The organism is Bradyrhizobium sp. GW821-FHT13H06 (assembly GCF_058803975.1).
Genome location: NZ_JBXAPN010000004.1, coordinates 399637 through 627262, shown reverse-complemented (window position 1 = coordinate 627262; position 227626 = coordinate 399637). Strand labels below are relative to the sequence as shown.

Here is a 227626-nt window from a genome sequence, read left to right as displayed (position 1 = left end):
AAGACCGCACAGCCAGAACCGAAGCGCGCACATGACTTTGCACGGTCGCTCGCTCGCCGACGTGACGTCGTCAGTTCTCCATGGCCTCATAAATCAGCTGCTTGACGGTCCTTTGGATGCGCTGGCGCTCCGAGGGAGTCTGCTCGAGCAAGACGAAGAACATGTCCTGCTTGGGGTCGATCACGAAATAGCAGCCGCTGGCGCCGTCCCATTTCAGTTCGCCCAGATTGCCTGGCGGCGGCGGTTTGGCGTTGCCCGGATCGGTGCGTACGGCGAGGCCGAGCCCAAAGCCGAAGCCGTCGCCGGGAAAGTAGAAGAAGTCCCGCTCGACGCCCGATCCGGGCCCGACCTGGTCCGTCGTCAGCAGCTTGAACGCCTTGGGGCTGAGAATCGTCTTGCCCTCGTAGGTGCCGCCATTGAGCAGCATCTGAGCGAAGCGGGCGTAGTCCGCCATCGTCGAGACCATGCCGCCACTGGCGTACATCATCTTTTTCGGCTTGGTCGGATCGTTTTCGCGGCCCACCCGGAAATCGCTGTCGTTCGGCATCGGCTTGGCGAGCAGCTTCTGCTTTTCGGGGTCGCCGACGAAGAAGCCGGTGTCCTTCATGCCGAGCGGATCGAGCAGTTTTTCCTTCTCGACCTCGATCAGGGACTTCCCGGACGCGATTTCCATGATCCGCGCCAGGATGTCGGTGGAATGGCCATACTGCCAGAGCGCGCCGGGTTGATTGTGCAGCGGCAGTTTTGCGATCCGCTCGGCGAACTCGGCGAGGTCGAAATCGCCGGCATAGATATCGGCAGCCTTGTAGGCCTTGCGGACCAGGCTGTCGCCGTAGAAGCCGTAGGTGACGCCGGAGGTCTGGCGCATCAGGTCAAGCACCGTCGGCGGCCGGTTCGGCGGTACCAGTTCGAGCGTCTTGGTACCGTCGCTGGCTGCCTTCTCGACGCCGACCTTCACATTTGCAAACGACGGAATGTATTTTGCGATCGGGTCGTCGAGGGAGAACTTGCCCTCATCGATCATCTGCACGGCAACCACGCTGGTGATGGCCTTGGTCATCGAGAACAGGCGGAAGATGGTATGGTCGGTGATCGGAGCCTTCGACTCCACATCCTGCACGCCGAAGGACTTGTGATAAACCGGCTTGCCGTGCTGTTGGATGAGCAGGATTGCTCCGGGAATCTTCCCCGTCGCGACTTCGTTGCGGAAGAACTCGTCGAGTTTTGCCAGCTTGTCCTTGTTGAAATGTGCTCCCGCGGGAATTTCAAAAGTCCCTTCGGCCCGGGCCGAAGCTGTTGCGGCCGCAACGAGCAGCGCGCCACAGGCAATCATCCGCAACGCCTGGAATGGTTTCATCAACCCCCTCCCGATTCCTCCCGAGTGTAGCCTTCCGCTCGACCGGCACAAGGGGCATCGGACTGCGGGGAGCGCCTGCAACGCAGGCGGGAGGGCGCCTGCCGCGCCGCCGTCGGATACCGTTTCGCACGGACCCGGTGGCGGTCTCCTTGAGAGCCCGCCAATGGCGGGCGTCGCGAAGGACCGCCACAGGGAAATCGCGTTCAAATGCGATGGCGCTGCGCAAGCGGAGGAGGCTGAGCGAGCCTGCGGCTCACGTCGACTCGGCTCAAAGCCATTGCGCCCAGCCTATTGATTGATCTCGGGCTCGACGAGCCTGGCCAGATTCCGCAGCGATTCCTGCCAGCCGAGATAGCAGGCCTCCGGCGGGATGACATCCGGGATGCCCGACTGCGTGATGTCGATTTCGGTTCCGACCGAGACCTTCTTCAGGATCACGGTCACCTCGATCAGGCCGGGCAGATTGGGATCGTCAAACTTGTCAGTATAGCGGATGCGTTCGCCGGGCACGAGCTCGACATATTCGCCGCCAAAGGAATGGCTGTTGCCCGTGGTGAAATTCCGGAACGACATCTTGAACGTGCCCCCGACCTTGGGCTCGAAATGATGCACGGTGCAGGTGAACCCGTTCGGCGGAAGCCATTTCGCCATCGCATCGGCCTCCAGGAAGGCGCGATAGACTTTCTCCGGCCTGGTGGCCAGGACGCGGTGCAGGCGGACGGTGTTGGGCATGGTTGTTGTCCTCAGTGATCGATGGGCCCGAGTTTGGCGTCTATGGCCCATTCATGTCACGAGGACGACGGGCAAGCCGCCGATCCGACAGGCGCCATGGATTTTTTCGTTCGACTTGGATTTTTTTGTTCGAGTCTTGTTCGGCCGGATTGCTAGACGGCAGCGACATCCTGAGACGTCATCGTGAATGCCAGCCTGTAGCGGCCAATTCCAGGGTTTTCGCAAGCGCCAGCCGCGTGAAGCGATGACGGCGAGAGTCGTCCGGCGACCACGTCCTCGACGGCATCGGAATCGTAACCGGACAGCAGCACGATCCAGTCGGCAGCGCCGTCCTTGCCGCGGATCTGCTGCTCGGTGGTGGGCGCGCTCGTCCGGGGCGTGTCGGTGAGCAGGAGGTGGGCGCCTGTCAGTCCTGGCTGCTGTGCCAATGCGGCGAGCGTGTCCGAAAGGTGCGCCTGCAGCTCCGCATCCCGCCCGACGTTTGGCGACAGCCTGATGGTCGCAAGCGAGGCCGCCACGCCACCGCCAAAGCTCGCGATGATCCGGCACTGGCTGCGGACCATGCCGAGATGATGCGGCATCATCTTCCTCGACCACGGCGTCGGCGCGTTGAGCCGGTCGAGATATCCCTTCGACGTGAGCACCTCGTATTGCTCGAGCTCGTAGAGCACGAAGAAGCCCTCGGCATCCGTCGTGCTGCTCCAGCGCGATCCCCGCCGGAAGCCGGGAATGCTCATCCGCTCCGGAAAATGCTCATGCGAGTGCCAGTCGCCGAACTCGCTGCGCTGCTCCGGGCGAACGCTCCACCACATCGCGACCGCGGCCTTGCCGAGCAGTGACATGCTGACCTCCTTGTCTTGCGCAGGGCTATCGCATTTTTCCTTGCGGCCATCCTTCGAGACGCCCGCTTGAGGCGGGCTCCTCAGGATGAGTGCGCGGCAGCAGTTTCAACGAGCACTGACGCCGATGAGCCTCATCCTGAGGAGGCGCGTCAGCGCCGTCTCGAAGGACGAGGCGTGCGCGCAGGCCGCAACCAGTCATATGCGATAGCCCTGACTTCTTGCGGCCACTTTGCCTGAACACCGACGGCGGCGGCAAGTGTCCCCGCTCGGCGAGCCGAAGCCACAATACCGCTACCGTTTCTCGTTCAATTCCTGCGGGAAATCAGAGGGGCTTCCGTTGCGCAGCACGCTCTGGGCTTTGGCCATCACGCTCTGCTGTCTTGGTTCGCCGGCCGAGGCTGCGGGCATTCAGCTGCTCGACGCCGATCCGGCGCTGTCAGGTGCGATCTGGTCTCCTTGCGCGGCGGAGCCGACGCATGTGGCGCTTGGCCGTTTATCGGTCGGCGCCGATTTCGACCTGATAGGCGTGAAGGACTACCCTGTCACGGGCGCAAAGCTCCCAGAAGTCTAATCGGCCCTTCAACTCACCTGTGTGCCCTTGTGTTATCGTATCCCTTCCGAGAACTCGATGGAGGGAAGGATGGACATTCGATCGAAATTGACGGCGCTGTGTGAAGCGTTCAACGCGCACGACTTGGATTCCATCATGGAGTTCTTTGCTGACGATTGTGTCTTGGAGATGCCGAGGGGAAGCAAGCCATGGGGCTCCCGCTTCGAGGGCAAACGCAACGTACGAGACGGGCTCGCGACGCGCTTTGAAGGCTTACCGGATGTTCACTACGGCGACGCCGAGCATTTTGTGGATACGATGGCAAACACGGGAATTTCAAAATGGACGCTAACGGGCACTACAGGCGAAGGAAAAAAGATCGAAGTCCGAGGATGTGACTTTTACACTTTTCGCGCGGACGAGGTGGTCCGCAAGGACTCGTACTGGAAGATTGTTGAAGGACCTTCGTCAACCTAACGACACATATGTTCGAATGTGGCCCATTGCGTCAGTGGGCGTAGTGCAGCGACATGTCTGGGTGCAGGGGAAGACCGGAAGTCGCACGTGTAACGGGAAACCGCTGCGATTGACCCAAAAGAGACACCGGTTGTCCGAAGTGTTAGTATGGCTAGATGCCACCGGAGCCAACCGCTTGCCGTGTATCCTCAGAGTGCCAACAGTTGAAGAGCTTCCAGCGCTCTCGGCATTGTGCTTGAGGTCGAAAGCAGTGTGGGGCTACGACAACGACTTCATGGAAGCGTGCCGAAAGGAACTCACCATTGAACTAAGCGACTTGCGATCAACGTCGATTGCGGTTGCAGAAGAGAACGGCAAAGTCGTTGGCGTTGCGCAGATAAAGATAGTCGGAAGTGAGGCAGATTTACTCAAGCTGTTTGTTGAGCCGACGATACTTCGTGGCGGCGTAGGGAGAACCCTCTTTGTTTGGGCGACCGAGATGGCAACAAGCAGAGGTGCTGATCGCCTGATGATCGAAGCTGACCCGGATGCTGCGGCCTTCTACAGGCGAATGGGCGCAGAAGATTATGGCTTTGCACCGTCCGGCTCAATAGCCGGAAGGATGCTGCCAAAGCTGGTCAAGGAACTACGTCAAAGTTAAACGGAACGTCGCTCATCGGCCCATCGCTGCCGCATGCCACGGTCGAGGCTATGTCGTCTGTCAAGGGTAGACTGGACCTAACTTAAACCGGGCCAACCGTCGCGATTGACCGTTACCGACCTGCGCGACAGTTCAGCGCGTCGCGCTCGCCTTCATCAAAACGAACAGGTGAGAACCGGCGGCAATCAGCGAGAAGATGACTATCCCTAATTCAGCACCGTGGACGTGCTGCGGCGCATATGTCGAAGCCAGCCAAATGAACAACCGGACGGCCGCCATAAAGGCAATCATTCCCCACATAGCGAGCCATTTTGGAGCGTACCAAGTTGGCTCGCCGGTAGACCCCCATTGCATAGCGACGCGTTCGCTTTGAATACGCGGGCCAAGATAAAGGTTTAACCCGACGACCAACGCGATAGCGAAGCCAAAGACGTAGTCTGCTGGTACCATGCTTTCCGCCCTCGAAACGCCAGCCGAGATTACCAAGATACCCAGGCAATCCATTCTTGTTGAGATGGAACGGCCCGCATCCACTCCTTATGGTTGCTGGTGGATTGATCGGCGGCGATGACTGCTTCTCGCCCATAGCTGACGTCCTTGCGCCTCGCGCTGACGTGCGATCGCCCTTGGACTCCAGACCTCTGCAGCCCCTTCCGCGAACGGGGATGGTCGGGGAGCCGCTCCGATCTGCAGCAGCCAGCGCCCCGATGTGCACTCCCGGCATGACATCCACGATGGCACAATACCCCTGTTTTGCCCGACGGGTCAGAAATTTTTCGTCGAATCAGAAATATCGTTGCGGGCCAATGAGATGGCTACTGTGCATGGGGTTGTTTTTCCACTTTTTGGTTTGAACCCCCGACCTCGCGCCTTCGCAAGCAAATAGGGCCGCCCCTTCGGGCGGCCCTTTCATCTCGTCAATGCGGTCCAGCTTACTCCGCGGCCTGCTTCTGCGGCGGGTCGAGCGCGCCGGACTTGTGGATCTCGGCGACCTGATGGTCGCTGAAGCCCAGCACAGAACGCAGGATCTCGTCGGTGTGCTCACCGAGCAGCGGGGAGCGCTGCACATCGCTCGGAGAGTCCGACAGCTTGATCGGGTTGCCGACCGAGACGTACTTGCCGCGGGTGGGGTGGTCGACCTCGACCACGGTGCCGGTCGCGCGCAGCGACTGGTCCTCGGCGATCTCCTTCATCGACAGGATCGGGCCGCAGGGGATGTCGTCCTTGTTGAGGATCTCCATTGCCTCGAACTTGGTCTTGGTCATCGTCCACTGCTCGATGCGGCCGAAGATCTCGTTGAGACGCGGCAGGCGCGCCGCCGGCTTGGCGTAGTTCGGATCGGTCTTCCAGGAGGGCTCGCCGATCACGTCGCAGATCTTCTCCCAGACCGGGGCCTGGGTGATGAAGTAGATGTAGGCGTTGGGATCGGTCTCCCAGCCCTTGCACTTCAGGATGCGGCCGGGCTGGCCGCCGCCGGAATCGTTGCCGGCGCGCGGCACGGCATCGCCGAACGGCACGCCTTCACCGAACTGGCTGTACTCCTTGAGCGGCCCGTGGGCGAGGCGCTGCTGGTCGCGCAGCTTGACGCGGCAGAGGTTGAGCACGCCGTCCTGCATCGCCGCGGTGACGCGCTGGCCCTTGCCGGTGTGGGTGCGCTGATAGAGCGCGGTGACGATGCCGAGCGCCAGATGCAGGCCGGTGCCGGAATCGCCGATCTGCGCGCCGGTGACGAGCGGCACGCCGTCGCGGAAGCCGGTGGTGGAGGCGGCGCCGCCGGTGCACTGCGCGACGTTCTCGTAGACCTTGCAGTCTTCGTACGGTCCGGGGCCGAAGCCCTTGATCGAGGCGACGATCATCTTCGGGTTGATCGCTTGAATCTTCTCCCAGGGGAAGCCCATGCGGTCGAGCACGCCGGGGCCGAAATTCTCCACCAGCACGTCGCACTTCTTGATCAGCTCGGTGAGGACCTCCTTGCCCTTGGGGTTCTTGGTGTCGAGCGTGATCGAGCGCTTGTTGTGGTTGAGCATGGTGAAATACAGGCTGTCCACGTTCGGGATGTCCTGCAGCTGGCCGCGGGTGATGTCACCCACGCCCGGGCGTTCCACCTTGATCACGTCGGCGCCGAACCATGCCAGCAGCTGCGTGCAGGTCGGTCCGGACTGGACGTGGGTGAAGTCGAGAATGCGAACGCCCTCGAGCGCTTTGGTCATCGTGTTGCTCCGTACTCTTTGTCTGCCCCTGCACCCGGCAGGGAATAAGGGTTGAGGGGTGGACTTACTTCTTCTTCTGCAGAACGCTCTGCGGATTGAGGTTTCCGATGCGGCCGCTCTCCGAGCCTGCGGCCGGATCGATCACCGCGTTGATGAGCGTCGGCTTGCCGGACGCCATCGCCTCGTTCACGGCGCGCTTGAGCTCGTCGGGCGAGGTCGCGTTGACGCCGACGCCGCCGAAGGCCTCCATCATCTTGTCGTAGCGCGCGCCCTTGACGAACACCGTGGTCGCCGGGTCGGCGTTGGCGTTGTTCACGTCCGTGCCGCGATAGATGCCGTCATTGTTGAAGATGACGACGCAGATCGGAAGGTTGTAGCGGCAGATGGTCTCGACCTCCATGCCGGAGAAGCCGAAGGCCGAGTCGCCTTCCACTGCGAGCACGGGGTGGCCGGTCTCGAGCGCGGCTGCGATCGCCTGGCCCATGCCGATGCCCATCACGCCCCAGGTGCCGACGTCGAGACGCTTGCGCGGGCGGTACATGTCGATGACGCCGCGGGCGAGGTCGAGCGTGTTGGCGCCCTCGTTGACGAGGATCGCCTCGGGGTTCTCCTTGATGACGTTCTTCAGCACCCCGAGCGCGCCGTGATAATCCATCGGCGATTTGTTGTTCATGAGCTTCGGCGCCATCTTGGCGACGTTCTCTTCGCGCTTGGCTGACACGGCCTTGGTCCATTCGGCGGGCGGGGCGGTCCAGCCCGACGCAAGCGCCTGGTTGAACGCGGAGACGACCGAGCCGATGTCGCCGACGACGGGCGCGACGATCTCGACGTTGGAGTCCATCTCCTTCGGCTCGATGTCGACCTGGATGAACTTCTTCGGCGCTTCGCCCCAGCTCTTGCCCTTGCCGTGCGACAGCAGCCAGTTCAGCCGCGCGCCGATCAGCATCACGACGTCGGAGTCCTTCAGCACCGTCGAGCGGGCCGCGCCGGCGCACTGCGGATGCGTGTCGGGGAGGAGACCCTTGGCCATGCTCATGGGCAGGAAGGGAACGCCGCAGTTCTCGACGAAGCTCTTGATCTCCTCGTCGGCCTGCGCGTAGGCCGCGCCCTTGCCGAGGATGATGAGCGGACGCTTCGCGCTCTTGAGCACGTCGAGCGCGCGCTTGACCGAAGCGGGCGAGGGGATCTGCGCGGGCGCCGCGTCGATCACCTTGACCAGCGACTTTCGGCCGGCCTCGGCGTTCATCACCTGGCCGAACAGCTTTGCCGGCAGGTCGAGATAGACGCCGCCCGGACGGCCCGAGACCGCGGCGCGGATGGCGCGGGCGAAACCGATGCCGATGTCCTGGGCGTGCAGCACGCGATAGGCCGCCTTGCACAGGGGCTTCGCGATCGCGAGCTGGTCCATTTCCTCGTAGTCGCCCTGCTGGAGATCGACGATCTCGCGCTCGGAGGAGCCCGAGACCAGGATCATCGGGTAGCAGTTGGTGGTGGCATGCGCGAGCGCGGTGAGACCGTTGAGGAAGCCGGGCGCCGAGACCGTGAGGCAGACGCCGGGCTTCTTGGTGAGATAGCCGGCAATGCCTGCGGCGTAGCCGGCGTTCTGCTCGTGGCGGAAGGAGACCACGCGAATACCGGCGGCCTGCGCCATGCGGCCCAAATCCGTGATCGGGATGCCCGGCACATTATAGATGGTGTTGATGCCGTTCAGCTTGAGCGCGTCGATGACGAGATGAAAACCATCCGTCAGTTCCTGCTCGGTGCCCGGTGCTTCGGACTTGGTCGCGGTATTCAGCATGGGCCTTGTCTCCCTGGTCTCAGTACTGGGGCGAGTGCTTCGCCCTTCTGGTGAAGGTTTGCTAGGTCAAGAGCTACGTGAACAGTTCCTGGCCGTGCGCTTCGACGTAAGCGGCGAGGCCGAGGGTGTGATCGCGGGCGCGCTTCTCGGCGAGCTCGGTGTCGCGCGCTTCGAGCGCTTCGATGATGCCGAGATGCTCGGGCAGCGAGGTTGCGGTGCGGTCCTTGCGTCCGATGGTCAGCTGGCGATAGCCGCGCACGTGCAGCAGGAGGTCGTTGGTGAGATCGACCAGCACCGGCGATTCCGACAGCGAGATCAGCGCCTGGTGGAAGGCGATGTTGGCGCGCGAATATTCCTCGACGTGATCCTCGGGCAGGCGGTCCTTGCCGAAATCCTTGAAGAAGTCGCGCAGCGCGGTGATGTCCTTCTTGCGTGCGGTGGTGGTGATGAGGCGCGCGGCCATGCTCTCCAGCGCCGCCCAGGCGCGGATCATGTCGACGATCTCGCTCTTGGTCCTCCGCACCACCATGATGCCGCGGCGCGGCACCGTCTTCACAAAACCGTCCTGCTCGAGCATCGCGATCGCTTCGCGGATCGGCGTGCGGCTGACGCCAAGCCTCTCGGACAATGCGCGCTCGTCGAGCATCACCGGCTCGGGCGTCGAGTAGATGTCCATCTTGAGGATGGCTTCCTTCAAGGCGTCATACGCCTTGTTCTTGAAGCTGCTCTCCGGGGCAATACGAACGATTGCGATGTCTGCCTCGGCCATGTTCGGCAACGCCTTGGTTGGTTTCCGTAGTGACACGACGAATCTCCTCCAGTGGGAGTCGTCTTTTACAGGAATAATGACGGGAAAGTTTTTGGCATACCACATGCCAGAATGTCAAGGCGGCGATTTTTTGCGGCGTTCTAAGACAAGCTCCAGCTTGACAAGTTGGCTTCTGGCATACCAAATGCCATCGCCAGCCATTTTTGATCCAAGCCGGCGGAGTAGTCTCGGGCTTTATGCCACTCCGTTCCGCCGCATGGAACAGAGCGCGGCGAATGGCAAGCATCACCGGCAGCCGCTAACCACGCGCGCTTTGAAAAGAACGAACTCAGGTCAAGGGAGAAGCCAGATGTCCAATTCCAAAGATGCCGTCCGCAAGGTGCTTGACCAGGTCAAGGCGGACAACCGCACCAGCCTGACGGCGCCGGAGGGCAAGCTGGTCTGCGACGCCTACGGCATTCCGGTGCCGAAGGAGGGCGTGGCAAAGTCGGCAGGCGAGGCCGGCAAGATGGCTTCGGCCATGGGCTTCCCGGTCGTGATGAAGATCGTCTCGCCGGACATTCTCCACAAGACCGAAGCCGGCGGCGTCATTGTCGGTCTCAAGACCACCGAAGAGGCCGAGAAGGCCTACGAGACCATTCTTTCCAACGCCAAGAAATATAAGTCCGATGCCAAGATCGAGGGCGTCCAGGTGCAGCAGATGCTGGCCGGCGGCACCGAGGTCATCGTCGGCTCGATCACCGACGGCTCGTTCGGCAAGCTCGTCGCCTTCGGCCTCGGCGGCGTGCTGGTCGAGGTGCTCAAGGACATCACCTTCCGCCTCGCGCCGGCGACCAAGGAGGACGCGCTCTCGATGCTCGACGGCATCCAGGCGCATGAGATATTGAAGGGCGTGCGCGGCAGCGAGCCGGTGAATCGCAACGCCCTCGCCGACGTCATCGTCAAGGTGTCGCAGCTCGTCACCGATTTCCCCGAAATCGTCGAGCTCGACCTCAACCCGGTGTTCGCGACGCCGAAGGGCGCGACCGCCGCGGATGTGCGCATCGTCGTCGACTTCGCCTTCAAGCCGAAGCCGAAGCCGCGCCCGACCGAAGAGATCGTCGCGGCGATGAACCGCATCATGCAGCCGAAGGCGGTCGCCGTGGTCGGTGCCTCCGCCGAGGACGGCAAGATCGGCAATTCCGTGATGAAGAACCTCATCAACGGCGGCTACAAGGGCGAAATCTATCCGATCCATCCCAAGGCCACCGAGATCCTCGGCTACAAGGCCTACAAGAGCGTCAAGGACGTGCCCGGCGTAATCGACGTCGCGGTGTTCGCGATCCCCGCCAAGTTCGTGGCTGCGGCGCTCACCGAGTGCGGCGAGAAGAAAATCCCGGGCGCGGTGTTGATCCCGTCGGGCTTCGCTGAAGCCGGCGCGCCGGAGCTGCAGGCCGAGATCGTCGAGGTCGGCAAGAAGTACGACATCCGCCTGATGGGGCCGAACATCTACGGCTTCTACTATACGCCCGCCAATCTCTGCGCGACTTTCTGTACTGCTTACGACGTCAAGGGCCATGCGGCGCTGTCGTCGCAGTCGGGCGGCATCGGCATGGCCATCATCGGCTTCTCGCGCTCAGCGAAAATGGGCGTCTCGGCGATCGTCGGTCTCGGCAACAAGTCCGATATCGACGAGGACGATCTGCTCGCCTTCTTCGAGCAGGATCCGAACACCAACCTGATCGCGCAGCACTGCGAAGACCTCAAGGACGGCCGCGCCTTTGCCGAAGCGGCAAAACGCGTCTCCAAGAAGAAGCCGGTGGTCGTGCTCAAGGCCGGCCGCACCTCGGCCGGTGCCAAGGCTGCGTCCTCGCACACCGGCGCGCTCGCCGGCAACGACCGCATCTACGAGGACGTGTTCAAGCAGTCCGGCGTGATCCGTGCTCGCTCCTTGCGCCAGCTGCTCGAATTCGCGCGTGGCGTGCCGGTGCTGCCGACGCCGAAGGGCGAGAACGTGCTGATCATCACCGGCGCCGGCGGCTCGGGCGTGCTGCTGTCGGACTCCTGCGTCGACAACGGCCTGTCGTTGATGTCGATGCCGCCGGATCTCGACGCGGCCTTCCGCAAGTTCATCCCGCCGTTCGGAGCGGCCGGAAATCCTGTGGACATCACCGGCGGCGAGCCGCCGATCACCTACGTCAACACCGTGAAGCTGGGCCTGTCGGATGAGCGCATCCATGCGCTCATCCTCGGCTACTGGCACACCATCGTCACCCCGCCGATGGTGTTCGCCCGCAACATGGTCGAGGTGAAGAAGGAGATGGAGGCCAAGGGTTTTGTGAAGCCGATGGTCGCGTCTCTGGCCGGCGACGTCGAGGTCGAGGAAGCCGCCGAATATCTCTACCAGAATGGCATCCCGGCCTATGCCTACTCGACGGAGCTACCGGTCGAGGTGCTCGGCGCGAAGTACAAGTGGGCGCGCGGGGCAGGGCTGCTCTGAGCCTAACTCTCCTGTCATCCCGGGCGATGCGGAGCATCGAACTATGGTGCGCAATTGCGCACCTGAGGATCTCGAGATTCCGGGTCTGGTACGCCAGGCCCGCGCTGCGCGCAGTCCCGGCGTACCATCCCGGAATGACGGATGCACAAGCGGCAGGTCGCGATGAGCAAGAACTTGATCCGGCGCAAATCGCTCGAGCCCAAATCGGTCGCGGAATCCGATCACGAGGGCCGCGACGGCGGCGTGCAATCCGTTGACCGCGCGCTGTCGATCATCGAGACGCTGGCCGAGGACGACGAGGGTTATCGCCTCAGCGATCTCGCGATCCGTACCGGCCTGTCGGCGTCCACCGTGCACCGGCTGCTTGCAACCCTCGAAAGCCGCCGCTTCGTGCAGTTCGACCGCGGCGAATCCAAATGGCATGTCGGCGTGCGCAGCTTCACCGTCGGCGCCAGCTTCGCGCGGCGCCGCAATTTCTCTGCGCAGGCGATTCCCTATCTGCGCAAGCTACGCGATCTTACCCGCGAGACAGCCAATCTCGCCGTGGTCGACGACGAGTTCATCATCGTGCTGACCCGCATGGAAAGCCGCGAGATCATGCGCTCGCTGACCAAGGTGGGCGGCCGCGTTCCCATGGTGACCTCCGGCGTCGGCAAGGCCGTGCTGGCGACCTATTCGGACGAGGACGTCGGCGCCGTCATCCGCCATCACGGCATGCCCCGCCTGACCGAGAAGTCGATCGTTCGGCCGAGCGACCTGTTCAAGGAACTCGAAAAGATCCGCAAGCAGGGCTACGCCCTCGACGATGAAGAGGCCTGTATGGGCCTGCGCTGCGTTGCGGCGGTCGTCTACAACGACTGCGCCGAGCCGCTCGCGGCGATTTCAGTCTCCGGCATGACGGGCCGCTTGACCGATCAGCGGTTGCCGGAGATCGGGCAAATCGTCCGGCATGTTGCTGCCGATCTGACGGCCGCGCTCGGCGGGGTGATCCCGGCGCCCCGCTGACCAAGACCCCTGGGGGATGTCACTGGACAGTATCGGCCGTTTTGGCTGATATGCGACCAAACGACACAATGCGGCAAACGTCCGCATGAGCCTGGAGATGCCCCATGTTTCGATTTCCCCCGCGCCTTGTCGGCGCAGCCGTCGCGCTGACCCTGGCGGCAGCCAATCCGGCCTTTGCCCAGCAACTCGAGCTCAAGCTGATGGCACCGGCAGCTCCGGGCGGGGGCTGGGACCAGACCGCGCGCTCGATGCAGCAGGCGCTGGTGGCTTCGGGCGTCGCGCGCAGCGTGCAGGTCACCAACGTTCCCGGTGCCGGCGGCAGCGTCGGCATCGCGCAGTTCGTCAATGGCGCCAGGGGCGACGGCAACCAGCTGATGGTCAACGGCTTCGTCATGGTGGGCGCGCTCGCCATGAACAAGTCGCCGGTGACGCTGGAGCAGGTGACGCCGATTGCCCGCCTCACCGAGGAGATCCAGGTGATCGTGGTTCCCGCGAATTCGCCGATCAAGAATGCGCAGGATCTCGCCGCCGCGGTGAAGGCCGATATCGCCAGAGTCACCTTCGCCGGCGGCTCGGCCGGCGGTGTGGACCACGTGATGGCAGCCCTGTTCGCCGGCGCCGTCGGCGCAGATGCGAAGAAGATCAACTACATCCCGTTCTCGGGCGGCGGCGAGTCGCTGGCCGCGATCCTCGGCGGCAAGGTCACCGCGGGCATTTCGGGCCTGAGCGAATATGAAGGGCAGATCAAGTCCGGCAAGCTGCGCGCGATCGGCGTGACCTCGGAGAAGCGCATTGCCGGCAGTGACATCCCGACCTTCAAGGAGCAGGGCATCGACCTCGTGATTGCCAACTGGCGCTCGGTGGTCGCGCCTCCCGGCATCACGCCGGAGCAGCGCAAGACCTTGAGCGATGCGGTCGAGAAGATGGTGAAATCCGACGCCTGGAAGGAGATCCTCAAGCAGAAAGGCTGGGAGGACGCGTATCTCGGCGGCGACGCTTTCGCTGACTTCCTGAAGAAGGAAACTGTGCGCGTCACCGACGTGCTGAAATCGGTGGGCCTCGTCAAGTCATGACCTCAGGCGATCCTGCGCAGCCGCCGCGGCGCGTCGACCGCGCCGGCCTCGTTATCGCCGCGTTGCTCGCAGGGCTCGCCGCGGTGCTGGTCTGGGATGCACGCGGCCTGCAATCTGCCGCGATGTACGGGATGGGGCCCGAAGCGATGCCGGTTGTGGTCGCCTCCGGCCTTGCCTTGCTCGCGATCGGCAATCTCATCGACGCGCTGCGTGGCAACCTGCCGGCGCGCGAGAGCGCCGATCCCGTGCCGGTGTTTCTGATCCTGGTTGGCCTCGGGCTGCTGATCGCGATCATCGGCTTCGGCGGCGGCTTCATCCTGGCGACGTCCGCGCTGTTCGTGACGACGTCGGCGGCGTTTGGGCGCCGTGCCATCCTGGTCGACAGCATCATCGCCCTCGTGATGTCGACCGTCATCTATCTCGCGTTCGACCGCCTGTTGACGCTGAGTCTTCCGGCCGGGCCCCTGGAGCGACTGCTGTGATGGATACTTTTGCCGCGCTGGCCCACGGCATGGCGGTCGCCGTCCAGCCGATGAACCTGCTTTATGCGCTGATCGGCGTGTTCCTCGGCACGGCCGTCGGCGTGCTGCCCGGCATCGGCCCGGCGCTGACGGTCGCGCTGCTGCTGCCGGTGACATACAAGCTCGATCCCGGCGGCTCGCTGATCATGTTCGCCGGCATCTACTATGGCGGCATGTATGGCGGCTCGACCACCGCGATCCTGATCAACACGCCCGGCGAGAGCGCCTCGATGGCGACCGCGCTCGAAGGCAACAAGATGGCCAAGGCCGGCCGTGGCGGGCCGGCGCTTGCGACCTCCGCGATCGGCTCTTTCGTCGCCGGCACCATCGCCACCATTGGGCTCGCCTTCCTTGCGCCGTGGCTGGTCGATTTCGCCGTGCGCTTTGGCCCAGAGGATTATTTCGCGCTGATGTGCGTCGCCTTCGTCACGGTGTCGGCGACCTTCGGAGATTCGCCGGTTCGTGGCCTGACCAGCCTGTTCATCGGCCTGACGCTGGGCCTCGTCGGCATCGACAAGCTGACCGGCCAGGCGCGGCTCGCGTTCGGCGTTCCCGAGCTGCTCGACGGCGTCGAGGTGACGACGCTCGCGGTCGGCCTGTTCGCGGTGGGCGAGGCGCTCTATGTCGCATCGCGCCGCCACCATACCGAGGAGAAGCTCGAGCCGGTGCGCGGCTCGCTGTGGATGACAAAGGAAGACTGGAAACGATCGTGGAAACCGTGGCTGCGCGGCACCATGTTCGGCTTTCCGATCGGCGCCCTGCCTGCGGGCGGCGCCGAGATCCCGACCTTCCTGTCCTATTCGACCGAGAAGCGCCTGACCAAACACCTCGAAGAATTCGGCAAGGGCGCGATCGAAGGTGTGGCGGGACCGGAAGCGGCCAACAACGCCTCCGCCGCCGGCACGCTGGTGCCGCTGCTCACGCTCGGGCTGCCGACCTCGGCGACCGCCGCGATGATGCTGGCGGGTTTCCAGCAATACGGCCTCAATCCGGGGCCGCTGCTGTTCGCCGAGCGGCCCGATCTGGTGTGGGGTCTGATCGCGAGCCTCTTCATCGCCAACTGCATGCTGCTGGTGCTCAACCTGCCGCTGGTCGGACTGTGGGTGCGCCTGCTCGCGATTCCGCAGCCCTGGCTCTATGCCGGCATCCTCGTCTTCGCGACCATGGGCACCATCGCCGCCAAGCCGTCGGTGGTGGAATTATCGATGCTGGCCGGCTTCGGCGTGCTCGGCTTCTTGATGCGCCGGTTCGATTTTCCGATCGCTCCCGTGGTCGTCGGCCTGATCCTCGGCCCGATCGCGGAAAGCCAGTTGCGTCGCGCACTCGCGATCAGCCTCGGCGATCCCATGACGCTGGTCCAAAGCCCGATCTCGGCGACGCTGCTGGTGGTGGCGTTGATCGCGCTGCTGGCGCCCTTCGTGATGAAGGGGCTCGGGCGATTCAAGGCGAACGAAGATTAGCCGTCGAGACGCGCGCATGTTCTAATGCTGCGTCCATCCCGTGGAGAAATGCAATGCCGTCGGAACTTCGCTCGCCCCGTCTGGCCGTCCTGATCGACGCCGACAATGCCTCTGCGAAGATCGCGGATGGACTTTTCGAGGAGATTGCTAAGATCGGCGAGGCCAGCGTCCGACGCATCTACGGCGACTTCTCCAATGCGCGTTCCAGGGCCTGGGCCGACATTCTGTCGAAGCACGCCATCATCCCGCAGCAGCAATTCGCTTATACGACGGGAAAGAATGCGTCCGACATAACCCTGGTCATCGACGCGATGGACCTGCTTCACAGCGGCCGGTTCGACGGCTTCTGCCTGGTGTCTTCCGACAGCGACTTTACCCGTCTCGCCGCCCGCATCCGGGAGCAGGGCGTCGACGTCTTCGGGTTCGGCGAGCAGAAGACGCCGGAAAGCTTCCGGCAGGCCTGCCGGAGATTCGTCTACACCGAGAACCTGCTTGCCGCCCCGGCGAACACCCAGGATGCCGCCTCGAGGTCGCCGCCGCTTCAGCCACCCGATGCCGCCACGCCCATCATCAAGAAGGTGATCACCCAGATGGAGAGCGAAGACGGCTGGGTCGCTCTCGGTGAAGTCGGGCGGCAGCTCGCCAACCTGGCTTCGGATTTCGATCCGAGGACGTTCGGCTTTCGCAAGCTGAGCGATCTCGTGCGAAAGACGAATGCGTTCGAGATCGATGAGCCGAAAGGCCGGTCGATGCGAATTCGGGTCAAGCCCACTGCCGCACCGCCGAGGCGACCGCGGAACCCGCGCAGGCCTCCGGGCGCGGCAGGCGTTTCGGCGCCGAAGACGTAAGCAGGTCCTGCCGCTATATTTGAGCTTGCCCGGGGTGGGGCTGGGCGTAACCATCGCTCGGCCGTAACGTCACCAGAGAGCGCCGATGACCAGACTCACCCGTTTCTCCGTTGCGCCGCTGCACAGCATGACGCGTCGCCTCGCCGACGTCGCCTCGGCGCGCGTTGCGCCCGATCTCGTCGTCACGGGGGCCCGGGTGCTCTCGACCTATTCGGAGCGCATCCATCCGGGCCGCGAGGTCTGGATCACCGGCGGCCGCATCGCTGCGGTGAAGCCGGCCGGCACGGCGAAGAAGGTCTGGAGCGGCGTGCCGCTCTATGATGCGGCCGGCGGCATCATCGCGCCGGGGCTGGTCGATCCGCACATCCACATCGAGTCCTCGATGGTGACGGCCTGTGCCTACGCGGAAGCTGCGCTGCTCAACGGAACCACCACGATCTTCTGCGACAGCCACGAGATCGGCAACGTCATGGACGTGGCCGGCGTCGAGGCGATGCTGGAGGACGCGCGCGAGGCGCCGCTCTCGATCTTCCTGACGGTGCCGAGCACGGTGCCAGCAACGTCCGCGGAACTGGAGACCGCCGGCGGCGACCTCACGCCGGACAAGATCGCGGGCCTGTTCGATCGCTGGCCCGAAGCGGTCGCACTCGGCGAGAAGATGGATTTCGTACCTGTCACCATGGGCGACGAGCGCAGCCATGCCATCCTCGCCGCGGCCCTGAAGCGCGGGCGTCCGGTGTCCGGTCATGTCTATGGCCGCGAGTTCGTCGCTGCCTATGCGGCGAGCGGCGTCACCGATACGCACGAGGCGATCGACCGCGACATCGCCGACGACCTGCTCGACGCCGGCGTCTGGGTGTTCTTGCGCGGCGGCCCGCCGACGACGCCCTGGCATTCGCTGCCGCAGGCGATCCGCACCGTGACCGAGCTCGGGGCCTCGCACAAGCGCACGGCGGTGTGCACCGATGACCGCGATGCCGACGATCTCCTGCTGTTCGGCCTCGACTGGGTGGTGCGCGAAGCCGTGAAGGCGGGGATGTCGCCGGAGCAGGCCTGGTCGATGGGCTCGCTTCATGGCGCGACGCGTTTCGGTATGGAAGGCGATATCGGCGGGCTCGGTGGCGGCCGCCGCGCCGATCTCGTGCTGATGGACGACCAGCTCAAGCCGCAATGCACCTGGTACGGCGGCGAGCTCGTGGTCGAGAACCGCAAGATCACCGGGCTTCTCGATCATGCCTTGTCGCAACGCTATCAATATCCGAGAGCCGCCTACGCCACGGTGAAGCTTCCGGAGAAGCTGAAGCTGACGCCGGAGCTGCCCGCGAAGGCCTGCACCGTCAACGCGATCAAGACCGCGTTGCCCGGCATCACGCTGATCCATGAGAAGGTCGCAATCGAACCTGCAAAGGATTGGCCATCCCTGTTTGCCCGCTACGGACTTTGCTTCGTCACGGTCGTCGAGCGCCACGGCAAGTCGGCCGGCAATGTCGCCCATGGCCTTCTCAAGGATTTCGGCCTGAAGCGCGGTGCGGTCGCCTCCAGCGTCGGTCACGACAGCCACAACATCATCGTCGCCGGCACCAATGAGCCGGACATGCAGGTGGCAATCGCTGCGATCAAGGAGCATCAGGGTGGCGTCTGCGTCGTCGCAGATGGCAAGGTGAGGTCGCTGGTTCCACTGCCCATTGCCGGGCTGCTCTCCGACAAGCGCGTCACCGAAGTGGCGGAAGAAATGAAGGTGCTGAAGAAGGAATGGGCGGAGGCCGGCTGCACCATCCCCTACATGGGCTTCAATTTGATTCCGCTATCGGTCATTCCGGAAATTCGCATCACCGACAAGGGCCTCGTGCTGGTGCCGCAGATGGAGCTGGCGCCGCTGTTCGAGTGATCCGCTTTCACGCGTTCCTCGATATAACCGATTGAGACCGCCGCGATTTTTCCGCGGTTGCCGCATCGTGGAAAATAAAGCCGATCTCGTTGAGATCGGCTTCTGCGCATCTGATGATCGCGCTCGCTGACGCAACTGAAGCGAGGTCCGATATGGCGAAGATGCGAGCCGTCGATGCAGCCGTGCGTGTCCTGGAGAAGGAAGGCATCTCGACTGCCTTCGGGGTTCCCGGGGCCGCGATCAATCCGCTTTACTCGGCTCTCAGGAAGCGCGGTTCGATCCGCCACATCCTGGCGCGGCATGTCGAGGGCGCCTCGCACATGGCGGAAGGATATACGCGGGCCAAGGCCGGCAATATCGGCGTCTGCATCGGCACCTCGGGGCCGGCCGGCACCGACATGATCACCGGGCTCTATTCCGCGATCGCCGATTCCATCCCGATCCTCTGCATCACCGGACAGGCGCCCCGCGCACGGCTCTACAAGGAAGATTTCCAGGCGGTCGATATCGAGTCGATCGCGAAGCCCGTGACCAAATGGGCGGTGACGGTGCGAGAACCCGCGCTGGTGCCGCGCGTGTTCAGCCAGGCTTTTCACGTGATGCGCTCGGGCCGGCCGGGGCCGGTGTTGATCGACATGCCGCTCGACGTGCAACTCGCCGAGATCGAGTTCGACGACGAGACTTATGAGCCGCTGCCGGTCTACAGGCCCGCCGCGACGCGCAAGCAGGTCGAGAAGGCGCTGGAGATGCTGAACGCGGGCGAGCGGCCGCTGATCGTTGCCGGCGGCGGCATCATCAATGCCGATGCCTCGGATCTGCTGGTCGAGTTTGCCGAGATCGCCAACGTGCCCGTCGTCCCGACGCTGATGGGATGGGGCGCGATCCCCGACGACCACGTGCTGATGGCCGGCATGGTCGGGCTTCAGACCAGCCACCGCTACGGCAACGCCACGCTGCTGGAATCCGATTTCGTGCTCGGTATCGGCAACCGCTGGGCCAACCGCCACACCGGCTCGGTCGAGACCTACACCAAGGGCCGCACCTTCGTGCATGTCGATATCGAGCCGACGCAGATCGGGCGCGTGTTCAATCCCGATCTCGGCATCGTCTCGGATGCGAAGGCTGCGCTCGAGCTGTTCGTCGCCGTCGCCAGGGAGTGGCGCCGGTCAGGCAGGCTCCGCGAGCGCCAGGCGTGGCCCGCGTCCTGCCGCGATCGCAAGAAGACGATGCTACGCAAGAGCCATTTCGACGACGTGCCGATCAAGCCGCAGCGCGTCTACGAGGAGATGAACAAGGCGTTCGGCCGCGACACCACTTATGTCACCGTGATCGGCCTGTCGCAGATCGCCGGCGCACAATTCCTCGGCGTCTACAAGCCGCGCAACTGGATCAATGCCGGGCAGGCGGGACCGCTCGGCTGGACGCTGCCCGCCGCGCTCGGCGTGCGTGCGGCGTGTCCGGATCGCGACATCGTCGCACTCTCCGGCGACTACGACTTCCAGTTCCTGATCGAGGAGCTCGCGGTCGGCGCGCAGTTCAATCTGCCCTACATCCACGTCGTCGTGAACAACTCCTATCTCGGCCTGATCCGCCAGGCCCAGCGCGGCTTCGAGATGGACTATCAAGTCCAGCTCTCCTTCGAGAACATCAACGCACCCGAGATCGGCGTCTACGGCGTCGACCATGTCGCAGTTGCCGAAGGCCTCGGGTGCAAGGCGATCCGCGTCACCCGCCCCGAGGACACGCAAGCGGCGTTCGCCACCGCGCGCGAACTGATGGCCAGGCATCGCGTGCCCGTGGTGGTCGAATTCATCCTCGAACGCGTCACCAACATCGCGATGGGCAGCGAGATCGACAACATCGTCGAGTTCGAGGAGGTGCTGGACCTTCCGCTCGACGAGGTCGAGCGGGCGCGCCCGGGCGTGCTGCAGCCGGCGGAATAGGGGAGAGTTTCATGCCGAAGTTTGCCGCCAACCTCACGATGATCTTCAACGAGATGCCGTTCCTCGACCGCTTTGCCGCGGCGAAGGCGGCGGGTTTTGCCGGGGTCGAGTATCTCTTTCCCTATGATTTCGACAAGGCGCAGCTGCGTGAACAGTTGGAGGCCCACGGGCTGACGCAGGTGCTGCACAATCTGCCGGCCGGCAATTGGGCGGCGGGCGAGCGCGGCATTGCCATCCTGCCCGATCGCGTCAGTGAATTCCGCGACGGCGTATTTCGCGCCATCGACTACGCCAAGGCGCTCGATTGCGAGCAGCTCAACTGCCTCGTCGGCATCGCGCCTGTCGATGCGGACTCGCGCGAGCTGAACGAGACGCTGGTCGGAAATTTGCGCTTTGCCGCCTCGACGCTGGCGCGGGAGAACATCAAGCTGCTGGTCGAGCCGATCAACACGCTCGACATTCCCGGCTTCTATCTCAACGGCACCGAGCAGGCGGTGCAGCTGATCTCGGACGTGCGGTCGAATAACCTCTTCATCCAGTACGACATCTATCACATGCAGATCATGGAGGGCGACCTCGCTCGCACCATGCAGGAATATCTGCCTGAGATCGCCCACATCCAGCTCGCCGACAATCCCGGCCGCCACGAGCCCGGCACCGGCGAGATCAACTATCCCTTTCTGTTCCGCCACCTCGACGCGATCGGCTATCGCGGCTGGATCGGCTGCGAGTACAAGCCCCGCACCACGACGCTCGAAGGTCTGTCCTGGCACGCGGCACAGACGTTCGAGACATAGAGGATATCGAAGCCGCAGTGACGGTGCACTCCCTCTCCCGCTTGCGGGAGAGGGTTGGGGAGAGGGGTGCTTCCGCAATGGGATTCGCGGTGCGGTGAAAATCCCCAAGCGGATGGAGCCCTCACCCGGCGCGCGGGTCGATGCTTCGCATCGACCGGACGCGCCGACCTCTCCCGCAAGCGGGAGAGGTGCACCGAGCCAACGGATGAATCTTGCATATGCAACTGAGGAAAGCTTGACATGATCGACATCGGTTTCATCGGACTTGGCACCATGGGACGGCCGATGGCCGGCCATCTCCTGGCCGCGGGCCATCGCGTTCTGCTGCATGACGTCGCGCCCGTTGCGCCGGAGCTGATCGCGGCCGGCGGCATTCCCTGCAACTCCGGCAAAGAGGTCGCGGAGAAGGCGGATGCGGTCGTCATCATGGTGCCGGATACGCCGCATGTCGAAGCCGTGCTGTTCGGCAAGGACGGGGTCGCGAGCGGCATTTCCAAGGGCAAGATCGTGGTCGACATGAGCTCGATCTCGCCGCTGGCGACGAAGGAATTTGCGAAGAAGATCGAGGCGCTTGGCGCCGACTATCTCGATGCGCCGGTGTCGGGCGGCGAGGTCGGAGCGAAAGCTGCGAGCCTCACCATCATGGTCGGCGGGCCGGAGCGGGCTTTTGGCACCATGAAGCCGATCTTCGACAGGATGGGCAAGAATGTCACGCATGTCGGCGCCAATGGCGACGGCCAGACGACGAAGGTCGCCAACCAGATCATTGTCGCGCTGACGATCGAGGCCGTGAGCGAAGCGCTTCTGTTCGCATCCAAGGCCGGCGCGGACCCAGCGCTGGTGCGCAAGGCGCTGATGGGCGGCTTCGCCTCGTCGCGGATCCTCGAAGTGCATGGCGAGCGCATGGTGAAGCGCAATTTCGATCCGGGCTTCCGCATCGAGCTGCACCAGAAGGATCTCAACCTCGCGCTCGAAGGCGCTCGCTCACTCGGCTTGTCGCTGCCGAGCACGGCAGTGGCGCAGCAATTGTTCTCGTCCTGCACGGCGCATGGCGGCAAGGCGTGGGATCATTCGGCGATGGTGCGGGCGCTGGAACTGATGGCGGGACACGAGATCGCCGCAGCCTGATGTGTTACGGCGTAACAGTCTCCGGATTCTGACGCTTCTTTGGCCGCAGGGAACCGGAACAATGCCTGCGCCCCGCGGTTGAAGGCGCAGGACAATCCACTGGAGACATAAGCACATGAAAACCCGTCTTGCGATTACGTTCGCCGCCGCCTCGCTGCTGGCGTCGAGCGCAGCCTTCGCCCAGTCAACGACCGCTCAGGGCGCCGCGGATGGCGCGCGTGCGGGTGGCGACATCGGCGGCCCAATCGGCGCGATGGTCGGCGGCACCGTTGGCGCGGCCGTCGGCGCCGGTCTCGAAATTCCGAATGCCGTGCTGGGCGGAATCCCGCGAAGCGATTCGGTCGTCGTGGAGGAGCGCGTTGTCGTCGGCGAGCCGCTGCCGCCCACCGTTGTGCTCCGCCCCGTGCCGAATTACACCGAGTATCGCTATGCGGTCGTGAACGATCGCCGCGTGATCGTCGAGCCGCGCACCCGCCGCGTCGTCAAGATCATCGACTGATCGGCGGCAATCCAGCGCTGACGAGACAGGCCCTGCGGAGTGTCACTCCGCGGGGCCTTCGCTTGTCAGGGCAGCGCTGGTGCGAAAGCGCGCGAGCAGCCAATCGGCCGCGGCGGCGAGCGCAAAGCCGAGGCAGGCGGTGGCGGCATCGACCAGAAAATCCTCCAGCCGCGCATGGCGGCCGGGTGCCCAAAATTGCATCAGCTCGAGCACGCCAATCAGCACGACCGCGGCGGCTGCGACCAGCAGACGTCGTCGCCGATAGGCGAGCCCGAACGCCAGTCCCACCAGGATGAAGGCGAGCGCATGTTCGCCGTCCTGGCCGAGGTCGGAATGGGGCCGTAGGCCGGGGGGACCGAGGGTGGCGAAAGTGACGGCGGCCGCGAGCAGCCAGGCAACGCTACGAATGAAAAAGGACATCCGGACCGCTTAGCACGGATCTGGCGGGCTTGTCGCGAGGTCGGTATCAGATCGCCGTGTAGTTAATGACAAAATGTTAAAGTGGCTCGCGCGCGCCGAGGCCGTGCATGAAGCGTTCCCGGATCTGCACGGGGTCGCGGCGGGTGGTGCCCACGCCCGGTTTGTCGTCGATCCGGACTGCGATCAGGCCCGGCTCGCTGGCAGCCATCGCATCGTCGACCAGCCGCTCGAAATCCTCCTCGTCCGCGGCCCAGGCGCTGTTGACGAGGCCGGAGCCGATGGCGATGGCGACGATGTCGGCGACGTTCGCTGCCGGTGTCGGCTGCGCGCCGGTGATTTGGTAGACGCCGTTGTCCATCACGATCATCGTCAGGTTTTTCGGCTTCAGGGCTGCAATGGTCGACAGCGCGCCGAGCTGCATCAGCAGCGAGCCGTCGCCTTCGAGTGCGAAGACGCGGCGACCGGGCTGCGCCAGCGCCACGCCGAGCGCGATCGGAAAGGCGAGCCCCATGCTGCCCAGCATGTAGAAATTCTGCGGGCGGTGGCCGGCGGCCCAGAGATCGAAATTGGTGTTGCCGATGCCGCCGATCACGGCTTCCTCGTGCTTGAGCTTCGCGATGAGGCGCGAGGTGACGTCGAAGCGGTTCATGACCTTGGTGTTGCGCGTGTTCATGACCGGCCTCACTTGTCGAAGACCTTGCCGCCCGTGAGCAGCGGGTTGAGGATCAACGCCACCGGCGCCTGCGTGGTGACGGCCTGCTTGATCGAGCGGTCCGTGATGAATTCGAGCTCGTCGAGTCGGGTGATGGTGTGGTGCTCCAGCGCCAGTGAATCGAGCACCGGGCGCATGGTCCGGCAGACCAGCGACTGGCCGTAATTGAACTCGCCGAGCGTGCCGCGCTCGGACACGAACATGATCAGCGGGATCTGGTAGGGCACCGCGAGCGAGGCCAGCACGTTGGCCAGCGTGGCAAAGCCGGAGGTCTGCATCAGCACCGCCCCGCGCCGTCCGCCCATCCAGGCGCCGGAGACGATGCCAACCGCTTCCTCCTCGCGGGCGGTGGCAAAGGTGGTGAAGAAGGGATCGGCGTGCAGGTTCTTTATCAGCGGCGTCAGCACGCGGTCGGGCACGTAGGGGATGAGGCTGATCTCGTTCCGCTTCAACGTTTGCAGGACGATGCCGTGCCAGCTTCCTTCGCCGGAGCTTTGAGCCGCCTGGGGCGAGGTCCGTTGTTCCGCAATCGCCATTGCGTTCTCCCTTCAGCCGCGCATGCTTCTTTCTGGCCGTCGCGGCGGCCCGCCGAACTTGACGCAGGCAGTGGGATTGTCAACATGTCCGGGCCGGCACCGTGATCTGCGCCAGAAGGCCTGCCGTGGCCGGCACCGCCATGTCATAAGTGCGGCAATGAAGAAACGGGAGGAAGCACCGGAGGCAGCGCGTCGCGCCGACCTTGCCGAGCTCCCTCGCGAGCGAGCCGGAAGGGTCCTGATGTCCGTCAACAACAAGCGCGTCTTCTACGTCAAATACCTCGCCAATCCGATCTACATCGACATTCTGAAGGCGCGGCCCGACGTCCGACTCGATCGCATCGAGAACGAGAGCCCTGAAGATTTCTATGCACCGATCCTGAGCGCGGCCCATGTCTACCAGATCGGCGCGGCCCGCGACGAACTGGCGCCGCATTTCCACGTCGATGCCGCCTTTCTGAAGCGGACGCCGAAATTGCTGCTGGTCTCCAGCAATGGCGCGGGCTTCGACCCTGTTGACGTCGAGGCCTGCACGGACGCGGGGGTTCTGGTCGTCAACCAGTCCGGCGGCAATGCCCATTCGGTTGCCGAACATGCGCTGGCGATGATGTTGACGCTGTCCAAGCGCATCATCCAGTCGGATCGCCGCCTGCGCCGCGAGCGCGACGTCAACCGCAACGAACTCGTCGGCAACGAGGTCGAGGGCAAGACCGTCGGCATCATCGGCCTCGGCAATGTCGGCCGGCGCATCGCCGCCCTGTGCAAGGGCCTGCTCGGCATGACGGTGCTGGCCTACGACCCGTATCTGTCGGCCGAGGTGATGGCGGAGCGGGGCGGGGAGAAGGTCGAGCTCGACGAGCTCCTGCGCCGCGCCGATTTCGTCTCGATCTCCTGCCCGCTGAACAAGGGCAGCCGGAACATGATCAGCGTGCGTGAATTCGCGCTGATGCAGCCGCATGCCTATTTCATCACCACGGCGCGCGGTTTCATCCACGACGAGGACGCGTTGCTTCAGGCGCTGCGCGACAAGCGCATTGCGGGTGCCGGCCTCGACGTCTGGTCCAAGGAGCCACCGCCGCCGGAGCATCCGCTTCTCCAGTTCGACAACGTGCTGGCGAGCCCGCACACGGCAGGCGTCACCATCGAGGCGCGCCAGAACATGGGCCGCATCGCCGCCGAGCAGGTGCTTGATGTGCTCGACGGCAAGCGACCGCCGCGCATGATCAATCCCGAAGTCTGGCCGCGCTATGCGGAGCGCTTCAAGCAGGCGTTTGGTGTGACGCCCGGGTAAGGGGCCGGCCGCGCCAGGTTGGATTGCGCTCCGATCATTGGTTACCACGATTGAAAGCCAAAGCGCCGCATCTTATCGATCGGGTAAGTGAACGCGTATCACTTGTCCTGTAGTTGAAAGTCCATGAGCGTCTTTTCGATTGCGACATCCGGACTTTCTGCGGCAAGTTTGCGCGTGAACGTGGCCGCGAGCAATATCGCCAACGTCCGCACGACCGGCCCGCTGCCAGCGTCAGGCGGATCGGGCACGTCGGCCGGTGCAGCCAGCTCGAGCACGAGTTCGACTTATCCCGCGGCTTATGTGCCGTTGCGCGTCGATCAGGTCGACCAATCCAGTGGCTCGATGCCAGGCGGTACGAAAGCGGCCGTGTCGACGGTTTCGCCGAGCTATGTCGCACAATCTGACCCAGGCGCTCCCTTCGCAAACCAGGACGGCCTGGTCGCGGCGCCGAATGTCGATATCACCCGCGAATTCGCTGAGCTGGCGGCCGCAAAGTACAGCTTCATCGCCAATGCGAAGGTCATTCAGGCCTACTCGGAAACGACGGAGTCGCTGCTCGACATCACGACGTGATGGCTGATGTCGGCTCTGTCCCGCCTGCCTTCGCTCGTCCGCCTCCACCGGCGAGATGCCAGGGCAGGGCGTCTACCCGAACTTCGTGCCGAGCTGCTTGAACACGGCCTCGCAGGTCATGAGGTCGAGATGGCCGCCGCCCGCGTTTGTGAAGAAGGTGATGTCGGACGGTGAGGCGCGTCCCTGCGCGCTGCCGCTGGCGAGATCGTGGAGATCGCCGAGGACGTCGGTCTCGCTGATCGTACCGCTGGCGATCGGCTGCAGGATGTCGTCGACGCCATGGAAGGACGGTTACCGCCGGTCCACGAAGACGCGCGTATTGCGCCCCTCGCCGCCGAGAAAGGCGTCCAGGACTTCCATCTTCGGCCGGCGATGGGCCTCCTCCAGCGCGGCAATGAGGATAGGAGACGTCGGAACTTTCGTGACTTCGGTATCGGAGACGAGGTGCAAGGCAAGATCCTCATGGGCGCGGCTGGAATTCCGGCTTCTCCCCGGCCGGCAGGTTCCGCAATGGATTGTCCTTCCCGCCTTGATCCGCGTCAAAATCTCCTTCCCCGCGCCGCCCTAAATGGGACTAGAGTGCTGCGAGGGCAGCAGGAGGTCCCATGGCTACTTATGTCGTCAGGTTCATGAAGAACGTGCTCGGCGAATACGGCCGACAGAGCGAGGTTTGTCAGGGTACGCTCGAGATCGATGCCGCCGACGAGAATGAGGCCAAGGAGCGGGCGAAAGCGAGATTCTGCAAGGAACAGGCATTGCATGACTGGTCGCTGCATGCCGACCGCATCCATGTGAGACCGGCCGACTTTCCGTCGTAAGGCCTACCGGCCCGGCGTCATGATGGGCGGTGGTGTTGTCGTCCCGGCGCCGAGCGATCGCTGCACCATCACGGTGTCGGACCAGCGGCCGTGTCGATAGGCGACGCCGCAGAGCAGGCCGGCGCGTGCGAAGCCGAACCTCTCGTGAAGCGCCAGCGAGGGCGCGTTGTCGGCATCGATATAGCCGATCATCTGGCGGAAGCCGGCCGCCGCACAGGCATCGATCAATTCCTGGAGCAATAGCCGTCCGACTCCGCGGCCGAGATGCGCGTGGTGGACGTAGATCGAGTGCTTGGCCGTGTACCGATAGGCGGGACGCTTGCGGAACAGCACGGCATAGGCATAGCCGACGACCTCGCCGCGATAGGTCGCCACCAGATGCGGCAGGCGGGTCTGCTTCAGGTTCTTGCGCCGCTCGCGCAAATCATCCGGCTCAGGGGCGCCGGTTCCCTCGACATCGCGCGGCACACCATTGCGGACGTGATGGCGGTAGATCGCCAGCATCGCCTCGACATCGCTTTCGCGTGACGGCCTGACCAGAACGGGCTCGTCACTCGCGCGCGCAGCTGTTTCGTTCATCGGCGCTACTCGGCGACCACGTAAGTGTAGAGCCCAATGCGCCCGTTCGCATCGACCTCCTTGTAGACCCCCTGGATCTCGACGTCGAAGCCCGGGAACGTGTTGAAGCAGGTCTCGAACATCTTGAGATAATCGATCATGGGTTTGGCCCGCTCCGTCAGCCGCTCTCCGGGCACGATGGTGGCGATGCCGGGCGGATAGACGACGAAGGGTGTGGTGGCGATGCGGCCGGCGATCGCCTCGATCGGCAGGTAGTCGACATCGTTGCGGAACAGATAGCGCGCGGCATCGCGGGGCGACATCGCGATCTCGGGCATGTGCTCGGGCATGAACTGCCGAGCCTGGAGCGCACTGACGTCGGCGGCTCGGAAGAAGCGGTGCATCTCGCCGCAGAGGTCGCGCAGACGCACGCCTGCGTAGCGCGCCCGTCGCCGCTGATGGAATTCCGGGATCGCGTCGGCCAGCAGCGCATTGTCGTCATGCAGCCTCTTGAACGCGACGAGGCCGGAGATGAGCGTGCCGGCCTTGCTTGCCTCGACGCCGGGCGTGAGCAGGAAGAGCAGGGAGTTGAGGTCGTTCTTCTCGGGGACGATGCGGTTTTCGCGCAAGTATTGCGCGACGACCGGTGCGGGGATGCCGTGTTCGGCATAGGCGCCGGTCGCACGATCGAATCCGGGGGTGAGCAAGGTCAGCTTGTTCGGATCGGTCATGGCAAAGCCTTCCGCGAGATCGGGAAAGCCATGCCAGTTGGTGTCCGGGGAGAGCTGCCACAGCGCGGGATTGGTCGCGAGCTCGTCGGTGGAGAGGGTCTCCCAGGCGACGTTGTGCGCGGCGCCGGGGCGGCTGACATCGGGAATGGCGACCCGATCGGGAACGAAGGGCTCGAAGAACCAGCGCCGCTCCGGATTTTGCTCTTTCTCCTCGAACTCCCTGCGCATCGCCCGGATCTTCTTGCGCAGCTCGATGCCGAGCCGGATCGTGTCGTCCCACAGCACTTCGCCGGAGCGACCCTTCATCATCTGCGCACCGACGTCGAGCGAGGCGAACAGCGGATAGAAGGGGGACGTCGATGCGTGCTGCATGAAGCTCTCGTTGAAGCGGCGGTGCTCGACGCGCCGCTTCTGGCCGCGGATGTGACGATCCTTGATGTGGATCTGCGAGGCCTGCGAGAAGCTCGCCAGCTGCTTGTGGGTCGACTGCGTCGCGATGATGCCGGGCGCCTCAGGAGGAAGATTGGCCAGGCCCATGGCGAAGCGCCCGGCATAGAGCGGATGGAATTTCATGAAGCCGGCCCAGGCCTCGTCGAACAGGATGTATTCGCAGAGATGGCCGATGCGCTTCAGGATCATCTCTGCGCTGTGGATCGAGCCGTCATAGGTGCACTGCTCGACCACGGCGACGCGGAACGGACGCTCCTTGCGCCAGGCGTCGCGGTCCCCGACCAGCGGATGGTTGCGGATGGCCTCGCGCAGGGCCTTCTCGTCGAGCATGTCCCAGCGCATCGGGCCGATCAGGCCCCAGGCATTGCGGACGGTCGGGACGTAGATGGGGACGCCGCCGCTGATCATCAGAGCGCCGTGATGGGCGGCCTTGTGGTTGTTGCGGTCGAACAGCACGAGGTCACCGTCGGTGACGAGGGCGCCGAGCGCGACCTTGTTCGACGTCGAGGTGCCGTTGAGCACGAAATAGGTCTTTTCGGCGCCGAAGATCTGGGCCGCTTCCTTCTGCGCCTTCAGCGCCGGGCCTTCATGGGTGAGGAGGTCGCCGAGATCGAGCACGGAATTATCGAGGTCGTCACGGAACACGGATTCACCGAGATGCTCGACGAACACGCGCCCGATCGGGCTGCGGTTGTAGAACACGCCGCCGTTATGGCCTGGACAGGTCCAGAGCTGGTTGCCTTCCTCGGCATAGTCGACCAGCGCACCGAAGAACGGGGTCTTCAGCGTCTCGGCATATTGCTTGAGACGGCTGATCAGGTTCTTGGCGATGAAGGGCGGCGTCTCCTCGGACAGAAAGACATAGCCGTCGATGAAATCGAGCACCTCGACTGGCAGATCCTCGAACCGCTTGCGACGGATCAGGAGGATGATGGGGAAGTCGAGGCCCCGGCGGCGCATCAGATTGATCAGCGCCGAGGTCTTGCCTTCGAGGCCCTTCTTGCCCCAGTCGACCACCATGCAGCCGATCGCCGCATCGGTCTGCACGGCCATCTCGGCATCCTCCAGCTTGCGCGCCCGGACCACCTCGAATCCGGAGCGCTGGATCTCCTCGATGATCTGGTTGAAGCGAACGCCCTCGAGGTCGTCGGCGTCGAACACGGGTGCTGCGAACAGGAAGTTGAAGCGCTTGAAATAGTCCATGTCGGGTCCCGAATGTGGCAGAGACACAGCTCTCGGCACATTCGATGACAGTTGGATGACACACCCGAGTGCCGCGGGAATGTTCGCGTGTTTGCGGCCTCAGTCCAGCAGCTTGTCCAGCGTGATCGGGAAGCGGCGGATGCGCTTGCCGGTGGCGTGATAGACGGCGTTTGCAATCGCCGCAGGCACGCCGACGATGCCGATCTCGCCGAGACCCTTGATGCCCATCCTGTTGATCCGGCCGTCGGGCTCATCGACGAAAATGACGTCGATATCGTGGATGTCGGCGTTCACGGGAATGTGGTATTCCGCGATGTTCGCATTCATGATGCGGCCGAAGCGGTGATCCATCACCGTCTCCTCGTGCAGCGCCATCCCGATCCCCCAGACCACGCTGCCCATGATCTGGCTGCGGCCCGTCTTGGTGTTCAGGATGCGCCCGGCCGCGACTGCACTCACGACCCGCGTGACGCGGATGACACCCAGCTCCTCGTCGACCTTCACCTCGGCGAAAACCGCCGAATGCGTGTTGCGGGCATGCGATTTATCTTCCGCGAACTGGTTGAGCTTCTCCTTTTCGATCCGCTCGAGCTCGCCGTGGCGCATGACATCCGCAATCGAGACGGCAGCCCCGTCCTTGCCGTTGCTGGCGATCATACCGTCGACCAGGGTCACGTTGGCGGCGTCGAGGTTAGCGAGCGGCGAGCCCGGCATTGCCTTTGCAAGACGTGCGAGCTCCTGGCGAATGTCTTCGGCCGCCCCCAATACGGCATGCGCGCTGGACGCCGCCATCCAGGAGCCGCCCTCGACAGGGGCTTGCGGCAAGGTCGAGTCGGCGAGCCTGACGCTGATGTTCTCGATCGGCAGCCCAAGAGCATCGGCCGCCACTTGCGCCACGATGGTGTACGTGCCGGTGCCGATATCGGACGCGGCGCAGGAGACCTCGGCATGGCCGTTGGCCGTCAGCACGATCCGGACGGCGACCGGCATCTGCAGCGCCTCCCACACCCCCGTCGCCATGCCCCAGCCGACCAGTTCCTTGCCGTCGCGCATGGAGCGCGGCGCGTGGGTGCGCCGGGCCCAGCCGAAGGCTTCCGCGCCGCGGGCGTAGCATTCGCGCAACTGCTTGCTGGTGTAGGGGAGGTCCTCGCTTTGGTCGCGATCCGAGTAGCACTTCAGGCGCAGCTCGATCGGATCCAGCTTCAGCGCGACGGCCAGTTCGTCCATGGCGCATTCGAGGGCCAAGACGCCCGTTGCCGCGCCCGGGGCGCGCATGTCGCAGGGCGTCGAAACGTCGAGGTCAACCAGCTTGTGGGAAAAGTGGCTGTTGGGGCTCTTGTAAAGCTGCTCGGCCCAGCCGGTATCATTGCGCGAAAAATCCTCGTAGCGTGAGGTAACGGCAATGGCTTCGTGGCTGACGGCATCGAGCGTGCCGTCGGGCCTTGCCCCGAGCGCGACATGCTCGATGGTCATCGGCCGATAGCCAAGCCCATACATCTGCTGCCGTGTCAGCACGACGCGGACGGAGCGCTTGAGTGCGAGCGCGGCCAGCGTCGCCAGCACCACCTGGTATTGCGGCCGCAGCCCGGAACCGAATGCGCCGCCGACATAGGGCGAAAGCACGCGGACCTCCTCGGGCTTCTTGTCGAAGACACCGCAGAGGAACTTCTGCACGTTCTGGACGCCTTGGGTCTTGTCGTGGACCGTGAGCTTGCCGTCGCCTTCCCAGACCGTCGTCGTCGCATAGAGCTCCATCGGATTGTGATGCTCGGTCGGAATGAGGTAGTCCGCTTCGTGCCGCAGGGGGGCGGCCGCAAGCGCTGCTTTGGCGTCGCCGCGGGGCTTGTGCGGCTTGTCCATCTCGCGGGCACTGCCGCGCTCGGCCTCGAGATCGGTTGCAAACCCATCCTGCTCGTAATCGATCCGCACCAGCGTTGCGGCGTACTTCGCGGTCTCCCATTCTTTGGCAACGACGAGAGCAATCGGCTGCCCGTTGAACCTGATCAAGTCGTCATATAGCGGCCGGAAGGGCGAACCCTCCGGGGCCACCTCGTCCTTCCAGGCCTCGTCCCTGTCGGCGAGGGAAGGACGATTGGCGTGCGTGAGCACGTCGAGCACTCCAGCCACCTTCAGCGCTTCGCTGGTGTCGAGCCGCACGATACGACCGCGCGGTATGGTGGCCGCCACCACGAAACCATGGACCAGGCCCTCGGCGGTGAACTCGCCGGCATACTTCGCAGCTCCAGTGACCTTGGCCCGGCCGTCGACGCGCGACGTTGGTGTTCCGACATAGGCGTTCATCGGGCCCTCATGCGATCTTCTTGTGAGCTTGTGATTGCGGTCTGGCGCTTGTGGCCTGGATCAGCGCCCGCACGACGGCTCGGCGCGCGAGCTCGATCTTGAACCCGTTGTGCGAGCGAGCGGTTGCTCCCTGCAGCAGCAGGTCAGCGGCGCGCCCGAAATGATCCGGTGTTGCCGCCTGGCCGCGCAATGCCGCTTCGGCTTCCGGACTTCGCCAGGGCTTGTGAGCAACGCCGCCGAGCGCCAGGCGCGCTTCGCCGATTGCGTTGCCTTCCAGCTCGAGCGCGGCTGCGACCGAGACCAAGGCGAAGGCGTAGGACAGCCGGTCGCGGATCTTCAGGTAGCTGTAGTTCCGGGCAAAGCCGCGCGGCGGCAGCTCGATTGCGATGATGATCTCGCCGCTGCCGAGATTCGTATCTCGGTGAGGCGTATCACCCGGCAGCCGATGGAAATCGGTCAGCGCGATGGTGCGCTGACCGTTGGCGCCTGCAATGTGGACGAGCGCACCGAGCGCCGCCAGCGCCACGCTCATGTCGGAGGGATTGGTCGCGATGCAGGACGTGCTGGTGCCGAGGATTGCATGGTTCCGGTTGAGACCATCGCTTGCCGAGCAGCCCGTGCCGGGACTTCGCTTGTTGCAAGGCGTCGTCGTGTCATAGAAGTAGGCGCAGCGCGTTCGCTGCATCAGATTTCCGCCGACCGAGGCCATGTTGCGCAGTTGCGCGGAGGCACCTGCCAGGATGGCGCTGGCGAGCAGGGGATAGCGCTGCTCGATCAGCGGATGATAGGCGAGATCCGAATTCGGCACCAAGGCGCCGATGCGCAGGCCGCCGTCGGCAGTCTCCTCGATGTCGCGGAGCGGGAGGCGGGAGATGTCGATCAGCCGCGAGGGCCGTTCGACGTTCTCTTTCATCAGGTCGATCAGGTTGGTGCCGCCGGCAATCAGCTTCGCGCCTGGATCGGCGTCGAGCAGGCGAATGGCGTCGGGGACGTCGCTTGCGCGGGAATATTGGAAGTTGTTCATGACCGGCTCATTGCCTGTTCGATCGCAGCCACGATGTTGGGGTAGGCGCCGCACCGGCAGAGATTTCCGCTCATCAGCTCCCGGATCTCGTCGGCATCCCGCGCACGGCCTTCGGCCAGCAGGCCGGCCGCCGAGCAAATCTGTCCCGGCGTACAATAGCCGCACTGAAAGGCGTCATGGTCGATGAAGGCCTGTTGCAGGGGATGCAGCGCGCCGTCCTTGGCAAGGCCTTCGATCGTCGTGATCTCAGCGCCATCTTTCATGACGGCGAGGGTCAGGCAGGAATTGACCCGTCTTCCGTCGATCAGCACGGTGCAGGCGCCGCATTGGCCGTGATCGCAGCCTTTCTTGGTGCCGGTCAACTCCAGGCGGTCACGCAGGGCATCCAGAAGCGTGGTCCACGGCGCGACCTCGAGTGTGCGCCTTGCGCCATTGACGACGAGGTTGATCGGAATGCGTTCGGGGGTCTGATCCGCGATGTCGGCCATGGTCTGTTCCCTGCGGAAAGGCCGAGCCGGGCAACCGAGGCTGTGACGCGAGGATGCATTGCCGCCGCTGGCCAATAGCGCCCAACGGATGACGGGCTGCTTGGTTCCCGACCGCTTCTCCGGTTGGGACGGACGCGGTCAGCGCTTCGTCTCCCCGAACACCACGGTCGGCACCGCGCGGTTGACGATCTCGCGTAGTGCGAAGCTCGATTGCACGCGCGCGACGCGGGGCAGGCGGGACAGCTCGGTGCGGTGGATCCGCTCGAAATCCTGGATGTCGCGGGCGAGCACGATCAGGATGTAGTCGTCGGTGCCCGACATCAGGAAGCAGCGCACGACCGAGGGGCATTTCACCACCTCCGCCTCGAACGCCTTCAGCGCATCGTCGCTCTGGCTCTCCAGCGCGATGCGAACCAGCACGGTGGTGGTGAGGCCGAACTGGGCGAGGTCGAGCGTGGCCTGGTAGCCCTGGATGTAGCCGTCGTCCTCCAGCGCCTTCTGCCGCCGCGCCAGCGCCGTGCTCGACAGGCCGATCTTGTTGGCAAGCTCGGTGTGGCTGGCCCGCGCATTGGTCGTGAGTTCCGCGAGGATCGCAAGGTCTTTCCGGTCGAGGGCCAAGGTTTCGTTTCCAGCGTGAAAGGGCACCTTTGCGCCGGAAACCGGCGCGCGCGTGCCGAACCTAGCGGATATTTGCACGAAACCAAACGGGCGCCGTCGCTACGATGAATAAGCGGAATCAGTGCGTTGGCAAGGGAGCTCGGGATGCGCGTCGGTGTGCCCAAGGAGATCAAGGTGCAGGAATATCGCGTCGGGCTCACCCCGGGCGCCGTCCGCGAGTATGTCGCCGCCGGGCACCAGGTGACGGTCGAGACCGGCGCCGGCAGTGGCATCGGCGCGTCCGACGAGATGTATCGGCGGGCAGGGGCGGCCATTGCCGAGACCGCCCGCGAGATCTTTGCCAAGTCCGAGATGATCGTGAAGGTCAAGGAGCCGCAGAAGAGCGAATGGGCCCAGCTCCGCGAGAGCCAGATCCTGTTTACTTATCTTCATCTTGCGCCGGATCCGGAGCAGGCCAAGGGCCTGATCGACTCCGGCTGCACCGCGATCGCCTATGAGACCGTCACGGATGCGAGCGGTCATCTCCCGCTGCTCGCCCCGATGAGCGAAGTCGCCGGCCGCCTCGCCATCGAGGCCGCCGGCGCCGCGCTCAAGCGCTCGGCCGGCGGTCGCGGCTTGCTCCTGGGCGGCGTACCGGGCGTGCAGCCGGCGCGCGTCGTCGTGCTCGGCGGCGGCGTGGTCGGAACGCAGGCTGCGCGCATGGCGGCCGGCCTCGGTGCCGAAGTCACCGTGATCGACCGCTCGATTCCGCGCTTGCGCGAACTGGACGATCTCTTTGCCGGACGCGTGCGCACGCGTTTCTCGACCATTGAATCGGTCGAGGACGAGGTGTTCGCCGCCGACGTCGTGATCGGTGCAGTGCTGGTGCCGGGCGCCAGTGCGCCGAAGCTCGTCACGCGCGCCATGCTGAAATCGATGCGGCCGGGGGCCGTGCTGGTCGACGTCGCGATCGACCAGGGCGGCTGCTTCGAGACCTCTCATCCGACCACGCACGCCGAGCCGACCTACGAGGTCGACGGCGTCGTGCATTATTGCGTCGCCAACATGCCGGGCGCGGTGCCGGTGACCTCGAGTCAGGCGCTGAACAATGCGACGCTGCCGTTCGGACTGACGCTCGCGAACAAGGGGTTTGCAGCGGTGCTGGAGAACCCGCATTTGCGCAACGGCCTGAACGTGCATCGCGGCCGGATTACGAACAAGGCAGTGGCAGAGAGCCTCGGGCTGGAATTCGCCCCCGTTGGGAGCGGGCTGGCGGCGTAAAGGCCGCCCCCGGTCATTGCTTCGCTTCGCTCGCAATGACGATGTGGGTCGAGCGCAATTTGAGCGTCGGCCACAGTCAGTGCTAACAGATTGCTTCACGCCTTCGTCAGCTTGTACTGCCCCAAATCGGGATCATGCGTCATGCGCCAGTAGTCGACGAAACGCCACGGCATCGCCGAGAACACGCGGCCACTGCTGTTGCGGTAGTAGGTGCTCATGCCCGGATGGGTCCAGATCATCGCCTCGTGCTCGGCATCGACCTTGCGGACATACTCGTCGAGCACGTCCTGACGGACATCGATCGCGGCGATGTCTCGTTCGATCATGTCGACGAGACATGCCGAGATGTAGCGGCTCTGGCATTCCGACTGAAAGATGACGCTGCCGCCATGGGCCGGCCCTGAATTGGGACCGAGCATGCAGAAGAAGTTTGGAAAGCCCGGCACGGTGAGGCCGAGGAACGCGGTCGGATTGTCGTTGGTCCAGGCTTCACGCAGATTCGTGCCCCCGCGTCCGCTGATGTTGAGGCGCGCAGCCATCTCCGTCACCTTGAAGCCGGTGGCGACGACGATGATGTCGGCCGGGCGCTGCCTGCCGTCGGCGGTGACGATGCCGCTTTCGTCAAAATGGTCGATCGCCTCGGTGACGAGCTCGACGTCGTCTCGCCTCAAAGTCTTGAACCAGTTGTTGTCGAGCAGGATGCGCTTGCCATAGGGCGGATAGGTCGGCACGCATTTCTCGATCAGGTCGGGTCGTCCCTGCAGTTCCGACAGGATGAAGTCGGTCAGCTCCTGGCGGTGCCGGTCGTTGCCCTTGTTGACGGCGCGCTCGGGATGCGGCCAGGCCGGGTCCTTGCGGAGGAAGGGCAGGAGGCCATCGCCGTAGCGCCAGAACATGTTGAAGCGGTACCACTGCACATAGAATGGCAGATGCGCCAGCAGCCAGCGCGCGCCCTCGCTGATCGGGTCGGCATAGCCCTTCACCGGCCGAGCCCATTGCGCGCTGCGCTGGTAGACCGTGACCGAGGCTGCACGGCCGGCGATCGCGGGCACGAGCTGCATCGAGGTGGCACCGGTGCCGATCACGGCGACGTGCTTACCCTCGACGTCGATGTTGTCGGACCACAATGCCGAATGCAGGATCGTTCCCTTGAAGCTGTCTTCGCCTTCGAAGCGGGCGCGTGAGGGATCGTTGAGCTGGCCGATGGCACTGACCAGCGCGGTGGACTCGAAGATCTCTTCGCCGTTCACTGTCTTCAGCGTCGAAATCCACCGCTTCTTGCCTTCGTCCCAGCGCGACGAGGTCAGCTCGGTGTTGACGCGCAGATGCTTGCGGATGCCGTATTCGTCGGCGACCTTCAGCAAATAGCCGAGCAGCTCCTCGCGCTGGCAGAAGTAGCGCGTCCAGGCATTGCGCGATCCGAATGAATACGAATAGGAGTGATTTGGCGTATCGACGCCGCAGCCGGGATAGCGGTTGATCCACCAGGTGCCGCCGAGTTCTTCGTTCTTCTCGACGATGGTGTAGGGGATGCCGAGATGGCCGAGCGCCACGCCGAGCGCGATGGCACAGACACCGGCGCCGACGATCAGTACGTGCTGGTCCGCAAGCTTCTCGTCGGAAGGGCGCGCCGTCCAGCGTGCCTCGCGCGTCACAAAGCCCATCTCTTCGCGCATCAGGGGCGCATATTCCGGCGCGACGTTCTCGCCGAGGCAGGCGCGCATCATTCTCAGCAGTAATTCCTCGCCGGGGTCGGTGATGACGGGCTTGGGCGTCCCCTCGGCGAAGAGCTTGACCACGGCGGCGCGGATCTCATCCTGGATATCGTGCGGCACCCCGGCCTCGGGATCGGGGATCAGGCGGATATCGCGCTTGGGCAGGTATGGCGGTTCCAGCCACTTCTCGTCGCCGGTCATGTGCACCAGCACCATCAGCAGGCAACGGATATCGCCCTCGGCGATCGCCGAGGCGAAGTCGAGCGGCTTGTGCGGAGATTCGATGTTCATGGCGTGTCCTGATCTCCGAAGGCAGTGAAGAGGCCGCGCGTCATCAGCTTGCGATAGGCGGAGATGACGTGATCGGGAACGGCGGTGACGCCGCTTTCCGAATAGGAATAGCGGCGGCTGAGATAGCCGCGCGCACCCATCAGCATGTGGACGATCGCCTCGAATTCCTCATCGCTGTAGTCCTCGATCGCGCCCGCAAGACGAGCCCGGCGCAGGATGCGGACATAGGCGACCGAAATGTTGTCGAGATGCTTCTGATACCCGGTCGGTGCGAAGAACTCGGCCTCGTTGAGGATGCGCAGAAATTCCGGCACCTCGCGGATGAAGTCGAAGAAGGCGGAGAAGCGCGCGATCTCCTGCCGTGCCGCATCCGCCGTGCCGGTGCGAGCGCGGATGAATTCGACCATGTCGAGACCGATCTTGGGCAGGAGCTGGTCGAGCAATTCCTGGCGATTCTCGAAATGATTGTAGAAGGTGCCCTGCGCGACGCCGGCCTGTTCGGTGATGCGGGCGACCGAGGCTTCGGCATAGCCGTATCTGCCCACGACCTTGGTGGCGGCCTCGAAGATCTTCTGCTTGGTCCAGGCGTTGCGCTCGACGCGGTTGAGCTTCGTCACCTTGGCGTTCACTTGCGTCATTCAGACGTCTCCAGCTCGGCGCGCAGCACGCGCTTGAGGATCTTTCCGCTTGGATTGCGCGGCAGGCTGTCGCGGACGACGAGCTGTTTCGGCACCTTGAAGCTCGCCAGCCGCGCACGGCAATGTTCGGTGAGGGCAGAGAGGTCGAGGCTGGCGCCGTCAGCCAGCACGACGATGGCGACCGGTCGCTCTCCCCAGCGCGCATCGCGCAGGCCGATCACGGCGACCTCGCGCACCTCGGGCAGATCGTAGATGACGCGCTCGACCTCGGAGGAGGCGATGTTCTCGCCGCCGGAGATGATCATGTCCTTCTTGCGGTCGGTCAGGTACAGAAAGCCCTCGTCGTCGAGATAGCCGACGTCGCCGCTGCGGAACCAGTCGCCGAAGAAGGCCGAGGCCGTCTTGTCCGGATCCTTCCAGTAGCCGCGCGTGATTTTCGGCCCCCGCAGGCAGATCTCGCCGTTGACGTTCGGTGGCAGTACCTTGCCGTCCTCGTCGCGGATCTCGATCTCGACATGGGCAATGGCGCGGCCGGTGGAGCCGATCTTCTCGATCTCGCGGCCGGCTTCCATGAACGTGTCGCCGCCGACGGTCTCGGTGAGGCCATAGGCGTCGATATAGCGCGCGTTGCGGAAGTATTCGGAGAAGGCGCGGATGCGCAACTCCGGCGTCTTCTCGCCGCCGCCGATCGCCCATGTCAGGCTGGAGACGTCGTAGCGATCGCGGGTGGGGCAGGTGAGCATCGCCGTGGTCATGACCGGCGCGAACCAGGCGGCGTTGAGCCTGTCCTCGGCGATCGCCGCAAGCGCCGTCTCCGGCTCGAAACTGCGTTCGATGCGGATGAAGCCGCCATGCCAGAGCACGGCGATGCCCGGCAGGTCGAGTGCACCGACATGATAGAGCGGGCCGACCACGAGAAGCCGCGTCTCGGCACCGAGGCCGAGCGCAATCGTCTGGTCGGCGGACTTCCAGTAGAAATTATCGTAAGAGAGCATCACGCCCTTGGGGCGATCGGTCGTGCCCGAGGTGTACATCAGCCGCATCAGGTCCGATGACTGGTGCGGATGCATCGGCGCGGGTGCAGCGCTGCTCGCGAGACGCATGACGCTGTGCTGCGCGGCTTCATCGAGCACGACACTCTTCGCGCCCGCGGCATTCGCTGCCAGCTCTTCATCGACGATCAGCAGGCGCGCGCCGGCATTGCCGACGATGTAGCCGACCTCATCGCGCGAGAGGCGGAAGTTGATCGGCAAGAAGACTGCGCCGCGATGACTGGTGGCGAACACCAGTTCCAGGAACGCCGCGCTGTTCTTCATCAATACGGCCACGACGTCGCCGGGGCCGATGCCCTGCGCGGCGAGCCAACCGGCGGCCTTGCGGACGCGTGCATCAAGGGCCGCGTAGGAAATCTCCTCGCCGCGATATTTCAGCGCGGGCCGCGCCGGCGTGCGTCGGGCATGAAAGGCGATGAAGCTCGACAGATTGATCATTTTCGCTGGTTTCGGGCCAATTCCTGGCCTCGTTTCCTTCCCTGATGAATTCTGACTCGTAATTCATCTTTGGCTTGACGTCACCCCCCTACCTCTGAAATCCTTCGAGACACGGAGACGAGACGATCTCCGACAGGGATCAGGAAACGCCGACCCGAAAGAGGGAGGGGAAAATGACGAGGACCCGCACGCCGGGCATCAGCCGCCGTTCAACACTGGCGCTGATGGGCGCCGGTGCGATGAGTGTTGCCGCGCCCTGGGTGGCGCGTGCGCAAGCCAAGACCATCAAGATCGGAATGCCGACGATCCTGTCGGGCCGCGTTGCGCAGCTCGGCACGTCCTCGCGCAATGCGGTGATGCTCGAGGTCGAGAAGGTCAACGCTGCCGGCGGTCTCGCCGGCCGGCAGATCGAGATGGTGATCCGCGACTCCAAGGGCCAGCCGCAGGAAGCGGCCCGCGTCGCGCGCGAGCTCGTCAACACCGACGGCTGCGAGCTCGTGATCGATGCCGAAGCCTCCTCCGGCGCCTTCGCGGTGCACGAGGTCGCGCGCGATCTCGGCGTCTTCTGCATTCACACCAATTCGGAGACCTCGGCGCTGACCGCCGATCCCAAGCAGCGCATTCCCAACGCGTTCCGTACCGCGCGGCAGGGCGTGCACGACTCCATCGTCGGCGGCAGCTATGCCGCGGCGATCGCCAAGGCGAAGGGCTTGAAGAAATGGGCGACCTGCTCGCCGGATTATGCCTATGGCCGCGACACCACGGCGGAGTTCACGCTGTATCTGAAGCGCTTCGCGCCCGAGGTCGAGATCATCAGCGAGTCCTGGCCGAAGCTGTTCCAGCCTGACTACACCGAGGTGGTGACGAAGATCCTGCAAGCCAAACCGCAGGCGCTCTATTCCTGCCTGTGGGGCGGCGATCTCACCTCCTATATCGACCAGGCCAACATCTACGCGATGTTCGGCCAGATGGAAGTGTTCGCGGTCAATATGGCTGACTACACTGCGCTCACCGTGGTGAAGAACCTGCCCAAGGGCATCCACTCCGGCAACCGTTACATCAAGACTTTCCCGACCGCGCCGGAGAATGCTGCCTGGGGCGATGCCTACAAGGCAAAGTTCAATGAATATCCGACCAACTGGTCGTGGGAGAATGCCACCGCAATCATGCTGATGGCGGAAGCTGCGAAGAAGGCGAACTCGGCCGACGGCAAGAAGATCGCAGAGGTGCTGAAGGGCCTCACGATCAAGTGCCCGTTCGGTGCCGACGGCACCGTGACCATGCGCGGCGACGATCACACCCTCGTCGGCTACGCTATCGGCTGGGGCACGACGATCCCACAGGAGCCGTACGTGCCCGAAGTCAAGGCCGGGGACTGGAAGACCATCTTCGAGCTGGAAGCCGAGTGGAAGAAGAGCAAGGGCTATACCTGATCGCGCAAGCGGCGGGGACGGGTGACCGTCTCCGCCGTCGTGTCCTTTTCCGCGCCGTGTCAGGCGCGTCGCAATGAAAGTGCTCCCGTGGATCTCGATGCGCTTGCCGGCTGTCTCTCCAGTTCCGCGTGCCTGGTGACGCAAACCACCAGCGGCCTCATCATCGGCATGCTGCTGTTCCTCGTCGCCGTCGGGCTGACGCTGATCTTCGGCGTGCTCAAGGTGGTCAATTTCAGCCACGGCGCCTTCTACATGTTCGGCGCCTATTTCGCGATGACGGCCTATCAGCTCACCGGCAGTTTTGCGCTGGCGATGCTCGCGGGCGCGGCCGGCACCGCGGTTCTCGGCCTGATCTTCGAGCGTGTCTTCATGAGCCGCGTCTATGGCGCCGACGTCCTGATGCAGCTCCTCGTCTGCTACGCCTTCGTGCTGATCTTCGACGACGTCGTGCGCATCATCTGGGGGCCCGAGTTCAAGGCGATGGGCATGCCGGCGGCCTTCCAGGTGATGCCGCTGTTCATCGCCGGCGGCGTGGTGCCGCCTTACTATCTGCTGCTGATCGGTGTCGCGCTTCTCGCCGCCATCGTGCTCGGCATCGGCCTGTCGCGCAGCCGCATCGGCAAGGTGATCCGCGCGGCCGCGCACAATCCCGGCATGGTCTCGGCGCTCGGCATCAACACCGGCCTGATCTATGGCGGCGTGTTTGCGCTCGGCGGCATGCTGGCGGGCCTTGCCGGGGCGCTGGCAGCGCCAGTGCGCTCGCTGACTCCCGGCATGGGCTTCTCGGTGTTGATCGAGTCCTTCATCGTCACGGTGATCGGCGGCATGGGCTCGATCCTGGGCGCGCTGATCGGCGCGCTGCTGCTCGGCCTGATCCGCTCCTTCGGGTCGCTCGGTTTTCCCCTGTTCACGGAAGGCCTGATGTATCTGTTCATGGTGATCGTGCTGGTCTCAAAGCCCACCGGCCTGTTCGGCAAGGAGGCGGCATGACCGAGCTGGAGGCCGGACGCGCGCAAACGCTGGTGCCGGTGCGCAGCGGTGCCGTGCTGCAACGTTATCGCGACGTGCTGATCGCGCTGATCGCCTTTGCCGTGCTGGCGAGCCTGCCATTGTTCACCGGCAGCAAGGCGCTGCTCGATTTCGTCATCCGCTGCTCGGCCTATGGTCTGTTCGCGACCTCGCTCAACCTCCTGGTCGGCTACACCGGCCTGACCTCGTTCGGGCACGGCATGTTCTTCGGCCTTGGTGCCTACAGCTTCGGCCTGATCATGCAGAAGCTCGGCGTGCCGATTCCGGTGGCTTTCGTCGCGGCATTGGCCATCACGGCGGTCTTTGCGACAGTCATCGGCGCGATCTGCGTGCGGCTGAAGGAGATCTATTTCGCCTTCGTCACGCTCGCCTTTCAGATGCTGATCCACTCGACCATCCTGTCCTGGGCCTCGTTCACCGGCGGCGATCAGGGCCTGCGCGGCGGCATCCCGCGGCCCGTCTTTCTCGGCATCGATCTGTCCAATCATGTCCATCTCTATGTCACGAGCTGCGCCCTGCTCATCCTCGGCCTGCTCGCGATGCGCCAGATCGCGCAGTCGCCGTTCGGCTACACGCTACGCATGATCCGCGACAACGCCGCGCGCGCGAGCTTCCTCGGCATCGACGTCTGGCGCGCAAAACTCACCGTGTTCGTGCTGGCCGCGCTGTTCGCGTCGATGGGCGGCATGGTGATGGCGCTGTTCGTGTCGGGCGCCTATCCGGAGTTCGCCTATTGGACGATCTCGGGCGAGGGCATCTTCATCAACATGCTCGGCGGCGTCTCGACGTTCCTCGGCCCGATGGTCGGCACCGTGTTGCTGCTCCTGCTCAACGACACCGTGACGCGGTTTACCGAGTATCACGGCATCGTGCTCGGCGTGGTCATCCTGTTCTTCGCGCTGGGCCTGCGCAAGGGCCTGCTGGATTTCGTCGCCGAATGGCTTTGGGATCGGCGCGATGCAGGCAAGGGGCGCTAGCCAATGCTCGAGATCCGCAACCTCGCAAAATCCTTCGGTGGCGTGAAGGCGACCAACGACGTCTCGCTCGATTTCCCCGACGGCTCGCTCACCGCCGTGATCGGGCCGAACGGCGCCGGCAAGAGCACCTTCTTCAACCTGATCACCGGCGCCTTGAGCCCGGATTCGGGGCAGGTTCTGCTCGACGGCGTCGATCTTGCCGGCCGCTCGCCGCCCGAGATCGTGCGGTACGGCATCGGCCGCGCCTTCCAGGTCGCGAGCATCTTCAAGTCGCTGACGGTAGAGGAAACCATGCTCGCCGCCGTCAGCGCCGATCAGCGCACTTCCGCGGTGCTGCACAAGCGCTTCCCGCTACCCGAGACGCGCGACCGCGCCGAACACGTGATGGGGCTGCTGGGTTTGGCGAGCAAGCGTCATCGCACGGCAGCGACGCTGTCGCATGGCGACCAGAAGCTGCTCGACATTGCGCTCGCGCTCGTGCTCGAACCGAAGGTGCTGCTCCTTGACGAGCCGACCGCAGGCATGGGGCCGGAGGAGCGCTGGCGCATGATCGACAAGGTGCGCGAACTCTGGGAAATCCAGAAGATTACGGTCGTCTTCATCGAGCACGACATGGACATCGTGTTCAAGATCGCACCCAAGATCGTCGTGCTGTGCTACGGCCGCATCCTCGCCACTGGCACGCCCGACGAGATCCGCAGCAACAGCGCCGTGATCGATGCCTATCTCGGTACCGAGCATGCGGGAGCCGCCGTATGAGCACCGCCGTCATCGAAGTCGCCGATCTCGATGTCTATTACGGCACCAGCCAGATCCTGTTCGGCGTCGGGCTGTCGGTGCGGCAGGGCGAAACGATGGCGCTGCTCGGTCGCAACGGCGCCGGCAAGTCGACGACGATGAAGGCGATCATGGGGTTGGCGCCGCCGCGGCGGGGCAGGGTGAGCCTGCGCGGGACCGTGATCTCCGGTCTTAAGCCGCACACCATCGCACGCGCCGGCCTCGGCTTCGTGCCGGAGGATCGCCAGATTTTTCCGGAGCACACGGTGGAGGACAATCTCGTCATCGGGAAGAAGAAGGGACCGGACGGTCAGGACGAATGGCCGATCAAGCGCATCTACGAGGTCTTTCCGCTCCTGGAGCCGCTGCGCCATCGCATTGCCGGGCGTCTCTCGGGCGGCGAGCAGCAGATGCTGGCGATCGCGCGCACGCTGATGGGCAATCCGGCGCTGCTGCTGCTGGACGAGCCGAGCGAGGGCCTCGCGCCGATCATCGTGCAGCGGATCGGCGAGCTGTTGCGGCAGCTCCGCCAGCTCGGATCGACCGTGCTGATCGCCGAGCAGAACATGCATTTCTGCCTGGGGCTCGCGAGCCACGCCACCGTCATCGACAAGGGCCAGATCGTCTATGCCGCCGGGATCGACGAACTCAGGGCCAACGAGGCAATCCGGCGCCGCTATCTGGCTTTGTGAGTCGGGTGCCGGGTCCAAATAGGCCGAAAGAAGAAAACTATCGTTCCGCGCCCGTCCGACGGAAGGAGATTTCCTCCGCAAGGACAAAAACGCCAATCGCTTCCATTGCGGTTTGCTGCCGAAACGACGACATTCCCGTCAGAATTTGATGGATTGGCCAGAGCCATGGAACGTACCGGATTTGAACCCTTCGGCGAGCAATTGGTGTCCGCGACGGACACCCAGCCGCGGTCGCGTACGTCGAAGCTTTTGCTGCGCGCCGGCACCGGCCTGTTTTGGTCGCTGGTTGCGGGTATCGTGCTTGCCCGTGCCGCCTTTTTCGAGCCCGGCGTCTATGATGGCTTCAGCCGCGTCGCTTCCCTCGCCAAGAGCCTGATCTTCTGAGGCTGGTTACCCGGGCTGAGGATAGAACTCCCCTCGGGCCTGATATGTCGAAAACTTATTTCCCTCCCGGGCCGCGCTGCGTATAAATCTTTCTCCTCAGGGAGAAGTTTGTGTCGCAGAATCAAGCATCCAGCCCGGCCGACGCCAAGCCGGCCACAGCCGCAAGCCGCATTGCGGCGCTGATTCCCGGCATTCTCCTTTGCGTTCTGGTCGCCGGCGTCTCCGCCCTGCTGGAGCGCGCCGAGCTGGGTATGTTCGAGCATCCCTATGTCGAAGCGCTCGTCATGGCGATCCTGCTCGGCATGGCGCTCCGCAGCTTCTGGAAGCCGGCGCCGCGGTGGCAGACCGGGATCGCCTTCAGCGCAAAACAGCTGCTCGAGGTCGCGGTCATGCTGCTGGGAGCCTCGATCAGCTTCGCCGCGATCGCCGCCTCGGGCATCGCGCTCCTAGCCTCGATCGCGGCCGTCGTCGTGATCGCGCTATGTGTCTCTTTCGGTCTCAGCCGTCTGTTGGGTCTGTCGACACGCCTGTCGATCCTGATCGCCTGCGGCAACTCGATTTGCGGGAATTCGGCGATTGCTGCTGTGGCGCCGATCATCGGTGCCAACAACGACGAGATCGCATCCTCGATCTCCTTCACCGCCATCCTTGGCGTGATGATGGTGCTTGGCCTGCCGCTCCTGATCCCGCTGCTGCAATTGTCGGCCACGCAATACGGCATCCTCGCGGGCCTCACCGTCTATGCGGTGCCGCAGGTGCTGGCCGCAACGGTGCCGGCCGGACTCGTCGCGACCCAGATCGGCACGCTGGTCAAGCTGATGCGCGTCCTGATGCTCGGGCCCGTCGTCGTCGGCTTGTCGCTGGTCGCCTCGCGATGGCAGGCCGATGCCAAGAAGACCAATGTCGGCTTCTTCCGCCTGGTCCCGTGGTTCATCCTCGGCTTTCTCGCGCTGGCGACCCTGCGCTCCCTCGAAATCGTGCCGGCGACGGTGGTCGGCCCCGTGACGAAGATCACCAGTTTTCTCACCGTGGTGTCGATGGCCGCACTCGGCTTGGGTGTCGACGTCCGCGTGCTCGCCAATGTCGGAGGCAGGGTGACGGCCGCCGTCACGCTCTCGCTGCTGCTGCTGCTCGGCATCAGCATCGCGCTGGTGCACTGGTTCAAGTGATCGGAACAGGACGCGGCCTCGCTGCCGCTCTGGACTTCCCCCGCCAGACGTTTATTGGTCTTCGCCAATGTGATCGGCCGTCTTCGAGCCCGGCTGATCCTCAGAAACAGCGAGGACGCCGGCCATGACGACATTGACCGTGAAGGATCTTCTGCCCGAGGACGGCACGCGGGGAACATTGGCCGGCCGCGTTTGGCTGCCGCAGGTTGATGGTCCGGCCGTGGTCGCCGTGCGCGGCGACGGCGTGTTCGATGTCACCGCGAGATTCCCGACCATCAGCGCGCTCTGCGAAGAAGACAATCCCGCTCAGGCGCTGACGACGACCAAGGGCGAGCGTATCGGCGACCTCGAAACAATTGTTGCCAACACGGCACCCGACGGGCGTGACCCCAAGAAACCGTGGCTGCTCGCGCCGGTCGACCTCCAGACGCTGAAAGCCGCCGGCGTTACCTTCGCCATCTCGATGCTGGAGCGCGTGATCGAGGAGCGGGCCAAGGGCAATCCGGCTTCGGCCGAAGCAATCCGGAAAGAGGTCACGCGTCTGATCGGCGACGATCTGTCCAAGCTCAAGCCGGGCTCGGACCAGGCGATGCACCTGAAACAGGTGTTGATCGATCAGAACGCCTGGAGCCAGTATCTCGAGGTCGGCATCGGCCCCGACGCTGAAGTCTTCACCAAGGCGCCGACGCTGTCGTCGGTCGGCACCGGCATGGACGCCGGCCTGCATCCGAAATCGACCTGGAATAATCCGGAGCCCGAACTGGTGCTGTTCGTCTCCAGCCATGGCAAGATCGTCGGCGGGGCGCTCGGTAACGACGTGAATCTGCGCGACTTCGAGGGCCGTTCGGCGCTGCTGCTGTCGAAGGCCAAGGACAACAACGCGTCCTGTGCAATTGGTCCGCTGCTGCGCCTGTTCGACGACAGTTTTACGCTCGACGACGCGCGTAAGCTGGACATCAGCCTGAATGTCACGGGCACGGACGGCTTCGTCCTCGACGGCCATTCCTCGATCAGCAAGATCAGCCGCGATCCGACCGATCTGGTCGCGCAGACCATCGGCAAGATCCATCAATACCCTGATGGCTTCGTGCTGTTCCTTGGAACGATGTTCGCACCGGTCAAGGATCGCGATGCGCCGGGGCAGGGGTTCACCCACAAGCGCGACGACATCGTCACGATCTCCGCGCCCCAGCTCGGCAAGCTCGTCAACCGCATGCGCACCAGCGACGAGTGCGAGCCGTGGACGTTCGGCATCGGCGCGCTGATGAAGAACCTGGCGCAACGGAAGCTGATCTAGTTTCTGCGCCTCTCCCCGCATGCGGGGGGCCGACACGCAAAGCGTGGCGGGAGAGGGGCTGCCACTGGTCGCTCTGGCTGACATGCGCAGAGCTCTATCTACTCCGTCATTGCGAGCGCAGCGACTTGTCCGCCAAAGCCTTCGGCGAAGGCGGAAGCAATCCAGAGTCTTTCCTCGGAGGGATTCTGGATTGTTTCGCTGCGCTCGCAATGACGGGGAGGGGAGCTCGCGGGTCCGTTAATCACCGTCGCCGGATGGGCCCTCACCCCAACCCTCTCAGCGCGAGTGAAGCTCGTCGCGGGCCTCGTAAGAACGGGACGAGGGGTGTACGTCGCTATCGCAGTCGCTCGCAATTTCCGCACATCTCCCCGTTGCATCGATGGAACAAAATCGCGCAGCGCGTGTCTTAAAACCGCATGCGACAGCGCAGCGAAGTTTCCGGCAAATAGTCAAATAATATGACTAGTCGGAACCCATCTTCCGTGAAATAGTGCCTTCCGCCGCCTCAAAGGCCGGCCTACGGGTGCCATGATACCAATAGGCGCCCTCGATAAACATCTTGGGAGACACGCCTGATGACCCTCAAAGCTCTATTTGCGGCCAGCGCCGCGGCCGCGTTGCTGCTCACCTTGCCGGCTAACGCCGCCCAGCTCACCATCGGCTTCTCGCAGATCGGATCGGAATCCGGCTGGCGCGCGGCCGAGACCTCGGTCTCCAAGCAGGAAGCTGCCAAGCGGAAGGTCAATCTCAAGATTGCCGACGCGCAGCAGAAGCAGGAGAACCAGATCAAGGCGATCCGCTCCTTCATCGCGCAGAACGTTGATGCGATCTTCCTCGCACCCGTCGTCTCGACCGGCTGGGATTCGGTGCTGAAGGAAGCCAAGGAGGCGAAGATTCCAGTCGTGCTGCTCGACCGCGACATCGACCCGTCAGGCAAGGACCTCTATCTCACTGCTGTTACTTCGGACAGCGTGCACGAAGGCGCCGTTGCCGGCGACTGGCTCGCCAAGACCGTCGGGACGAAGGCCTGCAACATCGTCGAGTTGCAGGGCACGGTCGGCGCCAGCGTCGCAGCCAACCGCAAGAAGGGTTTTGACACCGCCATCGCCAAGCATGCGAACCTGAAGGTGGTGCGCAGCCAGACCGGCGACTTCACCCGCGCCAAGGGCAAGGAGGTGATGGAGAGCTTCATCAAGGCCGAAGGCGGCGGCAAGTCGATCTGCGCGGTCTATGCCCACAACGACGATATGATGGTCGGCGCGATCCAGGCCATGAAGGAAGCCGGCCTCAAGCCCGGCAAGGAGATCCTCACCGTCTCGATCGACGCCGTGCCCGACATCTTCAAGGCGATGGCCGCGGGCGAGGCCAATGCCACGGTCGAGCTGACGCCGAACATGGCCGGCCCCGCGCTCGATGCCATCGCGGCGTTCAAGGAGAAGGGTACGGTTCCGCCGAAATGGATCCAGACCGAGTCCAAGCTCTATACCGCGGCGGACGATCCGCAGAAGATCTACGACAGCAAGAAGGGCCTCGGTTACTGAGGCGGGCAATACACCGGACTGCTTCCAGCAGTCCGGTGCCCTCTTCGAAACCGCTGCGGGAACGAATAGGCTGGACGTGCGCGTCACAGCGGACGCCCATAGGAGTGACGTCGCGATGGAAAACAGCCTCGATCCTGTTTCGCCGCTCCTTGAGGTGCGCGGGATCAGCAAGAGCTTCGGCGCGGTGCGCGCCTTGCAGGAGGTCGACTTCACGCTGCGCGCCGGCGAGATCCATGCGCTGCTCGGCGAGAACGGCGCCGGCAAGTCCACGCTGATCAAGGTGATCACCGGCGTGTTTCCCCGCGATGCCGGCACTGTCAGGCTCGGTGGCGAAGAGGTCGTGCCGCGCTCGGCCAAGGCGGCGCTTGGAGCCGGCATCGCCACCGTCTACCAGGAGGTCAACCTGCTGCCGAACCTGTCGGTGGCGCAGAACCTGTTCCTCGACCGCCAGCCGATGCGCTTCGGCATCGTGCGCGAAGGCGAGATGCGCCGCCGCGCCAAGGCGCTGCTTGCGGATTTCGGTCTCGATATCGACGTCGCCGCGCCGCTCGGCAACTATTCGGTGGCCATCCAGCACGTCACCGCGATCGCGCGTGCCGTCGATCTTTCCGCGCGCGTGCTGATCCTGGACGAGCCGACCGCGAGCCTTGACCGCCATGAGGTCGGGATTCTCTTCGGCATCATGCGCCAGCTCGCGCAGCGCGGCATCGGCATCGTCTTCGTCAGCCACTTCCTCGACCAGGTCTACGAGATCTCCGACCGCATCACGGTGCTGCGCAACGGCCGCCTGGTCGGCGAGCGTGAGACAGCTTCACTGCCGCGCCTCGAGCTGATCCGGATGATGCTCGGTCGCGAGCTCGCGGAGACCACCAGCACGCGGGCTTCTGTCACCGAGCACAAGACACGCGAGATCTGCGCGAGCTTCGAAGGTTACGGCAAGGCCGGCTACGTCGCGCCGTTCAATCTCGAGCTGCGCCATGGCGAGGTCGTCGGACTTGCCGGACTGCTCGGTTCGGGCCGCACCGAGACGGCGCGGCTGGTGTTCGGCGCCGAACGCGCCGATCGCGGGCAGGCGAGGGTGGAAGGCGCGCCGGTGCGGCTGCAGTCGCCGCGCGACGGCGTCCGCCACGGCTTTGGCTATTGCCCCGAGGAGCGCAAGACCGAGGGCATCGTCGCTGAGCTCAGCGTGCGCGAGAACATCGTGCTTGCGCTCCAGGCCAAGCGCGGCCTGCATCGCCCGCTGTCGCGCCGCGAGCAGGACGAGATCGCGCGCCGTTACGTCAAGATGCTGGATATTCGCCCGGCCGATCCCGAGCGCCCCGTGGGACTGCTCTCCGGCGGCAATCAGCAGAAAGTGCTGCTGGCGCGCTGGCTCGCGACCTCGCCGCGGCTCCTCGTGCTGGACGAGCCGACCCGCGGCATCGACGTCGGCGCGCATGCCGAAATCATCCGCCTGATCCGCGAACTGTGCGACGAGGGCCTGGCGCTGCTGGTGATCTCCTCCGAGCTCGACGAGATCGTGACCTATTCGGACCGCGTCGTAGTGCTGCGCGACCGCGCCCATGTCGAAGAGCTCGCTGGAGAGGCGATCGACGTCGGCAACATTCTCGCGGCGATCGCCGCCGATGGCGCCGCGGCCGCGCACGAGGGCCGGGCATGACAACGCTATTGCCGCGCCGCGGCCTTGCCCAGGTCCTGGCGCTGATCGTGATCCTGGCGGTCGATCGCATCGTATCACCTCAGTTCTTCGACCTGCGCCTGCAGGACGGGCGGCTGTTCGGCAGCCTGATCGACGTGCTCAATCGCGGCACGCCCGTGGCACTGCTCACGCTCGGCATGGTGCTGGTGATCGCGACGCGCGGTATCGATCTCTCAGTCGGCGCCGTCATGGCGATTTCGGGCGCCATCGCGGCGAGCCTCGCCGACAGCTACGGGCTGCCGATCGTGCTGGCGGCCGCGCTTGGCGCAGGCCTCGTCTGCGGCTTGTGGAACGGTTTCCTCGTCGCCGTGCTCGGCATGCAGCCGATCGTGGCGACGCTGATCCTGATGGTGGCGGGACGCGGCATCGCCCAGCTCATCACCGAGGGGCGCATCGTCACCTTTTCCTCACCGGACCTGGTCTGGCTGGGCAATGGCTCGGTACTCGGCCTGCCGGTGCCGGTCGTGATTGCCCTGGGCATGCTGATCCTCACTGCCGCAGTGGTGCGCGGCTCCGCGCTCGGGCTCCTGATCGAGGCCACCGGCGGCAATGCGCGGGCGAGCGAGCTCGCCGGCGTCGGCACCCGCGCCATGATCCTTTCGGTCTACGTCTGGTGCGGCGTCTGCGCCGCGCTCGCCGGCGTGATCGCGGCGGCCGACATCATGGGGGCGGACGCGAACAATGCCGGCCTGTGGCTCGAACTCGATGCCATCCTCGCGGTCGTGATCGGCGGCACCTCGCTGTTCGGCGGCCGTTTCAGCCTCGTGCTCGCCGTGTTGGGGGCGCTCATCATCCAGACCATGAACACCGGCATCCTGCTGTCAGGCTATCCGCCGGAGTTCAACCTGCTGGTCAAGGCGGTGGTGGTGCTCACGGTGTTGCTGCTGCAATCGCCGAAACTGTCGGGGCTCGCCGGAATTGCCATGCGGCTGCGGAGGACCAAGGCATGAAAGGCCTGCCGCCCGTTCTCATCACGGCCATCGTGCTCGTTGCGGGCTTCGCGCTCTGCGCGATGCAGTTTCCGAATATCGCCTCGACGCGCGTGGTCGGAAATCTCCTCACCGACAACGCCTTCCTCGGCATCGTCGCGACCGGCATGACATTTGTGATCATCTCCGGCGGCATAGATCTTTCGGTCGGATCGGTGATCGGCTTCACCACCGTGTTCGTTGCACTGGCGATCGAGCGCTGGGGCGTGCCGCCGCTGGTCGCCTTCGTCGCCATTCTCGCGCTCTCGGCAGCCTTTGGTGCGGCGATGGGCGCGGTGATCCATGTCTTCGACCTGCCGCCCTTCATCGTCACGCTGGCCGGCATGTTCCTGGCGCGGGGTGCGAGCTTCCTGCTCTCGACCGAATCGGTGCCGATCACCGCGCCGGTCTATTCCACCGTGTCGGACTTCGCGCTGCGGATGCCCGGCGGGGGGCGACTGACCGCAATCGCGATCATCATGCTCACGATCGTGATCGGCGGCGCCCTGCTGCTGCATCTCACCCGGTTCGGCGCCAACGTCTATGCACTCGGCGGCAACCGGACCACCGCAAGCCTGATGGGCGTTGCCGTCGGCAAGATGACGATCAAGATCTACATGCTGTCGAGCCTGCTCGCGGGGATCGCCGGCATCGTCTTCTCCTTCTACACCAGCGCTGGCTATTCGCTCTCCGCCGTCGGTGTCGAACTCGACACCATCGCCGCCGTCGTGATCGGCGGCACGCTGCTCACGGGCGGCCAGGGCTCGGTGATCGGCACTTTCCTCGGCGTGCTGATCCAGGGCCTGATCCAGACCTACATCAATTTCGACGGCACCTTGTCGAGCTGGTGGACCAAGATCGCGACCGGCGTGCTACTGTTCTCCTTCATCGCCTTGCAGCAGGGGCTGGTCGCGCTGGCGCGCCGGCCGGTGGTCAAGAGCGCAGGAGCGGCGTCATGACCTCGCGCATCCTCGTCATCCCGACGCGGCGGGCCCACTCCAACAATGCGGAGGTGGCCCGTTCGATCGGCGTCGACATCATCGCCGGCCGCTATGCGGAAGGCACGCGTCTGCCGGGCGATGCCGAGATGATCGCGATGTTCGGCGTGTCGCGGCCGGTGCTGCGGGAGAGCGTGAAGACGCTGGTCGCCAAGGGCCTGCTCACCACCAAGGCGCGCGTCGGCACCGTCGTGCGCGAGCGTGGCGCCTGGAACATGTTCGACGCTGATGTGCTGGCCTGGCACCTCGACGCCGGCATCGACAAGCGCTTCCTCAACGATCTCGCCGAGATCCGTCTTGCGGTCGAGCCGCGCGCGGCCATGCTCGCGGCGGCGCGGCGGTCGGAGGAGGGCCTCGCCGAGCTCCGCCGCAGCATGGAGCGCATGCGGCATGAAGCGTCCGACTCGGTGGGCTTTGCCGATGCCGATCTCGCGCTTCACGTGGCCGTGGCGCGCGCCTCGGGCAATTTGTTCATGCGCTCGATCGGGCACGTCATCGAGGCTGCGCTGCGCGCCTCGTTCCTGCTCAGCGCCCCGGACGAGCCGGAGGATCGCGACACTGTGCTGCAGTGGCACCAGAAGATCGTCGATGCCATCGCGGTCGGCGATGCCGATGCCGCCGCCGAAGCGATGGTCTTCGTCATTCACAATGGAATGCATCGCCATGAGGGGGCCGCGATCGAGACCGCGCCGGCCGAGGCGCTGCCGTCGGCGGATACTGGAGAACGAGCGTGACAGACCTTCGCATCGCCATCGTCGGGTTCGGCAAGATCGCGCGCGACCAGCATGTCGGCGCGATCGCGGCGACCCCGGGTGCAACGCTGGCGGCGGTCGCCAGCCGCAACGCTTCGCTGCCGGAATTGCCGCATTTTGCCACCATCGAGGACTTGCTGGAGCGGGGACCGCCGATCGATGCGGTGTCGCTCTGCACGCCGCCGCAGGTGCGCCGGGCACAGGCTGCAGCAGCTCTCGCCGCCGGCAAGCATGTCATGCTGGAGAAGCCGCCGGGCACCGGCGTTGCCGAGCTCGATCCGCTGATCGCAATGGCGGCGGAGGCGAAGCGCACGCTGTTTGCGACCTGGCATTCGCGCCATGCGCCGGCGGTCGAGCCGGCGCGGCAATGGCTCGCCGAGCGCCGCATCGCCTCCGTGCAGATCAGCTGGAAGGAAGATGTCCGCGTCTGGCATCCCGGCCAGGCCTGGATCTGGGAGCCGGGCGGCCTCGGCGTGTTCGATCCCGGCATCAATGCGCTGTCGATCCTGACCAGGATTCTACCGAAGCCCGTGTTCGTCACCGCGGCGGAGCTGGCCTTCCCGGCCAATTGCCAGGCGCCGATCGCGGCGAACCTGACACTGACTGATATCAGCGGTCTGCCTGTGATCGCCGAGTTCGATTTCCGCCAGACCGGGCCGCAGAGCTGGGATATCGTCGTCGAAACGGATCGGGGCCGGATGACTCTGTCCAGCGGTGGCGCGCGCATGGCCGTCGACGGCAAGGTGCTTGCCGGGGCGCCCGATGAGGAATATCGCGGGCTTTACCGGCGTTTCGTCGAACTCGCGGCGACCGGCGCGAGTGACGTGGATCTGACGCCGCTACGTCTCGTCGCCGACGCCTTCCTGCTGGGCAAGCGCACGATCGTCGAGCCGTTTGTGGACTGAACATGGCCGCATCAAAAATCACCAGAGACGTCTTCGGGACGCTGCCGGACGGCCGCAAGGTCGAGCGCATCGTGCTGCGCGGGGAGGGCGGCTTCGAGGCGCGGATCATCACGCATGGCGCCGTGCTTCAGGCGTTGATCGCCCCGGACGCGCGCGGCGGCCACGACGACGTCGTGCTCGGCCATGACACATTCACAGGCTATCTCGCCGAACGAAAGTTCTTCGGCGCGACCGTCGGCCGCTACGCCAACCGCATTGCCAAGGGCCAGTTTTCGCTCGGCGGCGAGACGGTGCAGCTTGCCGTTAACAACGGCCCCAATGCGTTGCACGGCGGCCTCGACGGATTCGACCGCAAGCTCTGGGAGCTTGCGGACCTCGACGAGGGCGCCGAACCCGCGGTGACGCTTACCTATGTCAGCCCGCATGGCGAAGAGAACTATCCTGGCCGGCTTGACGTGCGCGTGACCTATCGCGTCACCGGCCCGGCCGAACTCTCGCTCATCATGGAGGCGCGGACGGACCGGCCGACCATCGTCAATCTCACCAACCACAGCTTCTTCAATCTCGAGGGCGCAACGTCGGGCAGGTCCGTTCTCGACCATGAGCTGACCGTCGCCGCCGAGCATTTCCTCGCGATCGATCCCACCGCCATTCCGCTGCGGGAGCCGCCGCGCCCGGTAGCCGGCACGCCGTTCGACTTCCGCGAGCCGCGGGCGGTCGGCGAGCGGATCCGCGAGAGCGATCAGCAAATGCAGAACGGCAGGGGCTACGACCACACCTACTGCCTCGCCCACGACGGCAAGCTCGCGTTCGCCGCCCGGCTGGAGGCGCCGCGCTCGGGCCGCATGATGGAGCTGTTCACCGATCAGCCCGGGCTCCAGGTCTATTCCGGCAATTATCTGGATGGCACGATCTTGGGAAAGGGCGGCAAGCTCATTCGTCAATCGGACGCCATGTGCCTGGAGCCTCACATCTGGCCGGACGCGCCGAACCGGCCGGATTTTCCGAGCCCGCGCCTCGACCCCGGCGAAGTCTATCGCCATCATACGGTCTATCGCTTTTCAGTGAGGTCACCATGATGGAACAGGTGCCCACGATTGTGCTCTCGGACCATCCCTGCCATCTGGGTGAAGGGCCGACCTATGACGCAACTACCGACACCGCCTGGTGGTTCGACATCCGCGAAGGGCTGCTGTTCGAGGCGCAGCTCGACAGCGGCAGCATCCGCGTCCACGCGCTCGGCCGGATGGCGAGCGCGCTCGGACGCATCGATGCGGAGCGCCAATTGATCGTTGCCGAGGACGGTCTTTACATCCGCAAGCTCGTCGATGGCGCGATGATGCTGCTCTGTCCGCTCGAAGCCGACAATCCCGCGACCCGCTCCAACGACGCGCGGGTGCATCAGTCCGGCACGTTCTGGATCGGCACCATGGGACGCAACGCGGAGCCGGGGGCAGGCGCGATCTACGCGTTCCACCGCGGCAGGATCTCGCTGCTGTTTCCCCGCATCAGCATTCCCAACTCGATCTGTTTCTCGCCGGATGGCGCGATCGGCTATTTCACCGACAGCGCGCGCGCCGTGCTCTACGCCGTTCCGCTCAATCCCGCGACCGGCCTGCCGCGCGGCGAGCCGGAGGTGCTGCTGCGCCACACCGGCATCGGCGGATTCGACGGCTCGGTGTGCGACGCGGACGGGCGGATCTGGAACGCGTGCTGGGGCGCGAGCCGGATCGATGTCTATTCTCCGCAAGGCGAGCGCCTGCGCTCACTCGGCGTGCCGGCAAGGCAGGCGAGCTGTCCCGCCTTTGTCGGCCCGGATCTGTCGCGCCTGCTCGTCACCTCGGCCTGGCAGGACATGGACGCGACTGCGCGCGCCGCCGATCCGCAAGCCGGTTGCACCTTCTTGTTGGAGGCATCCGCACGCGGACGCGCGGAGCCCGACGTCAAGCTCGCATAGGAGACCAGAGGCATCCCACGACTACGTTCTCGACGTCACGAAGAAACAGTCTGATACCCAAGGGAGTGAAACATGCTGAAACTGAAGACGACAGTTCTCGCGCTGGCGCTGGCCGGCGCTGCCACGATGGCCACAGGCGTCACGGCCTTCGCCCAGAAGGCGACCGTCGGCATCGCCATGCCGACGAAGTCGTCGGCGCGCTGGATCGACGACGGCAACAACATGGTCAAGGTGCTGAAGGAGCGCGGCTACAACACCGACCTGCAATATGCCGAGGACGACATTCCGAACCAGCTTTCGCAGGTCGAGAACATGGTGACCAAGGGCGCGAGAGCGCTGGTGATCGCCGCGATCGACGGCACCACGCTGTCGGACGTGCTCAAGCAGGCGAAAGCAAAAGGGATCACGGTGATCGCCTATGACCGCCTCATCCGCGGCACGCCGAACGTCGACTATTATGCAACCTTCGACAATTTCCAGGTCGGCGTCTTGCAGGCGCAGTCGATCGAGCAGGGGCTCGGGCTGAAGGAAGGCAAGGGTCCCTTCAACATCGAGCTGTTCGGCGGCTCGCCCGACGACAACAACGCCTATTTCTTTTATAACGGCGCGATGAGCGTGTTGAAGCCGTATATCGACAGCGGCAAGCTCGTCGTCGCATCGGGCCAGATGGGTATGGACAAGGTCGCGACCCTGCGCTGGGACGGCGCCACCGCACAGGCGCGCATGGACAATCTGCTCAGCGCCTACTACGGCAACAAGAAGCTAAATGCCGTGCTGTCGCCCTATGACGGCATCTCGATCGGCATCATCTCCTCGCTGAAGGGCGTCGGCTATGGCAGTGCCGGCCAGCCGATGCCGATCATCTCGGGCCAGGATGCCGAAGTGCCATCGATCAAGGCCATGCTGCGCGGCGACCAGTATTCGACCATCTTCAAGGACACCCGCGACCTCGCCAAGGTGACAGCCGACATGGTCGATGCCGCGCTCGCCGGCAAGGAGGTCACCGTCAACGATACCAAGACCTACGAGAACGGCGTCAAGACCGTGCCGTCCTACCTGCTCAAGCCGGTGGTAGTCTACAAGGACAATTGGGAGAAGGTGCTGGTCGACAGCGGCTATTACAAGAAGTCGCAGTTCCAGTAACTTTCTCTACCCTCTCCCCGCGTGCGGGGAGAGGGGGACTCTCGATGAGGGACGAAAAGCACGTCCACAAACTCGTCATGACCGGGCTTGTCCCGGGCATCCACGCCCTTCGTCGCGGACGGCTGCACGTGGATGGCCGGGACAAGCCCGGCCATGACGACGCGGAGACGTTCAGGAGGATGATGCCATGACCGCAATGCTGGAGATGCGCAACGTCAGCAAGAGCTTTGCCGGTGTGCAGGCGCTGCGCGACGTCAACTTCCAGGTCGAGGCCGGGCAGATCCACGCCCTCGTCGGCGAGAACGGCGCCGGCAAGTCGACGCTGATGAAGGTGCTGAGTGGGGTCTATCCGCATGGCAGCTACGAGGGGACCATCATCTTCGAAGGCGAGGAGCGTCGCTTCCGCGACATCAACGATTCCGAGGCGCTCGGCATCATCATCATTCACCAGGAGCTGGCGCTGATCCCGCTGATGTCGATCGCAGAGAACATCTTCCTGTCGCATCCGCCGTCGAAGCTCGGGGTGATCGATCGCGACGAGGTCTACCGGCGCACGCGCGAGCTGCTGGCGCAGGTCGGCCTGAAGGAGTCCCCCGATACGCTGATCACGGATCTCGGCGTTGGCAAGCAGCAACTCGTCGAAATCGCGAAAGCGCTATCCAAGCGTGTGCGCATGCTGATCCTGGACGAGCCGACGGCGAGCCTCAACGAAGCCGACAGCGCCGCGCTGCTCGAACGCCTGATGACATTCCGCGAGCAGGGCATCGGCTCGATCCTGATCTCGCACAAGCTGAACGAGGTTGCCAAGGTCGCCGACCACATCACGGTGCTGCGCGACGGCCGCACCGTCGACAGCATCGACTGTCATGCCGAGCCGATCCAGGAGGATCGCATCATCCGCAGCATGGTCAATCGCGATCTCGCGCACCGCTTCCCGGAGCGCAGCGCGAAGATCGGCGAACCGGTGCTCGACGTCGCGAACTGGTCGGTCTATCACCCCCTCCATCCCGAGCGGCAGGTGATCAAGAACGTCCATTTCAGCGTCAGGCGCGGCGAAGTCGTGGGCATCGCCGGGCTGATGGGGGCCGGCCGCACCGAATTCGCCATGAGCCTGTTCGGCCGCTCCTGGGGTACAACGATCAGCGGCTCTCTCCGGCTCGAAGGCAGGGAGATGGTGCTGCCGAGCGTCGCGGCCGCGATCGACGCCGGCCTCGCCTATGTCACCGAGGACCGCAAGCAACTCGGCCTGATCCTCGCCGACGACGTCCGCAAGAACATCACGCTCGCAAGCCTCCCCCAGGTCGCACCCAGGAGGGTGATCGACGACATCGCCGAGCTGAAGGTCGCCAGCGACTACCGCAGCCGCATGCGCATCCGCTGTTCCGACGTCTACCAGGAGACCGGCCAGCTCTCCGGCGGCAACCAGCAGAAGGTGGTGCTGTCGAAATGGCTGATGACGGACCCCAAGGTGCTGATCCTGGACGAGCCGACAAGGGGCATCGACGTCGGTGCCAAGTACGAGATTTACTGTATCATCAACGAGCTGGCGGAGGCCGGCCGCGGCGTCGTGGTGATCTCCTCTGAGATGCCCGAGCTGCTCGGCATCTGCGACCGCATCTGCGTCATGAACGATGGCGCCTTCGTCGGGGAATTCAAGGGCCCTGAGGCGACGCAGGAAAAGATCATGCGCGCCATCATGCGCAACGAACGAAGCAATGGAAACGGCGTGCCTGAGGCCGCGGAGATGGGAGGATCGCAGCCATGACCGACAAGACGGTGTCGCTGCCCGAGGAGCGCCGGCACGGCAGCTTCATCAAGAACAATCTGCGCAACTACGGCATGCTGCTGTCGCTGATCGCGATCATGCTGTTCTTCCAGGTCGTGACCGGCGGCACGCTGCTGCAGCCGCTCAACCTCACCAACCTGGTGCTGCAGAACAGCTACATCGTCATCATGGCGCTCGGCATGCTCCTGGTGATCGTCACCGGCCATATCGACCTCTCGGTCGGCTCGGTCGCAGGCTTCATAGGCGCCGTGGCCGCGGTGCTGATGGTGACCTACAAGGTCGACTATACGCTTGCGTTCATCGCCTGCCTCCTGGTCGGTGCCGCCATCGGCGCGGCGCAGGGCTATTGGGTGGCCTATTTCAAGATCCCGTCCTTCATCGTCACCTTGGCGGGGATGCTGGTGTTCAAGGGCCTCGCGCTCGCGGTGCTGCAGGGCCAGTCGCTCGGGCCGTTCCCGGCGACCTTCCAGAAATTGTCGTCGGGGTTCATTCCCGAACTGCTGCCCGAAGCCGGCACGCTGCATCCGACATCCATGCTGATCGGCGCCGTGCTCGCGCTGGGCCTCGTCTACGCCAGCGCCAAGGGCAGGTCGCGCGAGCAATTGCACGGAATCGAGGTCGAGCCCTATGCGTTCTTTCTCGGCAAGAGCATCCTGCTGGCCTGCGCCGTACTCTATTTTACCTATCTGATCGCCTCGCATCGCGGCCTGCCCAACGTGCTTGTCATCATGACCGCGCTGATCGCGCTTTACGGCTTCGTGACCCGCCGCACCGTGATCGGGCGGCAGATCTACGCGGTCGGCGGCAACGCCAAGGCAGCGAGCCTGTCGGGCATCAAGACCGAGCGGCTGACGTTCCTGACATTCGTCAACATGGGCGTGCTCGCCGCGCTCGCCGGTCTCGTCTTCGCCGCGCGGCTCAACACCGCGACCCCGAAGGCCGGCCTCGGTTTCGAGCTCGACGTCATCGCTGCCTGCTTCATCGGCGGCGCCTCGGCCTATGGCGGTGTCGGGCGCGTCGGCGGCGCCGTGGTCGGCGCCATGATCATGGGCGTGATGAACAACGGCATGTCCATCCTCGGCATCGGCATCGACTACCAGCAGGTGATCAAGGGGCTGGTGCTGCTGGGAGCAGTGTGCATCGACGTGTACAATCAGCGGCGCTAGCCGCAACGGCGCTGTCGTAGGGTGGGCAAAGGCGCATTGCGCCGTGCCCACCATCTGTCTCCGATCGTGAGAAAATGGTGGGCACGCTTCGCTTTGCCCACCCTACGGTATTACGGCAGCGGTGATTGCGTCGTGAACAGCACCGCCGCGATCGCGACGGAGAGGCTCACCGCCGATACGGTCGCCACCGTCGACAATACCCCCATTCGCTGGAGCGCGATGGCGAAGGCGATGATGATGGGTGTCGCGGTCATCAAGCCGATCTGTGCATCACTCATGTGATCGTTCGCCATTCCGTGGACCCTGAGCTGGTTCGTAACGCGATCCGGCCGGTCGGACGTTGCGTCGGCGCAAACAAGCGCACCGTAACTCGCCAGTTTGTCCGGCGACAAACTCGGAACCGGGCAGTCGGGCTAAGTCTGGCCGGTGTCCTGATCCGGAAAGATGATGTCGACGGCCGAGTGCGAACGCCAGGAAACCGGCTGGGGAATTCTGGAAGATCTCCCCGGCGATCCCATGATCTGGGTGCTGATCTTCAGCGAGCTCGTCGCCTTCGGCTTGTTCCTCGGCGCCTTCTCGGTCGCCCGCACGATCCACCCCGCGCTGTTCGCGGCCGGGCAGTCAGCACTCGATTCGAATCTCGCCGGCCTCAACACCGTCGTGCTGGTCACCAGCGGCTGGGCGGCGGCAAAGGCAACGAAGGCCGCGCGTGCCGGGGAACGGCCGGTGGCGCGATACTGGATCTTCGGCGCAATGGCGCTCGGCGGTCTCTTCATCGCGATCAAGATCGCCGAATATGCGGAAGAAATCGGGCGAGGCGCCGGGCTCGAGACCAGCCCGTTCTTCACGCTCTACTTCCTCCTGACCGGTTTTCATCTTCTGCATGTCGGCCTCGGCATCGTCATCCTCGCCGTGGTCTGCCGCCGCGCCGGGATATCGGGTGTCGAGACGGCAACGGCCTTCTGGCACATGGTCGATCTGGTCTGGATCGTCATGTTCCCGATTCTCTATCTGGTGAAGTGACGATGCCGGATCGTATCGACGTGACCTGGATCGTGCTGATCGGCCTCGCGCTCGCGACCATCCTGCTGCCGCCGCTGGTGCCGCGGCCGCTGCTCGGCAACGCACTGCTGCTCGCTTTCGCCGCACTCAAGGGCCGCCGGATCGCGCTCGACTTCATGGATCTACGCGCCGTCCCCGCACTCTGGCGGGGCCTCGTCGTGAGCTGGATCCTGATCGTCCTGCTGCTTGCCTGGCTCGCCTCGGCCGTCGTCGTCCTGATCTGACGCGCTCATTGCGCCCTGACAAAGAACGGGCCGGGCTGAGCGGCAATAAATCGCACCATCGCGATTTCGCAGGAATCAAACCGGAAAGGATTGGCAATGGCTGAACGCCTGACCAAGTCGGCCGCTCGAAATGTCTTCTACGGCGGCTCGGCCTTCTTCTTCGCCATCTTCATAGGGCTGACGGCGCACAGCCATTACTACATGGCCACGACGTCGACCGACGCCACGACGCTGACGTCGTCGGTCGCCCGCGGCAAGCATGTCTGGGAAAAGAACTCCTGCATCAACTGCCACACTCTGCTGGGTGAGGGCGCCTACTTCGCCCCTGAGGTCGGCAACGTCTGGGATCGCTGGGGCGGCAACGAGGACCCGGCGGCTGCGCGCGAGACACTGAAGGCCTGGATGCAGTCGCAGCCCTCGGGCGCGCCCGGCCGGCGGCAGATGCCGCAGTTCAACCTCACCGACCAGGAGCTCGACGATCTCGCCGACTTCCTGCAATGGACCAGCAAGATCAAGCGCCAGGAATGGCCGCCGAACAAGGCCGGCTGAGCACGCTGTTTCCTCTTCCAAGACAGAGAGACCCGAGATGAAATATCAGACCCAGAAAGTCGCGATGCTGTATTTCTACGGCGCGCTGACCCTGTTCCTCGCGCAGGTCCTGTTCGGCCTCGTCGCCGGAACCATCTACGTCCTGCCCAACACGCTGTCGACGCTCCTGCCGTTCAACATCGTCAGGATGATCCACACCAACGCGCTGATCGTGTGGTCGCTGATCGGCTTCATGGGCGCGACCTATTTCCTGCTGCCTGAGGAAACCGAGACCGAGCTGTACAGCCCGCTGCTGGCAAAGATCCAGTTCTGGATGTTCTTTGGCGCCGCAGGCGTGGCCGTGGTCGGCTATCTCTTCCACTACCATGAGGGCCGCGAGTTCCTCGAGCAGCCCTTCATCATCAAGGTCGGCATCGTCGTCGTCTGCCTGATGTTCCTGTTCAACGTCACCATGACGGCACTGAAGGGCCGCAAGACCACGATCACGAACATCCTGCTGTTCGGCCTGTGGGGCGTTGCGATCTTCTTCCTGTTCGCCTTCTACAATCCGGCGAACCTCGCGCTCGACAAGATGTATTGGTGGTACGTCGTCCATCTCTGGGTCGAAGGCGTCTGGGAGCTGATCATGGCCTCCGTGCTCGCCTATCTCATGATAAAGCTCAACGGCATCGACCGCGAGGTCGTGGAGAAGTGGCTCTACGTCATCATCGGTCTTGCGCTGTTCTCCGGCATCCTCGGCACCGGCCATCACTTCTACTGGATCGGCGCGCCCGGCTACTGGCAGTGGATCGGCTCGCTGTTCTCCACGCTCGAGGTGGCACCGTTCTTCACGATGGTGATCTTCACGGTGCAGATGACATGGAAGGCCGGCCGCAAGCATCCGAACCGCGCTGCGCTGCTGTGGTCGGTCGGCTGCTCGGTGATGGCCTTCCTCGGTGCCGGCGTCTGGGGCTTCCTGCACACGCTGTCCTCGGTGAACTACTACACCCACGGCACCCAGGTCACCGCGGCGCACGGCCATCTCGCCTTCTTCGGCGCCTATGTGATGCTCAATCTTTCCGTCATGGCCTATGCGATCCCGCAGATCAGGGGACGCGCGCCCTACAACCAGTGGCTCTCCATGGCAAGCTTCTGGATCATGTGCACGGCCATGATGGTGATGACCTTCGCGCTGACCTTTGCCGGCGTCGTCCAGGTCCATCTCCAGCGCGTGCTCGGCCAGGGCTACATGGACGTGCAGGACCAGCTCGCGATGTTCTACTGGGTCCGGCTCGGCTCAGGCGTATTCGTCGCGATCTCCGCGCTGATGTTCGTCTGGGCCGTGCTGGTGCCCGGTCGCGCCAAGCAGGCGGTCATCCCCGGCGCGTTGCAGCCGGCTGAATGAATGCAATCGGCGGCCGCGGTTCGCCGCGGCCGCCAGCTTCCTGGAAAGTCCGGAGAAACATCATGAAAGCTGCCCTTCACACGGTCACCTCGGCGCCCGAGCTGCCGGCCTATGTCGCAAGCGGCAATGAGTGCGCGCTGTTCGAGCACGCCTGGCGGCATCAGCTGCCGGTCCTGCTGAAGGGGCCGACCGGCTGCGGCAAGACGCGCTTCGTCGCGCATATGGCGGCGCGGCTCGGATTGCCGCTCCACACCGTCGCCTGCCACGACGATCTCACCGCCGCGGATCTCACCGGTCGCTACCTGCTGCGGGGCGGCGACACGGTATGGACCGACGGTCCGCTGACGCGCGCGGTGCGCGAGGGCGGCATCTGCTACCTCGACGAAGTCGTGGAAGCGCGCAAGGACGTCACGGTGGTGCTGCATCCCCTGACCGATGACCGCCGTATCCTGCCGCTGGAACGTACCGGCGAGGAACTCGCGGCGCCGAAGAGCTTCATGCTCGTGGTCTCCTACAATCCCGGCTATCAGACGCTGCTGAAGGCGCTCAAGCCCTCGACGCGGCAGCGCTTCGTCGCCATCGAATTCGGCTTCCTGCCGCCCGAACAGGAGATTGCCGTCGTGTCCGCCGAAAGCGGGCTGTCGCCGGAGCGCGTGCGACCGCTCGTCGGGCTGGCCGGCCGGCTGCGTGCGCTCAAGGGGAACGATCTGGAGGAGGGCGTCTCGACCCGGCTCGTGGTCTATTGTGCGACGCTGATTGCCGCGGGGATGCCGACGGCGGATGCGGTGCTCGCCGGCATGATCGAGCCGCTGACCGACGATGCCGACGTCAAGGCGGCGTTGCTGGACGTCGCATGTGCCGTGATCGGGTGAAGCCGCCATGCTCGACTTCCTCGAACTGGAAGAGACGGTCGGCCGCGCCTGGCATCGGATGGTCGGCGGCGTCGCGAGCTATCCGGTTCACGGCGATCACGCCGTCGCCCTCGCAGAGGTGAGGAGCCGGCTCGCGGTGATGTTCCGCGCGCTTGGCGGCGAGACCGGCGTTCAGATCGCCAGCGCAGGCGCGCGCAGGCCGGGCCATCGTCTCGGCTGGCGGCAGCGCATCGGCCTCGGAGACGAGCGACTCGAGCAGCCGGGCCGCGACGCGGCAACCATCCTCCTGCCCGATCGCATCGCGATCTTTCCCGACCGGGCCCTGAACGCAACGCTTTATCGCTGGCTTGCGGCGTGGTTCGCAGCCGCGCCGATCGATGCGATCGCGGAAGCCGATCCGCTGCGGCGGGATCTCTTGATGTTGCGCCGGGCGAGCGAAACCGCGGTCTGGGTGCTCACGCAATTCCCGGGGCTCGCCGTCGATTACGCGCAGCTTGCCGCGGCCACCGCCGAGGCCCGGCCTCGTCGCCCCTTGCCGCGGATCGAGCAAGAGATCGAGCAAATCGTCCTGGCCCTGCTCGGAGCGGGAAAGGCGCCTGCAGGTCGACTGTGGCCGGCGATGATGGGGATGGGCCCGCTGCCGGACAAGGCGCCGCCGGGCTATCGCGCGATCCTGCCGTGCCCGCTCTGGGGCGATTGCTGGACGCGCGAGCTCTCGCCCGCACATGCGGACGAAGACGAATGCGCACCGGGCGCAGCGGCCGCGGCGAAGGACGATCGCAAGCGGTTTGCCGTCCGCGAGCGCGAGGACGACGCCAATCGGCGCGATCCGTTTGTGCTGAACCGTTTCGAGAAGATCCTCGCGATGGCCGAGATGGTCAATGTCGACCGCCCTGCTGACGACAGCGAGGACGAGGATGCGCAGAAAGCAGCCGACGATCTCGAGGAGATCACGCTCAGCCGCCGCGCTGGCAAGCCGGCGAGCCGGTTCAAGTTCGATCTCGACCTGCCGCCGGAGGCCCTCGACGCCTCGCAGCTGAATGCGGACCTGACCTATCCCGAATGGGACTATCGAAGCGGCTCCTATCTGCCGGATCATTGCCGCGTGCTCGAGGCTGCGGCGTCGGAGGAAGGCGAGAACTGGACGGCGGATGACGCGATGCGCCGACGCATTCGCCAGGTGCGCCGCCGCTTCGAGGTTCTGCGTCCGCGTCACGAGATGATGCGTGCCCAGAGCGACGGGCATGATCTCGACCTCGACGCACTGGTGCGCGCGCGGTGCGATCTCAGTGCCGGCAGCGGCGGCGGTCTCGATCGCATCCATGTCGCGATGCGCCCGCAAGGGCACGATCTCGCCGTCACGCTGCTGGTCGACGTCTCGCTGTCGACCGATGCCTGGGTCGACGGCTATCGCGTGCTCGACGTCGAGAAGGAAGCGCTGCTCGTGCTCGCGCACGGGCTGTCGGCTTGCGGCGACCACCACAGCATTCTGACCTTCACGTCACGTCGACGTTCCTGGGTGCGACTCGAAACGATCAAGGCGTTCGGCGAACCAATGAGCGGGGTGGTGGAGCGCCGCATCGGGGCGCTCAGGCCCGGCTATTACACGCGGATCGGCGCGGCGGTGCGCCACGCCGCGGCCGGGCTCGCGCGCCAGCCGCAGCGCAAGAAGCTGCTGCTCGTCCTCACCGACGGCAAGCCGAACGACGTCGATCACTATGAAGGGCGCTTTGCGGTCGAAGACACCAGGAAATCCGTGCAGGAAGCGCGCCGGCTCGGCATTGCGGTGTTCGGCGTGACGATCGACGCGACCGCGCAATCCTATTTTCCGACGCTGTTCGGCCGCGGTGGCTATGCCATCGTCGGCAACATCAAGCGGCTGCCGGGGGCACTGCCGGCGATCTACCGGCAGGTGGCGCATTGACCCGGTCGAGCCGACCGCGGTTACCTTTTGTGAGCTATTGCTCAGAGATTGGGTATATGATCGAATGGCTGGATGAACCCATGCCGGCCACAACCCGATCTGATCATCTTCGACTGCGACGGCGTGCTCGTCGACAGCGAGCTCTTGAGCTGTCGTTGCCTGTCCGAAGTGCTGGCCGGGTTCGGATTCACGCTCAGCGAGGCGCAGGCGCTGGACCTGTTTCTCGGGCGCAGCACCAAGGCGATCGAGCAGCATTATCGTGATCTCGGGCAGTCGCTACCGGACAGCTTCCTGCCGGGATTGAAGTCGCGCGTGCTCGAGTCGTTTGCCGCCTCGCTGGAGCCGATCCCGGGGGTACGGGCGGTGATCTCGGGGGTGACCGTGCCGGTCTGCGTGGCCTCATCGAGCGACATCGATCGCGTCTCGCTCTCGCTCGACGTCACCGATCTGCGGGCGCATTTCGGCGATCGGATCTATACCGCGCAGATGGTCGCGCGCGGCAAGCCGGCACCCGATCTCTTCCTCTATGCGGCGGAGAAGATGGGGGCGCAACCTGCGCGCACGCTGGTGATCGAGGACAGTGTCAGCGGCGTGCAGGCGGGCAAGGCGGCCGGCATGACCGTCTGGGGATTTGTCGGCGGCAGCCATTATCGCGCGCGCGACGGCCGCGCTATATTGTCCGCCGCCGGGGCCGATCGGGTCTTCGCGCATATGAGCGATTTCTGGGAGGCGTGAGGCCCGCATGGCCGCCGAGAACGACAAGTCGAGGCTCGACGATGCCGCCCGCGCCGGCTGGCTCTATTTCATTGCCGGCCATACCCAGGACGAGATCGCAAGGATGCTCCAGGTCTCGCGCGCCTCGGCGCAGCGGCTGGTGTCGCTGTGCCTGGCCGAACGTCTCATCACCTTCCGGCTCGAGCATCCCATCGCCGCCTGCATGGAATTGGCGGCGCGGCTGAAGGAGCGGTTCGATCTCGTCCATTGCGAGGTGGTGCCGGCCGATCCCGGCGCGCCGCAGGCGACCGCCGGCATCGCCGAACGCTGCGCCAACCTGCTGGACGCGACGCTGCGATCGGAGACGCCCGTCATCGTCGCGCTCGGCACCGGCCGCGCGGTGCGCGCCGCGGTCGAGCGCGTCACGCCGATCGACCGGCCCAATCACCAGATCGTCTCGCTGGTCGGCAACATCTCCGCCGACGGTTCGGCGAGTTTCTACGACACCGTCGGCCGGCTCGCCGACCGCACCGGCGCGCGGCACTATCCGATGCCGCTGCCGTTCCTGATGTCGTCGGAAGACGAGCGTAACAGGATGGTGCGCATCGAGCCGATCGCGAAGGTGAAGGCGGTCGCGGCCAAGGCCGATTTGCGTCTCGTCGGCATCGGCCAGATGGACCAGAAGGCGCAGGTCCACATCGACGGCTTCGTCACCCGCGACGAATTGTTCGAGATGATGCGGCTTGGCGCCATCGGCGAGATCACCGGCTGGGCCTATGATTCCAGGGGCCGTCTGCTCAAGGCCGGCACCAACAAGCGCCTGACCAGCATCCCGCCGGAAGTGCCGGCGAAGACCACGACGATCGGTGCGGCAGTGGGCGCGGCCAAGGTTACGGCGATCGCCGCCGCGTTGAACGGGGGCCTGATCAACGGGCTGATCACCGACGAGACGACCGCGAGGGCGATTCTGGAGCGGTAGGGCGCTTACGCTTCCAGCGTCAGTGAGGCGGGCGGTCTTTCCATCCGCACCCATTGTCATCGTCCGCGAAGGCGGACGATCCAGTACGCCGCGGCCCCGCTTGAGGCAAACCAACAAGACGACACGGAATACTGGATGCCCCGCTTCCGCGGAGCATGACAGTCTGGTGGGCAACACCTGTCGTCACTCCCGCACCGCAGCACTCATAAGGTGCGCAAACGTCCGCGCGCGTGCTTGACAAGCGCCGCCCGTCCGTTGAACATACGCCCAATGCGTGGGCATATGCTCAAAAGCGCAAAGCCAAGGGAGGTCACCGTGAAACACGTCCTCGGCGCCGTCTGCGGCGCGTCTGTCCTGCTGGCCGTCCCTGCGATGGCCGAAACCACCCTCACGATCGCGACCGTCAACAATGGCGACATGATCCGTATGCAGGGGCTGACGGTTGAGTTCACCAAGAAGAACCCCGACATCACCGTGAAATGGGTGACGCTGGAGGAGAACGTGCTGCGCCAGCGCGTCACCACCGACATCGCCACCAAGGGCGGTCAGTTCGACGTGCTCACCATCGGCACCTATGAAGTGCCGATCTGGGCCAAGAAGGGCTGGCTGGTGCCGCTCGCCAATCTCGGCGCCGATTACGACGTCGCCGACCTCCTGCCCAAGATCAGGGACTCGGTCTCCGCCGATGGCAAGCTCTATGCCGCTCCGTTCTACGGCGAGAGTTCCATGGTGATGTATCGCACCGATCTGTTCGAGAAGGCCGGTCTGAAAATGCCGGAAAAGCCGACCTGGGATTTCGTCATCGATGCCGCCAAGAAGCTCACCGACAAGAGCGCCGGCACCTACGGCATTTGCCTGCGCGGCAAGGCCGGCTGGGGCGAGAACATGGCGTTCCTCTCGGCGATGGCCAATTCCTACGGCGCGCGCTGGTTCGACGAGAAGTGGGAGCCGCAGTTCAACACGCCGGAATGGAAGGCGACGCTGACGACCTACGTCAATCTGATGAAGGAGGCCGGTCCTCCGGGCGCAAGCTCCAACGGCTTCAACGAGAACCTGGCGCTGTTCAATGCGGGCAAATGCGCCATGTGGATCGATGCCACGGTCGCGGCGTCCTTCGTCACCAATCCCAAGGACTCCAAGGTCGCCGACAAGGTCGGCTTCGCGCTCGCGCCGAACACCGGGCTCGGCAAGAACGCCAACTGGCTGTGGGCCTGGAATCTCGCAATCCCAGCCGGTTCCAAGAAGACCGAAGCGGCCGAGAAGTTCATCGCCTGGGCGACGAGCAAGGACTACACCAAGCTCGTGGCGTCCAAAGACGGCTGGGCCAATGTGCCGCCGGGCACGCGCACCTCGCTCTACCAGAATCCTGAATATCTGAACGTCGCCCCCTTCGCCAAGCTGACGCTGGCCTCGATCGATGCCGCCGATCCGAACAAGCCGACCGTGAAGCCGGTGCCCTATGTCGGCGTGCAATATGCCGCGATCCCGGAATTCCAGGGTATCGGCACGCAGGTGGGCCAGCAGTTCTCGGCCGCGCTCGCGGGATCGATGACGGTCGATGCTGCGCTGACCGCCGCCCAATCCGCAACCGAGCGCGAGATGAAGCGCGCCGGCTATATCAAGTGAACCCGAGCTCTTCCTCCTGAGCTCAGACGCGCGGCCATCCGCCCGTCCCCGGATGGATGGCCGCCTTCTTTCCAAGAGAGAGGTCAGGGATGGCAACCCGGCAGACGCAGCTTCTCGCGCGCTCGCTCCTGGCGCCGGCGGTCGGGCTGCTGTTCATCTGGATGATCGTCCCGCTCGCGCTGACGCTCTACTTCTCGACGCTGCATTACAGCCTGCTCGATCCCGGCTCGGAATCCTTCGTCGGGCTGGAGAATTTCCGCTACTTCCTCACCGATCCCGCATTCCTTGCCTCGCTCCGGAACACGCTGGTGCTGGTCGGCTCTGTCCTGGCACTGACGATCTTGCTCGGCATCCCCTTGGCGCTGCTGATGGACCAGCCCGTGATCGGACGCAATTTCGTCCGGCTGATGGTGATCGCGCCATTCTTCGTGATGCCGACCGTGAGCGCGCTGGTCTGGAAGAACCTGTTGATGCACCCGGTCTCGGGCCTGTTCGCCTGGCTCGCCCAGTTGTTTCACCTGACGCCGATCGACTGGTTCACCGACGCGCCGCTGCTCGCGGTGATCCTGATCGTCGCCTGGCAATGGCTGCCCTTCGCGACGCTGATCCTGCTGACCGCACTGCAATCGCTCGACGAGGAGCAGAAGGAGGCCGCAGAGATGGACGGAGCCAGCGCGATCTCGACCTTCATCTACATCACGCTGCCGCACCTCGCGCGTCCGATCACCGTGGTGATCCTGATCGAGACCATCTTCCTGCTGACGGTGTTCGCCGAGATCTTCGTCACGACCGGCGGCGGGCCTGGCCTGCAGACCACCAACATCGCCTTCCTGATCTATTCGCAGGCGCTGATCCAGTTCGACGTCGGCACCGCCTCCGCGGGCGGCCTCGTCGCCGTGGTGATCGCCAACGTCGTCGCCTTCTTCCTCGTCCGCATCGTCGGCCGCAACCTGGAAGCCTGACATCATGGCGCGCAAGTCGACAACACAGCGGGTGGTGGTCTCGACGATCGGAGCGTGGTTCTTCGGCTTCCTGATTTTCTTCCCGATCCTCTGGATGGTGCTGGCGAGCTTCAAGACCGAGCTCGAGGCGTTTGCGATACCGCCGTCCTTCCTGTTCTTTCACTGGACCACGGAGAATTACGCGACCGTGCAGGAGCGCAGCGACTATTTCCACCACGCGATGAACTCGATCATCATCGCCGGTGGCTCGACGCTGATAGCGCTTTTGATCGCCATTCCCGCGGCCTGGTCGATGGCGTTCTCGCCGACCAGGCGCACCAAGGACATCCTGCTCTGGATGCTCTCGACCAAGATGATGCCGCCGGTCGGCGTGCTGGTGCCGATCTATCTGATCTACAAGTCCTTCGGACTGCTCGATTCCCGCATCGGTCTCGTCTTCATCCTCTGCCTCGGCAATCTGCCGATCGTGATCTGGATGCTGTTCACCTATTTCAAGGAGATCCCGCGCGACATCCTGGAGGCCGCGCGCATGGACGGCGCCACCATCGGCCGCGAGCTGGTCTATGTGCTGACGCCGATGGCGATCCCGGGGCTCGCATCGACCCTGTTGCTCAACCTGATCCTGGCCTGGAACGAGGCGTTCTGGACGCTCAATCTTTCGACCTCGAACGCCGCGCCGCTCACCACGTTCATCGCGTCCTATTCGAGCCCGGAAGGGCTGTTCTGGGCGAAGCTGTCGGCGGCGTCCACGCTGGCGATCGCGCCCATTCTCGTCCTCGGCTGGTTCAGCCAGAAGCAGCTCGTGCGCGGGCTGACTTTCGGCGCGGTGAAGTAGAGGGGCTGGCGTATCATGGGTCAGATCACACTCCAGGGCGTGCAAAAATCCTTCGGCCCCGTGCATATCATCAAGGGCGCCGACCTGGACATCTCCGACGGCTCCTTCGTGGTGTTCGTCGGTCCCTCCGGCTGCGGCAAGACCACGCTGCTGCGCCTGATCGCGGGCCTCGAGGACGTCTCCGGCGGCAAGATCCTGATCGACGGCAAGAATGTGGTCGATACGCCCCCGGCCAAGCGCGGACTGTCGATGGTGTTCCAGTCCTACGCGCTCTATCCGCATATGAGCGTGCGCGGCAATATCGGTTTCGGCCTGAAGATGGCAGGGCTGCCGAAGGACGAGATCAACCGCAAGGTCGAGGCGGCAGCGGCGACGCTGAACCTCACGCCCTATCTCGACCGCAAGCCGCGCGAGCTCTCCGGCGGTCAGCGCCAGCGTGTCGCCATCGGCCGCGCCATCGTGCGCGAGCCCAAGGCCTTCCTGTTCGACGAACCGCTCTCAAATCTCGATGCGGCGCTGCGCGTGCAGATGCGGATCGAGGTGACGCGGCTGCAGAAGCAGCTAGGCACCACCGCGATCTACGTTACCCACGATCAGGTCGAGGCCATGACCATGGCCGACAAGATCGTCGTGCTCAACAGCGGCAAGATCGAGCAATATGGCTCGCCGCTGGAGCTTTACGAGAAGCCCGCCAACCTCTTCGTCGCCGGCTTCATCGGCTCGCCCAAGATGAATTTCGTCACCGGCGAGTTCGCCTTGCAGCATGGCGCCGCCACCATCGGCGTGCGGCCTGAGCACCTCAAGATCGAGCGTGACGGCGGTGGCGGCTGGCAGGGGACGATCGCGGTCGCGGAGCATCTCGGCAGCGACACGTTTCTCTACGTCGATGCCGGTCCGCTCGGCATGCTGACCGCGCGCTACATCGGCGAATTGAGCCTGCATGCCGGCGATCGCGTGTCGCTGCTGCCGGATCCCGCGCGCATCCACCGCTTCGACGCGGGCGGCAACGCTCTTCGGGGCTGACAAGAAACGACGAGACAACGGAAAGACGATCATGTACCTCGAAAAATTCAAGCTGAACGGCAAGACCGCGTTCATCACCGGCGGAGGCCAGGGCATTGGCCTCGCCTGCGCCGAAGCGCTGGCCGAGGCCGGCGCCAGGGTCGTGATCGGAGACCGCGACGGCAAGGTCGCCGACAGCGCCAAAGCCGGCCTGAAGGCGAAGGGCTTCGACATCGAGACCGCGATCATGGACGTCACCGACACCAGGCGCGTGGCGGAGGTCGCGAACGACCTCGTCGCCCGCCATGGCAAGGTCGATATCCTCGTCAACAATGCCGGCATCGCGCGCAGCGAGACCCCGGCCGAGACTGTGACCGACGAGCACTGGCTCAACGTCATCGACGTCAACCTCAATGGCACGTTCTGGTGTTGCCGCGAATTCGGCAAGCACATGCTCAAGGCCAGGAGCGGCGCCATCGTCAACGTCGGCTCGATGTCCGGCTTCATCGTCAACAAGCCGCAGGAGCAATGCTTCTACAACGCCTCCAAGGCCGGCGTGCACCATCTGACCAAGTCGCTCGCCGCCGAATGGGGCGCGCGCGGCATCCGCGTCAACGCGGTGGCGCCGACCTATATCGAGACGCCGCTGAATGCCTTCGTGAAGAGCAATCCGAAGATGTACGACGCCTGGATCGGCGGAACCCCGATGGCGCGGATGGGGCAGGTCGAGGAGATCGCCTCCGTCGTGCTGTTCCTCTCTTCGGAAGCCGCGAGCCTGATGACAGGCAGCATCGTGCTGGTGGATGGCGGCTACACTTGCTGGTAGGCTTGCGTCAAAACTGGCGAGAAGCGACCGGGAGCGACAATGCCGCGAGCGTATATCGGCGTCGACGTGGGGACCACGAGCACGCGGGCAGGGGTGTTTGACGAGGCCGGTATCCTGCTCGCCACCGCCAGGCATCCGATCCGGATCTGGCAGGAGGCCGGCGACATCGTCGAGCAGTCCTCCCAGGACATCTGGGAGGCCTGCTGCAAGTCGGTGCGGGCGGCGATGGCGGAGGCCGCGATTGCACCCGACGGCATCGGCGGCATCGGTTTTGACGCCACCTGTTCCCTTGTTGTGCTTGATCCGCAAGGCGAGCCACTCACCGTCAGCGCGTCCGGCGAGGCGCAGCGCAACGTCATCGTCTGGATGGACCATCGCGCCACGGCCGAGGCGCGGCTGATCAACGAGACCGAGGATGCCGTGCTGCGCTATGTCGGCGGCTCGATCTCGCCGGAGATGGAGATGCCGAAGCTGCTATGGCTGAAGCGGCATCTGCGCGCGAGTTTTGACGCCGCCGGTCACTTCTTCGATCTGGCCGACTATCTGACCTGGCGTGCGACCGGCGCACTGCAGCGTTCGACCTGCACCGTCACCTGCAAGTGGAACTACCTCGCCCATGATGGCGGCTGGAGTGCGCCGTTCTTCAAGCGCATCGGCCTATCCGACTTCGTCGCCGAGAACTATGCGCGCATCGGCACCGAGATCGTCGCACCCGGCACGCCGCTCGGCGCAGGCCTCACGCGTGCCGCCGCGACCGAGTTCGGTCTGGCACCGGGCACGCCGGTCGGCGCGTCGCTGATCGACGCGCATGCCGGCGGTGTCGGCGCGATCGGCGGCCGCGATGGGGCGGGCGGGGCGGGCGATGTCAGCGACCGTCTTGCCTACATCATGGGAACGTCGGCCTGCATCATGGCGACGACGAAAGAGCCGTGCTTTGTCCCCGGCGTGTGGGGGCCCTATTATTCCGGCATGGTCCCGGAGTTCTGGCTCAACGAGGGCGGCCAGTCGGCCGCGGGCGCGGCGATCGACCATCTCCTCAAGTCGCATCCCGGGTTCGGCGAGGCGAGCGCGGCGGCACGCAGGGAAGGCCTCGACCTCATCGACTTCCTGGAGCGCCGCATCATGGCGCGCGCCGGCGATGCCAGCCGCGCGGCGCGGCTCGCGCGTGACGTTCATGTGCTGCCTGAATTCATCGGCAACCGCTCTCCATATGCCGATCCTGACACGCGCGCGGTGATCGCCGGTCTCGATCTCGACACCGACATCGCCTCCATGGAGCGGTTGTTCGTCGCCGGCCTCTGCGGGCTCGCTTATGGTCTTGCCGAGGTGATCGAAGCCTTTGCCGCGCATGGCGTGCGCTCGAACATCATGATCATGGGCGGCGGCGCCAGCCGCAGTCCTCTGGTGCGGCAGATCATGGCGGATACGACCGGTCTCAGCGTCGCGCTGCCGCAGACGAAGGAGCCGGTGCTGCTGGGCGCGGCGATGCTGGGGGCGGTGGCCGGCGGCGCCTATGCCACGATAGCCGAGACCATGGCCAAAATGTCGGCGCTGGGGCGGAAGAGCGAGCCGACTGCGCCGGACATGGCCGCGTTTCACGCCCGCAAGCGCGAGGTCTACAAGCTGCTGCGCGAGGTCGATCGCGGCAGCCGCGCGGCGATGCGCGGCGTCGAACGAGGTTGAAGGACATGCTGATTGCCTGCGGCGATGCGCTGATCGATTTCGTACCGACGCGAAACATCGACGGGCGCGAGGCCGTGATGCCGGCGGCCGGCGGTTCCTGCCTCAATGTCGCGATCGGCATGGCGCGGCTGGGCGCGCCGACCGGTTTCGTCGGCGGCGTCTCGACCGACCTGTTCGGGCGAATGATCGCCGATCACGCCGCGGCCTCCAATGTCGATATCAGTCTCGCCACCCGCAGCGATCACCAGACCACGCTCGCCTTCGTCCGCATCGTCGCGGGCGAGTCGCACTACGCGTTCTACGATGCCGAGACCGCGACGCGGAACTGGACCTACCGGCGCGGATCCATTCCATTCGCAAGCGTCGAAGCCGTTCATGTCGGCTCGACCACGCTGGTCAACGACCACGGCGCGGCCGAGACCAAGGCGCTGATCGCGGACGCGCGCGCGTCGTCCACGATCTGCTTCGATCCGAACTGCCGCCCGAACCTCGTCAGCGACAAGCCGGCATATCTCGCGCGCATGGCCGAATTCGCGGGAGGCGCCGATCTCATCAAGATGTCGGACGTCGATTTCGCCTATCTCTTCGGCGACGAGCCCTATCATCAGCGCGCGAGCACGCTGCTCGCACAGGGTATAAGCCTCATCGTCATCACCCGCGGCAACGACGGCGCGATCGCGTGGCACGCGGGGGCAGGGCAGATCGAAGTCCCCGCGCCGAAGGTCGAGGTTGCCGACACCATTGGCGCCGGCGACAGTTTTCAGGCGGCGCTGCTCTTCGCCCTGCACAAGCAGGGCGAGCTGGTGCGCGAGAAACTGAGCAGGATCGGAGCGGACGAACTCCGCCGCGCACTGTCCTTCGCCGCCAATTGCGCGGGCCTGACCTGCACCCGCCCGGGCGCCGATCCACCCTGGAGCCATGAGATCGATTGGAGTTGGTAGTCCGCGTCACATTGGTGCGACGACCTTCTCGGCGCACTTGAGGAAGGTCCGGATCAGCGGGCTGTGCGAGTCGCGCCGCCAGCATACCGCGACGTCGATGGAGTCGGTTGCGTCCCGCAACGGCCGGAACACGATGCCCTGCGGCGCGCCGAGCTTGGCGCAGGCGGGCAGGATCGCGAGCCCTTCGCCGGCCAGCACGAGGCTCATCGCCGAATGCACGGTTTCCACCCGGCTGGCGATCGGCATCACCACCTGATGTCGCCGCAGCAACGCCGTCACCGCAGAGGAGGCGGGGTCCTGCTCCGGCCGCGGCAGCGCGATCAGCGGCCGGCCGTGCAATTTCGCCATCGGCACCGCGCCGAGGCGGGAGAGCGGCGATCGGATCGGCATCGCCAGCATGAGAGGTTGCGCGCCGACCCGCGCCACCTGGATTTCGGGATGGTTGATCGCCGGCATGCACAGCGCGACCGTGACGCTGCGGTCGAGCAGCCGCGCCTCGCGCGTCGAGCCGCTGAGCTCGGCAAAATGAAGCTCGACGCCGGGAATGGAGCGCCGCAACTCGGGAATCAGGCGCGGCAGTACCGCATTTGCCAGCGCGAACATGTAGCCGATCGATATCCGCCCGCGCCGTCCGGCCGCGACCGCGCGCGCGGCTTCGACGCCGTCGGCCGCCAGGGCCAGCGCCTCGCCGGCGCGGGCCAGCAGGGCCTGGCCGGCCTCGGTCAGGTCCATGCCGCGCGTGCCGCGGCGGAACAAAGGCGCGCCGACTTCGGCCTCGAGCTTGCGGATCTGCACCGAGAGCGGTGGCTGCGCCATCCGCAGCCGCTCGGCGGCCTTGCCGACGCTGCGCGCCTCGGCGACGGCGACGAAATAGCGGAGCCGGCGAAGATCCATTGGCATACCGAAAGTATATGGGCTGACGGCAAAATTCGTATTGGACGGCGAGTTAACAAGGCTGTCATTCTTGCTGTCAATGTCTTCGGGCCAATGGCGGCCCGCTTCGGAGCGCGATGACCATGAACGGCGATCCCTGTCGCTTGTCCGCAACCCAGCTGCGCGGCCTCATCGCCGGAAAGCGGATTTCGCCAGTCGAGATCGTCCGAGCCGTTCTCGCGCGCGCCGAGGCGCTCCAGCCCGCGCTCAACTGTTTCATCACCCTGTGCGGCGATGAGGCGATTGCAGCGGCGCGCGAAGCCGAGCGCAAGGTGATGGCCGGCGAACCGCTCGGCCTGCTGCACGGCATCCCCTTCACCGTCAAGGACATCGTCAACACCAGGGGCGTCAAGACCACCTTCGGCGCCGTTCCCTACAGGGACAATGTGCCGAACGAGGACGCCGTGGCGGTGGCGCGGCTGCGCAGCGAGGGCGCGATCCTGATCGGCAAGTCCACGACGCCGGAGTTCGGCAGCAAGTGCCTGACCGACTCGCCCTTGTTCGGTCGCACCCGCAACGCGTGGGATGCGGGCCGCTCCTCCGGCGGCTCCAGCGGCGGTGCGGCGGTCGCCGTTGCCAGCGGCATCGCACCGCTCGCGATCGCGACCGACGGTGGCGGCTCGACGCGAATTCCGGCCGCCTGCAACGGCGTGGTCGGGCTGAAGCAGAGCAACGGCGTCATCCCGCACAGCCAGGCGCTGGATGCGTTCGGCAACCAGACGTATGTCACACCGACCACGCGCACCGTCGCCGACACCGCACTGATGATGCAGGCGATGGCCGGCGAGGATGCCTGCGATCCCTGGTCGATTGGCGTGCCCGTGCCCGATTTCGTCGGTACGGCCGCCCCACGCGGCGATCTGCGCGGGCAGAGGATCCTCTATTGCCTGGCGCTGCCGGGCCGGCCGGTGTCCACTGAGGTCGCCGTCAATTTCAAGGCGAGCCTCGACCGGCTGGCCGGGCTCGGTGCCGAGCTCGAGGAGTTCTCCGGCGATGGTTTCGACATCGAGCCGATCTGGCGCGCCATCAACCACACCGTCTGGCGCACGCGCTTTGCAAAACTTGCGGCAGAGCACAGGGACCAGCTGAGCGAGGCCTTTCTCAAGCAGCTTGCGCTCGCCACCGACGTCAGCGGCGTCGACTACCAGGAGGCGATGTTCGCGCGCACCGCGCTGTTCCGTCGCCTGCAATCGCTGCTTGCGCGCGGGCACTTTCTGGCGACGCCGACCCTCACGCGCACCGCGCTGCCGATCGAGCAGGACCTGTTCGGCAGCATCGAGATCGATGGTCGGCATTTCAACAGCGTCCGGCCGCACTGGTTCCCCTGGACCATGCCCTTCAACATGACCGGCCATCCCGCGATCAGCCTGCCCTCGGGTTTTGCCCGCGACGGCCTGCCGATCGGGATTCAACTCGTCGGCCGCTTCCGCGCCGATGCGGAATTGCTGCGCGTGAGCGCAATGTTCGAGGCTTCGAGCGATCTTCTGTCCCGCTGGCCGGCTTGAGAACATGGGCATGCAGCAAGGGGCGCGTGTGCAAAGGACTTGCCTCCGGGGTCCAGACATGTTGATCGTGCCGCAGGTGAGCCCTGAAGCCGAGCGCGCATGAGCGTCTTTGTCCTCCGACGTCTGTTGACCTTGCTCGCGACGCTGGTCGGCGCATCGCTGATCATCTTCCTGGTGCTCGACGCGCTTCCCGGCAATGCCGCGCAGATGCTGATGGGCGCCGATGCCTCGGCGGATGCGGTACGCGCGCTCACCGTCAAGCTCGGGCTCGACCAGCCGCTGGCGGTCCGCTATCTGCACTGGATCAAGGGGCTGCTCGTCGGCGATCTCGGCAACTCCTATGCCTACGGCACGCCGGTCGCCGGCCTGATCGCGGAGCGGCTGATGCTGACCATTCCGCTCGCGATCATGGCCATGACCATCACCGTGACGCTGGCGCTCTCCGCCGGCATCTACACCGCCGCCAATCACAACAAGCTCGGCGACGTCGGCGTGATGTCGCTGACCCAGGTCGGCATCGCGCTGCCGAACTTCTGGTTCGCCATCCTGCTGGTGCTGTTGTTCTCGGTGCGCCTGCAATGGCTCTCGGCGGGTGGCTTTGCCGGCTGGGACGACGGCATCTGGCTCGGCGTGAAGTCGCTGCTGCTGCCGGCAATCTCGCTCGCGGTGGTGCAGGCCGCCATCCTCGCGCGCGTCACGCGTTCGGCCGTGCTCGAAGTGCTGCGCGAGGACTTCGTCCGCACTGCGCGCGCAAAGGGCCTCGGCAAGCGCGAGGTGCTGTGGAGCCACGTGCTGCGCAATGCCATGATCCCCGTGATGACGGTGATGGGGCTGCAATTCGCCAATCTGCTCGCCGGCACCATCGTGATCGAGAATGTGTTCTACCTGCCGGGCCTCGGCCGGCTGATCTTCCAGTCGATCGCCAACCGCGATCTGATCGTGGTGCGCAATTGCGTGATGCTGCTCGCGACCATGGTCGTCATCGTCAATTTCGTGGTCGACGTGCTCTACGCCTTCATCGATCCCCGCATCAAGGTCCACGACCTGTGAGCGAGCCCCTGACCATCGATGTGCCGATCGCAACGCGGCCTCTGCCGGCCCGCACGTTCTTCCGTCGAGCACTGCGCCATCGCAGCTTCGTGCTCGGCGCTGCGCTGAGCCTGCTGGTGCTCGCCTCGGCGCTGCTGTCGCTGGTGTGGACGCCCTGGTCTCCTTACGAGATCGACATCGCATCGAAGCTCCGGCCACCCTCGGCGGCGCATTGGCTCGGCACCGATTCCTTCGGCCGCGACATCGTCTCGCTGTTGCTCGCCGGTGCCAGATCCACCATCATGGTCGGTGTCATCGCCGTCAGTATCGGTCTCACCTTCGGCGTCACGCTCGGCCTGATCGCCTCGGCCCGGCGCGGCTGGACGGAAGAGATCATCATGCGCTTTTCCGACTTTACTTTCGCCTTTCCGGCCGTGCTCTCCGCGATCATGCTCGCCGCGGTCGTAGGGCCAGGCATGGTGACCTCGATCATCGCGATCGGCATCTTCCAGATCCCGACACTGACGCGGCTGACGCGCGGCTCGGCCAATGCGATCTGGGCGCGCGAATTCGTGCTGGCCGCGCGCGCGGCAGGGAAGGGACGCTTTCGCATCACCATCGAGCACGTGCTGCCCAACATCCTGTCGATCCTGATCGTGCAGGTCACCATCCAGTTTGCGCTCGCCATCCTCGCCGAAGCCGCGCTGTCCTATCTCGGCCTCGGCACGCAGCCGCCGCAGCCGTCCTGGGGGCGGATGCTGAACGATGCGCAGACGCTGCTGTTCCAGTCGCCGATGCTCGCGGTCTATCCGGGTGCGGCGATCGCGATCGCGGTGCTGGGTCTCAATCTGCTCGGGGATGGGCTGCGCGACCTGCTCGATCCCAGGCTGGCGCGGGAGCGATAATGATGGGCGAGCGCTCCAACGTGCCGCTGATCGAAGTCGGCAATCTCGGCGTCCGCCTCAACACCAGCCGCGGGCCGGCGCAGGCGGTGCGCGGCGTCAGCTTCTCGCTCGAGCGCGGCGAGACGCTCGGGCTCGTCGGCGAATCCGGCTGCGGCAAGTCGGTCACCGCGTTGTCGTTGATGGGCCTGCTGCCGGACAGTGCGGCCGTCACCGGCAGCATCAAGCTGGATGGCAAGGAGCTCGTCGGGCTTTCGGATGGCGATTATTGCCGGCTGCGCGGCAACCGCATCAGCATGATCTTCCAGGAGCCCATGACCGCGCTCAACCCGATGCACACGATCGGCCATCAGGTCGCCGAGCCGCTGCGCCGCCACAAGAAATATTCGGCGGCGCAGGCGCGGCGCGAAGCGATCGCCTTGCTCGACCGCGTCGGGCTGCCCGATCCCGCACGGCGCGTCGACGCCTATCCCCACCAGTTCTCCGGCGGCCAGCGCCAGCGCATCACCATCGCCATGGCGCTCGCCTGCGAGCCCGACCTGTTGATCGCGGACGAGCCGACCACCGCACTCGACGTCACCATCCAGGGCCAGATCCTCGACCTCATTGCCGATCTCGTCGAGGAGCGCGGCATGTCGATGATCCTGATTTCGCACGATCTCGGCGTCATCGCCGAGAACGTGCAGCGCATGATGGTGATGTATGGCGGTGCCGTCGTCGAGAGCGGGCCGACCAACGAGGTGTTCCGCCGGATGGGACATCCCTACACGCAGGGCCTGTTTCGCGCGCGGCCGAAGCTCGGCGCACGCAAGGGGACGCGGCTGAAGACCATCTCGGGCACGGTGCCGGAGCTCGCCGATTTGCCGTCCGGCTGCACCTTCTCCGATCGCTGTCCGCTCGTGATCGATCGGTGCCGCGCCGCGCTGCCGCCGATGGTGGACGTCGGCCCCGGCCACCTCGTACGCTGCATCAGGACGGATGTGTCGATGGCAGAGCGCGTCGGAGCGCTGACCGCATGACCGCCGCAGCAGAGCCTCTTCTCGACGTGAAGGATCTGGTGCAGCGTTACGCGCTGCCGCGCGAAAGCCTGTTCCGGCCGCCGGGACAGGTGCGTGCGCTCAACGGCGTGAGCGTGCAGGTCGGCGCCGGCAAGAGCCTCGGCGTCGTCGGCGAGTCCGGATCGGGCAAGTCGACTTTCGCGCGGCTGGTGATGGCGCTGGAGCGGCCGACGTCAGGGGAGGTCGCGCTGCTCGGCCGCGATCTCAACCGTATCTCCGCCGACGAGTTGCGCCGCGCAAGGCGCGATTTCCAGATGGTGTTCCAGGACCCCTATGGCTCGCTCGATCCGCGCCAGACCATCGCCCGCATCGTCGCCGAACCGCTGACCGTGCTCGAAGGCGCGGACCGCACCACGTTCCGCGAACGCGTCGCCGTGGTGCTGCGGCAGGTCGGTCTGCGCGATGCGGACATGGACAAGTATCCGCACGAATTCTCCGGCGGCCAGCGCCAGCGCATTGCGATCGCGCGTGCACTGATCACCCAGCCCAAGCTGATCGTCGCCGACGAGCCGGTCTCCGCGCTCGACGTCTCCGTGCAGGCGCAGGTGCTGAACCTGATGCAGGACCTCCAGGAGCAGTTCGGCCTCAGCTACATCCTGATCAGCCACGACCTCGCCGTCGTCGACTATCTCTGCGACGAGGTCGCGGTGATGTATCTCGGCCGGATCGTCGAGCAGGGGCGGCCGGAGGATCTGTTCGAGCGCTGCGCCCATCCCTATACGCGAGCACTCCTGGATGCCGTGCCGCGGGCGCGCCCCGTCGGGGGCCGGCGGCGGCGCGGAGCGCAGGCGATCGCCTCGCAATCGGCGGTGGCGACCGGCTGCCCCTATGTCGCGCGCTGTCCGCTCGCCGACCAGCATTGCCGCGAGGTTCTGCCTGAGTTACGCAAGGTCGGCGAGGGGCACCTTGCCGCCTGCCACAAGGCCGAGGCCGTGATGGCGTTGCCGCAGGCGGCCATGGAAGGTTAGTGTTCGCAGCAGGATTGGCGTAGGCTTAAGCACAGGCCGGGGAGTCACGCATGTTCAGGAAACTGTCGATCGTCGCATTTGCCCTCACACTTGCCGCAGCGCCTTTGCCGGTGCTGGCGCAGGGCAAGAAGGACAGCGTCGTCATGGCGATGGCGCTGGAGCCGCCGGGGCTCGATCCCACCAATGCCGCCGCGGCTGCGATCGCCGAGGTCACGCTCTACAACATCTATGAGACGCTGACCAAGATCAACGAGGACGGCTCGGTCGCGCCGCTGCTGGCCGAGAGCTGGACCGCTTCGCCCGACCTGAAGACCTACACGTTCAAGCTGCGCAAGGGCGTCAAATTCCACAACGGCGAGCCGTTCAATTCCGCGGCGGTGAAGTTCTCGTTCGAGCGCAACGCCGCGCCGACCAGCACCAACAAGGACAAGAGCCTGTTCCAGGCCATCGAGAAGGTCGATGCGCCCGACGCCGACACCGTCGTGATCACCATGAAATATGGCGAGCCGAACCTGCCGTTCCTTCTCGGGCAGGCGAGCGGCTCGATCGTGGAGCCGAAGAGCGCGGCCACCAACGTCACGCAGCCGGTCGGCACCGGGCCCTACCAGCTCGGCGCCTGGGCCAAGGGCTCCTCGATCACCCTGACCAAATGGGCCGACTACCGCAACGCCGCTGCGGTCAAGCTGTCCAAGGTGACGATCCGCTTCATCTCCGAACCGGCGGCCCAGACCGCCGCGCTGCTCTCGGGTGACGTCGATGCGTTCCCGCGCGTTGCCGCACAGCGCGCGATCGCGCAGTTCAGGGCCGATCCACGCTTCAACGTCCAGGTCGGCGGCTCCAGGGCCAAGACCATCGTCGGCATCAACCACCGGAAGAAGCCGCTGGACGACGTCCGCGTCCGCCGCGCCATCCTCTCCGCGATCGACCGCAAGGCGATCATCGAGGGCGCCGTCGATGGCTTCGGCACGCCGATCGGCAGCTTCTACGTCCCGGGGGCGCTGGGCTTTGTCGACACCACCGGCATCAATCCCTACGACCCCGAGAAGGCCAAGAAGCTGCTCACTGAAGCCGGCGTCACCACCCCGCTCGAGCTCTCGCTCAAGCTGCCGCCGCCGTCCTACGCGCGGCAGGGCGGCGAGATCGTCGCGGCCCAGCTCGCCAAGGTCGGCATCATCGCCAAGATCGAGAACGTCGAATGGGCGCAGTGGCTGTCACAGGTGTTCGCGCCCAACGGTCCACACAATTTCGATCTCACCATCGTCAGCCATGTCGAGCCGTTCGACCTCGTCAAGATCACCGAGCCGGACTACTACCTCGGCTACAACAACGAGAAGTTCAACGCGCTCTACAAGCAGATCGTGTCGACGCCGGAGGAGGCGGCACGCGCCAAGCTGCTCGGCGACGCCCAGCGCATGCTCGCGACCGACGCCGTCTCCGCCTACCTCTACCAGCCGCAGCTGATCACCATCACCAACAAGAAGCTGAAGGGCGTCTGGAAGGACGTGCCGCAGTACGAGAACGATTTCTCGACCTGGTATTGGGAGTAGGGGCCGCCGCGAGATCAAGTCGAAAGGATCGTGTCCATTCTCCCGAGAGAAGATCACGGGCTCCAAAACAAAAACCTGAAAAACAACCCCATGCACAGTAGACGGGGCCAGTCATTTCAAAGGCTTGCGCGTTGCGCCTTGCGTGGTCTGCGCGAAGGGGCCGACGTTGACCCGTCGGGCAAAACACCGGCATGATGCGATCGTCGGCGGTCTCGTGGTTCGGGACGCGCCATCAGGCGGGGCAGCCCTGAAGAAGCCGTGGCGCGGCGATGCCGTCATCGCGCCCCTTCCGCGCTTGTCGGTGAGCGCGTGCGCCCACGGCATGCCGCTATGGCGGATGCGCAGCCCACCCCTGGATTCCGCCCGTGATCAAGCCGCACCTCGGGGCCGGAAATTACTCGGCGGCAACGCCAACCGGAGCCCGCAACTCCGCGAGCGACTGGCGAAGAATCTGGAACGCGGAGGACAGGAAAAGTCCGGCCATCAATGCCGCAACGATGAGGTCGGGCCACTTCGACGCCGTGAGCCACACGGCCCCCGCCGCGACCATTACGGCAACGTTGCCGATGGCATCGTTCCGTGAGCACAGCCAGACGGATCGCACATTGGCGTCGCCATCCTTGTATCTCATCAACAGCAAGACACTCGAGACGTTGGCACACAGCGCGAGAAAGCCGATCGCGCTCATCAACTCGGCCCGTGGGACGTCCAGAACAATGACGTGATATGCCGTCGATCCAAAGACCCACAGGCCCATCACGAACAGCGTGAAGCCCTTGAAGAGGGCCGCCTTGGCCCGGATTGCCACCGTCGCCCCGATTGCTGCGAGCGTGATCCCATAGGTCAAAGCATCGCCCAGGAAATCCAGGGCGTCAGCCTGCAGCGCCTTCGATCCCGCCAGATGACCGCCTGCCGTTTCGACGATGAACATGCCGGCATTGAGCGCGATTACTGTCCACAGCCGCCGCTTGTAGTCTGAGGAAAGGCCCTCAAATTTTACATTGCTGCCGCAACAGCCACCGCAGTTTGCCATGCCCACCTCCGTCGAGGCTTCGTCATCGTGCTTGTCCGCCCGAAACTCTCGTCGCTTCAATCGTCTTTGCCACGAATTCGTTTCACCAGAAGCCAAGGGTTTGCCATGGCCGCATGAGTATCACTGAAAAGCCGGGCAGAGGCAATGTGCAGGGGAATCAGCACTACGAACGCCGTTGCGGTCCTTGCGCAGATGTCATCGCCAGCGGCCTGCTGCCGCTGATCTGGTTCAGGCGGCGCGGCTGGTTCGATTGAGAGGCGGCGCACCGTTCGGAAACGATGCGCCGCCCGCGAGTCAGGCCGCTTCCGCCGCGACGTTGCCGACCCAGTCGCGGGCCAGCGACACGTCGGCCTGCGACAATTGATGGCCTGCCGGCAGGACCTTGTGGGTCACCCGCGCGCCCGCTTCCGACAACAGCGCCGCAAGCCTTGCGGAATTGCTCGCCGGCACGATCGGATCCGCCTGCCCGGAGAGCAGCAGAACAGGCTTGCCTGCAAGATCGGCGTTCGGCGGATCCGACAGCGGCACCATGGCGCGCAGCAGGATCGCACCGGACAACGCTTCCGGCTTCAGCAGCAACAGCGCCGCCGCGATGTTGGCACCGTTGGAGAAGCCGACCGCGATCGGCGCGGCGAGGCCGTATTGCTTCTGCGCCTCCGCGACGAAGTCGCCGAGCTCGTGCGCGCGTCGGCGGACGTCGTCCTCGTCGAACACGCCCTCGGCGAGGCGGCGGAAGAAGCGCGGCATGCCGTGCTCAAGCACCCGGCCGCGCGGCGAGAGCAGGGCGGCGCCGGGCGAGATCATCCTGCCGAGCCCGAGCAGGTCATTCTCGTCGCCGCCGGTGCCGTGCAACAGCAGCAGCGGGGGCGAGCCCGCATCGCGTGCGGGCTCGAAACGATGAATGAATGCACTTGCGGTCATGACACGCTCTCTTCCAGGCTCGGCAACACGTCCTCGATCTGCTTGCGATGCTGTTCGAGGAAAACAGGCAGCTTCAGCTCACGCCCCAGCGTCGCGACGGGCTCGTCGACGGCGAAGCCGGGGATGTCGGTCGCAATCTCGAACAGCACGCCGCCGGGCTCGCGGAAGTAGATGGACCGGAAGTAGTTGCGGTCCCGCTGCTCGGTCGGGTGCAGGCCGTGATTGCTGACGAGCTTCTGCGCCATCTTGCCCTGTTCGGCATCGTCAGCCGCGCGGAAGGCGATGTGATGCACCGAGCCGCCGCCTTGATGCCCACGCAAAAAGCCCTTGGCCTCGTAGATATCGACGACGCTGCCTTCGGCATCACCTGAAGCCTTGAAGCGGATCACCGAGCCCTCGCGTCCGGTCTCCTTGAAACCGAACACGTCGGTGAGGACGGCGGCCGTCTTCGCCGCGCTGTCCAGCAGCAAGGTCACGCCGTGGAAACCTCGGACGGCGTGCTCGGCCGGCACGTCGCCGTTGCTCCAGCCGGGCTCGTTCTCGGCGCCGGGGATGCCGACCAGCGCCAGCGCCATGCCATCCGGGTCAGTGAACGGCAGCACGGATTCACCGAAGCGCTTCTCCAGCGCCTCGTACGCGATGCCCTTCTCGGTGAAACGCTGCGTCCAGTAGCCGAGCGAGCGCTGCGGCACGCGGAAGGCGGTCTGATGGGTCTCGCCGACGCCGCGGCGTCCGGCCGGGACGCCCGCCCAGGGGAAGAAGGTCAGGATGGTGCCGGGGCGGCCGGTCTCGTCGCCGTAGTAGAAGTGATAGGTGCCGGGATCGTCGAAATTGACCGTCTTCTTGACGAAGCGCAGGCCGAGATCCCGGGTGTAGAAGCCGAAATTCCTGATGGGATCACCAGCGATCGCGGTGACATGGTGCAGTCCAGACATTGTCGTCCTCCAAGATTGGGGAGCGGGCTTGCTCTGGCCGGAAATATTGTTCTGCTTTGGATTGGAGACAATCCATGCGATTATGACGGCTATGTCTACGATTTGGAAACAATCGCCGGGGCGGGCCCTTGGATAAGCTCGGCAGCCTCCGGGCGTTCGTGAAGGTGGTCGAAAGCGGGAGCTTTGCCGAGGCCGGCCGCCAGCTGCGGCTGTCGCGCTCGGCGATCAGCAAATACGTCGCCGACCTCGAGGAGAGCCTCGGCGTCCAGCTGTTGAACCGGACCACGCGGCACGCGAGCCCGACCGAGAACGGCCAGCGCTATTTCGAGCGCGCGGTCGTGATCCTTTCGGAGATCGAGGCCGCGGACCAGGCGGTGACGCAGGCGCAGTCGGCGCCGCGCGGCCTGTTGCGGGTCAACGCGCCGATGTCATTCGGCACGATGCGGCTCGGGCCGGCGCTCGCCGATTTCATGGCGCGCCATGGCGAGCTTCAACTCCAGATCGTGCTCAGCGACGATCTGCTCGACCCCGTGCAAGACGGCTTCGACGTCACGCTGCGCATCGCGGAGCTGGAATCCTCCAGCCTGATCGCGCGCAAGATCATGCCGGTGGCGCGCATGGTGTGCGCTTCGCCGGACTACCTTGCGCGCCACGGCACGCCAAGACATCCGCAGGATCTCCGCGGGCACACCTCGCTGACCTACGGCTTCCTGCTAACCGGCAACCAGTGGAAGCTCTCAGGCAGCGATGGCGATCACTGGATCCAGCCGGCCTGGTCGCTCTGCGTCAACAATGCCGAGGTGCTGCGCGACGTCGCCATCAAGGGCAGGGGGCTCGCGCTGCTCCCTGAGTTCATCGCAGCAGATGCCGTGCGGAAAGGCGAGCTGCGCGTCGTGCTCCAGGACTATTCTGCGCCGCCACTCGCGCTGTACGCCGTCTATCCGCCGACGCGGCATCTGTCGGTGAAGGTGCGGCTGTTCATCGATTTTCTGGTCGAGCGGTTCGGGCGGGAGGACGAGACAGGTGTGCGGCCGCAGTGAGACTCGGGGCCGCGAACGGATCGAGGGGGCAGCCGGCCGACGTCTGTTTGGCCCAATGAGCAGACTTCGCGCTCGATCTGCGTTGATCGTCCAGTACCTAGTCGGGCGAGAACCAGATCGGGCGCAGCCACGGCTTGCCGTCAATCGGTGAGGGGATGGCTTGCACGAGGGCGCTGCTCGGGCCACGCGCCCGAACGAGCCACGTCGTTGCAGCAATGGCTCCGTATGCCACGGCAGCGCCGCCAATAACGTCCACGCCATAATGCGCGCCGCAGAGTGGCGTTCCGGCGATGAGAAGGAGATTCAAGGGAACGAGAACGAAGCGCAAGATTCGGATCGGCCAAAGAGCCCAAGCAAACAAAATGGCATTGGCCGTGTGAAAGCTCGGGAAGGAGATCAGCCCCTCCACCGACCGAAAATCGATGACGCGTAGCGTTCCGTTGCGAAGTCCCTCCAGGACAGGGAAATAGCTGTGCCCGCCGTCCGGCAGGGTTGATAGTTCGGTGGCAACCCTGTCCACATAGATTATCGCGTTTGCGGCCGGAATGAAGCACGCGATTGCGGCGGTCGCCGTTACAGCAACCGCAAATGCGATGATGTAGAACTGCAATCGGTCAAGCCGTCGGGTCAGAATGGCGGCGGCCAGCACCAAGATATTCTGCGACATCATGGAGTTGTAGGCGAGGGAAAGTGCGTTGCGAAGTCCTTCGTGCTTTTTCACGACAGCGAGATAGCCGGCGCGATCGAATCCAAGCCACTGATCCATGGCGTGGAGGTCGGCGTCCCGGTAAGGCAGCGGCACTGTGGACGCGGCGTAGCTCAGCATCACTCCCATGAGGATCACGACAACGAGCTGGCCAAAGCAGATGAGGCCGCGCGCGATCTTTGGATTCGGTCGAACGAAACTGAAATATATGGCGCAGAAAGCATAGCATGACATCAACACGAGGGTATCGGCTGACACTTCAATGCTGCAGCTTAAACCGACAAGGCTGAGCGAGAGCGCCGCCAAGAGAGCGATCGCCAAGGTGGCCTGCCACGTAATGGTGGACAGCAGTCGGTCATCCGTGTTCGACCGGTCGTGCATTTTCCTCTGCCGCAGCTTTTGGTTGAAATGGATGGAGACGCCGCACGAAGGAATCCTTAATGCGCCGTAGACCAAGTCGGTCCCGGCGTAGCTTGAGAGAGCGCGACGTCTGCTGCCGATGAGGCGGCTCGGGCAAGCTGGCTGGAACAGGGCAGCAGGGCGGCGTTGGATTTACCAAAGTGTCCGTGGAGCTCGGATCTCCGGCAGTCCGGCGCTGGGAGGCTGGGCCGCCCCGCTTTTCGTGAAGGTTAGGGTGCGGCTGGCGCTGGGCTCAGCTTGGTGTTGATGCTCGTGAATACATCGCTCAATGCCGTGCCGGTGTTCTTGACCGCAGCAATGATTGCGAGCGCAATGCCCTCGGCGATCAGGCCATATTCGATAGCCGTAGCGCCGCTTTCGTCAGCCAGACAGAAACCTCTTGAACGTATGCAAGTTCGTCTCCTTATGATTGCTTTATTAGCGTGTAGCAACTGGTTGTAACAACTTGTTTCTACTCGTGAAGGAATTAAGGAGGCTTGAATCCGAACCGTTAATTTGAGTCCAACTCGAATGTTTCACACGGTTGCTGGAAGCCGCGTGAGTACGGTCGCGGCCGTCTGCTGCGGAAGACCGTATGTCGGGAACGACCGTCTTCAGTCTTGACCGGCGAGCCGAAGGTCGAAGGGAGCTCGAGGCGGAAGTCGACGCTTTCGACTCAGCCACGCTGTGCCTCGAGCCGACTATGAGGCCGCCCAGGCGAGCGGTGGTGCTATCCTACCGCCGCAGCGTGAACTCGTCCGCACCGCGCCGGTGCTCCCATTTCGCCTGCTCCAGTTCGGGCCGGTCGCACTCGATCTCCGGATAGCCGATGCAGAGATAAGCGATGAATTTCCAGGAGCTGGGCACGTCGAGAATGGCGTGAATCCGATCCGGGCTCAGGATCGACACCCAGCCGAGACCGATGCCCTCGGCGCGCGCGGCGAGCCACATCGCGGTGATCGCGGCGACCACGGAATATTCGGTCGTCTCCGGCATGGTCGCGCGACCGAGGCCGTGGCCGATGTCGCTGGTCTTGTCCGCGAACACGGCGAGGTGACCAGGGGCCTGTTCGAGACCCGAGAGTTTCAGCGTGGCATAGCGCGCGGCGCGCTCGCCGACATAGGCGTTCAGCGCGTCGGCGTTGCATGATCTGAAATCGTCGATCACAGCGCGGCGCCGCGCGTCGTCGTCGACGGTGACGAAGCGCCAGGGCTGGCTGAGGCCGACCGAAGGCGAGAGGCAGGCGGTCTCGATCAGGCGATCGACGGCGCCGGCCGGCAATAGGTCGCTGCGAAAGCGGCGCACGTCGCGGCGCCACACGAACAGCTCGCGCAAATGCTGGCGGAAGGCGTCATCGAACTCGACCATGACGTCAATGTCCCTCCGGGAAGGAGGCGGCAACCAGCAGGATCAGGATCTCGCCCAGCTGCTCGAACGCCCCGAGGATGTCGCCGGTCTGCCCACCGATCTGGCGGATGGCAAGCCGCGCCAGCATGAGGCCGGCGAGCGACAGCAGGACCAGGCCGGCCAGCGCCTTGCCCGGCCCCAACGTCAGGGCCAGCGCGAGGGTTCCAACAGCGAAGGCAATGGCCACGCTGCGGCCCGGCGGCGATCCGGCGCCGGCCGACAGCCCATCAGTCCGCGCCGGGCTGACCAGCGACATGAAGGCCGGCACACCGGCGCGGGCAGCAGCGTGCGCAGCGCACAGCGCGAGCATGACGGCCCAGGGATCGGCGATCGCCGCGAGCGCGCTCCAGCGCAGGCCGAACGTCAGGATCAGTGCGCAGACGCCATAGGTCCCGATCCGGCTGTCGCGCATGATCTCGAGCTTGCGCTCGCGTGTCCGGCCTCCACCGAGTCCGTCCGCGGTGTCGGCAAGTCCGTCCTCGTGCAACGCGCCGGTGATGAGAGCGGTCGTGGCCAGCACGAGCAGCGCGGCGGGGCCCGATGTCAGTCCGAAGCGAATGGAGATCATGTAGATGAAGGCGCCGGCGAGGCCGACCAGCAATCCCGCCACGGGCAGCGCCCAGGTTGCGCGCGCGATCGCGCCGTCGCCGGCGGGCTTCGACGATGCCACGGGCAGGATCGTCACGAACGACGCCGCGATCCTGAGATCGGCGACGACGTCTCGCAAGAGCTCGGCGCGCGGGATCATTTCAGCTTCATCGGCAGGCCGGCGACGACGAACTCGACCTCATCGGCGACATCGGCAATGATCTGATTCATGATCCCGGCGGCGTCGCGGAAGCTGCGCGCCAGCGCGTTGTCGGGCACGATGCCGAGGCCGACTTCGTTGGTCACAAGGACGACGGGGCTGCTGAGGCGGGGCAGGGCGCCGGCGAGATCTCGCACGTCTCGCTCCCAGTCGCGCGCCGCATGCATCAGGTTGGAGAGCCACAGCGTCAGGCAGTCCACGAGCCTCGCGCCCCCGCCATCGGTTGCGAGCAGCGCCGGCACGAGATCGAGCGGGACCTCGCGCTCGATCCAATCGGTTCCGCGCCGCGCGCGGTGTCGTGCGATGCGTTCCTCCATTTCACCATCGAGCGCCTCGGCGGTTGCGATGTAGACGGGCTGGCCGGGAAAGCTGCGCGCGCGCGCTTCCGCCCGGGTGCTCTTGCCCGATCGCGCTCCGCCAGTGATCAAGATGACGGCCATGAAGGTCTCCTGTCGCCAGCACTAATCATCAAACGCGGGCAAAGACAAAGCCGAAATCAGGCGGCGGGGGCTTGCGCTCGGCCGCGGTCTTGCGCAACAGGGACGGAGCGAGACGGGAGATTTGCGTGGATTTTGCGGGGGCCATGGCAGTGGCGATGGCGGTGGATGCCCTTCTGGGCTGGCCGTCGTGGCTGTTCGCGCGGATCGGCCATCCCGTCACCTGGCTGGGCTGGCTGATTGCCGCGATCGACTCGGCCTGGAATCGCGCGTCCGATCCGCCGGCGTTGCGCCGCGCTGCCGGCGTTGCCGGTGCACTCGTGGTGATCGCGCTCTCCGTCGCGCTCGGTTGGGGGCTTCAATCCTTGCTTCCTTCAGGCTGGATCCAGATCGTGCTGGTGGGCGTCCTGGCCTGGCCCCTGGTCGCCTTGCGCTCGCTCCACGACCACGTCGCCGCCGTCGCGGCCCCGTTGCGGGACGGCGACGTCGCCGCTGCACGAGACGCAGTCTCGCGCATCGTCGGCCGCGATCCAGCGGCGCTCGATGAAGCCGGCATCGCGCGGGCGGCGATCGAGAGCCTCGCGGAGAACGCCTCCGACGGCATCGTGGCGCCCGTGTTCTGGGGCGCGCTGTTCGGCCTGCCTGGAATCCTCGGCTACAAGGCCATCAACACGCTCGATTCCATGATCGGTCATCGCAGCGAACGGCACGAAGCGTTCGGCTGGGCGGCGGCGCGCATCGACGATGTCGCCAATTTCATTCCGGCGCGGGTGACAGGATTTCTCTTCGTGCTGCTGGCGCCGCACCGGTCGGAGGCGCTGTCGTGCATGACGCGGGATGCGCGCCGCCACCGCTCGCCCAATGCCGGCTGGCCGGAAGCGGCCATGGCTGGCGGGCTCGGTGTGCGGCTCAGCGGCCCCCGCATCTATCACGGCAGCGTCGCCAACGAGCCTTGGCTGAACGAAGGCGCGCGCGATCCGCGCGCCGCGGACATCGACGAGGCACTGACGCTGTACCGTCGCGCCATGCTGCTGCTCGCCGGCCTGCTTGCGGTCCTGGCTTTCGCGTGAAACAACGGGGCATGCGCGAGCACGGTGGAAATCTGGATCAGGCCCGGCAGCGTTTTGGTGGACGCGCGGAGGACTGGATCGATCTGTCGACCGGGATCAACCGGCTGCCTTATCCGGTGGGTGAGGTGAGCTTGCATGCGTGGAGCGCGCTGCCGTCGCGTGCCGAGATCGAGGCGCTGCATCGGGCCGCGCAGCAGGCCTACCGCACCGGTGCACCGGTCGTTGCGATGGGTGGCGCGCAGGCCGCCATTCAATTGCTGCCGCAACTGGCACCGCCCGGTCGCGCCCGCATCCTCGGCCCGACCTACAATGAATATGCTGGGGTCCTGTCGGCTGCAGGCTGGGACGTCCAGGAGGTTGAGAACCTCGACGCGCTGGCGGGCGCGGACCTCGCCGTCGTCGTCAATCCCAACAATCCCGACGGCCGGCATCATATGCCCAGGGATCTGCTGGCAATGCTGCCGCGCGTCGGCCGTCTCGTGATCGACGAGAGCTTTGCGGATGCCGTGCCGCAATTGTCGCTCGCTCCCGAAGCGGATCGGCCGGGACTTTTGATATTGCGCTCCTTCGGAAAGTTCTATGGCCTTGCCGGCCTGCGCCTCGGCTTTGTGATCGGCAATGCCGCCGACATCGCCAGACTCGCGGCGATGTCGGGTCCATGGCCGGTCTCGGGGGCGGCGATTGCGATCGGCTGTCGCGCCTTGCACGACCAGGCCTGGGCCGAGGCCACGTCGGCGCGGCTTGCGCGCGACTGCGGCCGCCTCGACGACATGGCGCGAGCGCGAGGCTGGCGGCTTGTTGGCGGCACGCCGCTGTTTCGCTCGTACGAAACGCCTGACGCGCGTGCCGCGCAGGAGAAGCTCGCGCGTCGCCAAATCTGGTCGCGCGTCTTTGCGCAGAAGCCGACATGGCTGCGCCTCGGGCTTCCCGGCAGCGAAGCCGAATGGGCGCGGCTCGGCGAGGCCCTGGCGCATGATGAACATGAGCTTGGTCGCAGCAACGACGATGCACTCCCTCTGCTGCTTGCGGGAGAGGGTGTTTCCGCGACGGGACAATCCCCAAGAGGAGAAAGCCCTCACCCGGCGCTTCGTGCCGACCTCTCCCGCAAGCGGGAGAGGTGAACGAGCCGCGGCCGTCGGTTCAACCTAACGTTCTCTAGCGCGCTAGCGCGAGCAGGCCGTCGACGTCGAGATGGGTTTCGATGTGATCGGCGAGGGCATCGAGCGCGCTTTCGACCCTGGCGTGATAGGGCTCGTCGCCCGCGGGAATGTCGAGCTTGGCCAGGAACGCCTTGCGGAAACCATCCGACGTGAACAGGCCGTGCAGATAGCTGCCCTGCACGCGTCCATCCTGCGAGATCGCGCCTTCCGGCTCGCCATTCAGTTTTGCGAACGGGCGGGCGCGATCGGGGCCGTCGGTGCGGCCGATATGGATTTCGTAGGCCTCGATCGGCTGCCCCGTGGCGGCATGCACGGCCGCAACCCGCGTCAGCGTCTTCTGCGGGCTCATCACCGTGTTCACGTCCAGAAGTCCGAGGCCCGGAGTCTCGCCCGCGGGGCCCTCGATGCCGTCAGGGTCAGCGACGCTGTGCCCGAGCATCTGATAGCCGCCGCAGAGGCCGAGCACATGGCCGCCCCTGCGGTGGTGCGCGAGAAGATCGATGTCCCAGCCCTGCGCGCGCAGGAAGGCGAGATCGCCTCGCGTGGATTTCGAGCCCGGGATGATGACGAGCCTGACATCACCGGGAATGGCGTCGCCCGGACGCACCATGAGGAGATCGACGCCCGGCTCGAGCTTGAGCGGATCAAGATCGTCGAAATTGGCAATCCGCGACAGAGCGAGGCAGGCGATCTTGCATCGGCCCGGCTTTCGCGCGTCGCTCAGGCCCAGCGCATCCTCGGCCGGCAGCTCGCCGGCACGCGCGAACCAGGGCAGCACGCCGAAGCCGCGCCAGGACGTCTTGTCTTCGATCAGTCTGTAGCCGTCGTCGAACAGCGTGGGATCGCCGCGGAACTTGTTGATGACAAATCCACGGATCATCGCGGCATCGTCGGCGTCGATCACCGTCTTGATGCCGACGAGCTGCGCGATCACGCCGCCGCGGTCGATGTCGCCGACCAGCACGACCGGCACGTCCGCCTTGCGCGCAAAGCCCATATTGGCGATGTCGGCCTTGCGCAGGTTCACCTCGGCCGGGCTGCCGGCACCTTCCACCAGCACGAGATCGGCGCGCGCCTTCAGCCGCTCGAAGCTCTCCAGCACCGCGCCCATCAATGATGGCTTCATCGCGGCGTAGTCGCGCGCACGCGCCGTGGCGATGCGCTTGCCGTGAACGATGACCTGCGCGCCGACATCGGTCTCGGGCTTCAGCAGCACCGGGTTCATGTCGGTATGCGGCTCGACGCCGGCGGCGAGCGCCTGGAGCGCCTGGGCGCGGCCGATCTCGCCACCGTCGACGGTGACGGCCGCGTTGTTCGACATGTTCTGCGGCTTGAAGGGCAGCACGCGCAAGTCCCGCCGCGTGAAGGCACGCGCAAGGCCGGCGACGATGAGCGACTTGCCCACGTCCGAACCGGCTCCCTGGATCATCAATGCGCGCGTCATTGCCGAAGAGACTCAGAACTCGACGCCGGCTTGCGCCTTGATGCCGGAGCGGAACGGGTGCTTCACCAGCGTCATCTCGGTGACGAGATCGGCGATCTCGATCAGCTCGTCCTTGGCGTTGCGGCCGGTGAGCACGACATGCGTCATCGGCGGCTTTTGCGTCGAAAGGAATTCGACCACTTCGGTGATGTCGAGATAATCGTAGCGCAGCGCGATGTTGATCTCGTCGAGCACGACCATGCGCAAGCTCTCATCGAGGATCAGCTCCTTGGCCTTCTCCCAGCCGGCGCGCGCGGCGGCGATGTCGCGGGCGCGGTCCTGCGTCTCCCAGGTGAAGCCTTCGCCCATGGCGTGGAACTGGCAGAGATCGCCGAAATGGCCGGTGAGCAGGCGCCGCTCGCCGGTGTCCCAGGCGCCCTTGATGAATTGCACCACCGCGCAGGGGAAGCCATGGGCGACGCAGCGGACGATCATGCCGAACGCCGAGGAGGATTTGCCCTTGCCGCTGCCGGTGTGGACGATGATCAGGCCCTTTTCGCCGCTCTTGGTCGCCATGATCTTGTCGCGGGCGGCCTTCTTCTTCGCCATCTTCTGGGCGTGCCGGGCGTCGGTTTCCTCGCCCGTTCGGGTGTCCGGTTCAGGCGTCATCGGTCCAGTCCTTCGGCTTGACAAGTGGCAGCCACGGGCAAATGGTGGCCCGGCGTTGGTTCCTGTCCTATGACAGGCGAAGAGGGAATGCGATAGGGTCCGAATCGGCAAGATTTGGGTCCAAAATGCAGCCGCCCCCGCGACCGTGACCGGAGAGATGCCCGAAGCCACTGATTCCCGCGGGAATCGGGAAGGCGGGGATCGAAGGGCAAAGCCCTGCTCCGCAAGCCGGGAGACCTGCCAGCGCGACGAGTTTTGGACCGGCGGACGGGGTGTTCCGCGACGGGGAAACGGCCTCTCGAGTCAGGGTCCGTGTGCCTCTCGCCTCCCGCTGTTTATCCTGGAAGAGGCGATGACCGTCACACTTCACGTCTGCATCACCTGCCGCGCCGGCCAGACGCTTGGCGAGGGCGAGACGACGCCCGGCAAGCGCCTGCATGGCGCGATCCTCGACGCCGGCGTCCCCGAGGGCGTCAATGTGGTTCCCGTCGAATGCCTGTCGGCCTGCAGCCAGGGCTGCTCGGTCGCGCTCAGCGCGCCCGGCCGCTGGTCCTATGTCTATGGCCGCCTGTCGGAGACGAATGCGCAGGACGTGGTCGCAGGCGCGGCGGCCTATGCGGCTGCGCCCGACGGCCTCGTGCCCTGGCGCAGCAGGCCGGAAATCTTCCGCAAGCAGTCGCTTGCCCGCATTCCCCCCATTGCCGTCGTGCCGGAGGCCGCCGAATGAATTCGCTCGCAAAAGTTCCAGTGACGGTGGTCACCGGTTTTCTCGGGTCCGGCAAGACCACGCTGATCCAGCATCTGCTCGCCAATGCGAACGGCAAGAAGCTCGCAGTGCTCGTCAACGAGTTCGGCAGCGAGGGCGTCGACGGCGAGATATTGAAGTCGTGCGCCGATGCGAACTGTCCGGAGGAGAATATCATCGAGCTCGCCAACGGCTGCATCTGCTGCACCGTCGCCGACGATTTCATTCCGACGATGGAGAAATTGCTGGCGCGCCCGGTGCGGCCCGATCACATCCTGATCGAGACCTCGGGCCTGGCGCTGCCGAAGCCGCTGCTCAAAGCGTTCGACTGGCCGCAGATCCGCTCGCGCATCACGGTGGACGGCGTGATCGCGCTGGCCGATGCCGAGGCTGTCGCGGCCGGCCGCTTCGCGCCGGACCCGATTGCCGTCGAAGCGCAGCGCGCGGCGGACGACAATCTCGACCACGAGACGCCGCTGTCGGAAGTGTTCGAGGACCAGATCGCCTGCGCGGACATCGTGCTGCTGACCAAGGCGGATCTCGCGGGCGCGGCCGGAATCGAAGCCGCCAGGGCGGCGATCACCGCCGAGATGCCGCGCCGCGTGCCGATGCTTTCCGTCACCGACGGTGCGATCGATGCGCGCGTCATTCTCGGCCTTGGCGCTGCCGCCGAGAACGATCTCGCCGCGCGTCCGTCGCATCATGACGGCGAGGAGGAGCACGAGCACGACGATTTCGCTTCCGTCGTGATCGATCTGCCGGAGGTCGCGGATATCGATGTGCTGGTCGCCTCGGTCCAGCGTCTGGCGCGCGAGCAGAACGTGCTGCGTGCCAAGGGCTATATCGCGGTCGCGGGCAAGCCGATGCGCCTCTTGCTGCAGGCGGTCGGCGAGCGCGTGCGCCACCAGTTCGACAGGCCCTGGGGCGCGGGTCTCAGGCAGTCCAAGCTCGTCGTGATCGGCGAGCATGGCGATATCGACGAGGCCGCGATCAGGTCAGGACTTGGTATTTGATGCACGTCGTTTTCCGCGAGAGCCGTGGTCTCGAGGAGACCGCGACGCCAAGAGACATCGGCCAGGACCCGGCCGATCTCGTGGTGCTCTCGTATTCGGATTCCGATCTTGCGGCGTTCGCGGCCGGCTGGCGGCGTGGCCGGAGCAGCCTGCCGTCGCTGCGGCTCGCCAATCTCGCCGAGCTCCGGCATCCGCTGTCGGTCGATACCTATGTCGAGCGCACGCTGTCGCAGGCGCGCGGCATCCTGGTGCGCCTGATCGGCGGCGAGTCCTACTGGCCCTACGGGCTCGCGGCACTCCAGCAAGTGGCGAAGGATCGCAACATCGTGCTCGCCGTGCTGCCGGCCGATGGCCGCGACGACACGCGGCTCGATTCGTATTCGACCTTGCCGGTCTCGACGCTGCGGCGGCTCAAGGTACTTTGCGACACCGGCGGTCCGGTCGCGGCGCAGGCGGCGATCGCGCAGCTCGCGCTGGCCTCGGGCCTCTATGCAGGACCGGTGGTCGGCGAGATGACCGTGCCCGAGATGGGATTTTACGATCCCCCGCGTGGCGTCATGGCCGCGCCGGCGGGTGCCGAGGAGAAGCCGCGCGCGCTGGTGACGTTCTATCGCTCCTATCTCACTGCCGCGGACACGGGACCGGTCGATGCCCTGATTGCGGCGCTGCGCGAGCGCGGCTTTGATGCGTATGGCGTATTCGTCGGCTCGCTGAAGGCTCCCGGCGTCGCGGATTGGCTCCGCGCGCATCTTGCGCAGGATGCTCCAGCCGCGATCGTCAATGCAACGGCGTTCTCCGCGATCGGCGATGACGGCACGACGCCGTTCGATGCCGCGACTTGCCCCGTGTTTCAGGTCGCGCTCTCGACGGCGCGGCGCGAGGACTGGGCGAGCTCGCTGCGCGGTCTGTCGCCTGGCGACCTCGCCATGCATGTGGTGCTGCCCGAAGTCGACGGCCGCCTGTTCGCGGGCGTGGTGAGCTTCAAGTCGGCCGCGATGCGCGATCCCGATCTGCAATTCTCGCATCTGGCGCACACGCCCGACGCGTTGCGGGTGAAGGCCGTCGCCGCGCGCGTCGCGGCCTGGCGGCGCCTTGCCGAGACGCCGGCCGGCGAGAAGCGGCTGGCGATCGTGCTGTCGAACTATCCCGGCCGGCCACACCAGATCGCGCATGCGGTTGGTCTCGATGCGCTGGCTTCGGTCGAAGCGTTGTTGTCCGATCTCGCTGAGGCCGGATTCGCTGTTGCTCCGGTTCATGCGCTCGGCGAGACGCTGCTGAAGCAGCAATTGATCTGGAATGTCGCCGATTATCGCGCTGCGCTGTCGCGCCTGCCGCAATCGTTGCAGGACGATCTCGCTCAGGCCTGGGGCGCGCCGGAAGACGATCCGAGCTGCCGCGACGGCGCGTTCCATTTCGCCGCGATCGAATGTGGTCAGTCGATCGTCGCAATTCAGCCGGAACGCGGCGAAGCGGCCTCGCGCGATGCCGACTATCACGATCTCGCCCGCACGCCGCGCCATGCCTACGTTGCCTTCCATCTCTGGCTCAGGCAGCAGGGCTGTGATGCCGTCCTGCATATGGGCGCGCACGGCACGCTGGAGTGGCTGCCCGGGAAATCCGTGGCGCTGTCATCGAGCTGCTGGCCGGAAGCGCTGACCGGCGATCTTCCCGTCATCTATCCCTTCATCGTCAACGATCCCGGCGAGGCTGCGCAGGCCAAGCGGCGCATCGGCGCGGTCACGATCGGCCATTTGCCGCCGCCGCTGGAAACATCCGCGGTGCCGGAAGGCCTGCGCCGGCTCGAACGGCTGCTCGATGAATATTCGACCGCCGATGGTCTCGATCCCGCCCGTCGCCAGCGCCTGATCGCGGCGATCCGCGACGAGGCCCGTGCCGCCGGCCTCGAAGAGGATCTCGGCCTCGATGCCTCGGCAGCGCCGGCCGAAGCTATCCCGCGGATCGATCGCTTCGTCTGCGATCTCAAGGAGAGCCAGTTCGGCGACGGCCTGCACGTGTTCGGCCGCGGCGCTTGCGCTGATGCGGAGCGGGACGCGCTGCTTGCTGCGCTGGCGGGCCGGCGCGTTGCGCCGGGCCCATCGGGCTCGCCCTATCGCGGACGCCAGGACGTGCTGCCGACCGGGCGCAATCTCTTCGCCGTCGATCCGCGCGCGGTGCCGACGCCGTCCGCGCATGCGCAAGGCATCAAGCTTGCGGAGGAGCTGCTCCGCCGTCACTTGCAGGATCATGGCGACTGGCCGAAGGGCCTCATCGTCGATCTCTGGGGCTCGGCGACGATGCGCACGGCGGGCGAGGAATTCGCCATGGCGTTGCACCTGGCCGGCCTCGCGCCGCGCTGGGATCACGCCTCCGGCCGCGTCACCGGCTACGACATCGTCGCGCCGGCCGAGCTCGGCCGGCCGCGCATCGACGTCACGCTGCGCGTGTCGGGGCTGTTTCGCGATGTCTTTTCCGGGCTTGCGCAATTGTTCGAAGCTGCCGCCGAGGCGCTCGCGGGCCACGCGGAGGAGGGCGAGGAGAACCCGTATCGTCACCGTACCTCACGCGTCTTCGCGCCGCGCCCAGGACACTATGGCGTCGGATTGTCCGCGATCCCGGATGCCTTCACGTCTGAGACACGCGATGCGGCGGGCGAGGCCTGGCTATCGGCATCGTCCTGGGCCTTCTCGGCAGATGGTGCGATGCAGCCAGATCGCGCCGGCATCGAGCAGCGGCTCGCGTCTGCCGACGCCTTCGTCCATGTGCAGGACTTGCCCGAAACCGACTTGCTGCTTGCCGCCGACTATGCCGCACATGAAGCAGGCGTCGCTGCGGCTGCGGCACATCTCGGCGCGGAGGGGCCATCGCTCTATCACCTCGACGCGACACGCCCCGAGCAACCTCGCGCGCGCACGCTGACGGAGGAGATTTCGCGTGTCGTCCGGGCACGCGCGGTCAATCCGGCGTGGATCGCCGGCATGATGCGGCATGGTTTTCGCGGCGCCGCCGAGATCACCGCGACGCTGGAGCACATGGCCGCCTTCGCGCATCTCGCGGGCGCCGTGCCGCCGCATTTGTTCGACCTCTATTACGATGCCACGCTCGGCAACGACGACGTCCGGGCCTTCATGGCCAATGCAAATCCGTCCGCGCTCGCCGCGATGGAGACCTGCTTCACACGCCTGCACGAAGCCTCACTCTGGCGAACCCGCCGCAATTCGATCGCGGCGGCGCTGCGGGAGGCCTCATGAGCGCGGGCGCAGTCAAAGGCTGGTGTCCCGGCGCGCTGCGCCCGATGCTGTCGGGCGATGGGTTCGTGGTGCGCGTGCGTCCGTTTGGCGGGCGACTTGAAGCGCCACAGATCTCCGGGCTTGCCGAACTGGCCGAACGCTTCGGCAATGGTCTGATCGACGTCACACGCCGGGCCAATCTCCAGATCAGGGGCGTCAAGGAGGAGGACCATCGGCCGTTGCTCGACGGCCTTGCGCAGCTGGCGCTGCTCGACCCCGACGCTGACATCGAAGCTCGGCGCAACATCCTGGTGACGCCGTTCTGGAGCAACGGCGACGAAACGCAATCGCTCGCCGCGGAGCTCGAGGAGGCGCTCGCCGATTCCGGCCTTGCGCTTCCCACCAAGTTCGGCTTCGCCATCGACGACGGAAGGTCGCGCGTTCTTGCCGGCGATTCCGCCGACATACGCATCGAGCGCGACCGCTCGGGCCGTCTCCTGGTGCGGGCCGACGGCGCAAGGCTCGGCCGCTCCGTCGCACGTGGACAGGCCGTCAGCACGGCGCTGGCGCTCGCAAGCTGGTTCATCATCTCCGGCGGCGCGAGGGCCGGGCGAGGCCGCATGGCAGCCCACATCGCGTCCGGCACCGCGTTGCCTCAATCGCTGCGCGGCGAGACCGAACCCGCGCCCGTCATGGCCGCGGCGCGGCCCGGGCACTATCCGCAAGGCGCGATGGTCGGCGTCGCGTTCGGCCAGATTCTGCACGCGACGCTCCATCAGTTCTCTGCTTGCGGACATGCGCTGCGCATGACGCCCTGGCGGATGGTGCTCAGCGAGGGCAAGCGCGAAATGCCGAGCGGGGCGGGCCTCATTACCGAGCCGTACGACCCGGCGCTGCGCGTGATAGCCTGCAGCGGCGCGCCGCGCTGCCGGGAAGCTCACGCCGATACGCGCGCACTCGCAGCAGCGCTGGCGCCGCGGATTGCCGCCGATGCGCGGCTCCATGTCTCGGGCTGCGGCAAGGGCTGCGCCCATTCCGGCACGGCTGCGGTCACGCTGATTGCGACGCATGCCGGTTTCGATCTCGTCCGCGACGGCTCGACCCGCGACGAGCCGGTCCTGCGCGGTCTCAACGGCGCCGATATCGTCAGCGATCCCTCCATCCTGGTCGGAGGGAACTGATGCCGCACACCTACGAGACCGACGGCGCCGCGATCTACCGGCAATCCTTCGCGACCATTCGGGCCGAGGCCGATCTTGCGCGCTTTACGCCCGACGAGGAGCCGGTCGTGGTGCGCATGATCCACGCCGCCGGCATGGTCGGCCTGGAGGCGCATATCCGCTTCACATCGGGCATGGCGACGCTCGCGCGCGCGGCCCTGCAGAAGGGCGCGCCGATCCTGTGCGATGCGCGCATGGTCTCGGAAGGCATCACGCGCGCAAGACTTCCCGCGGCCAATGCTGTCATCTGCACGCTCGGAGACCCCGCCGTTCCTGCTCTCGCGCAATCCATGCGCAACACGCGCTCGGCCGCGGCGCTGGAGCTGTGGCGGCCGCATCTCGACGGTGCGATCGTCGCGATCGGCAACGCACCGACCGCGCTGTTTCATCTGCTCAACATGCTGGAGGATCGCGACTGCCCGCGGCCTGCGGCGATCATCGGCTGTCCCGTCGGCTTCGTCGGTGCCGCCGAATCGAAAGCCGCGCTGATGGCCGATCCGCCGGTCCCGGCATTGACGGTCGAAGGCCGCCTCGGTGGCTCCGCGATCACGGTTGCTGCCGTCAACGCGCTGGCGAGCCGGAGCGAATAGCCATGGGACGTATCATCTGCTGCGGTCTCGGCCCCGGCGATCCTGATCTGATGAGCGTGCGCGCCGATCGCACGGTTCGCAAGGCGCAGCATGTCGCCTATTTCCGCAAGAAGGGCAGGCCGGGCCAGGCGCGCCGCATCGTCGAGGGCATGCTGGCTGCCGACGTCACCGAATATCCCATGGAATATCCTGTTACGACGGAGATCGCTTTCGCGAGCCCGGAATATGTCAATTTGCTCGCCGGCTTCTACGACGAATGGGCCGAGCGCCTGGCCCGCCTTTCTCGCGCGGTCGACATCGTCGTGCTCTGCGAGGGCGATCCCTACTTCTACGGCTCCTTCATGCATCTGCACACGCGCCTGCAGGGCCGCGTCGCGATCGAGGTGATCGCCGGCATTCCGGGCATGGTCGGCTGCTGGAACGGCGTCGGACAGCCGATCGCGCTCGGCGACGACGTAACGACCGTGCTGATGGGCACGCTTGGCGAAGACGAACTCGAACGGCGCATGCGCGATTCCGATGCGCTCGTGATCATGAAGACCGGGCGCAACCTCGCCAAGGTGCGCCGCGCGCTCGCGTCCGCAGGCCGGCTGGATGATGCCTGGCTGGTCGAGCGCGGCACCATGCCGGACGAACGGGTGGTGCGGCTCGCCGAGATCGACGCCGCCGACTGTCCGTACTTCGCGATCGTGCTCGTACACGGCAAGGGCCGGCATCTGGATGCCGCCGAATGACGGGCACGCTGACCATCGCGGGTCTCGGCCCGGGCAGCGAGGCGCTGGTGACGCCGGAAGTCTCGGCGGCGCTTGCAGCCGCGACCGACATCCTGGGCTACGCGCCCTATGTCGCCCGGGTGCTGCCGCGACCTGGGCTCACCCTGCATCCGTCAGACAATCGCGAGGAGCTGCAACGCGCGAGCGAGGCCTTGCGGCTGGCGGCCGAAGGCGGCCAGGTCGTCGTCGTGTCGTCCGGCGATCCCGGCGTGTTCGCGATGGCCTCGGCCGTGTTCGAGGCGCTCGAACGGGCGCCGCAATGGCAGGCGCTGCCGATCCGCGTGCTGCCTGGTATCACCGCGATGCTGGCGGCGGCCGCGCATGCCGGCGCGCCGCTCGGTCATGATTTCTGCGCGATCAATCTCTCCGACAATCTCAAGCCGTGGGCGGTGATCGAGAAACGCCTCCGCCTCGCGGCGGAAGCCGATTTTGCCATCGCGATGTACAATCCGCGCTCGGCGAGCCGGCCGGAGGGATTTGGCCGCGCGCTTGCGGTGCTTCGCGAGGCCGGTTGCGGCGAGCGGCTGGTGATCTTCGCGCGCGCGATCAGCGCGGCTGACGAGAGGATCGCGACCGTCACGCTGAACGAAGCGACGCCTGAAATGGCCGACATGCGCACGCTCGTGATCGTCGGCAATTCGCAGACGCGCCGCGTCGGCCGCTGGGTCTATGCGCCGAGGCGGGTAGAATGACCGAGCCACTGCATCACGTCGGCGACCTTCTCGACCCGCAATCGCTCGGGCAGTTGCGGCCGCGAGATCATGATCACGGGCAGGCCGAGCGTACGGGCCGCGTCGATCTTGGCGCGCGCGCCGTCGCCGCCGGAATTGCGGGCGACGATCCAGGCGATACCGCGCGCGCGCATCATCTCCAACTCGCTTGGAAGCGTGAACGGTCCACGCGACACGATCACGTCAGCGGCGAAGGGCAGGGGCGCCTCTGGCGGATCGACGAACCTCAACGTGTAGGCATGCTGTGGCTTGCTCGCGAACGGCGCGATGTGCTGGCGGCCGATGGCGAGGAACACGTTTGTCGGCGCGTCAGGCAGTGCGGCGACTGCGGCGTTGACGTCGCGCGTTTCGATCCACTTATCGCCGGGCGCTCTCGTCCAGGGCGCGCGTTCCAGTGCGATCAGCGGCGCGCCGGTTTCCGCACACGCCTCGATCGCGTTGCGGCTCATCTCGGCTGCGAAGGGATGCGTTGCGTCGATCACATGCGTGATGCTTTCACGACGTATGTAGTCGGCAAGGCCGCTCACGCCGCCGAAGCCGCCGATGCGGGTCGGCAGCGGCTGGTCGGCCGGCGCGCGGGTGCGGCCGCCATAGGAATAGACGGCATCGATGCCGGCGCGCGCGATCTCCGCTGCGAGCAGGCTCGCATCGGCCGTTCCGCCCAGAATGAGGGCGCGCGTCATGTCTGATCCCTGGCTGACAATCATCGGTATCGGAGAAGATGGCCTTGCCGGGCTGTCCGAGGCAAGCCGAAAGGCGCTTGCCAGGGCTGAAACCGTCTTCGGCGGTGAGCGCCATCTCGCGCTTGCGGAGGTTGGCAGCCGCGGCCGTCCGTGGCCGGTGCCGTTCGACGCAAAGATCGTGCTGAGCTGCCGTGGCCGGCCGACGGCGGTGCTCGCCTCCGGCGATCCGTTCTGGCATGGCGCCGGCGCGAGCCTCGCCGAGATGCTCGATGGCGGCGAGTGGATCGCGCACCCCGCGCCGTCGACATTCTCGCTTGCGGTCGCGCGGCTGGGCTGGCGCCTCGAATCCGTGACGTGCCTCGGCCTTCATGCGGCGCCATTCGAGCGTCTCATTCCGCACTTGTCGCAAGGCGCACGCATCCTATGCCTGGTGCGCGACGCAAAGGCGGTCGGCGATCTCACGAAATGGCTGACGCGACGCGGATGGGGCGCCTCACTCGTGTGGACTCTGGCTGCGCTTGGCGGCCCACGCGAAAGTATCGACCAGCATCGCGCCGATCTCTTTGCCGGGGATATCGCGGGCAATCTGGTTGCGGTGGCGGTGCAGGCGCAGGGAGGCCAGGGCATTCCCCGCAGTTCGGGATTGTCGGACGATCTCTTCGTCCATGACGGCCAGATCACCAAGCGGCCGGTGCGCGCGCTCGTCCTCTCGGCGCTGGCGCCGCGGCCCGGCGAACGGCTGTGGGACGTCGGCGCCGGTTCGGGCTCGATCTCGGTGGAGTGGGGGCTGTGCGGCGGGACGGCCACGGCCATCGAGCTGCGCGAAGATCGCGCCGCGAACATTCGCAGCAATGCAGCCGCGTTCGGATTGGCGCATCGGATCGTCATCGTTTCGGGGAAGGCGCCCGAAGCCCTTGCTGCACTGGAGCCGCCGGATGCCGTCTTCATCGGCGGCGGCCTCGATGGCACGATGTTCGACGCCATCTGGGCGCGGCTCTCGCCTGGAGCGCGGTTCGTCGCACATTCGGTCACGCTGGAGACGGAAGCGCTGCTTGCCGAGCTGCACCAGCGCCATGGCGGCGAGCTGATGCGGGTCGAAATCGCGCATGCGGCTCCCCTCGGTCGCTACCGCTCCTGGGAGGCCATGCGGCCGGTGGTGCAATGGAGTGCGATCCGATGAAAGTCGCCGGTCTGGGCTTCAAGAGCGACGTGACGCTCGCCTCGTTGCGGGAGGCGCTCGCGACAGCCGGCGGCCCCGAAGGTCTTGCGGCATTCGCGACCGTCAGCGACAAGGCCGACGCGGAGGCGCTGAAGCAGCTCGCGCAGGAATGCGGTGTGCCGATCAAGGCCGTTCCGGCCGACAGGCTGGCCGGCATCGACACGCCCACGCAGTCAAGACTCGTAATCGAAAAGTTCGGGACGGGATCGCTGGCCGAGGCCGCGGCGCTCGCTGCGGCCGGTCCCCGCGCGCGGCTGATAGCGACACGCGTCGTCTCGCGGGATCGCACCGCGACCGCGGCGATCGCCGAAGGAGACGGCGCATGACGGTGCATTTCATCGGCGCCGGCCCGGGCGCGTCCGATTTGCTGACGCTGCGCGGCCGCGATCTGATCGCAGCCTCTCCGGTCTGTCTCTATGCCGGCTCGCTGGTGCCGGAGGGCGTGCTGGCGCATTGCCCGCCCGGTGCACGCATCGTCAACACCGCGCCGCTCTCGCTCGACGAGATCATCGCGGAGATCGCCGCCGCACATGCAGAAGGCAAGGATGTCGCGCGGCTGCATTCCGGCGACCTCTCGATCTGGTCGGCGATGGGCGAGCAGCTTCGCCGCCTGCGCGCGCTCGGCATTCCCTGTTCGGTGACGCCGGGCGTGCCTGCTTTCTCGGCTGCTGCAGCGGCACTGGAGACCGAGCTGACGCTTCCTGGTCTCACTCAGACCGTGGTGCTGACGCGCACGCCGGGCCGCGCCAGCGCAATGCCTGAAGGCGAGAAGCTCGCCGCATTCGCCGCGACCGGCGCGGTGCTCGCGATCCATCTGTCGATCCACCTGCTCGACAAGGTCGTGGCCGAGTTGACGCCGCATTACGGCGCGGACTGCCCGGTCGCGATCGTCTGGCGCGCGAGCTGGCCGGACCAGCGCATCGTCCGCGCGACGCTTGGCACGCTTGATGCGGCCGTGGGCAGCGAGATGGAGCGAACCGCGCTGATCCTGGTCGGCAGGACGCTTGGTGCTGCGGATTTCGACGAGAGCCGTCTCTATGCCGCCGACTACGACCGCCGCTATCGGCCGGTCGGCGCCGAGCCGCGTTTTCCGGAGGCATCGTGATGGCCGCAGCGCTCGTCATCTCCGCGCCAGCCTCCGGTGTCGGCAAGACCACGCTGACGCTGGCGCTCGCGCGCGCGTGGCGCAATCGCGGACTGAACGTCCAGTGCTTCAAGAGCGGGCCCGACTACATCGATCCCGCGTTCCACGCCGCCGCGACGGGCCGCGCCTCCGTCAACGTCGACAGCTGGGCGATGGATCGCGGAGCGATCGCGCATCTCGTCAGCCGCGGTGCCGACGCCGACGTCGTGCTCGCAGAGGGCTCGATGGGCCTGTTCGACGGTGTCGCCGCGCGCGGCGTCTCCGGCACCGGCGCCACCGCCGACATCGCGGAGATGCTGGGCTGGCCCGTGGTTGTGGTGATCGATCCGTCGGGCCAGGCGCAGACTGCGGCGGCGATCGCCGCAGGCCTTCGCGACTATCGTGCCGGCGTGCGTCTTGCGGGCGTCGTGCTCAACCGCGTCGCCAGCCCGCGTCATGAGGATCTGGTGCGGCGCGCGCTCGACGACATCGGCATCGCCGTGTTCGGCGCGCTGCCGCGTCATGCCGAGATCAGCCTGCCGAAGCGGCATCTCGGCCTGGTGCAGGCCGAGGAGCGGGCCGAGATCGGCCAGCTGATCGACGAGGCCGCGCGCTTCGTCGCCGAGCATGTCGATCTCGATGCCGTGTTGCGATCGGCGGCGCTCTGGTCGCCGCAACCCGCCGCGAACGGTCTCAACGTGGCGCCACCCGGGCAACGCATTGCGCTCGCCCGCGATGCGGCTTTCTCCTTCGTCTATCCGCACATGCTGGAGGCCTGGCGCGCGGCGGGCGCCGAGATCTCGACATTCTCGCCGCTTGCCGATGAAACGCCTGACGCGAGCGCCGACGTCTGCTGGCTTCCTGGCGGCTATCCCGAACTGCACGCCGGCAAGCTCGCGGCCAATGCGCGCTTTCGGAGCGGCCTGCGCGCCTTCGCCGAGACACGGCCGGTCCACGGCGAGTGCGGAGGCTATATGGTTCTGGGCACAAGCCTCACCGATGCCGACGGGCTCCGCCATGAGATGACGGGCCTGCTCGGCCTCGAGACCAGCTTTGCCAAACGCCGCATGCATCTGGGCTATCGTCTCGCCGAACTGGCTGCGCCGATGCCGGGGCATCAGCCCGGTGCACGCCTGCGCGGTCACGAGTTCCACTATTCGACGATCGTCGCGCAGCCGGACGCGCCGCTGGCGGTCGTGCACGATGCGACGGGCGCCGCCATGGCCGAAACCGGCTCGCGGCGCGGCCACGCCACCGGTACATTCTTTCATCTGATCGCGGAGGACCGGTGAAAGGATTCGTGTCGTTCATTTCCGCCGGACCCGGCGATCCCGAGTTGCTCACGGTGAGGGGCGCTGCGCGGCTGCGCGAGGCCGACGTCGTGCTCTATGACGACCTCGCCTCCGGCGCGATTCTGGATCTCGCCCGACCCGGCGCCAATCTCGTCGCGGTGGGAAAGCGGGCAGGGCGGCCCTCGACCAAGCAGCACCACGTCAACCGTCTCCTGGTGGACTATGCCGCGACGGGCGCGCGCGTGGTGCGGCTCAAGTCCGGCGATGCCGGCATTTTCGGCCGGCTCGAGGAGGAGCTGGAGACGCTGCGCGAAGCCGGCATCGGCTATGAGATCGTTCCCGGCGTCACTGCGGCCTGCGTCGCCGCCGCCCAGGCCGGCATTCCCCTGACCCGTCGGCATACCTCCCGCCGGGTGCAGTTCATCACGGGGGCCGATGTCAGCGGCGAGCTGCCGTCCAACCTGAACTGGGCGGCGCTGGCCGATCCCGAGGCCACGACCGTGGTCTATATGGGCCGGCGCACCTTTCCGGCGCTTGCCGCAAAATTGATCGCGCACGGCCTCGCCCCGAACACGCCCGCACTGTTTGCCGAATCCCTCGGCCGTCCCGACGAGCGGCTCGTCCGCACCACCATTGCCGAGCTCGCCGAGCAGCTTGCGCGAGGCGGCGCCGCGTCCACGGCGGCCGTGATCCTGTTCGGCGCGCTGGCGGGGGATTATCCGTCATGACGGCGGCGGTCGCCCTTCGCCTCTTGACGCCCGGCTCGCGAAAGGCGCACACAGGAGAGGCATGGTGCTCGACGCGGCGCAAAGCGCCGGAGCATAATCGGGAATGGGGGTGGGCGGACCCAGTTGCGGCGCCCAAAACCCCAGCCGCCCCCGCGACTGTAAGCGGTGAGGGGCTCCGAATCGCCACTGGGCCGCAAGGTCCGGGAAGGCCGGAGAACCCAGTGAACCGCGAGCCAGGAGACCGGCCCTGCACGTTTTGAGACCAAGGCCGTCGGGTGTGACGCAGGAAGGAATTGAGCCATGCATATCGAACCGGGAATCGTCACGGGCGCCAAGCTCGTATTGAGTTACGCAACCGGCATCGCCGCAGGCGGCGTTGCGCTGAAGCTGGCGGCCGAAACCGTCCGCACGCAGGGCGTCGGCTCGTTCGCCGCGCGCACGCTCGCCACCACGGGCCTCGTCTTCACCTTCTTCCAGGTCCTGCCGCACTTCCCGGTCGGCGTCTCCGAAGTGCACTTCATCCTCGGCTCGACCTTGTTCCTGCTGTTTGGTGCTGCGCCCGCCGCCTTCGGCCTCGCATTCGGCCTGCTGCTCCAGGGGCTGTTGTTCGAGCCCGCCGACCTGCCGCAATACGGCATGAACGTCACCACGCTGCTGGTGCCGCTGTTCGCGATCCAGGCCATCGCCACGCGCATCATTTCGCGTAACACCGCCTATGTCGATCTGAAGTACGGTCAGGCGCTGGCGCTGTCGACGACTTATCAAGCGGGTGTTGTCGCCTGGGTGGCATTCTGGGCGCTCTACGGCTCCGGTTTTGCCATGAGCAACCTCGCCAACATCGCGACCTTCGCGGCCTCCTACGCGCTGGTCATCGTGATCGAGCCGCTGGCAGACCTCGCAGTGCTGGCGCTGGCGAAGTCGCTGCGCGGGGTCACCGCGCCCGGCCTCGTCACTCCGCGCCTGCACAGCGGCGCCTGAGAGACAAGCGAAAGGGCGGCCTTGATTGCCGCCCGTCGCGCTCGCGATGCTCACGCTCTCCCTGATAGGCATCGGTTGCGGCGATCCCGAGCAGCTCACGCGCGCCGCGATCGCCGCCATCAACGCGGCCGATCTCGTCCTGATCCCACGCAAGGGGGCTGCGAAGTCCGATCTCGCCGATCTCCGGCGAACGATCTGCGCGGACTTGCTCACCAGTGACAAGACAGCCATCGCCGAATTCGACCTTCCCGTGCGCGACGCAGGTGAGGCGGACTACCGCAAAGGCGTGGACGATTGGCACGACGCGGTGGCCGCGACCTGGTCGCAAACGATCGCAGATCACCTCGAAGGTGACGGGAAGGTTGCGCTGCTGATCTGGGGCGATCCGTCGCTCTACGACTCCTCGCTGCGCATTGCACGCCGGCTGAATCCGTTGCCGAAGATCGAAGTCGTGCCCGGCATCACCTCGATCCAGGCGCTTTGCGCGGCGCATGCGCTGCCGCTCAACGACATCGGCGAGCCGTTTCTGGTCACGACGGGGCGGCGCTTGCGCGAAGGCGGCTGGCCGCAAGGTGTCGATACCGTGGTGGTGATGCTCGACGGCGGTACGGCGTTCCAGTCGCTCGATCCGGATCGTTTGCATATCTGGTGGGGCGCCTATCTCGGCATGCCCGATCAGATCATCATGTCCGGCGCGCTGGCCGAGGTCGGTCCGCACATCGTGATCGCGCGGCGGGAAGCGCGCGAGCGGCACGGCTGGATCATGGACAGCTATCTTCTCAAGCGCAGGGCGTAAGCGAGGCAGCATGCTTCCCGAATGGGTTTACCGGAACTGCCCCGAGGTCTCCGCACATCATCGCGATGCGGCGATCGCGCGGCAGGCGCAGCTGACCAAGCCGACCGGCGCGCTCGGCCGGCTCGAGCAGCTCGCGATCGAGCTTGCGGGCTTGCAGGCGACCGAAGAGCCGCGCGCCTTGCGGGTGCCGATCATCATCTTCGCCGGCGATCACGGCATCGTCGCGCAGGGCGTGTCGGCCTATCCGCAAGCCGTGACGATTGCGATGATGGCGAATTTTGCCTCCGGCGGCGCGGCGATCTCGGTGCTGGCGCGCGAGCTGGGTTCGAGCCTGGAGGTGGTCGACGCCGGCACGCTGGCCCGGGAGCAGATGGCGGGCGTCGTCACCGACAAGCCGCGCAGTGGCACGCGCGATTTCAGCCTAGAGGCTGCGCTCACGCCCGTGGACCTCGCCTTTGCCTTCGAGGCCGGCCGGCGTGCGGTGGTGCGCGCCGAGGCCGGTCGGCCAGATCTCCTGATCCTCGGCGAGATGGGCATCGGCAACACCACGACATCCGCGGCGATCGCGGCGAGCCTGCTTGGTGTGAGCGCCGGGGAGATCGCGGGCAGCGGCACCGGCGTCGATGCGGCCGGCCGCGCGCACAAGGCACGGGTGATCGATGCGGCGATCGCCCGCCACGGCGTCGCCGGAGCGTCGGTCGAGAAGATCCTGTGCGCCGTCGGCGGCCTCGAGATCGCGGCGATCTCAGGCGCGATCATTGCGGCCGCGCAAGCCCGCATTCCGGTGTTGATCGACGGCTTCATCGTGTCCGTCGCGGCGCTGGCGGCGGCGCGTCTCAATCCGTCCTGCCAGCCGTTCCAGCTCGCCTCGCATCAATCGGCGGAGCAGGGGCATCGGCTGGTGCTGCGCGCGCTGAACGTGCAGCCGCTGATCAGCCTCGATCTCAGGCTCGGGGAGGGATCGGGGGCGGCCATCGCGCTGCCGCTGTTCCGCGCGGCCTGCGCGCTTCACAACGGTATGACGACCTTCGCGCAGGCCAACGTGCCGGATCGCCAGGCCTGATGCGGCTCAAGCCACGCGCTGGTTGACGGAGACGACACGCCAGCCCGCCGCGAGCCGGTCGATCCGGGTCAGCGACAGCGGATCGATCACGAAGCGCAAGGCGGCTTGCGGCGTCAGGTCCAGTGCAATGCAGAGCGCGGCGCGGATGGTGCCGGAATGCACGACGAGCGTTGCCGATCCGGCCCCGATCCGCGACAGTCCCAGCCGGACGCGGGCGATCTGATCCGCAAAGCTTTCGCCGTTCGGCGGCCGTCCGTGCGCCGGATCGTGCCAGAACTGCGCGTAAGTCTCGCCACCGGTCGCGGCGAGTTTGTCATGCCGACGGCCGGTCCAGTCGCCGAAATCCTGCTCGCGGAATTCGCTGACCAGTTCCGGTTCGAACCCCAGTGCGCGCGCGGTCTCGACGGTGCGCCGCGACGGGCTGGCATAGCTGGTGGCATCCGGCGGCAAATGCCGCCGCAGAGCCGCCAACGCTGCGTGATCGCCGAGATCCGCCCGCGCATCAGTAGCATGGATCGTCCCCGCCACGCCCTCGACGGTCGCATGCCGTACCAGCCAGAGGAAGGTCTCGCCTTCCATGCTCATCTCCAGGGAAGTTGGTCGCTGTGGCCACAACGCCGCAACTGGCGCATTGACTCTGTCATGATGGTAATCCTAGATGATCGCGACGGTTTCCCCGAGAGGGAATGAAAAGGGAATGCGGTGCGGGGAAACTTGTCCCCAATGCCGCGGCTGCCCCCGCAACTGTAAGCGGTGAATCCTTCGTCAGAAGCCACTGGGTCCTCGGTCCCGGGAAGGCGACGAAGCGGTCACGACCCGCGAGCCAGGAGACCTGCCGTCAGCCGTGGTCACACGCGAAGATGTCGGTCGGGGAGTACAGACATTCGGCTTCATCGGACGGCCCGAAAGGCCAACAGATGAGACCTCGTTCGCTGTGACGTGCCACTGACGTCATACCGAGGTTTCGTATCGTGTCTTCCATCTGTGTCTTACGGCCGAGCCGCTTCCTGCTCGCCTCCGCTACGCTCACGTCGTTTGTCATCGCTGATATCCCTGCCGCCCTGGCGCAGCAGGTCCGCGAACCCCTGCCGCCGGTCGAGGTCTCGCCTGCCGAAACCGGCAGGCAAGCCAAGCCGGCCGGCCGTGAAGCGCAGCGCGCGCGCCGTGCAGCCGCGCGCCGGCCAGCGACCGCATCGGCTCCGCCCAAGCCGAGCGCGCCGGCTGCGACAGCGCAGACGCCGCTCAACAGCAATGTGGTGGCCGAAAGCGCCTCGCGGCTCGGCCTGACGGTGCGCGAAACGCCCGCGACGGTCGAGGTAATCTCGGCCGCGACCATGCGCGAGCAGGGCTATCGAACGGTCTCGGAGGTGGCGCAGGGTGCCGTCGGCGTCACCTCCGGCGACAACCCGGCCGAGCCCGCGGCGTTCTCCATGCGTGGCTTCACCAACAGCCAGATCAATACGCTCTACAACGGCATCAAGATCGGCCCGCAGAACATGACCTCGCGGATCACCGACACCGCCAATCTGCAGGCCGTGGAGTTTCTCAAAGGCCCGGCCTCGCTGATGTCAGGTGAGGGTGCCGCCGGCGGCGCCATCAACTTCGTCACCAAGCAGCCCCACACCGGACCGATCCGCAACGAAGCCGAGTTCTCCTGGGACTCGCTCAACTCATTCCGCGCGCATTACGGCTCGGGCGGCAGCACCAATGTGCAGGGCCTCGACTATCGCTTCGACATCAGCCGCTCCGCCCTCAACGGTTTTGCCGACGACACCAACATCAAGACGTTCGGCACGTCCGGCCAGCTCGACTACCGCATCTCCGATAGTCTCAAGATCTGGGGCGCGCTCGAGTACCGCGAGGACCGCTCCAAGGCCTATTGGGGCGCGCCGCTGGTGCCGGTCGCGTTCAGCGGCTCGCATGCAACGACGGGGATCGTCTCCGGCAATTACGTCTCGAACTACAACGGGACGAATCTCGGTGCCGTCTCCATCGACGACCGCACCTTCAACACCAACTACAACGTTCTCGATAATCGCAACGTCGCCCAGGAAGTGTGGCTGCGCGGCGGCTTCGAGCTGAAATTGGCGCCTGACCTGACGCTGAAGAGCCAGGCCTATGGCTATGGCGCAGAGCGGAGCTGGTTCAACAACGAGATCGAGGCGTTCAACTCCACCACGAACCTCGTCGATCGCGAGCGCTTCTATGTCGCGCACAGCCAGCGCCAGGTCGGCAACATCACCGATTTGATCTGGGACGCGAATATCGCAGGATTCGACAACCGGCTGGTCACGACCTTGTCGTCAAGCTATCTCGATTTCGTCAGGCCGGGCGCGGCAAACTTTCCAGGCGATTCCGTTTCGCTGGTCGATCCCAACCGTGGCTACTACGGCCTGCTCACGACCCAGCAGCAGACCGCGCGCATCGACAACGAGGCGCTCTCGTTCGAGGACCGGCTGAAGCTCACGCGCAGCTTTGCGCTGGTCGGCGGCCTCCGCGTCGAGCATATCGGGCTCGACCGCAATTCGACCAACGTGAGCGGGCAGGAGAAGGCAGGCTTCCCGTTCACGAAAGACTGGGCGCCGGTGACGGGCCGCATCGGCTACACCTGGGAGGCCGTTCCCGGCCTGACCTTCTTCAGTCAGTACGCCACCGGCGCCGACATCGCCGCCAACAACATCTTCCTGCTCGCCCCCACCCAGCCGCTCGACCTGACGACCGCGCGCACCTACGAGACCGGCGTCAAGCATCTGTTCTGGGACAACAGGGCGGAATGGTCGTTCTCGGCCTACGACATCCTGCGCAAGAACGTCTACGCGGCGGCCGGCGGCATGCAGCTCAACATTGCGGGCCGACAGGAGTCGAAGGGCGTCGAGCTTGCCGCGGCGGTGCGGCCGATCGAGCCGCTTCGGCTGTGGGGCAACATCGCCTATGTCGACGCTCGTTATGCCGACTACGATTTCGTCGGCGGCTCGTTCTCCGGCAACACGCCGCCGAACGTGCCGCGTATCGTGGCCAATGCCGGCGCGTCGTATCGGTTCTTCACGCCCTGGCCGGTGGAGCTCGGCATCACCGGCCGTCATGTGGGCGACCGCTACAACACCGATGCCAACGTCGTGACGATGAAGGCGTACACGGTGGCCGACGTCTATGCCTTCGTCGACATTCCCAAGACGGTGTTCAATGCGGTGGACCGGGCCCGCCTGACCTTCCGCATCCGCAACATTACCGACAAGCGCTATGCGATCTGGGGCGATCCGTTCTACCCCGACCAGATCCTGCTGGGCGCGCCGCGCACCTACGAGATCTCGGCCGCGTTCAAATGGTAGGACGCTGAACGCATGATGGGCGCGATCGTCCTCTCGCACCGCTGGCTCGGGATCGCGTTCTGCCTCCTGTTCGCGATGTGGTTCGCGACCGGGATCGTGATGCACTTCGTTCCGTTTCCGTCGCTGACGGAAGCGGAGCGATTTGCCGGACTCGCGCCGGTGGATCCCGGCGAGATCAGGATTTCGGTCGGAGACGCCGTGGCCGCGAGCGGGATCGCGGATGCCGCGCGCGTGCGGCTGATCCAGCGGAGCGACGGACCGGTCTACATCGTGTCGGGTCCGGCGCGTTCCCGAGCGGTGCGCGCCTCCGACGGGCAGGATGCATCGGTGATCTCCGCCGATGCCGCGCTCGCCATCGTGCGAGCTCACGCCCGTCAGCGTGGACTCGACGCAGCACGCGCCGCGATCGCCGGGCATTCTGACTACGATCAATGGAGCGTGCCGAACGGCTTCGATCGCCACCGACCGTTGTTCCGCGCTGCCCTCGGCGATGCCGCCGGAACGGAGGTCTATGTCTCGTCATCGACCGGCGAGGTGGTGCTTGACACGACGCGCAGCGAGCGCGCCTGGAATTGGGCCGGCAGTGTTCTGCACTGGATCTATCCCACGGTTCTGCGAAGCAACTGGGCGCTGTGGGATGGGGTGGTCTGGACCTTGTCGCTGCTCGCATTGATCGCAGCATTGCTTGGTGCGGTGCTCGGGATCGCGCGGGTGAGGATTCGAGGACGTCTGATCTCCTCACCCTATCGTGGCTGGCATGCCCTGCACCACCTCATTGGCCTTGCGGCGATGCTCTTCGTGCTGAGCTGGATCTTCAGTGGCTGGCTCTCGATGGATCACGGGCGGCTGTTTTCGCGCGGGCAATTGACCCCGGCCGAGGCCGGCGTGATGAACGGTGCGCTGGATTGGAGGGAGGCCGCATCACTCGATCGCCAGTCAATATCCCCCTCGGCCCGCGAGGTCGAATGGTTCGGCTTCAACGGTGCTGTCTATCGGCGCGACCGGGTCGCGCTTGGCGGTCAGAGATTGATCCGGGCAGGGGATCTGCCGCACGATGAGCGGACGGGATTTCTCAGCGCGCGCGAAGTCTTGGCATTGACGTCGCGCCTCGCCCCGCGCTGCGACGCGCCGTCCGTCGTCGCCGATGATGATTTTTACAACGTGCGATCAGCTCTGCCGGGTTCACCTGTCTATCGCTCGCGCTGTGGCGAGTTCTGGTTCGACATCGATGGCGCGGAAGGCCGCGTGCTGCAACGGCTGGATGCGTCGCGGCGGGCCTATCGCTGGGTCTACAGCGCGTTGCACACGCTGGACTTCCCCGCCCTCATGGCACACCCGCGTCTGCGTGACGTCCTGGTCGTTGGGCTCTGCGCGGTCGGGCTGGTATTCTCGATCACGGGCATCGTCATCGGTTGGCGGCGTTTGCGTCAATCCAACCCTGTCTTGCCCGGCGCCCAATAGGCCTTGGTCCTCATCCGCGATGCTGCGACGCCGGCCGCTTTCAGGGCCCGGCTGATGCGCTGGATCGACGAAGCCTTGCCGGTCAGGACGAATTGCGCGCTTGCTGAAAGGCGCAGCAGTTCGGCCTCGACGGCTGCGAGATGGGCATCCTCGGCGCTGCGCGCGATCAGTGTCGCACTGCCGAGACCGATCGCCGCCAGAACGGGACTTGCTTCCGCGGCATCCGAAACCTCGAACACGTGGATTGTACCACCCGCCTGCCGGCTCTCCTTGAGTGCGGAAGCAAGGCCGAATGAGGTTTCATCGCCGAACACAACTATGGGCGGTTCTCCCGCGGAAGGATCGAGTGAGCGGCGCGGGCCGAAGAGCCAGCACATGTCGCCTTCCTGCAAGCTGCCTGCCCATCGGCTGCCAGGACCGCTGCCGTGCGCGAAAGCCAGCAATGTCGTGCGTCCGTTCTCCGCGTCCCACGACATCGGCGTGTAGGTTCGCGCGCTCAGGCCGGATCCCATCGCGACCTGGATCTTCTGACCCACGGTCCACGCGAGGCCCTTGAGTGCGTCGCCCTCGAGCGCGATCGACCGAAAGCGGGGCGAGAGCACCTCGATCCCGGCGATGCGCGCAGGGCGCATCAGCCATTGCAGCAACATGCGCGTGACCCGTCCCTGCGGCGGCTTCGATGGCTCGGACATCCGGGGTTGGTCGGGCTCGTTCAAGGCCTGGCTCCAATCATTTCTCAGCGGTCGCCGGGACTACCTGGTCCTGATGGTCAGTTCGTTGCCGCGCCCCGGATTGAACGGCAGCGGCAGCGAGAGATAACCATTCTGCGGATCGCGCACGTAGTCGAGATAGCCCGCGCCTTCCGCGAACGCGTTCTCGCCAATGATCACTGCGCCGCACTTCAGGTCAGGACGAGCTCGTCCTTGCAATGGGTGTGCATGGCAAGCTCGGTGCCCTTGGTGACCATCTCGCCGCCGAAGGCGGCGATGGCGCGCGGAACGTCCTCCGGATCGAAATCGACCGCATCATCGGAACGAAGATCGTTGTCGTTGAGCCGGAAGAAGGGCATGGCGGCGATGGTCGATCCGATGATGACTGGCTGGCTCCGGCTATATCGAGACCGAGCCGCCGATTTTCAATGCGGAAGGCGCCAGTCTCGATTGGTTCTAACGGGCCATTCCCGGCGGCCTCCGTGATCATGGCAGCTGAGGGGATCAGCGATGCCTTGCGAGCGCAACATTGGTCCCTTTTCGCCGGCCGCCTTTCGGTGTAGCTCTGCGCCCAGTCGCGAGGTGGTGGACGCCAATGCCGCCGCCGAAATCATGCAGGAGGCAGCACGGATGTACCCGAAAGTTCAGATGTTCATCGCCGGCGAGTGGACCGATGGTTCGTCCGGCAAGTCGGAGAACATCCTCAATCCCGCCACCGGCCAGCCGATCGGCAAGACCCCGCATGCCTCGCGTGGGGATCTCGACCGCGCGCTGGAGGCGGCCAAGGCCGGCTTCGAGATCTGGCGCAAGACCTCGCCGTTCGACCGCTACAAGCTGATGCGCAAGGCCGCCGACATCATCCGCTCGCGCGCCGCCGAGATCGCGCCCGTGATGACCATGGAACAGGGCAAGCCGGTGGTGGAAGCGCAGGGCGAGACCATGCTGGCCGGCGACCTCATCGACTGGTTCGCGGAAGAGGCGCGCCGCGCCTATGGCCGCATCGTGCCGCCGCGGATGGGCAACGTCTCGCAGCTCGTGACCAAGGAGCCGGTCGGCCCGGTCGCGGCTTTCACGCCCTGGAACTTCCCGATCAACCAGGCGGTGCGCAAGATCTCGGCCGCGCTGGCCGCCGGCTGTTCGATCATCGTCAAGGGCCCGGAAGAGACGCCTGCAAGCTGCATGGAGCTGGTGCGGGCCTATGTGGATGCGGGCATTCCGGCCGGCGTCGTGCAACTGGTGTTCGGTGTGCCGGCGGAAGTGTCGGAGTATCTCATTCCGCATCCGATCATCCGCAAGATCAGCTTCACCGGCTCGACCGCCGTCGGCAAGCATCTGGCTGCGCTCGCGGGCTTGCACATGAAGCGTGTCACCATGGAGCTCGGCGGCCATGCGCCGGCGATCGTGTTCGCGGACGCGGACCTCGACAACGCCGCAAAAATCCTGTCGGCCAACAAGTTCCGCAACGCCGGCCAGGTCTGCGTCTCGCCCACGCGCTTCCTGGTGCATGAGAGCGTCTACGAGCCCTTCGTCGACAAGTTCGTGGCGGCCGCGAAGAGCCTCAAGGTCGGCAATGGCCTCGACAAGGACACGCGCATGGGACCGCTGGCGAACCCGCGCCGCGTCGATGCCATGGAAGGCTTCGTCGCCGACGCGGTCCAGCGCGGCGCCAAGGTCAAGGCCGGCGGCAAGCGCATCGGCAACGAGGGCTTCTTCTTCGAGCCGACGGTGCTCACCGACGTGCCGCGCGATGCACGGATCATGAACGAGGAGCCGTTCGGGCCTCTGGCACCCATCACCGCCTTCCGCAGCTATGACGAGGTGGTGGCCGAGGCCAACCGCCTGCCTTACGGCCTGGCGGCCTATGCCTACACCACCTCGACCAAGACGATGCAGGCCATCGGTGCCGACATCGAGAGCGGCATGGTCTCGATCAACCATCACGGCCTCGCGCTGCCCGAAGTGCCGTTCGGCGGCATCAAGGATTCCGGCTACGGCTCCGAAGGCGGCCTCGAGGCGATCGAGGGCTATCTCAACACGAAGTTCGTGACCCAGGCGAGCGCGTAACGAAGTGTCGCGCTGTTATTCCGGGGCGCGCCCCCGGAATGACGGCGGACAGTACCTGCGTTGCCCGGCAGGCGAGACATGAACAACAGCCGTCATCCGAGCAAGCGTGTATCCCTTGCCGGGATCCATATCGACCGGACCTCCGCGGTGCCGCTGCACTTGCAGATCGCGAAGCATATCCGGGACGGCATTCTGTGCGGCGCCTTTCCCTCAGGAACGCAATTTCTCGGTTCGCGCGAGATCGCGCGCGAACTGGGTTGCTCGCGGACCGTGGTGCTGACGGCATGGGATCTGCTCTACGCCGAGGGCTATCTGGAATCGACGCCGCGCGGCAGCGTCATGGTGGCATCGGTGGCGGCGCCTCATGCCGAACCATCGTCCGCATTATCTGCGGCCAAACCCGCCCACATGTCGGAGCGCTGGCGATCGCTGCTGGCCTTCGACTACGAGACCAACTGGCCGTCGGAGTTCAGTCCGGGCGCGCCCGACATCTCGACCTTTCCCTTCAAGGATTGGTCGCGCCTGCTGCGCCAGGCCTGGCAGAATCCAAGAGAGCAGGAGTGCCTCGATCTTCCGCCCGAAGGCCATCCGCGGTTGCGGAGCGAGATCGCGAACTTCCTCAGCTCCGTGCGCGGTCTCGTTTGTTCGCCGGACGAGGTCGTCGTCACCTCCGGCACGTCGGGTGCACTGGATTTCTGCAGCCGGATGATCCTCGATCCCGGCGACGAGGTCTGGGTCGAGGAGCCCGGCTTCGTCGAGGCGCGATGGGCGCTCACCGCGGCCGGAGCAAAGCTCGTTCCGATTCCGGTCGACGACAAGGGGCTCGTCGTCTCGGAAGGAATTCGGCGCGCACCACGCGCGCGGCTGATCGTGGTCACGCCATCGCATCAATACCCGCTCGGGATCAGCATGGGCCTGGAGCGGCGGCTCGAGCTTCTCGACTGGGCGAACAAGAACGACGTCTGGGTGATCGAGGACGACTACAATTCGGAGTTCAGGCATCAGGACAGCATGATCGCCTCGCTGCGCTCGCTCGATCGCGAGGGCCGGGTGATCTATTTCGGCACCTTCTCGAAGATCATGATGCCGAACCTGCGGCTCGGATACCTCGTTGCGAACAGGCATTTCATCGAAGGGTTCGCCAAGGGCCGCGCGCGCATCGACGTGCACACATCCGGCATCGGACAGCTCGCTTTGGCGGAATTCATGCGGGAAGGCCATCTGCTGCGCCACCTGCGCGCGATGCGGAGGGTCTATGCGGCGCGGCGAAAGGCGCTGATCGACGCGATCGGAGCGCTGATGCCGGATGATCTGACCGTGTCCTCCGCCGTCACCGGCCTGCACCTGGTGGCGTTGTTCACCGACGCAATGCAGGCGCGGATGAGCGATCGGGAGGCGGCCGCGGTCCTGAAGCGGGCCGGCATCCACGTGCAACCATTGTCGCAGAATTTCCTGGAGCGGCCGACGCGGCAAGGCCTGGTGTTCGGCTACGGGCGGTTGCGCGTCGAGGACGCCGCTCCGCTGCTTGCAAGAATTGCAGCCTGCATCGGCGGCGCCTCTCGCAATGCATCATCCGACCCGCCCAAGTCGCTCTCTTACTGATCGTACAATAAAGAGAGGCTGAGCCGACCGCCGTGCATAGCTCATAGGCAGCCGGAACTCCCACGCGGCCGATTGATCGCCTGCAAATTAGACAACTGATCTCGGTCGCTCGGACTGCTGTGCAACGGACATCGCGATTTGCTTAGAAAAATCCGTGGTGCGTCGCGCGTTTCCGGCGTGGAACAGCGCGCGCTCGCGTGCTGTCTCTGCAGGCAGTGCTGCACCAAAACGTGCATCCGGTGCTGTGGCACGCTGCGCCATGGGCCTGCTGGCCCAGTGAATTGCGACAACTCTGGCCCTGTCGGAGGGCCACCGCTCTGTCGCACGCTCGCTGACGGTGGCATGACAGGGGATGCAAGATGAGCGCTCTCGGTTCGGCATTCGAGTTTGCGATGGACGGGAAGGGCCCGGCGTCCGGTTCGGACGTCACGCCTAGCTGACGCCACACATGAGCTCTTTTGAAAGTCACTGGGAAGTCGGCACCGATATCGGTGGCACCTTCACCGATATCATCGCCATCAGGCGCGATTCCGCTGAAGCCCGGATCGCGAAAGTGCCGTCGCGCCCGCAGGCGCCGGTTCAGGCGATGCTGGAGGCGATCGAGGCGGTGGGCCTGCACAAGAACGAGGTCAGGCGCTTCGTCCATGGCACCACGCGCGTCACCAACGCGATCGTCGAGAACCGGCTGCCGAAGGTCGCGCTGGTCGCGACCGAGGGCTTTGCCGACGTGCTCGAGATCGCGCGCTATCGCCGCCGCGACCTCTATCGGCTCGACATTCCGCCGAAATCGCCGCCGCTGGTGCCGCCCGAACGCTGCTTCGGGCTTGCCGAGCGCCTCGATCACGAGGGCCGGGTGCTGAAGGCGCTGGAGCAAGCGGAGATCGAGCGTCTGCTGACTTGGCTGAAGGACACCGGCGTGCAGAGTGTCGCGGTGGCCTTGCTTCACGCCTACGCCAATCCGGTCCACGAGAAGATGCTCGGCGAGCGCCTCAAGGAGGTCGTCGCCCATGTCTCGCTGTCGCACGAGGTCAATCCCGAGGCACGCGAGTATGAGCGGACTTCAGCGACCGTGTTCAACGCGGCCGCGATGCCGATCGCGGTCGAGTATCTGACCGAGCTGGAGCAGCGGCTGCCGATCGGGCCGGGATTGCAGGTGTTTCATTCCGCCGGCGCCATGATCCCCATCTCGGCGGTGAAACGCCGGCCGCTGGTGATGGCGATGTCGGGACCGGCCGCCGGCGTCTCGGCGTCCGTCAGCATCGCGCGCCAGCTCGGCACCTCGCGCATGCTGACGTTCGACATGGGCGGCACCACCACCGACGTCTGCCTGATCGTCGACGGCCAGGCCGAGATGACCGACGGCCGCATGCTCGGCGACAAGCCGCTGCGCCAGCCGATGCTCGCGGTGCATTCGATCGGCGCGGGCGGCGGATCGATCGTGCGCAACGGTCCCGGCGGCCTCACGGTCGGGCCGGAGAGTGCCGGCTCCGAGCCGGGGCCGGCCTGCTACGGCCGCGGCGGCACGGAGCCGACCATCACGGACGCCAATTCCGTGCTCGGCTATCTCAATCCCGAGACCAAGCTTGGTGACCGCATTGGCATCGACATCGAGGCAGCCAGGCGCGTCATCGCGCCGATCGCGGGCGCGCTCGGATTGAGCCTGACGGAAACGGCGCTCGGCATTATCAAGGTCGCGAACGCGACCATGGCCCGCGCGTTGCGCCGCGTCACGGTCGAGCGCGGCATCGACGGACGCGACTGCACGCTGCTCGCCTTCGGCGGCGGCGGCCCGATGCATGCCGCGGGTCTCGCCGATCTCTACGGGATCGCAGAGGTCGTCGTACCCAGTGCATCCAGCGCCTTCTCGGCGCTGGGCTGTCTCACCGCCGATTTCAGCTTTCTCCAGCAGCAGACCCTTCGCGCCGCACTCGACGGCATCGACCTCGCGCGCGTATCGGATCGGATCGAGGCGCTGATTGCCGATGCATCCGCGCCGCTGCTCGCCAATGGCGTTGCGAAGGCGGAGATCCAGGTCGAGCTGGTCGCGTTGATGCGCTATGCGGCGCAGAACGACGCTATCCCGGTGGCTTTCGCCTTGCCGCTGGACGTCGCCAGGCTCAAGCAGGATTTCCTGACGCGGCATCACGAGCTGTTCGGCTATGCGACCGGCGAGCCTTGCGTCATCGAGTCCGTGCGGGTGCAGGCCCGCCGCCCGTCGACAACCGTCGTGAGCCGGCCGGCGACGGCGGCGAGGGCGGTATCCACGGGCACGCGTGTCTGCTCGTTTGATGGTCTGCCCGAGACGGCGACAGCGATCGTCGACCGAGCGTCGCTGACAGAGATGGTGAGCGGCCCCGCGATCATCGAAGACGCGTGGTCGACTGTGGTCGTGCCGCCCGGTTGGCAGGCGAAACCTGATGCGACGGGCAATCTGTTCCTGACGCGGAGGAGGGCATGAAGCTCGACCCATTCGTTGTCGAGGTCATCAGGCACGGGCTTTCCGCCGCGGCCGAGGAGATGAGCCTGGTGATGACGCGCTCGGCGCGCTCGCCGCTGTTGCGCGAGGCGGGCGATCTGTCGTCCGCGATCACCGACGGCCACGGCGGTCTGGTCGGGCAGGGGCGCGACATCCCGATCCACCTCGGCGCGATGGCCTACACCATCCCCGAATTGCTGAAGGTGGTGCCGCGCGACAGCCTGAACGACGGCGACGTGCTGATCTACAATGTCGGCGCGCTCGGCGGCAATCATCTCAACGACGTCAAGGTCGTGCGCCCCGTCTTCGTCGACGGCGAGATCGTGGCGTTCGCGGTCAGCCTCGCGCACTGGCCCGACATCGGCGGCACCTGGCCCGGCAGCTATTTTGCCAAGGCGATCGACACCTTCCAGGAGGCGATGCGGATTCCGCCGGTGCTGATCGCGACCGCGGCCGGCGTCAATGCGGCGATCGTGCAGCTGCTCAAGGCCAATGTTCGCGACTCCGAATCCTGCGAGGGCGACCTCCTCGCCCAGATCGCGGCGACCAAGGCCGGCGAGCGGCGCATCGTCGAGCTCTGCCGCGAGCACGGCAAGGCCGTCTTCATGGCGGCGCAATCGCGCCTGCACGATCTCTCCGAGATCGAGATGCGCGCGGCGCTGCGCGATCTTCCGGACGGCGTCTACGAGGGCGAGGATTATCTCGACGACGGCAGCGACAACAACGCGCCGGCGCGCATCCATGTGAAGATCACCATTCGCGGCGACGAGGCGACGTTCGACCTCTCCGGAAGCTGCGATCGCGTCTCGAACTTCTGCAATACGACACCGTTCATGGCGCGCTCGGCCGTCGCCTATGCCGCGCGCATCATGAGCGGGCGCGACATGCAGCAGAACGCCGGCGCGCTCAGGCCACTGACCATCATCACGCGCCCGGGCTCGATCCTGGAGCCCGGCTGGTCGGCGTCTGTCGCGGCCGGCAACCATGAGACGTCCATGCGCATCGTCGATGCGATCTTTCGCGCCATGCAGGACACCATCCCCGAACGCCTGTCGGCCGGCGGGGCGACCACGGCGGGTGTGCTTTTTTTTGCCGAGCCGCGGCCGAACGGATCGTGGAAGATGCTCTACGAGGTTCACGGCGGCGGCGAAGGCGCGCGCCACGATCGGGACGGCATGTCGGCAACCCGGGTGCATCTGTCCAACACCTCGAATACGCCGGTCGAGGTGATCGAGGCGAATTACGCGATCCGGCTGGAGCAGCAGGCGATCCGCCGGCAATCCGGCGGCGCGGGGGCGCACCGCGGCGGCGACGGCTCGGTTCGAACCTATCGTATCCTCGCACCCTCGATGCACCTGACCACCTGCATCGAACGCATGGTGATTGCGCCTTGGGGCATGCAGGGCGGCGAATCCGGCAAGGCATGCCGTATCTCGCTGGTCAGGCATGGCGCGAACGTCGCGATCGACGGCAAGTCGAACCTGGTGTTGCAGCAAGATGATCTCGTCACGATCGAGATGTGCGGCGGCGGCGGTTATGGCGCTGCAGCTGTAGAGTGAGGGGATTGCGATGAGCAGATTGTTGCGAACCGGGCTGAATGCGGGCGACAGCGCGCCGATGGCCGTGGTCGGCGGCGAGGGCGTCTACTTCCACCTGTCCGATGGCCGCAAGCTCATCGACGGCAGCAACACCGGCGGCGGTCTCGGCCATCGCCATCCCGCGATGGTGGAGGCGATCCGCCGCGCGGCGGATACGCCTGTCGTCAACGAGGGCTGGACCTGGGTCGGCCGCGAGCAGGCCGCGGACGATCTGATGGCGACCGCTTTCAAAGGCGAGGAGGACTGGGTCGGCGCGGTGCGCTTCTGCATCAGCGGCAGCGAGGCCAACGACATGGCGCTGTCGCTCTGTCAGGCGCTGACGCAGCGGTCCGCATTGGCGACGCGCGAACGCGCCTATCACGGCATCACCGGCCTGTCGCGCAGCATGACGGTGCAGCCGCAATGGCATGGCGGGCTTGCGGTGCATGCCGGTGGGTCGAAGCTGCCGGCGCCGATGGCGCCGGTGCGGATCCTGCCGGCGCCCGATGGCGCGATCTACGGTGCGCCGGCCAACAATACGCCGCCGAGCGAGTATCTCGCGGATGCCACGCGGCTGCTCTCGGACACGGCGGCAACCATCATCGACTACACCCAGGGCGGCATCTATTACGACGGCGAATATCAGGACGAAGTGGCGCGCTGCGCGCGGCAGGCGGGCTCCTACTGGATCGCCGACGAGGTCGTGACCGGCGCGGGGCGCGCGGGCCGCTGGTTCGCGTTCCAGGGGGCGCAAAGCCGCCCGGACATCGTCACGCTGGGCAAGTCGCTCGGCGGTGGCGCCGCGGCGGTGGCGGCGGTCGTGGTGTCCAAGGACATCGTCGAGCGGCTCAAGGGGACGAGCTGGCAGAACTACGGCACGCTGCGCGGCCATCCCATCAGCATGGCGGCCGTCAGCGCCTATCTGAAGGTTGTCACCGAGGACGGGATTCTGGAGCGTGTGCAGCAGCTCGAGAAGCGGTTCATCCGCCGCCTGCTCGCGATCGCGCAGAAGCATCCGAGCGTGCAGCGCGTCGCGGGGCAGGGGCTGCACTGGACGGTGGAACTGCACGGGCCGGATTGGCGGACCTGGCATGCCGACACCACGGAGGTGCCGATCGCCTCGCGCGTCGCGGAGCGGGCGCTGGAAGCCGGTGCGGTGATCGGTACCAGCGGCGAGCAGACCTCGCTGTTCCTGGCGCCGCCGCTCGTCATTTCCGAGCGCGAGGCTGACCAGCTTCTGGATGCGCTCGATCACGGTCTCGATATCGCTGACGAGGAGCACGGGTGAGCACGGATCACGCAACGCCACGCCGGTCGCCGGCCTGGCCCGCGGATGAGCCCTGGCAGCTCGCGATGCCGGAGGGAACGCTCTACGACGCGCTGGCGCGTGCAGCACGTGAACGACCGTCGCATCCGGCGACGGTGTTCTACGGCGCGAGCCTGAGCTACGCCGAACTGCGCGACCGTGTCGATGCCATGGCCGGCTTCCTGCAGGGCGCCTGCGGGGTGAAGCGCGGCGACCGCGTCATGATCGCGCTTCAGAACTCGCCGCAATATGTCATCGCCTATTACGCGGTGATGCGGGCGGACGCCGTGATCGTACCGGTCAATCCCATGAACAAGACCGCCGAGATCGCGTATCTCGCCGTGGACAGCGGGGCCAAGGTCGCGATCGTCGGGAGCGAACTGAGCGATGTGTTTGCCCCGCTGCTGGGCGAGGCCATCAGGCATGCGATCGTCGCGCAGTATCGCGACGAGATTCCAGCCGCGACGCCCTATACGCTGCCATCATGCGTCACGGAAGCGCCGGCCGAGGTGCCGTCATCGCCGGGCTGGCATTCCTGGTCGTCCGCGATCGCACAAGGCTTGCAGCCGGGTGTGATGACCGCGGGGCCGGACGATCTCATGATCCTGCCCTACACCTCGGGCACCACAGGCAAGCCCAAGGCGTGCATGCATATGCATCGCAGCGCGCTGTTCACCGCCGTCTTGCAGGCGCGCTGGTATCGGCTCGATGGCAGCGACGTGATGACCGGCTTCATGCCTTTGTTCCATGTTGCGGGCATGCAGGGCTCGATGAATGCGGCGATGGTCACCGGGGCCACGCTGCTCCTGATGGCGCGCTGGGACAAGGATCTGTTGCCGGATCTGTTCGAGATCCATGGCGTGACGTTCTGGAACGCCGCGCCGACCATGATCGTCGACGTGCTCGCCAGCGCCCGGTTTCGCGACAAATGCTTTGCGAAGCTCAAGGTTCTGACCGGCGGCGGCGCGGCGATGCCGATCGCGGTCGCCGAACGGCTCAAGGGGCGCTTCGGGCTCGACTTCGTCGAGGGCTACGGCATGACCGAGACGATGTCGCCGACGCATCTCAACCCGATGGCGGCGCCGAAGCGGCAGTGCCTCGGCATCGCCGTGCAGGAGACCGACGCAAGGGTCGTCGATCCCGAGAGCCTGATCGAGCTCGGCGACAACGTGGTCGGCGAAATCGTCGTGCACGGACCGCAGGTGTTGCAGGGTTACTGGAACAGGCCGCAGGCGAATGCCGAGGCCTTCATGGAACTTGACGGCAAGCGGTTCCTGCGTACGGGCGATCTCGGCTATCGCGATGCCGAGGGCTATTTCTTCGCCGTCGATCGCCTGAAGCGGATGATCAATGTCAGCGGCTTCAAGGTGTGGCCGGCCGAGGTTGAGGCCGCGATGTATCAGAACCGCGCCATCCGGGAGTGCTGCGTCATTTCGGCGCCGGATGACTACCGCGGCGAGACCGTCAAGGCGCTGGTCGTGCTGGATGAGGCGGCGCGGGCAACGACATCGCCCGACGACATCGTTGGCTGGGCGCGCGGCGCGATGGCCAGCTACAAGGCGCCGCGCACGGTCGTCTTCGTCGACCAGCTGCCGCGCACCGCAAGCAACAAGATCAACTGGCGGCTGTTGCAGGACGCCGAATGGGGGCGAACGGCATGAAATCTGCTTGGCTGGAAAACGGACGCAAGGCGGCGTTATGCTGCCGCTACGCCCTTGAAGCTGCGATCCCCAGCCTCGCCAAGAAATTCGTGAAGAGATCAGGAAGTCGCTGATGCGAATCGTCAATGTCGCCGCCGCCCAGATGGGCCCGATCCAGAAAGCCGACAGCCGCGAGGTCGTGGTCAAGCGCATGATCGCGCTGATGGACGAGGCCAAGAGCAAGGGCGCCGACTTGATCGTCTATCCCGAATTGGCGCTGACGACGTTCTTCCCGCGCTGGTATGTCGAGGACCGGGCCGAGTTCGACGTCTGGTTCGAGCGGGAGATGCCGAACGCCGCGACAAGGCCACTGTTCGAGCGTGCCGCGCAGCACGGAATGGCGATGAATTTCGGCTATGCGGAGCTGACGCCGGACGGCCATCATTTCAACACCGCGGTTCTCACCGACAAGTCCGGCAAGATCGTCGGCAAATACCGCAAGGTTCATCTGCCGGGCCATGTGGAATACGACACCAAACGCTCGCACCAGCATCTGGAGAAGCGCTATTTCGAGCCGGGCGATCTCGGCTTCAAGGTCTGGCGTACGCTGGGCGGCATCATCGGCATGGCGATCTGCAACGACCGCCGCTGGCCCGAGACCTATCGCGTCATGGGCTTGCAGGGCGTCGAGATGGTGCTGATCGGCTACAACACGCCATCCGTGAATGCCGAGAAGAGCGAAGAGGGCGTCGAAAAGCGCCTGTTCCACAATCGCCTCTCGGTGCAGGCCGGCGCCTACCAGAACGCGACCTGGGTGGTCGCGGTGGCCAAGGCCGGCGTCGAGGACGGCCATCCGCTGTTCGGCGGCAGCCTGATCGTCGATCCCAACGGCGAGATCGTGGCCGAAGCGAAGACGGAGGAGGACGAGGTCCTGGTCCATCCTTGCGACCTCGATGCAACGACCTTCGGCAAGACCACGATCTTCGATTTCGCCCGGCATCGCCGCATCGAGCATTACGGCCTGATCACCAGCCAGACCGGCGCGGTGCCGCCGCCGGAGACGTGACGCCGATGGCTGACAAGGGCATCTCCCTGCGCGAGCTTGACGCGCGTGACCGCTACAAGCTGCTCTGCGGCGTTGTGGTGCCGCGGCCGATCGCGCTGGTGACGACGCTGGACGAGAACGGAGCTGTCAATGCCGCGCCGTTCAGCTTCTTCAACGTCTTCTCGGAAAGCCCCGCGCTGATCGTGCTCGGGCTGCAGCACAAGCCCGATCACAGCCCGAAGGACACGACCCGCAACATCCATCGCGACGGCGAATTCGTCGTGCACATGGTGGATGAAGCGCTGTCGGTGGCGATGAACGACTGCGCGGTCGATTTCCCCTCCGGCGACAGCGAGGTCGCCGCGACCGGGCTTGCCACGCTTCCGTCGATCGACGTGAAGGTGCCGCGCCTCGCCGCGGCGCCGTTCGCGCTGGAATGCCGGCGCCACGTGGTGCTGACCTTCTCGGCGGATCGCGAGTTGCTGGTTGGCGAGGTGATCAGGGTGCACGCGCGCGAGGGCCTCGTCGATACCGCCAACATGTATGTCGATCTCGATGCCTACCGGCCGATCGGCCGCATGTTCGGCAATCTCTACACGACGCAGCGGGATACGTTTGCGCTTGTCCGCGAGAGCCATGCGCAATGGCTCGCGCGGCAGGACGCCAGAGAGCTGAAGGACGCCTAGTGAGCCGAGAACTGCACCGTGCCCAGCGCCATGGTGACGGCCGCCTGCGTCGGGTCGATCACCGGGATTCGCAGCGCGTCTTCGAGCGGACGGCGATGGCGCGCCATGCCGGCGCAGCCCATCACGATGGCACGGGCGCCGTCCTCGTCGCGCAGCGCGCGGCCGACCTCGATCATTTTCGCCAGCGTGCCTTCGCCCGAGGCCGTTTCCGCAACGCTCATGTTCAGCGGCCGCTCGCCGGCGAGGCGGTCGGTCAGCCCCATCTGCCTGAGATAGCGCATGTGACGCGGGATCGATCGCTGGGCGATCGCGATGACGCCGAAGGTCTCGGCGCGCGAAAGCGCGGTCAGCACGCCGCACTCGGCGATGCCGAACACGGGGCGGTCGGTACCTTCACGGCAGACTTGCAGTCCGGGATCGCTGTAGCAGGCGATGACGAAGGCGGCCGAGCTGTTGTCACTCTCGACCAGCCGGCGCAGCGGCATCGCGACGCTGTCGACGTCGGCCTGGCTCTCGATGCCGAAGGGACCCTCGGCCAGCGTCTGGCAGACCACTTCCGGCCCGCCCTCGAAGTAGAGCGGCTTCAGCGCATCCTCCAGCCCTTGCGTGACCTTGTGGTTGGAGTTCGGATTGATGACGAGAATGCGCGGCCGGGACATGATGGTCTTCCTGCAAAATGGAGATCACTCGTTTCAGGCATATCATGGAGTGCCTCATGACTGAACCAGTTTACGACCTGATCATCCGCGGTGGCCGCGTCGCCACCACCACCGACGTATTCGAGGCCGACGTTGCGATTTCCGGCGAGACCATCGCAGCCGTCGGAAAGGGCCTGCCGGGCGCCAAACGCGAGATCGACGCGCGCGGCAAGCTGGTGCTGCCCGGCGGCGTCGACAGCCATGCTCATATCGAGCAGCTCTCCGCTGCCGGCATCATGAATGCCGATACGTTCGAAAGCGCGACGGTCTCTGCCGCCTTCGGCGGCACCACCACGGTGATCCCGTTTGCCGCCCAGCATGTTGGGATGAAGCTGCCGCAGGTGGTGGAGGACTATCACGCGCTGGCGAGGAAGGGCGCCGTGATCGACTACGCCTTTCACATGATCATTGCGGACGCGACCAAGGAGACGGTCGAGGAGCACATCCCGGCGCTGGTGAAGCAGGGGCATGCCTCGATCAAGATCTTCATGACCTACGACCGGCTCAAGGTCGACGACGAGCCGCTGCTGGACATTCTGCTCGCCGCTCGCCAGTCCGGCGCAATGCTGTGCGCGCATGCCGAAAACCACGGCATCATCGCCTGGATGGTCAAGCGCCTGCTCGCGCGCGGCTACACCATGCCGAAATACCACGCCGTCAGCCACGCCCGCGTTTCGGAGGCGGAAGCGTTCACCCGGCTGATCGGCATGGCGGCGCTGATCGACCAGCCGATCATGATCTTCCACGTCTCGACCGCCGAAGGCGCCAAGGTGATCCGCGATGCGCGCGGGCAGGGGCTCAAGGTCTTCGCCGAGACATGTCCGCAATATCTGTTCCTCACGGCAGGCGATCTCGACAAGCCCGGCGCGGAAGGCGCCAAGTGGATGTGCAGCCCGCCGCCGCGCACGCATGCCGACCAGGAGGCGCTCTGGCAGGCGCTCTCGCTCGGCGACCTCCAGACCATCTCGTCGGACCACGCGCCGTATCGTTACGACGAGACCGGCAAGCTGCGCGCCGGTCCCAATCCGAACTTCAAGCAGGTCGCCAACGGCCTGCCGGGATTGGAGCTGCGGCTGCCGCTGCTGTTCGACGCGATGGTGTCGAAGGGACGCTTGGGCCTCGAAAAGTTCGTCGAGCTGACCGCGACGGCGCCGGCAAAGATCTACAATCTGCATCCGCGCAAGGGCTCGATCGCGGTCGGCGCCGATGCCGACGTCGCGATCTGGGATCCCGACCACGAGGTGACGATCGCAGACGAGATGATGCACGATCTCACCGGCTACACGCCGTTCGCGGGCCGCAAGGTGAAGGGCTGGCCGGTGTCGGTGCTTTCGCGCGGCCGCGTGGTCATCGACGGCAACAAGTGTCTCGCGAGCGCCGGCAGCGGAAAATTCCTGGCGCGCAGCGGCGGCGAGGCGGCGAAGCCGACCGGCCGGCTCGTCGCCGACATGGATCCGGAACGGAATTTTGGGGCAAAGTTGCTGTGACGGTGGATCGCGCGCGATGAAGATCGTCATCTTCGGCGGCACCGGCTTTGTCGGCCTCAATCTTGCCGAGGTTCTGCTCGCGCGCGGCCATGAGGTGACGCTGCATGATCGTTCGCCGCTGCCGCCGGCTGCGCAGCGATCCCTGCTGGATTCTCGGGAGCGGCTCCAAATCGTTCAAGGCGATATCACCGATGCGGCCGGTATCGATGCCCTCATCGCTGAAGGCTGGGACGCAATCGTGCTGGGTGCGGCGGTCACTGCAGGCGATGACCTCGAACGCGCATCGCCCGCGCGCGTTCTCGAGATCAACGTCATGGCGCAGATCCCGGTCCTGCAAGCGGCGATCCGTCACGGCGTTCGCCGCGTCGTCAATTTGTCCTCGGCGTCCGCCTATGGCGCTGCGGGCCAGCGTCATCAAGTCCTGGACGAGGAAACGGCCTGCGATCCCGTCTCGTTCTACGCCATCAGCAAATTCACCTCGGAGCGCTCCGTCGCGCGCCATGCCGAGCTCTTCGGCGGCGATTTTCTGAGCGTGCGGCTGAGCGCCGTGTTTGGCCCGTGGGAGCGGGCCGGCGCGGTGCGCGATACGCCCAGCCTCCAATTCCAGATCCTGGCCGCGTTCGCCCGCGGCGAGCCGGCGATCATGCCGGGACCTGGCCTTAAAGATTGGACCTACGCCGTCGACGCCGCCGAGGCCGTGGCTGTGCTGGTCGAGGCCGAGCGGCCACGCCATCGTCTCTACAACATCTCCAGCGGCGCGGCCTGGTCGGCGCTGCAATGGGGCGAGGCCTTTGCGGCACTTCATCCCGGCCTGCACTGCCGGCTGGCGGTGCCCGGAGAAAGCACGGTTATCAAGCTCCATGGGGGGGATCGTGCACCGCTCTCGGTTGCACGGATGGCCGACGAATTCGGCTGGCGCGCGCGGTTCGGCTGCGCCGAGTCCGCCGCCGCGATGAGCGCCTGGTGGGTGCAGCACAAGGAGGGGATCTGACATGCGGCTGCAGGGGCGCACTGCCATCATCACCGGGGCCGGCTCGGGCATTGGCCGCGCCAGCGCAAAATTGTTTGCAGAAGAAGGAGCGCGTCTCGCTCTTGTCGATCGCGATGCCGCGGGCCTCCAGGAAACGCTAGGTCTCGTAGGTGAAGCAACGACACACGTCGGCGACGTCGGCGATGCCGCATTCGCCGAGACTGTCGTCGGCGAGGTCATCGCGCGGCACGGTAGGCTCGACATCCTGATGACGGCAGCAGGCTTCTCCTGCGGCGGCACCGTGCTGACGACGAGCCCGGACGACTGGGACGCGGTGTTCCGCGCCAATGTCGGCGGCACCTGGCTGTGGGCACGGGCGGCGGTGCCACACATGCAGCGGCAGAACAGCGGCTCGATCATCACGCTGGCATCGCAGCTTGCGATCGCCGGCGGCAAGGGCAACAGCGCCTATATCGCCGCCAAGGGGGCGATCGTCAGCCTGACCCGGACCATGGCGGTGGATTTCGCCACCGACGGCATCCGCGTCAACGCGATTGCGCCGGGTGCGATCGATACGCCGATGCTTCGCCGCAGCTTCGCCCGTCACGCCAATTCGGACGAGGTGCGCGAGGCCTCGCGCAACCGCCACGCCATGAAGCGGTTCGGTCAGGCGGAGGAGATCGCCCAGACCGCGCTGCATCTCGCCAGCGATGCGTCCTCGTTCACGACCGGCACCGTGATGGTGGTCGACGGAGGCTGGCTCGCGGCATGAGTGATGCGCTGGCAAAACTCGAAGCGGGCGTTCGCGCCGATCTCGACAAGATCGCGCATCCCGGTGCCGCATGGCTCGAACCGAAGACCGGGCCGGACGGCAATCCTGCGCTGGATGTGCTCATCATCGGCGCCGGCCAATCCGGCATCGCCATCGGCTTCGGCCTGATGCGCTCGCGCGTCAGCAACATCCTCCTGATCGACAAGGCCGAGGAGGGGAAGGAGGGCCCGTGGCTCACCTATGCCCGGATGCCGACGCTGCGCAGCCCGAAGGATTACACCGGTCCCGACCTCGACATCCCGAGCCTCACCTACCAGTCCTGGCACGAAGCCCGTTTCGGCAAGGAGAGCTGGCAGACGCTCGATCTGATTCCGCGCGCGCACTGGGCTGAGTATCTGCTCTGGCTGCGGCGCACGCTCGGCCTGCCGGTATGCAACGGCTGTGAGCTCCTGGAGATTGCGCCAGCGGCCGACGGCCTGCTCGCCGCGCGCGTGAAGCACGCCGCAGGGGTGGAGACGCTTTATGCGCGCAAGATCGTGCTGGCGACGGGACAGGAGGGCATGGGCGGCTGGGTGATCCCGGAGCCGCTGCGCGACCTGCCGGCGAGTTCGGTCGCGACCGTCGCCGACGCCATCGATTTCGAAAGCTTGCGCGGCAAGCGTGTCGCCGTGATCGGTGCCGGCGCCTCCGCCTTCGACAATGCGGCCACCGCGTTGGAGGCGGGTGCTGCCGAGGTGCACCTGCTGTGCCGCCGCGCGCAGATCCAGGTGATCCAACCCTATCGCTGGCTGACCTTCCGCGGCTTCCTGCGCCATCTCAGTGATCTCGATGATGCCTGGCGCTGGCGCTTCATGCGCAAGGTGCTCGAGATGCGGGAAGGATTTCCGCAAGCGACCTATGACCGTTGCGCGCGCCACACCAATTTCGTCCTGCACGAGGGCGCGCCGATCGAAGCGGCGCACGAGACAGGCAAAACCATTGAATTGCAGACGCCGCGGGGCGCCATCACCGCCGATTTCGTCATTTGCGGCGCAGGCATCGACATGGACTTTGCGGGGCGCGGCGAACTCTCCAGGTTTGCCGGCAATATCGCCATCTGGGCGGATCGCTATCAGCCGCCGGAGGGCGAACGCAACGAACGGCTCGGCCGCTTTCCCTATCTCGCCGACGACTATGCCTTCAGCGAGCGCGTGCCTGGAAAGACGCCGTGGATCTCCGACATCCATCTCTTCGCGATCGCCTCAACCATGAGCTTTGGTGCCTCGGGATCGTCGATCAATGCGATGACCACCGCAGTGCCCAAGCTCGTGAATGGCCTGACACGCGGCCTGTTTCGCGCCGATGTCGAACGGCACTGGGCTTCGCTCAGCGCCTATGACGTGCCGCAGGCCGTGGTCACGCGGCCAGCGCGAGCAATGGAGCAACCGCGATGATCATCCATGCCCCGCCACGGCGAAGATTGGCGCGCAAATTGCTTCTTTCTTGACCAGCCTTGCCGGCCTTCCTGCTCGAAATTCAAGGGAAAACGAATGCGTTTTGTGTCTTTCAGGTCCGCGACCTCAGTCCTTGCCATCACTGCGCTGTTGCTGATCGCGACCGCGCCTTCGCACGCGCAATCCAGAGCGGAAACGCTGCGCTATGTGACCGGCGCGTCGGTCAACACGCTCGATCCCAACATTCCCGGCGCAACGCGCGAATCCTTCGGGCTCAGCATGAGCACCTACGATCGGCTTGTGTCGTTCGGCCGTAAGCAGCTCAACGGCAAATGGGTGTTCGATCTCGACACGATCACGGGCGAGCTCGCCGAGTCCTATGACGTCAGTCCTGACAAGCTGAAGATCACGTTCCATCTGCGCAAGGACGCCAAGTTCCAGGACGGCTCGCCGGTGACGGCGGATGACGTGAAGTGGTCGCTCGACCGCTGCGTCACCGCGCCGATCCTCGGCAAGGCGCAGCTGCTGACGGGGTCGCTGACATCCGCCGATCAGTTCAAGGTGATCGATCCCTTGACGATCGAGGTGACGCTGCCGAAGCCCGACAAGCTGGCGCTGCCGAATCTCGCCACCGTCTATCCGATGATCATCAATTCGAAGCTGGCGAAGGAGCATGCGACCGCGGATGATCCGTGGGCGATGGCCTGGCTGAAGGAGCACACCGCAGGCAGCGGCGCCTACATCGTCGAGACCTTCAAGCCCGGCGAGCAGGTGACCCTCAAGCGCAACGAGGCCTGGAACCGCGCTTCTCCCGGCAAGCCCGCCTCCTTCAAGCGCGTCATCGTGCAATCGGTACCGGAGCCGGCAACCCGCGCCAATCTGGTCGAGCGCGGCGACGCAGATATCGTGCTCGATCTTCAGGCAAGCGACGTGCAGTCGCTCGAAGCCAAGGGCAAGTTGAAGGTGGTCTCGACGCCGCAATACAACGCGATCACGTTCGTCTCGATGAACAACCAGATACCGCCCTTCGACAACGTCAACGTCCGCCGCGCCATCGCGTTCGCGCTGCCTTACGAGGACATGTTCAAGGCGGCCTTGTTCGGCCGCGGCGCGCCGCTGTATGGCGCCAGCTGGCCGGACGGCAAGCCGCTGAACGGGACTTATCCGTTCCAGCAGCCGGTCAAGCTCGACCTCGACAAGGCAAAAGAATATCTCAAGGCCGCCGGCCTTCCAGACGGCTTCTCGACCACCTTCAGCTTCAATGTCGGATGGGCCTCCCAGGCGGAGCCGATGGCGGCGCTGGTCAAGGAGTCGCTCGGCAAGATCGGCATCAAGGTCGACATCCAGAAGCTGCCGGACGCGCAGATGTCGACGCTGATCAACGAGAAGAAGGTGCCCTTCTTCACCGAAGGCATCATCGCCTGGCTGCCGTCGACGGACTACTTCTACCGCAACTTCTATACCGGCAATCAGCGCTGGAATTACAGCTCGATCAACAATGCCGAGCTGTCGGCGATCGCCCAGGAAGCCCGGTTCGAGCCGGATAAGGCCAAATACGAGGAGGACGGCCGCAAGCTCAACGCGATGCATGTCGACCTGATGCCCCAGATCATGCTGTGGCAGCCGAACCAGGATGCGGTGATGGCGACCTCGGTCGAGGGCTACATCTACGAGTTCCATCGTCAGGTCGACTACCGCAACCTCAGCCGCAAGTAACGTCTGAAGGCAAGGGAGGCTCCTAAGGGTGAAGACCGGTCTTGGTGCAACGATAGTGAGAGCGGGCAGGCGGCTTCTGTCGTCGCTGCCAGCATTGTTCGGCGTGCTGGTCTTCACCTTCCTGTTGATGCGCGTCCTGCCCGGCGACCCCGCGGTGTTCTTCGCCTCGGGGCCCAATGCCGGCAAGGAGGAGATCGAGCAGATCCGCAAGCAGATGGGGCTCAACAAGTCGGTGCCGGAGCAGCTGGTGTTCTATCTCTCCGACATCGGTCACGGCAATCTCGGCCGCTCCATGATGACGGGACAGCCGGTGCTGAAGGACCTGCGAGAGCGGCTGCCGGCGTCGCTCGAGCTCACCTTCACCGCACTCCTGATCGCGCTGATCGCGGCGGTGCCGCTCGGGGTGGTCGCTGCGTTGCGGCCGGGCTCGATCGTCGATCACGGCGTGCGGCTGTTCTGTGCGCTCGGTGTCTGCGTGCCGACCTTCGTGTCGGGCCTGCTGTTGATCTACGTCTTCTACTATCTGCTCGGGCTGGCTCCTGATCCCACCGGGAGGATCGACGTCTTCACCTCGCTGCCGCCGCAGCACACCGGTTTTCTCTCGATCGATTTCCTGCTGGCGGGCGATCTTGACGGCTGGTGGGCGGCTTGCAAGCAGCTGATCCTGCCGGCGGTGAGCATGGCCTTGTTCGTGATCGCGCCGCTGGCGCGGATCACGCGCGCGTCGATGCTGGTCTCGCTCGGCAGCGATTTCGTGCGCACCGCGCGCTCGGTCGGATTGTCCTGGCGCAAGGTGGTCGTGACCTACGCGCTGCGCAATGCGATCCTTCCCGTCATCACCATCGCCGGCATCGTGTTCTCGACCATGCTGGGCGCCAACGTGCTGGTGGAGAAGGTGTTCTCCTGGCCGGGCGTGGCGTCCTATGCGCTCGATGCGCTGCTGTCGTCCGACTATGCGCCGGTGCAGGGCTTCGTGCTGCTGATGGCCAGCCTGTTCGTGCTGGTCAATCTCGTGGTCGATGTCTGCTACGGCATCGCCGATCCCCGGGTGTCGATCGAATGACCAGTGCAACCCTTCGCCATTCGGTCTGGATACTGCGCGGCAATCCGCTCACCGCGGTTGCTGCGACCGGTGTGCTCCTCTTCGTCCTGGTCGCGATCTTCGGACCGTGGATCGTGCCTTACGATCCCGTAGCCTCGAACGTCTCGGAGGCGTTGCAGCCGCCGAGCGCGACGCACATTGCCGGTACGGACCAACTCGGGCGCGACGTGTTCAGCCGTCTCATCATCGCCGCGCGCCTCGACCTTGCCATCGCAGTCTCCGCGGTCGGCATCTCCTTCGTGATCGGGGCCGTCGTCGGCGCGTTCTGCGGCTATGCCGGCGGCCGGCTCGATCGCGCCGTCGGCCGTTTCGTCGACGTGATGATGGCGTTCCCGCTGTTCGTGCTGGCGATGGCGATGGTGGCTGCGCTCGGCAACCGGATCGAGAACATCGTGATCGCGACCGCGATCATCAATCTTCCCTTCTACATCCGCTTTGCACGGGCCGAGGTCAACGTCAGGCGCAATGTCGGCTGGGTCGAGGCCGCACGCGCCTGCGGCGAGAGCCATTTTTCCGTGGTGCTGCGCTTCCTGCTGCCGAACATCCTGCCGGCGATGGCGGTGCAGATCTCGCTCAATCTCGGCTGGGCGATTCTGAACGCGGCCGGCCTGTCCTTCATCGGCCTCGGCGTCAAGCCGCCGACGCCGGAATGGGGCATCATGGTCGCCGAAGGCGCACGCTTCATCTCGACGGGACGGTGGTGGCTGGTGGCCTTTCCGGGCCTCGCGCTGATGATGGCGGTGCTGTGCTTCAATCTCCTCGGCGACGGGATGCGGGACATTCTCGATCCCCGGATGCGCACATGAGCGAGGACCTGCTCAGGATCGACGACCTCCACGTCGCGTTCTCGACGCGGCGCGGAATGGTCGAAGCCGTGCGCGGCGTGACGCTGACCGTCAAGGCCGGTGAGATGCTCGGCCTCGTCGGCGAGAGCGGCTCGGGCAAGTCGGTCACCGGCTTTGCGACGACGCGGCTGCTCGATGCCGCCGGGCGCGTCACCGGCGGCAAGATCCTGTTTCGCGGCCAGGACGTCACCAAGCTCAGGGGCGATGACCTCCGTCAGCTCCAGGGCGCCGCGATGTCGATGATCTTCCAGAACCCGCGGGCGGCGCTCAATCCGATCCGGGCCATCGGATTGCAGATCGCGGACGCGATCCTCACGCACAAGCGCATCTCGAAGGAGGCCGCGCGCGCCGAGGCGCTGGACCTGCTGCGCGCCGTTCAGATCCGGGATCCCGAGCAGCGGATGAACGCCTATCCGCACGAGCTGTCGGGCGGCATGTGCCAGCGCGTCATGATCGCGATTGCGATCTCCTGCAATCCCGCGCTGCTGATCGCCGACGAGCCGACGACCGGGCTCGACGTCACCACGCAGAAGGTGGTGATGGATCTCCTGGCAGACATTGCCGCCGCGCGAGGCATGGCGACGATCCTGATCACGCATGACCTCGGCCTCGCCGCGCGCTATTGCCGCCGCATCGCCGTGATGGAGCGTGGCCGCATCGTCGAGGAGGCGAGCCCCGGCAAGCTCTTCAGCGCGCCGCAGCACGCCTATACGAGGCGCCTGGTTGCGGCATCGCCGACGGCGACGTCACGGATCGAGGACCTCGTGACGGAAGAGGAGAGAGAGCGTTACAACGCCATTCTCGACAAGCCACGGCCGGTGCTGCCACATGGCACGCCGCCGCTGCTGGAAGTGCGGAAGCTCGCAAAGCGTTTCGACCAGGGCTCCGCCGCGGTTGCCGACTTTTCGATGATCATGGCCGGCGGCGAGAGCGTCGGTCTGGTCGGCGAGTCCGGCTCAGGCAAGAGTACGACGTCGCGCATGATCTGTCGCCTGATCGACCCGAGCGAAGGCGACATCGTGTTCGACGGGCAGTCGATCGGGCACGTGGCGTCGCGTGATTTTCACCGCTCGCCATTTCGCAAAGACATCCAGATGGTCTTTCAGGATCCGAACGAGAGTCTCAACCCGCGCTTTACCGCTTTCGATTGTATTGCCCATCCCTTGATGCGGCTCGACGGCATGCGCACGGGTGAGGCGCTGCGTCAGCGGGTGGAAGAATGCGCGCAGCGCGTCGGGCTGCCGCTCGATCTGTTGCCGCGGTTTCCGCATCAGCTCTCCGGCGGGCAGAAGGCCCGCGTCGGCATCGCCCGTGCCATCGCCTGCCGGCCGCGGCTCCTGGTGCTGGACGAGCCGACCGCCGCGCTCGACGTCTCGGTACAGGCAGTGGTGCTGCAGCTGCTCGACCGCCTGCGGCGCGAGAACGACATCGCGCTGCTGTTCGTCAGCCACGATCTCAACGTGGTGCGCATGCTCTGCGACCGCACCATCGTGCTGCGCAATGGCGGCATCGTCGAGCAGGGTGAAAGCCGGGCGCTGTTCGACAATCCGAAGACCGACTACACGCGCAAACTGGTCGAGGCGATCCCGCACATCGAGACCGGACCGACGCTGCAGGCCGCTCTTTGAAGCCTCGCGCGGCCAAGAAAGAGAAATGAGATCCGCCGGCGAAGGCCCATTTAGTGGCATACCATTTGCTTGCAAATGGGCTCGGTTTCACTTGCCCCTGGCCAATGCTGGCCGGAATCACGGCATTACTGGGAGGATTTCATGGATCGCAGGACCGTATTGAAGGGACTGGCCGGCGCGGGCGGTCTGGCATTGACCGGTCTCTCGGCGCCCGCGATTGCGCAAGGCGCATCCGCCCGGACCCTCCGCTTCGTGCCCCAGGCCAATCTCGCCAATTTCGACCCGATCTGGGGTACCCAATATGTCGTGCGTAATGCCGCCGCGATGGTCTGGGACACGCTCTACGGCATCGATTCCTCGTTGCAGCCGCAGCGTCAGATGGTCGAGTCCGAGGAAGTGACCGACGACGGCACCACCTGGACGTTCAAATTGCGGCCGGGCCTCAAGTTCCATGACGGCGAGCCGGTGCTGAGCAAGGACGTCGTTGCAAGCCTGACGCGCTGGTCGGCGCGCGATCCGATGGGACTGATGATCAAGGCGCTGCAGCAGGAGCTGACTGCCGTCGATGACCGCACCTTCAAATGGGTGCTCAAGCAGCCCTTCCCGAAGCTGCTCTACGCGCTGGCCAAGAACAACTCGCCGTGCGGCTTCATCATGCCGGAGCGCATCGCGCAGACCGATCCGTTCAAGCAGATCACCGAATATGTCGGCTCCGGGCCGATGAAATTCGCCAAGGGCGAGTGGGTGCCCGGCGCGAAGGCGGTGTTCGAGAAGTTCACCGACTACGTGCCGCGGCAGGAGAAGGCATCCTGGCTCGCGGGTGGCAAGCAGATCCTGGTCGATCGCGTCGAATGGATCGTGATGCCCGATCCCGCCACGGCAGCCGCCGCCTTGCAGAACGGCGAGGTCGACTGGTGGGAGAGCCCGATTGCAGACCTCGTTCCGGTCCTGAAGAAGAACAAGAACATCAGCGTCGATATCGGCGATCCCCTCGGCAATATCGGCTCGTTCCGCATGAACCATCTCTTTGCGCCCTTCAATGACGTGCGGGCGCGGCGAGCGGTGCTGATGGCGCTCAGCCAGGAAGACTACATGCGCGCGATCGTCGGCGACGACACGGCACTCTGGAAGCCGCTGCCCGGCTTCTTCACGCCGGAGACGCCGCTTTACAGCGAAGCCGGCGGCGAGATCCTGAAGGGCAAGCGCGATCTCGATGCGGCCAAGAAGCTTCTGGCCGAGAGCGGCTATTCCGGCCAGCCGGTGACGTGCCTGGTGGCACAGGACCAGCCGATCACCAAGGCACAGGGCGACGTCACCGCGGACCTGCTGAAGAAGCTCGGCATGAATGTCGACTTCGTCGCCACCGATTGGGGCACGGTCGGCTCGCGCCGCGCGCAGAAGACGCCGCCCGGACAGGGTGGCTGGAACATGTTCCACACCTGGCACGCCGGCGCAGACTGCATCAATCCCGCCCCATACACCGCCATTCGCGCCAACGGCGACAAGGCCTGGTTCGGTTGGCCGAACAGCCCCGGCACGGAGAAGGAGGTCGCGTCCTGGTTCGAGGCCAAGAACCTCGACGAGGAGAAGGCCGCCATCGGCCGCCTCAACAAGGCGGCCCTCGATGACGTCGTCTACGCGCCGACGGGCTTCTTCCTGAGCTACACTGCGTGGCGCAAGAACGTCTCCGGCATCACCAAGGGGCCGCTGCCGTTCTTCTGGGGCGTGTCCAAGTCTGCATGATCGTGCGCTGAGGCCAGATGCTCTCCTACATCCTCCGTCGCATCGTCGCGACCTTGCCAGTCATGGCGATCGTCGCGCTGTTCGTGTTCAGCCTGCTCTACATCGCGCCGGGTGATCCGGCCGTGGTGATCGCGGGCGACCAGGCGAGTCCGGAGGATGTGGAGCGCATCCGGCAGAGCCTCGGCCTCAACCGTCCGTTCCTGGTCCAGTTCGGAAGCTGGGTCTGGCGCATCCTGCACGGCGATCTCGGCACCTCGATCTTCACCAATCTGCCGGTCTCGGCGATGATCGGGCAGCGTCTCGGTCCGACGCTGTCGCTGATGATGGTCACGCTGCTGCTCACGATCGTGGTGGCGGTGCCGCTCGGCGTGGTGGCGGCGTGGAAGGCGGGCAGCCTGATCGACCGCGTCATCATGGGCTTTGCCGTGTTCGGCTTCTCGTTGCCCGTGTTCGTGGTCGGCTACATGCTCGCCTATATCTTCGCGCTGGAGCTCGAATGGCTGCCGGTGCAGGGCTATACGCCGCTCACGCAGGGCTTCTGGCCGTGGCTCGAGAACCTGATCCTGCCGGCGATCGCGCTCGGCTGCGTCTATATCGCGCTGGTCGCACGCATCACGCGGGCGGCCATGCTCGAAGTGCTGCAGCAGGACTATATCCGCACTGCGAAGGCCAAGGGACTCGGGCAGGGCGGCATCCTGTTCATTCACGCGCTGAAGAACGCGGCGGTACCGATCGTGACCGTGATCGGGATCGGCATCGCGCTTCTGATCGGCGGCGCGGTCGTGACCGAGAGCGTGTTCGCGATCCCCGGCCTCGGCCGCCTCACCATCGATGCGATCCTGCGCCGCGACTATCCGGTGATCCAGGGCATCGTGCTGCTGTTCAGCTTCGTCTACGTCCTCGTCAATCTGATGATCGACGTCGTCTACACGCTCGTTGACCCGAGGATCCGCTATTGACCGATACCACCGTCAATCCGCAATCGCTGCCGGCCGGCCTCGTCGTCGCGCCGCAGCTGCCCGAGATCCTGCGGCCGGTCACGATCCGGCGCGGCTTCGTCGGCCTCCTGCGCGGCCATCCGACGGTCGCGATCGGCGGCGCGCTGTTGCTGGCGCTCGTGCTGATCGCGGTCTTCGCGCCTTATCTCGGTACGGTCGATCCGACCGCGCTCGCGCCCGCCAAGCGCACACGGGCGCCGTCGGCCGATTTCTGGTTCGGCACCGACGTGCTCGGCCGCGACATCTATTCCCGCGTGCTGTTCGGCGCGCGCGTCTCGCTCACGGTCGGCCTGTCGGTCGCGATCTTCGCATCTGCGGCGGGTCTCGCCATCGGCATGGTCTCCGGATTCATCCGTTGGGCCGACGGCATCCTGATGCGGTTCATGGATGGCTTGATGTCGATCCCGCCGATCCTGCTCGCGATCGCGCTGATGGCGCTGACGCGCGGCAGCGTCGGCAACGTCATCCTGGCCATCACCGTTGCCGAAATCCCGCGCGTCTCGCGCCTAGTCCGCAGTGTGGTGCTGTCGCTTCGCGAGCAGCCCTATGTGGATGCGGCCGTGGCTTGCGGCACGCGCTCGCCAATGATCATACTCCGCCATATCCTGCCCAACACGGTCGCGCCGATGCTGGTGCAGGCGACCTATATCTGCGCCAGCGCCATGATCACCGAGGCGATCCTGTCCTTCATCGGCGCCGGTACGCCGCCGACCATCCCGTCCTGGGGCAACATCATGGCCGAGGGCCGCGCGCTGTGGCAGGTGAAGCCCTACATCGTGTTCTTCCCGGCGGCGTTCCTGTCGGTCACCGTTCTCGCCGTGAATTTGCTCGGCGACGGCCTTCGCGATGCGCTCGACCCGCGCATGGCCAAGAGCCTCTGATGGATCGAGGCTGATCGCGATGGCTTTGCTCGAAGTCGAGAACCTCCAGACCCATTTCCGCACCCCCAGCGGCATCAATCGCGCGGTGGACGGGGTGTCCTTCCATGTCAACGAGGGCGAGACGCTCGCCATCGTCGGCGAGTCCGGCTGCGGCAAGTCGGTGACGTCGATGTCGCTGATGCGACTGATCCCGGAGCCGCCGGGCAGGATCGCCGGCACCATCCGCTTTGCGGGCAGGGACCTGCTGCAGCTGTCCGATCGCGAGATGCGCGCGATCCGCGGCAACGACATCTCGATGATCTTCCAGGAGCCGATGACCAGCCTCAATCCGGTCCTGACCGTCGGCCGCCAGATCCGCGAGACCTTGATGATCCATCAGGGCCTCGACAAGCAGAAGGCAGAGGCGCACGCGATCGAGATGCTGACGCTGGTGGGCATTCCCGAGCCGAAACGCCGGGTGCGCGAATATCCGCATCAGCTTTCCGGCGGCATGCGTCAGCGCGTCATGATCGCCATCGCGCTCGCCTGCAATCCCAAGCTTCTCATTGCGGACGAGCCGACAACCGCGCTCGACGTCACGATCCAGGCGCAGATCCTGAAGCTGATGCTGGACCTGAAGCGCCGGGTCGGCGCTGCGATCATCCTCATCACCCACGATCTCGGCGTCGTCGCCGAGATCGCCGAGCGCGTCATGGTGATGTATGCCGGCCGCAAGGTCGAGGAGGCGCCGGTGGCCGAGTTGTTCCGGTCGCCGCGTCATCCCTACACACAAGGTTTGCTTGGCGCGGTGCCGCGGCTCGGCTCCTCGCTGACGGGCACGGCAAGACGGCTTGCCGAGATTCCCGGGCAGGTGCCGGATCTCCGCAAGCCGATCACCGGCTGCGTCTTTGCCGGCCGCTGTGCGCTCGCGACCGATCTCTGCCGCCAATATGCGCCGGGGCTGGAGGAGAAGGGGCCCCGTCACGTCGCCGCCTGTCATTACGCCGCCAAGGGAGCCATCGCGGCATGAGTCCTCCGCTGCTCCAGGTCAACGACCTCAAGAAGCACTTTCCGGTCAAGACCGGCCTGTTCGGCCGCAAGTCCGAATTCGTCTATGCGGTCGACGGCGTGTCGTTCGAGATCGCGCGGGGCGAGACCCTGTCGCTGGTCGGGGAGTCCGGCTGCGGCAAATCGACGGTCGGCCGCGCCATCCTGCGGCTGTTCGAGATCACCTCGGGCCAGGTCATCCTCGACGGCCAGAGGATCGACGACGCCGCGCCGAGCACGATGCGCCAGATGCGCCGGCGCGTGCAGGTGGTGTTCCAGGATCCGTTCTCGAGCCTCAATCCGCGCATGCGCGTGCGCGATATTCTCGCCGAGCCGATCCGCAATTTCGGCCTCGCCAAGTCTGCGGAAGATCTCGAGGTTCGCGTCACATCGCTGATGGACACGGTCCGCCTGCCGCGCGAGGCGCTGAACCGCAGGCCCCACGAATTCTCCGGCGGCCAGCGTCAGCGCATCGGCATTGCGCGCGCGCTCGCGGCAGAACCCGAGCTGATAGTGTGCGACGAGGCGGTTTCCGCGCTCGACGTTTCGGTCAAGGCGCAGATCGTCAATCTGCTGCAGGATCTCCAAAGCGAGTTCGGCCTCGCGCTGCTGTTCATCAGCCACGATCTCGCGATCGTCGAGCACATGACCCATCGCGTTGCGGTCATGTATCTCGGCAAGATCGTGGAAGTGGCGCCGCGGCGGGAGATCTTTGCCGCGCCAAGGCACCCCTACACCAAGGCGCTGCTCTCGGCCGTGCCGCTGCCGGAGCCCGGAGCGCAGCGCAATCCGATCATTCTCAAGGGTGACGTGCCGAGCCCTATCAACCCGCCGAACGGATGCCGCTTTCACACCCGCTGCCCGTTCGTCTTCGACCGCTGCCGGACAGAGGAGCCGACGCTGCGTTCGACCGGAGCCGAGCAGTGGGTGGCCTGTCACCTCGACGAAGTGCCGTAGGGTCTAACCCTGCCGGCGCAGGAAGCCCGTGATCGTGACCTTTTCCCAGATGCCGGCGGCAGCAAAGGGATCTGCGCGGTTGAAGGCTTCGACCTCGGCGCGGCCCGGCGCTTCGATCAGGAACAGGCTGCCGATCATCGTCTGGCCGTCGTCGGAGACCAGCGGCCCCGACATCACGATCTTGACGCCGAAGCGCGAAGTATCGCTCAGGAAAGCCTTGTGCGCGTCGTAATTGGCAAGCCGCGTGGGCAGCGCACCGGTGCGGTCGAGAGCGTGAATGGCGAACAGCATGATGGTCTCCGTTTCTTGCTTCGGTTCTTGGGACGGCCGCGGGGGCGGCCGTCCGGACTCGACGTGATCGGGTGGTCTACTTCGCGCCGAGCTTGCCGGCGTCCTCGAAGGTCGGGCAGGTGCGCTGCTCCAGCGGCACGTCGAACGGCTGGTAATTGTCCTTGGTGATGACGGTCGGCTTCAGCACAATCTCGCTGATGACGGGCTGATTGCGCAAGGAGCGGATCGCCATCATGGTGCCGAGGCAACCTTGCGCAAAGCCGTTGTAGTCGCCGCTCGCCAGCAGCTTGCCTGACTTGATCGCGTCGATTGCCTCCTTAGTGCCGTTGATGCCGATCACCTGGGCCTTGCGATTGGCGCCGTCGAGCGCCTCGATCGCGCCGACCGCCATGGCGTCGTTGGCGGCGAGCACGCCGTCGATCTGCGAGTTCGACTGCATCAGGTTCTCCATCACCTGGAGCGCCTGGAGCCGCTGATAGTTGCCGGGCTGGGAGGCCAGCAGCTTGGCGCCCGGATTCTCCTTCAGCGCGTCGTTGAAGCCGCGGACGCGGTCGACATTGGTCAGCGAGCCCTTGACGCCCTCGATGATGACGATGTTGCCCTTGCCGCCCAGCGTCTTCAGCAGGAAGCGCGCGGTCTCCAGCCCGAGGCTGTAGTCGTCGGCGCCGACGAAGGACAGGAACTTGCCGCCGGCTGAGCGGTCGGTGATGTTGACGACCGGGATCTTGGCCTCGTTGATCTTCTCGACGCCGGGCACCATCGCCTTGTAGTCGACCGGCGTGAAGACGATCGCGCTCGGCTTCTTCACCACGACGTCCTCGATCTGGCTGAGCTGCTCGGGGATCGAGTCCGGCTTGGTCGGGATGTACTGAAGCGTCTTCGCGTTCAGCGTCTTCGCCATGTTGTCGGCGCCGACCCGCACCGTCTGGAAGAACGGATTGGTCTGGTTCTTGGTGAAGACGGCGATGGTCTCGCCATCGGCGCGCGCCCCGGTGGTGAACGCGGCCGCCATCAGCAGCGGCAGCGCCAGATAGCCAAGTTTCTGTTTCATGTTGCCTCCATCCCTCGTTTTGCTTGTTGGAACTTCAAGAACTCATTGCGCGCGGCGGCGGGTCTTCATGTCGAGCCAGACCGCGAGAATGACGATGACGCCGGTGACGAGCGGCTGCCAGTTGGCGCTGACCGAGAGCAGGTTCATGCCATTCAGCACCAAGGTGAGGATCAGCGCGCCGATGAAGGTGCCGAACACGGTGCCGACGCCGCCGAACAGCGAGGTGCCGCCGATCAGCACGGCCGCGATGGCGGGCAGCGTCAGGCTCTCGCCGATGTCGGCCTCGGCCGAATTGAGCCGCGACAGGAAGATGATCGAGGCGAGCCCGGCCATGGTGCCGGAGACGGCATAGACCAGCAGCAGGCGCCGCGCGACCGGGATGCCTGAGAGCCGCGCCGCGACCGGATTGGCGCCGATCGCATAGATCTCCTGGCCCCAGATCGTGCGCTGCGCGAAGAACGTTCCGATCCCGAGGAAGACCAGCAGCAGATAGACCGGGATGGGCAGGCCGAACAGATAGCCGCTGCCGATCTGGCGGAAGCCGGCCGGGAAGCCGTGCAGGGTCTCGCCCGCCATGTACCAGTAGGTGAGGCCGTTCAGCACCCAGAGCATGCCGTAGGTGGCGATGAAGGAGGGGATGCGGAGCGCAGTGACCATGATGCCGTTGAGCAGGCCGACGATGCCGCCGCAGGCAAGGCCGGTGAGGATGCCGAGCGCCGGCGAGCCGGTCGTGTGGATCACGGTCCCGGCGATACAGGCGGACAGCGCGACATTGGCGCCGACGGACAGATCGAGGCCGGCGGTCAGCACCACCAGCGTCAGGCCGGAAGCGATGAAGAAGGTCAGGCTCGCCTGCCTGAGCACGTTGAGGATGTTGCCGAGGCTCAGGAAGGAATCGCTGAGCACGGCGAGCACCGCGCAGATCAGGAGCGCCGCGAGCAGGCGGTAAAACACCTGGATCGCGTCCTGCGAGAGGAACGAGCGGGGCGGCGCGATGGCGTCCTTGGTGATGTCGGTCATGCGCGGCTCCTGAGGCCGTCGAGGAACAGGGCAACGATGACGAGCACGCCGACGCTTGCGACCTGCACAGAGGACGGCAGCGAGATCAGGTTCAGCCCGTTGCGCAGCACGCCGACCGAGAGGACGCCGAGCAGCGTGCCGAGCAGCCAGCCATTGCCGCGCTCGAATGAGGTGCCACCGACGGCGACGGCGGCGATGGCATCGAATTCGAGACCGAGGCCGGCGGTGGGGTGACCGGAGTTCATCCGCGCGGTCATCAGGAGACCCGCGATGCCGGCCATGCCGCCGCCGATCGCGTAGACGGCGATCAACAGCCGGTTCGGCGAGAGGCCGGCATAGCGCAGCGCCTCGCGGTTGCCGCCGAGGGCGAAGATGTAGGTGCCGAACCTTGTATGATAGAGCAGCACGTGGAAGACCGCGTAGGTCACGAGCGCCATCACGATCGGAACGGGGACTCCCAGAAGCGTCGCCGAATAGATGTCGCGCACGCTGTGGGGAATGCCGACGACGCTCTGGCCGTCGCTGACGATCAGCGACAATCCCTGCGCCATGCCGAGCGTGCCCAGCGTCGCGACGAAGGGCGGAATGCCCACGATCGCGACCAGCCAGCCATTGGCGAGGCCGAAGGCCGTGCCGACCAGCAGGCCGGCACCCAAGCCGAGCAGCATCGACTTGGTCGCGAGCGACACGATGGCGACGCAGAGCGAGGTCAGCGTCAGCACCGCGCCCATCGACAGATCCAGCCCTTCCGTCATGATGATGAGCGTCATCGGCAGCGCGAGCATGGTCAGGATGGTCGACTGCACCAGCACGTTGGAGAGATTGGCGACCGACAGGAAGCCGGGCGCGATCACGCTGAACAGCGCGATCAGCAGCACCAGCACCATGGCAACGCCGGGAATGCGTTGCAGCGGATTGGGCTCTGAGACGATCGCGGCTTCACGCATGATGCATCCCCAGTCGCACGATGTTCTCCTCCGTCAGTTCGCTGCGCGTCAGGTGCCCGGCAATGCGCCCCTCGCGCATCACATAGGCGCGGTCGCAGACATGGCAGATCTCGACCTGCTCGGACGAGATCATCAGGGCCGCCGCGCCTTCCGCGACGAGGCGGTCGATCAGCGCAAAGATCTCGGACTTGGCGCCGATGTCGATGCCCCGCGTCGGCTCGTCGAAAATGAACAGCTTTGAGCCGGCAGCCAGCCACTTGCCGATCACGACCTTCTGCTGGTTGCCGCCCGAGAGCAGGCCGACGGTTTGCCGCGCACTCGGTGTCGCGATCCTCAACTGGCGGATCAGGCCGTCGGCGGTGCGCTGCGCACTGCGCTGGTCGAACAGGCCGCTCGGGAACAGTTTTCGCAGCGCCGACACCACGAGATTGTCGCTCACCGACCGCAGCAGCGCCAGGCCCTCGCTCTTGCGGCTCTCCGGGATCAGCGCGATGCCGCGGCGGGCGGCGAGGTCCGGCTCGCCGGAGATGGTCTTGCCATCGAAGATGATCTGCCCTGATGTGACGGGGTCGGCGCCGAAAATGGCGCGCGCGACCTCGCTGCGACCGGAGCCGACGAGCCCGCACAGGCCGACGATCTCGCCCCGGCGCACCTCGATATTGATGTCCGAGATGCCGGTTGGCGCGGTCAGGCCCTTGACCTCGAGCAGCAGCTCGCCGGGCTTGTCGGCAAAGTGCCGCGGATAGGTCATGTCGACGTTGCGGCCGACCATCATGCGGACGAGCTGGTCCGGCGTGACGTCAGCGGGACGGACGCCGTCGATGCGGCGGCCGTCGCGCAGCACGGTGATGCGATCGCCGAGCGCGAACACCTCGGCCATGCGGTGCGAGATGTAGACGATGGACACGCCGTCGGCCTTCAGCCGCGCGATCAGCGCAAACAGCAGCTCGGTCTCTCGGTCCGACAGCGCCGCGGTCGGCTCGTCCATGACCAGGATGCGGGCGTCCTGGCTGATCGCTTTCGCGATCTCGACCATCTGCTGCTGCGCCACGCCGAGCTTGTCGACGGTGGTGGAGGGATCGATGTCGAAGCCGATCGTGCCGAGCACGCGCCTCGCATCAGCCAAAATCTTCCGGCGATCGATGGTACCGGGGATGCGGCCCTTCGGCTCTCGACCGAGGAAGATGTTCTGGGCGATATCGAGATGGGGGACCAGCGAGAATTCCTGGAAGATCACGGCAATGCCGAGCTTCTGCGCGTCCGCGGTGGAATTGATCGCGACGGTCTCGCCCTTGTAATAGAACTCGCCGGCGTCGGCGCGGTAGGCGCCGCAGAGCACCTTCATCAGGCTCGATTTGCCGGCGCCGTTCTCGCCCAGCAGCATGTGGACTTCGCCGGGATGGACGGCAAAGGACACGTCATCCAGCGCCTTGACACCGGGGAATTCCTTGCTGATGCCGCGCAGCTCGAGCAGCGGCGTCGGCGAGGTGACCTCTATCGGAAGTGCGTCGCTCATATCTTGGCTCCGCTCGCAAAGATCTTTCCGGGGTTCATCAGTCCATCAGGGTCAAGCGCGGTCTTGATCTGCCGCATCACGTCGACGGCTTCGCCGAGCTCATCGGAGAGGTAGCCGATCTTGCCGAGCCCGATGCCGTGCTCGCCGGTGCAGGTGCCGTCCATGGCAATGGCGCGGGCGACCATGCGGGCCTGCAGCGCCTTGGCGCCTTCGGCCTCCTCCGGCTTTGCGGGATCGATCAGGATCAGCATGTGGAAATTGCCGTCGCCGACGTGACCGACGATCGGCGCGACAAAGCCGTGCTCGTCCGCATCGCGCCGCGTCTCGGTGAGGCATTCCGCCAGCCGCGAGATCGGCACGCAGACATCCGTGATCACCGCGCGTGCGCCGGGGCGCAGGCCGAGGCCGGCATAGAGCGTGTTGTCGCGGGCGTGCCAGAGCCGGCTGCGATCTTCCGGCGCCTTCGCCCAGGCAAAGCCATGGCCGCCATGATCGGCGGCGATGGCCTGCGCGGCCTCCGCCTGCTCGGCGACGGAGGTCTCCGAGCCGTGGAATTCGAAGAACAGGGTGGGGGCCTCGCGATAGCCGAGCTTGGCGTAGGCATTGATGCCCCGCATCATGACGTCGTCGAGTAGCTCGATGCGCGCCACCGGGATCGCGGACTGGATCACCGAGATCGCGGTATCGACGGCATCGTGCAGGGTGTCGAAGCTGCAGACCGCGGCCGAGATGGCCTGCGGGACCGGATGCACTTTCAGCGTGATCTCGGTGATGACGCCGAGCGTGCCTTCGGCGCCGACGAACATGCGCGTCAGGTCATAGCCGGCGGCCGATTTGCGCGCGCGCTTGGCGGTCCGGATCACGCGGCCATCGGCCAGCACCACCTCCAGCGCCATGACATTGTCCTTCATGGTGCCGTAGCGCACAGCCATGGTGCCGGAGGCGCGCGTCGAGGTCATGCCGCCGATCGAGGCGTCGGCGCCGGGGTCGATCGGGAAGAACAGGCCGGTATTGCGCAGCTCGGCATTGAGCTGCTTGCGCGTGATGCCGGGCTGCACCACGACATCCATGTCGCTGTCGTGCACTGCGACAACCTTGTTCATGCGCGCGAAGTCGAAGCAGACGCCGCCGGCGACCGCGGCCGCGTTGCCTTCGAGCGAGGTGCCGGCGCCGAACGGAACGATCGGCATGCCTGCGCCGGCGCAGAGCTTGACGATGTCCGCGACCTCCTGCGTGGTTTCAGGGAAGACGACGATATCGGGCGGCAGGCTCTGATAATGCGATTCGCTCTGCCCATGCTGATCGAGCACGCCGCGCGCAACGCTCGCGCGCGGGCCGATCATGCCGGTGAGACGATCGGCCAATATGCTCGTGCTGACCCGCGGTCCCATCCTCAGCTCCCGTCTGCTCCCTGTTGCCGGACTCTCGTTGGTCCGTAGCCCAGCTTAGGCGGCTCTCGCGTTGCCCGCGACCTGCTTCAGCCCGAAATCGTAGTTGAGATGAAAATACTCGCTGTCCACCATGCGACCATCCGGCGCACGGCCGGCGGGCCGACGTACGAACTCCCGGATCAGGCTGTCCTTGACGCCGAACACGACGTCGCTGTCGAGATACTGGTCGCCCGCGACGAACACGTGAGTCACGAGCTTTTCGAACCCCGGTGCCGAGATCATGAAGTGCACATGCGCCGGGCGCCAGGGATGGCGGCCCTGGGCCTCCAGCATCTCGCCGACCGGGCCGTCATGCGGAATGGGGTAGGCAGCCGGCTTGATCGACCAGAAATGGAAGCGGCCGTTGGCATCGGTGTGGAAACGCGCGCGCATCGCGAGATCGCCGATGGCGTCGAGTTGCTGCACGTCATAATAGCCGTCATCGTCGGAATGCCACACGTCCACGATGGCATCCGCAAGCGGCTTTCCGTCGGCGGTCGAGACCGAGCCGGTGATGAGCATCGGATCGCCGTCCATCGGACCCGAAATGTCGGCGCCGCTCTCCTTTTCAGGCGCGGCCTGAACGAAGAACGGGCCGAGCACCGTGGTCTCGGTCGCGCCTTCCGGCACCGGATGGTTGATGGCGTCGACCAGCATGGAAATGCCGAGCGTGTCCGACAGCAGGATGAACTCCTGGCGCTTGTCGTCGCACATGTGCCCGGTGCGGGTCAGGAAATCGATGCCGTAGTCCCATTCCTTCTGGGTCGGCCGCACCTCGCGGACGAAGGCATGGAGGTGGCGGACCAGCGCTTCGCTGACCTGCTTGATCCGCGGGTCGGTTGCGCCGGCAATCCGCTCCAGCACCGCGTCCGTGATCGTGCTCTCGTTGAAGTTGCGCATGGGTGCCTCCGTTGATCAGAGCTTCGGCTCGCCGAGGCCGGACAGCCGTTCGAGATGCTTGACGGTTGCGATGAAGTCGGTGTCGCCGTCGCCCTGCGCCACCAGCGAGCCATAGGTCTCGCGCACCTGCGCCGCGAGCTGAAGCGGCACGCCGACGGCGTGCCCGGCGCCGAGGATGAGATCGAGATCCTTGGCCATCTGCTTGCAGGAGAAGGTGGACTCGAAATCGCGGGTTCGCAGCGGCGCGGTCTTGTACTTCACCATCGGCGAGGCGATCGCGCTGTCTTCGAGCACCTTCAGGATGTCCTGCCAGGCGATGCCGCCCTTGCGCGCCAGCGCCAGGCTCTCCGCCATCATCGCCGCCGACACCGCGATCATCAGGTTGACGGACAGTTTTGCGTAGCGAGCTTCCTCGGCCGGCCCCAGATAGGTCTGCGCGCGGGTAAAGGCCGCGAACAGCGGCTTTGCGTTCTCGAAGGCCTGCTTCGGCCCCGAGACGAAGCAGGTCAGCGCGCCGGTGTGGACGATGCTGGCATTGCCGGAGACCGGCGAACGGAGATAGGAAATACCGCGCGCCTGCGCCGCGGCCGCAACTTCGGTCGAGGCCTCGACGCTGACGGTGCTGGTCTCGATCAAGCTGGCTTCGGGCGCCATCGCGGCGATGAGGCCGGAGGGGCCGAGCAATGCGCCGCGTAACGCCGCGTCATCGGGAAGGGACGTGACAACGGCCGGCTTGCCGCTCACGGCGTCGGCCGGCGAAGCTGCAACCGAAATGCCGAGTGCGCGTGCCTCGTCGAGCCGTGCGGCACTCTGATCGAAAGCGGTCACGGCATACCCGGCCTTGATAACGAGCGCCGACATCGGCAGACCCATCTTGCCGATCCCGATGAAAGCAACATTCCTGGAAGCGTCAGTCATTGTTCTTGTCCAATGGCGCTGCTAGGCAGCGCGTCCCTGTCGTTCGATGTCCTGCACCAGCCGCCGTCCGGATTGCGCCAGCTGCTCCTTCTTCGTCTCCAGCCCCTCGGCCAGCAACCGGCCGTTCCGTTTCTTCCAGGCGCCGCCGATCATCACGGCCTCGATGTTGGCGAGGCCCGTCTGCATCACGACGGTGGCAACGGGATCGTGCACCGGGACAAGATTGAGATCGGAGGCGTTGATGATGACGAGGTCGGCGAGCTTGCCCGGCGTCAGCGAGCCGATCTGCCTCTCGCGGCCGAGCATGCGCGCGCCTTCCGTCGTGATCCAGCGGAGCGCTTCACGCGCGGGGATCGTGGTCGTTGCCGGAATGGTGCCGCTCGCTTGCTGCGACGCCGCATTGTTGAGCGCCCGCTGCATCGAGAGCGCAACGCGGGCGGCGGAGAAGAGATCGCCTGCCAGCACGGATTCGAGATCGATGCCGATCGTCGGCCGAACGCCGCGCTTGAGGAGGCGTCCGGTGATCGGGAAGCCGTGGCCCTGGATCATCTCGTTCTCAGGCGTCACCGAGAAGGACACGCCGAGATCGATCATCCGGTCCAGGAGTTTATCGGGCAGATCGTTGCCATGGACGATGTTGACGCCCGCGCCGACGAGGCCGGCCTCGATCAGCTGCTCCCAGCCGCCGGGCGTCTTGGCCGGTCCGCCGCCCTGATGCATCGAGGCGATCAGCTCGAGCTCTCGCGCCAGGCGGAAATCGTGCATGGCGACGTCGAGCGTTGAATAATGCGGACCCAGGATCGCAAGACCGAGCGTGACGAGGCCGTCGCGGTCGGCGAGGGGGCCCGCCAGCAGCCGCTCGACCTCGCGGCGCGGATGCGGCACTTCCGAGAAATGCGGCTCGCCCGGCTTCGGCTCCGGCTTTGGGGAACCGTGGAAGAAGGCGGCGCGGATGCCGCTCTCGATCAGGCCGCGCACGGCGGCATCGGTGTGATCGGGCGTCGGATTGTTGTGGCACCAGTCGACCAACGTGGTGACGCCGTGGTGGATCTGGTTCAATGCGCCGACCAGCGTCGCGATATGGATGTCCTCTGGCCGGAACACGGTCGCGAGTCCGGCATGCATGCGGCGGAAATATTCGAGCAGCGTCCAGTTCGCGGCATAGCCGCGCAAGCCCGTCTGCCAGGTGTGCATGTGCGCGTTGATCAGGCCGGGGATGACGATGCGCCCGGCGCCGTCGACGATTTCGGTCTCGGCGGCACCGCTGCCGAGGTCGATCGACGGGCGCACGTCGACGATCCGGCTGCCTTCGACCAGCACATCGCCGCTCGAAAGGTCGCCGATCGCGTCATCCATGCTGATGACGGTGGCCGATTTGATCAACGTGCGCCGCATCGCTTTCACGCCGCCGCTTTGACAGTGCCCGGCGGCTCGCCGGCCCAGGCGCGTGCAATCAGGTCGCGGATGGCGTTTGGCTCGAGCGGCCGCGGATTCCAGTAGGCATTGGTGACGGCGAGGTCGGCCGCCTTGTCGATGCCGCTTTGGGGCATGCCGATATCACGCAGCGCGACCTTCGCACCCAGCCGCTTCGCAAGCTCGAAAAGCCCCTGCGATGCGTCTGCAGCGCCGATCGCGCGCGAGATGCGCGCCATCGCGTCGGGCACCGCAGGTGCGTTGTAAGCCAGCGCATGCGGCAGCACGATGGTGTGGGTCTCGGCGTGCGGCAGGTCGAACGTGCCGCCGAGCGTGTGGCAGAGCTTGTGATGCAGCGCCATGCCGACGGTGCCAAGGCAGACGCCGCACAGCCACGCGCCGTAGAGAGCCTCGGTGCGGGCCTCGCGGTCGTTGGCCCTGGCGGCGATCGCGGGCAGGGCACGTGCCAGCGCGCGGATACCTTCTTCCGCCATCAGCGATGTCACGGGATTGGCGTCGCGGGCATAGAGCGCCTCGACCGCATGGGCGATCGCATTGATGCCGGAGGTTGCGGCGAGGCTTGCCGGCAGCGTCAGGGTTAGATCGACATCGTAGATCACGGTCTCCGGCAGCACGGCCGCATCGCGGACCGTGGTCTTCAGGCCGTTCTCGGTCTGCCCGACGATCGGTGTCATCTCGGAGCCGGCATAGGTGGTCGGGATGCAGAGCTGGTTGACGCCGGTGCGCAAGGCGAGCGCCTTGCCGAGACCGGTGGTCGAGCCGCCGCCGAGCGAGACGACGCAATCGGCCTCGCACGCCTTCAGCGCCGCGAGCGCCCGTTCCGTGACCTCGACCGGCGTGTGCATGGTCGCGCCGGAAAACAGGCCGGCGTAGAGCGGGCCGAGCGCGGTGCCCAAGCTCTTGCCTTGCTCCTCCTGCTGCGGCGTCGTCAGCACCAGCGCGCGCTTGCCGCCGAACCGCTCGACCTCGGCCTTGGCGGAAGCCAGCGTTCCGCTGCCGAACACGACGCGGCAGGGCAGGTTTTCGTAGGTGAACGAGCCGATCATGCGCCGGTCTCTTTGATGGGATAATCGACCTGGAAGCGTCCGATCCGCAAGTCGCCCAGCGCCTCGCGGACGCGCAGATGTTCCGGATGGTTGGCGTAGGCGGCAAGCGCCGCCTGGTCGGTGAATTCGGAGAACAGGACGACGTCGCAGGCGTAGTCGACAGCGCTGACGTCGAGGCCGACCTCGATATGGGTGAGGCCGTCGATCCGGCCCTTGAGGCCCTCGAACAGGATCTTGACCTTGACCCGCGCGGCGGTGCGTTCCTCGGGGGTGTCCCCGCGCAGCCGCCACATCACGATGTGCCTGATCGGGCCCGACATTTCCCAGTTTCCTCGCCTGCGATAGTGCTTTGTTGGCGCCATTTTGCCTTGCAGAAATCGGAAATAAAGGTCAAAATTTGTAAGTCTCTTTTCCTTTTTGCGAAAAAATGGACCGGCTGCTCCAACTCGAGGTGTTCTCCAAAACCGCTGAACTCGGCAGTCTGTCCAAAGCTGCCGACGCGCTGCGGATGTCGAATGCGGCTGTCAGCCGTCATCTCAGCGCGCTGGAGGAGCGGCTTGCGGTCCGGCTGATCGAGCGCAACACGCGCCGGCAATGGCTGACCGAAGCAGGGCAGGAACTCCTGCAGCGCTGCGGCACGCTCTTGAACGAATTGGCTGAGGCTGAGGATGCAGTCTCCGACCGCGCGCTGTCGCCCAAGGGCATGCTCCGCGTGACGAGCTCGTTGTCGTTCGCGATGATCTATCTCGCGCCGATGCTGCCCGCCTTCCGCGCGCTCTATCCCAATCTCAGCGTGCAGATCATCAGCGCAAACCGGTATCCCGACTTCATCGAAGCTGGCATCGACGTCGCGATCCGCACGCGGGAGCAAGAACCGGATTCCAACATCATCGTCCGGCGGATCGGCCAGATGCACCGCGTGCTGGCTGCGGCTCCCTCCTACCTGGAGAAGCACGGCTGGCCGGAGCATCCCGCCGATCTCGCCCGCCACAATATGCTGATCTACAACCTCGCCAACGATCCCTATTCGCTGCGGCTGAGCCAGGGCAGCACGACGCAGACCATCCGCATCGCGCCGACGCTCGACAGTAATGACGGCCAGATCATCTGTGGCGCAGCCCGTGCCGGGTTAGGCATCCTGATCCAGCCGCTCTATATCGTGCAGGGTGATATCGCGGCCGGCCGGCTGGTGCCGGTCCTGATGGGCTGGGAGCTGCCTCTGCTCACCATGAACATCGCCTATCAAAACCGCGTCAGGCTGCCCGCCAAGATCAGGGTCTTTTCCGACTTCCTGGTCAGCCACATCCGTGAGCATTCGCAGCCCGGCATCTGGATCGACGCGGCGAAGTGAGCGGGCAACCCGAGAATTCGGGTCGCCGTGGGCGGATCGGCGAGCGAAACGCAGATCAAACAGCCGAACTCGGGCTGGTTCGCGCAGACACGACCGTCGACGGAAAGTGACTCGCGAACGCGCGCGTCTTGGGTTGGACGCGCGATCCGTCGATCACCTCGAGCCGGCCGCAGCGGTTCAAGGTATGCAGCTTCCTGCCGGGCCATAGCGGTCCGGGCTTCAGAGAGTGGCGGACGATCTGCTTGAACGCCGTCGGCGACAGTTCGACCACCTCTGCCAGGGCGAGCGCCGCGCCGTATCCGTCGGCACAATCCTGGACCGGTCGCCACAATCTGCCATTGAGGGTGACGAAATTCCCCGCCGGCCGCGTGCTTGCGCGGTCGATCAAGACCGGATTGCTGGCGTGGGGCAACCAGGGCCCCAAGAGACGGTCGGCGTAGTAGATCGCCAGCGAATCCGAATAGCCACCCGCTCCGTCGCGCCAGGCGCCGAACAGATAGTGCAGGCCGTTGTGCCGCGTGATCGTGGCGTCGGCCAGCTCGAGGCCGGAAAGGAGCGTCGCATATCGCTCCCATTTGTCCGGAAACCGAACGCATTTGTAGAGGGCGACGTCCCCGCGCGTCGAGCTCTCCGGGATCATCCACAGCTCGCCATCGTCTTCGATCAGAAACGGATAGGAGAGGTGCCAGGGCTCCTCCAGCACCGGCATCACCTCGCCGACCGGCCCCGCGTCACTGAACTCGATCGCCGAAATGATGCCTTTTCCGACGCGGTGATCGAGATCCTCAAAGAAGACGAATGTGCGCCCCTGCCACGTGATCGGAAAGGGATCGGCGTAGAAGTGGTTTCCAGGATCTCCCAGCACGTTCCAGCTTGGGCCGGACAGATCTCCGGTCTGCCAGACGCCTCCGCCGTCATTGAAGCGCCATCCGATATGCCAATGCGGGGCATAGCAGCAGAGGCGATAGATCTCCTTGGCGATCGATGCGGCAAGGCCGCGAGCGACATAGCCGACAGCTTCGCGGCGCAAGTCATTCCCGGCGGGGCGCGCCAGTTGCGGCACAATGCGCGGCCTTCCCGACAGGACCGCCGCCACCATGGTCAGGGTTCGCGCCATGACGGTTTCGAGCGCGCCGCTGAGGCCCGCGGCAATCTCTCCGGATGGATGGCCGCGGTCGAGGACCGAACCATCGGCCTCGTTGACGATGTCGATCACGGGCAGGTCGCCGGCGAGAATGGCGGCGAGGGCGGCATTTTCGCCCGCAGCTCCGTTGAACAGCGGACGCAGATACAGCCGGGCAGAGCAGTCCGGATCCCGCGCGGCGCCCGTAAAATCGACGATCACGTCGGCGGCGCCGCAAGCCTGCGACCCTTCCGGAACGAGCTTCAGCCTGTCTGCGCCGCCATGTTTGCCTTTGCGCAACGCCACGCGTTCGAGCTCGAACAGGGCGTCGAGCCCTGCGGGCCGCGGCTCCGCCGTTGGCGCCCATACGATTTGAACCGGCACGTCCCGGCCGTCGATCGACAGCGTCTCGCGGGCCATCCATTGCCGCGCGTACTCGCGTTCACAGCGAAACTCGATGATCATGTCGAGCCAATCTGTTTCAACGGATCATGTCAAATGACCTGCTCGAGAATACGAACGTATTCGTCAACCATCGCATCTACCGAATAGCGCAATCTCAGGCCTTTGGCGTTTTGTCGCAGTTCGTCGCTCAGGTGCTTGTCCGTCAACAGCGTGGAGACGGCTGCAGAGAGCTTCGCATGATCGGAGGCATCGACGAAAAGTGCGGTCGGTCTCCCTTCGTAGGACAACACTTCGCGCAGGACGGGAAGATCGGTCACGACCGAGGGAACACCGGCGTTCGCAGCCTCGACAGCGGCCAGACCGAAGGTTTCGGCCTGTGTCGGAAAGACGAACACGTCCAGGCAGGCCAGGAAGTCCGCCATCCGGCTGGGAGGAATCTCCCCGAGCCAATGCAGTCGGTCCGAGACGCGCAAGTCGCTCGCCAGCAGCTTCAGCCGGGCCTCGTCGGCTCCCTGGCCGGCAAGCGCAAGGTGCCAGGATGGCTGATCCGGCAACAGACGTATCGCCATATCGAGCCGCTTGTGCGGATGCAGCCTTGCCGCGCAGCCGAGCAGGACGCTGTCCGGCGGCAGGTTGAGCTTGTGTCGTGCAGCCTCCTTCGACAGCGTGAGGGCCTTGTCGTCGAAGCCGTGCGGCACATGCACCATGCGCGACCGGTAAGCCGCGGGGTAGCGCGAATATTCGCGCTGCATGTCCTTCGAATTGAGCGTGATGCAGTCGAAGAAGCCGAGACTGCCCATGACGATGTCGGCGGTGCGGACCGGCCAGCTCATCGACATTGCGGATGAAACCTGATTTGCGACAACCGGTGCACGGCTGACGAGACGCGTCACGCCACCGCCGACGACGTTGCCGAAATGTTGGAAAGTCAGGACGGCGTCGGGCCTCGTGGCCCTGATATGGCGGCCGAGCGTCCGCAGCATCCGCAGCAGCGCCACCGGATTGCCCGGCCGGCTCTGTGCGCAGTAGAGCGTATCCGGCGGTTCATCGAAGGAGTCCGATTTGCGGAAGAAGAATAGATTGGTGACCCGATAGCCGCGAGCGGTGAGCCCGGCGCCGAGGAGCCGCGAGATCTCCTGCGCACCGGCGTTCTCGGCCTGGGTTTGTGCGAGAAGCACGTGCAGTTTCGGCGCGCCGTTGTCCGGCCGCGCCAAAGCCGTCGCGCTCGTCTCGCCCAATTGCTTGTTCGGCTGATAGTGGAGCACGGATCCCGACCCGCTAAAGAAACGAAATCTTCACCTTCTTAACTCCGTACCTATCATGCGGGTATCGCCTGGACAGCGCCTAGCAACAAACGGAGTTAATGCGAGGCCTTTGCAACCACATCGTTCGCGCGGCATTTCCGCTGTTTCCCCGAGGGTGCGCGGCGAGCGCGTTAACCAATCGGTCTTGCACGCCGCCGGCGCGTGACTGCGGATTCGCCGAGCCGCGACCTGATGACATCTAATCGCTCGAGTCCGCGCCGCGAACTGCATAGTTGCCGCGCCTCGAAGCAGAGAAGCGCAAGAGCACCAGGACCGAGGGATCCACCCCGGATCGCCGGCGGCAGAGGACGTTCAGGGCAATGGTCGCGAGCGCGAGCGACACCGTCGCCGAAATCGCCGCGCCAAGCACTCCGAGCCAGGGAATGAGGACGATAAATCCCACGAGCCGCAGCGCGACGTTGGCGGCAACGACCGGCACATAGATTCGTTCATGGCCGGTCAGCTGCAGGATCGCAGCAGACGGGCCGCCTGCTGCCTGGATGGCGGTCCCGATCGCGAGCACGATCAAGACCGAGTGCTGTGCGGTGAAATGAGGTCCGAACAGGTTGAGGAGATAGGGGCCGCCGATCCAGATGATGACGAGGCCGGCGATCACGCAAAGTGCGGTCACTTCCGCCATCAACCGCAACGTCCGCTCGAACTCCCGGTGGTTCTTGCTGAAATACAGCGACGGAAGCCGGCGCGCGCCGAAAGTGTACAGCGCTGCGGACAGCATGGCGAAGATGTTGGCAAGGCGCGAGGCGGCAAAGTAGATTCCGGCGGTCGTCGGATCCAGCATCCAGTAGACCAGAATGACGTCGAAATACTGGTTGGCGGCTTCAAGGATGGATGCGAGCCAGAAGTGAAGGGCGCTCGATCGCCAGCGGGATGTCTCGGTGCGCGCCGGCGTACCGCGCAAATCCGGCAGCACTCGCGCGATCGAAATGATCTGCGCCACCAGGCCCACCGACATGGCCATCGTCATCACCGCGATCAACTCGGTGGGATCGAGTTGCCGATGGCTGAGCAGCATGGCGAGCAGGAACAGGACGACGATCACCCGCCAGAAGAACTCACGATTTCCTTCGCCCATGAGAATGCTGACCAGCGAGCGAGCGATCTGGCTCCCAAGCATCACTGCGGCGTTGACGGCCGTGTAGGCCGACACCACGAGGATCAGCAGCCACCAGTCGCCTCTCATGCTCGCTACGATGGCGATCCCGGCGATCACGATCAGCATTGCGACCGAGGCAATCTTGAAGCTCGATAGGAGGACGCCTTTGGTAAGGTCCGGCCTCTCGCTGACCTGATACTCGTTGAGGAAGCGCACCAGCAGGGATTCCTGGCCGACCAGTCCCAGGACGGCTGCGATCTGGGCGACCGAGAGCCAGGTCGCAAAGATGCCGAAGCCGTCGGGCGACATCGTCCGTGCCGCCAGCGAGAACAATGCAAACGCGAGCACGCCGCTGCCAACCTTGAGGAGGATGGTCCCGGCAACTCCGCGCGTGACATCGCGCCGCATGAACTGGAGGATGGCTTCGATCATGGAGGTTTAAGGGGGTGCGCTCCCCTGAAGAGACGTGTTCCGATACCGGCGACAACCTAGCATGCTGCAACGGCGCGAGTGTTAATGGACGAGATGCAGGATCTCGCCGGCCGCGACGACATCGCGGCTACGTCGGCTGCTTCACTCTGGAACATCGTCGTCCTCATTGTCCCGGTTGGTGCAAAGTCCAGCTCGACCGACTGACGGCCTGGCGCCGCATCGACGACCGAAGAAGGCGAGATCGGCCGTTCGAGTGCGGAATGGCGCGCTGGATCGGTCGCCGGGATGTCGGAACCCGGAATCTACGGAGCATCTCGAGCAAGACGCGTGCCGTAAGGGCGGCAGCGCGCCCGCCGCTTCAGATCATTAACCTCAATCTTCGGAAATGATCGCACTCGGCTCCGCGATGCGACATCAGGCGGGAGAGTTGCACTGGAACCGCCGTTAACCTGGGAGCCGAAGCCATGACGACGGATGGAGCCGTGACCGAGCCGATCGACGAGGGCGAGACGGCAACGGTCGTCTCCGATATCGCCGTTGTCGGCGGTGGTCTTGCGGGATCGCTTGCGGCGGCCGTGCTGGCGCGGGCAGGGCATCGCGTTGCTCTCGTCGACAAGCGCGCGATCTATCCGGACGAATTCCGGGTCGAAAAGATCGGCGGCCATCAGCTGGAGCTGTTTCGCAAGCTGGGCTTTCTCAACGCGCTCGAGGACGTCGCCTGTCGATATGACCAGGTGCTCAATATCCGGGAGGGCAAAGTGGTCGATGTCAGTGTCGGCCAGGCTTACGGATTCCCCTATGCCGATCTCGTCGCCATGGCGCGCCGCCAGATACCCGATCCATCCCGCCTGATCGTCGACGAGGTCACGGCGATCAGCAGCAGCGACGATGTCCAGCATCTCGAGCTGGCCTCCGGACGGCGCGTCACCGCACGCCTCGTTGTTCTGGCCACGGGCATGGCGGGAGTCCTCGGTTACAGGCTCGGCATCAGGCGGCGCGTGCTGGCCGAGCGCCATTCGGTTTCATTCGGCTTCACGATCGCCCGCCAGGACGGTACTCCGTTCGATTTCGAGGCGTTGACCTGCTACGGCGAACGTACGGCGGATGGCATCGACTATCTCAGCCTGTTTCCGGTCCGTGCCGGCATGCGGGCCAATCTCTTCATGTTCCGCGATCCGACCGACCCGATCATGCGCGAGTTGCGTCGCGAGCCGGAGGCGACGGTCTTGCGCCTGCTGCCGGGATTGCGGGACTACCTCGGCGATTTCCGCGTGACCGACCGGGTCCAGAACTGGGTGATGGATCTGACTGTCGTCGAGGGGCATCTCCAGCCCGGCGTCGTGCTCATCGGCGATGCGTTCCAGACCAACTGTCCCGCCGCCGGCACGGGCGTCGCCCGCCTGCTGGTGGACGTCGAGCGTCTTTGCACCGAATACGCGCCGCGGTGGCTCATGACCCCAGGCATGGGCCTGGAGAAGATCTCGCAGTTCTATTCCGATCGCGACAAGATCGCGGCTGACCAGCAGTCGCTGAAGATGGCGCGCTTCCGCGAGGCTCTGACGTCCCGCAACGACATCGGCTGGGACGTACGGCGACGGTTGCACTTCCTGCGGCGCAGTCTGACACATCGCGTCGATCAGATGCACCCGGGCTGGCTCGGGCGCGTCCGCGGCGCGTTGCGCGCCTGAGTTCTGCTCCTCCTTCGCGTGCCGTGGGTCAGCGCGTGGGGGCGGGCTGGAGTTTCAAATCCGATAGCCGCTTGGCCGCCAGCTTGAGCCAGGGAGCCTGCTTCAGCGCGAAGAGGGCGATGGCGCCTGCGGTGCTGCCGGCCTGCGTCACCGCCCACATCGGCGAAGGCTGCCCGCCGAACGATTTCTTGTATGGCTCGTCGCCAATGGTGAAATCGAGCGTCTGATCTCCGCGCTCGATGCAGTCCCGCGCCACCTGCTCGAACATCAGCGCGCCGAGGGACTGGCTCTTGTAGCCGGCGATGTCGAAGGCGCTCATGATGATGAGGAAGCGGCCCCGATGGCATAGTCCGAGTACGGCGGCAATCACCTCGCCGTCCATCTTCATGGCGTAGAGGCGGACAAAGGACCCGAGGCCGCCAAGCGCGACGGCGGAATAGAAGCCGTAATATTCGGGGCGCTGCAGCAGGTCTCCGTCGCCCTGTGCGTGAAAGCGCGGACCCCGGAACTTCCTCATGACGTCCAGCGCCTCGAGCACGGACGCGCTGTCGCCGCAGCACGAGAAGCTCAGCGCGCCCTTCTTCTCGAGCTGACGACGTTTCTTTGCGAGCTCCTTCTGATAGGAGCGATCGAGCGTGCTGGCCCGCCATTGCTCGAACGGCGCGACGAGAACCGTCGCGTAGGCATTGGTGTCCATCGCGACGCGGCGGGACGCAGCCAGGAGGTCTTCGATCGGTAGCCGTCCGTCGGGCAGCTTGACCATTCGGAGCAGATCGAAAGGACGGACAAGGCGCCGAATCTGCGCGCACGCAGCCGCGTCGTCGAGCAGTTGCGAGAACACGTCCGGGCTGCAAACCGGCGCCAGGTAGTCGGAAACGCGGAGGTCGGCGAACTCGACGGTTCGTATCGGACCGCGCCGGACCCGGAGCAGGGGCAGCACCATCGCGAGGGCCCCCGTCGCGCGGTGGCGGACCACGACGACCAGAGGAGTTGCGCCCGTTTCCGGCGCGAGCCCGGTGTAGAGGCTATGCAGCCAGACCGGATGCTGGAACGCAGTGGCGGCCGAGCGATCAAAAAGCTCTGCATATTCCGGAGAGAGAAAGTCGAACGACTGCTCGATGACGATGTCGAACGTATTGCTGAGCTTGTTCATGAGCAATCAATGAAACCAGGTCGATTTCGCGAGCGTCGATCGCGCCTGGCCGGGCTTATAGCAAGGTCGTTACGGGGCAGACACCGGCAGCGTGCGATTTGCATTAATGCGTTCAGCGACGTTCGTATCGTTACCAAATTCCTAAAATGCCGGAAGTGCATGAACCCAGGGCTGAGGATGAGATCGTGCGCGGCCGGCTCGATGCCAGATGATGCTCCGCCGGCTGGAATTCACACCCGGCGAATTCGAGCGGCGGCAGAGATGCCTGTCGCTCGCAGCGGGAAGTGCCGACGGCTTGGCTTGGCACAGGCCCATCGGCAGGTTCGACCGCGCAACCTTCGATAGCGCACGTCAGGCCCGAAAGCAGGACGTCGGGCGTGCCGTCATGTCGACGGCGCATCGGCGCGTGGGCTCGGATCGGATGCACAGTTTTGCTGCACCACGATACGAATCGTAGCAGCTTTCGCTGCAATAACGCGCTTGACTTCGTAACTGATCTCAACGACCGTGCTCCACAAGCGTTGGGCAGTTCAGCCCGTCAACGCAGCGAGTTTCAACTATTTCCAACATCGCGCGGATTTCGCGTGCTCGGTTGGCGGCGAGGGCGCCCTCGGCTTAACGGCCGATGGGCGCCTTTTTCATTTCGGGACGAGTGATGGCGCGGACGACATATCGCATCGGCGTAATGCTCTCGACGACGGGGTCCTATAGCGTCGTGGCGCGGTCGATGCTGAACGGGGCGCTGCTCGCCTTTCGGGAGATCAACGCGAGCGGCGGCGATATCGCGCTCGAGCCGGTGGTCGTGAATCCGTCCGGCGACCTCGCGAGCTATCGCTCGCTCAGCCTCGAGCTTCTCGGCTCCGGCGTCCGGCATGTGGTCGGCTGCTACACCTCGTCGAGCCGCAAGGAGGTGATCCCTTGCTTCGAGAAGCTCGACGGACTGCTGTGGTATCCCTCTCACTACGAGGGATTCGAGAGCTCCGATAACGTCATCTACACCGGCGCCGCGCCGAACCAGCACGTGCTGCCACTCGTCGACTACCTGGCATCCCGCCTCGGTTCGCGCGCCTTCTGCGTCGGCTCGAATTACATCTGGGCCTGGGAAAACAATCGCATCTTCCGGGAGGCACTGACTGCGCGTGGTGGCACCGTGCTCGCCGAACGCTATCTCTCCGTCGGCGACACCGAGGTCGATCAGGTGATCGCGGCAATCATCGACCAACGCCCCGACTTCGTCTTCAACAATCTGATCGGCACCAGCGCCTACGCGTTCTTCCGGGCGTTCCGGGCCGCCTGCCGCGCGCGCGGCATCGATCAGGCCGCCGAAATCCCGGTCGCGAGCTGCACGCTGTCGGAGCCGGAATTGCCGGAGATCGGCCCGGATGCGATCGATGGACATCTATCCTCGAGTGTCTATTTTTCTTCGCTGAACTCGGCGGAAAACGGCGCCTTCATTCGCGCCTATACGACGTCCTTTCCGGAGGGACCGGCCTCGTCGGCGGATGCCGAAGCGTCCTACATCGCCGTCAAGCTGCTCGGAGCCGCCTTGTCGCAGGCCGGCACCGACGACGCCAGGACGGTCCGCGCCGCCGTGGGGGACCAGCGGCTGCACGCGCCGCAAGGCGAGGTCCGCATCGACCGCCAGACCTTCCATGCCTGGCTCACGCCTCGGATCGGCCGGTCGACAGCCGACGGGCAGTTCGAAGTGCTGCTGGAATCGCGCGAGCCGATCGCGCCGGATCCCTATCTCGTTCAGTCGTCGCCGCGCTTTGCCAGCGCAATGCGCTCTCCACATTTGAAGGTGGTGCAATCATGAGCTCCCGACTGCTGCAGAACTTCAAGGGCGGCCGTGCCATCGTCGTCACCAGGCGAGGAGGGTGGGAGAGCGCGCTCGAAACGACGCTGGCCAAGCTCGGCGTTTCCACGGAGTACCCGGAAATCATCGACGGTCGCGCCCAGATCGATGTTGCGAGTCTGCAGGCGGACCGTGACATCCTGTTCATCGATGGCGATCTCGAAGGCGCCGTCGCGATCGAGGTCAATCCTGCCTCGCGATTGCCGCCGGCGCCGGTGATCGGCCTCGTTGGCGTCGAAGCGCCGAGCCGGCTCAAGGCGCTGGTCAATCTGGGCGCGACCTCATTCCTGCGCAAGCCGGTGCATGGCGGCGCGGTCTACACGTCCCTGTTCATGGGCATCAACCAGTTCCTGCTGCGCGCCGAGATGTATGAGCGCCTGCAGGGTCTTGAGGAGCGCCGCCGCGGCCGCCGCGCCGTGATCCGGGCCGTCATCCTGCTGATGCGGCAGGAGGGCCTCGACGAGGAAGGTGCCTATTCCCAGCTCCGCCGCGAGAGCATGCGCGCGCGGCAGAACATGGAACTCTATTGCGAGGAGTTTCTGAGCAAGCGGGCGAAGCCGCCCGACACGTCCAGCCGCACGACCGGCATCACGCTGCAAGGCGGCAACAAGCAGGCCATCTAGGAGAAGCAAAATGAGCAAGTCTGTATTGCGGGGGCTGCGCGCCGCAGCCCTCACGGGGACGCTTGTCCTCGGATCACCCCTTGGATCACACTTGGCGCTCGCGGCGGAAAACCCGATCAAGCTCGGCGTGCTGGAGGATCAGTCCGGCGATTTCGCGGCGGCCACGATCGGCAAGGTTCACGCCATCCAGCTCGCCGCCGAGGAGATCAACAAGGCCGGCGGCATCATGGGCAGGCCGCTGGAGCTCGTCGCTTACGACACGCAGTCCGACAACACCCGCTACCAGGAGTTCATGCGGCGCGTGCTCCAGCGCGACAAGGTCGATGTCGTGTTCGCAGGCTTCTCTTCGGCCTCGCGCGAGGCGTACCGCCCGATCGTCGATCAGTTCAACGGTTTCGCCTTCTACAACAACCAGTACGAAGGCGGTGTCTGCGACGGCCACATGATCGTGACGGGCGCCGTGCCCGAGCAGCAGTTCTCGACGCTCATCCCCTACATGATGGAGAAGTACGGCAAGAACGTCTACACGCTTGCAGCCGACTACAATTTCGGCCAGATCTCGGCGGAGTGGGTCCGCAAGATCGTCAAGGAGAACGGCGGCAAGATGGCCGGCGAGGAGTTCATCCCGCTCGGCGTGTCGCAATTCTCGCAGAGCATCCAGAACATCCAGAAGGCCAAGCCTGACTTCGTGGTGACGCTGCTGGTCGGCACCGCGCAGGCCTCCTACTACGAGCAGGCGGCCTCCGCCAACGTCAACCTGCCGATGGCCTCCTCGGTCAATGTCGGCCAGGGCTACGAGCACAAGCGCTTCAAGCCGCCGAGCCTGAAGGACATGTACGTCACCACCAACTACATCGAGGAGATCGACTCGCCCAAGAGCAAGGCGTTCTACGCCAAGTTCAAGGCCAAGTTCCCGAGCGAGCCTTATGTGAACCAGGAGGCGGAGAACTCCTATCTCGCGGTCTATCTCTACAAGCAGATGGTGGAGCGCGCGAAGTCGACCAAGCGCGAGGAGATCCGCAAGGTGATCGCGCTGGGCGACGTCTGCATGGACGCGCCGGAGGGCAAGGTCTGCATCGACCCGAAGAGCCAGCACATGTCGCACACGATCTATCTCGCCAAGGTCGGCGCCGATCACTCGATCTCCTTCCCGAAGGTCTGGGAGGACATCAAGCCGTACTGGCTGGGTGACGCCGGCTGCGATCTCACCAAGAAGGATCCGATGGCCCAGTACACGCCGTCGAATCCGCCGCCGAAGCCCTGACCGGCGGCTGATCGCCCCGGCGCTTTCGGCGCGCCGGGGCGATCACGGACATCTGCGGCGGCGACGCCGCATCCTCCCACATCCTGGTTGATTCATGGACATCGCGACCCACGTATTCTCGGCGCTCTATCAATTCGGCGACGCCTTCGCATTCTTGGTGCTCTCGGCCTGCGGGCTCGCGGTGATCTTCGGCATGATGGGTGTGATCAATCTTGCCCATGGTGAGTTCATCATGTGCGGCGCCTACGTCACCGCCGCGACCGTGCATGCCGGCCTCCCGCTGCCGCTGGGAATACTGGCCGGCACGCTCGTGTCGGCGCTGGTCGGCGTCGTGGTGGAGCTCGCGGTCATCCGTCATCTGTACGACCGGCCGCTCGACACCATCGTCGCCACCTGGGGGCTGAGCCTGATCGCCACGCAGGGCACGCTGATCATGGTCGGCTCGACCATGGCAGGCGTCGGCACGCCGTTCGGCAGTTTCCAGGTCGGCGACTACTCCTATTCGATCTATCGCATCGTGCTGTTCTGTGCCGCGCTCGGCGTGCTCGCCGCGCTCTACGCGCTGTTCAACTGGACGCGGTTCGGCGTGCTGGCACGCGCCACCATCCAGGTGCCGCACATGGCGGCCGCGCTCGGTGTCGACACGCGCCTGATCTACAGCCTCACTTTCGCCTGCGGGGCAGGGCTCGCCGGTCTTGCCGGTGGCCTCTATGCGCCGACCATGACGCTGGTGCCGACCATGGGCGCGACCTTCATCATGGAGGCCTTCGTCACCGTGGTGATCGGCGGCGCCGACGTCTTCCTCGGCACCGCACCGGCCGGCGGCGTGCTTGCGGTGGTGAAGTCGGTGATGACGTCCTGGCAGGGACAGCTGTTCGGCCAGATCGGTCTGCTCGTCGCCGTCATCATCGTCGTCCGGGTGTTGCCGAAAGGCATTTCCGGGTTCGTGCTGCGCGAGCGCACCTGACGGAGTGATGGCGTCGTGACCGGTCTCCTCGCAATGTTTCGCCGTCTCGAAGGCCCGCAGACCGTCGGTCGCGGTCCGGCCTTCTGGGGCCTGTTCGCACTCGTGCTCGCGGCCGCACTCGCCTATCCGCTGTTCAGCGACGGCTACACGGTCGGCAACACCGTCTACTTCTTCGTCTGGGTCTTCATCGCGCTCAGCCTGTGCCTGATCTGGGGCTATGGCGGCTCGCTCTCCTTCGGCCAGACCGCCTTCTTCGGGATCGCAGGCTATGGTTACGGCATCCTCACCATCAATTTCGGCTCCGCCTACGGCTTCACGCTGCTGGCGCTGGTGATCGCGGTCGGGATCGCCGCACTGTTCGCGGTCCTGCTCGGCTACTTCATGTTCTTCGGCCGCATCGCCGGCGTGTTCCTCGGCATCGTCACGCTCGCAGTGACCCTGATGCTGGAACGCTTCATGGCACAGACCGCGGGGCCGGAATGGCACATCGGCAGTGCGCGGCTCAACGGCTTCAACGGCATGAGCGCGATGCCGCCGCTGACCATCCCCTGGCCGGGCGAGCCGATCGTGCTGTTCGCCGATGTCGGGCTCTACTACCTCGTGCTCGGCCTTCTCGTCTTCGTCTATCTGGCCTTGCGGATCCTGATGAACTCGTCTTTCGGCAACGTCATCGTCGCGATCCGTGAGAACCCGGAGAGGGCGGAGATGCTGGGTTACGACATCCGCAAGTACCAGCTCATCACCTTCGTCATCGGCGCTGCGCTCGCAGGGCTCTCCGGCGTGCTCTACACGGTGTGGGGCCAGTACATCACGCCGTCGAGCATGGGCATGACGGCCGCGGCGCTGCCGCTGATCTGGGTCGCGGTCGGCGGCCGCAGCGACCTGACGTCGACCGTGATCGGCACGCTGGTGGTGCTCGCCGCGTTTCAGGCGCTCACGATCTATGGCAGCCAGTACGCGCTGGTCTTCATGGGTGTGCTGCTGGTGCTCACGGTCCTGATCGCCCCGAACGGTCTCGTGCTCGGGGTGATGAACTGGCTCGGCCGTATCGCCGCACGCCTCACGCAGAGGGCCGGCTGATGTCGCTGCTCGAACTGCGCAAGCTGAACAAGCATTTCGGTGGTCTGCACGTCACCAATTCCGTGGATCTCACGCTGCAAGCCGGCGAGATCCATTGCCTGATCGGCCCGAACGGCGCCGGCAAGAGCACGTTGTTCCGCCTGATCCTCGGCGAGCATCATCCCGGCAGCGGCGACATTCTCTTCGCCGGCGAGAACATCACGGCGCTGAAATCCTTTGCGCGGATTCACCGCGGCCTTTCGGTCAAGTTCCAGGTGCCCGGCGTCTTCAAGGGCCTGTCGGTCCGCCAGAATCTCGAGATCGCCCTGCAGAGCCGGCATCGCGGCGCGGAGCTCGAAGCGGAGATCGGCCGGCTGCTGACCTTCCTCGGGCTGGAATCGGAGCAGGCGCAGATCGCCGGCAATCTCAGCCATGGCCAGAAGCAATGGCTCGAGATCGGCATGGCGGTCAGCCTGAAGCCGCGCCTTCTTCTGCTGGACGAGCCCACCGCCGGCATGTCGCCCGAGGAAACCCACATGACCGGCGAGATGGTGCAGCGGCTCAATGCCGACGGCATGACGGTGCTGGCGATCGAGCACGACATGGCCTTCGTCCGGCAGGTCGCGCACCGCGTCACCGTGCTGCATCTCGGGCAGGTCTTCGCGCAAGGCTCGATCGACGAGATCGTGGCCGACGAGCGCGTGGCGGCGATCTATCTGGGGCAGGCCCATGCTTGATCAGCCGCGCAAGGAAGTGATCCTGTCGACCCTGGGCTTGCGCGCCGGCTATGGCGGCAAGCCGGTGCTCCAGGGCCTCGAGATCGAGGTGCGGGAAGGGGAGATCGTCGCCGTCATCGGTCGCAACGGCGTCGGCAAATCCACGCTGATGAAGAGCCTGATCGGACTGGTGCCGGCGATGAGCGGCTCGATCGTCTATCGCGGCGAGGCGGTAGAGCTTCTTCCCGCGCACAAGCGGGCGCGCCTCGGCATGGGCTATGTGCCGCAGGGGCGCGACGTGTTTCCGCGCCTGACCGTCGGCGAGAACGTCGCGGTCGGCGCAGCGATCAAGGGCGGCGGCATTCCCGAAGCGGGCCGGCGCAAGATCGTCGAAGCCTTTCCGATCCTCGAAGAGCGTTGGCATCAGCGCGCCGGCACCATGTCCGGCGGCCAGCAGCAGCAACTCGCGATCGGACGGGTCCTGATCGCCGACCCGAACCTCATCCTGCTCGACGAGCCCTCGGAGGGCATCCAGCCCAACATCGTCCAGGACATCGCGCGCAACATGGTCGAGCTCAACCACAGGACCGGGGTGACCATCATCCTGGTCGAGCAGAATCTCGACATGATCCGCGCCATGGCGCAGCGCTGCTACGTCATGGACAAGGGACGCATCGTCGCCAACCTCGATCGCGCGGCGCTCGACGACGCGGCCGAGATGCGCCGTCATCTCGCGGTTTGAAGACCTACGCCAACGACAGAAGGAGAAAAGCAAATGTCCTGGCAGAAAGACTCCATCATGGCCCGCAAGGGCGTCGCCAAGGGCGAGCGCGGCACCGGCTACACGATCACGGAAAGCGAGCAGGGCAAGTACCACTATGTCTACGGCCCCTATGTGAAGCCGGTGCTGACGGTCGATCCCGGCGCCGTCGTCTCCGCGGAGACCCATGACGCGTTCGAGGGCGCCATCAAGAACGAGACCGACAGCCCGTCGAAGATCCTCAACTTCCCGTTTCTCAATCCGCAGAACGGGCCGATCCACGTCAACGGCGCCGAGAAGGGCGATACGCTCGCGGTCTATATCGAGAGCATCGTGCCGCGCGGGCCGCAGCCGCGTGGCACCACGGTGATCATGCCGGAATTCGGTGGCCTGGTCAGTACGGGCAACACGGCGCTGCTCAATCCGGCGCTGCCCGAGCGCGTCAAGAAGCTGGAGATCGACGCCAAGACCGGCACCAAATGGAGCGACAAGATCACGCTGCCCTATGAGCCCTTCATCGGCACCATCGGCACCTCGCCGGAGATCGAGGCGATCTCGTCGCTGGTCCCGGATTACTATGGCGGCAACATGGATCTGCCCGACGTCGGCGTCGGCGCCGTCATCTACCTGCCCGTCAATACCAAGGGCGCGCTGCTCTATCTCGGCGACTGCCATGCGGCGCAGGGCGACGGCGAGCTCTGCGGCGTCGCCATCGAGCATCCGACCGTGACCACGGTGCAGGTCGACCTGATCAAGGGCTGGACCATCACCTGGCCGCGGCTGGAGACCAAGGACTTCATCATGACGATCGGCTCGGCCCGTCCGATGGAGGATGCAGCCCGCATCGCCTATCGCGAGCTCTGCCGCTGGATGGCGGCGGACTACGGTTTCGACGAGATCGATGCCTACATGCTGCTGACCCAGGCCGGCCGGGTGCGTCTCGGCAACATGGTCGATCCGAAGTATACGCTCGGCGCTTCCATCAAGAAGTCCTATCTCGGTTGAGGCCAGCCAGCTCATGTCCACCGTGCACAAGGTCGCCACCGTCCAGTTCGAGCCGATCATGTTCGAGAAGGAGCGCAACATCGCGCGCCTGCTCGAGCTCTGTGAGCAGGCGGCGGCGGCCGGCGCGAAACTCATCGTCACGCCGGAAATGGGAACCACGGGTTATTGCTGGTTCGACCGTGCCGAGGTTCGGCCCTTTGTCGAGCGGATTCCGGGGCCGACCACCGACCGGTTTGCGGCGCTGGCACGCAAGCATGACTGCTACATCGTGGTCGGCATGCCTGAAGTCGACGAGGACGACATCTATTTCAACTCGGCCGTGCTCATCGGGCCCGATGGTATCGTCGGCCGCCATCGCAAGACGCATCCCTATATCTCCGAACCGAAATGGGCGGCGGCGGGCGACCTGCACAACCAGGTTTTCGACACGCCGATCGGACGGATCGCGCTCCTCATATGCATGGACATCCACTTTGTGGAGACTGCGCGGCTGATGGCGCTCGGGGGCGCGGACGTCATCTGCCATATCTCCAACTGGCTCGCGGAGCGAACGCCGGCGCCCTACTGGATCAGCCGTGCCTTCGAGAACGGCTGCTACGTGATCGAGAGCAACCGCTGGGGGCTCGAGCGCACCGTCCAGTTCAGCGGCGGGAGCTGCGTGATCGCGCCGGATGGCCAGGTGATCACGGTCCTCGACAAGGGCGACGGGGTCGCGCTGGCCGAGATCGATCTCGATATTGCGCGTGCACGCCGCGTGCTGGGCGAGCCTGTCTTCCGTCAACGCCGGCCCGAGCTTTATCCGGAGCTGCTCACCGACACCTTCAGCTGGAATCCGCGCGATTTCTTCGGCCTTTACGGCCACGAGCCCTGGCCTGAAGGCGTGCGCTCGCGCATTGCCGCGGCCCAATTCGCACCCAGTGCCGATGTTGCGCGAAATCTCGAGGCGATGGCGAACCTTGCGCGTCAGGCCAAGGCGGACGGCGCGGCGCTCGTCGTATTCCCGGAGCTTGCGGTCACCGGCCTCGCAGATCCCGTGAGATCGGCGCAGCCGATACCGGGCCCGGCCACGGAGAGCCTGCACGCGCTCGCTGCGCAGCTCCAGATCCACATCGTCTGTGGGATGGCTGAGCGCGCGGGCGATGCCGTCTACAACAGCGCCTGCCTGATCACGCCGGATGGAGAGATCACACTTTATCGCAAGACGCATTTGACGGAAGAGGAGCGGAGCTGGGCCACGGCGGGCGACGACTGGGCCGTGGTCGACACGCCGATCGGGCGAGTAGGCCTCTTGATCGGCCACGATGCGGCGTTTCCGGAGGCGGGGCGGGTGCTCGCACTTCGCGGCTGCGATATCATCGCGTGCTGCGCGGCGGTCAAGGGCCCCTTCGGTTCGCCGCATCCGGGGACATCCGTTGTGCAGCCGGCCCCGATCCCGACCGGCGCCGATCCGCATCATTGGCACCACTTCCGGGTCCGCGCCGGCGAGAACAACGTATTCCTGGCGTTTGCCAATGTCTTCGATCCCGAACACGGCTATCCCGGCCTGAGCGGTGTGTTCGGCCCCGATACGTTCGAATTTCCGCGCCGCGAAGCGATTGCAGCGGACGGCATGAACCTTGCTACTGCTCTGGTCGACACCACCAATCTCGACAGCGTGTATCCGACCAACGTCGTGCGACGAAAGGACCTCGTTTCGATGCGGATGCCACACAGCTATCGAGGGTTGGTCAGGGCAACGGCAAATAACCATTGAACGTGTGAATCTACTGGGAAGAAGGAGCCGATCATGGATCTAGGACTTGCGGGTGCCAAGGTTCTCGTCACCGGCAGCACCAAGGGGATAGGCCGTGCGATTGCGGAGACCTTTGCCGCCGAGGGCGCAAATCTCGGCATCTGCGCGCGCAGCCAGGCGGACGTCGACAGCACCGTTGCAGCGCTCAAGAGCAAAGGCGTCGCGGCCTTTGGCGCTGCGGTCGACGTGTCCGATGGTGCGGCGCTGAAGGCCTGGGTGGTCGACATGGCGACCAAGCTGGACGGAATTGACGTCGTCGTGGCCAATGTGAGCGCGCTCGCCATCGGGCAGGACGATGAAAGCTGGGCCAAGGAATTCTCGACCGACATGATGGGCACGGTCCGGCTGGTGAACGCGGCCATGCCTTATCTGGAGAAGAGCCGGGCCGGTGCGATCGTCGCCATCTCCAGCGTCTCCGGGCGCGAGGTCGATTTCGCGGCCGGCCCCTACGGCACCTTCAAGGCCGCCATCATCCACTACACGCAGGGCCTCGCCAATCAGCTCGCACACAAGGGCATCCGCGCCAACACGGTTTCGCCGGGCAACACCTATTTCGAAGGCGGTGTCTGGAACACCATCAAGGACAACAATCCCGAACTCTACAAGACGGCGCTTGCGCTCAATCCCACCGGCCGGATGGGGACGCCGCAGGAGATGGCGAACGCAGTCGTATTTCTCGCAAGTCGCGCCGCCAGCTTCATCACAGGAACGAACCTCGTCGTCGACGGTGCCCTGACGCGCGGTGTGCAATTCTGAGGCGTGAACGCTGAAACGCAAATCTGTCACCCGCGTCATGATTGACCGTGTGATCGCAGGGCAGCTGCGGCCACTGCTGCCCGCATTGTGCAGGGCAGCGATCTCCCCGCGTGGATTTTCGGGACACCTCATTCGTGCAAGATAGCGAGCCCGGTCCCGAACACGCAGACGATGTCCCTTCTCTCACGGCGAGAACTGCTCGATGCGGCGGCGCGTCTCACGGCGCTGGCTGCCTGGCCCGGCGGTGCGACCGCCGACGATTATCCCTCCCGCTCCATCAAGCTGGTCATTCCCTATACGGCTGGCGCCGCGGGTGATCAGATCGGCCGTCCCTGGGCCGACAAGGTCGCGCCGCTGCTCGGCCCGGTCCATGTCGAGAATATCGGGGGCGCCGGCGGTGCGATCGGCTCCGCAGCGGTGGCGCAGAGCGCTCCCGACGGCTACTCGCTTCTGCTCGGCAATGGCAGCACGAAGGTGACGATTCCGTTGTCCTCGGCGCAGCCTGCCTACGACACGATTCGCGATTTCCGTGCCATCTATCGTCTGATTACCAGCACCCTCGCATTCGCGGTTCATCCGTCCCTGCCGGTGAAGGACCTGCGGGAGCTGGCAGCGTTCACCAAGACGAATCCGGGCGGGCTTTCCTATGGCACTCCGGGGGTCGGCACCGGCAATCATCTCGTCGGAGAGATGTTCAGGCAGCAATCGGGTCTTGCGGCAGATTTGGTCCACGTCCCTTACCGGGGCATGGCGGCCGCAACCAACGACCTCGTCAGCGGCCAGATCAACTCGGTCATTGCGGTGGTCTCGAGCCAGATCCTGCAATTGCACTTTGCGGGCAAGCTGCGGCTGATCGCCGTGACGAGCGACCGGCGGCTGAGCGGCGCGCCGGAGATTCCGACGGTCATCGAATCCGGCATGCCCGGCCTCAGATACGCCGGCTGGTTTGGCCTGTTTGCCCCAAGAGCAACCCCGGATGCGATCGTGGCGCGGATCGCTGCGGCGACCCGCACGGCGATGGCTGATCCTCAGTTGCAGGAAAGCTATCGTTCGCAAGGTCTCGAGCCGGACATCGATTCAGGCCCCGACAAATTCCAGCGCCTGGTCGAGGACGAGCTCGTCCGCCTGGCTCCCATCGTCAAGTCGATCGGGCTCAAGCGCGACTGAGCGCTTCTCAGAGTCGTACCGCGGACGTAGCAAACGCCTGAGCGACGGGCTCCTGGACTCGATTCAGGATCACCATTCCCGCAATCGCGATGACCAGGGCCGCGACGCAGCCAAGTAAAAAAGCCTTCATCCTCAGCCTCCCCCGATTTGGAACATCAAGCCATCTATACGACGCGACGTATCGCGAGCAAGCTCGTCGATCGCGCCCAGGCATCCGTGGCAAGGCATCCGCGGTCCTATGGGCTCTTGAACACGGGATCGGCGGAAAACGCATTGCCCATCAAGCCAAGGGACTGAAGCCCGGCGCTGTTCGAATCGACTTCCAGGATTGCGAGCAGCAGCGCGAGCACGACGGCAATGAGGAAGAGGAAAGGGGAGGCTTCTCGCGCGGCGGGATCTTGCGGGCCATCAATGGCGCCAAGAACGCGCAGCCGCGCAATCATCCGCAGAATTGGCCCCGTTCGCCCCTGCATGCGGTCTTCCTTGGCATGAGCAGGCAGAATCTAGTGTCCGGGCTCTCGGCATTCAAGCGGCGGATGCCCGAGGTGGGCTGTTGCGCTGCACGCTTCGGAACGGAAGCGGGTTTCGCAGGTTTCTTGCAAGCCTAAAGCACGGTCCGGAAAAGTGCGCAGCGGTTTTCCGGAAGATCATGCTTGAACAACAGCCTGAAGCGCGATGGCGATTTATCCTGATCGCATTGCGCTTTGGTGAGCGCATCGGAGGCCTTGCGTGACATTGCCGAGAACGATCTTGTGCTTCGCAGCACTTTGTTTTGTTGGGAGTGCCCTGGCCCAGCCCGCGCAAACCAACCCGTCGGCGACGAAAACCCCTCCTGAAGAGAAGGGCCAGGCACAGCCGCAAGGTTGGACGGGCCCAATCAATACAGGTTCGGGCGGCGCGCCGGCGGAAAGTCCCCAAGGCCAGAGTCCGCCTGGAATGCAGGCCGCGCCGGAGGGATCCTCCAAGACCACCACGGAACCGGCCAAGTAGACCGGTCCGGGATGTTCATTTCGGCCGCCCGTTCTGGCAGTCTTGAGAATGCGAACGTCAAGCAGGGCGGCCGGAAATGAACAGATCACCTTTGTGCACGAAGGTGGCCGTAGCGCTGTGGGCCATCGTTGCCGGATCATCCGTGCATGCCGACATGGTCGGACACGGTGGCCCGATTCGGGCTCTTGCCGTTTCCCCGGATGGGCAGGACCTTCTCTCCGGCAGCTTCGACACGGCGGTCATTCGCTGGTCGCTCAAGACGGATACCGCAGAGCAAGTGCTGCGGTATCATACCGGCGGCGTCAATGCCGTTGCCTTTCTGAAGGATCGCCGCCTGATCACGGCCGGCGCCGACGCACGAATTGCGGTGTGGACGGCGGGCCGGGTGGAGCCGGACCGGGTGCTGGAGGGACATGTCGCTCCGATCGCGGCGCTTGCTGTGTCGCCCGACGGGGCGCTGCTCGCATCGGCGTCATGGGACCGGACGGTGCGGCTCTGGTCGCTGTCGGACGGCACGTCGCGCGTGCTCGAAGGGCATACGCAGAACGTCAACGGCGTCGCTTTCGCGCCGGACGGCGGGCTTGTCAGCGTCGGCTACGATCTCGCGCTGCGCATCTGGCGTTTGCCGGACGGCCAGCCTGAAATCGTGACCTTGCCGGCGCCGCTGAACGCCGTGGCGGTGGCGCCGGATGGTGAAATCGTCGCAGGCGCGGTCGATGGCAGGCTGCGCATGCTGACCAAGGACGGCAAGGTCAGCGGCGAGGTCGCGGCCAGCCCGACACCTGTGGTGGCCTTGACGATGTCGGCGGACGGCGCGTTGATCGCTGCGGCCGGCATCGGCGGCACAGTGGCGATCATCGATCGCAAGTCGCGCAACCTGCTGCGCACGCTGGTTGGGCCCGGGCTACCGGTGTGGTCGGCCGCCTTCCTTCCAGATGGCGAGACCCTGATGACGGGTGGTGCGGACGGCAGGATCAGGCGCTGGAACGCGCGCACCGGCGATCCCGTCGGGTCAGTTCTGATCGGCACACCCGCCGATCCGCTCGCCGCCTATGCCGGCGATCATGGCGCCGATGTATTTCGGGCGTGTGTTGCCTGTCACACGCTGTCGGACCAGGAGGTGCAGCGTGCTGGTCCGACACTTGCGGGACTATACGGCCGCAGGATCGCTTCGCTGCCGGGATATCGCTTCTCCGATGCGCTGAAGACGATGGACATCGTCTGGACACCGGAAACGGTCGCGAGACTGTTCGAAATCGGGCCGAATGCCTACACCCCCGGAACCAAGATGCCGGAGCAGCGCATCGGCTCTGCAGAGGACCGACGCGCGTTGACCGACTTCTTGGGGCGCGCGACATCGCGATAGTTAGTTGTCCCTTCTGGGTTATTTTCGCTTCAAGTACTTCCATTGGAAGCCACGAATAACGCCATGTTCTGCGCCCACGCTGGTTGAACGAAAAGCAAGCCAGCAACGAAGACCACGCGAATTATTTTCAGCCTCCACTCAAGGGACGTTGGCCCGGGCCTCTGTTCGGTGCAAGCGGACGTCGCTTGTCCAGCAATCTGTGAGGATACGATGGTCCGCGGCGGCTTGAGAAATCAACTAACGCGAGTTGGCAACTACCGCACGGCCGACTTAGGTTTCTGTGCCTCTTCGATATGCCGCCGCTGATCGAGAAACGCCTGGCTGGACCGCGTCTTGTACAAGTCCAGATTTTCGGTCTCGTCGGCCTGCATTGTGATCGCCTCATCGACATAGGCGAGCCGGTGCGGATCCGACTTGACCTTGCGAGCCAGCCGGTGGAGGCGCAGCGCGAGCGATGCCCATTGCACGGCCTTCACGACGGTCTCGGCGACATAGCGCGGATAGAACGACCAGGCCGGCTCGACCGGCAGATGCGGACGGCGCTCGTCGCGGCTCTTGAGCCGCAGCACCCCCCCTTCAAGCGGATGGACGCGCTCGATGGGATGGTAGCCTTTGAAATAAAGCGCGTAGGTCCCGATCTTGCCGACATTGTTGCCCATCGCCGCGGCGCGCCGCATCAGCCTCTCGATGTGCTCCCAGCTGTAATAGCTGTTCCAGGCGAGCTCGCAGGCCCGCTCCCAATCCGCCTTGGACATGGCGGGGTGGCCGACCGTAACGTGGTCCAGGTCGTATTTGTTGAGGTCCGCATCCATCGCGACGCCCTTCATGTAGAGCGTCTTGTGGTCCTCCGAGCCCGGTAGCGGCGTCAGGAAGAAGAACTCCAGCATGTCGATCGGCAACTCATGCTTGATGATCTCGATGTCGCGAACGATCGATTCCGGTGTGTCGTTGGGAAAGCCCAGAATGTAGCCTCCGACGGTCATGATCCTGGCTTTCTTCCAGGCCAGCATCATCTCGCGATAATCGGTGATCTTGTTCTGCCGCTTCTTGGCGCCGAGCAGACTATCCGGGTTGATGTTTTCGAGGCCGATGAAGCATCGCCGGACACCGGCCTTTGCGCATTTCTCGATGAAGTTCGGCAGCTTGTGGCAGAGCGTGTCGACCTGGATCGTGAAGCGGAGATCCCAGCCCTCCTTCTCGCGCAGCGCGATCACGCGGTCGAGCAGGCCTTCCCAATCCTTGTTGCGCGCAAAATTGTCGTCGGTGAGGAAGAAGGCGAAGACGCCCTGGGCGACGTTGGCGCGGATCACGGCCTCGATGTCGTCGGCGCTGCGGCGTCGCGACTTGCGGCCCTGCACGTTGATGATGGTGCAGAACGAGCACTGGAACGGGCAGCCGCGCCCGGCGTCGAAGCTCGTGGTGTGGCCGATGACCCGCCCGATCTGCTGGCGGGGAATGATCGGCAAAGGCTGGCTCTCCAGATGCGGCAGATCGTCGATGTAGTTGTAGAGAGGCTGCAATCGCCCGGCGACCGTGTCTTGCAACAGCCCCTCCAGTCGTCCCTCGGCCTCGCCTGCGAAGACCGACACACCGAGGTCCATCATCTCTTGAACGCCGGGATCGCGCTCCGGCAGCATCGAGAGGGTGCCCGACACATGGAAGCCGCCGATCGCAACGTCAATTCCGAGCTTGCGAAACCGTCTCGCCAGATCGAGCGATCGGGGAAACTGGTTGGACTGGACTCCGACCAGCATCACCATGCCGGCATCAGCGGCTTTGATTGCGCGCGTCAGATCCGCAACACGCACCTTCCAGTTGGTCTCGTCGATGGCGTCGATCTCGATGTCGAAATCGGGCCCGAGAACCTGGCGCTCACGACAATCGAGCACGATGCCGTACAGGCAGGCCAATGAGTTCGAAGGCAGGCCGCCGCGCCACCATCGAATGACGTAGCCATCGTCGTCGTAATGTGACGGCTTGATCAGAACAAGCCGGAAACTCTTGTTCTTCCCCATAAGCAACCGGTAGCTCGATGTCGGTCAAAGGCCAACTGGTTTCCGCTAGGTTCTGCCAAAAAACGACGAACCGTGGCACGAAAAACATCCTATCCAGGTACCTCAGCTATTCGCAGAGCACCTCGGCTAACCGCATCGCGCTATCGCATGTTTGGCACAAATTGAGATGCACAGTCGCGAGGTGGTCATGCGCCAGACATCACTCCTTGGCGTCATTGAAGAATATTCCTCCTTCATTGCTATGGGACGCCTGCCCCCCTGAGCGCCGCATCGAATTCAGCCAATGCCTGCACCGGTTGTCCAAGTAAGAGAAGGGTTCCCTTGATTGTGTGAGCCCTCGGGTTTCCTCCGCTCTTGGAAAGTGCGCTGTCGATGAGTTCCGTTGCTTGCTTCTTGTCCTCCGCCGCGGATTCAGACCATCCGAAGATCAGCTGAGTCGCCAAGCACCCCGCCTTTCCGATCATCGCTTCAACGATATCGGTATTACCCGCAGCGAAATCGACTACCTCGCTTCGCATCGAGGCTGCGATCCGCGAGGCCTACTATCCGGCGAATGAATGTCGATATCTGGCAGCGATGGACGGTCGGAATGGTCACTACCATAAGCGTCGTAGCGCAGATGCTGACTTCCGATATGGGTCACAAGCCGCAGATCACGCTCAAGGTGGGTGACTTCCGCTTTACGTTGGTGAGCCGACATCTATGAGTACATGCGCTAGTCCTTGCCCTCGCGCTGGCGCAGATAGTCATCCGTCGTCCGCGGCGGCGTTCGTTCCGGGACGCCTTTGAACGGATCGAATTGCTGCTCGCTCATGACGATGACGCGGCAGTCCGCGCACATCCTCAGTGCCTCGATCCGCCGGTCGCCGGCCGGATACATCCAGTGCCGGCCCTCGAGCTTGGCTGCGATGCGGTCGATCGTGCTCTTGACGCCGAAGGCCGTGCCGCAGCGGACGCAGAGTGCGGGCTCCTCTTCCTTGATGATCGTCGCGGGAGCGCGCGCCGCACGGAAATCGATCTGCGGCTTGAGGCTGATGACCTTTTCCGGACAGGTGCTCTCGCACAGGCCGCACTGCACGCAGGCATCCTCGATGAATTTCAGCACGGGCCGCTCGGGATCGTCCCGCAGCGCGCCGGTCGGGCAGGCCGAGACGCAGGAGAGGCACAGCGTGCAGCCATCGGTGTCGACGGTGATTGCGCCGACCGGCGCCCCCTGTGGCAAGGCGATCACGTCGACCGGCTGCGGCGCCAGTCGATGCAGCTCGCTCAGGGCGAACCGCAAGAGGTCGCGCCGCTTGCCGACGGTCCTGAAGGTCGCGGGCGTCGCGACCGCGGTGAGCGTGCCGATGTCAGTCAAATGCTCGCCCAGCGCATCGGGGTCGTCGGTTTCGATGGTGGCGAGGCGACGGCCCGCAAATCCAAGGCCGCCGAGGATCGCTTCGGCCATCGCGATCGTCTGCGACAGGCCGGTCACATCGTGGCGCGGCTTGGCACGGAGCAGGAAGCGCACAGCCGATACGCCATGGGCGAAGGCGCCGACGATCGCTTCCAGCCCCAGCTGTGTGAGCTCGTTGAGGGCAAAGGGAAGCACGTTCGCCGGCAGGCCGTCGCCATGCCGCGCGAGGGCGTCGATCAGGGGCGTACCGTGCGGGCTGTCGTGAAAGAGCAGCACTGCATTCGCGCCGCCGGCCTCGCGGTAGGCGAGCAGCATGGCGCGGATTTTCTGGAGCTGCGCATCGGCTGGAGGCAGCGTGTAGGATACCGCGCTGGTGGGGCAGGCAGCTGCGCATTGGCCGCAGCCTGCGCAGATGTTCGGATCGATTGCGACATGATCGCCGACGGGGGTGATCGCCCCGGTCGGGCAGAGATCGAGGCAGCGATGGCAGCCGGTGCGCTTCGAGCGCGAATGGGCGCAGAGCGCGGGCGCGACGTCGACATATTTCGGCTTGTCGAAGCTGCCGACGAGATCGCGCGCGGTCAGCACGGCGCGGAGCACTGCAGCGGGATCCTTCGTGTCGGCGCGCAGATAGCCGTCGCGCAGGTCGTGTGCGGGAAACAGCGGCAGATCGCCGGAAAGATCGAGGATGACATCGCAGCGCGAGGTGACGCCGCTTCGCGGCGGGTTCAGCACGAAACGATCGCGCGAGGAGGGACGGGGACGCGCATAGTCGTCGATCGCAAGCTCAAATGCGCCGAAATGTCCCTTCGCGGAGCGGATCGTGCCCTTCACGACCGGAAAGATCGTTGCGGCTGGCAACACCGTGTCGTCGAGCTGCTTCAGCATCACCGTGACGTCGAGGTGGTCCGCAAGCAGGCGGCCGGCCTCGATTGCGGCCTCATCGCGTCCGTAGATCAGGATCACGCCCTCGCTCGACAAGGTGACGAGCGGATAGTCCGGGGACGGCACGGCGGCGGATGCGAGCAGGGCGGCCATTTTTGCGCCAGTGCGCGCGCTGTCGCGGGACCAGCCGGCCGTTTCGCGGATGTTGACGAAGCTGATCGCATCGGGCCGTTCGCCGGCCTCGTCCGAAAACTGCGCTGCCTGCTGCGTGCAGGCGACCGTCAACACGCCTTCTGCCGCGGCAAGCTTGCGGAAGTGGTCGAGCTCCGCACCGCAGAGGTGGCGAAAGCTCTTGACCTCGCTGTTCGGGCATCCGCGCCGGATCGCAGCCACGTCGAGGGGCATCGTGTCTTCGCACGAGCAGATCAGGACGGTCTTCGACGGCTGCTCCAGGTTAACCCCTCCGCCATTCGGACGCCGACGACGGACTCGCGCCGGCCCTTCGCCTCGTATAGACATTATCCATCGGGAAGAAAAGGAAAGCGGAGGACGGCCTGTCGTCGACCCCAGTCAACCATGTTTCCCTGGCGGAACCTATTCACTTGCCGCCGCCGTTCACGTTGGTGCGATTGCGCGAGAGCGGAGATGCCTTTGCCCATGCATGCCGCATCGCACCGGAGGCCGGTGCCGGCACGCTGGTCTATGTCGGGCGCTTCGACCTCGCAGAGTTCGCCGTGGTGCTGGAGCCGGCCGAGCCGTTGCGGAGCGCGCGCCGCGCCTTTTACGCCGGCATGGTCGCTCTCACCGATGCCCTTAGCGCCTATGCGCCGCCGAGCAAGCCGATCACGATCAATTGGCCGGACGCTGTCAGGATCGACGGGGGACTGGTCGGTGGCGGACGGATGGGTTGGCCATTCGCAGCTGACGAGGATGCGCCGCCGCCCTGGCTGGTCTTCGGGGCCATGATCCGGACGGTTGCCATGAACGATGACGATCCGGGCGTCCACCCGCTGGCCTCGGCACTCGACCAGGAAGGTTTTGGCGAGGCCGGCGCGGCGCAGATCACGGAGAGCTTTGCCCGGCACCTGATGCTGGCGCTGGATGGCTGGCGGGTTGACGGCTTTGACAGCGTCGCGCGCGACTATCTCACTCGGATGCCGCGTGAAAGACAGACAGTTCAGCGCATTGACGAAAGCGGCGATGTCCTGACGCGCCGCATCGGGACGGATCGGGTCCAGCGAAGCGACCTCGTGCAGGCGCTCGCGACGCCGTCCTGGCTCGATCCGGCCCTCGGAGGACCGCGCCTGTGAAGCTCCTGCGCACCATCGCGCTCGATCCCTCCGACACCTTCGTGTTCGACGTGGCGGCGGAACCGGGCGAATGGGCCGTCTCAGGCGCTTTCCGCTTCTGGGATCACGACGCTGCCAGGCTCGAGGGCAAGGCGCGCGCGGCGTTTCGCGGCGGTTTCCTCGGGGTGCAGTCCTGGGGCTGGTCGACGCTGGCGCAGATCGTTCCGGCAACCGAAGACGAATATCGCAGCCTGGTCGATCTCCTCGCCAGGCAACTCGTCGATCGCTTCGGTGCGCCGGACATGGCGGCGGCGAAGACGGCCGCGGAAGAGGAGGTCGCTTTCGCGCAGTCGCTCTGCAGCCATCCGATCAGCTCTCTCATTGCAGTGCACCGCACCTCGAGCGACGGCGAAGTCCGCGAGTCGTTCCGCCGGCTGCAACTCCGGCAAGGACAAGGGCAGGGGCACAGCAAGGCGTTCTCGTTCATGGAAATCGAGGACGAGGTCCAGCCTGACGGCGATCTCAAGCTTGCGGATCTGGGACGGGAGCCGACGGTCCGATGAACGATTTCTGGATCGCCTGTGGTCATCACCTGCTCGATCGCGATGAGGGCGGTGGGCTCCGTGTCACGGACGAGTTCCTCAAGGCCTATTTTGCCCGTCCCGAGCTGATGCCGCCGGACGATGCGTGCCCGCTCGAACGCCGGCTGCACCGCGAATTGCTCGCCGATCCGCGCCAGGCGGTCAGCGCCGCCGAAATCGCCGGGATCGTCGATGCCGATGCCCGGGAGAATTGGCAGTTGGTGCTGGCGTTCCGCGATCTTCTGTTGCGGCATCCGACGCTCGAAGCCGCCTATCTTGCATCGGTGAGATCGGGCGCGAACGATTTGCCGCCGCTGTTCGTCAACCAGCTCGTGCACGTGATCCTTCGGAACGCGCTCGATGGCTGCGACGACCCGTTCGTGCTGCGGGCGGCCGAATTGTTCTTCCGGACCCAGCGCATCCTGCCGCATGAGCAGGCCCTGTTGCTCGGGGATGAGGAGGTCGTCGGCGGCCGGAGCCCGACGCCGGTGCTCTCTCTGATGTCGATGCTGGGCGCCACCACCGATGCCGTGGTCGAGGTGCTGAGCGAGGAGAATGCCGAGGCCTATTGGCAGCGCAGCGACCAGTTCGACATGGCCCTCGACCTGACGGCCGGCGGCCGCGGGCCGGTTGCTCTGGCGCAGGCGATGACGCGCTGGGTCTCCCATCTGCTCGGCATCGACGTCATGATCGAGCCGCTGCGCGCGCTGCATGAGGCAAGGCTCACCTGGTATGTCGGGCTCGATGCCGACGCCACGAGGCTCGGCGATCGGCTGTGGCACGGCGAAGAACTCGGCGAGCGCGACGCCGACCGTGTGCTCGCGCTGTTCCGGCTGACGTTTGCGGATTCAGGCAGCGCTCTTGACGATGTCGGGGGTGAACCGGTCTACCTGATCCTGTCGATGACGGCGGATCAGAAGCTCCGGATGAAGCCACAGAATCTGCTGACCGGGCTGCCGGTGAAGCACCTGGAGATGGCGACATGAGCCCTGCGGCGTTGCCCTCCCTCTCGATTGCCGTCGGTGTCGTGGTCGAGCGGCGCAAGGCTGACTCGCCGTGGGTCGATTTCATCTGGCGGGGAATTGCCGTCCTGCCGGACGAGCCGGTGACACAGCCGTGGACCGTGCTTCGCGAGCAGGACGGCACGACCCTGTTCTATGCCGGAAGGGCGACCGTCGATCTCTATCCGTCCGAGACGGCGCGCTATCGCGACAATCTCGCCTCCGGCAGTCCGAGCATCTGGACTGTGCTGTCGCCCTCGGACGGCGCCTGGCCCTATGCCGTCACCGCGGTGACGGCCGACCCCGCCGAGGGCGAAGGCTTTACCGAGGCCGCCGACAATCTCGTCGAGGCCGTGCCGATGCCGGAGGTGCTGCGCGAAGCGATTGAAAGCTTCGTGGCCGAGCACCATGTCGAGCGGGAATTCGTCAAGCGCAAGCGGCGCCGCGCCGACCCGGAGGCGCTGGCACGGCGCGAGCATGAAGGCGGACAGGAATGAGCGAGGAGGAGTTCCTTGCGCGTTGGTCGCGCCGCAAACGCGAATCGCAAGCGGAGCCGGCGAAACCTGCTGCGGTGCAGCCTGCGCCGCCGTCCGAGGTCGAGGACGACGGGGGTGAGTTCGACCTCTCGAGTCTGCCGTCAATCGACGAGATCAATGCTGCGACCGACATCACGGCCTTCCTGGGCAAGAGTATTCCTCGGGAGTTGAGCCGTGCGGCTCTTCGCCGCGCCTGGGCGACCGATCCCGCCATTCGCGACTTCGTCGGGCTTGCGGAGAATGCATGGGACTTCAACGACCCGACCGCGATGCCTGGTTTTGGACCGCTGGATTGCTCGTCGGAAGAGCTGGCCGCACTGGTCGACCGCATCGTCGGCGGAGTGCGCGAGGCGGCCCGGTCCCTCCCCGAGACGCCGACCGAAGCGGGGGTTTCTTCGGCGGAACTGCATGAGGCCGATGTGCCGGAGATGTCCAACGTCGTCTCGTCGCCGGACGAGACGAAGCAGCTGGCTGCTCCTGTTGCGGTGCAACCGAAGATGGCTGACGGATCCGACGATTTCGCCGAGCCCGTCAGGCCGCGGACTCACGGTAGTGCCTTGCCGCGCTGAGCAACACGACCAAAGGCTATAGGCACAGGCTATGGCAAGCGTTGACGGCTTACGGAGCCCGGATTACCCTGCGTACTGCTTTGTAACAAAAGCGATAATCAGCAGACGGGACTTGGATGGGAGGTCCACGTGCGTGATGACGGGCTTGATCGCGCGATCGACGCTGCAGGCGGCATTGCTCAGCTTGCGCGCAAAATCGGCATCAGCCAACCCTCCGTATCGAATTGGACCCGCGTGCCCGCACAACGGGTGATTGCAGTCGAAACCGCCACCGGCGTTTCCCGGAACGATCTGCGGCCCGATCTCTACGGCGAACAAGCCGGCTCCGCCGAACTCGTCGACCCGATCGATGCGGCGCGCGCACAGGAATACGCGCTGCTGGCAACGCTGCTGTCGGCGCCTCCGTCGAAACGCCTGCTGGATCAGCTCGCTGCGCTGAGCGGTGACGCGACGCCGCTCGGGCGCGCGCATGCGGCGCTGGCCGATGCCGCCTCGAGCGCCGTCGCAGCGCAAGTCGAGCGGGAGTATTTCGACCTGTTCGTCGGACTCGGCCGCGGCGAATTGCTGCCCTATGCCTCCTATTATCTCACCGGCTTTCTCAACGAACGGCCCCTGTCGCGCCTGCGCGGCGACCTGGCGACGCTCGGTATCGCGCGGGCCGCCACCAATTCCGAACCCGAGGATCACGCCGCCATCCTGTGCGAGATCATGTCGGGGCTTGCCGGCGGCCGCTTTGATGCCTCGCCCGAGGCGCAGCGCGCCTTCTTCGAAAAACATGTGTCGCCCTGGATGGGGCGGCTGTTCGCCGACATCGAGAGCGCCGGGGACGCCCGTTTCTATCGAGCGGTCGGCGCGCTCGGCCGCACCTTCATCGAAATCGAGACGGAAGCATTCACATTCGCCAACTGACCGAGGCGCCTTGGTCCGGGAGAGATGCGATGAGTGACGAGACGAAAGCAAAGGTCGGACGCCGCGATTTCCTTCGCAGGGTCGGCTTGGGCACGGCCGGTGTCGGCGCGACGCTTGCGACGCCGTTGGTCGGGTCCGCGCAGGCGGACAGCGAGAACAACGATGAGAAGCGCAAGGCGCGCTACAAGGAATCCGAACACGTGAAGACGTTCTACCGCGTCAATCGTTATCCGGCCTGAGAGGGAGGCTGCCGTGCTTATCAAGCGAACACATCAGCGTTCCGATCGCCGCGGTTCCGTCGCCGAATCCCTTGCCGGCCAGGGCGGGGGACTTGATCGCCGCTCCTTCCTGCGCAAGTCGGGACTGGCGGGGGGCGCTCTCGCAGCGCTGGGCGCCATGCCGGTCGGCAACGTGCGCAAGGCGGAAGCAGCCGCTGCCGGCCCGCTCGCGGCCGGCGCCACCGTCAAGAAGAGCATCTGCACGCATTGTGCCGTCGGCTGCACGGTGACGGCGGAAGTGCTCAATGGAGTCTGGATCGGGCAGGAGCCGAGCTGGGATTCGCCGATCAACCGCGGCTCGCATTGCGCCAAGGGCGCTTCGGTGCGCGAGCTCGTGCACAGCGATCGCCGCCTGCGCTATCCGATGAAGCTGGTGAACGGGCAGTGGACGCGTGTGTCGTGGGACACGGCGGTGAACGAGATCGGCGACAAGCTGCTCCAGGTTCGCGAGAAGTCGGGCAGCGATTCCGTCTACTGGCTCGGCTCGGCCAAGATGACCAACGAGGGAGCCTACCTGTTCCGCAAGCTCGGCGCGTTCTGGGGCACCAACAACACCGATCACCAGGCGCGGATCTGCCACTCCACCACCGTCACCGGCGTCGCCAACACCTGGGGCTATGGCGCGATGACGAACAGCATCAACGACATGCGCAACTCCAAGACGATGCTGTTCATCGGCAGCAACGCCGCGGAAGCGCATCCGGTCAGCATGCAGCACCTGCTGGAATCCAAGGAGCTCAACAAGGCGAACTTCATCGTCTTCGATCCGCGCCTGACCCGTACCGCGGCGCATGCCACCGAATATGTCCGGATCCGTCCCGGCACCGATATTCCCGTGCTCTACGGCATGATGTGGCACATCCTGAAGAACGGCTGGGAGGACAAGGAGTTCATCGCCCAGCGCGTCTACGGTTTCGACGACCTGCGCAAGGAGGTCGAGAAGTGGAACCCGCAGGAGGTCGAGCGCGTCACCGGTGTGCCCGCCGCGCAGCTCGAGCGCGTCGCCAAGATGCTCGCGACGGTCAAGCCCGCGACCATCATCTGGTGCATGGGCCAGACCCAGCACACGGTCGGCACGGCCAATGTGCGCGCGAGCTGCATCGCGTTGCTGATGACCGGCAACGTCGGCAAGGCCGGCGCCGGCGCCAACATCCTGCGCGGCCATGACAACGTGCAGGGCGCGACCGACGTCGGCCTCGATATCGTGACGTTGCCGTTCTACTACGGCCTTGCGGAAGGCGCCTGGAAGCACTGGTCCCGGGTCTGGGAGGTCGACTACGACTATCTCGTCTCCCGCTTCGACGAGAAGAAGCTGATGGAGACGCCAGGCATCCCGCTGACGCGGTGGTTCGATGCTGCGCTGTTGCCGAAGGCCGATGTCGCACAGAAGGACAACGTCAAGGCCGTATTCGTGCAAGGCCACGCCAGCAACAGCATCACGCGCATTCCCGAATCGATGAAGGGCCTGAAGGCGCTGGAGCTGTTGGTGATCGCCGACCCGCACCCGACCACCTGGGCGTCCCTGGCGGTCGAGGCGGGACGCAAGGATGGCGTCTACATCCTGCCCGTGGCCACGCAGTTCGAATGCACGGGATCGCGCGTCGCCTCCAATCGCTCGATGCAATGGGGCGAGCAGATCGTCAAGCCGATCTTCGAATCCAAGGATGACCTCGAGATCATCTATTTGCTCGCCAAGAAGTTCGGCTTCGCCGACAAGATGTTCAAGAACATCAAGGTCGAGAACGACCTTCCGGTCGCCGAGGACGTGCTGCGCGAGATCAACCGCGGAAGCTGGTCGACCGGCTACTGCGGCCAGTCGCCGGAGCGCATCAAGGCGCACATGAAGAACCAGCACAAGTTCGACCTGGTGACGCTGCGTGCGCCCAAGGACGATCCGGAGGTCGGCGGCGATTATTACGGCCTGCCCTGGCCGTGCTGGGGCTCGCCCGAGGTGAAGCATCCCGGCTCGCCGCTGCTCTACAACAACAATCTGCACGTGATGGACGGCGGCGGCGCGTTCCGCCCACGCTTCGGCATCGAACGCGAGGAGAAGCTGCCGGACGGCACGACGCGGAAGGTGAGCCTGCTCGCCGACAAATCCTTCTCCAGGGGATCGGAGATCGAGGACGGCTATCCCGAATTCACGCTGGCAAGCCTGAAGAAACTCGGCTGGGACCAGGATCTCACCGAGGCCGAGATGGCGACGATCCAGAGGGTCAACCCGGCCAATCCGGATGCGGTGTCCTGGGCGGTCGACCTTTCCGGCGGCATCCAGCGCGTCGCGCTGAAGCACGGTTGCGTGCCCTTCGGCAACGGCAAGGCGCGCATGAATGCGTTCGGCCTGCCGGACCCGATACCGGTGCACCGTGAACCGATCTACACGCCGCGCGTCGATCTCGTCGAGAAATATCCGACCCTGCCCGACGCCAAGCAGTTCCGCCTGCCCAACATCGGCTTCTCGGTGCAGAAGGCGGCGGTGGAAAAGGGGATCGCAAAGCAGTTTCCGCTGATCCTTTCCTCGGGACGCCTCGTCGAATACGAAGGCGGCGGCGAGGAAACCCGCACCAATCCATGGCTCGCCGAATTGCAGCAGGACATGTTCATCGAGATCAGCCCGGCCGATGCCGCCGATCGCGGCATCAAGGACGGCGGCTGGGTCTGGGTGAGCGGTGCCGAGAACAATTCACGGGCCAGGATGAAGGCGCTGGTGACCGAACGCGTCGGCAAGGGCGTCGCCTGGATGCCGTTCCATTTCGGCGGCTGGCTCGGCGGTGCCGACCTGCGCAAGAACTATCCCGCCGGCACCGATCCGATCGTGCTGGGCGAAAGCGCCAACACGATCACGAGCTACGGCTACGATCCTGCGACGGGCATGCAGGAGCCGAAGGTCACGCTTTGTCAGATCGTCGCAGCCTGAGAGGAGCACGCACATGGCTCGGATGAAATTTCTCTGCGACGCCGATCGCTGCATCGAGTGCAACGCTTGCGTCACCGCCTGCAAGAACGAGCACGAGGTGCCCTGGGGCATCAACCGGCGCCGCGTCGTCACCATCAACGACGGCAAGCCGGGCGAGCGCTCGATCTCGATGGCCTGCATGCATTGCACGGACGCGCCCTGCGCGGCCGTTTGCCCGGTGAACTGCTTCTACACCACGGCCGATGCCGTGGTGCTGCACTCCAAGGATCTCTGCATCGGCTGCGGCTATTGCTTCTACGCCTGCCCGTTCGGCGCACCGCAATATCCGAAGGTCGGGAACTTCGGCTCGCGCGGCAAGATGGACAAATGCACCTATTGCGCCGGCGGCCCTGAAGCCGACGGCAGCAAGGAGGAATACGAAAAGTACGGCGCGAACCGGCTGGCCGAAGGCAAGCTGCCGCTGTGTGCCGAGATGTGCTCGACCAAATCCTTGCTTGCGGGTGACGGCGAGATCATCGCCCAGATCTACAAGGAACGCGTCACGAAGCGCGGCTATGGCTCGGGTGCATGGGGCTGGAAGACCGCGTATCGCGAGACGATCGAGTCCTGACGTGGGCAGTCGACGGGCGCGCAAGACCGGGGAGGACGTGATGGCGTCGTTTGCAAGGTTCATTCGTCTGGCGTTTGGCGCCTGGGCGCTGTTTCTTTTGGTGACGGCGGTGCCCGCGAGCGCTCAGCAGGTCAATCCGACCGCGAGCGCGGTCAAGGAGCAGCAGCTCCTGCAGGAGCTCAACCGGATCCAGGGCCGCGTCAGCATTCCCGACCAGCGCTCCCGCGTTCTCGAGCAGCCGCAGGGGCGGGAATGGCGGGAATTCCGCATGGTGACGCTGCCCTGGATCGGCGGCGTTGCCATCATCGGCATGATCGCCCTGATAATGATCTTCTATCTCACCCGCGGCATGGTTCGGCTGGAGAGCGGCCGCTCGGGCCGCACCATCGTGCGCTTCAATGGTTTCGAACGTTTCGTACACTGGATGACGGCAACCTGCTTTATCATCCTGGCGATCTCCGGCCTTAACGTCACCTTTGGCCGGCAGCTGCTTTTGCCGCTGATCGGTTTCGAGGCCTTCTCCGAATGGTCGCAATGGGCCAAATACGCCCACAATTATCTGAGTTTTCCGTTCACGCTGGGGGTCGTGTTGATCTTCCTGATGTGGATCGGCGGCAATATTCCCGGCAAGGTGGATATCGAATGGGCCAGGCGGGGTGGCGGCCTGATCGGGCATGATCATCCGCCGGCCTATCGGTTCAACGGCGGCCAGAAGATGATCTACTGGATCGTCGTGCTCGGCGGCGGTCTCGTTGCAGCGTCAGGCTATGCGCTGATGTTTCCGTTCTACGGCACGGGGATCGAAGGCATGCAGGTGGCCCAGATCGTCCACGCCATCGTGGCGGTCCTGTTCGTCGCGGCCATGATCGGGCACATCTATATCGGCACCATCGGAATGGAAGGCGCGTTCGAGGCCATGGGCTCGGGCGAAGTCGACGTCAACTGGGCTCGCGAGCACCATAGCCTCTGGCTCGACGAGCAGAAGGCGCGAACCGGACCGAACGACGGACAACCGCAACCCGCAACGGCCGCGGCCGAATAAGCGGAGTCCGACGTGGGCGCTCCAGCCTACTGAGCCGGCTCTTTCGCAAACAAGACGGAGCGGTCCTGCAGCTCCTGCTCGGGAAGCTTGTTTGCCTGGCCGGTCTGCATGTCTTGAATGGACGCCATGCCGTGCTGACCGAAATGTAGAACGGCATGCGACCTGAACATGTTGCTGGCCGCACCGGCGAGAAGCATGGCTGCAATGAGCGAAAGCATGAGGGGTTTCATGCGCATCTCCGTCTGCCATCTCCACCCGGCACGACCAATACATCCAGATTGTCCGACCGCATGTGAGCCACTTCACAGCGATCGGTTCCACCACCGTTGAAACCGAGCTGCTCTGGAGGCGGCCGGCACTTGCGGCATCAACATGCAATCCATCCTCAGATCGGATGGTGCGGCGGGCATGTCCGTGAGCCCCTGCCAGCCGTCAACTTGCTCGTCAGAGTGGATATCAGCTTGCCAATGGAAGCGCTCCGTCCCGCCCCGGCGTCGTCAAGGGCCGGCGCGGAATTCCTCCATTAGAGCAGCCATTTGGCTTCCGTTTTGTCGGCGTTCGGCCGTGAGGTCGAAAGTGGTCCGGCTCTTGCTCTTGTCAGTATGAGAAAGTTTGATAAACGTCATACTGTAAAGGCGGGGCTGATGGAGCGGGCGGCGAGGCGGAATTTGCGGGCGGTCGAGCCCGGGACTGCCGGGACGAAGGTTTTGGAATGCGCCGATGCGATTGAGACGGCCTAAGTCCGGCCGTCGTGGCGGCGCGCTGACGGCACTCTCGGCCCTGGCGCTGCTCGTGGATGACGGCCGCGCCTTTGCGCAGAGCAATAGCGCCTCACGCGAACTGCCGCCGGTCCAGGTCAGTGGCAGCGAGACGCCGGGGCGCAAGAGGCCAGCCCCATCGCGCCGCACCGGCAGACCGGCTGCCGCCAGTCACCGCATCTTTCTGTATCCAACGCCGACGCAGGAGTCGGATGCACGCAGTGCCGGCTCGGGTGCAAAGGGCGAGGCCGGCATGGCCAGCGAGATCACCGTCACCGGCGATGAGATCAACGCGCGCCCGGTCTCGCGGCCGGGTGAGGTGCTCGAAGCCGTCCCGGGTCTGATCGTGACGCAGCATTCCGGGGAGGGCAAAGCCAACCAGTATTTTCTGCGCGGCTATAATCTCGACCACGGCACGGATCTTGCGATCACGGTCGACGGCGTCCCCGTCAACATGCGCACCCACGCGCACGGCCAGGGCTATGCCGATCTCAACTGGCTGATCCCGGAAACCGTCGCCGTCATGGACGTGCGCAAGGGGCCTTACTTCGCCGACGAAGGCGACTTCGCCTCGGTCGGAAGCGTTCATATCGGCCTGATCGACCGCACCAGGAGACTCGCGCAGGTGACGGTCGGCAGTTTCGGTTACCGCCGCCTGCTCGGCATGGACTCCGCAGAAGTCGGTGACGGTTCGCTGCTGGTGGCCGGCGAAGTTGGGACCTACAACGGCCCGTGGGACAATCCGGACAATGTGCGAAAGCTCAACGGCCTCGTGCGCTACAGCCAGGGCACCGCGACCGACGGCCTGTCCGTCACCGGCATGGCCTACGTCAACAGATGGAATTCGACCGACCAGGTGCCGCAGCGCGCGATCACGGGCGGCCTGCTCGACCGCTTCGGCTCGGAGGATCCGACCGACGGCGGCAACACCAACCGTTTTGCGCTGTCGGGCCGCATCGCGCAGAGCGACGATCTCGGGTCGTGGAAGGCCAATGCCTATGTGGTGAAGAGCCAGCTCGATCTCTTCAACAACTTTACTTACTTCCTCGACGATCCCGTGCTCGGCGACCAGTTCCACCAGCACGACGACCGCCTGATGGCCGGCGCTAACGTCTCGCGTACGCTGAACGTTTCATTCGCGGGCCTGCCGACGCAGACCACAGTCGGCCTGCAATCGCGTTATGATGCGATCGACCTCGCGCTCACCGACACTTTCCAGCGCAGCTTTCTCTCCAATGTCCGCAGCGACAAGGTCGGCGAGGGCAGCGTCGGGGTCTATGCCGAAAACACGGTGCGCTGGACCGATTGGCTCAGGACGACGGTGGGCTGGCGCGGCGACTATTATGCCGCTGATGTCACCTCGCTGTTCAACACCGCCAATTCCGGCCGCGCCGATGCCGCGCTCGGCAGCCCGAAATTCAGGATGGTGCTTGGTCCGTTCAACCAGACCGAATTTTTCCTCGGTGCCGGCTACGGCATGCATTCGAATGACGCCCGCGGCGCGACCACGACGGAAGATCCGGCCGATCCCGCGACAAGGCTCACGCCGTCGCCGCTGCTGGTGCGCACCAGAGGCGCGGAGGTCGGCGTCCGCAGCAGGATCGTTGCGGGCCTCGACACCTCGCTCAGCCTCTTCATCCTGGATCAGGATTCCGAGATCCTGTTCTCCGGCGATGCCGGCGATACCTCGGCAACCCGCGCCAGCCGCCGCTACGGCTTCGAGTGGACCAACCACTACCGGCCACGGTCCTGGATCGACATCGACGCCGATCTTGCAATGACGCATGCGCGGTTTCGCGGCTATGACAGCGAGCAGGCGGAGGTCTATGCCTCGCTTGCCGGCTATCCCGAGGCGCAGATCGGCAATGCCCCAGGCAACTACATTCCGAACGCACCGGCGATGGTGGCGTCAGCCGGCGTCACGCTGGGCGAGAAGACCGGCTGGTTCGGAACCGTGCGTTGGCGCTATCTGGCCTCGAGCCCGCTGACGGAGGACAACGCGTTCCGCTCATCTGCGACCAGCATCTTCAACGGCCGCCTCGGCTATCGCATCGACAATGGCTGGCGCATCCAGCTCGACGTGCTCAATCTTTTCAACACGAAGGCGAACCAGATCACCTATGCCTATGGTTCCCTGCTCAAGACCGACTCGCTCTACAATCTCTGCGCATCAGGCACAGCGCCAACGGCAGTCTGCCAGAACGGCGTGATGGATTACGTGCTGCACCCGGTGGAGCCGCTGACGTTCAGGGTCACTGTGGCGGGGACGTTTTAGCCAGCTTGGAAGTCACCGGTATCCTCTATAACGGCGCGCATAGGCGTAGTGGGGATTGATGCCGCAATAGGCGTTCGTTCCCGATGCGGTTGCCATGCACTGAGCGTAACTGGCGAACTGGCAGTTGCCTGGATAGCCCCAGATCCGGCCCTGGAGGCAGTAGCGATCTTGTGCCACGGCGGCGCTCGAAAACCCGAAGCTCGTCAGGATCGACAGCGCGGCGGCAGCTATCAACAAAGGTCTCATCAAAACCTCCAATTTCGACACTGAACGCGGCTCGTGACCGGGCGTTCCAAAGCCCGGCGCGCAGGATGGTTGCAGCGACGCCCCAACCGGAAGGAAGATGCCTGATCAGTGCTCCGCCTCGGAGACCTCACCATCATGATCCCCGGCATCCCGCAGTCCAATGGCGCGCTGCGGACGACAGTCTAAAGCATGATGCGGGAAAGTGCGCAGCGATTTTCCGAAAAGATCATGCTTGAACAACAACCTGAAGCGCGATGACGATTCATCCCGATCGCAGCGCGCTTTAGCCCGGCAGAGGTGTGTCGGCGATGTCCAGCAGGGCGCCGAGACCCTGCCGCAGGCGGCGCGTCGCGATGTTATCGTTGGCAAGGCCCAACATCAGCAGGGATCGCCCGGTCACCGCGTAGGCGTGCCCGAACTCGAACTCGGTCGTGGGCGCCTCAGGCCGATTGGTGTCGATCAGGCCCAGCCAGCTGCGTCCGTCGGTGACTTCGGGCAGGGTAAAGTTCACGACATCATGATGCGCGTTGTAGACCAGCAGCATGGTCGCATCCGAGCCCCGACGCTTGATCCCGGTCTCCTGCGCGCGGCCGTCGAGCAGCATCCCGAAGCATTTGGCATTGCCATCCTGCCATTGCTCGGTCGTCATCTCCTCGCCGGATGGCGACAGCCAGGTCACGTCCTTGACGTCGAGTTCCTCGTTGTGTGAGCCGACCAGGAAGCGGCTGCGGTAGAGGATCGGAAACGCCTTGCGGGTCGCAATCAGCTTGCGGGCGAATTCGCGAAGGCTGCGGCCGTTTGCGGTGATACCCATCCAGTCGAGCCAGGTGGTTTCGTTGTCCTGGGCGTAGGCGTTGTTGTTGCCGTTCTGGGTGTGGCCGAACTCGTCGCCGGCGAGCAGCATCGGCGTGCCGTGGGAGAGCAGCATCGTCGCCAGCAGATTCCGCTTCTGGCGCTCGCGCAGCGCGGTGATCTCAGGGTCGTCGGTCGGCCCCTCGGCGCCGCAGTTCCAGGAATGGTTGTTGCTGTGACCGTCGCGATTGTCCTCGCCATTCGCCTCGTTGTGCTTGTCGTTGTAGGAGACGAGATCGTTCAGGTTGAAGCCGTCATGGGCCGTGACGAAGTTGACACTGGCCCAGGGCCGCCGCCCGCGCTTGTTGAAGAGGTCGCCGGATCCTGATACGCGCTTGGCAAAGTCGGCCAGCGTGCCCGGGTCGCCCTTCCAGAAGGCGCGCACCGTGTCCCTGAACTTGTCGTTCCACTCGGCCCACCCGGGCGGAAACTGACCGACCTGGTAGCCTCCGGGCCCGATGTCCCAGGGCTCTGCGATCAGCTTGACGCTGGAGAGCACGGGATCCTGGCGGCAGGCGTCGAGGAAGCCGCCGCCCTCATCGAAGCCATACGGTTCGCGCGCCAGAATGGTGGCGAGGTCGAAACGGAAGCCGTCGACCCGCATCTCGGTCGCCCAGTAGCGCAGGGAATCGGCGACGAGTTGCAGCACGCGCTGATGCGAAAGGTTGACGGTGTTCCCCGTGCCGGTGTCGTTGATGTAGTAGCGCTTCTTGTCCGGCAGCAGGCGGTAGTAGCTGGCATTGTCGATGCCCTTGAACGACAGGGTCGGGCCGAGCTCGTTGCCTTCCGCGGTGTGATTGTAGACGACGTCGAGAATGATCTCGATGCCATGGGCGTGAAACTGGTTGACCATGGCCTTGAACTCGTTCGCGGACGGCGTCTTGAGGTAACGCGGATCAGGCGCGAAGAAGGCGATGGAATTGTAGCCCCAGTAGTTGCGCAGGCCTTTCTCGACCAGATAGCTGTCGTCGACGAAGGCATGGATCGGCAGCAACTCGGCGCTGGTGATGCCGAGCGAGCGTAGATAGGCCGGGACTTCGGAATGTGCCAGGCCCGAGAACGTGCCGCGGTCGGCTTCCGGCACCAGCGGATGCAGCTGGGTAAATCCCTTGACGTGCATCTCGTAGACGATCGTCCGCTCCCAAGGCACTTCCGGCTTTCGCGATGCGCCCCAGGTGAAGGCGGGATCGATCACGCGGCACTTCTGCATCAACGGCGCGCTGTCGCGTTCGTCGTAGGAGAGATCCTTGTCGGCATGGTCGAGCCGGTAGCCGAACAGCTCCGGTCCCCAGCGGAGCTGGCCGACCAGCTGCCTGGCGTAGGGATCGAGCACGAGCTTGTTGGGATTGAAGCGGTGGCCGGCGTCGGGTTCGTAAGGGCCATGGACGCGGTAGCCGTAGACGGTGCCGGGGCGGGCGGAGGGCAGATAGCCGTGCCAGACTTCGTCGGTATATTCGGGAAGCTCGATGCGCTCGAGCTCGGTTTCACCGGTGTCGTCGAACAGGCAGAGCTCAACCTTGGTGGCGTGGGCCGAAAAGAGCGCGAAGTTGACGCCGAGCCCATCCCAGGTGGCGCCGAGCGGAAACGGCCTGCCCTCGGTGATCCGGGTGCGGCGCAGGCTTAAGGCCGCCCGCGTCAGGGCGTCGTCTGAATGTACTGTTTGGTCCATCCTTCCCCCCGAATAGTCCGTCAGGATGACGGCGCGGTCGCTGCGACCTCGGCCGTCGTCTGCTCGCTGGCGGTCGCCGAAGCGATCACGGCGGCAGGCGCCACGTCCGCCGGCTTGAACAGCGCGTTGGCTCTTTGCTGAGCTGCTTCCTTGCTGATGGCCGGAATCGAGTTGCCCATCCGCCCGACGATCGCGGTCAGCTCCGCGTCCGACAGTCCGAGGCGCTTCCTGAGGAGGCGCACCTGGGTGCGGTCGGTCAGGTCCAGTTTGTTGCGGATGGCTTGCGGTTTCGGGCGGCGCATGGCGACAGCTCCTGTGTACGAGGGTAACCGTCGCGCCGCTGATTCCGTTCCCCCATGTGCTGCAAATGTCCGGCGTCGACGCGTGGAGGAACGAACGCACGCGGCTCCGCTTTGTGGTCCGGACGATGCAAGCGATCACAAAGCACGCCGAGGCGCGGGGCATGCGGGTGAAAGGGGACGGGTTTGAGGCACAGATTGGGAACGGCCGAGCAAAGTCGGCGCCATGGTCCTCAGATCGTCGATCACGGGGTCTCGTTCAACCTATGGGCGCCCACGGCCCGATCGGTCGAACTGCTCGAAGTCGGCCAGCCGTCCCGCAGGATGCCGCGGGATGACGACGGCTGGTATCAGCTGCTGAGCCCAACCGCGCGCGCCGGCACGCGCTATCAGTTCAGGATCAACGAAGACCTCGTCGTCCCCGATCCCGCCTCGTTCTTCCAGCCGGACGATGTCGGTGCGCCCAGCGAGGTGATCGATACGGCCGCGCTGAGGGACCCGGTTCTCTATCCGGGCCGTCCCTGGGCGGAAGCCGTGATCTACGAGCTGCATGTCGGCACCTTCAGCGAGGAGGGCACCTATGCCGGCGTCGAGAAGAGGCTGCCTTATCTGCGCGATCTCGGTATCACCGCCATCGAGCTGATGCCGCTCAACGACGTCCCTGGCCGGCACAATTGGGGCTATGACGGCGTGCTCCTGAACGCGCCGAATGCCCGCTATGGCCGGCCAGAGGATCTCAAGCGGCTGCTGCAGGCCGCGCATGCTCTCGACATCATGGTCTATCTCGACGTCGTCTATAATCATTTCGGGCCGCAGCTGAACTATCTGCACTCCTATGCGGAAAGCTTTTTCAACCCGCGCCACACCACCGGCTGGGGGCCTGCCGTCAATCTCGAAGGGCCAGACGGCGCGTTCGTGCGCGGGTTCCTGATCGAGAATGCCCTCATGTGGCTGCGCGACTATGGGTTCGACGGACTGCGGTTCGACGCGGTCCACGCGCTGAAGGACGATTCCGAACGGCATTTCCTGATCGAGCTCGCCGAGACCGTGCGCAGTCAGCTGGTGGGCCGGCACGCCCATCTGATGCTGGAGAACGAGGCCAATCAGGCGCACCTGCTCGCGCGTTCGCAGGGACGGGCGAGGTACTACGATGCGCAGTGGGGCGACGATTTTCACAACGCGCTCCACGTCCTGCTCACGGGCGAGGACGAAGGCTATTACCGGGCGTTCGCAGACAAGCCGCTCGAACATCTCGCGCGATCCCTGACCGAGGGCTTTGCCTATCAGGGCGAAGTCTTTCCTCTGCACCAGGAGCCGCGCGGCGAGCCGAGTGCTCATCTGCCGCCCGAAGCGACCATCTTCTTCGCCCAGAACCACGACCAGGTCGGCAACCGCGCCTTCGGGGAGCGGCTTTCCCGATTGGTCGGCCCGGAAAAGCTGGAGCTCGCCCTGGCGCTGGTTCTGCTGAGCCCGCATATTCCGATGCTGTTCATGGGTGAGGAAGCCGCCGCCGACACGCCCTTCCTGTTCTTTGCGGACTGGACGGGCGAAGCGGCCGAGCTGACGCGGGACGGCCGCCGCAGGGAGTTTTCGCACTTCAAGGCTTTCGCAGCCCCCGAAACGCGCGCAAGAATTCCGGACCCGTGCGACGAAGGAACCTTCCTGGCCTCCAAGCTGGACTGGACGAGCATCGACCAATCTCCTGCCGGCGCGAGGTTTCGAGCGCTGACAGCGCGGTTGTTGACGATACGGCGTGAGAAGATCGTGCCGCTCATCAAACGGGGGTTTGTTTCCGCGCAGCGGCAATTACTGGGCGCGGATCCCCACATGGGCGGCGCGGATGTGCGCTGGCAGACGGAGAGGGGCGACGTTCTGCGGATTGTCGTCAACTTCGCCGGCCACGCGCTTCCCATGCCGCCGCTGGTCGAGGGCGAAAGCCTGTGGCGACTGCACCCCCATGCCGCCGAAGCACTCGTGCCCGGCGACATGATCGTGAGACTTCGCCAGAAGGACTGATCGCTGGACGCGGTCCGTGTCCTCCTGCTACCGGCCAGCACTGCTCGCGACGACCGATGACGGCGAGGTCGCGAACTTGCCGAGCGCAAGATAGACGAGGCCTGCGACGCCAATTCCGAACAGCCAGCTCAGATCGGCACCGCCGAGCAGATTGATCGAGATCGGCCCCTGCAGCGCGCTGACCAGGCCGTCCTGCACCAGCCAGCCGGCAACGAGGCCGGCAAAGAAGGCGATCATGCCGGCCCAGTTGATGTCGCCATAGGCGCTGCTCTCCGGCGAGCGATAGAGCTCGGCCACCTCGATCCTGCCCTTGCGCTTGATGAAGAAGTCGGCGAGCACCACGCCGGCCCAGGGGCTCATCCACAACAGCAGGCTGATCATCCAATGGTCGAACGCCTTCGCGAACGACGGAGCGAAGATGAAGTAGAGGGTAACCAGATAGCCGGCGACGCCGACGATGACGGTGAGCCAGAAGCGCGAGAGTTTCAGCCCCGCGCTCAGCGCCGCCAGCGCCGCCGAATAGACGTTGAGGATGTTGGTTGCGATCGGGCCGTGCAACACCATCAAGAGCACGAGAATGCTGACGGGACCGCCGAACACCGCGCTGACCATCTTGGCGGGGTCCGTGTCGAGCGTCGTCGAGGCGATGGTCGCGCCGAGAATGCCGAGCCAGACTGTCGGCACGAACATGCCGACATAGCTGTACCAGAACACGGCCTTCGATGGCGTGGAGCGCGGCACGAAGCGCGAATAGTCGGAGGCCCAGGTCACCCAGGAGATCCCCCAGCCGACACCGATCGCGGTCGTCAGCATCGTCAGCATCGCAAGATGCGCGCCGGGCGGCAGCGAGGTGGTCAGGTTCCAGTTGACGACGCCGGGCCGCGTCCAGGCCAGCACGCTCATCAGCACCATGATGGCGATGGTCGGCGGCACCGTGTATTTCTCGAAGGTGCGGATCGCGTAGAAGCCGTAGATCCCGATCAGCACCTGCACCGCCATCACCAGCGTGATGACGACGAGCTCGACCGGCCAGGTGTCGGGCACGCCGAACTGGCCGAGGATGCCCATCGAGACCTTCACCGGGAAGTAGGTGTTGACGCCGATCCAGCCCAACGTCATCAGGAACATCAGGATGCTCGGCACATAGGCGCCGCGTACGCCGAACGCGGACCGGCTCAGCACCATCTGGTTCACGCCGGTCTTGTGCCCCATCACCGTGAAGGTCGCGAAGATCGCGCAGCCGACGATGTTGCCGAGCACGATGACCGCGATCGTCTCCATCAGCCCGAGCTTGAGGATGATGCCGAGCGCGCCGAGCGCCCAGTTGACCGGCGCGATGTTGGCGCCGGCCCAGATCCACATCTGCTGCGGCCCGGTGGAGTCCCGGTCCGCGTCGGGAATTGGCTCGATGCTGTGAATATCAGCGCGAAGTTCGGAATCCGTCATGGTATCCCCCAATACGAAGCACGCTTCGCATCACCGCAGCATAAATCGTGCCATGGAATTGCGGAGCGGCCGAGCCGGCGGGCGGCGATGCCGGAAGCCATGCGCGTCGCGCCGGATGCGACTGCGTTTTCAAGCGCTGGCCGATCTTGCGCGTGACTACGCTTCGGCGTGTCTGCCGCGCCGGCGAGAGGCGGGCGATGTTGCTCGGCCGGGCAGCGGTACGATGATAAATTGAGCAGCCCAACTCAAAAGCGCAGCACTGGCTCCTAGTCGAATACGGCAGCAGCGCTGTCGCGATTGGGATGGCCGGCCACGATGCGCTGCATCATCTCGATGAAAAGCGCCTGTTCCCGCTGGTTCAAATCGCCGAGCGTCGCACGATGCGCCCGTCGCGCCGCGCCCTCGATCTTGACCAGCAGCGCGGCTCCGGCCGGTGTCAGCCGGCACAGCCGGGCCCGGCGATCGTCCTTGTTCACCGCGCGCTCGACCAGGTTTCGGGCGGCAAGCCGCTTCAGGGCCCCGGTCGTCGTGGTGCGATCGAGGGCGATATCGGCCGCCAAAGTGGTCTGATCGGCGGTTTCACGCACCGCCAGCGCCGAGAGCAGGCTGTATTGCAGCGGCGTGACCTCGAATTCGCCGCAGGCTTCCTGAAACAGCGCGACGTGAATCTGATGCAGCCGGCGGATCAGATATCCGGGCCGTTCCGACAAGGGCCAGGGGCGGTGCCTCGTCCCGCCGCGACGTGTCTTCGCCTGCCGCAATGCACACTCTCCCAAGCCGAAACCCTGCCGCGCTTAGCTCGATTCGAGTGCGCCTGCCACATCGGGATCATGGCACGATGCTTGCTTTTGTCAAAATGCGAAGCATGCTTCGTAATGTCAAGATACGAAGCATGCTTCGTAATTCGAGGGGACGAAGCCGTCGCCCTCGCAAGAAGAGGAGAGCGCCATGTCCGTCACTGCCAGCTTCGACCTTCTACTGCGAGGCGGTCGCGTGATCTGTCCAGCCTCCGGCGTCGATGGCATCAAGGATGTCGCGATCCGCAACGGCAAGATTGCCGCGGTCGCGTCCGACATTCTGCCGACCAGCGCCAGGGAGGTCGTCGACGTCGGCGGCAAGCTGGTGCTGCCCGGGCTGATCGACACGCACGCCCATGTCTATCAATATGTCTCCGGACGCTTCGGCATGAATCCGGACATGGTCGGCGTGCAGTCGGGTGTGACGACGCTGGTCGACCAGGGCGGCCCGTCCTGCATGACGCTGCCCGGCTTCCGTCACTTCATCGCGGAGCCCGCGGCCTCGCGCGTCTACGCGTTCCTGTCCGCCTATCTCGTCGGCGGACTCGAGGGGCATTTCTATCCGCAGCTCTATAGCCCCGACGGCGTCGACGTCGACGCGACCGTCAAGGCGGCGACCGCCAATCTCGACATCGTGCGTGGCATCAAGGCTCACGCCGAGATCGGCGGCTTCGCGCGCTGGGGCATCCGCGTCATCGAGATGGCGGCGGAGATCGGCAAGCGCGCCGATCTGCCGGTCTATGTGCATTTCGGCCAGCTCTGGGGCCTGCCCGAGAGCGGCGCCAATGGCGAGGATGCCGACACGATCCTGACGCGCGTGATTCCGCTCCTGCGCGAGGGCGACATTCTCGCCCATCCCTTCACGCGCCATCCCGGCGGTTTCGTCAATCGCGAGGGCGAGGTGCATCCGGTGATCCGGGCTGCGCTCGACCGCGGCCTGAAGGTCGATGTCGGTCACGGCAGCCATTTCTCCTACCGGCTGGCAAAGAAGGCGATCGCCGCCGGCATCGTTCCGACCACGCTCGGCGCCGATATCCATGGCTACAACACCCATGTGCCCGCGCCGGCCGGGACGCCCGACCAGCATGAGGACGACGAGAACCATCCCTTCGCGGGCCAGGCCAAGTTCAGCCTGGTCCAGGCGATGAGCTCGATGATGGCGCTCGGCCTGTCGCTGGAGCAGGTGGTGCCGATGGTCACCTCCAATCCCGCCAGGATGCTCGGCCGCAGCGGGGAGATCGGCGCGCTCAGGGTCGGCATGGATGCTGACGTCTCCGTGCTAACCGAACAGAACGGCCGCTTCGTCCTCAAGGACAATGAGAAGAACGAGGTGATCGCCGAGCGCCTGCTGCAGCCGGCCTTCTGCCTGCGCGCCGGCACGCGCTTCGACGCGGTTGCGCCGATCCTGCCGCAGGCTGTCGCGGCATAAGGGCGGGCGGTGAAGGAGAAGGCCGGCGTGCGCAACGAGCGAGAATTTCCTTCGGGCAAGTCCGGGCAGGGCGTGGGCGCGCGGCTGCCTCGGAAGGAGGACGACCGCCTGATGCGCGGCCGCGGCCAGTATGTCGCCGACATCAGGCTCGCCGGCCTTCAGGACGTCGCCTTCGTGCGCAGCCCGCTGGCGCATGCACGTATCCGCGGGATTCATGTGCCGGAACGCCATCGCGGCAACGTGTTCACGGCGGCCGATCTCGACGGCATCAAGCCCATCCGCGCGGTCTCGGGCCTTCCCGGCTTCAAGATTTCCGAGCAGCCGGTGCTCGCCACCGGCAAGGTCCGGCAGGTCGGCGAACTCGTCGCGATGTGCCTTGCGCCGACACGCGCCGAAGCGGAGGACATCGCGGCCTCCGTGACGTTGGATCTCGAAGAGCTGCCCGCGGTCTACGACATGCTGAGGGCGCGCGAGCCCGGTTCGGCGCTGGTGCACGAGCATTGGGGCGACAATGTCTTCCTGGAGACCAACTACGAGGTCGACATCTCGGCTGCGCTGGATGCGCCGATCAAGGTGACGCGCGAGATCTCGACGGCGCGGCAGTGCATGTCGCCACTCGAAGGCCGCGGCGTGGTCGCGACCTTCGATCCGAGGCTCGACCAGCTGACGCTGCATTCCGCGGCGCAGATGCCGCACATCACGCGCAGCGGTCTTGCCGAATGTCTCGGCATGGAGGAGGGCCAGATCCGCGTCATCTCGCCCGACGTCGGCGGCGGTTTCGGTCACAAGGGCATTTTGCTGCCCGAAGAGGTCTGCCTGTCCTGGCTGACGATGCAGCGCGGCCATCCGGTGCGCTGGATCGAGGATCGCCGCGAGCATCTCGTCGCCAGCTCCAATTGCCGCGAGCACCATTACAGGATCACGGTCTATGCCGACGGCGACGGCAGCTTGCGCGGCATCGATTGCGAGGCGACGGTGGATTCCGGCGCCTACTCGTCCTATCCGTTCTCGGCCTGCCTCGAAGCCGCGCAGGTCGCGAGCATCCTGCCGGGTCCTTACAAGATGCCGGCCTATCGCTGCCGCACCTTCTCGGTCGCCACCAACAAATGTCCGATCCTGCCCTATCGCGGCGTGGCGCGCACCGGCGTCTGCTTCGCGCTGGAATTGATGCTCGATCTCGTGGCGGCGGAGGCCGGGCTCGAGCCCGGCGTGGTCCGGCTGCGCAATCTGGTGCGGCCGGAGCAGATGCCGTTCGACAACATCACCAGGAAGCATTTCGACAGCGGCGACTATCCGGAGGCGATGCGTCGCGCGCTGGCACAGATCGATATCGATGCCATTCGCGGCCGCCAGCGCAAGGGCGAGGCCGACGGCCGCCGGATCGGCGTCGGCGTCTCCATCTATTGCGAGCAGGCCGCGCACGGCACATCCGTCTATTCCGGCTGGGGCATCCCGATGGTGCCGGGCCACGAGCAGGCTTCGGCGCGGCTGACGCCGGACGGCGGCCTCGAATTGCGCGTCGGCGTGCATTCGCACGGCCAGGGGATGGAGACCACGCTCGCCCAGGTCGCGCATGAGATCCTCGGGGTGGATGTCGCGAAGATCCGGATCATCCTCGGCGACACCGCGATGACGCCCTATTCGACCGGCACCTGGGGCTCGCGCTCGATGGTGATGGCGGGCGGCGCGGTGGCCACTGCCTGCCGCGAACTCGGCGAACGCGCCCGGCGCATCGGCGCCAAGCTGCTTCAGCATGATCCGGCTTCGGTGGTGTTGCAGAATGGCGAAGTGCGCGGCGTCAATGGCAGCGTCAGCCTGAAGGCGATCGCCCACACCTGGTACCGCCGCCCGCAGGATCTGCCGGCCGACGTCGATCCCGGCGGGCTTGAGGTGACGCAAGGCTACAAGCCGGTGCGCGACAGCGGTACCTTCAGCTACGCCGCGCATGCGGCGGTGGTCGCAGTCGATCCTGATCTCGGCGAGGTCGAGATCCTCGATTACGTGATCGTCGAGGACGGCGGCGTGCTGGTCAATCCGCTCGTCGTCGACGGCCAGATCTATGGCGGCCTCGCGCAAGGCATCGGCACCGCGCTCTACGAGGAGATGCCGTTCGATGCCTCCGGCCAGCCGCTGGCGACGACGCTTGCCGACTATCTGCTGCCCGGGCCGACCGAGGTTCCCGCCGCGCGCCTCGACCACATGGAGACGCCATCTCCTTATACGCAGTTCGGCGTCAAGGGCATCGGCGAGGGCGGTGCGATCGCGCCGCCGGCCGCGATCGCCAACGCCGTCAACGACGCGCTGCGCCCTCTGGGCGTCGAGCTGATGCAGTCGCCGATCACCCCGCACCGGATCGTCGCGGCCGTGCTGGCCGCGCGCGCGGCCGAAAGGAGTGCGGCATGAAGCCCGCTCCCTTCGCCTATGAACGCCCACGCGATCTCACGGCAGCACTCTCGATGCTGGCCGCCGGCAGTGGCTCGGCGAAGATCATCGCCGGCGGCCAGTCGCTCGGGCCGATGCTCAATCTGCGGCTGGTGCAGCCGGAGCTGATCGTGGATATTTCCGGCCTTGCCGAACTCAAGCGCGCCGAGATTTCCGGCGGCGAGCTCGTGCTCGGCGCCCTGGTCACCCATGCCGATATCGAAGACGGGCGCGCGGTCGACGTGACCCGCGGCGCGATGCGCGGGGTGGCGGCCAACATCGCCTATCGCGCCGTGCGCAACCGCGGCACGATCGGCGGCTCGCTCAGCCATGCCGATCCCGCCGCGGACTGGATTTCGGCACTTGCCGCCTTGGGCGCACGGGTGACGTTGCGCAGCCTTGCCGGTGCACGCGCGATGCCGGTCGAGACGTTCGTGGTGGGCGCGCTGGAATCTGCGCTGCACACGGGCGAGATCGTCGAGGCGGTCCATGTGCCGGCGCGATCGGCCTCGGCGCATTGGGGCTATGCCAAGAGCTGCCGCAAGACCGGCGAGTTCGCCCATGCCATCGGCGCGGTCCTGATCGATCCCGCCGCGGCTTCGGCGCGCATCGTGATCGGCGCGATCGACACGACCCCCATCGTCATCACCGACGCCGAGCTGTTCGGCGGCCGCATCACGGCCGATTACAAGCAGCGCTTCGATGTCCGCGTTGCCGACGCCCTTCTGGCCAAGGCCGGCATCGACGATGCCGCGCAACGCCATATCCATGTCAGCGTGCTGAGGCGCGCCGTCCAGGAGGCCGCGGCATGAGCACGATCGCGCTTCACGTCAATCGCCGCGCTGTGGAGCTGTCGGCCGAGCCGCGCACCAGCCTTGCCGATTTCGTTCGCGACAAGCTCGACCTGACCGGCACCCATCTCGGCTGCGAGCACGGCGTCTGCGGCGCCTGCACCGTGCTGCTCGACGGCGTGCCGGCGCGCTCCTGCATCACCTATGCGGCGGCCTGCGAGGGCGCCGACGTCACCACGATCGAGGGCCTCGACGAGGACGAGGTTACGACCGAGCTGCGCGCCGCCTTCACCCGCGAGCATGCACTGCAATGCGGCTATTGCACGCCGGGGATGCTGGTCTCCGCGCGCGACCTCGTGCTGCGTCTGCCCGACGCCGACGAGCGGCGCATTCGCGTCGGTCTCAGCGGCAATCTCTGCCGCTGCACCGGCTATGTCGGCATCGTGCGCGCGGTGCAGTCCGTGATCGAGGCGAGACGCGCGCGCAATGTCGCGCCGCTGGCCGATGGCGGCAGGACCATCCTCGGTCCGGCCGGCTCGGGGCGAGCTGAAGCCGGCCGATACGACCCGCAGCCTGCGCGCTCGGTGCTGGCTCCGGCGTCCGAGAGCGTCGCGCGCGGCACCATTCCCGATTTCATCCCGGCGACCGTTCTCGACCAGCGCTTCACGCTGCCGCACGCGCCGGCAAAGGTGTTCGCGATGTTCGACGATATCGCGGGCATTGCCGCCTGCCTTCCTGGCGTATCGCTGACATCGCCGCCGACACCGGAGCGTGTGGAGGGGTCGATCCGGGTGAAGCTCGGGCCGATCGCCGCGGCCTTCGAGGGTGCCGCGCGCGTCGAGCGCGATCCCGCGACGCTCTCCGGACGCATCGTCGGCATCGGCACCGACCGCCGCAGCCATTCGGCGACGCAAGGCGAGATCCGTTATCGCCTGCTTCCGCTCGAAGGCGGTGCGGCGACCGCGGTCGAGCTGTCGATCGGCTACACGCTCACGGGAATGCTGGCCCAGATCGGCCGGCCCGGCCTGGTGCGGGATCTCGCCAAACGCCTGGTTGCGGACTTCGCCGCCAATCTCGATCGCCGGATGTCTGGCGTGTCGTCCGGATCGGGAACGCCGGCGGAACTGAGCTTCTGGTCGATTGCGTCGGACGTCTTGCGCGCGCGGATCGCCCGCATCTTTGGCCGCCGGAGCGAGGCGGGGTGACGGTGTGCCCGCACACCGGAAGTGACGAAGCCTGGACAGACTTAAGACATCAACAGCGTTGGATTTGGAGAGACAACATGACACGAGCACTGGGATTGGTTCGGACGATCGCGCTGGCGACGACCTTGATCGGCGGCGCCGCCGGGGCGCAGACCATCAAGATCGGCGTCAACGAACCGCTCACCGGCGCGTTTGCGGCGTCAGGCACTTACGTTGTCAACGGCGCCAAGATCGCCGCGGACGAGATCAACGCCAAGGGCGGCATCCTCGGCAAGAAGATCGAACTCGTGATCGAGGACAACAAGAGCAACCCGACGGAAGCTGCTGCCGTCGCCGAGAAGCTGATCACCAGCGACAAGGTGCCGGTGCTGATGGGCGCCTGGGGCTCGAGCCTGACGCTCGCGGTGATGCCGAAGCTGATGGAGTATGAGACGCCGATGGTGGTGGAGACCTCGTCCTCCGGCAAGATCACGACGACGGGCAATCCCTTCATCTTCCGCATCTCGCCGCCCTCGGCGATCGAGGCTGCGGCGTTCAAGGGTATCGTTGACAAGCTCGCGCTGAAGAAGGTCGACTTCCTCGTCATCAACAACGACTGGGGTCGCGGCACCGCCGAGGATTTCAGCAAGATGATGAAGGAGAAGGGCATCAGCATCGGACTGGTCGAGACCATGGACCAGGGCGCGCAGGACATGAGCGCGCAGCTCTCCAAGATCAAGAACTCGGATTCCGAGACGGTCATCGTCACCACCGCCGTGGATCAGCTCACCCTGATCTTCAAGCAGGCCGCGGCGCTGGGCCTGAAGAAGCGCATCATCACCACCGGTGGCTCGCAGAACCCGGACCAGATCATTGCCCAGGCCGGAGCTGCCGCCAACGGCACCATGCACCTGACCACGTTCCTGCCCTGGTTCCCGGACAAGACGCCGAACCCGGAAGCCACCAACTATTTCATCGCGGAATGGAAGAAGCGTGGCTTCGACTTCGCCGGTTGCACCGAGAGCTTCCGCGGTTATGACGGCATCCGCACCGTGGCGGCGGCGATCGAGAAGGCCGGCAAGGCCGAACCCGCGGCGATCAAGGCGGCATTCTGGGACATCAAGGTGAAGGGGCTCAACGGCGACATCGTGTTCCGCAAGTCCGGCCCCGAGGGCAAGGAGAGCGGACAGAGCCAGCCGAACGTCTATCTGATCGAGATCGCCGACGGCAAGATCGAGATGAAGACGCTCTAGCGCATGATTAAGCCAGGTCCGATTGCGAGCCGCGATGCAGGTGCGCTCCCTCTCCCGCTTGCGGGAGAGGGTTGGGGAGAGGGTGTCTCCGCGGTGGGATTCCCCAAGAGGATAGAACCCTCACCCGGCGCTCCGCGCCGACCTCTCCCGCAGGCGGGAGAGGTGACGGAGACCGCTGCGAGATCGACCCAATCAAGAGCCGTCAGCTTCAGGGCCGGTCACAGGCGAGGGCGGCGCATCGCTATTCTCGCCTCACTACACAGGCTATCGCATATGAAGAAAAACGTGGCGGGCAGCTTGCCTGCGGCCCATCCTTCGAGACGCCCGCCTGCGGCGGGCCCTCAGGATGAGGTCGCGTTTTGCGGCGAGATGTCAGACCCTCATGGTGAGGAGCCCGCCAAAGCGGGCGTCTCGAACCATGCAGGCCGAGCTCGTCCGTCACTCTCCCACTGTCATATGCGATAGCCCCAACTTACCACGAGTCACTCGGGAACGGTCTTGAGCGAATTTCTCCAGCATCTGATCAACATGCTCGTGCTCGGCGGCACCTATGCGCTGCTGGGCATCGGGCTCACCTTGATCTTCGGCATCATGAACGTGGTCAACTTCACGCATGGCGTGCTCTACACGTTCGGGGCCTACATCATGTTCATCGTGGTGCAGCAGCTCGGGCTGAACTTCTTTCTCGCGCTGCCGGTGGCCGTGCTGGCCGGATGGCTGCTCGGGGCGGCCATCGAGCTGACATTGCTGCGACCGCTGCGCGGCTCCGACATCGATACTACGATGCTGGTCATGATCGGCGCCTGGATTGCAATGCAGTCCGGCACGCTGTGGATCTGGGGCGGCGTCGCCAAGTCAGTGGCAACGCCGTTTCCGGAGGCGCCGCTGGTGCTCGGTCCGGTGTCGGTCTCCTGGTTGCGGCTGTTCGTTCTCGCCGCCGCGGCCCTCTTGATCCTCGTGACGTATCTCCTGATCAACAAGACCAGCCTCGGCCGCGCCATGCGGGCGACGTTCCAGGACCACGACACGGCCTCGCTGATGGGCGTCAATGTCGACATGATCTACACCTCGACCTTCGCGATCGGCTCCAGCCTGGCCGCCGCCGCGGGCGCGCTGCTCGGGCCGGTCTACGTGATCTTCCCGCAAATGGGAGATCTCGCCGCGGTGAAGGCCTTCGCCATCGTCATCCTCGGCGGCCTCGGCAACATCACGGGCGCCGTGATCGGCGGCTTCATCCTGGCGCTCGCCGAGGAACTCGGCGCCGGCTACGTCTCGTCGGGCTACCGCGACGCCATGGGCTTTGTCATCATCATCGCCGTGCTGATCTTCCGGCCGACCGGCCTGTTCGCGCGTGCGGAGCGGGTCGGATGAAAGCGATCGTCACCATTCTTGCCGTCGCAGCTCTCGCCTCGGTGCCGCTCTGGCTGCGCGATCCCTATCTTCTCAACGCCCTGATCACGACCGGCATCTTCGTCATCGGCGCGATGAGCCTTAATCTGCTGCTCGGCTTCACCGGCCAGCTCAGCCTCGGCCACATCGCCTTCTTCGGCATCGGCGCTTATGTCAGCGCGCTGACCTCGCTCGGCTTCGACGTCGGCCTGCCCGGAGGCTTTCGGCTGGTTCACACGCCCTGGCCGCCGATCATAGGCTTCGTACTGGCGATCCTGATTGCAGGATTGTGCGGCTATTTCGTCGGCCTGTTGTCGTTCCGGGTCCGCGGCGCTTATTTCGTCATCGTGACGATCTCCTTTGCCGAGGTGGTCCGGTTGGTCGCGCTGAACTGGGTCGAACTGACACAGGGCCCGCTGGCGTTGACCAACATCCCCTCCATCGCGTTGCCCTTGCCGGGCGTCGGCGAATTGACGCTGCGCACCAAGCTGCAGAACTACTATCTCGTGCTGGTCGTCGCGCTCATCGCCTATCTCCTGATCGCGCGCCTCGTTCATTCCCATTTCGGCCGCTCCATGCGTGGTCTGATGGAAAACGAGACGCTGGCCGTCTCCGTCGGCATCGACGTGACCAGGACCTTGACGATCGCAGCCGTGATCTCGGCTGCCATCGCAGGCGCGGCCGGCAGCCTCTATGCCCATTATATCAGGATCATCGACCCCGAAGTGTTCGCCTTCATCAACACCGTCACCATGGTGATCATGGTGATCAGCGGCGGCAAGGGCTCGCTGGCTGGGCCCGTCGTCGGCGGCCTGATCTTCGGGCTGCTTCCGGTCGCGCTGCGGCCGGTCATGGCGCCGGAAGCGCAGTGGATCGCCTATGGAGGCGTGTTGATCGCCATCCTGTTTATGCTTCCGCGTGGCATCGTGCCGTCGCTCGCGCAGCGATTTAGGCGGCGACGGAACGGAAGGACGGCGCTGTCGCCCGTCGCTCTGGCCGAGACCGCTGCCAAGGAGCCGGCGTGATGACGGCGCGCAGTATTGCCATGACCATCGACCAGGTCGCTGTCCGCTTCGGGGGGCTGGTTGCGATATCCGACATGAGTTTCACCGTGGGCGAGGGCGAGATCGTCAGCCTGATCGGACCGAACGGTGCCGGCAAGACCACCGCCTTCAACGTCATGACCGGCTTCCTGACGCCGAGCGCCGGCCGCGTGACCTATCGCGACACTGCGCTCGCCGGTTTGAAACCGCACGAGATTGCCGATCTCGGCTTGATCCGCACCTTCCAGCGCACCAGCGTTTTCCCCAACGACACCGTCTACGACAATCTGCTGATCGGCCTGCATCGACAGGGCCGGGTGCGGCTGCTCGACGCCATCCTTGGCCTGCCGGGCGCCCGCGCCTCGGAGCGCAAGCTGCGGCAGCGGGCCAGCGAGCTGCTTGAATGGGTCGGGCTGGAGCGGCGCGCGCATGATGCCGCGGGCTCTCTGTCCTACGGCGAGCAGCGTCTCGTCGGTGTCGCGCTGGCGCTTGCCGCGGAGCCGTCGATGCTGCTGCTCGACGAGCCGGTCTCCGGCATGAACGCCTCGGAGACCCATCGCTTCGTCGAATTGATCCGCAGCATCCGCGACCGCGGCATCACCATCCTCCTGGTCGAGCACGACATGCCCATGGTGATGACGGTCTCCGACCGCATCGTCGTGCTCAACTATGGCCGCATCATCGCGGAAGGGACGCCCGACGTCATCCGCAACGACCCTGCGGTCATCGAAGCCTATCTCGGACATGGAGCGGGACGTGCTTGAGATCCGCGAGATGGTTTGTGGCTATGGCGGCGTCACCGCGCTGCGCGGCATCTCGCTGGACGTGAAGGCCGGCCAGCTGGTCGCGCTGATCGGTGCCAACGGCGCCGGCAAGAGCACGACGCTGCGCGCGATCTCCGGCCTCGTGCCGCCACGCTCGGGCCAGATGCGGTTCGAGGGCATCGACATCACCGGGGCGAGGCCCCCGCGCGTGCTGGCGAGCGGAATCGCGCATTGTCCGGAAGGGCGGCGCGTGTTTCCGCACATGAGCGTTGAGGAGAATCTCGACATGGGGGCTTACCTCCGTCGTGGTTCGGGCGAGATTGCGGCCGACCGCGACCGCATCTATGCGGAATTCCCGCGGCTCGCCGAGCGGCGCCGGCAGGCGGCGGGGACACTGTCCGGTGGCGAGCAGCAGATGCTTGCGATCGGGCGCGCGCTGATGTCGCGACCGCGGCTGATCATGTTCGACGAGCCATCGCTCGGGCTCGCGCCCAACATCGTCGAGCGCACCTTTGCCATCATCCGCGGTATCCGCGATGCCGGCACCACGGTGCTGCTGGTCGAGCAGAACGCCTTCGCCGCGCTCGAGATGTGCGACCATGCCTATCTGCTCGAGAACGGCCGTATCGTGCTGTCCGGAGCCGGCTCCGAGCTGATCGCGAACGAGCATGTGCGCAAGGCCTATCTCGGTGGGTGATGGGGCCGGCTGGACTCCGGTCTGCGATCTCGACCGGCTGAAGGCGGAAGCGATCGTCCGCGTCGCCGCGCGCGACCTGATCGTGATCTGGAACGAAGGCAACGTTGTCGCCTGCGAACGGGCGTGCCCGCACGAACAGGCCGATTTGGCTCAAGGGCAGGTGGCGGCGGGGCGGCTGCGTTGCCCCCGCCATGCGGCATCATTCGATTTGAGCAACGGTGCAATCACCGCGGGATGGCCGAGCCGGCCACTGCGGCTCTATCCGGTGCGGATCACGGGCGGGCAAGTCTGGATCGAGATGCAGGAGCGGCAGCCGGGGCGATGATGGCATCATGCCCCTGTTTTGCCCGACAAGTCAAAGCGGTGGCGGCGTCGTTCTGTCTTCAAGAATTTGCATTTGAAAACAACAGCATCTCTACTGTGCATGGGGTTGTTTTTGCACTTTTTAGTCCAGCAACCGCCGAGCGGCGTCGACCAGCATGCCGTCCGGCCGGCGCAGCGCCTCGAGAATGGTGAAATGGTCGGCGCCTTCGACCGAGATGAGCTTGCCCGGCGCCTGCGCCGCCGCGCGCTTCTCGTGGAAATCGATTGAATCGTTCACGAGAGCCGGCAGCTCGCTGCTGCCATAGGCAATGTCGAGCCGCTTCTGCGTCACCGGCAGGCGAAGCGGCGACAGCGTGGCGATTTCCTCATCCATCAGCTTCAGCGCGTTGTTCAGCCCGGTATCGCGGATCGGCGCGAGATCATAGACGCCCGATATCGCCAGCCCCGCGTGGACACGCGGATGATCGAGCGCCATTGCGACGAGATGGGCACCGGCGGACCAGCCCGACAGCACGACCGGCCCGGCGACGCCATGGGCCGCGCCATGTGCGGCAAGCCAGTCGAGTGCGCGCGGGATCTCGCCGACGATATCGGTCAGCGACACCTCGGGCGCCAGTGAATAGCCGGGGATGGCAACCGACCAGCCATGTGCAGCGACGCCTTCGACCAGCATGGCGAACAATTCGCGCGAATTGCGCTGCCAATAGCCGCCGTGCAGAAACACCAGGCAGGGCGCATCCGGCTTGGCGGCGGGGTAGAGGTCGATCTTGTTGTTGGCCCGCTCGCCATAGGGCAGGTCGAGGTGGGACTTCAGCGTGCCCCGCAGCCGGCTGGAGGCGTTGTTGCGCTCGGCGATCAGGGCCGCGCTGTTCTTGACCGCCGCGTTGTTGTCATAGGCGGCATTGCGTTCTGCCTGCGACAGCTCGGACCATTTGCCACGGGGGTCGAGCGACCGAATCGTCGAACGCGCGTTCTCAGCCATGAAACTCTCCGTTGCGGCCCTGGACGACACTCTTGTCGATTTGGACCGGCCAGTCACCCTCTATTGAGCTGTTGGATCAACCGTGTCCAGCCTTGGACAAGACGGCTCGGTCTGCCGGCTGCGGGGCAGGTCGGGCGCGCAACGACCGGGAACATTTGGTCATGGGGCTACCCCGTGCTTTTACATTTTGTCGTACCTGCGGCTGCAGCTATGTCGGAGCGAGCTTGTCAGCTCGAGTTTATTCTGCTCAGTGTCCGTCCAAACCGTGCATGCGATCCACGCATGCATGCATCGACCAAAGTCGACAATCAGTGAGGAAACATTATGCGTAGACTGATTTTGGCCGCCGCCGTGATCGCCCCGATGCTCGGCCATGCGGCATGGGCGGAGGATACCGTCAAGATCGGCTACATCGATCCACTCTCCGGTGGCGGCGCCAGCGTGGGTGAGGGGGGTCTGAAGACATTCCAGTACCTGGCTGACGAGCTCAACGCCAAGGGCGGCATCCTGGGCCGCAAAGTCGAGATCGTGCCCTTCGACAACAAGACCAATCCGCAGGAGGCCCTGGTGCAGGCCCAGAAGGCGATCGACGCCGGGGTTCGCTACATCACACAGGGCAATGGCTCGTCCGTCGGCCTGGCGCTCGAGGATTTCGTCACGAAGTACAACACGCGCAATCCCGGCAAGGAAGTGCTCTACTTCAACTATGCTGCCGTCGATCCGGCCATGACCAACGAGAAGTGCAGCTACTGGCATTTCCGCTGGGATGCCAGCTCCGACATCAAGATGGAGGCGCTGACGAACTACATCAAGGACGTCGCTTCGATCAAGAAGGTGTACCTGATCAACCAGGACTATTCGTTTGGTCAGTCGGTACGCAGCGATGCGCGCAAGATGTTGACGGCGAAGCGGCCTGATGTCCAGATTGTCGGCGACGAACTGCATCCGCTGCTGAAGGTCACGGACTTCTCGCCCTACATCGCCAAGATCAAGGCTTCCGGTGCCGACAGCGTCATCACGGGCAACTGGGGTCAGGACATCGCGCTGCTGCTCAAGGCCGCCGCTGATGCTGGTCTGAAGGTCAATTGGTACACTTACTATGCCGGTGGCGCCGGTGGGCCGACCGCGATCAAGCAGACGGGTCTCGACCATCAGGTATTCCAGCTGACGGAGGGTTTTGCCAATTCGGGCCACCAGCCCGCGATGGATTACGAGAAGGCCTTCCGTGCCAAGGTCAACATGTCGCTTTGGTATCCGCGTGCGGTCAACGAGATGCGCATGTTCAAGGCCGCGGCCGAAAAGGCCAACTCGGTTGAGCCCGTGAAGGTGGCGGCGGCGCTCGAGGACCTGAAGTTCGAGGTCCTGGATGGCGGTACCGGCATCATGCGCAAGGACGACCATCAGTTCTTCCAGCCAATATACATCTCCTCCTTCGGCAAGCTTGCCGCGAACGAGCCGTTCGACGAGGAGAACACCGGCTGGGGCTGGCATCTGGTCAGCAAGGTCGATACCCCGCAGGCCATGGTCACCACCACCTGCAAGATGACGCGACCGTAAGGGCCATACGCCACCTGCGCGCGGCACTCTCGTCGCGGGCAGGTGGCGGCCGAAATGCTTCCTGGATGGAAACCGGGGCCCTGCCTCGGATAGTTCACGAGTACGCTGTGCTAGAACTCATTGTCATTTCGACCCTGAACGGTGTGCTGTTCGGCATGCTGCTGTTTCTGCTGTCGAGCGGGCTGACGGTCATCTTCAGCATGATGGGCGTGCTGAACTTCGCCCATGCCAGCTTCTACATGCTCGGTGCCTTCTTCGGCTTTCAATTGACGAAATGGATCGGGTTCTGGCCGGCTTTCGTGCTCGCCCCGCTTCTGGTCGGCGCGATCGGGATGGCGGTCGAGCGCTACGGACTGCGCAACACGCACAAGCATGGCCATGTCGCGGAATTGCTGCTGACCTTTGGCCTCGCATTCGCGATCGAAGAGATCGTCGCAATGATCTGGGGCAGGAGCCCGGTCGACTATCGCGTGCCGGCGCTGCTTGACTTCCCAGCCTTCACGATCTTCTCCACCAATTATCCCGCCTACAAGATCTTCATGCTCGCAGTATCGGTGGTCATCTTCGTCGCGCTCTTGCTGGTGCTGCGGCGTACCAGGGTCGGCCTGATCGTGCAGGCGGCGCTGACGCATCCTCACATGGTCGGGCACCTCGGCCACAATGTGGGGCGCGTGTTCATGGTGGTGTTTGGTGTGGGCAGCGCGCTCGCAGGCCTTGCCGGTGTCATCGCGGGACCGGCGCTGGTGACACAGTCCGACATGGCGGCCGCGCTCGGGCCGATCCTGTTCGTGGTCATCGTGTTCGGCGGCCTCGGCTCCCTGCCGGGTGCCTTCGTCGCCTCGCTCGTCATTGGCCTGGTGCAGACTTTTGCAGTGGCGTTGAATGGCTCGCTGGCCAGCGTCTTCGGTCCGCTCGACTCGGCGGGGGGACCTTCCGCTCTTTCCGACATCTGGAACGTCACAATCGCACAGGTCGCGCCGATCATTCCTTATCTTCTGCTGGTCATCATCCTGATCGTTCGCCCCATGGGCCTGATGGGGACGCGCGAATCATGACGACGGCAACGACATCGGTATCGGGACCCGCAGCGAACGCGGCCGGCGAGAACCTGCGCTTCTACGGCGTCTGGCTGGCCGGCGTGGTCGTCCTCATCGTGCTGCCGCTGGTGTTCTCGTCCGGCGGCTCCCTCACGTCCTTCAGCCTGATCGGGATCGCGATCGTGTTCGCGCTCTCTTACAACATCCTGCTTGGACAGACCGGATTGTTGTCGTTCGGCCATGCCGTGCACTACGGTCTCGGCGGCTTCACGGCCTGCCATGTGATGAACGCGATCGTCTCCCACGGCTGGCCGATCCCGCTTCCGTTCATCCCATTGTTCGGCGGCCTCGGCGGCCTCGGGTTCGCCATCCTCGTCGGCTGGCTCATGACCAAGCGTGCCGGAACCGTATTCGCCATGATCTCGCTGGGCATCGGCGAGCTGGTGGCGTCTTCGTCTCTGATCCTCCGGTCGGTCTTCGGCGGCGAAGCCGGCATCACGACGGACCGCACAGCGCTGCCGCGCATGTTCGGCTGGACCTTCGGGCCGCAGATCCAGGTCTATTATCTGATCGCGTTCTGGCTGGTGGTCTCGGCGATCGCGATGTACGCACTGACCCGAACCCCGCTGGGGCGGATCAGCAATGCCGTCCGTGACAATCCCGAACGCGTCCAGTTCATCGGCTACGATCCTCACGTGGTCCGTTATCTCGCCTATTGCTTTGCAGGATTCTTCGCCGGCATCGCCGGGGGGCTTGCCGCGATCAGCTTCGAGATCGCGAACTCGGCCTATCTCGGCGCGATCCAATCCGGCCTGGTGCTGTTCGCAACCTTCATCGGCGGTACCGCCTATTTCTTCGGCCCCATTCTCGGCGCGATCCTGGTGACCTATCTGCAGCTTGGGCTGACCAGCGTCACCAGCGTCTGGCAGCTCTATTTCGGCATCATCTTCATCGGCATCGTGATGTTCGCGCCCGGCGGCATCGCCGGACTCGTCATGATGCACCGGCCGCTCCTTCGCGCCGGAACGTTATGGACGGTGATTCCGTCCTATCTCGTCGCGATCGTGCCGACCGTGGCGCTCGGTTGCGGCGTCATTCTGGTGATCGAGACGATCGCGCGTCATTCCGGCGGGGAGGCCAATGCGATCAACCTGTTCGGCATCGCCTTCAATCCCAAGTCGCCAACCACCTGGATTGCCGCAGCGGTTCTCGTGGCCGGTGGCTTCGTCATCGCGCGATTGACGTGGCGGCGGGTTGGCGAAGCATGGGATCGGGCGGCCACGGTCGCGCGTGATCGGGGGTATCTGGCATGACTGCAGCCATCGAAGTCCGCGCCGTCGAGAAGCGCTTCGGCAACGTTGGCATCATTCGCGACCTGAACCTCAGCATCGCGCAGGGCGAACGGCACGCCATCATCGGTCCGAACGGCGCGGGGAAGTCGACGACGTTCAATCTGATCAGTGGGCATATCAAGCCGACTTCGGGCGAGGTCCGGCTCAATGGCGACGTGATCTCCGGCCTGCAGCCGTTCGAGATCAACCGGCGGGGGCTGTCGCGCTCGTTCCAGGTCACCAACGTGTTCGCCCGCATGACGGTCTGGGAAAACGTCCGCTGCGCGGTGCTGTGGGCCACCGGGCATCGCTACGCGTTCTGGAAGAACGTGGACAGCCTGCCCGAGGTGCGCGAGCGGACGGCGCGGATTCTCGAAGATATTCACCTCACGCACCGCCGCGACGTCCCGGCCGGCCTGTTGACATATGCCGAGCAGCGCGAGCTGGAGATCGGCATCACGATCGCAGGGGGCGCTACCGTCGTCATGCTCGATGAGCCGACCGCTGGAATGAGCCACGCCGAGACGGAGCGTGCGGTGTCGTTGATCCGGCGCCTGACCGAAGGGCGAACGCTGGTCATCGTCGAACACGACATGAGCGTCGTGTTTGGCCTTGCCGACCGCATTTCGGTGCTGGTTTACGGTCATATCATCGCCTCGGGCACTCCCGAGGAGATCAGGCGTGATCCGAAGGTCAGGGAAGCCTATCTTGGCGAGGAGGCACACTGATGCTCGAAGTCAGGAACCTCCACGCCTATTACGGCAAGAGCCACATTCTCCAGGGCGTTGATCTCGACGTCGCCGCCGGCGAAGTGGTGAGCCTGCTCGGCCGCAACGGTGTCGGGCGTTCGACCACGGTCAAGGCGATCATGGGCGAGGTCGTTCCGCAGGGCACGATCCGCTTCAAGGGCAAGGACATTGCGGGCCTGCCGAGCTACAAGATCGCGCGCCTCGGGCTCGGCTACGTTCCCGAGCATCGCGATATCTTTCCGAGCTTGACGGTGCGACAGAATCTTCTGCTCGGCATCAAGGACACGCGACGACCGGGCAAATGGCGGCTGCAGGACATGCTCGACATGTTTCCCAACCTCGCCGCGCGCGCCGACGCGCCTGCTGGGGTCCTCTCCGGCGGCGAGAAGCAGATGTTGACGACATGCCGCACGTTGATGGGCGATCCTGATCTCATCATGATCGACGAGCCGACTGAGGGTCTCGCGCCGCTGATCGTGCAACAGGTGGGAGATCTCATCGTCCGCATCGCGCAAGCCGGGGTCGCGATCCTGCTCGTCGAGCAGAAGCTATCGATTGCGATGCGCATCTCGAAGCGCGTCTACATCATGGGACACGGTCGCGTGGTTTTTGAAGGCACGCCGGACGAACTGAGGGCGAACGCGGCGGTTCGCCAGGAGTGGCTCGAGGTTTGAACTTATTGTGAGACGGACCGTTCAACGGGTGCAACAGCGCACACGTCCCGAGTTCGGCTGTAGCTCTCGCAATCCATAGACCTTCGGAATTTGATGATGGCGGCTCCCTACGTTCCTCAAATGGCCCTGTATCGTCAATGGCTCGGGGATACGCGCGGCCTTGTCTTCTCGAGCTACGACGAGATGCGGCAATGGTCGGTGCGCGATCTCGACGGGTTCTGGCGCAGCATTTGGGACTATTACGATCTGCAATCGCCGACACCGTGTGCCGCCGTGATTACCGAGCGCAAAATGCCGAATGCGGTGTGGTTTCCCGGCGCGCAGGTGAATTACGCCAGGCAGGTGTTCCGGCATGTCGCAGCGGCAGACGCAGCCGGGCTGCCCGCCATCGTCAGCGGCGGTGAGGACGGCAGTCTCACGGAGACGAGCTGGCCGGAGCTGCGGCGCAAGGCAGCGGCGCTCGCGCTGGATCTGAAGGACAAGGGCGTGCGCCCCGGCGACCGCGTCGCGGCCTATCTGCCGAACATCCCCGAGACCATCGTTGCGTTCCTGGCGACAGCCAGCATCGGCGCAATCTGGAGCGTCTGTGCGCCCGACATGGCGGCGCCCGCGGTGATCGACCGCTTCAAGCAGATCGAACCGAAGGTGCTGATCGCCTGCGATTCCGTGACTTATGCCGGGCGGCGGCATGACCGTCGCGACGTCGTCGGCGAGCTCAGGCGGTCGCTGCCGACCGTCGAGCACGTCATTCTGCACGGCGAAGCCGGCGCAGCTGCGGCACCGGACGCGCTGCTCTCCGACATTCTCGCCAGAACGGGCGCGGCAATCGATGCCTTCGAGCCGATCTGGCTGCCGTTCGATCATCCGCTCTGGATCGTCTATTCCAGCGGCACGACCGGCCTGCCGAAGCCGATCGTGCACGGCCATGGCGGCATCATCATCGTGGTGCTCGCGCTTCTGGGGCTGCACAACGACATCGGCTGTTCCTATCACCAGAATTCCTTCGGCGAGCGCTATCACTGGTACAGCTCGACCGGCTGGATCATGTGGAACAGCCAGGTCGGCGGCCTGCTCAGCGGGACCACCTGCTGCATCTTCGACGGCAGCCCGGCCGGCGCGAAGGACAAGCCGGACTGGACCACGCTGTGGCGCTTCGTCGCGCAATCGAAGTCGACCTTCTTCGGGGCAGGCGCGGCGTTCTTCGCGAACTGCGCCAAGGCCGAGATCGACCTTGCTGCCGCCGGCGATCTTTCGCAGCTGCGTTGCCTCGGCTCGACCGGCTCGCCCCTCAGCGCCGACACGCAGGCCTGGTTCAACGCGCGCTTCGCTGCGTTGTCGAAGACGAACGGCAGCAAGGCGCAGGCCGACATCTGGTGGGCGAACATTTCCGGCGGGACCGATTTCGCCGGCGCCTTCATCGGCGGCAACCGCGAGCTGCCGCAGACGCCGGGCGCCATGCAGTGCCGGCTGCTGGGCGCGGCCGTGGAGGCCTTCAACGAACAGGGGCGCGCCGTCATCGACGAGGTCGGCGAGCTCGTCTGTACTGAGCCGATGCCGTCGATGCCGCTCTATTTCTGGAACGACGAGGGTGAGGCGCGCTATCGCGCGAGCTATTTCGAAACCTATCCGGAGAATTTCGACGGCAGCGGGCGCGGTCCGGCGTGGCGGCACGGCGACTGGCTCAAGGTCAATCCGGATGGCTCCTGTATCATCTATGGCCGCAGTGATGCCACCATCAACCGGCACGGCCTGCGCATGGGTACGAGCGAGCTTTATTCCGCAATCGAGTCGTTGCCCGAGGTGCTCGACTCCCTCGTCGTGGATCTCGAATATCTCGGCCGCGACAGTTACATGCCGCTGTTCGTTGTGTTGCGCGACGGCATTGCGCTCGATGCAGTGATGCAGGCGAAGATCAACAAGGCGATCGAGTCCAGCCTGTCACGGCGCTTTCTGCCGAACGAGATTTTCGCCGTCGCCGAGATTCCGCGGACGCTGTCCGGCAAGAAGCAGGAGCTGCCGATCAAGAAGCTGCTGCTCGGCCAGTCCGTGGAGAAGGTCATCAACAGGGAGGCGATGGCCAATCCCGGCTGTCTGGATTGGTATCTCGATTTCGCAGCGATGCACCTGAAGAAGGTCGCAGGATCGGCTTGACCGCGATGGGCACGGCATCTGCCGTCCGACCACTGCGCTGGGCACGCCGAGGAGTGGCTACACCCGTAGGCTGCTGTGTGGTCTTCTTCGCGCCCGCAGTTCGATCGATCCGGGCCGCGAGCTTGCGTGGTCCGGACCGATCAGCGTCGTGCGCGCGGACCTAGCTGCAGCTCAGCGGCAAGGGTTGGGCCGGATGCAGCTCGTACCAGTCATAGCAATCCGGATAGCCGTAGAATCCATATCCGGACCGGAAGCGGTCAAAACGGTGAAACGCGTGCTGCCGGAAGCCGCCGGTTGCGACATGATTTCCGGAGCCGAGGTGCTCGCCGCCGAATCGGGCTCCGCCGCCGAATCCGCCGCCATGTCCCATGCCGCCGAAATGCGCACCGCCGCCAAAGCCCATATGTCCGCCGCCGAATCCGCCACCGCCAAAGCCGCCGTGGCCACCGCCACCGCCAAAGCCGCCGTGGCCACCGCCACCGCCGCCGCCATGTGCCTCGGCCGTTCCGATCGCCAGCGCGGAGGCGAGCGCCGCTGTCGCCATGATCATCAATGCTCGTTTCATGAGAGACTCCTTTCGTGTCCGGATGCCCGGCGGGCGATGCCGTCGCTTTCAGCCTCGTGCCGTCGGCAAGCCCTGTCGTGAAGGGAAGGTAGGAAGGTCGCGCGGTAATCCCACTGAATTCGATTTCAGGAGCGGGGCGCTGCGCATCGGCGAGGTGATCCGCCGGCGCGACGACCGAGCGTGGGCGGGGTCAACGTCAGGCTCGACCCCATCGTGAAAGGCGGCCGGCCGAGCGAAGCACCCGCCCGGCCGGCCGCGACGTCGTCGAGATCAGAAGCTGCCGGTGCCCGGCTCACAGGGAACGTTGTTGCCGGTCCACGGCGCCGTCGCAAACGCGCCGACACGGGGCGCCGGAACGCAGGCGCGACCGACCTGATAGTCCGACCCGTACGATGCAACCGGATCGGCTTGCATGGCGGATGGGCGGGCGCCTTCATGACGCTCCCGCGCCATGGCGGGGCCACCGAGCATGGCGACTGCGATCAGTCCGGTCGACAAGAGCTTGAGAGTGGTCATTTGGCTTCTCCTTTGATGACAGCTGGCAGTCCAAGCCGGCCTGCGGAGGAGGTGCGGACGAGCGCGCGCCGACAAAACGCACGAATTGCTCACCGGCGTTCAATGGGCCGTGATCCCGGTCTTGCCGACAAGCACGATCGTGCAAACTCGCAACGTCGCCGATTTCGGCGGTAACAGCAGCCTCGCTGAGGACATAACTGTTGCAACGTCCTGCTGCATGGAGATGAGAGATGATCACTGCGACAGCACATTCGATCGCCTTCGCGCCGGCGCCAGCAGCGGCCGTGTTCCCGGGCGCCCTGAAATGCAATTTAATGGTGCTTCATTCCACGCAGGATTACATCTGTTGCGAGACAGCGGTGCGTCGCATGCCGGTCCTGCCTCGCGTGTTCGGCCCGGGCGGGCATTGAACATGTCGTCGCGGATCACCGAGCCCATGCTTCGCCGCCGGTCTCGAGGCCTCGCAGGACGTGGGACCAGTACAATGACGCGGATTCTCCTGATCGAGGATGATGCCGAGACCGCTGACGCGATCGTGGCCGAACTCACCGAGCGCGGGTTCGAGGTGCGATGGGCGCCCGACGGAATCGGCGGTCTCGATCGGGCGCGCGAATCGTCTCCCGATGCCCTGATCGTCGATCGGATGCTGCCTGGAATGGACGGGCTGACCGTCATCGAGGCCTTGCGCAAGGACCAGGTCAGGACGCCCGTCCTGGTGCTGAGCGCGCTCGGCGCGGTCGACGACAGGGTGCGTGGGTTGCGCGTCGGCGGAGACGACTATCTCACCAAGCCGTTCGCGCTGATCGAGCTCGTCGCCCGGGTGGAGGCGTTGCTGCGGCGTCCGATCGACAGCCGCGAGACCACGTTGTGCGCCGGGCCGCTGGAGCTCGACCTGATCGAGCGGACCGCGCGGCGGGGCGAGCGCGAGATCGATCTGCTGCCGCGCGAATTCCGCCTGCTCGAATACATGATGCGCCGGAGCGATCAGCTGCTGACCCGCGCGATGCTGCTCGAGGAGGTCTGGAACTACAAATTCGTTCCGGCAACCACCAATCTCATCGACGTGCACATGGGTCGCCTTCGTCACAAGGTCGACGGCCCCGGCGAGACGCAGCTCATTCACAATGTTCGCGGCTCCGGCTTCGTGCTGCGCACTCGTTAACAGGTTCGGCGGATCGATGCGCCAGATTCAGTTCATTCGTTCGAACACGTTCCTGTGGGCCGCGGCGATAGCAGCCACGCTGGCGTTGTTCGTCGCCGCCCTGTTCGCCTTCATCTACTGGAAGATCGACGACTACCTGATCATGCGATCCGACCGCATGATTGCAACGCAGCTCAACTTCATGGCCGAGCTGCCGCCTGGCCGTCTCATGGACGCGATCTCCGATCATCTCAAGCAGGATTCCAGGGGCGTGCAATATGCCGGGCTGTTCGATGCCGTAGGGACTCCGCTTACCGGCAACATCGGGCACTTGCCATCACAGCTCGCTCTCGGCGGGCCGGTCCGGAGCGTGCGGCTCGCACGCGCCGGGCCGTCGGCGGTTCGCGACACCGTTGTGAAGGCCGCCGGCAGGCGGCTGGGCAACGGCCATATCCTGGTGATTGGGAGGAACGTTGACGAGACGCGCGAGATATCGAACGTCGTCGGGCAGGCGCTGCTGCTCGGTCTGCTGCCGGCACTCTGCCTCTGCCTGCTGGCCGGGGCCTGGCTGAGCGTCCGCGCCCAGAGGCGCGTGGAGGAGGTGAACCAGAGGGTCCAGCGCATCGTGGCCGGCGATCTCCGCGAGCGCCTCCCACAGACCAACGCGGACGATCCGTTCGCGCGGCTGGCCAGGATCGTCAATGGCATGCTCGATGAAATGGAGACCACGATCAACGCGCTGGCCGGTGTCGGCAACGATATCGCTCACGATCTCAGGACACCGCTCACGCGAGCCCGCCTGGCGCTGGAGCGCGGGCGCACGCATGCGGCCACGCTGGAGGACCTTCAGGACATCGTGGACAAGGCAATGGCCGGAATCGACCAGTCGCTCGCAATCATCACCGCGCTGCTGCGCCTCGCCGAAATCGAGAGCAGCAGCCGTACGGCCGGCTTCGGCGACGTCGCGCTCGACGAGATCCTGCGTCAGGTGTGCGACGTCTACGAACCCATTGCCGAAGACAAGGATATCGAAATCGACGTCGAGATCGACCGCAAAGTGCAGGTGCGGGGTGATCGGGACCTGCTGTTCGAGGCGGTTGCCAATCTCGTGGACAATGCCGTCAAGT

Annotated in this window: 208 protein-coding genes, 1 pseudogene and 3 riboswitches (1 of these 212 cut by a window edge); of the genes and pseudogenes, 143 read left to right on the top strand and 66 right to left on the bottom strand. The window is 65.2% G+C overall.

Translation table 11 applies throughout. From position 1 onward, the window contains the following. Positions 1-70: 70 nt before the first annotated feature. The 3 genes from AC1RQP_RS20285 to AC1RQP_RS20275 form a co-directional block, all read right to left on the bottom strand. A complete protein-coding gene (locus tag AC1RQP_RS20285; RefSeq protein ID WP_492938278.1) occupies positions 71-1357 on the bottom strand; it encodes a serine hydrolase domain-containing protein in 1287 nt (428 codons plus the stop codon). A gap of 288 nt (positions 1358-1645) precedes the next feature. After that, complete coding sequence (locus tag AC1RQP_RS20280; RefSeq protein ID WP_492938277.1) at positions 1646-2089, bottom strand: SRPBCC family protein; 444 nt, start codon at positions 2087-2089, stop codon at positions 1646-1648. Positions 2090-2241: 152 nt separating this feature from the next. Continuing rightward, a complete protein-coding gene (locus AC1RQP_RS20275; RefSeq protein WP_492938276.1) occupies positions 2242-2931 on the bottom strand; it encodes a hypothetical protein in 690 nt (229 codons plus the stop codon). A gap of 256 nt (positions 2932-3187) precedes the next feature. On the opposite strand from AC1RQP_RS20275, the gene AC1RQP_RS20270 reads away from it, so the two are divergent. From AC1RQP_RS20270 to AC1RQP_RS20260, 3 genes are all read left to right on the top strand, one after another. Next, the gene (locus AC1RQP_RS20270) at positions 3188-3502 is read left to right on the top strand and encodes a hypothetical protein (protein ID WP_492938275.1); all 315 of its coding nucleotides are present in this window, start codon (positions 3188-3190) and stop codon (positions 3500-3502) included. Between the two features lie 69 nt (positions 3503-3571). Beyond that, entirely contained in the window at positions 3572-3958 is a 387-nt protein-coding gene (locus AC1RQP_RS20265; RefSeq protein WP_492938274.1) for a nuclear transport factor 2 family protein, read from the top strand. 250 nt (positions 3959-4208) lie between these two features. Continuing rightward, complete coding sequence (locus AC1RQP_RS20260; RefSeq protein WP_492938273.1) at positions 4209-4598, top strand: GNAT family N-acetyltransferase; 390 nt, start codon at positions 4209-4211, stop codon at positions 4596-4598. A 132-nt stretch (positions 4599-4730) separates the two neighbouring features. Here the strand turns inward: AC1RQP_RS20260 and AC1RQP_RS20255 are convergent, their stop codons facing one another. The 4 genes from AC1RQP_RS20255 to AC1RQP_RS20240 form a co-directional block, all read right to left on the bottom strand. Continuing rightward, a complete protein-coding gene (locus AC1RQP_RS20255) occupies positions 4731-5048 on the bottom strand; it encodes a DUF1648 domain-containing protein (RefSeq protein ID WP_492938272.1) in 318 nt (105 codons plus the stop codon). 482 nt (positions 5049-5530) lie between these two features. Further along, complete coding sequence (gene frc / locus AC1RQP_RS20250) at positions 5531-6808, bottom strand: formyl-CoA transferase (protein ID WP_492938271.1); 1278 nt, start codon at positions 6806-6808, stop codon at positions 5531-5533. Between the two features lie 64 nt (positions 6809-6872). Next, entirely contained in the window at positions 6873-8606 is a 1734-nt protein-coding gene (oxc, locus tag AC1RQP_RS20245) for an oxalyl-CoA decarboxylase (RefSeq protein WP_492938270.1), read from the bottom strand. A gap of 73 nt (positions 8607-8679) precedes the next feature. Then, positions 8680-9375: a GntR family transcriptional regulator gene (locus AC1RQP_RS20240; RefSeq protein WP_162250091.1), complete on the bottom strand. Its 696-nt coding sequence runs from the start codon at positions 9373-9375 to the stop codon at positions 8680-8682. Between the two features lie 349 nt (positions 9376-9724). On the opposite strand from AC1RQP_RS20240, the gene AC1RQP_RS20235 reads away from it, so the two are divergent. The 11 genes from AC1RQP_RS20235 (at position 9725) to AC1RQP_RS20185 (ending at position 23016) form a co-directional block, all read left to right on the top strand. Continuing rightward, positions 9725-11854: an acetate--CoA ligase family protein gene (locus AC1RQP_RS20235; protein WP_492938269.1), complete on the top strand. Its 2130-nt coding sequence runs from the start codon at positions 9725-9727 to the stop codon at positions 11852-11854. A 162-nt stretch (positions 11855-12016) separates the two neighbouring features. Continuing rightward, positions 12017-12859, top strand: coding sequence for an IclR family transcriptional regulator (locus tag AC1RQP_RS20230; protein ID WP_492938426.1), 843 nt, complete (start codon positions 12017-12019; stop codon positions 12857-12859). Between the two features lie 104 nt (positions 12860-12963). After that, entirely contained in the window at positions 12964-13932 is a 969-nt protein-coding gene (locus AC1RQP_RS20225) for a Bug family tripartite tricarboxylate transporter substrate binding protein (protein WP_492938268.1), read from the top strand. Next, positions 13929-14414, top strand: a complete 486-nt coding sequence (locus tag AC1RQP_RS20220; protein WP_492938267.1) for a tripartite tricarboxylate transporter TctB family protein — start codon at positions 13929-13931, stop codon at positions 14412-14414. Before AC1RQP_RS20225 ends, AC1RQP_RS20220 begins: the two co-directional genes overlap by 4 nt. After that, positions 14414-15913: a tripartite tricarboxylate transporter permease gene (locus AC1RQP_RS20215; protein WP_492938266.1), complete on the top strand. Its 1500-nt coding sequence runs from the start codon at positions 14414-14416 to the stop codon at positions 15911-15913. The genes AC1RQP_RS20220 and AC1RQP_RS20215 overlap by 1 nt, the downstream gene beginning before the upstream one ends. A gap of 53 nt (positions 15914-15966) precedes the next feature. After that, positions 15967-16761: an NYN domain-containing protein gene (locus AC1RQP_RS20210; protein WP_492938265.1), complete on the top strand. Its 795-nt coding sequence runs from the start codon at positions 15967-15969 to the stop codon at positions 16759-16761. An 85-nt stretch (positions 16762-16846) separates the two neighbouring features. Then, a complete protein-coding gene (locus tag AC1RQP_RS20205; RefSeq protein WP_492938264.1) occupies positions 16847-18649 on the top strand; it encodes an adenine deaminase C-terminal domain-containing protein in 1803 nt (600 codons plus the stop codon). A gap of 152 nt (positions 18650-18801) precedes the next feature. Next, entirely contained in the window at positions 18802-20592 is a 1791-nt protein-coding gene (gcl, locus tag AC1RQP_RS20200) for a glyoxylate carboligase (RefSeq protein ID WP_492938263.1), read from the top strand. Between the two features lie 11 nt (positions 20593-20603). Then, the gene (gene hyi, locus AC1RQP_RS20195; RefSeq protein ID WP_492938262.1) at positions 20604-21389 is read left to right on the top strand and encodes a hydroxypyruvate isomerase; all 786 of its coding nucleotides are present in this window, start codon (positions 20604-20606) and stop codon (positions 21387-21389) included. Positions 21390-21629: 240 nt separating this feature from the next. Beyond that, positions 21630-22517: a 2-hydroxy-3-oxopropionate reductase gene (locus AC1RQP_RS20190; protein ID WP_492938261.1), complete on the top strand. Its 888-nt coding sequence runs from the start codon at positions 21630-21632 to the stop codon at positions 22515-22517. Between the two features lie 115 nt (positions 22518-22632). Further along, positions 22633-23016 carry a DUF1236 domain-containing protein gene (locus AC1RQP_RS20185; protein WP_028177189.1) on the top strand — a complete coding sequence of 128 codons (384 nt, stop codon included), beginning with the start codon at positions 22633-22635 and terminating at the stop codon, positions 23014-23016. A 42-nt stretch (positions 23017-23058) separates the two neighbouring features. Here the strand turns inward: AC1RQP_RS20185 and AC1RQP_RS20180 are convergent, their stop codons facing one another. The 3 genes from AC1RQP_RS20180 to AC1RQP_RS20170 all read right to left on the bottom strand — a co-directional run bounded on the left by AC1RQP_RS20180 (position 23059) and on the right by AC1RQP_RS20170 (position 24684). Next, positions 23059-23436, bottom strand: a complete 378-nt coding sequence (locus AC1RQP_RS20180; protein WP_448033232.1) for a VanZ family protein — start codon at positions 23434-23436, stop codon at positions 23059-23061. Between the two features lie 76 nt (positions 23437-23512). Next, positions 23513-24109: a thiamine pyrophosphate-dependent enzyme gene (locus AC1RQP_RS20175; RefSeq protein WP_492938260.1), complete on the bottom strand. Its 597-nt coding sequence runs from the start codon at positions 24107-24109 to the stop codon at positions 23513-23515. An 8-nt stretch (positions 24110-24117) separates the two neighbouring features. Continuing rightward, positions 24118-24684 carry a thiamine pyrophosphate-binding protein gene (locus AC1RQP_RS20170; RefSeq protein ID WP_239622526.1) on the bottom strand — a complete coding sequence of 189 codons (567 nt, stop codon included), beginning with the start codon at positions 24682-24684 and terminating at the stop codon, positions 24118-24120. A gap of 241 nt (positions 24685-24925) precedes the next feature. On the opposite strand from AC1RQP_RS20170, the gene AC1RQP_RS20165 reads away from it, so the two are divergent. Then, entirely contained in the window at positions 24926-25975 is a 1050-nt protein-coding gene (locus AC1RQP_RS20165; RefSeq protein WP_492938259.1) for a hydroxyacid dehydrogenase, read from the top strand. Between the two features lie 123 nt (positions 25976-26098). Continuing rightward, positions 26099-26548 carry a flagellar basal body rod protein FlgC gene (locus AC1RQP_RS20160; RefSeq protein ID WP_492938258.1) on the top strand — a complete coding sequence of 150 codons (450 nt, stop codon included), beginning with the start codon at positions 26099-26101 and terminating at the stop codon, positions 26546-26548. Between the two features lie 291 nt (positions 26549-26839). Here AC1RQP_RS20160 and AC1RQP_RS20155 read toward each other — a convergent pair whose 3' ends face one another. Then, a complete protein-coding gene (locus AC1RQP_RS20155) occupies positions 26840-26998 on the bottom strand; it encodes a hypothetical protein (RefSeq protein ID WP_492938257.1) in 159 nt (52 codons plus the stop codon). 155 nt (positions 26999-27153) lie between these two features. Here AC1RQP_RS20155 and AC1RQP_RS20150 point away from each other — a divergent pair, with 155 nt between their 5' ends. Next, a complete protein-coding gene (locus AC1RQP_RS20150; RefSeq protein ID WP_028177182.1) occupies positions 27154-27366 on the top strand; it encodes a hypothetical protein in 213 nt (70 codons plus the stop codon). A gap of 3 nt (positions 27367-27369) precedes the next feature. Here the strand turns inward: AC1RQP_RS20150 and AC1RQP_RS20145 are convergent, their stop codons facing one another. The 6 genes from AC1RQP_RS20145 to AC1RQP_RS20120 all read right to left on the bottom strand — a co-directional run bounded on the left by AC1RQP_RS20145 (position 27370) and on the right by AC1RQP_RS20120 (position 34739). After that, positions 27370-27945 (bottom strand): GNAT family N-acetyltransferase, encoded by a 576-nt coding sequence (locus AC1RQP_RS20145; RefSeq protein WP_492938256.1) that lies wholly within the window; start codon positions 27943-27945, stop codon positions 27370-27372. Between the two features lie 5 nt (positions 27946-27950). After that, entirely contained in the window at positions 27951-30308 is a 2358-nt protein-coding gene (locus AC1RQP_RS20140) for an Orn/Lys/Arg family decarboxylase (RefSeq protein ID WP_239622531.1), read from the bottom strand. A gap of 99 nt (positions 30309-30407) precedes the next feature. After that, positions 30408-32609, bottom strand: coding sequence for a xanthine dehydrogenase family protein molybdopterin-binding subunit (locus tag AC1RQP_RS20135; RefSeq protein WP_492938255.1), 2202 nt, complete (start codon positions 32607-32609; stop codon positions 30408-30410). 7 nt (positions 32610-32616) lie between these two features. Beyond that, positions 32617-33633: an FAD binding domain-containing protein gene (locus AC1RQP_RS20130; protein WP_492938254.1), complete on the bottom strand. Its 1017-nt coding sequence runs from the start codon at positions 33631-33633 to the stop codon at positions 32617-32619. Next, on the bottom strand, positions 33630-34121 hold the full coding sequence (locus tag AC1RQP_RS20125; protein ID WP_194388319.1) for a (2Fe-2S)-binding protein: 492 nt from the start codon (positions 34119-34121) through the stop codon (positions 33630-33632). Before AC1RQP_RS20125 ends, AC1RQP_RS20130 begins: the two co-directional genes overlap by 4 nt. A 138-nt stretch (positions 34122-34259) precedes the next feature. Next, positions 34260-34739: an Lrp/AsnC family transcriptional regulator gene (locus AC1RQP_RS20120; protein ID WP_028177176.1), complete on the bottom strand. Its 480-nt coding sequence runs from the start codon at positions 34737-34739 to the stop codon at positions 34260-34262. A 144-nt stretch (positions 34740-34883) separates the two neighbouring features. Between AC1RQP_RS20120 and ald the strand changes: the two genes are divergently transcribed. Next, the gene (ald, locus tag AC1RQP_RS20115; protein WP_492938253.1) at positions 34884-35999 is read left to right on the top strand and encodes an alanine dehydrogenase; all 1116 of its coding nucleotides are present in this window, start codon (positions 34884-34886) and stop codon (positions 35997-35999) included. A 95-nt stretch (positions 36000-36094) separates the two neighbouring features. On the opposite strand, the gene AC1RQP_RS20110 is transcribed toward ald, so the two are convergent. From AC1RQP_RS20110 to AC1RQP_RS20100, 3 genes are read right to left on the bottom strand one after another with little or no spacing between them, the layout of a single operon-like run. Next, a complete protein-coding gene (locus tag AC1RQP_RS20110) occupies positions 36095-38005 on the bottom strand; it encodes a flavin-containing monooxygenase (protein ID WP_492938252.1) in 1911 nt (636 codons plus the stop codon). Next, entirely contained in the window at positions 38002-38643 is a 642-nt protein-coding gene (locus AC1RQP_RS20105) for a TetR/AcrR family transcriptional regulator (protein WP_492938251.1), read from the bottom strand. Before AC1RQP_RS20105 ends, AC1RQP_RS20110 begins: the two co-directional genes overlap by 4 nt. Then, on the bottom strand, positions 38640-40133 hold the full coding sequence (locus AC1RQP_RS20100) for an AMP-binding protein (RefSeq protein ID WP_492938250.1): 1494 nt from the start codon (positions 40131-40133) through the stop codon (positions 38640-38642). Before AC1RQP_RS20100 ends, AC1RQP_RS20105 begins: the two co-directional genes overlap by 4 nt. 173 nt (positions 40134-40306) lie before the next feature. Between AC1RQP_RS20100 and AC1RQP_RS20095 the strand changes: the two genes are divergently transcribed. The 19 genes from AC1RQP_RS20095 (at position 40307) to mmsB (ending at position 60806) form a co-directional block, all read left to right on the top strand. Continuing rightward, positions 40307-41566, top strand: coding sequence for an ABC transporter substrate-binding protein (locus AC1RQP_RS20095; protein WP_492938249.1), 1260 nt, complete (start codon positions 40307-40309; stop codon positions 41564-41566). Positions 41567-41653: 87 nt separating this feature from the next. Next, on the top strand, positions 41654-42556 hold the full coding sequence (locus AC1RQP_RS20090) for a branched-chain amino acid ABC transporter permease (RefSeq protein WP_061883279.1): 903 nt from the start codon (positions 41654-41656) through the stop codon (positions 42554-42556). Further along, positions 42553-43572, top strand: a complete 1020-nt coding sequence (locus AC1RQP_RS20085; protein WP_492938248.1) for a branched-chain amino acid ABC transporter permease — start codon at positions 42553-42555, stop codon at positions 43570-43572. Before AC1RQP_RS20090 ends, AC1RQP_RS20085 begins: the two co-directional genes overlap by 4 nt. 3 nt (positions 43573-43575) lie before the next feature. Then, positions 43576-44331 carry an ABC transporter ATP-binding protein gene (locus AC1RQP_RS20080; protein ID WP_492938247.1) on the top strand — a complete coding sequence of 252 codons (756 nt, stop codon included), beginning with the start codon at positions 43576-43578 and terminating at the stop codon, positions 44329-44331. After that, complete coding sequence (locus AC1RQP_RS20075) at positions 44328-45041, top strand: ABC transporter ATP-binding protein (protein ID WP_239622544.1); 714 nt, start codon at positions 44328-44330, stop codon at positions 45039-45041. Before AC1RQP_RS20080 ends, AC1RQP_RS20075 begins: the two co-directional genes overlap by 4 nt. 165 nt (positions 45042-45206) lie before the next feature. Further along, positions 45207-45425: a hypothetical protein gene (locus AC1RQP_RS20070; RefSeq protein ID WP_194388310.1), complete on the top strand. Its 219-nt coding sequence runs from the start codon at positions 45207-45209 to the stop codon at positions 45423-45425. 110 nt (positions 45426-45535) lie between these two features. After that, positions 45536-46594 carry a YeiH family protein gene (locus AC1RQP_RS20065; protein WP_492938246.1) on the top strand — a complete coding sequence of 353 codons (1059 nt, stop codon included), beginning with the start codon at positions 45536-45538 and terminating at the stop codon, positions 46592-46594. A 124-nt stretch (positions 46595-46718) separates the two neighbouring features. Continuing rightward, positions 46719-47891 carry a fumarylacetoacetate hydrolase family protein gene (locus tag AC1RQP_RS20060; RefSeq protein ID WP_239622547.1) on the top strand — a complete coding sequence of 391 codons (1173 nt, stop codon included), beginning with the start codon at positions 46719-46721 and terminating at the stop codon, positions 47889-47891. Positions 47892-48466: 575 nt separating this feature from the next. Further along, on the top strand, positions 48467-49432 hold the full coding sequence (gene ytfQ / locus AC1RQP_RS20055) for a galactofuranose ABC transporter, galactofuranose-binding protein YtfQ (RefSeq protein WP_492938245.1): 966 nt from the start codon (positions 48467-48469) through the stop codon (positions 49430-49432). Positions 49433-49547: 115 nt separating this feature from the next. Further along, positions 49548-51092 (top strand): sugar ABC transporter ATP-binding protein, encoded by a 1545-nt coding sequence (locus tag AC1RQP_RS20050; RefSeq protein ID WP_492938244.1) that lies wholly within the window; start codon positions 49548-49550, stop codon positions 51090-51092. Beyond that, positions 51089-52081 carry an ABC transporter permease gene (locus tag AC1RQP_RS20045; RefSeq protein WP_239622550.1) on the top strand — a complete coding sequence of 331 codons (993 nt, stop codon included), beginning with the start codon at positions 51089-51091 and terminating at the stop codon, positions 52079-52081. Before AC1RQP_RS20050 ends, AC1RQP_RS20045 begins: the two co-directional genes overlap by 4 nt. Next, the gene (gene yjfF, locus AC1RQP_RS20040; RefSeq protein WP_492938243.1) at positions 52078-53058 is read left to right on the top strand and encodes a galactofuranose ABC transporter, permease protein YjfF; all 981 of its coding nucleotides are present in this window, start codon (positions 52078-52080) and stop codon (positions 53056-53058) included. Before AC1RQP_RS20045 ends, yjfF begins: the two co-directional genes overlap by 4 nt. Continuing rightward, positions 53055-53831: a FadR/GntR family transcriptional regulator gene (locus AC1RQP_RS20035; protein ID WP_492938242.1), complete on the top strand. Its 777-nt coding sequence runs from the start codon at positions 53055-53057 to the stop codon at positions 53829-53831. Before yjfF ends, AC1RQP_RS20035 begins: the two co-directional genes overlap by 4 nt. Continuing rightward, positions 53828-54754, top strand: coding sequence for a Gfo/Idh/MocA family protein (locus AC1RQP_RS20030; protein ID WP_492938241.1), 927 nt, complete (start codon positions 53828-53830; stop codon positions 54752-54754). Before AC1RQP_RS20035 ends, AC1RQP_RS20030 begins: the two co-directional genes overlap by 4 nt. A 2-nt stretch (positions 54755-54756) precedes the next feature. Continuing rightward, positions 54757-55833 (top strand): aldose epimerase family protein, encoded by a 1077-nt coding sequence (locus tag AC1RQP_RS20025; RefSeq protein ID WP_492938240.1) that lies wholly within the window; start codon positions 54757-54759, stop codon positions 55831-55833. Then, entirely contained in the window at positions 55833-56711 is an 879-nt protein-coding gene (locus AC1RQP_RS20020) for an SMP-30/gluconolactonase/LRE family protein (protein WP_492938425.1), read from the top strand. The genes AC1RQP_RS20025 and AC1RQP_RS20020 overlap by 1 nt, the downstream gene beginning before the upstream one ends. Before the next feature lie 72 nt (positions 56712-56783). Then, positions 56784-57854: a multiple monosaccharide ABC transporter substrate-binding protein gene (chvE, locus tag AC1RQP_RS20015; RefSeq protein WP_492938239.1), complete on the top strand. Its 1071-nt coding sequence runs from the start codon at positions 56784-56786 to the stop codon at positions 57852-57854. Between the two features lie 187 nt (positions 57855-58041). Beyond that, a complete protein-coding gene (gene mmsA, locus AC1RQP_RS20010) occupies positions 58042-59619 on the top strand; it encodes a multiple monosaccharide ABC transporter ATP-binding protein (RefSeq protein WP_492938238.1) in 1578 nt (525 codons plus the stop codon). After that, positions 59616-60806, top strand: a complete 1191-nt coding sequence (gene mmsB / locus AC1RQP_RS20005; RefSeq protein WP_492938237.1) for a multiple monosaccharide ABC transporter permease — start codon at positions 59616-59618, stop codon at positions 60804-60806. Before mmsA ends, mmsB begins: the two co-directional genes overlap by 4 nt. A 110-nt stretch (positions 60807-60916) precedes the next feature. Here mmsB and AC1RQP_RS20000 read toward each other — a convergent pair whose 3' ends face one another. Continuing rightward, positions 60917-61084, bottom strand: coding sequence for a hypothetical protein (locus AC1RQP_RS20000; RefSeq protein WP_492938236.1), 168 nt, complete (start codon positions 61082-61084; stop codon positions 60917-60919). Between the two features lie 169 nt (positions 61085-61253). Here AC1RQP_RS20000 and AC1RQP_RS19995 point away from each other — a divergent pair, with 169 nt between their 5' ends. From AC1RQP_RS19995 to AC1RQP_RS19925, 15 genes are all read left to right on the top strand, one after another. Next, on the top strand, positions 61254-61829 hold the full coding sequence (locus tag AC1RQP_RS19995; protein ID WP_492938235.1) for a cytochrome c oxidase subunit 3 family protein: 576 nt from the start codon (positions 61254-61256) through the stop codon (positions 61827-61829). A 2-nt stretch (positions 61830-61831) separates the two neighbouring features. Beyond that, entirely contained in the window at positions 61832-62092 is a 261-nt protein-coding gene (locus AC1RQP_RS19990) for a cytochrome C oxidase subunit IV family protein (protein ID WP_492938234.1), read from the top strand. 96 nt (positions 62093-62188) lie between these two features. Then, positions 62189-62641, top strand: coding sequence for a c-type cytochrome (locus AC1RQP_RS19985; RefSeq protein WP_131870107.1), 453 nt, complete (start codon positions 62189-62191; stop codon positions 62639-62641). A 37-nt stretch (positions 62642-62678) separates the two neighbouring features. Continuing rightward, positions 62679-64025, top strand: coding sequence for a cbb3-type cytochrome c oxidase subunit I (locus AC1RQP_RS19980; protein WP_239622561.1), 1347 nt, complete (start codon positions 62679-62681; stop codon positions 64023-64025). A gap of 62 nt (positions 64026-64087) precedes the next feature. Then, positions 64088-64897: a CbbQ/NirQ/NorQ/GpvN family protein gene (locus AC1RQP_RS19975; protein ID WP_492938233.1), complete on the top strand. Its 810-nt coding sequence runs from the start codon at positions 64088-64090 to the stop codon at positions 64895-64897. A gap of 7 nt (positions 64898-64904) precedes the next feature. Continuing rightward, on the top strand, positions 64905-66821 hold the full coding sequence (locus AC1RQP_RS19970; RefSeq protein ID WP_492938232.1) for a nitric oxide reductase activation protein NorD: 1917 nt from the start codon (positions 64905-64907) through the stop codon (positions 66819-66821). A gap of 72 nt (positions 66822-66893) precedes the next feature. After that, positions 66894-67556 carry an HAD family hydrolase gene (locus tag AC1RQP_RS19965; RefSeq protein WP_239622565.1) on the top strand — a complete coding sequence of 221 codons (663 nt, stop codon included), beginning with the start codon at positions 66894-66896 and terminating at the stop codon, positions 67554-67556. A 7-nt stretch (positions 67557-67563) separates the two neighbouring features. Next, the gene (locus tag AC1RQP_RS19960) at positions 67564-68514 is read left to right on the top strand and encodes a sugar-binding transcriptional regulator (protein WP_492938231.1); all 951 of its coding nucleotides are present in this window, start codon (positions 67564-67566) and stop codon (positions 68512-68514) included. Between the two features lie 315 nt (positions 68515-68829). After that, positions 68830-70140, top strand: coding sequence for an ABC transporter substrate-binding protein (locus tag AC1RQP_RS19955; protein WP_492938230.1), 1311 nt, complete (start codon positions 68830-68832; stop codon positions 70138-70140). A gap of 89 nt (positions 70141-70229) precedes the next feature. Beyond that, positions 70230-71102 (top strand): carbohydrate ABC transporter permease, encoded by an 873-nt coding sequence (locus tag AC1RQP_RS19950; RefSeq protein WP_239622569.1) that lies wholly within the window; start codon positions 70230-70232, stop codon positions 71100-71102. A 4-nt stretch (positions 71103-71106) separates the two neighbouring features. After that, complete coding sequence (locus AC1RQP_RS19945; protein WP_239622570.1) at positions 71107-71937, top strand: carbohydrate ABC transporter permease; 831 nt, start codon at positions 71107-71109, stop codon at positions 71935-71937. 15 nt (positions 71938-71952) lie between these two features. Continuing rightward, positions 71953-72960 (top strand): ABC transporter ATP-binding protein, encoded by a 1008-nt coding sequence (locus tag AC1RQP_RS19940; RefSeq protein ID WP_492938229.1) that lies wholly within the window; start codon positions 71953-71955, stop codon positions 72958-72960. Positions 72961-72991: 31 nt separating this feature from the next. Then, positions 72992-73765, top strand: a complete 774-nt coding sequence (locus AC1RQP_RS19935; protein ID WP_131870097.1) for an SDR family NAD(P)-dependent oxidoreductase — start codon at positions 72992-72994, stop codon at positions 73763-73765. A gap of 39 nt (positions 73766-73804) precedes the next feature. Continuing rightward, positions 73805-75448 (top strand): FGGY-family carbohydrate kinase, encoded by a 1644-nt coding sequence (locus tag AC1RQP_RS19930; RefSeq protein ID WP_492938228.1) that lies wholly within the window; start codon positions 73805-73807, stop codon positions 75446-75448. Between the two features lie 5 nt (positions 75449-75453). After that, on the top strand, positions 75454-76389 hold the full coding sequence (locus AC1RQP_RS19925; protein ID WP_492938227.1) for a carbohydrate kinase family protein: 936 nt from the start codon (positions 75454-75456) through the stop codon (positions 76387-76389). A 6-nt stretch (positions 76390-76395) separates the two neighbouring features. Here AC1RQP_RS19925 and AC1RQP_RS19920 read toward each other — a convergent pair whose 3' ends face one another. Beyond that, positions 76396-77283 carry a LysR family transcriptional regulator gene (locus AC1RQP_RS19920; RefSeq protein ID WP_492938226.1) on the bottom strand — a complete coding sequence of 296 codons (888 nt, stop codon included), beginning with the start codon at positions 77281-77283 and terminating at the stop codon, positions 76396-76398. A 122-nt stretch (positions 77284-77405) separates the two neighbouring features. Here AC1RQP_RS19920 and AC1RQP_RS19915 point away from each other — a divergent pair, with 122 nt between their 5' ends. The 6 genes from AC1RQP_RS19915 (at position 77406) to AC1RQP_RS19890 (ending at position 84331) form a co-directional block, all read left to right on the top strand. Further along, the gene (locus AC1RQP_RS19915; RefSeq protein ID WP_492938225.1) at positions 77406-78827 is read left to right on the top strand and encodes an amidase; all 1422 of its coding nucleotides are present in this window, start codon (positions 77406-77408) and stop codon (positions 78825-78827) included. A 99-nt stretch (positions 78828-78926) separates the two neighbouring features. Continuing rightward, a complete protein-coding gene (locus AC1RQP_RS19910; RefSeq protein ID WP_492938224.1) occupies positions 78927-79877 on the top strand; it encodes an ABC transporter permease in 951 nt (316 codons plus the stop codon). Next, positions 79874-80761 carry an ABC transporter permease gene (locus AC1RQP_RS19905; RefSeq protein ID WP_492938223.1) on the top strand — a complete coding sequence of 296 codons (888 nt, stop codon included), beginning with the start codon at positions 79874-79876 and terminating at the stop codon, positions 80759-80761. Before AC1RQP_RS19910 ends, AC1RQP_RS19905 begins: the two co-directional genes overlap by 4 nt. Before the next feature lie 2 nt (positions 80762-80763). Then, positions 80764-81777 carry an ABC transporter ATP-binding protein gene (locus tag AC1RQP_RS19900; RefSeq protein ID WP_492938424.1) on the top strand — a complete coding sequence of 338 codons (1014 nt, stop codon included), beginning with the start codon at positions 80764-80766 and terminating at the stop codon, positions 81775-81777. Continuing rightward, complete coding sequence (locus AC1RQP_RS19895; protein ID WP_492938222.1) at positions 81774-82784, top strand: ABC transporter ATP-binding protein; 1011 nt, start codon at positions 81774-81776, stop codon at positions 82782-82784. The genes AC1RQP_RS19900 and AC1RQP_RS19895 overlap by 4 nt, the downstream gene beginning before the upstream one ends. A 50-nt stretch (positions 82785-82834) precedes the next feature. After that, positions 82835-84331 carry an ABC transporter substrate-binding protein gene (locus tag AC1RQP_RS19890; protein ID WP_492938221.1) on the top strand — a complete coding sequence of 499 codons (1497 nt, stop codon included), beginning with the start codon at positions 82835-82837 and terminating at the stop codon, positions 84329-84331. Positions 84332-84725: 394 nt separating this feature from the next. Here the strand turns inward: AC1RQP_RS19890 and AC1RQP_RS19885 are convergent, their stop codons facing one another. The 3 genes from AC1RQP_RS19885 to AC1RQP_RS19875 form a co-directional block, all read right to left on the bottom strand. Further along, on the bottom strand, positions 84726-85364 hold the full coding sequence (locus AC1RQP_RS19885) for a cation efflux transmembrane domain-containing protein (protein ID WP_239622582.1): 639 nt from the start codon (positions 85362-85364) through the stop codon (positions 84726-84728). Between the two features lie 294 nt (positions 85365-85658). Beyond that, positions 85659-86285: an alpha/beta hydrolase gene (locus AC1RQP_RS19880; protein ID WP_492938220.1), complete on the bottom strand. Its 627-nt coding sequence runs from the start codon at positions 86283-86285 to the stop codon at positions 85659-85661. Beyond that, the gene (locus tag AC1RQP_RS19875; RefSeq protein WP_492938219.1) at positions 86282-87220 is read right to left on the bottom strand and encodes a ring-cleaving dioxygenase; all 939 of its coding nucleotides are present in this window, start codon (positions 87218-87220) and stop codon (positions 86282-86284) included. Before AC1RQP_RS19875 ends, AC1RQP_RS19880 begins: the two co-directional genes overlap by 4 nt. A gap of 128 nt (positions 87221-87348) precedes the next feature. Here AC1RQP_RS19875 and AC1RQP_RS19870 point away from each other — a divergent pair, with 128 nt between their 5' ends. Further along, positions 87349-88260: a LysR family transcriptional regulator gene (locus tag AC1RQP_RS19870; RefSeq protein ID WP_239622585.1), complete on the top strand. Its 912-nt coding sequence runs from the start codon at positions 87349-87351 to the stop codon at positions 88258-88260. Positions 88261-88357: 97 nt separating this feature from the next. Here the strand turns inward: AC1RQP_RS19870 and AC1RQP_RS19865 are convergent, their stop codons facing one another. The 5 genes from AC1RQP_RS19865 to cobU form a co-directional block, all read right to left on the bottom strand. Next, on the bottom strand, positions 88358-89422 hold the full coding sequence (locus tag AC1RQP_RS19865; protein WP_239622586.1) for a phosphatase PAP2 family protein: 1065 nt from the start codon (positions 89420-89422) through the stop codon (positions 88358-88360). 173 nt (positions 89423-89595) lie between these two features. Continuing rightward, positions 89596-89775 (bottom strand): Flp family type IVb pilin, encoded by a 180-nt coding sequence (locus AC1RQP_RS19860; RefSeq protein ID WP_239629679.1) that lies wholly within the window; start codon positions 89773-89775, stop codon positions 89596-89598. Between the two features lie 325 nt (positions 89776-90100). Then, on the bottom strand, positions 90101-90733 hold the full coding sequence (bluB, locus tag AC1RQP_RS19855; RefSeq protein WP_239622587.1) for a 5,6-dimethylbenzimidazole synthase: 633 nt from the start codon (positions 90731-90733) through the stop codon (positions 90101-90103). Between the two features lie 4 nt (positions 90734-90737). After that, positions 90738-91520 carry an adenosylcobinamide-GDP ribazoletransferase gene (gene cobS / locus AC1RQP_RS19850; RefSeq protein WP_239622589.1) on the bottom strand — a complete coding sequence of 261 codons (783 nt, stop codon included), beginning with the start codon at positions 91518-91520 and terminating at the stop codon, positions 90738-90740. Beyond that, positions 91517-92020 (bottom strand): bifunctional adenosylcobinamide kinase/adenosylcobinamide-phosphate guanylyltransferase, encoded by a 504-nt coding sequence (gene cobU / locus AC1RQP_RS19845; protein WP_239622590.1) that lies wholly within the window; start codon positions 92018-92020, stop codon positions 91517-91519. The genes cobS and cobU overlap by 4 nt, the downstream gene beginning before the upstream one ends. 125 nt (positions 92021-92145) lie before the next feature. Between cobU and cbiB the strand changes: the two genes are divergently transcribed. Next, positions 92146-93087: an adenosylcobinamide-phosphate synthase CbiB gene (gene cbiB, locus AC1RQP_RS19840; RefSeq protein WP_239622592.1), complete on the top strand. Its 942-nt coding sequence runs from the start codon at positions 92146-92148 to the stop codon at positions 93085-93087. Between the two features lie 11 nt (positions 93088-93098). Next, positions 93099-94208 (top strand): threonine-phosphate decarboxylase CobD, encoded by a 1110-nt coding sequence (gene cobD, locus AC1RQP_RS19835; RefSeq protein ID WP_492938218.1) that lies wholly within the window; start codon positions 93099-93101, stop codon positions 94206-94208. A 34-nt stretch (positions 94209-94242) separates the two neighbouring features. Here cobD and AC1RQP_RS19830 read toward each other — a convergent pair whose 3' ends face one another. Further along, positions 94243-95691 carry a cobyric acid synthase gene (locus tag AC1RQP_RS19830; protein WP_492938217.1) on the bottom strand — a complete coding sequence of 483 codons (1449 nt, stop codon included), beginning with the start codon at positions 95689-95691 and terminating at the stop codon, positions 94243-94245. Positions 95692-95703: 12 nt separating this feature from the next. Continuing rightward, entirely contained in the window at positions 95704-96339 is a 636-nt protein-coding gene (gene cobO / locus AC1RQP_RS19825; protein ID WP_239622595.1) for a cob(I)yrinic acid a,c-diamide adenosyltransferase, read from the bottom strand. Between the two features lie 39 nt (positions 96340-96378). Beyond that, positions 96379-96598, top strand: a riboswitch (cobalamin riboswitch). Positions 96599-96691: 93 nt separating this feature from the next. Here cobO and AC1RQP_RS19820 point away from each other — a divergent pair. Genes AC1RQP_RS19820 through cobJ form a run of 7 tightly spaced genes read left to right on the top strand, consistent with a single transcriptional unit; the run spans position 96692 to position 104599 of the window. Continuing rightward, complete coding sequence (locus AC1RQP_RS19820; RefSeq protein ID WP_239622596.1) at positions 96692-97066, top strand: DUF1636 family protein; 375 nt, start codon at positions 96692-96694, stop codon at positions 97064-97066. Continuing rightward, the gene (cobW, locus tag AC1RQP_RS19815) at positions 97063-98097 is read left to right on the top strand and encodes a cobalamin biosynthesis protein CobW (protein WP_492938216.1); all 1035 of its coding nucleotides are present in this window, start codon (positions 97063-97065) and stop codon (positions 98095-98097) included. Before AC1RQP_RS19820 ends, cobW begins: the two co-directional genes overlap by 4 nt. Beyond that, positions 98097-101345 (top strand): cobaltochelatase subunit CobN, encoded by a 3249-nt coding sequence (cobN, locus tag AC1RQP_RS19810; RefSeq protein WP_492938215.1) that lies wholly within the window; start codon positions 98097-98099, stop codon positions 101343-101345. The genes cobW and cobN overlap by 1 nt, the downstream gene beginning before the upstream one ends. Next, positions 101342-102505 carry a precorrin-3B synthase gene (cobG, locus tag AC1RQP_RS19805; RefSeq protein ID WP_492938214.1) on the top strand — a complete coding sequence of 388 codons (1164 nt, stop codon included), beginning with the start codon at positions 101342-101344 and terminating at the stop codon, positions 102503-102505. The genes cobN and cobG overlap by 4 nt, the downstream gene beginning before the upstream one ends. After that, the gene (locus tag AC1RQP_RS19800) at positions 102505-103134 is read left to right on the top strand and encodes a precorrin-8X methylmutase (RefSeq protein WP_239622601.1); all 630 of its coding nucleotides are present in this window, start codon (positions 102505-102507) and stop codon (positions 103132-103134) included. Before cobG ends, AC1RQP_RS19800 begins: the two co-directional genes overlap by 1 nt. Before the next feature lie 2 nt (positions 103135-103136). After that, entirely contained in the window at positions 103137-103868 is a 732-nt protein-coding gene (locus tag AC1RQP_RS19795) for a precorrin-2 C(20)-methyltransferase (protein WP_492938213.1), read from the top strand. Continuing rightward, complete coding sequence (gene cobJ / locus AC1RQP_RS19790) at positions 103865-104599, top strand: precorrin-3B C(17)-methyltransferase (RefSeq protein WP_239622604.1); 735 nt, start codon at positions 103865-103867, stop codon at positions 104597-104599. Before AC1RQP_RS19795 ends, cobJ begins: the two co-directional genes overlap by 4 nt. Here the strand turns inward: cobJ and AC1RQP_RS19785 are convergent. Then, complete coding sequence (locus AC1RQP_RS19785; protein WP_492938212.1) at positions 104575-105321, bottom strand: cobalt-precorrin-6A reductase; 747 nt, start codon at positions 105319-105321, stop codon at positions 104575-104577. The genes cobJ and AC1RQP_RS19785 overlap by 25 nt on opposite strands. On the opposite strand from AC1RQP_RS19785, the gene cbiT reads away from it, so the two are divergent. The 8 genes from cbiT (at position 105320) to cobT (ending at position 112520) form a co-directional block, all read left to right on the top strand. Continuing rightward, complete coding sequence (gene cbiT, locus AC1RQP_RS19780) at positions 105320-106501, top strand: precorrin-6Y C5,15-methyltransferase (decarboxylating) subunit CbiT (RefSeq protein WP_492938211.1); 1182 nt, start codon at positions 105320-105322, stop codon at positions 106499-106501. The two genes, AC1RQP_RS19785 and cbiT, sit on opposite strands and share 2 nt — an antisense overlap. Next, a complete protein-coding gene (locus tag AC1RQP_RS19775) occupies positions 106498-106866 on the top strand; it encodes a cobalamin biosynthesis protein (RefSeq protein ID WP_492938210.1) in 369 nt (122 codons plus the stop codon). The genes cbiT and AC1RQP_RS19775 overlap by 4 nt, the downstream gene beginning before the upstream one ends. After that, complete coding sequence (gene cobM, locus AC1RQP_RS19770) at positions 106863-107645, top strand: precorrin-4 C(11)-methyltransferase (RefSeq protein ID WP_492938209.1); 783 nt, start codon at positions 106863-106865, stop codon at positions 107643-107645. Before AC1RQP_RS19775 ends, cobM begins: the two co-directional genes overlap by 4 nt. After that, positions 107645-108955, top strand: a complete 1311-nt coding sequence (locus tag AC1RQP_RS19765; RefSeq protein WP_492938208.1) for a cobyrinic acid a,c-diamide synthase CobB — start codon at positions 107645-107647, stop codon at positions 108953-108955. Before cobM ends, AC1RQP_RS19765 begins: the two co-directional genes overlap by 1 nt. Then, a complete protein-coding gene (gene cobA / locus AC1RQP_RS19760; RefSeq protein ID WP_492938207.1) occupies positions 108952-109683 on the top strand; it encodes a uroporphyrinogen-III C-methyltransferase in 732 nt (243 codons plus the stop codon). Before AC1RQP_RS19765 ends, cobA begins: the two co-directional genes overlap by 4 nt. 45 nt (positions 109684-109728) lie before the next feature. Then, positions 109729-109947, top strand: a riboswitch (cobalamin riboswitch). A 36-nt stretch (positions 109948-109983) separates the two neighbouring features. After that, positions 109984-110661: an energy-coupling factor ABC transporter permease gene (locus tag AC1RQP_RS19755; RefSeq protein ID WP_492938206.1), complete on the top strand. Its 678-nt coding sequence runs from the start codon at positions 109984-109986 to the stop codon at positions 110659-110661. A 46-nt stretch (positions 110662-110707) separates the two neighbouring features. Next, the gene (gene cobF, locus AC1RQP_RS19750) at positions 110708-111457 is read left to right on the top strand and encodes a precorrin-6A synthase (deacetylating) (protein WP_492938205.1); all 750 of its coding nucleotides are present in this window, start codon (positions 110708-110710) and stop codon (positions 111455-111457) included. A gap of 10 nt (positions 111458-111467) precedes the next feature. Further along, complete coding sequence (gene cobT, locus AC1RQP_RS19745) at positions 111468-112520, top strand: nicotinate-nucleotide--dimethylbenzimidazole phosphoribosyltransferase (protein WP_492938204.1); 1053 nt, start codon at positions 111468-111470, stop codon at positions 112518-112520. Positions 112521-112526: 6 nt separating this feature from the next. Here the strand turns inward: cobT and AC1RQP_RS19740 are convergent, their stop codons facing one another. Continuing rightward, positions 112527-113099 carry a histidine phosphatase family protein gene (locus AC1RQP_RS19740; protein WP_492938202.1) on the bottom strand — a complete coding sequence of 191 codons (573 nt, stop codon included), beginning with the start codon at positions 113097-113099 and terminating at the stop codon, positions 112527-112529. Between the two features lie 72 nt (positions 113100-113171). After that, a riboswitch (cobalamin riboswitch) is annotated at positions 113172-113374 on the top strand. Positions 113375-113491: 117 nt separating this feature from the next. Between AC1RQP_RS19740 and AC1RQP_RS19735 the strand changes: the two genes are divergently transcribed. Beyond that, a complete protein-coding gene (locus tag AC1RQP_RS19735; RefSeq protein WP_492938201.1) occupies positions 113492-115849 on the top strand; it encodes a TonB-dependent receptor in 2358 nt (785 codons plus the stop codon). Between the two features lie 12 nt (positions 115850-115861). After that, complete coding sequence (locus tag AC1RQP_RS19730) at positions 115862-117310, top strand: PepSY domain-containing protein (RefSeq protein WP_492938200.1); 1449 nt, start codon at positions 115862-115864, stop codon at positions 117308-117310. On the opposite strand, the gene AC1RQP_RS19725 is transcribed toward AC1RQP_RS19730, so the two are convergent. The 3 genes and pseudogenes from AC1RQP_RS19725 to AC1RQP_RS19715 all read right to left on the bottom strand — a co-directional run bounded on the left by AC1RQP_RS19725 (position 117277) and on the right by AC1RQP_RS19715 (position 118379). After that, positions 117277-118002: a siderophore-interacting protein gene (locus AC1RQP_RS19725; RefSeq protein ID WP_492938198.1), complete on the bottom strand. Its 726-nt coding sequence runs from the start codon at positions 118000-118002 to the stop codon at positions 117277-117279. The two genes, AC1RQP_RS19730 and AC1RQP_RS19725, sit on opposite strands and share 34 nt — an antisense overlap. Before the next feature lie 60 nt (positions 118003-118062). Beyond that, a pseudogene (locus AC1RQP_RS19720) lies at positions 118063-118221 on the bottom strand (methyltransferase); the annotation flags it as partial. After that, on the bottom strand, positions 118212-118379 hold the full coding sequence (locus tag AC1RQP_RS19715) for a hypothetical protein (RefSeq protein WP_492938197.1): 168 nt from the start codon (positions 118377-118379) through the stop codon (positions 118212-118214). The pseudogene AC1RQP_RS19720 and the gene AC1RQP_RS19715, both read right to left, overlap by 10 nt. 271 nt (positions 118380-118650) lie before the next feature. Here AC1RQP_RS19715 and AC1RQP_RS19710 point away from each other — a divergent pair, with 271 nt between their 5' ends. From AC1RQP_RS19710 to AC1RQP_RS19675, 8 genes are all read left to right on the top strand, one after another. Beyond that, positions 118651-120084, top strand: a complete 1434-nt coding sequence (locus tag AC1RQP_RS19710; protein ID WP_492938196.1) for an NAD-dependent succinate-semialdehyde dehydrogenase — start codon at positions 118651-118653, stop codon at positions 120082-120084. A 78-nt stretch (positions 120085-120162) separates the two neighbouring features. Then, on the top strand, positions 120163-121686 hold the full coding sequence (gene pdxR / locus AC1RQP_RS19705) for a MocR-like pyridoxine biosynthesis transcription factor PdxR (protein ID WP_492938195.1): 1524 nt from the start codon (positions 120163-120165) through the stop codon (positions 121684-121686). Positions 121687-122134: 448 nt separating this feature from the next. Next, positions 122135-124144: a hydantoinase/oxoprolinase family protein gene (locus AC1RQP_RS19700; protein ID WP_492938194.1), complete on the top strand. Its 2010-nt coding sequence runs from the start codon at positions 122135-122137 to the stop codon at positions 124142-124144. Continuing rightward, entirely contained in the window at positions 124141-125721 is a 1581-nt protein-coding gene (locus tag AC1RQP_RS19695; RefSeq protein WP_492938193.1) for a hydantoinase B/oxoprolinase family protein, read from the top strand. The genes AC1RQP_RS19700 and AC1RQP_RS19695 overlap by 4 nt, the downstream gene beginning before the upstream one ends. Positions 125722-125731: 10 nt before the next feature. Beyond that, the gene (locus AC1RQP_RS19690; protein WP_492938192.1) at positions 125732-127027 is read left to right on the top strand and encodes a class-III pyridoxal-phosphate-dependent aminotransferase; all 1296 of its coding nucleotides are present in this window, start codon (positions 125732-125734) and stop codon (positions 127025-127027) included. Then, positions 127024-128706 carry a long-chain-fatty-acid--CoA ligase gene (locus AC1RQP_RS19685; RefSeq protein WP_492938191.1) on the top strand — a complete coding sequence of 561 codons (1683 nt, stop codon included), beginning with the start codon at positions 127024-127026 and terminating at the stop codon, positions 128704-128706. Before AC1RQP_RS19690 ends, AC1RQP_RS19685 begins: the two co-directional genes overlap by 4 nt. 112 nt (positions 128707-128818) lie before the next feature. Then, complete coding sequence (locus AC1RQP_RS19680; protein WP_239622640.1) at positions 128819-129751, top strand: N-carbamoyl-D-amino-acid hydrolase; 933 nt, start codon at positions 128819-128821, stop codon at positions 129749-129751. Positions 129752-129756: 5 nt separating this feature from the next. Continuing rightward, positions 129757-130416 (top strand): flavin reductase family protein, encoded by a 660-nt coding sequence (locus AC1RQP_RS19675; RefSeq protein ID WP_492938190.1) that lies wholly within the window; start codon positions 129757-129759, stop codon positions 130414-130416. Here AC1RQP_RS19675 and AC1RQP_RS19670 read toward each other — a convergent pair. Beyond that, complete coding sequence (locus tag AC1RQP_RS19670) at positions 130413-131075, bottom strand: aspartate/glutamate racemase family protein (RefSeq protein WP_492938189.1); 663 nt, start codon at positions 131073-131075, stop codon at positions 130413-130415. The two genes, AC1RQP_RS19675 and AC1RQP_RS19670, sit on opposite strands and share 4 nt — an antisense overlap. A 56-nt stretch (positions 131076-131131) precedes the next feature. Here AC1RQP_RS19670 and hydA point away from each other — a divergent pair, with 56 nt between their 5' ends. From hydA to AC1RQP_RS19605, 13 genes are all read left to right on the top strand, one after another. Then, a complete protein-coding gene (gene hydA / locus AC1RQP_RS19665) occupies positions 131132-132601 on the top strand; it encodes a dihydropyrimidinase (protein WP_492938188.1) in 1470 nt (489 codons plus the stop codon). 16 nt (positions 132602-132617) lie between these two features. Beyond that, positions 132618-133592, top strand: coding sequence for an NAD-dependent epimerase/dehydratase family protein (locus AC1RQP_RS19660; RefSeq protein WP_492938187.1), 975 nt, complete (start codon positions 132618-132620; stop codon positions 133590-133592). Position 133593: 1 nt separating this feature from the next. Further along, on the top strand, positions 133594-134343 hold the full coding sequence (locus AC1RQP_RS19655; RefSeq protein WP_492938186.1) for an SDR family oxidoreductase: 750 nt from the start codon (positions 133594-133596) through the stop codon (positions 134341-134343). Then, on the top strand, positions 134340-135776 hold the full coding sequence (locus AC1RQP_RS19650; protein ID WP_492938185.1) for an NAD(P)-binding domain-containing protein: 1437 nt from the start codon (positions 134340-134342) through the stop codon (positions 135774-135776). Before AC1RQP_RS19655 ends, AC1RQP_RS19650 begins: the two co-directional genes overlap by 4 nt. Before the next feature lie 96 nt (positions 135777-135872). Next, positions 135873-137492, top strand: coding sequence for an ABC transporter substrate-binding protein (locus AC1RQP_RS19645; RefSeq protein ID WP_492938184.1), 1620 nt, complete (start codon positions 135873-135875; stop codon positions 137490-137492). Positions 137493-137520: 28 nt separating this feature from the next. Then, a complete protein-coding gene (locus AC1RQP_RS19640) occupies positions 137521-138555 on the top strand; it encodes an ABC transporter permease (RefSeq protein ID WP_492938183.1) in 1035 nt (344 codons plus the stop codon). Further along, positions 138552-139400, top strand: coding sequence for an ABC transporter permease (locus AC1RQP_RS19635; RefSeq protein WP_239622653.1), 849 nt, complete (start codon positions 138552-138554; stop codon positions 139398-139400). Before AC1RQP_RS19640 ends, AC1RQP_RS19635 begins: the two co-directional genes overlap by 4 nt. Continuing rightward, on the top strand, positions 139397-141067 hold the full coding sequence (gene nikE / locus AC1RQP_RS19630) for a nickel ABC transporter ATP-binding protein NikE (protein ID WP_492938182.1): 1671 nt from the start codon (positions 139397-139399) through the stop codon (positions 141065-141067). The genes AC1RQP_RS19635 and nikE overlap by 4 nt, the downstream gene beginning before the upstream one ends. Positions 141068-141208: 141 nt before the next feature. After that, a complete protein-coding gene (locus AC1RQP_RS19625) occupies positions 141209-142810 on the top strand; it encodes an ABC transporter substrate-binding protein (RefSeq protein ID WP_492938181.1) in 1602 nt (533 codons plus the stop codon). A gap of 17 nt (positions 142811-142827) precedes the next feature. Further along, the gene (locus AC1RQP_RS19620) at positions 142828-143769 is read left to right on the top strand and encodes an ABC transporter permease (protein WP_239622657.1); all 942 of its coding nucleotides are present in this window, start codon (positions 142828-142830) and stop codon (positions 143767-143769) included. After that, a complete protein-coding gene (locus AC1RQP_RS19615; RefSeq protein ID WP_492938180.1) occupies positions 143766-144689 on the top strand; it encodes an ABC transporter permease in 924 nt (307 codons plus the stop codon). Before AC1RQP_RS19620 ends, AC1RQP_RS19615 begins: the two co-directional genes overlap by 4 nt. 19 nt (positions 144690-144708) lie before the next feature. Continuing rightward, a complete protein-coding gene (locus AC1RQP_RS19610) occupies positions 144709-145698 on the top strand; it encodes an ABC transporter ATP-binding protein (protein WP_492938179.1) in 990 nt (329 codons plus the stop codon). Next, complete coding sequence (locus AC1RQP_RS19605; protein ID WP_492938178.1) at positions 145695-146672, top strand: ABC transporter ATP-binding protein; 978 nt, start codon at positions 145695-145697, stop codon at positions 146670-146672. The genes AC1RQP_RS19610 and AC1RQP_RS19605 overlap by 4 nt, the downstream gene beginning before the upstream one ends. A gap of 3 nt (positions 146673-146675) precedes the next feature. Here AC1RQP_RS19605 and AC1RQP_RS19600 read toward each other — a convergent pair whose 3' ends face one another. The 11 genes from AC1RQP_RS19600 to AC1RQP_RS19550 all read right to left on the bottom strand — a co-directional run bounded on the left by AC1RQP_RS19600 (position 146676) and on the right by AC1RQP_RS19550 (position 157545). Beyond that, positions 146676-146963, bottom strand: a complete 288-nt coding sequence (locus AC1RQP_RS19600; protein ID WP_212370153.1) for a YciI family protein — start codon at positions 146961-146963, stop codon at positions 146676-146678. Between the two features lie 76 nt (positions 146964-147039). Continuing rightward, positions 147040-148014 carry a sugar ABC transporter substrate-binding protein gene (locus AC1RQP_RS19595; RefSeq protein ID WP_239622663.1) on the bottom strand — a complete coding sequence of 325 codons (975 nt, stop codon included), beginning with the start codon at positions 148012-148014 and terminating at the stop codon, positions 147040-147042. A 42-nt stretch (positions 148015-148056) separates the two neighbouring features. Further along, complete coding sequence (locus tag AC1RQP_RS19590; protein ID WP_197968247.1) at positions 148057-149034, bottom strand: ABC transporter permease; 978 nt, start codon at positions 149032-149034, stop codon at positions 148057-148059. Beyond that, entirely contained in the window at positions 149031-149981 is a 951-nt protein-coding gene (locus AC1RQP_RS19585; RefSeq protein ID WP_492938177.1) for an ABC transporter permease, read from the bottom strand. Before AC1RQP_RS19585 ends, AC1RQP_RS19590 begins: the two co-directional genes overlap by 4 nt. After that, complete coding sequence (locus tag AC1RQP_RS19580) at positions 149974-151497, bottom strand: sugar ABC transporter ATP-binding protein (RefSeq protein WP_492938176.1); 1524 nt, start codon at positions 151495-151497, stop codon at positions 149974-149976. The genes AC1RQP_RS19585 and AC1RQP_RS19580 overlap by 8 nt, the downstream gene beginning before the upstream one ends. Continuing rightward, positions 151494-152888 carry an FAD-linked oxidase C-terminal domain-containing protein gene (locus tag AC1RQP_RS19575; RefSeq protein WP_492938175.1) on the bottom strand — a complete coding sequence of 465 codons (1395 nt, stop codon included), beginning with the start codon at positions 152886-152888 and terminating at the stop codon, positions 151494-151496. The genes AC1RQP_RS19580 and AC1RQP_RS19575 overlap by 4 nt, the downstream gene beginning before the upstream one ends. A gap of 54 nt (positions 152889-152942) precedes the next feature. Next, positions 152943-153827 carry an intradiol ring-cleavage dioxygenase gene (locus AC1RQP_RS19570; protein WP_492938174.1) on the bottom strand — a complete coding sequence of 295 codons (885 nt, stop codon included), beginning with the start codon at positions 153825-153827 and terminating at the stop codon, positions 152943-152945. Positions 153828-153842: 15 nt separating this feature from the next. Further along, the gene (locus tag AC1RQP_RS19565) at positions 153843-154745 is read right to left on the bottom strand and encodes an NAD(P)-dependent oxidoreductase (RefSeq protein WP_492938173.1); all 903 of its coding nucleotides are present in this window, start codon (positions 154743-154745) and stop codon (positions 153843-153845) included. A gap of 21 nt (positions 154746-154766) precedes the next feature. After that, positions 154767-156140, bottom strand: coding sequence for an amidohydrolase family protein (locus tag AC1RQP_RS19560; RefSeq protein ID WP_492938172.1), 1374 nt, complete (start codon positions 156138-156140; stop codon positions 154767-154769). Between the two features lie 5 nt (positions 156141-156145). Continuing rightward, a complete protein-coding gene (locus AC1RQP_RS19555) occupies positions 156146-157225 on the bottom strand; it encodes a maleylacetate reductase (RefSeq protein ID WP_492938171.1) in 1080 nt (359 codons plus the stop codon). Continuing rightward, entirely contained in the window at positions 157222-157545 is a 324-nt protein-coding gene (locus AC1RQP_RS19550) for a Dabb family protein (RefSeq protein ID WP_239622673.1), read from the bottom strand. The genes AC1RQP_RS19555 and AC1RQP_RS19550 overlap by 4 nt, the downstream gene beginning before the upstream one ends. A gap of 107 nt (positions 157546-157652) precedes the next feature. Between AC1RQP_RS19550 and AC1RQP_RS19545 the strand changes: the two genes are divergently transcribed. Then, positions 157653-158576, top strand: coding sequence for a LysR family transcriptional regulator (locus AC1RQP_RS19545; protein WP_239622674.1), 924 nt, complete (start codon positions 157653-157655; stop codon positions 158574-158576). A 55-nt stretch (positions 158577-158631) separates the two neighbouring features. Here AC1RQP_RS19545 and AC1RQP_RS19540 read toward each other — a convergent pair whose 3' ends face one another. The 3 genes from AC1RQP_RS19540 to AC1RQP_RS19530 form a co-directional block, all read right to left on the bottom strand. Continuing rightward, the gene (locus AC1RQP_RS19540) at positions 158632-160164 is read right to left on the bottom strand and encodes a glucosamine inositolphosphorylceramide transferase family protein (protein ID WP_239622676.1); all 1533 of its coding nucleotides are present in this window, start codon (positions 160162-160164) and stop codon (positions 158632-158634) included. A gap of 29 nt (positions 160165-160193) precedes the next feature. After that, the gene (locus tag AC1RQP_RS19535; protein WP_492938170.1) at positions 160194-161369 is read right to left on the bottom strand and encodes a glycosyltransferase family 4 protein; all 1176 of its coding nucleotides are present in this window, start codon (positions 161367-161369) and stop codon (positions 160194-160196) included. A 238-nt stretch (positions 161370-161607) separates the two neighbouring features. Next, positions 161608-162954 carry a lipopolysaccharide biosynthesis protein gene (locus tag AC1RQP_RS19530; protein WP_239622679.1) on the bottom strand — a complete coding sequence of 449 codons (1347 nt, stop codon included), beginning with the start codon at positions 162952-162954 and terminating at the stop codon, positions 161608-161610. A gap of 464 nt (positions 162955-163418) precedes the next feature. On the opposite strand from AC1RQP_RS19530, the gene AC1RQP_RS19525 reads away from it, so the two are divergent. Further along, positions 163419-164642, top strand: a complete 1224-nt coding sequence (locus AC1RQP_RS19525; protein WP_492938169.1) for an FAD-dependent oxidoreductase — start codon at positions 163419-163421, stop codon at positions 164640-164642. Positions 164643-164670: 28 nt separating this feature from the next. On the opposite strand, the gene AC1RQP_RS19520 is transcribed toward AC1RQP_RS19525, so the two are convergent. Next, the gene (locus AC1RQP_RS19520; RefSeq protein ID WP_492938168.1) at positions 164671-165795 is read right to left on the bottom strand and encodes a GNAT family N-acetyltransferase; all 1125 of its coding nucleotides are present in this window, start codon (positions 165793-165795) and stop codon (positions 164671-164673) included. A gap of 655 nt (positions 165796-166450) precedes the next feature. Between AC1RQP_RS19520 and AC1RQP_RS19515 the strand changes: the two genes are divergently transcribed. The 11 genes from AC1RQP_RS19515 to AC1RQP_RS19465 all read left to right on the top strand — a co-directional run bounded on the left by AC1RQP_RS19515 (position 166451) and on the right by AC1RQP_RS19465 (position 177759). Beyond that, complete coding sequence (locus AC1RQP_RS19515; protein ID WP_492938167.1) at positions 166451-167611, top strand: transporter substrate-binding domain-containing protein; 1161 nt, start codon at positions 166451-166453, stop codon at positions 167609-167611. Next, the gene (locus tag AC1RQP_RS19510) at positions 167608-168273 is read left to right on the top strand and encodes an ANTAR domain-containing response regulator (RefSeq protein ID WP_492938166.1); all 666 of its coding nucleotides are present in this window, start codon (positions 167608-167610) and stop codon (positions 168271-168273) included. The genes AC1RQP_RS19515 and AC1RQP_RS19510 overlap by 4 nt, the downstream gene beginning before the upstream one ends. A 10-nt stretch (positions 168274-168283) precedes the next feature. Further along, positions 168284-169537, top strand: coding sequence for an urea ABC transporter substrate-binding protein (locus AC1RQP_RS19505; RefSeq protein WP_492938165.1), 1254 nt, complete (start codon positions 168284-168286; stop codon positions 169535-169537). Between the two features lie 94 nt (positions 169538-169631). Continuing rightward, entirely contained in the window at positions 169632-170504 is an 873-nt protein-coding gene (locus tag AC1RQP_RS19500; protein ID WP_025035503.1) for an ABC transporter permease subunit, read from the top strand. 33 nt (positions 170505-170537) lie between these two features. Continuing rightward, positions 170538-171584 carry a branched-chain amino acid ABC transporter permease gene (locus tag AC1RQP_RS19495; protein ID WP_492938423.1) on the top strand — a complete coding sequence of 349 codons (1047 nt, stop codon included), beginning with the start codon at positions 170538-170540 and terminating at the stop codon, positions 171582-171584. After that, positions 171584-172300, top strand: coding sequence for an ABC transporter ATP-binding protein (locus AC1RQP_RS19490; protein WP_492938164.1), 717 nt, complete (start codon positions 171584-171586; stop codon positions 172298-172300). Before AC1RQP_RS19495 ends, AC1RQP_RS19490 begins: the two co-directional genes overlap by 1 nt. Beyond that, positions 172293-173021 (top strand): ABC transporter ATP-binding protein, encoded by a 729-nt coding sequence (locus AC1RQP_RS19485; RefSeq protein WP_239622692.1) that lies wholly within the window; start codon positions 172293-172295, stop codon positions 173019-173021. Before AC1RQP_RS19490 ends, AC1RQP_RS19485 begins: the two co-directional genes overlap by 8 nt. Positions 173022-173054: 33 nt before the next feature. Beyond that, positions 173055-174044 carry an acetamidase/formamidase family protein gene (locus AC1RQP_RS19480; protein WP_492938163.1) on the top strand — a complete coding sequence of 330 codons (990 nt, stop codon included), beginning with the start codon at positions 173055-173057 and terminating at the stop codon, positions 174042-174044. Between the two features lie 13 nt (positions 174045-174057). Further along, complete coding sequence (locus AC1RQP_RS19475; protein WP_492938162.1) at positions 174058-175797, top strand: nitrilase-related carbon-nitrogen hydrolase; 1740 nt, start codon at positions 174058-174060, stop codon at positions 175795-175797. A 33-nt stretch (positions 175798-175830) separates the two neighbouring features. Then, a complete protein-coding gene (locus AC1RQP_RS19470) occupies positions 175831-176592 on the top strand; it encodes an SDR family NAD(P)-dependent oxidoreductase (RefSeq protein ID WP_492938160.1) in 762 nt (253 codons plus the stop codon). Between the two features lie 171 nt (positions 176593-176763). After that, complete coding sequence (locus AC1RQP_RS19465) at positions 176764-177759, top strand: Bug family tripartite tricarboxylate transporter substrate binding protein (protein WP_492938159.1); 996 nt, start codon at positions 176764-176766, stop codon at positions 177757-177759. Between the two features lie 236 nt (positions 177760-177995). On the opposite strand, the gene AC1RQP_RS19460 is transcribed toward AC1RQP_RS19465, so the two are convergent. Continuing rightward, positions 177996-178232, bottom strand: a complete 237-nt coding sequence (locus AC1RQP_RS19460; protein ID WP_492938158.1) for a hypothetical protein — start codon at positions 178230-178232, stop codon at positions 177996-177998. A gap of 593 nt (positions 178233-178825) precedes the next feature. On the opposite strand from AC1RQP_RS19460, the gene AC1RQP_RS19455 reads away from it, so the two are divergent. Beyond that, the gene (locus tag AC1RQP_RS19455; protein WP_492938157.1) at positions 178826-180115 is read left to right on the top strand and encodes a c-type cytochrome; all 1290 of its coding nucleotides are present in this window, start codon (positions 178826-178828) and stop codon (positions 180113-180115) included. Between the two features lie 254 nt (positions 180116-180369). Here the strand turns inward: AC1RQP_RS19455 and AC1RQP_RS19450 are convergent, their stop codons facing one another. The 3 genes from AC1RQP_RS19450 to AC1RQP_RS19440 form a co-directional block, all read right to left on the bottom strand. Beyond that, positions 180370-182130: a B12-binding domain-containing radical SAM protein gene (locus tag AC1RQP_RS19450; protein WP_492938156.1), complete on the bottom strand. Its 1761-nt coding sequence runs from the start codon at positions 182128-182130 to the stop codon at positions 180370-180372. Positions 182131-182369: 239 nt separating this feature from the next. After that, complete coding sequence (locus AC1RQP_RS19445; protein ID WP_492938155.1) at positions 182370-182648, bottom strand: hypothetical protein; 279 nt, start codon at positions 182646-182648, stop codon at positions 182370-182372. 197 nt (positions 182649-182845) lie between these two features. Next, positions 182846-184816 carry a 4Fe-4S binding protein gene (locus AC1RQP_RS19440; protein ID WP_492938154.1) on the bottom strand — a complete coding sequence of 657 codons (1971 nt, stop codon included), beginning with the start codon at positions 184814-184816 and terminating at the stop codon, positions 182846-182848. A gap of 197 nt (positions 184817-185013) precedes the next feature. Here AC1RQP_RS19440 and AC1RQP_RS19435 point away from each other — a divergent pair, with 197 nt between their 5' ends. From AC1RQP_RS19435 to AC1RQP_RS19390, 10 genes are all read left to right on the top strand, one after another. Next, on the top strand, positions 185014-185721 hold the full coding sequence (locus AC1RQP_RS19435) for a biotin/lipoate--protein ligase family protein (RefSeq protein WP_492938153.1): 708 nt from the start codon (positions 185014-185016) through the stop codon (positions 185719-185721). Continuing rightward, the gene (locus tag AC1RQP_RS19430; RefSeq protein ID WP_239622707.1) at positions 185718-186263 is read left to right on the top strand and encodes a DUF6505 family protein; all 546 of its coding nucleotides are present in this window, start codon (positions 185718-185720) and stop codon (positions 186261-186263) included. The genes AC1RQP_RS19435 and AC1RQP_RS19430 overlap by 4 nt, the downstream gene beginning before the upstream one ends. Next, positions 186260-187267, top strand: a complete 1008-nt coding sequence (locus AC1RQP_RS19425; RefSeq protein WP_492938152.1) for a DUF6352 family protein — start codon at positions 186260-186262, stop codon at positions 187265-187267. The genes AC1RQP_RS19430 and AC1RQP_RS19425 overlap by 4 nt, the downstream gene beginning before the upstream one ends. Next, complete coding sequence (locus AC1RQP_RS19420) at positions 187264-187779, top strand: DUF3305 domain-containing protein (protein WP_492938151.1); 516 nt, start codon at positions 187264-187266, stop codon at positions 187777-187779. Before AC1RQP_RS19425 ends, AC1RQP_RS19420 begins: the two co-directional genes overlap by 4 nt. After that, positions 187776-188387 (top strand): DUF3306 domain-containing protein, encoded by a 612-nt coding sequence (locus tag AC1RQP_RS19415; RefSeq protein ID WP_492938150.1) that lies wholly within the window; start codon positions 187776-187778, stop codon positions 188385-188387. Before AC1RQP_RS19420 ends, AC1RQP_RS19415 begins: the two co-directional genes overlap by 4 nt. 129 nt (positions 188388-188516) lie before the next feature. Further along, complete coding sequence (locus AC1RQP_RS19410) at positions 188517-189296, top strand: molecular chaperone TorD family protein (protein WP_492938149.1); 780 nt, start codon at positions 188517-188519, stop codon at positions 189294-189296. Positions 189297-189325: 29 nt separating this feature from the next. Continuing rightward, positions 189326-189535, top strand: a complete 210-nt coding sequence (locus AC1RQP_RS19405) for a twin-arginine translocation signal domain-containing protein (RefSeq protein ID WP_492938148.1) — start codon at positions 189326-189328, stop codon at positions 189533-189535. 13 nt (positions 189536-189548) lie between these two features. After that, entirely contained in the window at positions 189549-192491 is a 2943-nt protein-coding gene (locus tag AC1RQP_RS19400) for a formate dehydrogenase subunit alpha (RefSeq protein ID WP_492938147.1), read from the top strand. Positions 192492-192504: 13 nt separating this feature from the next. Further along, a complete protein-coding gene (gene fdh3B, locus AC1RQP_RS19395) occupies positions 192505-193101 on the top strand; it encodes a formate dehydrogenase FDH3 subunit beta (protein WP_131870000.1) in 597 nt (198 codons plus the stop codon). Positions 193102-193141: 40 nt separating this feature from the next. Then, a complete protein-coding gene (locus tag AC1RQP_RS19390; protein ID WP_239622715.1) occupies positions 193142-194143 on the top strand; it encodes a formate dehydrogenase subunit gamma in 1002 nt (333 codons plus the stop codon). A 26-nt stretch (positions 194144-194169) separates the two neighbouring features. On the opposite strand, the gene AC1RQP_RS19385 is transcribed toward AC1RQP_RS19390, so the two are convergent. Beyond that, the gene (locus AC1RQP_RS19385; protein WP_492938146.1) at positions 194170-194373 is read right to left on the bottom strand and encodes a hypothetical protein; all 204 of its coding nucleotides are present in this window, start codon (positions 194371-194373) and stop codon (positions 194170-194172) included. A gap of 490 nt (positions 194374-194863) precedes the next feature. Here AC1RQP_RS19385 and AC1RQP_RS19380 point away from each other — a divergent pair, with 490 nt between their 5' ends. Then, positions 194864-197176 (top strand): TonB-dependent receptor, encoded by a 2313-nt coding sequence (locus AC1RQP_RS19380; protein WP_492938145.1) that lies wholly within the window; start codon positions 194864-194866, stop codon positions 197174-197176. Positions 197177-197188: 12 nt separating this feature from the next. Here the strand turns inward: AC1RQP_RS19380 and AC1RQP_RS19375 are convergent, their stop codons facing one another. From AC1RQP_RS19375 to AC1RQP_RS19365, 3 genes are all read right to left on the bottom strand, one after another. Continuing rightward, the gene (locus AC1RQP_RS19375) at positions 197189-197422 is read right to left on the bottom strand and encodes a DUF3551 domain-containing protein (protein ID WP_492938144.1); all 234 of its coding nucleotides are present in this window, start codon (positions 197420-197422) and stop codon (positions 197189-197191) included. 283 nt (positions 197423-197705) lie between these two features. Then, a complete protein-coding gene (gene glgX / locus AC1RQP_RS19370; RefSeq protein ID WP_492938142.1) occupies positions 197706-199943 on the bottom strand; it encodes a glycogen debranching protein GlgX in 2238 nt (745 codons plus the stop codon). 20 nt (positions 199944-199963) lie between these two features. Continuing rightward, the gene (locus AC1RQP_RS19365; RefSeq protein WP_492938141.1) at positions 199964-200245 is read right to left on the bottom strand and encodes a hypothetical protein; all 282 of its coding nucleotides are present in this window, start codon (positions 200243-200245) and stop codon (positions 199964-199966) included. A gap of 183 nt (positions 200246-200428) precedes the next feature. On the opposite strand from AC1RQP_RS19365, the gene treZ reads away from it, so the two are divergent. Then, the gene (treZ, locus tag AC1RQP_RS19360; RefSeq protein ID WP_492938140.1) at positions 200429-202258 is read left to right on the top strand and encodes a malto-oligosyltrehalose trehalohydrolase; all 1830 of its coding nucleotides are present in this window, start codon (positions 200429-200431) and stop codon (positions 202256-202258) included. A 27-nt stretch (positions 202259-202285) separates the two neighbouring features. Here the strand turns inward: treZ and AC1RQP_RS19355 are convergent, their stop codons facing one another. Further along, the gene (locus tag AC1RQP_RS19355; protein WP_492938139.1) at positions 202286-203704 is read right to left on the bottom strand and encodes a cytosine permease; all 1419 of its coding nucleotides are present in this window, start codon (positions 203702-203704) and stop codon (positions 202286-202288) included. 266 nt (positions 203705-203970) lie between these two features. After that, positions 203971-204465 carry a MarR family winged helix-turn-helix transcriptional regulator gene (locus AC1RQP_RS19350; protein WP_492938138.1) on the bottom strand — a complete coding sequence of 165 codons (495 nt, stop codon included), beginning with the start codon at positions 204463-204465 and terminating at the stop codon, positions 203971-203973. A gap of 187 nt (positions 204466-204652) precedes the next feature. Between AC1RQP_RS19350 and AC1RQP_RS19345 the strand changes: the two genes are divergently transcribed. From AC1RQP_RS19345 to AC1RQP_RS19300, 10 genes are all read left to right on the top strand, one after another. Next, positions 204653-205930: an amidohydrolase/deacetylase family metallohydrolase gene (locus AC1RQP_RS19345; protein ID WP_492938137.1), complete on the top strand. Its 1278-nt coding sequence runs from the start codon at positions 204653-204655 to the stop codon at positions 205928-205930. A 9-nt stretch (positions 205931-205939) separates the two neighbouring features. After that, the gene (locus tag AC1RQP_RS19340; protein ID WP_492938136.1) at positions 205940-208333 is read left to right on the top strand and encodes a xanthine dehydrogenase family protein molybdopterin-binding subunit; all 2394 of its coding nucleotides are present in this window, start codon (positions 205940-205942) and stop codon (positions 208331-208333) included. Next, positions 208330-209163 (top strand): FAD binding domain-containing protein, encoded by an 834-nt coding sequence (locus tag AC1RQP_RS19335; RefSeq protein WP_492938135.1) that lies wholly within the window; start codon positions 208330-208332, stop codon positions 209161-209163. The genes AC1RQP_RS19340 and AC1RQP_RS19335 overlap by 4 nt, the downstream gene beginning before the upstream one ends. Next, the gene (locus tag AC1RQP_RS19330; protein ID WP_492938134.1) at positions 209160-210347 is read left to right on the top strand and encodes a xanthine dehydrogenase family Fe-S subunit; all 1188 of its coding nucleotides are present in this window, start codon (positions 209160-209162) and stop codon (positions 210345-210347) included. The genes AC1RQP_RS19335 and AC1RQP_RS19330 overlap by 4 nt, the downstream gene beginning before the upstream one ends. Positions 210348-210424: 77 nt before the next feature. After that, positions 210425-211579: an ABC transporter substrate-binding protein gene (locus AC1RQP_RS19325; RefSeq protein ID WP_492938133.1), complete on the top strand. Its 1155-nt coding sequence runs from the start codon at positions 210425-210427 to the stop codon at positions 211577-211579. 498 nt (positions 211580-212077) lie between these two features. Further along, entirely contained in the window at positions 212078-212950 is an 873-nt protein-coding gene (locus tag AC1RQP_RS19320) for a branched-chain amino acid ABC transporter permease (RefSeq protein WP_492938132.1), read from the top strand. Continuing rightward, positions 212947-213993 (top strand): branched-chain amino acid ABC transporter permease, encoded by a 1047-nt coding sequence (locus AC1RQP_RS19315; protein WP_492938131.1) that lies wholly within the window; start codon positions 212947-212949, stop codon positions 213991-213993. Before AC1RQP_RS19320 ends, AC1RQP_RS19315 begins: the two co-directional genes overlap by 4 nt. Further along, complete coding sequence (locus AC1RQP_RS19310; protein WP_239622732.1) at positions 213993-214775, top strand: ABC transporter ATP-binding protein; 783 nt, start codon at positions 213993-213995, stop codon at positions 214773-214775. Before AC1RQP_RS19315 ends, AC1RQP_RS19310 begins: the two co-directional genes overlap by 1 nt. Beyond that, positions 214768-215472 carry an ABC transporter ATP-binding protein gene (locus AC1RQP_RS19305; protein ID WP_165936011.1) on the top strand — a complete coding sequence of 235 codons (705 nt, stop codon included), beginning with the start codon at positions 214768-214770 and terminating at the stop codon, positions 215470-215472. The genes AC1RQP_RS19310 and AC1RQP_RS19305 overlap by 8 nt, the downstream gene beginning before the upstream one ends. After that, positions 215465-215797 carry a Rieske (2Fe-2S) protein gene (locus AC1RQP_RS19300; RefSeq protein WP_345946107.1) on the top strand — a complete coding sequence of 111 codons (333 nt, stop codon included), beginning with the start codon at positions 215465-215467 and terminating at the stop codon, positions 215795-215797. The genes AC1RQP_RS19305 and AC1RQP_RS19300 overlap by 8 nt, the downstream gene beginning before the upstream one ends. A gap of 120 nt (positions 215798-215917) precedes the next feature. Here AC1RQP_RS19300 and AC1RQP_RS19295 read toward each other — a convergent pair whose 3' ends face one another. Further along, positions 215918-216778 (bottom strand): alpha/beta hydrolase, encoded by an 861-nt coding sequence (locus tag AC1RQP_RS19295; RefSeq protein WP_492938130.1) that lies wholly within the window; start codon positions 216776-216778, stop codon positions 215918-215920. Between the two features lie 324 nt (positions 216779-217102). Here AC1RQP_RS19295 and AC1RQP_RS19290 point away from each other — a divergent pair, with 324 nt between their 5' ends. From AC1RQP_RS19290 to AC1RQP_RS19265, 6 genes are all read left to right on the top strand, one after another. Then, positions 217103-218335: a branched-chain amino acid ABC transporter substrate-binding protein gene (locus AC1RQP_RS19290; RefSeq protein WP_492938129.1), complete on the top strand. Its 1233-nt coding sequence runs from the start codon at positions 217103-217105 to the stop codon at positions 218333-218335. Positions 218336-218442: 107 nt separating this feature from the next. Continuing rightward, positions 218443-219390, top strand: coding sequence for a branched-chain amino acid ABC transporter permease (locus AC1RQP_RS19285; protein WP_131869983.1), 948 nt, complete (start codon positions 218443-218445; stop codon positions 219388-219390). After that, positions 219387-220685 (top strand): branched-chain amino acid ABC transporter permease, encoded by a 1299-nt coding sequence (locus tag AC1RQP_RS19280; RefSeq protein WP_492938128.1) that lies wholly within the window; start codon positions 219387-219389, stop codon positions 220683-220685. Before AC1RQP_RS19285 ends, AC1RQP_RS19280 begins: the two co-directional genes overlap by 4 nt. After that, a complete protein-coding gene (locus AC1RQP_RS19275; protein ID WP_028181856.1) occupies positions 220682-221431 on the top strand; it encodes an ABC transporter ATP-binding protein in 750 nt (249 codons plus the stop codon). The genes AC1RQP_RS19280 and AC1RQP_RS19275 overlap by 4 nt, the downstream gene beginning before the upstream one ends. Next, positions 221431-222126: an ABC transporter ATP-binding protein gene (locus AC1RQP_RS19270; RefSeq protein ID WP_239622738.1), complete on the top strand. Its 696-nt coding sequence runs from the start codon at positions 221431-221433 to the stop codon at positions 222124-222126. The genes AC1RQP_RS19275 and AC1RQP_RS19270 overlap by 1 nt, the downstream gene beginning before the upstream one ends. Positions 222127-222222: 96 nt before the next feature. Next, positions 222223-224277, top strand: coding sequence for an acetoacetate--CoA ligase (locus AC1RQP_RS19265; protein ID WP_492938126.1), 2055 nt, complete (start codon positions 222223-222225; stop codon positions 224275-224277). Between the two features lie 160 nt (positions 224278-224437). On the opposite strand, the gene AC1RQP_RS19260 is transcribed toward AC1RQP_RS19265, so the two are convergent. Then, positions 224438-224842, bottom strand: coding sequence for a hypothetical protein (locus AC1RQP_RS19260; protein ID WP_492938125.1), 405 nt, complete (start codon positions 224840-224842; stop codon positions 224438-224440). Positions 224843-225112: 270 nt separating this feature from the next. Next, entirely contained in the window at positions 225113-225358 is a 246-nt protein-coding gene (locus AC1RQP_RS19255; RefSeq protein ID WP_239622741.1) for a hypothetical protein, read from the bottom strand. Between the two features lie 484 nt (positions 225359-225842). Between AC1RQP_RS19255 and AC1RQP_RS19250 the strand changes: the two genes are divergently transcribed. Together AC1RQP_RS19250 and AC1RQP_RS19245 are read left to right on the top strand one after the other, a co-directional pair. Beyond that, on the top strand, positions 225843-226520 hold the full coding sequence (locus AC1RQP_RS19250) for a response regulator transcription factor (RefSeq protein ID WP_061882070.1): 678 nt from the start codon (positions 225843-225845) through the stop codon (positions 226518-226520). A gap of 16 nt (positions 226521-226536) precedes the next feature. Beyond that, a protein-coding gene (locus AC1RQP_RS19245; protein ID WP_492938123.1) for a sensor histidine kinase crosses the window boundary here: on the top strand, positions 226537-227626 show its 5' portion. Its footprint extends 335 nt past the window's final position; the window shows 1090 of its 1425 coding nt (coding positions 1-1090); the start codon lies at positions 226537-226539; its stop codon lies off the right edge, out of view.

Excerpts from the sequence above, each read along its gene's own strand:
- AC1RQP_RS20285 (WP_492938278.1), bottom strand. The coding sequence starts at position 1,357 with ATGAAACCATTCCAGGCGTTGCGGATGATTGCCTGTGGCGCGCTGCTC.
- AC1RQP_RS20280 (WP_492938277.1), bottom strand. The coding sequence starts at position 2,089 with ATGCCCAACACCGTCCGCCTGCACCGCGTCCTGGCCACCAGGCCGGAG.
- AC1RQP_RS20275 (WP_492938276.1), bottom strand. The coding sequence starts at position 2,931 with ATGTCACTGCTCGGCAAGGCCGCGGTCGCGATGTGGTGGAGCGTTCGC.
- AC1RQP_RS20265 (WP_492938274.1), top strand. The coding sequence starts at position 3,572 with ATGGACATTCGATCGAAATTGACGGCGCTGTGTGAAGCGTTCAACGCG.
- AC1RQP_RS20255 (WP_492938272.1), bottom strand. The coding sequence starts at position 5,048 with ATGGTACCAGCAGACTACGTCTTTGGCTTCGCTATCGCGTTGGTCGTC.
- frc (WP_492938271.1), bottom strand. The coding sequence starts at position 6,808 with ATGACCAAAGCGCTCGAGGGCGTTCGCATTCTCGACTTCACCCACGTC.
- oxc (WP_492938270.1), bottom strand. The coding sequence starts at position 8,606 with ATGCTGAATACCGCGACCAAGTCCGAAGCACCGGGCACCGAGCAGGAA.
- AC1RQP_RS20240 (WP_162250091.1), bottom strand. The coding sequence starts at position 9,375 with ATGGCCGAGGCAGACATCGCAATCGTTCGTATTGCCCCGGAGAGCAGC.
- AC1RQP_RS20235 (WP_492938269.1), top strand. The coding sequence starts at position 9,725 with ATGTCCAATTCCAAAGATGCCGTCCGCAAGGTGCTTGACCAGGTCAAG.
- AC1RQP_RS20230 (WP_492938426.1), top strand. The coding sequence starts at position 12,017 with ATGAGCAAGAACTTGATCCGGCGCAAATCGCTCGAGCCCAAATCGGTC.
- AC1RQP_RS20225 (WP_492938268.1), top strand. The coding sequence starts at position 12,964 with ATGTTTCGATTTCCCCCGCGCCTTGTCGGCGCAGCCGTCGCGCTGACC.
- AC1RQP_RS20220 (WP_492938267.1), top strand. The coding sequence starts at position 13,929 with ATGACCTCAGGCGATCCTGCGCAGCCGCCGCGGCGCGTCGACCGCGCC.
- AC1RQP_RS20215 (WP_492938266.1), top strand. The coding sequence starts at position 14,414 with ATGGATACTTTTGCCGCGCTGGCCCACGGCATGGCGGTCGCCGTCCAG.
- AC1RQP_RS20210 (WP_492938265.1), top strand. The coding sequence starts at position 15,967 with ATGCCGTCGGAACTTCGCTCGCCCCGTCTGGCCGTCCTGATCGACGCC.
- AC1RQP_RS20205 (WP_492938264.1), top strand. The coding sequence starts at position 16,847 with ATGACCAGACTCACCCGTTTCTCCGTTGCGCCGCTGCACAGCATGACG.
- gcl (WP_492938263.1), top strand. The coding sequence starts at position 18,802 with ATGGCGAAGATGCGAGCCGTCGATGCAGCCGTGCGTGTCCTGGAGAAG.
- hyi (WP_492938262.1), top strand. The coding sequence starts at position 20,604 with ATGCCGAAGTTTGCCGCCAACCTCACGATGATCTTCAACGAGATGCCG.
- AC1RQP_RS20190 (WP_492938261.1), top strand. The coding sequence starts at position 21,630 with ATGATCGACATCGGTTTCATCGGACTTGGCACCATGGGACGGCCGATG.
- AC1RQP_RS20185 (WP_028177189.1), top strand. The coding sequence starts at position 22,633 with ATGAAAACCCGTCTTGCGATTACGTTCGCCGCCGCCTCGCTGCTGGCG.
- AC1RQP_RS20180 (WP_448033232.1), bottom strand. The coding sequence starts at position 23,436 with ATGTCCTTTTTCATTCGTAGCGTTGCCTGGCTGCTCGCGGCCGCCGTC.
- AC1RQP_RS20175 (WP_492938260.1), bottom strand. The coding sequence starts at position 24,109 with ATGAACACGCGCAACACCAAGGTCATGAACCGCTTCGACGTCACCTCG.
- AC1RQP_RS20170 (WP_239622526.1), bottom strand. The coding sequence starts at position 24,684 with ATGGCGATTGCGGAACAACGGACCTCGCCCCAGGCGGCTCAAAGCTCC.
- AC1RQP_RS20165 (WP_492938259.1), top strand. The coding sequence starts at position 24,926 with ATGTCCGTCAACAACAAGCGCGTCTTCTACGTCAAATACCTCGCCAAT.
- AC1RQP_RS20160 (WP_492938258.1), top strand. The coding sequence starts at position 26,099 with ATGAGCGTCTTTTCGATTGCGACATCCGGACTTTCTGCGGCAAGTTTG.
- AC1RQP_RS20150 (WP_028177182.1), top strand. The coding sequence starts at position 27,154 with ATGGCTACTTATGTCGTCAGGTTCATGAAGAACGTGCTCGGCGAATAC.
- AC1RQP_RS20145 (WP_492938256.1), bottom strand. The coding sequence starts at position 27,945 with ATGAACGAAACAGCTGCGCGCGCGAGTGACGAGCCCGTTCTGGTCAGG.
- AC1RQP_RS20140 (WP_239622531.1), bottom strand. The coding sequence starts at position 30,308 with ATGGACTATTTCAAGCGCTTCAACTTCCTGTTCGCAGCACCCGTGTTC.
- AC1RQP_RS20135 (WP_492938255.1), bottom strand. The coding sequence starts at position 32,609 with ATGAACGCCTATGTCGGAACACCAACGTCGCGCGTCGACGGCCGGGCC.
- AC1RQP_RS20130 (WP_492938254.1), bottom strand. The coding sequence starts at position 33,633 with ATGAACAACTTCCAATATTCCCGCGCAAGCGACGTCCCCGACGCCATT.
- AC1RQP_RS20125 (WP_194388319.1), bottom strand. The coding sequence starts at position 34,121 with ATGGCCGACATCGCGGATCAGACCCCCGAACGCATTCCGATCAACCTC.
- ald (WP_492938253.1), top strand. The coding sequence starts at position 34,884 with ATGCGCGTCGGTGTGCCCAAGGAGATCAAGGTGCAGGAATATCGCGTC.
- AC1RQP_RS20110 (WP_492938252.1), bottom strand. The coding sequence starts at position 38,005 with ATGAACATCGAATCTCCGCACAAGCCGCTCGACTTCGCCTCGGCGATC.
- AC1RQP_RS20105 (WP_492938251.1), bottom strand. The coding sequence starts at position 38,643 with ATGACGCAAGTGAACGCCAAGGTGACGAAGCTCAACCGCGTCGAGCGC.
- AC1RQP_RS20100 (WP_492938250.1), bottom strand. The coding sequence starts at position 40,133 with ATGATCAATCTGTCGAGCTTCATCGCCTTTCATGCCCGACGCACGCCG.
- AC1RQP_RS20095 (WP_492938249.1), top strand. The coding sequence starts at position 40,307 with ATGACGAGGACCCGCACGCCGGGCATCAGCCGCCGTTCAACACTGGCG.
- AC1RQP_RS20085 (WP_492938248.1), top strand. The coding sequence starts at position 42,553 with ATGACCGAGCTGGAGGCCGGACGCGCGCAAACGCTGGTGCCGGTGCGC.
- AC1RQP_RS20080 (WP_492938247.1), top strand. The coding sequence starts at position 43,576 with ATGCTCGAGATCCGCAACCTCGCAAAATCCTTCGGTGGCGTGAAGGCG.
- AC1RQP_RS20075 (WP_239622544.1), top strand. The coding sequence starts at position 44,328 with ATGAGCACCGCCGTCATCGAAGTCGCCGATCTCGATGTCTATTACGGC.
- AC1RQP_RS20070 (WP_194388310.1), top strand. The coding sequence starts at position 45,207 with ATGGAACGTACCGGATTTGAACCCTTCGGCGAGCAATTGGTGTCCGCG.
- AC1RQP_RS20060 (WP_239622547.1), top strand. The coding sequence starts at position 46,719 with ATGACGACATTGACCGTGAAGGATCTTCTGCCCGAGGACGGCACGCGG.
- ytfQ (WP_492938245.1), top strand. The coding sequence starts at position 48,467 with ATGACCCTCAAAGCTCTATTTGCGGCCAGCGCCGCGGCCGCGTTGCTG.
- AC1RQP_RS20050 (WP_492938244.1), top strand. The coding sequence starts at position 49,548 with ATGGAAAACAGCCTCGATCCTGTTTCGCCGCTCCTTGAGGTGCGCGGG.
- AC1RQP_RS20045 (WP_239622550.1), top strand. The coding sequence starts at position 51,089 with ATGACAACGCTATTGCCGCGCCGCGGCCTTGCCCAGGTCCTGGCGCTG.
- yjfF (WP_492938243.1), top strand. The coding sequence starts at position 52,078 with ATGAAAGGCCTGCCGCCCGTTCTCATCACGGCCATCGTGCTCGTTGCG.
- AC1RQP_RS20035 (WP_492938242.1), top strand. The coding sequence starts at position 53,055 with ATGACCTCGCGCATCCTCGTCATCCCGACGCGGCGGGCCCACTCCAAC.
- AC1RQP_RS20025 (WP_492938240.1), top strand. The coding sequence starts at position 54,757 with ATGGCCGCATCAAAAATCACCAGAGACGTCTTCGGGACGCTGCCGGAC.
- AC1RQP_RS20020 (WP_492938425.1), top strand. The coding sequence starts at position 55,833 with ATGGAACAGGTGCCCACGATTGTGCTCTCGGACCATCCCTGCCATCTG.
- chvE (WP_492938239.1), top strand. The coding sequence starts at position 56,784 with ATGCTGAAACTGAAGACGACAGTTCTCGCGCTGGCGCTGGCCGGCGCT.
- mmsA (WP_492938238.1), top strand. The coding sequence starts at position 58,042 with ATGACCGCAATGCTGGAGATGCGCAACGTCAGCAAGAGCTTTGCCGGT.
- mmsB (WP_492938237.1), top strand. The coding sequence starts at position 59,616 with ATGACCGACAAGACGGTGTCGCTGCCCGAGGAGCGCCGGCACGGCAGC.
- AC1RQP_RS20000 (WP_492938236.1), bottom strand. The coding sequence starts at position 61,084 with ATGAGTGATGCACAGATCGGCTTGATGACCGCGACACCCATCATCATC.
- AC1RQP_RS19995 (WP_492938235.1), top strand. The coding sequence starts at position 61,254 with ATGTCGACGGCCGAGTGCGAACGCCAGGAAACCGGCTGGGGAATTCTG.
- AC1RQP_RS19990 (WP_492938234.1), top strand. The coding sequence starts at position 61,832 with ATGCCGGATCGTATCGACGTGACCTGGATCGTGCTGATCGGCCTCGCG.
- AC1RQP_RS19985 (WP_131870107.1), top strand. The coding sequence starts at position 62,189 with ATGGCTGAACGCCTGACCAAGTCGGCCGCTCGAAATGTCTTCTACGGC.
- AC1RQP_RS19980 (WP_239622561.1), top strand. The coding sequence starts at position 62,679 with ATGAAATATCAGACCCAGAAAGTCGCGATGCTGTATTTCTACGGCGCG.
- AC1RQP_RS19975 (WP_492938233.1), top strand. The coding sequence starts at position 64,088 with ATGAAAGCTGCCCTTCACACGGTCACCTCGGCGCCCGAGCTGCCGGCC.
- AC1RQP_RS19970 (WP_492938232.1), top strand. The coding sequence starts at position 64,905 with ATGCTCGACTTCCTCGAACTGGAAGAGACGGTCGGCCGCGCCTGGCAT.
- AC1RQP_RS19965 (WP_239622565.1), top strand. The coding sequence starts at position 66,894 with ATGAACCCATGCCGGCCACAACCCGATCTGATCATCTTCGACTGCGAC.
- AC1RQP_RS19960 (WP_492938231.1), top strand. The coding sequence starts at position 67,564 with ATGGCCGCCGAGAACGACAAGTCGAGGCTCGACGATGCCGCCCGCGCC.
- AC1RQP_RS19950 (WP_239622569.1), top strand. The coding sequence starts at position 70,230 with ATGGCAACCCGGCAGACGCAGCTTCTCGCGCGCTCGCTCCTGGCGCCG.
- AC1RQP_RS19945 (WP_239622570.1), top strand. The coding sequence starts at position 71,107 with ATGGCGCGCAAGTCGACAACACAGCGGGTGGTGGTCTCGACGATCGGA.
- AC1RQP_RS19940 (WP_492938229.1), top strand. The coding sequence starts at position 71,953 with ATGGGTCAGATCACACTCCAGGGCGTGCAAAAATCCTTCGGCCCCGTG.
- AC1RQP_RS19935 (WP_131870097.1), top strand. The coding sequence starts at position 72,992 with ATGTACCTCGAAAAATTCAAGCTGAACGGCAAGACCGCGTTCATCACC.
- AC1RQP_RS19930 (WP_492938228.1), top strand. The coding sequence starts at position 73,805 with ATGCCGCGAGCGTATATCGGCGTCGACGTGGGGACCACGAGCACGCGG.
- AC1RQP_RS19925 (WP_492938227.1), top strand. The coding sequence starts at position 75,454 with ATGCTGATTGCCTGCGGCGATGCGCTGATCGATTTCGTACCGACGCGA.
- AC1RQP_RS19920 (WP_492938226.1), bottom strand. The coding sequence starts at position 77,283 with ATGGATCTTCGCCGGCTCCGCTATTTCGTCGCCGTCGCCGAGGCGCGC.
- AC1RQP_RS19915 (WP_492938225.1), top strand. The coding sequence starts at position 77,406 with ATGAACGGCGATCCCTGTCGCTTGTCCGCAACCCAGCTGCGCGGCCTC.
- AC1RQP_RS19910 (WP_492938224.1), top strand. The coding sequence starts at position 78,927 with ATGAGCGTCTTTGTCCTCCGACGTCTGTTGACCTTGCTCGCGACGCTG.
- AC1RQP_RS19900 (WP_492938424.1), top strand. The coding sequence starts at position 80,764 with ATGGGCGAGCGCTCCAACGTGCCGCTGATCGAAGTCGGCAATCTCGGC.
- AC1RQP_RS19895 (WP_492938222.1), top strand. The coding sequence starts at position 81,774 with ATGACCGCCGCAGCAGAGCCTCTTCTCGACGTGAAGGATCTGGTGCAG.
- AC1RQP_RS19890 (WP_492938221.1), top strand. The coding sequence starts at position 82,835 with ATGTTCAGGAAACTGTCGATCGTCGCATTTGCCCTCACACTTGCCGCA.
- AC1RQP_RS19885 (WP_239622582.1), bottom strand. The coding sequence starts at position 85,364 with ATGGCAAACTGCGGTGGCTGTTGCGGCAGCAATGTAAAATTTGAGGGC.
- AC1RQP_RS19880 (WP_492938220.1), bottom strand. The coding sequence starts at position 86,285 with ATGACCGCAAGTGCATTCATTCATCGTTTCGAGCCCGCACGCGATGCG.
- AC1RQP_RS19875 (WP_492938219.1), bottom strand. The coding sequence starts at position 87,220 with ATGTCTGGACTGCACCATGTCACCGCGATCGCTGGTGATCCCATCAGG.
- bluB (WP_239622587.1), bottom strand. The coding sequence starts at position 90,733 with ATGGTCGAGTTCGATGACGCCTTCCGCCAGCATTTGCGCGAGCTGTTC.
- cobS (WP_239622589.1), bottom strand. The coding sequence starts at position 91,520 with ATGATCCCGCGCGCCGAGCTCTTGCGAGACGTCGTCGCCGATCTCAGG.
- cobU (WP_239622590.1), bottom strand. The coding sequence starts at position 92,020 with ATGGCCGTCATCTTGATCACTGGCGGAGCGCGATCGGGCAAGAGCACC.
- cobD (WP_492938218.1), top strand. The coding sequence starts at position 93,099 with ATGCGCGAGCACGGTGGAAATCTGGATCAGGCCCGGCAGCGTTTTGGT.
- AC1RQP_RS19830 (WP_492938217.1), bottom strand. The coding sequence starts at position 95,691 with ATGACGCGCGCATTGATGATCCAGGGAGCCGGTTCGGACGTGGGCAAG.
- cobO (WP_239622595.1), bottom strand. The coding sequence starts at position 96,339 with ATGACGCCTGAACCGGACACCCGAACGGGCGAGGAAACCGACGCCCGG.
- AC1RQP_RS19820 (WP_239622596.1), top strand. The coding sequence starts at position 96,692 with ATGACCGTCACACTTCACGTCTGCATCACCTGCCGCGCCGGCCAGACG.
- cobW (WP_492938216.1), top strand. The coding sequence starts at position 97,063 with ATGAATTCGCTCGCAAAAGTTCCAGTGACGGTGGTCACCGGTTTTCTC.
- cobN (WP_492938215.1), top strand. The coding sequence starts at position 98,097 with ATGCACGTCGTTTTCCGCGAGAGCCGTGGTCTCGAGGAGACCGCGACG.
- cobG (WP_492938214.1), top strand. The coding sequence starts at position 101,342 with ATGAGCGCGGGCGCAGTCAAAGGCTGGTGTCCCGGCGCGCTGCGCCCG.
- AC1RQP_RS19800 (WP_239622601.1), top strand. The coding sequence starts at position 102,505 with ATGCCGCACACCTACGAGACCGACGGCGCCGCGATCTACCGGCAATCC.
- AC1RQP_RS19795 (WP_492938213.1), top strand. The coding sequence starts at position 103,137 with ATGGGACGTATCATCTGCTGCGGTCTCGGCCCCGGCGATCCTGATCTG.
- cobJ (WP_239622604.1), top strand. The coding sequence starts at position 103,865 with ATGACGGGCACGCTGACCATCGCGGGTCTCGGCCCGGGCAGCGAGGCG.
- cbiT (WP_492938211.1), top strand. The coding sequence starts at position 105,320 with ATGTCTGATCCCTGGCTGACAATCATCGGTATCGGAGAAGATGGCCTT.
- AC1RQP_RS19785 (WP_492938212.1), bottom strand. The coding sequence starts at position 105,321 with ATGACGCGCGCCCTCATTCTGGGCGGAACGGCCGATGCGAGCCTGCTC.
- AC1RQP_RS19775 (WP_492938210.1), top strand. The coding sequence starts at position 106,498 with ATGAAAGTCGCCGGTCTGGGCTTCAAGAGCGACGTGACGCTCGCCTCG.
- cobM (WP_492938209.1), top strand. The coding sequence starts at position 106,863 with ATGACGGTGCATTTCATCGGCGCCGGCCCGGGCGCGTCCGATTTGCTG.
- AC1RQP_RS19765 (WP_492938208.1), top strand. The coding sequence starts at position 107,645 with ATGGCCGCAGCGCTCGTCATCTCCGCGCCAGCCTCCGGTGTCGGCAAG.
- AC1RQP_RS19755 (WP_492938206.1), top strand. The coding sequence starts at position 109,984 with ATGCATATCGAACCGGGAATCGTCACGGGCGCCAAGCTCGTATTGAGT.
- cobF (WP_492938205.1), top strand. The coding sequence starts at position 110,708 with ATGCTCACGCTCTCCCTGATAGGCATCGGTTGCGGCGATCCCGAGCAG.
- cobT (WP_492938204.1), top strand. The coding sequence starts at position 111,468 with ATGCTTCCCGAATGGGTTTACCGGAACTGCCCCGAGGTCTCCGCACAT.
- AC1RQP_RS19740 (WP_492938202.1), bottom strand. The coding sequence starts at position 113,099 with ATGGAAGGCGAGACCTTCCTCTGGCTGGTACGGCATGCGACCGTCGAG.
- AC1RQP_RS19730 (WP_492938200.1), top strand. The coding sequence starts at position 115,862 with ATGATGGGCGCGATCGTCCTCTCGCACCGCTGGCTCGGGATCGCGTTC.
- AC1RQP_RS19725 (WP_492938198.1), bottom strand. The coding sequence starts at position 118,002 with ATGTCCGAGCCATCGAAGCCGCCGCAGGGACGGGTCACGCGCATGTTG.
- AC1RQP_RS19715 (WP_492938197.1), bottom strand. The coding sequence starts at position 118,379 with ATGCCCTTCTTCCGGCTCAACGACAACGATCTTCGTTCCGATGATGCG.
- AC1RQP_RS19710 (WP_492938196.1), top strand. The coding sequence starts at position 118,651 with ATGTACCCGAAAGTTCAGATGTTCATCGCCGGCGAGTGGACCGATGGT.
- pdxR (WP_492938195.1), top strand. The coding sequence starts at position 120,163 with ATGAACAACAGCCGTCATCCGAGCAAGCGTGTATCCCTTGCCGGGATC.
- AC1RQP_RS19700 (WP_492938194.1), top strand. The coding sequence starts at position 122,135 with ATGAGCTCTTTTGAAAGTCACTGGGAAGTCGGCACCGATATCGGTGGC.
- AC1RQP_RS19695 (WP_492938193.1), top strand. The coding sequence starts at position 124,141 with ATGAAGCTCGACCCATTCGTTGTCGAGGTCATCAGGCACGGGCTTTCC.
- AC1RQP_RS19690 (WP_492938192.1), top strand. The coding sequence starts at position 125,732 with ATGAGCAGATTGTTGCGAACCGGGCTGAATGCGGGCGACAGCGCGCCG.
- AC1RQP_RS19680 (WP_239622640.1), top strand. The coding sequence starts at position 128,819 with ATGCGAATCGTCAATGTCGCCGCCGCCCAGATGGGCCCGATCCAGAAA.
- AC1RQP_RS19675 (WP_492938190.1), top strand. The coding sequence starts at position 129,757 with ATGGCTGACAAGGGCATCTCCCTGCGCGAGCTTGACGCGCGTGACCGC.
- AC1RQP_RS19670 (WP_492938189.1), bottom strand. The coding sequence starts at position 131,075 with ATGTCCCGGCCGCGCATTCTCGTCATCAATCCGAACTCCAACCACAAG.
- hydA (WP_492938188.1), top strand. The coding sequence starts at position 131,132 with ATGACTGAACCAGTTTACGACCTGATCATCCGCGGTGGCCGCGTCGCC.
- AC1RQP_RS19660 (WP_492938187.1), top strand. The coding sequence starts at position 132,618 with ATGAAGATCGTCATCTTCGGCGGCACCGGCTTTGTCGGCCTCAATCTT.
- AC1RQP_RS19655 (WP_492938186.1), top strand. The coding sequence starts at position 133,594 with ATGCGGCTGCAGGGGCGCACTGCCATCATCACCGGGGCCGGCTCGGGC.
- AC1RQP_RS19650 (WP_492938185.1), top strand. The coding sequence starts at position 134,340 with ATGAGTGATGCGCTGGCAAAACTCGAAGCGGGCGTTCGCGCCGATCTC.
- AC1RQP_RS19645 (WP_492938184.1), top strand. The coding sequence starts at position 135,873 with ATGCGTTTTGTGTCTTTCAGGTCCGCGACCTCAGTCCTTGCCATCACT.
- AC1RQP_RS19635 (WP_239622653.1), top strand. The coding sequence starts at position 138,552 with ATGACCAGTGCAACCCTTCGCCATTCGGTCTGGATACTGCGCGGCAAT.
- nikE (WP_492938182.1), top strand. The coding sequence starts at position 139,397 with ATGAGCGAGGACCTGCTCAGGATCGACGACCTCCACGTCGCGTTCTCG.
- AC1RQP_RS19625 (WP_492938181.1), top strand. The coding sequence starts at position 141,209 with ATGGATCGCAGGACCGTATTGAAGGGACTGGCCGGCGCGGGCGGTCTG.
- AC1RQP_RS19620 (WP_239622657.1), top strand. The coding sequence starts at position 142,828 with ATGCTCTCCTACATCCTCCGTCGCATCGTCGCGACCTTGCCAGTCATG.
- AC1RQP_RS19610 (WP_492938179.1), top strand. The coding sequence starts at position 144,709 with ATGGCTTTGCTCGAAGTCGAGAACCTCCAGACCCATTTCCGCACCCCC.
- AC1RQP_RS19605 (WP_492938178.1), top strand. The coding sequence starts at position 145,695 with ATGAGTCCTCCGCTGCTCCAGGTCAACGACCTCAAGAAGCACTTTCCG.
- AC1RQP_RS19600 (WP_212370153.1), bottom strand. The coding sequence starts at position 146,963 with ATGCTGTTCGCCATTCACGCTCTCGACCGCACCGGTGCGCTGCCCACG.
- AC1RQP_RS19595 (WP_239622663.1), bottom strand. The coding sequence starts at position 148,014 with ATGAAACAGAAACTTGGCTATCTGGCGCTGCCGCTGCTGATGGCGGCC.
- AC1RQP_RS19590 (WP_197968247.1), bottom strand. The coding sequence starts at position 149,034 with ATGACCGACATCACCAAGGACGCCATCGCGCCGCCCCGCTCGTTCCTC.
- AC1RQP_RS19585 (WP_492938177.1), bottom strand. The coding sequence starts at position 149,981 with ATGCGTGAAGCCGCGATCGTCTCAGAGCCCAATCCGCTGCAACGCATT.
- AC1RQP_RS19580 (WP_492938176.1), bottom strand. The coding sequence starts at position 151,497 with ATGAGCGACGCACTTCCGATAGAGGTCACCTCGCCGACGCCGCTGCTC.
- AC1RQP_RS19575 (WP_492938175.1), bottom strand. The coding sequence starts at position 152,888 with ATGGGACCGCGGGTCAGCACGAGCATATTGGCCGATCGTCTCACCGGC.
- AC1RQP_RS19570 (WP_492938174.1), bottom strand. The coding sequence starts at position 153,827 with ATGCGCAACTTCAACGAGAGCACGATCACGGACGCGGTGCTGGAGCGG.
- AC1RQP_RS19565 (WP_492938173.1), bottom strand. The coding sequence starts at position 154,745 with ATGACTGACGCTTCCAGGAATGTTGCTTTCATCGGGATCGGCAAGATG.
- AC1RQP_RS19560 (WP_492938172.1), bottom strand. The coding sequence starts at position 156,140 with ATGCGGCGCACGTTGATCAAATCGGCCACCGTCATCAGCATGGATGAC.
- AC1RQP_RS19555 (WP_492938171.1), bottom strand. The coding sequence starts at position 157,225 with ATGATCGGCTCGTTCACCTACGAAAACCTGCCCTGCCGCGTCGTGTTC.
- AC1RQP_RS19550 (WP_239622673.1), bottom strand. The coding sequence starts at position 157,545 with ATGTCGGGCCCGATCAGGCACATCGTGATGTGGCGGCTGCGCGGGGAC.
- AC1RQP_RS19545 (WP_239622674.1), top strand. The coding sequence starts at position 157,653 with ATGGACCGGCTGCTCCAACTCGAGGTGTTCTCCAAAACCGCTGAACTC.
- AC1RQP_RS19540 (WP_239622676.1), bottom strand. The coding sequence starts at position 160,164 with ATGATCATCGAGTTTCGCTGTGAACGCGAGTACGCGCGGCAATGGATG.
- AC1RQP_RS19530 (WP_239622679.1), bottom strand. The coding sequence starts at position 162,954 with ATGATCGAAGCCATCCTCCAGTTCATGCGGCGCGATGTCACGCGCGGA.
- AC1RQP_RS19525 (WP_492938169.1), top strand. The coding sequence starts at position 163,419 with ATGACGACGGATGGAGCCGTGACCGAGCCGATCGACGAGGGCGAGACG.
- AC1RQP_RS19520 (WP_492938168.1), bottom strand. The coding sequence starts at position 165,795 with ATGAACAAGCTCAGCAATACGTTCGACATCGTCATCGAGCAGTCGTTC.
- AC1RQP_RS19515 (WP_492938167.1), top strand. The coding sequence starts at position 166,451 with ATGGCGCGGACGACATATCGCATCGGCGTAATGCTCTCGACGACGGGG.
- AC1RQP_RS19510 (WP_492938166.1), top strand. The coding sequence starts at position 167,608 with ATGAGCTCCCGACTGCTGCAGAACTTCAAGGGCGGCCGTGCCATCGTC.
- AC1RQP_RS19505 (WP_492938165.1), top strand. The coding sequence starts at position 168,284 with ATGAGCAAGTCTGTATTGCGGGGGCTGCGCGCCGCAGCCCTCACGGGG.
- AC1RQP_RS19500 (WP_025035503.1), top strand. The coding sequence starts at position 169,632 with ATGGACATCGCGACCCACGTATTCTCGGCGCTCTATCAATTCGGCGAC.
- AC1RQP_RS19495 (WP_492938423.1), top strand. The coding sequence starts at position 170,538 with ATGTTTCGCCGTCTCGAAGGCCCGCAGACCGTCGGTCGCGGTCCGGCC.
- AC1RQP_RS19490 (WP_492938164.1), top strand. The coding sequence starts at position 171,584 with ATGTCGCTGCTCGAACTGCGCAAGCTGAACAAGCATTTCGGTGGTCTG.
- AC1RQP_RS19485 (WP_239622692.1), top strand. The coding sequence starts at position 172,293 with ATGCTTGATCAGCCGCGCAAGGAAGTGATCCTGTCGACCCTGGGCTTG.
- AC1RQP_RS19480 (WP_492938163.1), top strand. The coding sequence starts at position 173,055 with ATGTCCTGGCAGAAAGACTCCATCATGGCCCGCAAGGGCGTCGCCAAG.
- AC1RQP_RS19475 (WP_492938162.1), top strand. The coding sequence starts at position 174,058 with ATGTCCACCGTGCACAAGGTCGCCACCGTCCAGTTCGAGCCGATCATG.
- AC1RQP_RS19470 (WP_492938160.1), top strand. The coding sequence starts at position 175,831 with ATGGATCTAGGACTTGCGGGTGCCAAGGTTCTCGTCACCGGCAGCACC.
- AC1RQP_RS19465 (WP_492938159.1), top strand. The coding sequence starts at position 176,764 with ATGTCCCTTCTCTCACGGCGAGAACTGCTCGATGCGGCGGCGCGTCTC.
- AC1RQP_RS19460 (WP_492938158.1), bottom strand. The coding sequence starts at position 178,232 with ATGCAGGGGCGAACGGGGCCAATTCTGCGGATGATTGCGCGGCTGCGC.
- AC1RQP_RS19455 (WP_492938157.1), top strand. The coding sequence starts at position 178,826 with ATGAACAGATCACCTTTGTGCACGAAGGTGGCCGTAGCGCTGTGGGCC.
- AC1RQP_RS19450 (WP_492938156.1), bottom strand. The coding sequence starts at position 182,130 with ATGGGGAAGAACAAGAGTTTCCGGCTTGTTCTGATCAAGCCGTCACAT.
- AC1RQP_RS19445 (WP_492938155.1), bottom strand. The coding sequence starts at position 182,648 with ATGCGAAGCGAGGTAGTCGATTTCGCTGCGGGTAATACCGATATCGTT.
- AC1RQP_RS19440 (WP_492938154.1), bottom strand. The coding sequence starts at position 184,816 with ATGCCCCTCGACGTGGCTGCGATCCGGCGCGGATGCCCGAACAGCGAG.
- AC1RQP_RS19425 (WP_492938152.1), top strand. The coding sequence starts at position 186,260 with ATGAACGATTTCTGGATCGCCTGTGGTCATCACCTGCTCGATCGCGAT.
- AC1RQP_RS19420 (WP_492938151.1), top strand. The coding sequence starts at position 187,264 with ATGAGCCCTGCGGCGTTGCCCTCCCTCTCGATTGCCGTCGGTGTCGTG.
- AC1RQP_RS19415 (WP_492938150.1), top strand. The coding sequence starts at position 187,776 with ATGAGCGAGGAGGAGTTCCTTGCGCGTTGGTCGCGCCGCAAACGCGAA.
- AC1RQP_RS19405 (WP_492938148.1), top strand. The coding sequence starts at position 189,326 with ATGAGTGACGAGACGAAAGCAAAGGTCGGACGCCGCGATTTCCTTCGC.
- fdh3B (WP_131870000.1), top strand. The coding sequence starts at position 192,505 with ATGGCTCGGATGAAATTTCTCTGCGACGCCGATCGCTGCATCGAGTGC.
- AC1RQP_RS19390 (WP_239622715.1), top strand. The coding sequence starts at position 193,142 with ATGGCGTCGTTTGCAAGGTTCATTCGTCTGGCGTTTGGCGCCTGGGCG.
- AC1RQP_RS19385 (WP_492938146.1), bottom strand. The coding sequence starts at position 194,373 with ATGAAACCCCTCATGCTTTCGCTCATTGCAGCCATGCTTCTCGCCGGT.
- AC1RQP_RS19380 (WP_492938145.1), top strand. The coding sequence starts at position 194,864 with ATGCGATTGAGACGGCCTAAGTCCGGCCGTCGTGGCGGCGCGCTGACG.
- AC1RQP_RS19375 (WP_492938144.1), bottom strand. The coding sequence starts at position 197,422 with ATGAGACCTTTGTTGATAGCTGCCGCCGCGCTGTCGATCCTGACGAGC.
- glgX (WP_492938142.1), bottom strand. The coding sequence starts at position 199,943 with ATGGACCAAACAGTACATTCAGACGACGCCCTGACGCGGGCGGCCTTA.
- AC1RQP_RS19365 (WP_492938141.1), bottom strand. The coding sequence starts at position 200,245 with ATGCGCCGCCCGAAACCGCAAGCCATCCGCAACAAACTGGACCTGACC.
- AC1RQP_RS19355 (WP_492938139.1), bottom strand. The coding sequence starts at position 203,704 with ATGACGGATTCCGAACTTCGCGCTGATATTCACAGCATCGAGCCAATT.
- AC1RQP_RS19345 (WP_492938137.1), top strand. The coding sequence starts at position 204,653 with ATGTCCGTCACTGCCAGCTTCGACCTTCTACTGCGAGGCGGTCGCGTG.
- AC1RQP_RS19335 (WP_492938135.1), top strand. The coding sequence starts at position 208,330 with ATGAAGCCCGCTCCCTTCGCCTATGAACGCCCACGCGATCTCACGGCA.
- AC1RQP_RS19330 (WP_492938134.1), top strand. The coding sequence starts at position 209,160 with ATGAGCACGATCGCGCTTCACGTCAATCGCCGCGCTGTGGAGCTGTCG.
- AC1RQP_RS19325 (WP_492938133.1), top strand. The coding sequence starts at position 210,425 with ATGACACGAGCACTGGGATTGGTTCGGACGATCGCGCTGGCGACGACC.
- AC1RQP_RS19315 (WP_492938131.1), top strand. The coding sequence starts at position 212,947 with ATGAAAGCGATCGTCACCATTCTTGCCGTCGCAGCTCTCGCCTCGGTG.
- AC1RQP_RS19310 (WP_239622732.1), top strand. The coding sequence starts at position 213,993 with ATGACGGCGCGCAGTATTGCCATGACCATCGACCAGGTCGCTGTCCGC.
- AC1RQP_RS19295 (WP_492938130.1), bottom strand. The coding sequence starts at position 216,778 with ATGGCTGAGAACGCGCGTTCGACGATTCGGTCGCTCGACCCCCGTGGC.
- AC1RQP_RS19290 (WP_492938129.1), top strand. The coding sequence starts at position 217,103 with ATGCGTAGACTGATTTTGGCCGCCGCCGTGATCGCCCCGATGCTCGGC.
- AC1RQP_RS19280 (WP_492938128.1), top strand. The coding sequence starts at position 219,387 with ATGACGACGGCAACGACATCGGTATCGGGACCCGCAGCGAACGCGGCC.
- AC1RQP_RS19275 (WP_028181856.1), top strand. The coding sequence starts at position 220,682 with ATGACTGCAGCCATCGAAGTCCGCGCCGTCGAGAAGCGCTTCGGCAAC.
- AC1RQP_RS19270 (WP_239622738.1), top strand. The coding sequence starts at position 221,431 with ATGCTCGAAGTCAGGAACCTCCACGCCTATTACGGCAAGAGCCACATT.
- AC1RQP_RS19265 (WP_492938126.1), top strand. The coding sequence starts at position 222,223 with ATGGCGGCTCCCTACGTTCCTCAAATGGCCCTGTATCGTCAATGGCTC.
- AC1RQP_RS19260 (WP_492938125.1), bottom strand. The coding sequence starts at position 224,842 with ATGAAACGAGCATTGATGATCATGGCGACAGCGGCGCTCGCCTCCGCG.
- AC1RQP_RS19255 (WP_239622741.1), bottom strand. The coding sequence starts at position 225,358 with ATGACCACTCTCAAGCTCTTGTCGACCGGACTGATCGCAGTCGCCATG.
- AC1RQP_RS19250 (WP_061882070.1), top strand. The coding sequence starts at position 225,843 with ATGACGCGGATTCTCCTGATCGAGGATGATGCCGAGACCGCTGACGCG.